General features: G+C 62.7%; 219 protein-coding genes, 1 tRNA gene and 4 pseudogenes (2 of these 224 cut by a window edge). 90 read left to right on the plus strand and 134 right to left on the minus strand.

Annotation, left to right across the window (positions count from 1 at the left end):
• The 3 genes from NKI95_RS05725 to NKI95_RS05735 all read left to right on the plus strand — a co-directional run.
• On the plus strand, positions 1-49 hold the 3' portion of the coding sequence (locus NKI95_RS05725; protein WP_352714807.1) for a hypothetical protein. Its footprint begins 221 nt before the window's first position; only the last 49 of its 270 coding nucleotides appear in the window; its start codon lies beyond the left edge, outside the window; it ends in the stop codon at positions 47-49.
• A gap of 9 nt (positions 50-58) precedes the next feature.
• The gene (locus NKI95_RS05730; protein WP_352714809.1) at positions 59-352 is read left to right on the plus strand and encodes a hypothetical protein; all 294 of its coding nucleotides are present in this window, start codon (positions 59-61) and stop codon (positions 350-352) included.
• 230 nt (positions 353-582) lie between these two features.
• On the plus strand, positions 583-792 hold the full coding sequence (locus NKI95_RS05735) for a hypothetical protein (protein ID WP_352714811.1): 210 nt from the start codon (positions 583-585) through the stop codon (positions 790-792).
• Here NKI95_RS05735 and NKI95_RS05740 read toward each other — a convergent pair.
• Positions 776-1,042 (minus strand): DUF1236 domain-containing protein, encoded by a 267-nt coding sequence (locus tag NKI95_RS05740; RefSeq protein ID WP_352715231.1) that lies wholly within the window; start codon positions 1,040-1,042, stop codon positions 776-778. The two genes, NKI95_RS05735 and NKI95_RS05740, sit on opposite strands and share 17 nt — an antisense overlap.
• 532 nt (positions 1,043-1,574) lie before the next feature.
• On the opposite strand from NKI95_RS05740, the gene NKI95_RS05745 reads away from it, so the two are divergent.
• Complete coding sequence (locus tag NKI95_RS05745; RefSeq protein WP_352714813.1) at positions 1,575-1,808, plus strand: hypothetical protein; 234 nt, start codon at positions 1,575-1,577, stop codon at positions 1,806-1,808.
• A gap of 153 nt (positions 1,809-1,961) precedes the next feature.
• The gene (locus tag NKI95_RS05750) at positions 1,962-2,156 is read left to right on the plus strand and encodes a hypothetical protein (RefSeq protein ID WP_352714814.1); all 195 of its coding nucleotides are present in this window, start codon (positions 1,962-1,964) and stop codon (positions 2,154-2,156) included.
• A 38-nt stretch (positions 2,157-2,194) separates the two neighbouring features.
• Here the strand turns inward: NKI95_RS05750 and NKI95_RS05755 are convergent, their stop codons facing one another.
• The 9 genes from NKI95_RS05755 to NKI95_RS05795 all read right to left on the minus strand — a co-directional run bounded on the left by NKI95_RS05755 (position 2,195) and on the right by NKI95_RS05795 (position 8,405).
• Positions 2,195-2,653, minus strand: coding sequence for a YbaK/EbsC family protein (locus tag NKI95_RS05755; protein WP_352715232.1), 459 nt, complete (start codon positions 2,651-2,653; stop codon positions 2,195-2,197).
• A gap of 119 nt (positions 2,654-2,772) precedes the next feature.
• Positions 2,773-3,051, minus strand: a complete 279-nt coding sequence (locus NKI95_RS05760; RefSeq protein ID WP_352714816.1) for a helix-turn-helix domain-containing protein — start codon at positions 3,049-3,051, stop codon at positions 2,773-2,775.
• A gap of 419 nt (positions 3,052-3,470) precedes the next feature.
• The gene (locus tag NKI95_RS05765) at positions 3,471-3,812 is read right to left on the minus strand and encodes a hypothetical protein (RefSeq protein WP_352714818.1); all 342 of its coding nucleotides are present in this window, start codon (positions 3,810-3,812) and stop codon (positions 3,471-3,473) included.
• A 74-nt stretch (positions 3,813-3,886) separates the two neighbouring features.
• A complete protein-coding gene (locus NKI95_RS05770; RefSeq protein WP_023674511.1) occupies positions 3,887-4,429 on the minus strand; it encodes a MerR family transcriptional regulator in 543 nt (180 codons plus the stop codon).
• Between the two features lie 243 nt (positions 4,430-4,672).
• Complete coding sequence (locus tag NKI95_RS05775) at positions 4,673-4,996, minus strand: integration host factor subunit alpha (protein WP_023717292.1); 324 nt, start codon at positions 4,994-4,996, stop codon at positions 4,673-4,675.
• Positions 4,997-5,100: 104 nt separating this feature from the next.
• Positions 5,101-6,072 carry a beta-ketoacyl-ACP synthase III gene (locus NKI95_RS05780; protein WP_352714820.1) on the minus strand — a complete coding sequence of 324 codons (972 nt, stop codon included), beginning with the start codon at positions 6,070-6,072 and terminating at the stop codon, positions 5,101-5,103.
• A 9-nt stretch (positions 6,073-6,081) separates the two neighbouring features.
• Positions 6,082-7,152 carry a phosphate acyltransferase PlsX gene (gene plsX, locus NKI95_RS05785; RefSeq protein ID WP_352449317.1) on the minus strand — a complete coding sequence of 357 codons (1,071 nt, stop codon included), beginning with the start codon at positions 7,150-7,152 and terminating at the stop codon, positions 6,082-6,084.
• A 123-nt stretch (positions 7,153-7,275) separates the two neighbouring features.
• Positions 7,276-7,824 (minus strand): YceD family protein, encoded by a 549-nt coding sequence (locus NKI95_RS05790; RefSeq protein ID WP_352714822.1) that lies wholly within the window; start codon positions 7,822-7,824, stop codon positions 7,276-7,278.
• A 41-nt stretch (positions 7,825-7,865) separates the two neighbouring features.
• Complete coding sequence (locus NKI95_RS05795) at positions 7,866-8,405, minus strand: ubiquinol-cytochrome C chaperone family protein (protein WP_352714824.1); 540 nt, start codon at positions 8,403-8,405, stop codon at positions 7,866-7,868.
• A gap of 114 nt (positions 8,406-8,519) precedes the next feature.
• Here NKI95_RS05795 and NKI95_RS05800 point away from each other — a divergent pair, with 114 nt between their 5' ends.
• Positions 8,520-9,053: an outer membrane protein assembly factor BamE gene (locus tag NKI95_RS05800; protein ID WP_352714826.1), complete on the plus strand. Its 534-nt coding sequence runs from the start codon at positions 8,520-8,522 to the stop codon at positions 9,051-9,053.
• Between the two features lie 119 nt (positions 9,054-9,172).
• Here the strand turns inward: NKI95_RS05800 and NKI95_RS05805 are convergent, their stop codons facing one another.
• A complete protein-coding gene (locus NKI95_RS05805) occupies positions 9,173-11,314 on the minus strand; it encodes a sodium-translocating pyrophosphatase (RefSeq protein ID WP_352714828.1) in 2,142 nt (713 codons plus the stop codon).
• 252 nt (positions 11,315-11,566) lie between these two features.
• Positions 11,567-12,067 carry a DUF2165 family protein gene (locus NKI95_RS05810; RefSeq protein WP_352714830.1) on the minus strand — a complete coding sequence of 167 codons (501 nt, stop codon included), beginning with the start codon at positions 12,065-12,067 and terminating at the stop codon, positions 11,567-11,569.
• 79 nt (positions 12,068-12,146) lie between these two features.
• On the opposite strand from NKI95_RS05810, the gene NKI95_RS05815 reads away from it, so the two are divergent.
• On the plus strand, positions 12,147-12,380 hold the full coding sequence (locus NKI95_RS05815) for a hypothetical protein (protein ID WP_352714832.1): 234 nt from the start codon (positions 12,147-12,149) through the stop codon (positions 12,378-12,380).
• 25 nt (positions 12,381-12,405) lie between these two features.
• On the opposite strand, the gene NKI95_RS05820 is transcribed toward NKI95_RS05815, so the two are convergent.
• From NKI95_RS05820 to NKI95_RS05895, 16 genes are all read right to left on the minus strand, one after another.
• Complete coding sequence (locus NKI95_RS05820) at positions 12,406-13,170, minus strand: ABC transporter permease (protein WP_352714834.1); 765 nt, start codon at positions 13,168-13,170, stop codon at positions 12,406-12,408.
• Positions 13,167-14,105, minus strand: coding sequence for an ABC transporter ATP-binding protein (locus NKI95_RS05825; protein ID WP_352714836.1), 939 nt, complete (start codon positions 14,103-14,105; stop codon positions 13,167-13,169). The genes NKI95_RS05820 and NKI95_RS05825 overlap by 4 nt, the downstream gene beginning before the upstream one ends.
• On the minus strand, positions 14,102-15,277 hold the full coding sequence (locus tag NKI95_RS05830) for an ABC transporter permease (protein WP_352714838.1): 1,176 nt from the start codon (positions 15,275-15,277) through the stop codon (positions 14,102-14,104). Before NKI95_RS05830 ends, NKI95_RS05825 begins: the two co-directional genes overlap by 4 nt.
• Before the next feature lie 43 nt (positions 15,278-15,320).
• The gene (gene osmF, locus NKI95_RS05835; protein WP_352714840.1) at positions 15,321-16,232 is read right to left on the minus strand and encodes a glycine betaine ABC transporter substrate-binding protein OsmF; all 912 of its coding nucleotides are present in this window, start codon (positions 16,230-16,232) and stop codon (positions 15,321-15,323) included.
• 159 nt (positions 16,233-16,391) lie between these two features.
• Positions 16,392-17,609 carry an MFS transporter gene (locus NKI95_RS05840; RefSeq protein WP_352714842.1) on the minus strand — a complete coding sequence of 406 codons (1,218 nt, stop codon included), beginning with the start codon at positions 17,607-17,609 and terminating at the stop codon, positions 16,392-16,394.
• Positions 17,606-18,106, minus strand: a complete 501-nt coding sequence (gene nusB / locus NKI95_RS05845; protein ID WP_352714844.1) for a transcription antitermination factor NusB — start codon at positions 18,104-18,106, stop codon at positions 17,606-17,608. Before nusB ends, NKI95_RS05840 begins: the two co-directional genes overlap by 4 nt.
• Positions 18,103-18,597, minus strand: coding sequence for a 6,7-dimethyl-8-ribityllumazine synthase (ribH, locus tag NKI95_RS05850; protein ID WP_352714846.1), 495 nt, complete (start codon positions 18,595-18,597; stop codon positions 18,103-18,105). Before ribH ends, nusB begins: the two co-directional genes overlap by 4 nt.
• Before the next feature lie 130 nt (positions 18,598-18,727).
• Positions 18,728-19,345 carry a riboflavin synthase gene (locus NKI95_RS05855; RefSeq protein ID WP_352714847.1) on the minus strand — a complete coding sequence of 206 codons (618 nt, stop codon included), beginning with the start codon at positions 19,343-19,345 and terminating at the stop codon, positions 18,728-18,730.
• A gap of 30 nt (positions 19,346-19,375) precedes the next feature.
• The gene (gene ribD, locus NKI95_RS05860; RefSeq protein WP_352714849.1) at positions 19,376-20,506 is read right to left on the minus strand and encodes a bifunctional diaminohydroxyphosphoribosylaminopyrimidine deaminase/5-amino-6-(5-phosphoribosylamino)uracil reductase RibD; all 1,131 of its coding nucleotides are present in this window, start codon (positions 20,504-20,506) and stop codon (positions 19,376-19,378) included.
• A gap of 2 nt (positions 20,507-20,508) precedes the next feature.
• On the minus strand, positions 20,509-21,018 hold the full coding sequence (nrdR, locus tag NKI95_RS05865; RefSeq protein ID WP_292658679.1) for a transcriptional regulator NrdR: 510 nt from the start codon (positions 21,016-21,018) through the stop codon (positions 20,509-20,511).
• A gap of 153 nt (positions 21,019-21,171) precedes the next feature.
• Complete coding sequence (locus NKI95_RS05870; protein ID WP_352714850.1) at positions 21,172-21,753, minus strand: hypothetical protein; 582 nt, start codon at positions 21,751-21,753, stop codon at positions 21,172-21,174.
• A 69-nt stretch (positions 21,754-21,822) separates the two neighbouring features.
• Positions 21,823-23,136: a serine hydroxymethyltransferase gene (gene glyA, locus NKI95_RS05875; RefSeq protein ID WP_292658681.1), complete on the minus strand. Its 1,314-nt coding sequence runs from the start codon at positions 23,134-23,136 to the stop codon at positions 21,823-21,825.
• A gap of 298 nt (positions 23,137-23,434) precedes the next feature.
• On the minus strand, positions 23,435-24,688 hold the full coding sequence (locus tag NKI95_RS05880; RefSeq protein ID WP_023717271.1) for a L,D-transpeptidase family protein: 1,254 nt from the start codon (positions 24,686-24,688) through the stop codon (positions 23,435-23,437).
• Between the two features lie 338 nt (positions 24,689-25,026).
• Positions 25,027-25,542 carry a transcriptional regulator LdtR gene (gene ldtR, locus NKI95_RS05885; protein WP_023674486.1) on the minus strand — a complete coding sequence of 172 codons (516 nt, stop codon included), beginning with the start codon at positions 25,540-25,542 and terminating at the stop codon, positions 25,027-25,029.
• A 202-nt stretch (positions 25,543-25,744) separates the two neighbouring features.
• Positions 25,745-26,167 carry a DUF6163 family protein gene (locus NKI95_RS05890; RefSeq protein WP_352714852.1) on the minus strand — a complete coding sequence of 141 codons (423 nt, stop codon included), beginning with the start codon at positions 26,165-26,167 and terminating at the stop codon, positions 25,745-25,747.
• The gene (locus NKI95_RS05895; protein WP_352714853.1) at positions 26,164-27,207 is read right to left on the minus strand and encodes an enoyl-CoA hydratase/isomerase family protein; all 1,044 of its coding nucleotides are present in this window, start codon (positions 27,205-27,207) and stop codon (positions 26,164-26,166) included. The genes NKI95_RS05890 and NKI95_RS05895 overlap by 4 nt, the downstream gene beginning before the upstream one ends.
• 149 nt (positions 27,208-27,356) lie before the next feature.
• Here NKI95_RS05895 and NKI95_RS05900 point away from each other — a divergent pair, with 149 nt between their 5' ends.
• From NKI95_RS05900 to NKI95_RS05915, 4 genes and pseudogenes are all read left to right on the plus strand, one after another.
• Positions 27,357-28,181 carry a DUF8605 domain-containing protein gene (locus tag NKI95_RS05900; protein ID WP_352714854.1) on the plus strand — a complete coding sequence of 275 codons (825 nt, stop codon included), beginning with the start codon at positions 27,357-27,359 and terminating at the stop codon, positions 28,179-28,181.
• 86 nt (positions 28,182-28,267) lie between these two features.
• On the plus strand, positions 28,268-29,299 hold the full coding sequence (gene hemB / locus NKI95_RS05905) for a porphobilinogen synthase (RefSeq protein WP_352714855.1): 1,032 nt from the start codon (positions 28,268-28,270) through the stop codon (positions 29,297-29,299).
• Between the two features lie 333 nt (positions 29,300-29,632).
• A pseudogene (locus NKI95_RS05910) lies at positions 29,633-30,252 on the plus strand (cobaltochelatase CobT-related protein).
• A gap of 149 nt (positions 30,253-30,401) precedes the next feature.
• Positions 30,402-31,049, plus strand: a complete 648-nt coding sequence (locus NKI95_RS05915; protein WP_292658699.1) for a dihydrofolate reductase family protein — start codon at positions 30,402-30,404, stop codon at positions 31,047-31,049.
• 284 nt (positions 31,050-31,333) lie between these two features.
• Here NKI95_RS05915 and ppk2 read toward each other — a convergent pair whose 3' ends face one another.
• Positions 31,334-32,254 carry a polyphosphate kinase 2 gene (gene ppk2, locus NKI95_RS05920; protein ID WP_352714857.1) on the minus strand — a complete coding sequence of 307 codons (921 nt, stop codon included), beginning with the start codon at positions 32,252-32,254 and terminating at the stop codon, positions 31,334-31,336.
• 279 nt (positions 32,255-32,533) lie between these two features.
• Between ppk2 and NKI95_RS05925 the strand changes: the two genes are divergently transcribed.
• Together NKI95_RS05925 and NKI95_RS05930 are read left to right on the plus strand one after the other, a co-directional pair.
• Complete coding sequence (locus NKI95_RS05925) at positions 32,534-33,577, plus strand: aldo/keto reductase (RefSeq protein ID WP_352714858.1); 1,044 nt, start codon at positions 32,534-32,536, stop codon at positions 33,575-33,577.
• 112 nt (positions 33,578-33,689) lie between these two features.
• Complete coding sequence (locus NKI95_RS05930) at positions 33,690-33,848, plus strand: hypothetical protein (protein ID WP_352714860.1); 159 nt, start codon at positions 33,690-33,692, stop codon at positions 33,846-33,848.
• Between the two features lie 52 nt (positions 33,849-33,900).
• Here NKI95_RS05930 and NKI95_RS05935 read toward each other — a convergent pair whose 3' ends face one another.
• Both NKI95_RS05935 and NKI95_RS05940 read right to left on the minus strand, forming a co-directional pair.
• Complete coding sequence (locus NKI95_RS05935) at positions 33,901-34,158, minus strand: DUF982 domain-containing protein (protein WP_352714862.1); 258 nt, start codon at positions 34,156-34,158, stop codon at positions 33,901-33,903.
• A 96-nt stretch (positions 34,159-34,254) separates the two neighbouring features.
• Complete coding sequence (locus NKI95_RS05940; RefSeq protein WP_352715233.1) at positions 34,255-34,917, minus strand: GntR family transcriptional regulator; 663 nt, start codon at positions 34,915-34,917, stop codon at positions 34,255-34,257.
• 198 nt (positions 34,918-35,115) lie between these two features.
• On the opposite strand from NKI95_RS05940, the gene NKI95_RS05945 reads away from it, so the two are divergent.
• Positions 35,116-36,375, plus strand: coding sequence for an MFS transporter (locus NKI95_RS05945; RefSeq protein ID WP_352714864.1), 1,260 nt, complete (start codon positions 35,116-35,118; stop codon positions 36,373-36,375).
• Between the two features lie 53 nt (positions 36,376-36,428).
• Positions 36,429-36,797 (plus strand): DUF423 domain-containing protein, encoded by a 369-nt coding sequence (locus NKI95_RS05950; protein WP_352714865.1) that lies wholly within the window; start codon positions 36,429-36,431, stop codon positions 36,795-36,797.
• A 26-nt stretch (positions 36,798-36,823) separates the two neighbouring features.
• Here NKI95_RS05950 and NKI95_RS05955 read toward each other — a convergent pair whose 3' ends face one another.
• The gene (locus NKI95_RS05955; RefSeq protein WP_352714866.1) at positions 36,824-36,967 is read right to left on the minus strand and encodes a hypothetical protein; all 144 of its coding nucleotides are present in this window, start codon (positions 36,965-36,967) and stop codon (positions 36,824-36,826) included.
• Between the two features lie 371 nt (positions 36,968-37,338).
• On the opposite strand from NKI95_RS05955, the gene NKI95_RS05960 reads away from it, so the two are divergent.
• A complete protein-coding gene (locus tag NKI95_RS05960; RefSeq protein WP_352714867.1) occupies positions 37,339-38,421 on the plus strand; it encodes a LacI family DNA-binding transcriptional regulator in 1,083 nt (360 codons plus the stop codon).
• Positions 38,422-38,445: 24 nt separating this feature from the next.
• On the opposite strand, the gene NKI95_RS05965 is transcribed toward NKI95_RS05960, so the two are convergent.
• Positions 38,446-39,621 (minus strand): OpgC family protein, encoded by a 1,176-nt coding sequence (locus tag NKI95_RS05965; protein ID WP_292656152.1) that lies wholly within the window; start codon positions 39,619-39,621, stop codon positions 38,446-38,448.
• On the opposite strand from NKI95_RS05965, the gene NKI95_RS05970 reads away from it, so the two are divergent.
• Positions 39,567-40,502: an alpha/beta hydrolase gene (locus tag NKI95_RS05970; RefSeq protein ID WP_352714869.1), complete on the plus strand. Its 936-nt coding sequence runs from the start codon at positions 39,567-39,569 to the stop codon at positions 40,500-40,502. The two genes, NKI95_RS05965 and NKI95_RS05970, sit on opposite strands and share 55 nt — an antisense overlap.
• Positions 40,503-40,511: 9 nt before the next feature.
• Here the strand turns inward: NKI95_RS05970 and sthA are convergent, their stop codons facing one another.
• The gene (sthA, locus tag NKI95_RS05975; RefSeq protein WP_352465511.1) at positions 40,512-41,900 is read right to left on the minus strand and encodes a Si-specific NAD(P)(+) transhydrogenase; all 1,389 of its coding nucleotides are present in this window, start codon (positions 41,898-41,900) and stop codon (positions 40,512-40,514) included.
• A gap of 221 nt (positions 41,901-42,121) precedes the next feature.
• Here sthA and NKI95_RS05980 point away from each other — a divergent pair, with 221 nt between their 5' ends.
• The 3 genes from NKI95_RS05980 to NKI95_RS05990 all read left to right on the plus strand — a co-directional run bounded on the left by NKI95_RS05980 (position 42,122) and on the right by NKI95_RS05990 (position 44,515).
• Entirely contained in the window at positions 42,122-42,592 is a 471-nt protein-coding gene (locus tag NKI95_RS05980) for an RDD family protein (protein WP_352714871.1), read from the plus strand.
• A 138-nt stretch (positions 42,593-42,730) separates the two neighbouring features.
• Positions 42,731-43,495: an arginyltransferase gene (locus tag NKI95_RS05985; protein ID WP_352714873.1), complete on the plus strand. Its 765-nt coding sequence runs from the start codon at positions 42,731-42,733 to the stop codon at positions 43,493-43,495.
• Between the two features lie 123 nt (positions 43,496-43,618).
• The gene (locus NKI95_RS05990; protein WP_352714875.1) at positions 43,619-44,515 is read left to right on the plus strand and encodes a DMT family transporter; all 897 of its coding nucleotides are present in this window, start codon (positions 43,619-43,621) and stop codon (positions 44,513-44,515) included.
• On the opposite strand, the gene NKI95_RS05995 is transcribed toward NKI95_RS05990, so the two are convergent.
• Complete coding sequence (locus NKI95_RS05995; protein ID WP_352714876.1) at positions 44,503-45,723, minus strand: AI-2E family transporter; 1,221 nt, start codon at positions 45,721-45,723, stop codon at positions 44,503-44,505. The genes NKI95_RS05990 and NKI95_RS05995 overlap by 13 nt on opposite strands.
• A gap of 250 nt (positions 45,724-45,973) precedes the next feature.
• Positions 45,974-48,226 (minus strand): DNA topoisomerase IV subunit A, encoded by a 2,253-nt coding sequence (gene parC / locus NKI95_RS06000; protein WP_352714878.1) that lies wholly within the window; start codon positions 48,224-48,226, stop codon positions 45,974-45,976.
• A gap of 368 nt (positions 48,227-48,594) precedes the next feature.
• Between parC and NKI95_RS06005 the strand changes: the two genes are divergently transcribed.
• Positions 48,595-49,788, plus strand: coding sequence for an aq_1923 C-terminal domain (locus tag NKI95_RS06005; RefSeq protein WP_352714880.1), 1,194 nt, complete (start codon positions 48,595-48,597; stop codon positions 49,786-49,788).
• Positions 49,789-49,869: 81 nt separating this feature from the next.
• On the opposite strand, the gene aspS is transcribed toward NKI95_RS06005, so the two are convergent.
• The 4 genes from aspS to NKI95_RS06025 form a co-directional block, all read right to left on the minus strand.
• Positions 49,870-51,660, minus strand: a complete 1,791-nt coding sequence (aspS, locus tag NKI95_RS06010; protein WP_352715234.1) for an aspartate--tRNA ligase — start codon at positions 51,658-51,660, stop codon at positions 49,870-49,872.
• 215 nt (positions 51,661-51,875) lie between these two features.
• The gene (locus tag NKI95_RS06015) at positions 51,876-52,700 is read right to left on the minus strand and encodes a carbohydrate ABC transporter permease (RefSeq protein ID WP_352715235.1); all 825 of its coding nucleotides are present in this window, start codon (positions 52,698-52,700) and stop codon (positions 51,876-51,878) included.
• Between the two features lie 19 nt (positions 52,701-52,719).
• On the minus strand, positions 52,720-53,592 hold the full coding sequence (locus NKI95_RS06020) for a carbohydrate ABC transporter permease (RefSeq protein WP_352715237.1): 873 nt from the start codon (positions 53,590-53,592) through the stop codon (positions 52,720-52,722).
• Between the two features lie 68 nt (positions 53,593-53,660).
• Positions 53,661-54,929 carry an ABC transporter substrate-binding protein gene (locus NKI95_RS06025; protein ID WP_352714882.1) on the minus strand — a complete coding sequence of 423 codons (1,269 nt, stop codon included), beginning with the start codon at positions 54,927-54,929 and terminating at the stop codon, positions 53,661-53,663.
• Positions 54,930-55,323: 394 nt separating this feature from the next.
• On the opposite strand from NKI95_RS06025, the gene NKI95_RS06030 reads away from it, so the two are divergent.
• Positions 55,324-56,571, plus strand: a complete 1,248-nt coding sequence (locus tag NKI95_RS06030; protein ID WP_352714884.1) for an MFS transporter — start codon at positions 55,324-55,326, stop codon at positions 56,569-56,571.
• Between the two features lie 73 nt (positions 56,572-56,644).
• Positions 56,645-57,796: a ribonuclease D gene (gene rnd / locus NKI95_RS06035; RefSeq protein WP_352506534.1), complete on the plus strand. Its 1,152-nt coding sequence runs from the start codon at positions 56,645-56,647 to the stop codon at positions 57,794-57,796.
• Between the two features lie 12 nt (positions 57,797-57,808).
• Here the strand turns inward: rnd and NKI95_RS06040 are convergent.
• The 3 genes and pseudogenes from NKI95_RS06040 to guaB all read right to left on the minus strand — a co-directional run bounded on the left by NKI95_RS06040 (position 57,809) and on the right by guaB (position 60,331).
• Positions 57,809-58,229 (minus strand): annotated as a pseudogene (locus tag NKI95_RS06040) (MAPEG family protein).
• A 28-nt stretch (positions 58,230-58,257) separates the two neighbouring features.
• A complete protein-coding gene (locus tag NKI95_RS06045) occupies positions 58,258-58,797 on the minus strand; it encodes a hypothetical protein (RefSeq protein WP_352714886.1) in 540 nt (179 codons plus the stop codon).
• Positions 58,798-58,828: 31 nt separating this feature from the next.
• Entirely contained in the window at positions 58,829-60,331 is a 1,503-nt protein-coding gene (guaB, locus tag NKI95_RS06050; RefSeq protein WP_352714887.1) for an IMP dehydrogenase, read from the minus strand.
• A gap of 294 nt (positions 60,332-60,625) precedes the next feature.
• Between guaB and NKI95_RS06055 the strand changes: the two genes are divergently transcribed.
• Complete coding sequence (locus NKI95_RS06055; protein WP_352714889.1) at positions 60,626-62,047, plus strand: MFS transporter; 1,422 nt, start codon at positions 60,626-60,628, stop codon at positions 62,045-62,047.
• A gap of 240 nt (positions 62,048-62,287) precedes the next feature.
• Here the strand turns inward: NKI95_RS06055 and NKI95_RS06060 are convergent, their stop codons facing one another.
• Both NKI95_RS06060 and NKI95_RS06065 read right to left on the minus strand, forming a co-directional pair.
• On the minus strand, positions 62,288-62,983 hold the full coding sequence (locus NKI95_RS06060) for an RlmE family RNA methyltransferase (RefSeq protein WP_352714891.1): 696 nt from the start codon (positions 62,981-62,983) through the stop codon (positions 62,288-62,290).
• A complete protein-coding gene (locus tag NKI95_RS06065; RefSeq protein ID WP_352714893.1) occupies positions 62,980-64,407 on the minus strand; it encodes a Ppx/GppA phosphatase family protein in 1,428 nt (475 codons plus the stop codon). The genes NKI95_RS06060 and NKI95_RS06065 overlap by 4 nt, the downstream gene beginning before the upstream one ends.
• A 290-nt stretch (positions 64,408-64,697) precedes the next feature.
• On the opposite strand from NKI95_RS06065, the gene NKI95_RS06070 reads away from it, so the two are divergent.
• Positions 64,698-65,630, plus strand: coding sequence for a putative bifunctional lysylphosphatidylglycerol flippase/synthetase (locus NKI95_RS06070; RefSeq protein ID WP_352714895.1), 933 nt, complete (start codon positions 64,698-64,700; stop codon positions 65,628-65,630).
• Between the two features lie 119 nt (positions 65,631-65,749).
• A tRNA-Gln gene (locus tag NKI95_RS06075) sits at positions 65,750-65,823 on the plus strand.
• Between the two features lie 70 nt (positions 65,824-65,893).
• Here NKI95_RS06075 and NKI95_RS06080 read toward each other — a convergent pair.
• The 5 genes from NKI95_RS06080 to NKI95_RS06100 form a co-directional block, all read right to left on the minus strand.
• Positions 65,894-66,748: a hypothetical protein gene (locus NKI95_RS06080; RefSeq protein ID WP_352714897.1), complete on the minus strand. Its 855-nt coding sequence runs from the start codon at positions 66,746-66,748 to the stop codon at positions 65,894-65,896.
• 200 nt (positions 66,749-66,948) lie between these two features.
• Entirely contained in the window at positions 66,949-69,144 is a 2,196-nt protein-coding gene (locus NKI95_RS06085) for a multicopper oxidase family protein (protein ID WP_352714899.1), read from the minus strand.
• A gap of 348 nt (positions 69,145-69,492) precedes the next feature.
• The gene (locus NKI95_RS06090; RefSeq protein WP_352714901.1) at positions 69,493-70,062 is read right to left on the minus strand and encodes a hypothetical protein; all 570 of its coding nucleotides are present in this window, start codon (positions 70,060-70,062) and stop codon (positions 69,493-69,495) included.
• 134 nt (positions 70,063-70,196) lie between these two features.
• Positions 70,197-70,859 carry an acyl-homoserine-lactone synthase gene (locus NKI95_RS06095; RefSeq protein ID WP_352714903.1) on the minus strand — a complete coding sequence of 221 codons (663 nt, stop codon included), beginning with the start codon at positions 70,857-70,859 and terminating at the stop codon, positions 70,197-70,199.
• A gap of 83 nt (positions 70,860-70,942) precedes the next feature.
• A complete protein-coding gene (locus NKI95_RS06100; protein WP_352714904.1) occupies positions 70,943-71,665 on the minus strand; it encodes a LuxR family transcriptional regulator in 723 nt (240 codons plus the stop codon).
• Positions 71,666-71,816: 151 nt separating this feature from the next.
• Between NKI95_RS06100 and NKI95_RS06105 the strand changes: the two genes are divergently transcribed.
• From NKI95_RS06105 to NKI95_RS06115, 3 genes are read left to right on the plus strand one after another with little or no spacing between them, the layout of a single operon-like run.
• A complete protein-coding gene (locus tag NKI95_RS06105) occupies positions 71,817-72,464 on the plus strand; it encodes a cysteine hydrolase family protein (RefSeq protein ID WP_352714906.1) in 648 nt (215 codons plus the stop codon).
• Entirely contained in the window at positions 72,461-73,774 is a 1,314-nt protein-coding gene (locus NKI95_RS06110) for a type I glutamate--ammonia ligase (protein WP_352714908.1), read from the plus strand. Before NKI95_RS06105 ends, NKI95_RS06110 begins: the two co-directional genes overlap by 4 nt.
• Entirely contained in the window at positions 73,774-74,556 is a 783-nt protein-coding gene (locus NKI95_RS06115) for an N-formylglutamate amidohydrolase (protein ID WP_352714910.1), read from the plus strand. The genes NKI95_RS06110 and NKI95_RS06115 overlap by 1 nt, the downstream gene beginning before the upstream one ends.
• 62 nt (positions 74,557-74,618) lie before the next feature.
• On the opposite strand, the gene NKI95_RS06120 is transcribed toward NKI95_RS06115, so the two are convergent.
• Entirely contained in the window at positions 74,619-75,488 is an 870-nt protein-coding gene (locus NKI95_RS06120; RefSeq protein WP_352714912.1) for a hypothetical protein, read from the minus strand.
• Between the two features lie 40 nt (positions 75,489-75,528).
• On the opposite strand from NKI95_RS06120, the gene NKI95_RS06125 reads away from it, so the two are divergent.
• From NKI95_RS06125 to NKI95_RS06150, 6 genes are all read left to right on the plus strand, one after another.
• The gene (locus NKI95_RS06125) at positions 75,529-76,161 is read left to right on the plus strand and encodes a DUF4129 domain-containing protein (protein ID WP_352714914.1); all 633 of its coding nucleotides are present in this window, start codon (positions 75,529-75,531) and stop codon (positions 76,159-76,161) included.
• Positions 76,158-77,357 carry a DUF4350 domain-containing protein gene (locus NKI95_RS06130; protein ID WP_352714916.1) on the plus strand — a complete coding sequence of 400 codons (1,200 nt, stop codon included), beginning with the start codon at positions 76,158-76,160 and terminating at the stop codon, positions 77,355-77,357. The genes NKI95_RS06125 and NKI95_RS06130 overlap by 4 nt, the downstream gene beginning before the upstream one ends.
• Complete coding sequence (locus NKI95_RS06135) at positions 77,344-78,300, plus strand: AAA family ATPase (RefSeq protein ID WP_352714918.1); 957 nt, start codon at positions 77,344-77,346, stop codon at positions 78,298-78,300. The genes NKI95_RS06130 and NKI95_RS06135 overlap by 14 nt, the downstream gene beginning before the upstream one ends.
• Positions 78,297-79,607, plus strand: a complete 1,311-nt coding sequence (locus NKI95_RS06140; RefSeq protein ID WP_352714920.1) for a DUF58 domain-containing protein — start codon at positions 78,297-78,299, stop codon at positions 79,605-79,607. The genes NKI95_RS06135 and NKI95_RS06140 overlap by 4 nt, the downstream gene beginning before the upstream one ends.
• Positions 79,604-80,635, plus strand: a complete 1,032-nt coding sequence (locus NKI95_RS06145) for a stage II sporulation protein M (protein ID WP_352714921.1) — start codon at positions 79,604-79,606, stop codon at positions 80,633-80,635. The genes NKI95_RS06140 and NKI95_RS06145 overlap by 4 nt, the downstream gene beginning before the upstream one ends.
• Before the next feature lie 64 nt (positions 80,636-80,699).
• Complete coding sequence (locus tag NKI95_RS06150) at positions 80,700-81,488, plus strand: RDD family protein (RefSeq protein WP_352714923.1); 789 nt, start codon at positions 80,700-80,702, stop codon at positions 81,486-81,488.
• Positions 81,489-82,239: 751 nt separating this feature from the next.
• Here NKI95_RS06150 and NKI95_RS06155 read toward each other — a convergent pair.
• Positions 82,240-82,926 (minus strand): D-lyxose/D-mannose family sugar isomerase, encoded by a 687-nt coding sequence (locus tag NKI95_RS06155; RefSeq protein WP_352714925.1) that lies wholly within the window; start codon positions 82,924-82,926, stop codon positions 82,240-82,242.
• Positions 82,927-83,067: 141 nt separating this feature from the next.
• On the opposite strand from NKI95_RS06155, the gene NKI95_RS06160 reads away from it, so the two are divergent.
• A complete protein-coding gene (locus NKI95_RS06160) occupies positions 83,068-84,126 on the plus strand; it encodes a D-TA family PLP-dependent enzyme (protein ID WP_352714927.1) in 1,059 nt (352 codons plus the stop codon).
• 13 nt (positions 84,127-84,139) lie between these two features.
• On the opposite strand, the gene NKI95_RS06165 is transcribed toward NKI95_RS06160, so the two are convergent.
• The 8 genes from NKI95_RS06165 to hutI form a co-directional block, all read right to left on the minus strand.
• Positions 84,140-84,895, minus strand: a complete 756-nt coding sequence (locus NKI95_RS06165) for a heme ABC transporter permease (RefSeq protein WP_352714929.1) — start codon at positions 84,893-84,895, stop codon at positions 84,140-84,142.
• Between the two features lie 261 nt (positions 84,896-85,156).
• Positions 85,157-86,926 carry a glucan ABC transporter ATP-binding protein/ permease gene (locus NKI95_RS06170; RefSeq protein ID WP_352714931.1) on the minus strand — a complete coding sequence of 590 codons (1,770 nt, stop codon included), beginning with the start codon at positions 86,924-86,926 and terminating at the stop codon, positions 85,157-85,159.
• Between the two features lie 364 nt (positions 86,927-87,290).
• Positions 87,291-95,861 carry a glycoside hydrolase family 94 protein gene (locus NKI95_RS06175; protein ID WP_352714933.1) on the minus strand — a complete coding sequence of 2,857 codons (8,571 nt, stop codon included), beginning with the start codon at positions 95,859-95,861 and terminating at the stop codon, positions 87,291-87,293.
• A gap of 267 nt (positions 95,862-96,128) precedes the next feature.
• Positions 96,129-96,716: a HutD/Ves family protein gene (locus tag NKI95_RS06180; protein ID WP_352714934.1), complete on the minus strand. Its 588-nt coding sequence runs from the start codon at positions 96,714-96,716 to the stop codon at positions 96,129-96,131.
• An 8-nt stretch (positions 96,717-96,724) separates the two neighbouring features.
• Positions 96,725-98,395, minus strand: a complete 1,671-nt coding sequence (gene hutU / locus NKI95_RS06185; protein WP_352714935.1) for a urocanate hydratase — start codon at positions 98,393-98,395, stop codon at positions 96,725-96,727.
• A 32-nt stretch (positions 98,396-98,427) separates the two neighbouring features.
• On the minus strand, positions 98,428-99,246 hold the full coding sequence (gene hutG / locus NKI95_RS06190; RefSeq protein WP_352714936.1) for an N-formylglutamate deformylase: 819 nt from the start codon (positions 99,244-99,246) through the stop codon (positions 98,428-98,430).
• A gap of 409 nt (positions 99,247-99,655) precedes the next feature.
• Positions 99,656-101,191 carry a histidine ammonia-lyase gene (hutH, locus tag NKI95_RS06195; RefSeq protein ID WP_352714937.1) on the minus strand — a complete coding sequence of 512 codons (1,536 nt, stop codon included), beginning with the start codon at positions 101,189-101,191 and terminating at the stop codon, positions 99,656-99,658.
• A complete protein-coding gene (gene hutI / locus NKI95_RS06200) occupies positions 101,188-102,423 on the minus strand; it encodes an imidazolonepropionase (protein ID WP_352714938.1) in 1,236 nt (411 codons plus the stop codon). Before hutI ends, hutH begins: the two co-directional genes overlap by 4 nt.
• A gap of 98 nt (positions 102,424-102,521) precedes the next feature.
• Here hutI and NKI95_RS06205 point away from each other — a divergent pair, with 98 nt between their 5' ends.
• Together NKI95_RS06205 and hutC are read left to right on the plus strand one after the other, a co-directional pair.
• The gene (locus NKI95_RS06205) at positions 102,522-103,874 is read left to right on the plus strand and encodes a formimidoylglutamate deiminase (RefSeq protein ID WP_352714939.1); all 1,353 of its coding nucleotides are present in this window, start codon (positions 102,522-102,524) and stop codon (positions 103,872-103,874) included.
• The gene (hutC, locus tag NKI95_RS06210) at positions 103,871-104,617 is read left to right on the plus strand and encodes a histidine utilization transcriptional repressor HutC (protein ID WP_352714941.1); all 747 of its coding nucleotides are present in this window, start codon (positions 103,871-103,873) and stop codon (positions 104,615-104,617) included. The genes NKI95_RS06205 and hutC overlap by 4 nt, the downstream gene beginning before the upstream one ends.
• Before the next feature lie 176 nt (positions 104,618-104,793).
• On the opposite strand, the gene NKI95_RS06215 is transcribed toward hutC, so the two are convergent.
• Positions 104,794-105,138: a RidA family protein gene (locus tag NKI95_RS06215; RefSeq protein WP_352714942.1), complete on the minus strand. Its 345-nt coding sequence runs from the start codon at positions 105,136-105,138 to the stop codon at positions 104,794-104,796.
• Between the two features lie 212 nt (positions 105,139-105,350).
• Between NKI95_RS06215 and aztA the strand changes: the two genes are divergently transcribed.
• The 4 genes from aztA to NKI95_RS06235 all read left to right on the plus strand — a co-directional run bounded on the left by aztA (position 105,351) and on the right by NKI95_RS06235 (position 108,522).
• Entirely contained in the window at positions 105,351-106,157 is an 807-nt protein-coding gene (gene aztA / locus NKI95_RS06220; protein WP_352714944.1) for a zinc ABC transporter ATP-binding protein AztA, read from the plus strand.
• The gene (gene aztB / locus NKI95_RS06225; protein WP_352715238.1) at positions 106,157-107,032 is read left to right on the plus strand and encodes a zinc ABC transporter permease AztB; all 876 of its coding nucleotides are present in this window, start codon (positions 106,157-106,159) and stop codon (positions 107,030-107,032) included. The genes aztA and aztB overlap by 1 nt, the downstream gene beginning before the upstream one ends.
• A gap of 22 nt (positions 107,033-107,054) precedes the next feature.
• Entirely contained in the window at positions 107,055-107,996 is a 942-nt protein-coding gene (gene aztC, locus NKI95_RS06230; protein ID WP_352714945.1) for a zinc ABC transporter substrate-binding protein AztC, read from the plus strand.
• Positions 107,997-108,183: 187 nt separating this feature from the next.
• Positions 108,184-108,522 (plus strand): protein tyrosine phosphatase family protein, encoded by a 339-nt coding sequence (locus NKI95_RS06235; protein WP_352714947.1) that lies wholly within the window; start codon positions 108,184-108,186, stop codon positions 108,520-108,522.
• Between the two features lie 217 nt (positions 108,523-108,739).
• Here the strand turns inward: NKI95_RS06235 and NKI95_RS06240 are convergent, their stop codons facing one another.
• Positions 108,740-109,207: an Lrp/AsnC family transcriptional regulator gene (locus NKI95_RS06240; protein WP_254817488.1), complete on the minus strand. Its 468-nt coding sequence runs from the start codon at positions 109,205-109,207 to the stop codon at positions 108,740-108,742.
• 141 nt (positions 109,208-109,348) lie between these two features.
• Between NKI95_RS06240 and hppD the strand changes: the two genes are divergently transcribed.
• The 3 genes from hppD to NKI95_RS06255 all read left to right on the plus strand — a co-directional run bounded on the left by hppD (position 109,349) and on the right by NKI95_RS06255 (position 111,132).
• Positions 109,349-110,464, plus strand: a complete 1,116-nt coding sequence (gene hppD / locus NKI95_RS06245; RefSeq protein WP_352714948.1) for a 4-hydroxyphenylpyruvate dioxygenase — start codon at positions 109,349-109,351, stop codon at positions 110,462-110,464.
• A 69-nt stretch (positions 110,465-110,533) separates the two neighbouring features.
• A complete protein-coding gene (locus NKI95_RS06250; RefSeq protein WP_352662998.1) occupies positions 110,534-110,761 on the plus strand; it encodes a type II toxin-antitoxin system Phd/YefM family antitoxin in 228 nt (75 codons plus the stop codon).
• Positions 110,758-111,132, plus strand: coding sequence for a type II toxin-antitoxin system VapC family toxin (locus NKI95_RS06255; protein ID WP_352714950.1), 375 nt, complete (start codon positions 110,758-110,760; stop codon positions 111,130-111,132). The genes NKI95_RS06250 and NKI95_RS06255 overlap by 4 nt, the downstream gene beginning before the upstream one ends.
• Here NKI95_RS06255 and NKI95_RS06260 read toward each other — a convergent pair.
• From NKI95_RS06260 to hmgA, 5 genes are read right to left on the minus strand one after another with little or no spacing between them, the layout of a single operon-like run.
• On the minus strand, positions 111,111-111,671 hold the full coding sequence (locus NKI95_RS06260) for a DinB family protein (RefSeq protein ID WP_352714952.1): 561 nt from the start codon (positions 111,669-111,671) through the stop codon (positions 111,111-111,113). The genes NKI95_RS06255 and NKI95_RS06260 overlap by 22 nt on opposite strands.
• 4 nt (positions 111,672-111,675) lie before the next feature.
• On the minus strand, positions 111,676-111,969 hold the full coding sequence (locus NKI95_RS06265; RefSeq protein WP_352714954.1) for a hypothetical protein: 294 nt from the start codon (positions 111,967-111,969) through the stop codon (positions 111,676-111,678).
• Positions 111,966-112,988 carry a fumarylacetoacetate hydrolase family protein gene (locus tag NKI95_RS06270; RefSeq protein WP_352714956.1) on the minus strand — a complete coding sequence of 341 codons (1,023 nt, stop codon included), beginning with the start codon at positions 112,986-112,988 and terminating at the stop codon, positions 111,966-111,968. Before NKI95_RS06270 ends, NKI95_RS06265 begins: the two co-directional genes overlap by 4 nt.
• Entirely contained in the window at positions 112,985-113,872 is an 888-nt protein-coding gene (locus tag NKI95_RS06275; protein WP_352714958.1) for an MBL fold metallo-hydrolase, read from the minus strand. The genes NKI95_RS06270 and NKI95_RS06275 overlap by 4 nt, the downstream gene beginning before the upstream one ends.
• A 10-nt stretch (positions 113,873-113,882) precedes the next feature.
• Entirely contained in the window at positions 113,883-115,196 is a 1,314-nt protein-coding gene (gene hmgA / locus NKI95_RS06280) for a homogentisate 1,2-dioxygenase (protein WP_352714960.1), read from the minus strand.
• A 149-nt stretch (positions 115,197-115,345) separates the two neighbouring features.
• Between hmgA and NKI95_RS06285 the strand changes: the two genes are divergently transcribed.
• The gene (locus NKI95_RS06285) at positions 115,346-115,801 is read left to right on the plus strand and encodes a MarR family winged helix-turn-helix transcriptional regulator (protein ID WP_352714962.1); all 456 of its coding nucleotides are present in this window, start codon (positions 115,346-115,348) and stop codon (positions 115,799-115,801) included.
• Between the two features lie 208 nt (positions 115,802-116,009).
• Here NKI95_RS06285 and tdh read toward each other — a convergent pair whose 3' ends face one another.
• A complete protein-coding gene (gene tdh / locus NKI95_RS06290; protein ID WP_352714963.1) occupies positions 116,010-117,044 on the minus strand; it encodes an L-threonine 3-dehydrogenase in 1,035 nt (344 codons plus the stop codon).
• 67 nt (positions 117,045-117,111) lie between these two features.
• Entirely contained in the window at positions 117,112-118,299 is a 1,188-nt protein-coding gene (locus NKI95_RS06295) for a glycine C-acetyltransferase (protein WP_352714965.1), read from the minus strand.
• Positions 118,300-118,563: 264 nt separating this feature from the next.
• On the opposite strand from NKI95_RS06295, the gene NKI95_RS06300 reads away from it, so the two are divergent.
• Positions 118,564-120,636: a putative bifunctional diguanylate cyclase/phosphodiesterase gene (locus NKI95_RS06300; protein WP_352714967.1), complete on the plus strand. Its 2,073-nt coding sequence runs from the start codon at positions 118,564-118,566 to the stop codon at positions 120,634-120,636.
• Positions 120,637-120,641: 5 nt separating this feature from the next.
• Here the strand turns inward: NKI95_RS06300 and NKI95_RS06305 are convergent.
• Positions 120,642-120,874, minus strand: a pseudogene (locus NKI95_RS06305) (type II toxin-antitoxin system Phd/YefM family antitoxin).
• Positions 120,875-120,902: 28 nt separating this feature from the next.
• Positions 120,903-121,331, minus strand: a complete 429-nt coding sequence (locus NKI95_RS06310) for a MarR family winged helix-turn-helix transcriptional regulator (protein WP_352714969.1) — start codon at positions 121,329-121,331, stop codon at positions 120,903-120,905.
• A gap of 156 nt (positions 121,332-121,487) precedes the next feature.
• Between NKI95_RS06310 and NKI95_RS06315 the strand changes: the two genes are divergently transcribed.
• The gene (locus tag NKI95_RS06315) at positions 121,488-121,856 is read left to right on the plus strand and encodes a hypothetical protein (protein WP_352714971.1); all 369 of its coding nucleotides are present in this window, start codon (positions 121,488-121,490) and stop codon (positions 121,854-121,856) included.
• A 139-nt stretch (positions 121,857-121,995) separates the two neighbouring features.
• Here NKI95_RS06315 and NKI95_RS06320 read toward each other — a convergent pair whose 3' ends face one another.
• The gene (locus NKI95_RS06320; protein WP_352714973.1) at positions 121,996-124,041 is read right to left on the minus strand and encodes an oxidoreductase; all 2,046 of its coding nucleotides are present in this window, start codon (positions 124,039-124,041) and stop codon (positions 121,996-121,998) included.
• A 114-nt stretch (positions 124,042-124,155) separates the two neighbouring features.
• Between NKI95_RS06320 and queF the strand changes: the two genes are divergently transcribed.
• Positions 124,156-124,617 (plus strand): preQ(1) synthase, encoded by a 462-nt coding sequence (gene queF / locus NKI95_RS06325; protein WP_023674394.1) that lies wholly within the window; start codon positions 124,156-124,158, stop codon positions 124,615-124,617.
• 29 nt (positions 124,618-124,646) lie between these two features.
• On the opposite strand, the gene NKI95_RS06330 is transcribed toward queF, so the two are convergent.
• From NKI95_RS06330 to NKI95_RS06350, 5 genes are all read right to left on the minus strand, one after another.
• Entirely contained in the window at positions 124,647-125,831 is a 1,185-nt protein-coding gene (locus NKI95_RS06330) for a mandelate racemase/muconate lactonizing enzyme family protein (RefSeq protein ID WP_352714975.1), read from the minus strand.
• Positions 125,832-125,842: 11 nt separating this feature from the next.
• Positions 125,843-126,385: a hypothetical protein gene (locus NKI95_RS06335; RefSeq protein WP_352714977.1), complete on the minus strand. Its 543-nt coding sequence runs from the start codon at positions 126,383-126,385 to the stop codon at positions 125,843-125,845.
• Positions 126,386-126,389: 4 nt separating this feature from the next.
• The gene (locus NKI95_RS06340) at positions 126,390-126,869 is read right to left on the minus strand and encodes a DUF3828 domain-containing protein (RefSeq protein WP_292656262.1); all 480 of its coding nucleotides are present in this window, start codon (positions 126,867-126,869) and stop codon (positions 126,390-126,392) included.
• A gap of 105 nt (positions 126,870-126,974) precedes the next feature.
• Positions 126,975-128,624, minus strand: coding sequence for an ABC transporter substrate-binding protein (locus NKI95_RS06345; RefSeq protein WP_352714979.1), 1,650 nt, complete (start codon positions 128,622-128,624; stop codon positions 126,975-126,977).
• Between the two features lie 41 nt (positions 128,625-128,665).
• Positions 128,666-130,216 carry a trimethylamine methyltransferase family protein gene (locus NKI95_RS06350; RefSeq protein WP_352465444.1) on the minus strand — a complete coding sequence of 517 codons (1,551 nt, stop codon included), beginning with the start codon at positions 130,214-130,216 and terminating at the stop codon, positions 128,666-128,668.
• Between the two features lie 92 nt (positions 130,217-130,308).
• On the opposite strand from NKI95_RS06350, the gene NKI95_RS06355 reads away from it, so the two are divergent.
• On the plus strand, positions 130,309-131,211 hold the full coding sequence (locus NKI95_RS06355; protein WP_352714981.1) for a LysR substrate-binding domain-containing protein: 903 nt from the start codon (positions 130,309-130,311) through the stop codon (positions 131,209-131,211).
• A gap of 17 nt (positions 131,212-131,228) precedes the next feature.
• Here NKI95_RS06355 and NKI95_RS06360 read toward each other — a convergent pair whose 3' ends face one another.
• Positions 131,229-132,218, minus strand: coding sequence for a zinc-dependent alcohol dehydrogenase family protein (locus NKI95_RS06360; protein WP_352714982.1), 990 nt, complete (start codon positions 132,216-132,218; stop codon positions 131,229-131,231).
• A 103-nt stretch (positions 132,219-132,321) separates the two neighbouring features.
• Here NKI95_RS06360 and NKI95_RS06365 point away from each other — a divergent pair, with 103 nt between their 5' ends.
• Together NKI95_RS06365 and mutL are read left to right on the plus strand one after the other, a co-directional pair.
• On the plus strand, positions 132,322-133,224 hold the full coding sequence (locus NKI95_RS06365) for a LysR family transcriptional regulator (RefSeq protein WP_352714984.1): 903 nt from the start codon (positions 132,322-132,324) through the stop codon (positions 133,222-133,224).
• A gap of 80 nt (positions 133,225-133,304) precedes the next feature.
• Positions 133,305-135,155 (plus strand): DNA mismatch repair endonuclease MutL, encoded by a 1,851-nt coding sequence (gene mutL / locus NKI95_RS06370; protein WP_352714986.1) that lies wholly within the window; start codon positions 133,305-133,307, stop codon positions 135,153-135,155.
• A 243-nt stretch (positions 135,156-135,398) separates the two neighbouring features.
• Here mutL and NKI95_RS06375 read toward each other — a convergent pair whose 3' ends face one another.
• Positions 135,399-136,292, minus strand: a complete 894-nt coding sequence (locus NKI95_RS06375) for a DMT family transporter (RefSeq protein WP_352714988.1) — start codon at positions 136,290-136,292, stop codon at positions 135,399-135,401.
• 90 nt (positions 136,293-136,382) lie between these two features.
• Between NKI95_RS06375 and NKI95_RS06380 the strand changes: the two genes are divergently transcribed.
• Positions 136,383-137,309, plus strand: a complete 927-nt coding sequence (locus NKI95_RS06380; protein ID WP_352714990.1) for a LysR family transcriptional regulator — start codon at positions 136,383-136,385, stop codon at positions 137,307-137,309.
• A 224-nt stretch (positions 137,310-137,533) separates the two neighbouring features.
• Entirely contained in the window at positions 137,534-137,767 is a 234-nt protein-coding gene (locus NKI95_RS06385; RefSeq protein WP_031211156.1) for a DUF2093 domain-containing protein, read from the plus strand.
• A gap of 245 nt (positions 137,768-138,012) precedes the next feature.
• On the opposite strand, the gene lpxK is transcribed toward NKI95_RS06385, so the two are convergent.
• The 8 genes from lpxK to NKI95_RS06425 all read right to left on the minus strand — a co-directional run bounded on the left by lpxK (position 138,013) and on the right by NKI95_RS06425 (position 146,499).
• Positions 138,013-139,041: a tetraacyldisaccharide 4'-kinase gene (lpxK, locus tag NKI95_RS06390; RefSeq protein ID WP_352714992.1), complete on the minus strand. Its 1,029-nt coding sequence runs from the start codon at positions 139,039-139,041 to the stop codon at positions 138,013-138,015.
• Position 139,042: 1 nt separating this feature from the next.
• Complete coding sequence (waaA, locus tag NKI95_RS06395) at positions 139,043-140,359, minus strand: lipid IV(A) 3-deoxy-D-manno-octulosonic acid transferase (RefSeq protein WP_352714994.1); 1,317 nt, start codon at positions 140,357-140,359, stop codon at positions 139,043-139,045.
• On the minus strand, positions 140,356-141,135 hold the full coding sequence (locus NKI95_RS06400; protein ID WP_352714996.1) for a lysophospholipid acyltransferase family protein: 780 nt from the start codon (positions 141,133-141,135) through the stop codon (positions 140,356-140,358). Before NKI95_RS06400 ends, waaA begins: the two co-directional genes overlap by 4 nt.
• Before the next feature lie 5 nt (positions 141,136-141,140).
• Entirely contained in the window at positions 141,141-141,386 is a 246-nt protein-coding gene (locus NKI95_RS06405) for a DUF4170 domain-containing protein (protein WP_023717165.1), read from the minus strand.
• A 74-nt stretch (positions 141,387-141,460) separates the two neighbouring features.
• Positions 141,461-142,267, minus strand: a complete 807-nt coding sequence (locus NKI95_RS06410; protein ID WP_352714998.1) for a 3'(2'),5'-bisphosphate nucleotidase CysQ — start codon at positions 142,265-142,267, stop codon at positions 141,461-141,463.
• Positions 142,254-143,597: a TldD/PmbA family protein gene (locus NKI95_RS06415; protein WP_352715000.1), complete on the minus strand. Its 1,344-nt coding sequence runs from the start codon at positions 143,595-143,597 to the stop codon at positions 142,254-142,256. Before NKI95_RS06415 ends, NKI95_RS06410 begins: the two co-directional genes overlap by 14 nt.
• A 252-nt stretch (positions 143,598-143,849) precedes the next feature.
• Positions 143,850-145,100, minus strand: a complete 1,251-nt coding sequence (locus NKI95_RS06420; RefSeq protein ID WP_352715002.1) for an NAD(P)/FAD-dependent oxidoreductase — start codon at positions 145,098-145,100, stop codon at positions 143,850-143,852.
• 10 nt (positions 145,101-145,110) lie between these two features.
• Entirely contained in the window at positions 145,111-146,499 is a 1,389-nt protein-coding gene (locus tag NKI95_RS06425) for an aminotransferase-like domain-containing protein (RefSeq protein WP_352715005.1), read from the minus strand.
• A gap of 310 nt (positions 146,500-146,809) precedes the next feature.
• Here NKI95_RS06425 and NKI95_RS06430 point away from each other — a divergent pair, with 310 nt between their 5' ends.
• Genes NKI95_RS06430 through NKI95_RS06445 form a run of 4 tightly spaced genes read left to right on the plus strand, consistent with a single transcriptional unit; the run spans position 146,810 to position 151,150 of the window.
• Complete coding sequence (locus NKI95_RS06430) at positions 146,810-147,979, plus strand: ABC transporter ATP-binding protein (RefSeq protein ID WP_352715006.1); 1,170 nt, start codon at positions 146,810-146,812, stop codon at positions 147,977-147,979.
• A gap of 5 nt (positions 147,980-147,984) precedes the next feature.
• Positions 147,985-149,034: an ABC transporter substrate-binding protein gene (locus NKI95_RS06435; protein WP_352715008.1), complete on the plus strand. Its 1,050-nt coding sequence runs from the start codon at positions 147,985-147,987 to the stop codon at positions 149,032-149,034.
• A gap of 5 nt (positions 149,035-149,039) precedes the next feature.
• Positions 149,040-150,320, plus strand: a complete 1,281-nt coding sequence (locus tag NKI95_RS06440; protein ID WP_352715011.1) for an ABC transporter permease — start codon at positions 149,040-149,042, stop codon at positions 150,318-150,320.
• A 2-nt stretch (positions 150,321-150,322) separates the two neighbouring features.
• The gene (locus tag NKI95_RS06445) at positions 150,323-151,150 is read left to right on the plus strand and encodes an ABC transporter permease (RefSeq protein ID WP_352715013.1); all 828 of its coding nucleotides are present in this window, start codon (positions 150,323-150,325) and stop codon (positions 151,148-151,150) included.
• Positions 151,151-151,173: 23 nt separating this feature from the next.
• Here NKI95_RS06445 and NKI95_RS06450 read toward each other — a convergent pair whose 3' ends face one another.
• The 5 genes from NKI95_RS06450 to NKI95_RS06470 form a co-directional block, all read right to left on the minus strand.
• Complete coding sequence (locus tag NKI95_RS06450; protein ID WP_352715015.1) at positions 151,174-152,379, minus strand: NAD-dependent formate dehydrogenase; 1,206 nt, start codon at positions 152,377-152,379, stop codon at positions 151,174-151,176.
• Positions 152,380-152,615: 236 nt separating this feature from the next.
• On the minus strand, positions 152,616-153,065 hold the full coding sequence (locus tag NKI95_RS06455; protein ID WP_352715018.1) for a VOC family protein: 450 nt from the start codon (positions 153,063-153,065) through the stop codon (positions 152,616-152,618).
• Positions 153,066-153,155: 90 nt separating this feature from the next.
• Positions 153,156-154,058, minus strand: coding sequence for an aminotransferase class IV (locus NKI95_RS06460; RefSeq protein WP_352715020.1), 903 nt, complete (start codon positions 154,056-154,058; stop codon positions 153,156-153,158).
• Between the two features lie 71 nt (positions 154,059-154,129).
• Entirely contained in the window at positions 154,130-154,300 is a 171-nt protein-coding gene (locus NKI95_RS06465; RefSeq protein WP_352715022.1) for an ABC transporter permease family protein, read from the minus strand.
• A gap of 83 nt (positions 154,301-154,383) precedes the next feature.
• The gene (locus NKI95_RS06470) at positions 154,384-155,058 is read right to left on the minus strand and encodes a DUF8692 domain-containing protein (protein ID WP_352715024.1); all 675 of its coding nucleotides are present in this window, start codon (positions 155,056-155,058) and stop codon (positions 154,384-154,386) included.
• Positions 155,059-155,208: 150 nt separating this feature from the next.
• Here NKI95_RS06470 and NKI95_RS06475 point away from each other — a divergent pair, with 150 nt between their 5' ends.
• The gene (locus NKI95_RS06475; protein ID WP_352715027.1) at positions 155,209-155,337 is read left to right on the plus strand and encodes a hypothetical protein; all 129 of its coding nucleotides are present in this window, start codon (positions 155,209-155,211) and stop codon (positions 155,335-155,337) included.
• Positions 155,338-155,385: 48 nt separating this feature from the next.
• On the opposite strand, the gene epmA is transcribed toward NKI95_RS06475, so the two are convergent.
• Complete coding sequence (gene epmA / locus NKI95_RS06480) at positions 155,386-156,432, minus strand: EF-P lysine aminoacylase EpmA (protein ID WP_352715029.1); 1,047 nt, start codon at positions 156,430-156,432, stop codon at positions 155,386-155,388.
• A gap of 114 nt (positions 156,433-156,546) precedes the next feature.
• Between epmA and efp the strand changes: the two genes are divergently transcribed.
• Complete coding sequence (efp, locus tag NKI95_RS06485; protein WP_292661679.1) at positions 156,547-157,113, plus strand: elongation factor P; 567 nt, start codon at positions 156,547-156,549, stop codon at positions 157,111-157,113.
• A gap of 131 nt (positions 157,114-157,244) precedes the next feature.
• Here the strand turns inward: efp and NKI95_RS06490 are convergent, their stop codons facing one another.
• Positions 157,245-158,252 (minus strand): AraC family transcriptional regulator, encoded by a 1,008-nt coding sequence (locus tag NKI95_RS06490; RefSeq protein ID WP_352715032.1) that lies wholly within the window; start codon positions 158,250-158,252, stop codon positions 157,245-157,247.
• Between the two features lie 226 nt (positions 158,253-158,478).
• Here NKI95_RS06490 and NKI95_RS06495 point away from each other — a divergent pair, with 226 nt between their 5' ends.
• The 4 genes from NKI95_RS06495 to NKI95_RS06510 all read left to right on the plus strand — a co-directional run bounded on the left by NKI95_RS06495 (position 158,479) and on the right by NKI95_RS06510 (position 162,481).
• Positions 158,479-159,861, plus strand: a complete 1,383-nt coding sequence (locus NKI95_RS06495; protein WP_352715034.1) for an FAD-binding oxidoreductase — start codon at positions 158,479-158,481, stop codon at positions 159,859-159,861.
• A gap of 479 nt (positions 159,862-160,340) precedes the next feature.
• A complete protein-coding gene (locus NKI95_RS06500) occupies positions 160,341-161,381 on the plus strand; it encodes a glycosyltransferase family 2 protein (protein ID WP_352715036.1) in 1,041 nt (346 codons plus the stop codon).
• Positions 161,356-162,048 (plus strand): class I SAM-dependent methyltransferase, encoded by a 693-nt coding sequence (locus NKI95_RS06505; RefSeq protein ID WP_352715039.1) that lies wholly within the window; start codon positions 161,356-161,358, stop codon positions 162,046-162,048. The genes NKI95_RS06500 and NKI95_RS06505 overlap by 26 nt, the downstream gene beginning before the upstream one ends.
• Positions 162,026-162,481, plus strand: a complete 456-nt coding sequence (locus tag NKI95_RS06510; RefSeq protein WP_352715040.1) for a GtrA family protein — start codon at positions 162,026-162,028, stop codon at positions 162,479-162,481. Before NKI95_RS06505 ends, NKI95_RS06510 begins: the two co-directional genes overlap by 23 nt.
• On the opposite strand, the gene NKI95_RS06515 is transcribed toward NKI95_RS06510, so the two are convergent.
• Positions 162,478-163,110: a hypothetical protein gene (locus tag NKI95_RS06515; protein ID WP_352715042.1), complete on the minus strand. Its 633-nt coding sequence runs from the start codon at positions 163,108-163,110 to the stop codon at positions 162,478-162,480. The genes NKI95_RS06510 and NKI95_RS06515 overlap by 4 nt on opposite strands.
• Complete coding sequence (locus NKI95_RS06520) at positions 163,097-164,260, minus strand: putative hexosyltransferase (RefSeq protein ID WP_352715044.1); 1,164 nt, start codon at positions 164,258-164,260, stop codon at positions 163,097-163,099. The genes NKI95_RS06515 and NKI95_RS06520 overlap by 14 nt, the downstream gene beginning before the upstream one ends.
• A gap of 207 nt (positions 164,261-164,467) precedes the next feature.
• Here NKI95_RS06520 and NKI95_RS06525 point away from each other — a divergent pair, with 207 nt between their 5' ends.
• Positions 164,468-164,683: a hypothetical protein gene (locus tag NKI95_RS06525; RefSeq protein WP_352715046.1), complete on the plus strand. Its 216-nt coding sequence runs from the start codon at positions 164,468-164,470 to the stop codon at positions 164,681-164,683.
• A gap of 2 nt (positions 164,684-164,685) precedes the next feature.
• Positions 164,686-165,432 (plus strand): gamma-glutamylcyclotransferase, encoded by a 747-nt coding sequence (locus tag NKI95_RS06530; RefSeq protein ID WP_352715049.1) that lies wholly within the window; start codon positions 164,686-164,688, stop codon positions 165,430-165,432.
• Here NKI95_RS06530 and NKI95_RS06535 read toward each other — a convergent pair.
• The 7 genes and pseudogenes from NKI95_RS06535 to NKI95_RS06565 form a co-directional block, all read right to left on the minus strand.
• The gene (locus NKI95_RS06535; RefSeq protein ID WP_352715050.1) at positions 165,419-167,401 is read right to left on the minus strand and encodes a glycoside hydrolase family 127 protein; all 1,983 of its coding nucleotides are present in this window, start codon (positions 167,399-167,401) and stop codon (positions 165,419-165,421) included. The two genes, NKI95_RS06530 and NKI95_RS06535, sit on opposite strands and share 14 nt — an antisense overlap.
• Before the next feature lie 27 nt (positions 167,402-167,428).
• Complete coding sequence (locus NKI95_RS06540; RefSeq protein WP_352715052.1) at positions 167,429-168,286, minus strand: carbohydrate ABC transporter permease; 858 nt, start codon at positions 168,284-168,286, stop codon at positions 167,429-167,431.
• A complete protein-coding gene (locus NKI95_RS06545; RefSeq protein ID WP_352715054.1) occupies positions 168,286-169,212 on the minus strand; it encodes a carbohydrate ABC transporter permease in 927 nt (308 codons plus the stop codon). The genes NKI95_RS06540 and NKI95_RS06545 overlap by 1 nt, the downstream gene beginning before the upstream one ends.
• 174 nt (positions 169,213-169,386) lie before the next feature.
• The gene (locus tag NKI95_RS06550) at positions 169,387-170,640 is read right to left on the minus strand and encodes an ABC transporter substrate-binding protein (protein ID WP_352715056.1); all 1,254 of its coding nucleotides are present in this window, start codon (positions 170,638-170,640) and stop codon (positions 169,387-169,389) included.
• Positions 170,641-170,710: 70 nt separating this feature from the next.
• On the minus strand, positions 170,711-171,760 hold the full coding sequence (locus NKI95_RS06555; protein WP_352715057.1) for a LacI family DNA-binding transcriptional regulator: 1,050 nt from the start codon (positions 171,758-171,760) through the stop codon (positions 170,711-170,713).
• A gap of 249 nt (positions 171,761-172,009) precedes the next feature.
• Positions 172,010-173,548 (minus strand): DUF6600 domain-containing protein, encoded by a 1,539-nt coding sequence (locus NKI95_RS06560; RefSeq protein ID WP_352715059.1) that lies wholly within the window; start codon positions 173,546-173,548, stop codon positions 172,010-172,012.
• 32 nt (positions 173,549-173,580) lie between these two features.
• Positions 173,581-173,797, minus strand: a pseudogene (locus NKI95_RS06565) (LacI family DNA-binding transcriptional regulator); the annotation flags it as partial.
• A gap of 56 nt (positions 173,798-173,853) precedes the next feature.
• On the opposite strand from NKI95_RS06565, the gene NKI95_RS06570 reads away from it, so the two are divergent.
• The 3 genes from NKI95_RS06570 to NKI95_RS06580 all read left to right on the plus strand — a co-directional run bounded on the left by NKI95_RS06570 (position 173,854) and on the right by NKI95_RS06580 (position 176,996).
• Positions 173,854-174,270 (plus strand): hypothetical protein, encoded by a 417-nt coding sequence (locus NKI95_RS06570; RefSeq protein ID WP_352715061.1) that lies wholly within the window; start codon positions 173,854-173,856, stop codon positions 174,268-174,270.
• Positions 174,271-174,496: 226 nt separating this feature from the next.
• On the plus strand, positions 174,497-176,227 hold the full coding sequence (locus NKI95_RS06575) for an adenylate/guanylate cyclase domain-containing protein (RefSeq protein WP_352715063.1): 1,731 nt from the start codon (positions 174,497-174,499) through the stop codon (positions 176,225-176,227).
• Between the two features lie 232 nt (positions 176,228-176,459).
• Positions 176,460-176,996: a dihydrofolate reductase family protein gene (locus tag NKI95_RS06580; RefSeq protein WP_352715065.1), complete on the plus strand. Its 537-nt coding sequence runs from the start codon at positions 176,460-176,462 to the stop codon at positions 176,994-176,996.
• 155 nt (positions 176,997-177,151) lie between these two features.
• Here NKI95_RS06580 and NKI95_RS06585 read toward each other — a convergent pair whose 3' ends face one another.
• Positions 177,152-178,072, minus strand: a complete 921-nt coding sequence (locus tag NKI95_RS06585) for a LysR family transcriptional regulator (protein ID WP_352715067.1) — start codon at positions 178,070-178,072, stop codon at positions 177,152-177,154.
• 134 nt (positions 178,073-178,206) lie between these two features.
• Here NKI95_RS06585 and NKI95_RS06590 point away from each other — a divergent pair, with 134 nt between their 5' ends.
• The gene (locus NKI95_RS06590) at positions 178,207-179,103 is read left to right on the plus strand and encodes an MBL fold metallo-hydrolase (RefSeq protein ID WP_352715069.1); all 897 of its coding nucleotides are present in this window, start codon (positions 178,207-178,209) and stop codon (positions 179,101-179,103) included.
• A 90-nt stretch (positions 179,104-179,193) separates the two neighbouring features.
• Here the strand turns inward: NKI95_RS06590 and NKI95_RS06595 are convergent, their stop codons facing one another.
• From NKI95_RS06595 to NKI95_RS06615, 5 genes are all read right to left on the minus strand, one after another.
• Positions 179,194-180,063 (minus strand): patatin-like phospholipase family protein, encoded by an 870-nt coding sequence (locus NKI95_RS06595; protein WP_352715071.1) that lies wholly within the window; start codon positions 180,061-180,063, stop codon positions 179,194-179,196.
• Positions 180,060-181,418, minus strand: a complete 1,359-nt coding sequence (locus NKI95_RS06600; RefSeq protein ID WP_352715074.1) for a M16 family metallopeptidase — start codon at positions 181,416-181,418, stop codon at positions 180,060-180,062. Before NKI95_RS06600 ends, NKI95_RS06595 begins: the two co-directional genes overlap by 4 nt.
• Before the next feature lie 232 nt (positions 181,419-181,650).
• On the minus strand, positions 181,651-183,015 hold the full coding sequence (locus NKI95_RS06605) for a M16 family metallopeptidase (protein WP_352715076.1): 1,365 nt from the start codon (positions 183,013-183,015) through the stop codon (positions 181,651-181,653).
• A gap of 97 nt (positions 183,016-183,112) precedes the next feature.
• On the minus strand, positions 183,113-183,667 hold the full coding sequence (gene rsmD, locus NKI95_RS06610) for a 16S rRNA (guanine(966)-N(2))-methyltransferase RsmD (RefSeq protein WP_352715078.1): 555 nt from the start codon (positions 183,665-183,667) through the stop codon (positions 183,113-183,115).
• A complete protein-coding gene (locus NKI95_RS06615; RefSeq protein WP_352715080.1) occupies positions 183,648-185,576 on the minus strand; it encodes a pseudouridine synthase in 1,929 nt (642 codons plus the stop codon). The genes rsmD and NKI95_RS06615 overlap by 20 nt, the downstream gene beginning before the upstream one ends.
• A 76-nt stretch (positions 185,577-185,652) precedes the next feature.
• Here NKI95_RS06615 and NKI95_RS06620 point away from each other — a divergent pair, with 76 nt between their 5' ends.
• Positions 185,653-186,105, plus strand: coding sequence for a nucleoside deaminase (locus NKI95_RS06620; RefSeq protein WP_352715082.1), 453 nt, complete (start codon positions 185,653-185,655; stop codon positions 186,103-186,105).
• A 71-nt stretch (positions 186,106-186,176) separates the two neighbouring features.
• On the opposite strand, the gene NKI95_RS06625 is transcribed toward NKI95_RS06620, so the two are convergent.
• Both NKI95_RS06625 and ileS read right to left on the minus strand, forming a co-directional pair.
• Complete coding sequence (locus tag NKI95_RS06625; RefSeq protein ID WP_352715085.1) at positions 186,177-186,857, minus strand: hypothetical protein; 681 nt, start codon at positions 186,855-186,857, stop codon at positions 186,177-186,179.
• Between the two features lie 195 nt (positions 186,858-187,052).
• Positions 187,053-190,043, minus strand: coding sequence for an isoleucine--tRNA ligase (ileS, locus tag NKI95_RS06630; RefSeq protein WP_352715086.1), 2,991 nt, complete (start codon positions 190,041-190,043; stop codon positions 187,053-187,055).
• Between the two features lie 303 nt (positions 190,044-190,346).
• On the opposite strand from ileS, the gene NKI95_RS06635 reads away from it, so the two are divergent.
• Positions 190,347-190,721, plus strand: coding sequence for an Xre family toxin-antitoxin system antitoxin (locus NKI95_RS06635; RefSeq protein ID WP_254817430.1), 375 nt, complete (start codon positions 190,347-190,349; stop codon positions 190,719-190,721).
• A gap of 2 nt (positions 190,722-190,723) precedes the next feature.
• Entirely contained in the window at positions 190,724-191,158 is a 435-nt protein-coding gene (locus NKI95_RS06640; protein WP_352715089.1) for an RES family NAD+ phosphorylase, read from the plus strand.
• A 16-nt stretch (positions 191,159-191,174) separates the two neighbouring features.
• On the opposite strand, the gene NKI95_RS06645 is transcribed toward NKI95_RS06640, so the two are convergent.
• Both NKI95_RS06645 and NKI95_RS06650 read right to left on the minus strand, forming a co-directional pair.
• On the minus strand, positions 191,175-191,987 hold the full coding sequence (locus NKI95_RS06645; protein ID WP_352715091.1) for a MipA/OmpV family protein: 813 nt from the start codon (positions 191,985-191,987) through the stop codon (positions 191,175-191,177).
• Between the two features lie 262 nt (positions 191,988-192,249).
• Entirely contained in the window at positions 192,250-193,155 is a 906-nt protein-coding gene (locus NKI95_RS06650; protein ID WP_352715093.1) for an alpha/beta hydrolase, read from the minus strand.
• A gap of 342 nt (positions 193,156-193,497) precedes the next feature.
• On the opposite strand from NKI95_RS06650, the gene NKI95_RS06655 reads away from it, so the two are divergent.
• Positions 193,498-194,052: an HdeD family acid-resistance protein gene (locus NKI95_RS06655; RefSeq protein ID WP_352715095.1), complete on the plus strand. Its 555-nt coding sequence runs from the start codon at positions 193,498-193,500 to the stop codon at positions 194,050-194,052.
• Positions 194,053-194,129: 77 nt separating this feature from the next.
• Here NKI95_RS06655 and NKI95_RS06660 read toward each other — a convergent pair whose 3' ends face one another.
• Together NKI95_RS06660 and NKI95_RS06665 are read right to left on the minus strand one after the other, a co-directional pair.
• Entirely contained in the window at positions 194,130-195,113 is a 984-nt protein-coding gene (locus NKI95_RS06660; RefSeq protein ID WP_352715097.1) for a bifunctional riboflavin kinase/FAD synthetase, read from the minus strand.
• Between the two features lie 9 nt (positions 195,114-195,122).
• The gene (locus NKI95_RS06665; RefSeq protein ID WP_352715100.1) at positions 195,123-195,983 is read right to left on the minus strand and encodes a TIGR01459 family HAD-type hydrolase; all 861 of its coding nucleotides are present in this window, start codon (positions 195,981-195,983) and stop codon (positions 195,123-195,125) included.
• A gap of 341 nt (positions 195,984-196,324) precedes the next feature.
• Here NKI95_RS06665 and NKI95_RS06670 point away from each other — a divergent pair, with 341 nt between their 5' ends.
• Both NKI95_RS06670 and NKI95_RS06675 read left to right on the plus strand, forming a co-directional pair.
• The gene (locus tag NKI95_RS06670; protein WP_502909118.1) at positions 196,325-198,376 is read left to right on the plus strand and encodes a pilus assembly protein TadG-related protein; all 2,052 of its coding nucleotides are present in this window, start codon (positions 196,325-196,327) and stop codon (positions 198,374-198,376) included.
• Positions 198,377-198,400: 24 nt separating this feature from the next.
• Positions 198,401-199,033, plus strand: a complete 633-nt coding sequence (locus NKI95_RS06675) for a LysE family translocator (RefSeq protein WP_254817423.1) — start codon at positions 198,401-198,403, stop codon at positions 199,031-199,033.
• A gap of 6 nt (positions 199,034-199,039) precedes the next feature.
• On the opposite strand, the gene NKI95_RS06680 is transcribed toward NKI95_RS06675, so the two are convergent.
• The gene (locus NKI95_RS06680; protein WP_352715105.1) at positions 199,040-199,864 is read right to left on the minus strand and encodes a DUF2189 domain-containing protein; all 825 of its coding nucleotides are present in this window, start codon (positions 199,862-199,864) and stop codon (positions 199,040-199,042) included.
• A gap of 143 nt (positions 199,865-200,007) precedes the next feature.
• On the minus strand, positions 200,008-200,712 hold the full coding sequence (locus tag NKI95_RS06685) for a glutathione S-transferase family protein (protein WP_352715108.1): 705 nt from the start codon (positions 200,710-200,712) through the stop codon (positions 200,008-200,010).
• A gap of 106 nt (positions 200,713-200,818) precedes the next feature.
• On the opposite strand from NKI95_RS06685, the gene NKI95_RS06690 reads away from it, so the two are divergent.
• The 3 genes from NKI95_RS06690 to NKI95_RS06700 all read left to right on the plus strand — a co-directional run bounded on the left by NKI95_RS06690 (position 200,819) and on the right by NKI95_RS06700 (position 203,211).
• Positions 200,819-201,184 carry a winged helix-turn-helix transcriptional regulator gene (locus NKI95_RS06690; protein ID WP_352715110.1) on the plus strand — a complete coding sequence of 122 codons (366 nt, stop codon included), beginning with the start codon at positions 200,819-200,821 and terminating at the stop codon, positions 201,182-201,184.
• A gap of 517 nt (positions 201,185-201,701) precedes the next feature.
• Entirely contained in the window at positions 201,702-202,541 is an 840-nt protein-coding gene (locus tag NKI95_RS06695; protein WP_352715111.1) for a hypothetical protein, read from the plus strand.
• 151 nt (positions 202,542-202,692) lie between these two features.
• A complete protein-coding gene (locus tag NKI95_RS06700) occupies positions 202,693-203,211 on the plus strand; it encodes a CAP domain-containing protein (RefSeq protein ID WP_352715113.1) in 519 nt (172 codons plus the stop codon).
• Positions 203,212-203,255: 44 nt separating this feature from the next.
• Here NKI95_RS06700 and NKI95_RS06705 read toward each other — a convergent pair whose 3' ends face one another.
• From NKI95_RS06705 to NKI95_RS06725, 5 genes are all read right to left on the minus strand, one after another.
• Positions 203,256-205,943 (minus strand): EAL domain-containing protein, encoded by a 2,688-nt coding sequence (locus NKI95_RS06705; RefSeq protein WP_352715116.1) that lies wholly within the window; start codon positions 205,941-205,943, stop codon positions 203,256-203,258.
• A 173-nt stretch (positions 205,944-206,116) separates the two neighbouring features.
• On the minus strand, positions 206,117-207,652 hold the full coding sequence (locus tag NKI95_RS06710; protein ID WP_352715119.1) for a DHA2 family efflux MFS transporter permease subunit: 1,536 nt from the start codon (positions 207,650-207,652) through the stop codon (positions 206,117-206,119).
• A 302-nt stretch (positions 207,653-207,954) separates the two neighbouring features.
• Positions 207,955-209,133 (minus strand): HlyD family secretion protein, encoded by a 1,179-nt coding sequence (locus NKI95_RS06715; protein ID WP_352715121.1) that lies wholly within the window; start codon positions 209,131-209,133, stop codon positions 207,955-207,957.
• The gene (locus NKI95_RS06720) at positions 209,130-209,609 is read right to left on the minus strand and encodes a MarR family winged helix-turn-helix transcriptional regulator (RefSeq protein WP_352715241.1); all 480 of its coding nucleotides are present in this window, start codon (positions 209,607-209,609) and stop codon (positions 209,130-209,132) included. The genes NKI95_RS06715 and NKI95_RS06720 overlap by 4 nt, the downstream gene beginning before the upstream one ends.
• A gap of 156 nt (positions 209,610-209,765) precedes the next feature.
• Positions 209,766-210,674 carry a LysR substrate-binding domain-containing protein gene (locus NKI95_RS06725; RefSeq protein WP_352715123.1) on the minus strand — a complete coding sequence of 303 codons (909 nt, stop codon included), beginning with the start codon at positions 210,672-210,674 and terminating at the stop codon, positions 209,766-209,768.
• A gap of 150 nt (positions 210,675-210,824) precedes the next feature.
• Between NKI95_RS06725 and NKI95_RS06730 the strand changes: the two genes are divergently transcribed.
• On the plus strand, positions 210,825-212,213 hold the full coding sequence (locus NKI95_RS06730; protein ID WP_352715125.1) for an FAD-binding oxidoreductase: 1,389 nt from the start codon (positions 210,825-210,827) through the stop codon (positions 212,211-212,213).
• Positions 212,214-212,253: 40 nt separating this feature from the next.
• Here NKI95_RS06730 and NKI95_RS06735 read toward each other — a convergent pair whose 3' ends face one another.
• A complete protein-coding gene (locus tag NKI95_RS06735; RefSeq protein WP_352715126.1) occupies positions 212,254-213,189 on the minus strand; it encodes a bifunctional helix-turn-helix transcriptional regulator/GNAT family N-acetyltransferase in 936 nt (311 codons plus the stop codon).
• Positions 213,190-213,406: 217 nt separating this feature from the next.
• Here NKI95_RS06735 and groES point away from each other — a divergent pair, with 217 nt between their 5' ends.
• Entirely contained in the window at positions 213,407-213,703 is a 297-nt protein-coding gene (gene groES / locus NKI95_RS06740; protein ID WP_006203049.1) for a co-chaperone GroES, read from the plus strand.
• A 62-nt stretch (positions 213,704-213,765) separates the two neighbouring features.
• Positions 213,766-215,421, plus strand: coding sequence for a chaperonin GroEL (gene groL, locus NKI95_RS06745; RefSeq protein WP_352481739.1), 1,656 nt, complete (start codon positions 213,766-213,768; stop codon positions 215,419-215,421).
• Positions 215,422-215,640: 219 nt separating this feature from the next.
• Here the strand turns inward: groL and NKI95_RS06750 are convergent, their stop codons facing one another.
• Positions 215,641-216,240 (minus strand): TetR/AcrR family transcriptional regulator, encoded by a 600-nt coding sequence (locus NKI95_RS06750; RefSeq protein ID WP_352715128.1) that lies wholly within the window; start codon positions 216,238-216,240, stop codon positions 215,641-215,643.
• A 98-nt stretch (positions 216,241-216,338) separates the two neighbouring features.
• On the opposite strand from NKI95_RS06750, the gene NKI95_RS06755 reads away from it, so the two are divergent.
• From NKI95_RS06755 to NKI95_RS06770, 4 genes are read left to right on the plus strand one after another with little or no spacing between them, the layout of a single operon-like run.
• Complete coding sequence (locus NKI95_RS06755) at positions 216,339-216,680, plus strand: alcohol dehydrogenase catalytic domain-containing protein (protein ID WP_352715130.1); 342 nt, start codon at positions 216,339-216,341, stop codon at positions 216,678-216,680.
• Complete coding sequence (locus tag NKI95_RS06760) at positions 216,674-217,348, plus strand: zinc-dependent alcohol dehydrogenase family protein (RefSeq protein ID WP_352715132.1); 675 nt, start codon at positions 216,674-216,676, stop codon at positions 217,346-217,348. Before NKI95_RS06755 ends, NKI95_RS06760 begins: the two co-directional genes overlap by 7 nt.
• 52 nt (positions 217,349-217,400) lie before the next feature.
• Positions 217,401-217,847 (plus strand): OsmC family protein, encoded by a 447-nt coding sequence (locus tag NKI95_RS06765; RefSeq protein WP_352715133.1) that lies wholly within the window; start codon positions 217,401-217,403, stop codon positions 217,845-217,847.
• A 16-nt stretch (positions 217,848-217,863) separates the two neighbouring features.
• The gene (locus NKI95_RS06770; protein ID WP_352715135.1) at positions 217,864-218,250 is read left to right on the plus strand and encodes a nuclear transport factor 2 family protein; all 387 of its coding nucleotides are present in this window, start codon (positions 217,864-217,866) and stop codon (positions 218,248-218,250) included.
• Between the two features lie 102 nt (positions 218,251-218,352).
• Here the strand turns inward: NKI95_RS06770 and NKI95_RS06775 are convergent, their stop codons facing one another.
• Positions 218,353-218,868: an OsmC family protein gene (locus NKI95_RS06775; protein WP_352715137.1), complete on the minus strand. Its 516-nt coding sequence runs from the start codon at positions 218,866-218,868 to the stop codon at positions 218,353-218,355.
• Between the two features lie 54 nt (positions 218,869-218,922).
• Positions 218,923-219,348, minus strand: coding sequence for a GFA family protein (locus NKI95_RS06780; protein WP_352715140.1), 426 nt, complete (start codon positions 219,346-219,348; stop codon positions 218,923-218,925).
• Between the two features lie 191 nt (positions 219,349-219,539).
• Here NKI95_RS06780 and NKI95_RS06785 point away from each other — a divergent pair, with 191 nt between their 5' ends.
• Positions 219,540-220,574: an AraC family transcriptional regulator gene (locus tag NKI95_RS06785; protein WP_352715143.1), complete on the plus strand. Its 1,035-nt coding sequence runs from the start codon at positions 219,540-219,542 to the stop codon at positions 220,572-220,574.
• Positions 220,575-220,636: 62 nt separating this feature from the next.
• On the opposite strand, the gene NKI95_RS06790 is transcribed toward NKI95_RS06785, so the two are convergent.
• The gene (locus tag NKI95_RS06790) at positions 220,637-221,248 is read right to left on the minus strand and encodes a LysE family translocator (RefSeq protein ID WP_352715146.1); all 612 of its coding nucleotides are present in this window, start codon (positions 221,246-221,248) and stop codon (positions 220,637-220,639) included.
• An 86-nt stretch (positions 221,249-221,334) separates the two neighbouring features.
• Positions 221,335-221,754 (minus strand): nuclear transport factor 2 family protein, encoded by a 420-nt coding sequence (locus NKI95_RS06795; RefSeq protein ID WP_352715149.1) that lies wholly within the window; start codon positions 221,752-221,754, stop codon positions 221,335-221,337.
• A 169-nt stretch (positions 221,755-221,923) separates the two neighbouring features.
• On the opposite strand from NKI95_RS06795, the gene NKI95_RS06800 reads away from it, so the two are divergent.
• Positions 221,924-222,844 carry an AraC family transcriptional regulator gene (locus tag NKI95_RS06800; RefSeq protein ID WP_352715150.1) on the plus strand — a complete coding sequence of 307 codons (921 nt, stop codon included), beginning with the start codon at positions 221,924-221,926 and terminating at the stop codon, positions 222,842-222,844.
• A gap of 37 nt (positions 222,845-222,881) precedes the next feature.
• Here NKI95_RS06800 and NKI95_RS06805 read toward each other — a convergent pair whose 3' ends face one another.
• The 5 genes from NKI95_RS06805 to NKI95_RS06825 all read right to left on the minus strand — a co-directional run bounded on the left by NKI95_RS06805 (position 222,882) and on the right by NKI95_RS06825 (position 224,626).
• Positions 222,882-223,220, minus strand: a complete 339-nt coding sequence (locus NKI95_RS06805; protein ID WP_352715152.1) for a YkgJ family cysteine cluster protein — start codon at positions 223,218-223,220, stop codon at positions 222,882-222,884.
• Between the two features lie 51 nt (positions 223,221-223,271).
• Positions 223,272-223,436 carry a hypothetical protein gene (locus NKI95_RS06810; RefSeq protein WP_352715154.1) on the minus strand — a complete coding sequence of 55 codons (165 nt, stop codon included), beginning with the start codon at positions 223,434-223,436 and terminating at the stop codon, positions 223,272-223,274.
• Position 223,437: 1 nt separating this feature from the next.
• The gene (locus NKI95_RS06815; protein ID WP_352715156.1) at positions 223,438-223,845 is read right to left on the minus strand and encodes a hypothetical protein; all 408 of its coding nucleotides are present in this window, start codon (positions 223,843-223,845) and stop codon (positions 223,438-223,440) included.
• Complete coding sequence (locus NKI95_RS06820) at positions 223,845-224,072, minus strand: hypothetical protein (RefSeq protein ID WP_352715158.1); 228 nt, start codon at positions 224,070-224,072, stop codon at positions 223,845-223,847. The genes NKI95_RS06815 and NKI95_RS06820 overlap by 1 nt, the downstream gene beginning before the upstream one ends.
• A 344-nt stretch (positions 224,073-224,416) precedes the next feature.
• Positions 224,417-224,626 carry a cold-shock protein gene (locus tag NKI95_RS06825; protein ID WP_010915421.1) on the minus strand — a complete coding sequence of 70 codons (210 nt, stop codon included), beginning with the start codon at positions 224,624-224,626 and terminating at the stop codon, positions 224,417-224,419.
• Positions 224,627-224,828: 202 nt separating this feature from the next.
• Here NKI95_RS06825 and NKI95_RS06830 point away from each other — a divergent pair, with 202 nt between their 5' ends.
• Together NKI95_RS06830 and imm45 are read left to right on the plus strand one after the other, a co-directional pair.
• A complete protein-coding gene (locus NKI95_RS06830; protein WP_352715160.1) occupies positions 224,829-225,104 on the plus strand; it encodes a hypothetical protein in 276 nt (91 codons plus the stop codon).
• A gap of 210 nt (positions 225,105-225,314) precedes the next feature.
• The gene (imm45, locus tag NKI95_RS06835) at positions 225,315-225,656 is read left to right on the plus strand and encodes an Imm45 family immunity protein (protein ID WP_352715163.1); all 342 of its coding nucleotides are present in this window, start codon (positions 225,315-225,317) and stop codon (positions 225,654-225,656) included.
• Between the two features lie 312 nt (positions 225,657-225,968).
• Here the strand turns inward: imm45 and NKI95_RS06840 are convergent, their stop codons facing one another.
• On the minus strand, positions 225,969-226,117 hold the end of the coding sequence (locus tag NKI95_RS06840) for an SDR family oxidoreductase (RefSeq protein ID WP_352715166.1). The gene runs 529 nt beyond the window's last position; 149 of the gene's 678 nt are visible here — the last part of the coding sequence; its start codon lies off the right edge, out of view; it ends in the stop codon at positions 225,969-225,971.

Genomic DNA, 226,117 nt, shown 5'->3' on the forward strand with positions numbered 1-226,117 from the left:
GAGCACGAATGCACCTCGGCGAAGCGAAACTGATTGCCAAAAAAGGTGATTGTCACCAATGGGCGAGGACGAGACCGACCGCGAGCGTATCAAGTATCTTCATGCGCGGCTGCTCGCAGATGAGACCGGTATAACGGAGGCGCAGGCCCGCGATCTCATCGAAATGATTGGAATTGACCACGCATCACTCGTGCGCGAGGCACGGATGCTGAAGTCTAGCCAGAAGCCCGCCGAGAAACCGCTTTGCCAACCGTCACCCGTCAGCCTGTGTTCCACCTTCAATAAAAAAGGTCCCGCCGCACATGCCAGAACGGCGGGACTCGATCAGGCGCCTTGCATCAGGCAGGGGTGACTCGGGGGTTGGGCATGCCCGGTGCGCGCGGATCGTAATGAACCCTAGGCGCATCAGCTGCAATGCGTCCACCAACCGTCGGTTGGAAAGGACTAGTTCAACGCCGGCGGCTGGCCTGGCCTGAAACTTTTCAGGGCGGCAGCGATGCCCATCATGACGGAGGGGTCAGGAAAGTCGAGCAAGCGCAACGTGCCCGGCCCTCGTTGCTTGCGGGAATGCCGGAAGCATCAATGGCAGCAAGCATGAAGAACCCAACCTGGATGCTGGCGGCATGCGAACGAAACGTGGCAGCTCACTCCGCCGGTTTCCGTGAAGACGCCTGCCGCCAAGATGGCGACGAGCGCATCGTCCGCTACCGCGATTGGCGGCTGAACGCAAACAAGCACGCCGCGTCTTTCGGCACGGCGGGCTTCAGGCAGAAAATCAGTCGTAGATCTTAACAATTTTGCGGGTACCTGGATCCACCAGGACGGTTCGTCCCTCGACGACTACATAGCGGTACTGAACGTCCGGCACTTCGTAAAGCTCGACTGTGTCGGGCAGAGCGGTGCCAATGTTGAGCTCAACACCGGGAAGGCTCAGGGATGCTATCGGCTTCTTCTTTACATACTCCCGGATCACCATGTCTTGCTCAGGCTGAATGATGACGTCCTGGGCGGCGGCAGTTCCAATACCTACGAAAAGAAAAATTCCTGTCGCAGCAGATAAGAGTTACTTTCCCATATAGCAGTCCTCCAGCAAGGCAACCTTCCGCTACAGCGCTTGATGCTCCCGTGCGGGGCTACTTACCTAAACGGGCCAAAGGACTTGTTGTTCCGCTGGCGGTGGGCGAACCCCTCTGCCACGGCCATGAGGCCGCCAACGAACAAGCGCACGCTCAAGGCTTAGTTTCTTCCTGAGGAGGAGCTTTTGGGTCAGGACAATCAGGATAGGGCAATTCTTCACACGGAGAGGGCCTGTCGCCAACGCTGCCATAACGTTCCACGAGTTTTGCGAAACCGTAGGCGAAGGCGAAAAGAAGCGCGAGGACAACCGCTATTCGGACGGCCATACCGTATTGTAGCAGGATCCTCCCATTGGAGCGCGGGCGGCGTTTTTAATACGTTCGAATGTTGAGTTCGAAAAAGGTTGGCTCTAGTTGAATTGCCGTCGTCCGCAGTTGTAAGGGCGAGCGGACGCTTCGAAGATGACACGCCCTTTCGCCCTTTTCGGGAGAGATGCAATGTCGCTTCAAGGAGCTACCTGTCCTGCCGAGCTGACCATGTTGACCAAAGCACTTGATGCCCGATTCCGTGAATTAGGCCTCGCTGACGGCGATAAAGGCAGAGAAGTGCTCGGCCGCAGGGTGATGGATTTGTTCGAAAGTGGTCAGCTCAGCGCCGAAGATTTGAGACTGGCTCTGAGCGGCGAGATTTTTAACGCCAAAAATCCTCCGGCCGGAGCCGGTGGGCTTTGATACGGCAAGCGACTATCCGCGCAACCATTTGAATTATTGGTCCAGCGTAGGCTTCCGTGCACGCAAGGGCGCGCGTGAACAAATGTGATTTTGCGGTCGGTGCCAGACGGGCTAATCTTCCCAACGAATATCCAATGAAAGAGGAGAATGATCATGAAGACATTCCTCGCAATAGCCGCCGCACTGACCATGTTCATATCAGCTGCCTCTGCGGATTGCCCCGCGCATTCAAAGGTCCAGGCATCGGTCGACACGCAGACGAGGACAGCGAGTGTCGAGAAGGCCGATATGTCGACTGCCACGGACGCTCAGACGATCAAGAAAGAAGAGCCACAGAAGACCGAATAGCGGTAACGCTCAGCGGATCCCGCGACCCGGATAAATGGCTACTGGCACACATCCACCCACTCGGCGTCGACGAGTTCGGCCAGGCTTTGCGGGCTGAGCCGCACGGCGGCATTCGTCGCGCCTGCCGCCGGGACGACCTCGTCAAAGGCGCGCAGCGAGATGTCGCAGTAGACCGGGAGCGGCGCCGGTAGGCCGAACGGGCACACCCCACCGACGGGATGATCGGTCGCTGCGAGCACCTGCTCGGCATCCAGCATTCGCGCCTTGCCACCAAACCGGTCCTTGAATTTGCGATTGTCCAGCCTGGAGATCCCGCTGGCCACGATCAGCATCGTCTGGTCGCCGGCGCGCAAGCAGATCGTCTTGGCAATCTGCGCCGGCGCTACGCCATGCGCTTCGGCGGCCAGAGGCACCGTCGCCGAGCTTGCCTCCGTGACGATGACGTCAATGTCGGGCGCGTGGGCGGCGAAGAAGGCGCGAACGGATTCGAGGCTCATCTCCAGCAATTTCCGTCTGGCGTCGCCGTGGCGGCCGGCAAGTCCACTACGTGGCCGAAAAAACGAAGCCCGCCAGGGCGACCCATGGCGAGCTCGTGGAATAAAAGCATGGTACGCCGCTACGACACGGATCGCCTTTTGGCAGGCAACACGGCTTCGTCAAACAGAGCGCTTTCCGGAAGTTGAAGCGCGGAGGCAATACGCCGACGTTTCGAAGGATCGGCATCCTTGCCGCTTTCAATGTCGGCGATCTCATAGGCTGCCAGCCCGCACGCCAGGGACAGCTCTTCGATGCTGTATCCACGGGCTTCCCGGGCGGTTCGGACGGCACTGCGTTCAGGCGTAACCGCGCTCGCCGCCAGTTCGGAGTAAGCTTCGCGTTTTGCTATTTGGGGCATTGGCAACTCCGTGGGATGAAAGAGTTAGATCAAATCATGTTTTTGCCTGAGACGATCGGGAGAATGCCCGCTCGCCGGTGATTTGCCAAGCATCAAAGATAGCGTCACGGCATCGTGAACCGACGCCGGAATGAATGGCGGATGCCGGCGAGCTGACATCTGGCCGGATCGTCAGCAGACACAGTTCGGAAACAAAATTCTACAGGCCGGAAAAACTGCCGAAAAACTCCAAGGCGATAGTCCCAACCGCAGCGCTCGAGTCACCGACCTGAATCAGTGACGCTCAAATTCCGCCTGCGCAAAAAGGAAACGATGTCATGAACAAGCCTCTTCTCTCCGCCCTTGGGCGGCGCTCTTGCCGGGCTTTCCGTGTCGGCGAAAAAGGGCGGCGGTCCGCTGACCACCGCCATTTGCTTATCTCAACGTGCCGATCTTGAACGCCCTCGCGGTGCTTGTTGCTGCCGGCCGCCGAGGAACAGACTGGCGACCAGCCCGACCAGAACCAGCCCCACAGCGGCCGCCGTCGCCGGGTGATCTCGGGCGGTCTTCTCGATCGCCCGGCCTTGCCTTCTGATTGTCGGCAAGGCGTCGCCGAGGCGCTCAGTGATATCCGAATAATAATCCGACGCGGTATCGCGCCCGTCTTCGTAAAAGGCGCCGCCCTGCTTCAACACGGCTTTCTTCAAGGTGGCCAGTTCCCTGGTCAAGGCCGCGACCTGCTTGTTCAGATCGGTGTCGGAGATGCTCGAAAGCGATGCCATGACGTGCTTCCTTCAGCTGTAGAAGGAAGCCTAACGCATGACCCTGAAGACCGTTCCGGTCAGCCCGGCGGGCTCTAGCGAACCTGATCGAGCAGGCGCTTGCATTCAAGGAGGTCGAACAGCGCCTCCTGCAGCAAAGCGCGATTGTCACGGGAAAGTTTTGACGTGTCCGGCGGAACCGGACCTTCCTCGTCGGTCTTGCCGATGCCGAAAAAACGACGGCTGGGTTTCACCCTCGGCTGGCCGACCAGCATTTCGTCGTCCGGGCCGCGCGGCTGCGCCGCTTGCGTCAGCGGTACCGTGTCAGCCTGTCGGCGCTGCGAGATCGCCTCGACCGCCGCCATGTCGCCACTGCCGACGGCGATCAGAAACTGGTTGCCGTTCTCGCGCAACAGCTTCTGCACCCCCTTGATCGTATAGCCCTGATCGTAGAGCATATGGCGAATACCCTTGATCAGTTCGACGTCCTGCGGACGGTAGTAGCGGCGGCCGCCGCCGCGCTTCATCGGCTTGATCTGGTTGAAACGCGTCTCCCAGAAGCGCAGCACGTGCTGCGGCAAATCCAGATCCTCCGCGACCTCGCTGATGGTGCGGAAAGCATCAGGGCTCTTGTCCATGGGCGAATCCTCACGCTAGAGCATGATCGCGAAGGCGGGAACCGGGTTCGGGCGACATCACGCTTAACAAAGAGAGCAGCTTTCCGTCCCGCCGGAGCGGATCACACCCAAATACCGATCCGGCCTACCGAATCGCATCTTATTTCAGCGGTTTATGAAACAATATTCAAGCCCAGCGCAAAAGCAGGGTTCGTTTTTCAACCGAAGCCTGGAGCATGATTCTCGGCAAAGTGGATCGGGCGTCTACTTGCTGCCCTTGGCTTTGCTGTTTTGATGGGAGCGCAGGATACGGTTCTTCAGCACGTTCGACGACTTGAAGGTCATCACCCGGCGCGGCAGGATCGGCACTTCCTCACCGGTCTTGGGATTGCGCCCGATGCGCTCGTTTTTGGAGCGGACGTGGAAGGTCGCGAAGGACGACAGCTTCACCGTCTCGCCGCGAACGATCGCCTCGCAGATCTCATTCAGCACCGCCTCGACAAGCTCGGCCGATTCAGTACGCGACAGCCCAACCTTGCGGTAAACGGCTTCGGCGAGGTCGGCGCGCGTAAGTGTCTTTCCCCCCATACGAACCGTCCCATCAGCTCAAAAACATAAATCGATACAAGCAACGGCAGAACCTAAGTAATTGATCCGTCAAGGTCAAGGACCCGAACCCGATAGTTCGGCACTTACCAGCGGAGCAGGACGGCGCCCCAGGTGAAGCCGCCGCCCATCGCCTCAAGCAGTACTAGGTCACCCTTTTTGATGCGACCGTCGGCGACGGCCGCGGACAGTGCCAGCGGCACGGAAGCAGCCGAGGTATTACCGTGCAAATCGACGGTCACCACCACCTTCCGCTCCTCTATCCCGAGCTTTTTGGCCGAAGCGTCAATAATTCGTTTATTGGCTTGATGCGGCACGAACCAGTCGAGATCGGCGGCGCTGACGCCGGCCTGTGCGAACGTCGCCTCGATGACGTCGGTGATCATGCCAACCGCATGCTTGAACACTTCGCGGCCTTCCATCCTGAGGTGCCCGACCGTTCCTGTGGTCGACGGCCCACCGTCGACGAAAAGCTTGTCCTTGTGGATGCCGTCGGAGCGCAGGCTGGCCGCCAGAACGCCTCGGTCGGCGATGCCGCCTGCCCCCGTGCCTGCTTCCAGCACCATCGCGCCGGCGCCGTCGCCGAACAAAACGCAGGTCGAGCGGTCGTTCCAGTCGAGAATGCGCGAAAACGTTTCCGAGCCGATCACCAGCACGCGTCTGGCCAAGCCGCTGCGGATATAGAGGTCGGCGGTCGTCACTGCATAGACGAAGCCGGAGCAGACCGCCTGCAGGTCGAAGGCAAAACCGTGGTGCATGCCGAGCCGGTTCTGGATCTCGACCGCGGTCGCGGGAAAGGTGTTGTTGGGCGTCGAGGTCGCCAGCACGATCAGGTCGATGTCGTCAGCCGTCAGGCCGGCGTTGTCGAGGGCTGCGCGCGCTGCCGCCTCGCCCAGCGAGGCCGTCGTCTCGTCGTCGGCCGCGATGTGGCGCTGGCGAATACCGGTGCGCTGGACGATCCACTCGTCCGACGTCTCGACCATGCCTTCGAAATCGGCATTCTTCATAATGCGGCGGGGCAGCGCGGCGCCCGTGCCGCGCACGACTGATCTGATCAATGCTCTTTCCTATTCCTTTGCGTCGATGACGACGTCGGATTTCCGGATTGTCTGGGCATTCGGATTGCGGGCATGGAACAGGTCGAGATCGGCTTCGATGCGGTCAAGCAGATTGTTACGCACCATGTCGTAGCCAAGCTCGATCGCCGCCGCGAAGCCATCCGAATCAGCCCCGCCATGGCTTTTCACCACGATGCCGTTCAACCCGAGGAAGACGCCGCCATTGGAGCGGCCGACATCCATCTTCTCGCGCAGACGATCGAAGGCGGTCTTGGCAAAGATATAGCCGATCCTGGCCATCAGCGTCCGGTTCATCGCCGCGCGCAGATAGCCGGCGATCTGCCTGACCGTGCCTTCCGCCGTCTTGAGCGCGATATTGCCGGCAAATCCTTCGGTAACGACGACGTCGACACTGCCCTTGCCGATGTCGTCACCCTCGACAAAGCCATGGTAGTTCATCGAGGCCATGTTGGCCTCGCGCAGCATACGGCCCGCCTCCTTGACCTCCTCCTGGCCCTTGATCTCCTCGACGCCGACATTGAGCAGGCCGACGCTCGGCCGTTCGATGCCGAAAACCGAGCGCGCCATGCCGGTGCCTAGAATGGCAAAATCAACCAGTTGATGCGCATCGGCGCCGATGGTAGCGCCGACGTCCAGTACCACGCTTTCGCCGCGCAATGTCGGCCAGAGCGCCGCGATTGCCGGGCGATCGATGGTCGCCATGGTGCGAAGGCAGAATCTGGACATCGCCATCAACGCGCCGGTATTGCCGGCCGAGATGCAGGCATCGGCAGTGCCTGCCTTGACCGCCTCGACGGCCTTCCACATCGATGATTTCCAGCGACCATGGCGCAGCGCCTGGCTCGGCTTGTCGTCCATCCGGACTGCGATCTCGCAGTGGATGAACTCGCTCACTTCCGCCAGCTTGGGGAATTTGGCGAGTTCGGGCCGTACCACTTCTTCACGCCCATAAATGACGAAGCGTATATCCGGCCGGCGGGTGGCGACAGTCATGAGCGCCGGGATGACCACGCTTGGCCCGTGATCGCCGCCCATGGCATCAATGGAAATCCTGATCACGCGGTGTTCATCTCACGGTTGCTTGGCCAGCGGGCTTGCCAAGGTACGGGGCTCGCGAAGGTTCGGCGAAAATAACGGTTTTGGGCTGCCACACAACCAACTTTTCTCAAATTGGGTCAGCTATCAGGATTTTCCCAATAGTGATCTGAGCTTTTGCTGGAATTCATTCTCCACAGGCTCGGCATCGCCGGCGGCCTCCAGCGACACACCCGGCTTGCGCGGATAGGGATCGATCGCCAAGCCAAAGAACTGTTCGGCAAGCGCCCCGACGTCGATCGCGTCGCCGGAAAAGGTTTCCGGGCTATCCGGCCCTTCGGCGTCGAGCAGGATCTCACCGCCGCCGTCGAAACCTTGCCGCCCGAGCTTGGATTGCTCCGGCAGGAACAGTGCTTCGATCGGCTCGTCGATATGCGCCTCGACCGGGTCGAGGGTGACGATGCAGGCCTGCGTTATATCGGCCTCGACATGGCCGCTGACTTTCACTCCGTTGCGCTTCCAGGGCTCGACCAGGAGTTCGGCGCGATAGTTTTCGACCGAAAGCAGCTCGTGCTCGGCGGCCAGCAGGGCGCGCTGCCCGGCGTCGGCATCGATCACCACCGGCAGCCCCTTTTGCGGCAGCCGGGCGACATTTGCCCGGAATGACACTGGGCTGTGGGTATCAGGATGTTTCATCTTCGCCTCCACTTCGCCACCTTCATTCGGCCTGCCGCCGCTCAAGCGTTGGCCACGGGAAATGCCACCGTGCCGGAAACGATCGATTCGGTCGGCTGTTGCGTAAGTTGCCTGGATGCATCGGCGGCATAGAGTGCCAGTTGCGACGCTTGCGGCCAGGCGCCGGCATCGGGCCTGACATTGCGGGCAAGGGCGGCGGCAAGTGCATCATGGTCATTTCGTTGCAGCGCATCGTCATAGGCGGCGGTGCGGCCATAGAACATCTTCGCCAGTTTCCGCATGCGCTTCGGCACGCCGACGTCGCCAATGCCCAATTCCCGCAACGAATGTTCGACATCCATGAAGAACTCGTCGATCAGCACCTGCGCAACCTCTGCCGCAGCACCACCCTCGCCGCGCAACCGGTGCTGGAACAGGAACATGTGCAACGACAGCATCTCGAAGCGGCCGAGCGGCGTGTCCGGCACGTTCCAGGCGGAATAAAACACCGTTTGCCGCGCCGCCGCCACGATTTGTGCGTAAAGCGCCTCGGTGATGGCGCGGTTGGCATGACGTTCGCGGCCAAAGAGGCGCTGGAACATTTGAGGGTGGTCTCCCGGGACCGTTTGTTGAAGTGGCCTTGTTGCATCGGCAAGCAAGCTGGTTTACCGGTTTTGCGGCCCAGCGCAAGTTGCGGCCAGCTTATGGAGTTGTAGTTGCGCGCGCTGAAATTCAAGTCGACTTTCCTGCCCAGGCCCGCCGGTGCGGTTTCGCTGCTGGTGATCGCCGCGGCGCTTTCCGCCTGCAATTCGTCCAAGATGATCGGCGATCTCAATCCGAGCGAGACGCTGACGCAGGGCTACGTCATTGACCAGCAGGCGATCGACCTGGTGCCGGTCGGCTCAAGTCGCGAACAGGTGCTGCTGGCGCTCGGCACTCCCTCGACGAAGGCGACCTTCGACAACGAGGCCTTTTATTACATTTCGCAGACGCGCAAGCGCTATGTCGCCTTCGACAAGCCGCGGCTGGTCGACCAGCATGTGCTGGCGGTCTATTTTGGCGATGACGGGCGCGTCACCCAGATCGCCAATTACGGCCTGAAGGACGGCAAGGTGTTCGACTTCATCTCGCGCACCACGCCGACCGGCGGCAAGGACCAGAACTTCCTCAGCCAGATCATCAGTGGCGCCAGCAAGCTGGCGCCTGGTGTTCCGGGCGCCAGCGGCAGCAGCACGCTCGGCGGCACCTGATCCACCCCGGCGGTATCGGCTTTCGTTCCTTTCGCTTCCCTGTAAGCGGCACATCTCAGGCAATGAAAAACCCGCGGGAGCGATCCCGCGGGTTTTGTCTTGAGTCGTAGCGGCTGAGCTTAGCCGTGCGCGAGCACGGCCAGCAACAGCAGCGCGACGATATTGGTGATCTTGATCGCCGGGTTGACCGCCGGCCCAGCAGTATCCTTGTAGGGATCACCCACCGTGTCGCCGGTCACCGAGGCCTTGTGCGCTTCGGAGCCCTTGAGGTGCTTGAGGCCGTCCTTGTCGACGAAACCGTCTTCGAACGACTTCTTGGCGTTGTCCCAGGCACCGCCGCCGGAGGTCATCGAGATGGCAACGAACAGGCCGTTGACGATGACGCCGAGCAGCGAGGCGCCGAGCGCGGCAAAGGCGGATGCCTTCGAACCGGAGATCAGGAGGACGCCGAAATAGACCACCAGCGGCGCCAGCACCGGCAGCAATGACGGAACGATCATCTCCCGGATCGCTGCCTTGGTCAGAAGGTCGACGGCGCGCGCATAGTTCGGCTTCGAGGTGCCGGCCATGATGCCCGGATCCTCGCGGAACTGCTTGCGCACCTCCTGGACGATAGCACCCGCGGCGCGGCCGACGGCGGTCATGGCGATGCCGCCGAACAGATACGGGATCAGGCCACCGAAGATCAGGCCGGCGACGACGTAAGGATTGGAGAGGTCGAAGGAGACGTCGCCCATGCCCTGGAAGTAGGGGTATTTGTCGCCATTGGCGGCAAAGAACTTCAGGTCGTTAGAGTAGGCCGCGAACAGCACCAGCGCGCCGAGGCCGGCCGAACCGATAGCGTAGCCCTTGGTTACCGCTTTGGTGGTGTTGCCGACCGCGTCGAGCGCGTCGGTGGACTGGCGCACTTCCTTTGGCAGGCCGGCCATTTCGGCAATGCCGCCGGCATTGTCGGTGACCGGGCCGAAGGCGTCGAGCGCGACGATCATGCCGGCGAGGCCAAGCATCGTCGTCACCGCGATCGCCGTGCCGTAGAGGCCGGCAAGCTGGTATGTCGAGATGATGCCGCCGACGATGACGATCGCCGGCAACGCCGTCGATTCCAGCGAGACCGCTAGGCCCTGGATGACGTTGGTGCCGTGACCGGTGACCGAGGCCTGGGCGATGGAGTTCACCGGACGCTTGTTGGTGCCGGTATAATATTCGGTGATCACCACGATGAGGCCGGTCACTACAAGGCCGACCAGGCCGCAGATGAACAGGTTCGTGCCGGTGATGGCCATGCCGGCGACGGTGCCGATCTCACCCCAGCCGATGCATGCCGAAGTGGCAACGGCAAGGCCGACAATCGACAGCAGGCCGGTGACGATCAGGCCCTTGTAGAGCGCGCCCATGATCGAGCCGCTGGAACCGAGCTTGACGAAGAAGGTGCCGACGATCGAGGTCAGGATGCAGGCGCCGCAGATGGCCAGCGGATAGAGCATGGCCGCGCCGAGAACGGCGGTGCCACCGAAGAAGATGGAGGCGAGGACCATGGTGGCGACCACGGTCACCGCATAGGTCTCGAACAGGTCGGCGGCCATGCCGGCGCAATCGCCGACATTGTCGCCGACATTGTCGGCAATGGTCGCCGGATTGCGTGGATCGTCTTCGGGAATGCCGGCTTCAACCTTGCCGACGAGATCCCCGCCGACGTCGGCGCCTTTTGTGAAGATGCCGCCGCCAAGACGGGCGAAGATCGAGATCAGCGAGGCGCCGAAGCCGAGCGAAACAAGCGAGTCGATGACGACGCGATCGTTTGGCTGCAGTCCCATGAACTGGGTCAGGATCAGGTAGTAGATCGAGACGCCGAGCAGGGCCAGGCCAGCAACCAGCATGCCAGTGATGGCGCCCGACTTGAAGGCGATCTCGAGGCCGGCAGCGAGGCTGTTGGAAGCTGCCTGCGCGGTGCGCACATTGGCGCGCACCGAGACGTGCATGCCGATGAAGCCAGCGGCACCCGATAGAACGGCGCCGATCAGGAAGCCGATGGCGGCGGTGATCGAAAGCAGCCACCAGGCGAGCAGCAGGACCACAACGCCGACCATGGCGATGGTGGTGTATTGGCGCGCCAGATAAGCCTGAGCGCCTTCGCGGATGGCCGCGGAAATTTCCTGCATGCGTGCATTGCCCTGATCGGCCGCGAGGACCGAACGTGTCGCCCAGATGGCGTAAAGGACTGAAAGCAGACCGCAGGCGATGACAGCAGAAATTATGGTCATTGCCGAATTTTCCTCGATTGGTGGCCCAAAAGAACCCCTCCCCGGACCGTTGAGACAGGGACGAATTTTCCGCAACCGGAATCCGTCCCTTCGCAGCGGCTTATGCGAAACAGGGCTCAGAACGTCAAGATATTGTTCGGTTCCTGTCCGGCTTTCGCCCAAAAGATCCCGGGTTTCGTCCAAAAGGCCGGACGGCAGTGCGCCTGTCGACACTGCCATCCGGTTAGATCGATTGAAATCGGCGAACGGCCGTCAGGCTTTGCGCGGGTCGCCGTCCGGCTGGATGACGAAGACCAGCACCACCAGCATGGTCATGTAGAATTTGAACGCCGCCTCCTGACCATTCCATGTTGAAGACTGCCACATGGCGAACCACTCGCCGCCAACGACCATGAAGCCGAAATACCAAACGAGGAAACCCATGGTGGCGGCAATGATGGCGAACTTCTTGGCGTCGTTGAAAGCCTGTCCGCTGGCGTTGCGCGCCTGCCAGAGTTGCCAGGCGGCGATCAGGTAGAGCAGACAGGTCAGCGCCTCGCCAATAATGATCAGCCAGTAGCCTGCCGTCCACAAGGCCGGGCTGGTGATCGAGCGGTACATCAGCGCATTGCCGGGAAAGGTCGTGTCCATGCTCAGCACATGCTGGACAAAGGCGAAGTTTGAGCCGTAATCGGTGATGTTGCCGAAGGCGACGAGGAAGGCGAAAGCCGCCAGACACAAACACATGACGATCTTGGAGAAACGCGCGGTCATGGCAAGAACTCCTGCTGAAAGATCGGGGCATCGCACTCATCAATCGCCGAGTCCCGAAGATCGCGCAACGGGTGGGCCAGTGATCATCGTGCTCACAGCCATTGCGAGACATTATGCCGGCAAGCAAGACATTGCCGAGACTATCGAAGCCCTCGATCTCGACGGTGATTGCGCTGTGGGCGACTTGGTCTCTGTGGTTAGAGCCGGCACACAGCATGATTTCGCCATCATCCGCCGCCGCTGGGTCGCCAGCGAAACGGGCACCACGCTCGAACTGACGCTCGACCATCCAGCGCGTTCAACGGGCCGCTGAAAGAAACGAACTTCGCCCCGAGAGGTTACTCGGCCTCGCGTCCCATGCGCCGAGCCGTGTAGCGCTCGATCGCCGACAGCCCATCATAGATCAGCACTGCAAGGGCGGCGACGATCAGGCCGCCCTGCAGGATGAAGGCGAGGTTGTTCGATAGCAGGCCGGCGATGATCACCTCGCCCAATGTCCTCGCCGCCACCGTCGAGCCGATGGTCGCGGTGGCGAGGCTGATCACCACCGACAGCCGGATACCGCCGAGAATGATCGGCGCGCTGAGCGGCAGCTCGACCTTGACCAGCCTTTGCCAGCCAGTCATGCCGGCGCCACGCGCCGCCTCGACGACGTTGGCCGGCAGCGTCGTCAGGCCGGTCAGCGCGTTCTCGAAGATCGGCAGCAGCCCATAGAGAAACAGCGCAATCAGCGTCGGCTTTTCGCCGAAGCCGACCGCCGGCACGGCAAGCGCCAGCACCGCCACCGGTGGAAAGGTCTGGCCTATATTGACCAGGCTGCGCGACAGCGGCAGGAATTCGGCGCCGGCTGGCCTGGTGACCAGGATGGCGAGCGCGACCGCAACGATTGTCGCGGCAACCGTTGCGATCAGCACGGTCCGCAGATGCAGCAGCGTTAGCGTCAACAGGCTGCCCTGATTGTAGATTACCGGCGCATTGTTCTCTGTCAGCGGCTTCAGCAGCGGTTCGAACCAGCCGGGATTGGTGACGAAGGCGATAAGCACCACCACCACGGCAAGCCTGAGCAGTGATGGAAGCCAAGCCTTTAAGCCAGCCTCTTTCATGCCGGCCTCGCCGCGCGCTTGACCAGCCCGTCCACCGTGACGCGGCCAAGCGGCTTGCCGTCGGTATCCTTCACCGGCAGCGCCGGGCGGCCCGACCACAGGAGTTCGGCGAGCGCGTCGCGCTGGCTGGCATCACCGGGGATCGCCTCGCCTTCGGCGGTGCCTTTTTCCACCGCGTCGCGGACCCGGCCAAGCGACAACAGCCGGAACGGTTTTTCGCTGGCACCTACCAGGGTTTCGACAAACGCACTGGCCGGTTTTGCCAGTATCTCGGCCGGCCCGGCATATTGCACCACTTTGCCGCCATCCATCACTGCGATCTTGTCGCCCATGTGAACAGCCTCCTCCATGTCATGGGTGACAAGGATGATGGTGGTGCCGAAGCGCTTCTGGATCGCCAGCAGATCCTCCTGCGCCTTGTTGCGAATGATCGGATCGAGCGCGCCGAACGGCTCGTCCATCAACAGCACGTTGGGTTCCGCGGCAAGCGCGCGGGCGACGCCGACGCGCTGCTGCTGGCCGCCGGAAAGCTCATGCGGATAGCGTGGCCCGTAGGCTTGCGGGTCGAGCTGGTAGAGCGTCATCAGCTCGTCGACGCGGGCCTTGATGCGGTTGGCATCCCAGCCGAGCAATACCGGCACAGTGGCGATGTTCTGCGCCACCGTGCGATGCGGAAACAGGCCATGGCCCTGGATGGCATAGCCGATGCTGCGACGCAGCTCGTAATCCGGCACCGAGCGGTTGTCTACGCCGTCGAGCTTGATCACGCCCGATGTCGGCTCGACCAGCCGGTTGATCATGCGAAGCAGCGTCGTCTTGCCGGAGCCGGAGGTGCCGACGATGACGGCGATGCTGCGCGGCTCGATTACTATCGACACGTCGTCGACAACTGTCGTCTCGCCGTAGCGCTTGGTGATGCCTTCGATCTCGATCATGCCGTTTCAACCCTGCGCTTGCTGGCGGTCATTTCGATCACTGCATCGAGGATGATGGCGGCGGCGAAGGCCAGCGCCACCGTGGGCACGGCGCCAAGCAGCACCAGGTCCATCGCCGTCTGGCCGACGCCCTGGAACACGAACACACCAAAGCCGCCGCCGCCGATCAACGCGGCAATCGTGGCGAGGCCGATATTCTGCACCAGCACGATGCGGATGCCGGTGAGGATCACCGGGAAGGCCAGCGGAAACTCGACGCCGAACAGCCGCTGGCGGTCGGTCATGCCCATGCCGCGCGCTGCGTCGTTGGCGGCACGTGGCACACCGGCAAGGCCGACCACGGTGTTGGCCACCACCGGCAGCAGCGAATAAAGGAACAGGGCGACGAAAGCCGGCGCTGTGCCGATGCCGCGAATGCCGAGCGCGGCAGCTCCCGGCACATGCGAAGCAACCCAGCCGAGCGGTGCGATCAAGAGGCCGAACAGCGCGATCGAAGGAATAGTCTGGATGATGTTCAGTACGTTGAGCACACCGGCCCGCAATTTCTCGACGCGGTGGCAAAGGATGCCTAGCGGCAAGCCGATAATTACTGCTGCCGCCAGTGAACCCAGCGCCAACGTCACGTGCTTGGAGCCTTCCGCCCAAAAACTATCTGCGCGATTGAAATATTCCTTGAGGATCGACAGGCTGTTCCAGCTCCCCGAGACCAGCAGCAGGCCGATCGCCGCTGCGGCGACAACAAGCACGCCGACCCGTGCCTGCGGCGACAGGTTCAGCCTTGTAAGCACGTCGGCGAGCAGAAGCGTGAAGGCGAAGATAAGCAGCCAGAAGCCCGAAGCCGGCGAGACACGGGCGAAGGTGTTGCCGGCAGGCGTCAGGAAGCTGCCGGCAACGCCGATCAGCAGCGCCAGCGCCGCAAGTGCAACCACACTGGCGACGAGGCGCAGAGCAAGCGGCGTTTTCAGCAATGCAATGAGCGCCGCTGCGACAACAATCGCCATCAATACCGGACCGACCGCCGCAGGCAAAGATTCGAGGATCGAGCGCGCCTCGCCGGGTACGATGCGATTGGCGCGGAACGTGGCGAATGGTGCCGCAAAAGCCGCATAGGCTGATATCGCCGCGATGATCACGCCGAGCTTGTCGAACCGGATGCGCACGCCCTCCCCCATCGGCCGATCCGGCGCACCTCGAAAGCGGCGCGCCGGAATCGCCTTACTTCAGGAAGCCGTTCTTTTTCAAAAAGTCCTCAGCGACGCCCTTGACCGGCTCGCCGCCAACCTGCACGCGGCCATTCAACTCCTGCAGCGTGACGAGATCGAGCTTGGCGAAGACCGGCTTCAGCAGCGTCTCGATTTCGGGATGCTCCTTCAGCACCGCCTCGCGGATGATCGGCGCCGGCTGATAGACCGGCTGCACACCCTTGTCGTCTTCAAGCACGACGAGGCCGGAAGGCGCGATGCCGCCGTCGGTGCCATAGACCATGGCGGCGTTGGCGCCGTTAGTCTGGTTGGCCGCAGCGGCAATGGTCGCCGCCGTGTCGCCGCCCGACAGCGTGATCAACTGGTCCGGCTTCAGTGTGAAGCCATAGGTCGTCTGGAAAGCGGGCAGCGCGGCCGCCGAATTGACGAACTCGGCGGAGGCCGCCAGCACCACCTTGCCGCTGCCCGAAACGTATTTGCCGAAGTCGGACAGCGTCACAAGCTTGTTGGTCTCGGCGACCTCCTTGCGCAGGGCGATCGCCCAGGTGTTGTTGGCCGGTGACGGGGACAGCCAGACGATCTTGTTGGCGTCGTAGTCGAGCTTCTTGGCAGTCTCGTACGCCTTGGCGGCATCTTTCCAGACCGGATCGTCGGCCTTCTCGAAGAAGAAGGCGGCGTTGCCGGTGTATTCCGGATAGATGTCGATCTCGCCGGCTGTAATCGCCTTGCGTACCACGGGCGTGCCGCCGAGCTGGATGCGGTCGGTGGTCTGGATATTATTGGCGTTCAGCACCAGCTGGATGATGTTGCCGAGCACACCGCCCTCGGTGTCGATCTTCGACGACACCACCACCTGGGCGCTTGCCGAGGCTGCCGTGATGCCGAGCCCCAGTACAGCACCGGCCAGAACCTTGATTGAAAACATCTCACAAATCCCTTGCTGTGAACCGGAATACGGCTGCCGCATATGAGCATGGCTTCGATGCCCCGTCGGGGTACACGGTTTCATAAGAAGAGGGATGGGCGCAATAATTTTGTTCGAATGCGAGTGACTCCGCTGCCGCGCCGTCCCGACAGCGTGACGTCAGTTGGCCGCGCGCAAGCCCGTCATCTTCAACACGCCCAGTGCCACGAAGCACAGCACGACGACCGGGAAAATCATCCAGTTCAGCATCTCCCAGCCCCAGGCATTGTAGACCGCCCCCGACATCAGTGAGGCGAAGGCGACGGAGCCGAACAGGACGAAATCGTGGAACCCCTGGACCTTGCCTTTTTCGGACGGCTGGTAGCTGTCGGCCACCATGGCGGTGGCGCCGATGAAGCTGAAGTTCCAGCCGAGGCCGAGCAGGATCAGCGTCGTCCAGAACTGCCACAGTGCCAACCCCGACAGCGCGACTATACCGCAGCCAATGAGCAGCACCAGGCCGATGGCCACGATCCGCTCCGCGCCAAAACGATGGATCAGCGACCCCGTAAAGAAGCTCGGCGCGAACATCGCCATGACGTGCCAGGAAATGCCGAGCGTGGCGTCGTCGGTCGACAGGCCGCAGCCGACCATGGCCAGCGGCGCTCCGGTCATGACGAAGCTCATCAGCGCGTAGCTGCCGACGGCGCAAAACAGCGCCGCGACGAAGCGCGGCCTGGTGACGATTTCTGAGAGCGGCCGGGCGTCGCTGTCGGCGATTTCCACCTTGTCGGTTGCCTTGGCCGGGATGCGCAACAAAGAGAGAATGGCGCCGCCGACCGCCGCCAGCACCAGGATGGACGCAAACGAGCCGGCAAACTTCACCGGCGAGAACAGATCGCCGGTGAAGATGACGATCTGCGGCCCAAGGATGGCGGTGACGATGCCGCCGGCCAGCACGAAGGAGATGGCGCGCGCCTTGAATTCAGGCGGCGCATTGTCGGCGGCGGCAAAGCGGAACTGCTGGACGAAGGCGCCGCCGATCCCGATCACGGCCAAGCCGAAAGCGAACAGCCAGAAGCTGGCATGAAACAGCGCCAGCGTGGCGACCAGGCCGCCAAGTGCTGTCACCGCCGTGCCGGTCATGAAACCGTCGCGCTGGCCGAGCCGGCGGATGATCGCCGCGGCCGGCAGGGAACCGAGCGCCACGCCGACATTGAAACCGGTGATCGGCGCGGTTGCCAGCGACTTGTCGGCGTCGAGCAGGTACTGCCCGGCCAATCCGCCCATGGAAATGGCGATGGGTGCGGCCGAGCCGATGATCGCCTGCGAGGCTGCGAGGATGAAGGCGGTACGACGCGCTTCCTTGCCGGCCTCAACGGCGACGACAGCAGTCATGAGGCGTCCTTGCCGCGGCCCTCGCCACGCACCCGGCGCGACACGCGATCGAGCACCGCATTGACCAGTTTCGGCTCGTCTTCTTCGTAAAATGCCTTGGCGATGTCGACATATTCGGAGACGATGACCGCCACCGGCACGTCCTCGCGCTGCATCAGCTCGTAGACGCCGGCGCGCAATATGGCGCGCAATGTCGAATCGAGCCTCGACAGCGGCCAGTCCTCGGTCAGCGCCTGTCGGATGATCGGATCGATGGTCTTCTGGTGCTCGACGACGCCGGCAAGAATGGCGCGAAACCATTGCGCATCGGCTTCGCGATAGAGCGCGCCGTCGACTTCCTTGCCGAGCCTGAACGCCTCGTATTCAGCGGTGATCTCAAATACGCCGCTGCCGGCGACGTCCATCTGGTAGAGCGCCTGCACGGCGGCCAGACGGGCAGCACCACGCTTGTTGGCGTGACGAACCGCAGGCTGTCCGGGCGCAGCGGGTTCGCTCACGATGGCTCTCCCAACTGCTGCTTGAGCGCAATCATTGTGAGCGCCGCACGCGCCGCAAAGCCGCCCTTGTCGCCTTCCGAACGCCTGGCCCGTGTCCAGGCCTGTTCGTCGTTTTCGGTGGTCAGGATGCCGTTGCCGATGCAGACCGAATCCTGCACGGACAGGTCCATCAGGGCACGGCTGGAATCATTGGCGACGATATCGAAATGATAAGTGTCGCCGCGGATCACCGTGCCGAGGGCGACGAAACCGTCATAGTTCGTCCCGCCTTCGGAGGCACCGTCGAGCGCGAAGGAAATCACCGCCGGGATTTCGAGCGAGCCAGGAACGGTGACGACATCGTATGTCGCGCCCGCTTCGTCGAGCGCGCTGGTCGCGCCTTCGAGCAACGCGTCCGCAAGGTCGTCGTGAAAGCGCGCCTCGATGACAAGAAGGTGGGCCTTCTTCTTCGGACGGATGAACGCTTTGCCGTGTTGGGATGTGCCTGCCATAGATGTCTCCGGGGATCGCCGGTGACTTAGGCCGAAGCCGGTTTGATCGCAAGCGGAAGATTGCCGAACGAACTTTCAAGGCCAACCCGGTGGCGGTCGCATCAGGGAATGGGCTTTATGGACGACCGCCTCAAAGTCCCTCCTTCGCCGCCTCCACCAATCGCGCCGCGTAGCGGGCCATGGTGTCGATCTCGAGATTGACCCAGTCGCCGACCTGGCGTTCGCCCCAGGTGGTGACGGTCAGCGAATGGTGGATCAACAGCACGTCGAAGCGGGTGCCTTCGACCTTGTTGACGGTGAGCGAAGTGCCGTCGAGTGCGACGGAACCCTTGGGGGCGATGAATTTGGCAAGCTCGCGCGGTGCTTCCAGGGTAAAGCGCACGGCGTCACCCTCTTCCTTGCGGGCCACGATCTCGGCCATGCCGTCGACATGGCCTGACACGATATGGCCGCCAAGCTCGTCGCCGATCTTCAGCGCCCGCTCCAGGTTGATGCGCGTGCCGGATTTCCAGCCCATCGCGGTCGTCAGCCTGAGCGCCTCTTCCCAGGCCTCGACCTCGAACCAACTTGCGTTGGCGCCATCTTCCGGCAATCCCGTCACCGTCAGGCAGACACCGCCGCAGGAAATCGAGGCGCCGATGGCAATGGTCTGCGGATCGTAGGCGGTGTCGATACGCAAACCTACGCCTTCCCTGAGCGGCTTCACGGCAGCGACGGTGCCGACATCGGTGACGATTCCAGTGAACATTAGTTTGGCCCCGTGAACATCAGTTCGGTCCTAGATGTCTCTTATCCATTCCGCATATGTGTCTTCGCCGAAACGCATGTTGCGCAATTTGCGAAATCCCGGTGGGATATTGTTGGCATCGATCGGCGATGCAATGCCGCCCTCGCCGATCGCGTCCGGCCCCCGAAACAGCACGATGCGATCAACCAGTTGTTCGTCGAGGAACGCCTTGGCCACCCTGGCGCCGCCCTCGACCAGGACGCTGGCCATGCCGAGCGCCGCCAGATCCTCGAGCAGTTCCGGCAACGCAATATCGCCTTCATACGTCTCAGTGCCGATGAAGCGCACGCCGGCGCGTTCGAGTGCGGCGCGCCGGTGCGGATCGGCCTCGGCGCAGGCAGCGATATAGAGCGGCACGCGGTCGACGCCGGCGACCAGTTTCGAAGTCTCGGGTAGCCTGATCTGACGGTCGAGCACGATGCGCGCCGGCGAACGGCTCTCCAGTCCCGGAAGCCTAACCGTCAGCGCCGGATCGTCCTCCAGTGCCGTGCCGATGCCGATCAATATGCCATCGGCTTCGGCGCGCATCAGATAAACTTCGCGCCGGGCGATATCGCCGGTGATGGAGATCTGTCCCTCGCCTTTCACGCCGATCTTGTTGTCGCTCGAAAGCGCAAGCTTCAGAATCACTTCCGGGCGTTTTTTCAGAGATCGAATCAAATAGCCGGCCATCTGCTCCGCGGCCTCGGCCGCCAGCACTTTTTCCACCACCTCGACGCCGGCGGCATGCAAGATTGCATAGCCCTTGCCGGAAACACGCGGGTCCGGATCGCTGGCAGCGCCGACCACACGCGTCACGCCGGCACTGACCAGCGCATTGGCGCAAGGCGGCGTGCGGCCGTGATGGGCGCAAGGCTCCAGCGTTACATAGGCGGTGGCGCCGCGCGCCAGTTCGCCGGCCTCCGCCAAAGCCTCGGTCTCGGCATGCGGCCGGCCGCCGACGGCCGTGACGCCGCTGCCGACGATCATCGGCCCATCGCCGTCGTCGCGTACGATCAGCGTGCCGACGGAAGGATTGGTCGAGGTCCGGCCGGCATTCCTGCGCGACAGCCTAAGGGCTGCCGCCATATAGCGGCGATCGAGGACCTCTTGCTCCGCCGTGCTGCGCTCGGACCTTGCCATGCTCAGCCGGCGTCCTCTTCGCTCTTCAGCTCTTCGCCCCTAGGCTCGTCAGTTTTGAGCTCGTCGCCCTTGAGCTCACCCAACACGTCGTGGAAATCCTTGGCCTCGCGGAAATTACGGTAGACGGAGGCAAAGCGCACATAGGCGACATCATCGAGTGACTTCAGTGCCTCCATGACCAGCCGGCCCACTTCGCCGGATGCGACTTCGGTCTCGCCCGAGCTCTCAAGCTGGCGCACGATGCCGGTCACCGCGCGGTCGATGCGCTCGGGATCGACATTGCGCTTGCGTACCGCGATTTCGACCGAGCGCAGCAGCTTGTCGCGGTCGAATGGCACCTTGCGTCCAGACTTCTTCACCACGACGAGGTCGCGCAGCTGTACCCGCTCGAAAGTGGTGAAGCGGCCGCCGCAATCCGGGCAGACGCGCCGCCTGCGGATCGCCGCGCCGTCTTCGGCGGGCCGCGAATCCTTCACCTGCGTATCTTCAGACTGGCAGTAGGGACAGCGCATGGAGAGCCTTCGGTTCGCGATTCTCGTGGAGCGAAAGGCTTAGAGGTTTTTGCCACGATGGCAAAGTATGGCCGATGACCGATCGCGCCTCTGAGATAGCGAGGCACGAGGAAAATTGCGAGAGCGGCAATCAGTTGGACGGCAATACGCCAATCAGGGAGCGACGTCGCCGGTCGGGAAGCCGCAGGACGTGCCGAGATAGCGATAGGCCTTGGTGAAGCCGTCCATCGATATGGTCGCGACCGGCTTGTCGGCCAAGCTGACATCGAGGGCGCTGGTACGGCGCATGGCACGCAGTATGGCAAGCGTGGTCTCGGGCTTGTTGTTCATCATCCACTGTCCGTCGGCGATAAGATGAAAACCAGCCTTGATCTTGTCGTTGACGTCGCGGAACACGGCCGGGATGTTGTCACCCTTGGGCAAGTCACTGTTTTTCACGGCGATGATGAGGCTCGGATAGCCCTCGGGCGGCAGCACGTCGCCATTCGAGATGGCCAGCGTAAGGGTGCCGCTGGTCCCGTTAGCGTCGAAAAAGACCGTCGAGGCGGCACAGGTCTTGCGCACATCCTCACCGGTGTTGACCTCGTCCACCGTGGTGGACCACCTGCCGAAGGTCTCTGTCTTGGGTGCTGCTGGCGTCGGCTCGGTCTGCGCCAAGGCGGCGTCGGACTGCTGCGAGATGGCTAAGGTGAGCAAGGCGCCAACGCTGGCGAAACGGAAAATTCGCATCATCATCAAGCCTCTCCGAGATGCCGCCGTGCCCAGTTGATCGGCGCCGTCACAGTTGGGGAACGACGCCCTGCGTCAGCCAAGATAGGGGTAAAGCGGAAAACGATCCGTCAATGCCGCCACCTTGGTCTTCACGGCTGCCTCGACGGCCGCATTGCCCTCGTCGGAATTGGCGACTTTCAGTCCATCCAGCACTTCGGCGATCAGCTTGCCGATCTCGCGGAACTCGGCCTGGCCGAAGCCGCGCGTGGTGCCGGCCGGCGTGCCGAGCCGAACGCCGGAGGTGACGAAAGGCTTTTCCGGGTCGAAGGGGATGCCGTTTTTGTTGCAGGTGATGTTGGCGCGGCCAAGGGCAGCCTCGGCGCGCTTGCCGGTGGCGTTCTTGGGGCGCAGGTCGACCAGCATCAGATGGTTGTCGGTGCCGCCGGAGACGATGTCGAGACCGGTCTCCTGCAGACTGGAGGCCAGCGCCTTGGCATTGGCGACGACGCTCTCGGCATAGATCTTGAAGCTCGGCTTCAGCGCCTCGCCCAGAGCCACCGCCTTGGCGGCGATGACATGCATCAGCGGTCCACCCTGCAGGCCGGGGAAGACGGCCGAATTCATCTTTTTGGCAATATCCTCGTCGTTGCAAAGGATCATGCCGCCGCGCGGGCCGCGCAGCGATTTGTGCGTCGTGGTGGTGACCACGTGGGCATGCGGCAGCGGCGAAGGATGCATGCCGCCGGCGACCAGGCCGGCGATGTGGGCCATATCGACCATCAGATAGGCACCGATCGAATCGGCGATCTCGCGAAAACGCTTCCAGTCCCAGACGCGTGAATAGGCGGTGCCGCCAGCCAGGATCAGCTTTGGCCTGGTCTCATGGGCGGTCTTCTCGATCGCGTCCATGTCGAGCAGATGATCTTCCCTGCGCACGCCATAGGAGACAACCTTGAACCATTTGCCGCTCATATTGACCGGCGAGCCATGCGTCAGGTGCCCGCCGGAATTGAGGTCGAGGCCCATGAAGGTGTCGCCGGGCTGCAGCAGCGCCAGGAACACCGCCTGGTTCATCTGGCTGCCGGAATTCGGCTGGACGTTGGCGAAGTTGCAGCCGAACAGCTTTTTCGCGCGTTCGATGGCCAGTTCCTCGGCGACATCGACGAATTGGCAGCCGCCATAGTAGCGCTTGCCCGGATAGCCCTCGGCATATTTGTTGGTCATGATCGACCCTTGCGCCTCGAGCACGGCGCGCGAGACGATGTTTTCCGAGGCAATCAGCTCGATCTCGTGGCGCTGGCGGCCGAGTTCGTTGCGGATCGCGCCGAAAATCTCGGGGTCGGCATCGGCAAGCGTGGTTTCGAAGAAGGATTCGAATTTGTTCGACACTGCCGCTGCTGTTGCCATGGGCTGAAATCCTCAAGGTTCGGGGTCTGTCGCGCCATTAACACAGTTGCTTTCGGCCCGCCACGTTTGCAGCGCGAAATTTGCTGGCCGGATTGCGGCAGCCCCCCTGAAAGCACATTATTTCTTCGCCTGCCGGCCGGCAGCAGGGCTTCGCGTGATCTCCTGAACAGCCCCGCATGGTTTGCATATGATCCGTGGCGAAAACCGATTTTCGGAATCATGCGCAAAGCTCAGGGAACGACGGCGACAATAAAAAGGCCGCCCTTCCGGCGGCCTTTTTGCAAATGAACTCAGCTGCTTAGAGCGCGGATGTGATCTGCAGCTCGTTGGCCCCGTCGAGGCCGTAAATGTCGTCGCGGAACTGCACCACGCCCGGCCCCGTCGACCAGGCCGAGATGTAGAGGAAATAGACCGCCACCGGATTGGTGACCTGCACCGGGACGTTTTCGCCGCTCTTGATGGCCGCCTCGAAATGCTGGCGATTCCAGCCCGGCGTGTCGCGCAGGATCCAGGTGACGAGATCGCGCACATTCTGGACGCGCACGCAGCCCGAGGAATCGAAGCGCATCATCTTGCCAAACAGGCTCTGCTGCGGCGTGTCGTGCATGTAGACGCCGTCCGGGCTGGGGAAATTGATCTTGACCGAGGCCATCGCGTTGCCAGCACCCGGATCCTGGCGGAAGCGGTACTTCTCGGCGTCGTCGGTCGACCAGTCGACGGTCAGCGGATCAACCTCGCTGCCATCCGGCGCGAACAGACGGATGTGGCTGTCCTTGAGATAGTTGGGGTCCTTCCGCATCAGCGGAATGATGTCCTTGCGCACGATTGAGACCGGCGCGTTCCAGTAGGGATTGACGATGATCTCGTTGATCTTGGAATTGACGATCGGCGTCTGGCGGTCGATCTTGCCGACGATCGCGGTATGGCGCAGCACGACGCGATCGTTCTCGACCGCCTCGATCTGGGCGCCTGGAATGTCAACCAGCACGTAACGGTTGCCAAGCGTGCCGGCGCGCTCGCGCAGCCGCTGCAGATTGGTCTGCAACTGGCCGAGACGAATTGGCGCCGAAACATTCATCGCCGCATAAGAATATTGGCCCAGCGTCCCGTCGGCGGGCAGGCCATGGCGCGCCTGAAAGCGCTTGACCGCGGAGTCGACATAGGAATCGAAGGCTGTCGAAATGCCGGCGCTCTGCGCCAGATCGCCCGCAATCATCAGGCGTTTGCGCAGCGGGACCACGTCGGGATCATCGACGCCGAGCTGCAATTTCTTGGTGTCGGGAACCGGCTCCCAGCCGCCCTGGGCGACGATGTTCTGGTATTGCGCGACCGCCTGTTCGGTAAACGAAACGGTCTGCAGGCTGAAGATCGGCAGCGTCGAGGCCACCTTGCCGCCCTGGCTGGGGCGCGCGTCGAACTGGTCGTCCCAATTGCCGCGGGCCGAGGATTTCAGGATATCCCCGATCACATCCTGCGCACTGGCTCGGCCGGCGACCATAGCGGCTGCGAGCGCGGAGGCCCCTGAAAGGAAGAAACGGCGGCTGGTTCTCATGGACGTTCCAGACATTCTTGCTACAATTCCACTCACCGGGCGGTCTCGCCCGCACTCTAGGGTTGGCTTCTTAACAATTAGCCAACCATGGTCCGCATCACTTCGGTGTAAAAACACATGGGAAGTGACTTGGGCACAGGACAAATGCACGGCTTTGGCCCCAGCATCACCCGCATCTTCGGTTCCATTGGAATATGGCGGCAACGTGGCTGTTGCTCGAATTTGGATCGGCAGGCCTGACGAAACGGAAAGACCGGTGCTTTTCGGCACCGGCCTTTGGTCTGCTCCGCGGCAGCGCTTCCGTGGTCCAGCTTCAGATCTTGCTGCGGCGGATGCGACTACATCCGATAGGCAATCGTATCGTTCCAGAACCGATCCAACCGCTGCAGGGCGCGGTTCATCTGCTTGAACTCTTCGGTGTTGATACCGCCGACCTGCTCGATCGAGCCGACATGGCGCTCGTAAAGGCCGGCGACGACTTCCGCCACCTCATTGCCCTTCGGTGTCAGCGAAACCCGCACGGAACGGCGGTCGATGCGCGAGCGCTGGTGGTTGATGAAGCCGAGATCGACCAGCTTCTTCAGATTGTAGGAGACATTCGAGCCGAGATAATAGCCGCGCGAGCGCAGTTCGCCGGCGGTCAGCTCCGAATTGCCAATGTTGAACAGGAGCAGCGCCTGGATGGCGTTGATGTCGGAGCGGCCGTTGCGGTCGAATTCGTCCTTGATCACATCAAGCAGACGGCGATGCAGCCGCTCGACCAGCTGCAGCGATTCCATGTACAGCGAACGGATCGCCTCGCGGCGGTCATCGGATACGTTGGCGGTCTTCGCCGCCGGACGCGAATTGATCATTGTCTTTGCCTCTCGTTTGTCGCCCGGTGATTTTTTGTTCTTCACCTTGATCGCGACACTATCGAATACTCATAAAATTCGACTTAAACGCCAAGGCTAACAAGAGCTTACCGGTAAAGGGTTTCGAAAGAGGCTTAACGGACGGTCACCCGAGCAAGGATAATTAACCTAAAGATTTAGCCAACGATCCTGGCCGGAATTGCTATCGCCGGGCTTGCCGTTTCTGGATCCAGATCACCACGCGGAACACGATGTAGAGCAGCGCCACCGCAAGGTGCGAGGCGACGATCAGCAGCCGGTGGCCGAACAGCTCGGGGAAGCCGGCATACATGACGCTCTCGGTCACCGCGCAGATGAACCAGATCACCGGCCCCCAGGACGCCAGCATCCAGAGGCCGGCGGCAGCGAATGGAAAAAACACCGCCAGCACCACCGCCGCCACCTGCCAGTGCACCGGCATCAGGTCGAAGCGCCACAACGGGCCGGGGTAAAAGCCGATCAGCCGGATCCAGTACAAGATGCCGAACAGCAGGCAGTAGCCGGCGATGACGCGCTGGAACCAGGCGAAGATGACCTCGACCGTCGAGGGCTGCAGCACCACGCGTCTCGAGGCGACCTCGCTCACAGCTTCAGTTCCCGTTCGCCGAGCGGTGCGAAATAGGCGTCGACGTCGGCGGCGCTGACGTCATCGATGCCTGCCGGCCGCCATTGCGGCGTCGAGCCCTTGTCGATGATGGCGGCGCGGATACCTTCATAGAAGTCGTGCCCGGCAAGCATGCGGTTGAGGATACGGAACTCCATTTTCATGCACTCGTCCATCGACAACGTCTGCCCGGCGCTGATCTGGCGCCAGGCGACATGCAGGCTGGTCGGTGAACGGGTGCGGATGGTGGCCAGCGTCTTTGCCGCGAACTCGTCGGCAGTGGCTGCCCGCTCCAGACTGGCGACGATATCGGCCAGCGACGGCTGCGCGAAATGCCGGGCGATGGCCTCCAGTGTCGGCCTGTCGGTCTCGCGCCTGGCCGGGATGAAGCAACCGCGCAGCACTGATTCCGGGTCGCCGCTTTCCGCCAGACGGTCGAGAAAGCCGGCCTGGTCCTCCGCCTTGATCGTATGGGTGGCGAGGCCCGACCACAAAGCATTGCCATAGCGGATGCGGTTGCCGGTCAGCGCCAGATACATGCCGAAGCTGCCGCCGAGATCCGGCAACAGATGGCTGGCGCCGACATCCGGGAAAAAGCCGATGCCGACTTCGGGCATGGCAAACTGGGCGTTCTCGGTCAGCACCCGCTGCGAGCCATGGAAGGAGATGCCGACGCCGCCGCCCATGACGATGCCGTCGATCAGCGCGACATAGGGTTTCTTGAAACGGGCGATGCGGGCGTTCAGCCGGTATTCGTCGGCGAAGAACTCGACCGGCGGCTTTCCTGCCCGGCCGGCCTCGTAGATGTGGAGGATGTCGCCGCCTGCGGAAAACGCCCTGCCTTCGGCCTTGACGACGACAACATCGACGCCGTCGTCGCGTTCCCAACTGCGCAGCGCCTTATCCAGCGCCTTGACCATGCGGTGGGTTACGGCATTGAGCGCCTGCGGCCGCGTCAGCGTGACGATGCCGGCCCTGCCCAATCTTTCGAAGCGAATCTCGTCGCCTCCGCCAAAATCCATCGCCAGAGACTCCCTCCCCCGCGCCCCGCCGGGAGTGAAGTGCTAAAGCGTGGCGCATGGCCGCGTCAATGGCGGGCGGCCAATCCCGCTGCTTGGCCGTTGGCAGCAGCCGGTGCTAAAGCTGGTTCTTTGAACCGGAGGTTGAACCCTTGTCTTGGTTGCCGCGCCTTGCTGTTGCGGTGGTCGGCCTGATCGGCGCGATCACTTCTCCCGTGTCGGCCGCAACCGTCGACGAGCTCTACCGATCGCAGACCATCGTCACCGGCCAGGGCGAAGAGAACCGCCAGATCGGCTTCAAGGCCTGCCTCGATGCGGTGCTGGTTCGCGTCTCCGGCGATCAGCGGCTGCCGAAAAGACCTGATATGGCGGCGTTGCGCGACAAGGCCGGGAGCTTCGTTGCCGAATTCCGCTATCATGATCGTCTCGAAGGCATTCCGGTCCATGACGAACAGGGCACCCACGACCGACCGCACGATCTCACCTGCCTTTATAAGCCCGAAGTCATAGATCCCGTGCTTGCCGGGCTTGGCAGCAAACCATGGCTTGGCGAGCGGCCACGCTTGGCAATTTTCCTCAGCGCGGAGCAAGGCGCGAGACATTTCGCGCTGACCGCGGACGATCAGCGCGGAGCGGCGATGCGCGAATCCTTTGCCAATGCCACCGGTCCACTGGTCATGCGGATTGTATTTCCGGCAGCGTCGCTGCTCTCCGCCTCAAAGCTGGACGACCGAAGCCTCAGCCATGCCGACATGGCGACATTGGACCAGCTTGCCCGAAAAGCCGGTGCCGATCAGGCGCTCGCCGGCAGCATCGTCTGGAGCGACAAGGAACTGGGCTGGATCGCCGATTGGCGGCTTGCCATGAAGGGCAAGAGCTACAAATGGCAAGTGCGCGGCGTCAGCTTCGACGAGGCATTCCGCGTCGCCATGCGGGGCGCGGCGCAGGTGTTGTCCGGCAACGGCGCGCCAGAGTAAGGTTTTGAACCAGCACTGGCACAATCGTGTCGCATTGGTCAGCGGGGAAGGCTCGTGGTAAAAGCCGCCGATCCGGAGTTTTTGCGATGAACAAATTCACCCCTGCAAAGCCTGCCGGCGCGCGCAGCGTCGACGAGATCACCGGCAGCCGGCGGCTGCGGCGCATGCGCAAGGCCGATTGGTCGCGCCGCCTTGTCCAGGAGAACCGGCTCTCGGTCGACGATCTGATCTGGCCGATCTTCGTCGTCGACGGCAGACAAGTGCGCGAACCGATCGCCGCCATGCCCGGCGTGTTCCGCCTGTCGCTCGACCTCGTTGTCAAGGAGGCTGAGCGCGCGGCTAAGCTTGGCATTCCGGCGATCGCCACTTTCCCCAATGTGGAGCTCGGCCTGCGCGATCAGACCGGTTCGCACATCCTCGATCCGGAAAACATCATCAACCGTGCCACCCGCGCCATCAAGCACGCAGTCCCGGAGATCGGCATCATCACCGACGCCGCGCTTGACCCGTTCACCTCGCATGGCCATGACGGCATCTTGCGCGAGGGCATTATCGTCAATGATGAAACGGTAGAGCAGGTGACGGCGGCGGCCGTCATTCAGGCGGCGGCGGGGGCCGACATCATTGCCCCGTCGGACATGATGGACGGTCGGATCGGTGCCATCCGCGATGCGCTCGACGCCAATGGGTTTCAGGATGTAGCGATCATGTCCTATGCGACCAAGTTCGCATCCGCTTTTTACGGCCCCTATCGTGAGGCGGTCGGCACCGCCGGCCTGCTCAAGGGCGACAAGAAGACCTATTACATCGACCACGCCAATTCCGACGAAGCGGTGCGCGAGGCCGAGCAGGATCTCGCCGAGGGCGCCGACATGCTGATGGTCAAGCCCGGCCTGCCCTATCTCGACATCATCCGGCGGCTGAAAGACGAGTTGCAGATGCCGACCTTCGCCTATCAGGTCTCGGGCGAATATTCGATGATCAAGGCCGCCGCCGCCAATGGCTGGATCGACGGCGAAAAGGCGATGCTGGAATCGCTGCTCGCCTTCAAGCGCGCCGGCTGCGACGGCATCCTGACCTATTTCGCGCCGGAAGTGGCTGAAATGCTGAAGGGGTAGCAGACGTTGTTGTGGGGGCTGGGCAAGCATTTCAAAACGGTGTTTGGCCCTAAACCACGCGGCGACACGGATACGCTTGGGTATCACGCGTACGTCACGCTTTATGACTGGACTGTGCCGAGTTCCAAGCTGTCCAGCGCTATTGGTCGAATTTCGGACAAGCAAAAATCCGCGCTCGACGCCGCATGGATCGAGCTGGAAAGCGGTCTCGCCGGGTGGAAGACGAACAACCATATCCTGGCGGCGGATATAGCGGCAGAGGTCCGAAACAGCCTCTCGGAATCAGACCTCGATGACATGGTCGTTTCTATCCTCTTCGATCAATCCGGCTCGATGCGCGGCCAGAAAATTCTGTACGCGGCTGCATCCGCCGACATTGTTCAGGAATTCCTGCGCACGCTCGGCCCCAAGGTCGAACTCCTGGGCTTCACAACGCGCAATTGGCGCGGCGGAGAATCAAGACGCATCTGGAATGAAGATGGCCGGCCCGCCAATCCGGGAAGACTGAACGACCTGCTTCATATCATCTACAGGGAGGCTGGCGACAAGCGCCAGAGCAGTATAGGCCATGCCCTCAAGCCGATGCTGCGACCCGACCTGCCCAAAGAGAATGTCGATGGCGAAGCCATCGAGTGGGCGGCCGGGCGGCTGCTGGAACGTCCTGAATCCCGTAAAATACTGCTTGTCGTGTCTGACGGCGCGCCGGTCGACGATGCCACACTTTTAGCAAACGGCCCGCGCTATCTCGACGATCATCTCATCATGTGGTTCGGCAGCTCGAGACAACCGGCAGAGTTGATTTGCTGGCGGTTGGGTTAGGCTTTGATGCAAGCCGCTACTATCGTGTCTCAGCCAATTGCGAGGCTCCCGATCAACTTGCCAGAACCATGCTGACGTTGTTGAAACGTGAGCTTGTCGCCGGGCCGAGAGCGAGTAGCGGCGACCGTGGCTGACGAGAGGCTGGTTTCGTCCCGGCGGCTGTCGTCCCACGATGCTATCCATCGTCAACTCACAGAGGCGGCCGTAAATACCGCTTGCAATTTGCAATCAGATAAGCTACCCAATAACCGATTGCAAAATGCAACTAGTTATGGAGGCTCTCATGTCCAAACTTCGCGTCAAGGCTTTCACCCTGTCGATCGACGGCTTCGGCGCCGGTCCCGACCAAGACCTGAAGAATCCGCTGGGTATTGGCGGGGAGGCCCTGCACGAATGGATGTTCGGCACCCGCACCTTCCGCAAGATGGTCCTCGGCAAGGATGGCGGGACCACGGACACGGACGAGGCGTTCGCGGCGCGCAGCTTCGAAAATGTCGGCGCATGGATCCTGGGCCGCAACATGTTCGGGCCGATCCGCGGCGAATGGCCGGATGACAGCTGGAAAGGCTGGTGGGGTGACAACCCACCCTACCACGTGCCGGTCTTCGTGCTGACGCACCATGCGCGTGAGCCCATCGTCATGGAAGGTGGCACGACTTTCCATTTCGTCACCGACGGCATCCATTCGGCGCTGGAGAAGGCGAAAGCAGTGGCTGACGGCAAGGATGTACGGCTCGGCGGCGGCGTCGCCACGATCCGGCAATATCTCCAGGAAAAGCTCATCGACGAAATGCATCTGGCGATCTCACCGGTCCTGCTAGGCGCCGGCGAGAGCCTTTTTGCCGGCATCGACATGCCCAAGCTCGGCTATCGCTGCAGCGAGCAGGTCGCGACGCCGAAGGCCACGCACGTCATCATCGAGCGCGATTAGGAAGTAGCGTGGGCGTTTTTGTCTGCGCTATTGGCGAAACCTTTGGTGCAGGCCCCTTTCTCCCCGTCACTATACGGGGAGAAATGCCCGGCAGGGCAATGAGGGGCGGCGCAAGCGATCAAAGATTACGCTGCCGGACAATACCCCCGAGGGCAATATGACGTCAGAATAAGTTTAGTCCACGAAGTGATTTGAGCGGGTTCAATTGTCGAGGTTGGCGCCGCCCCTCATCCGCCTGCCGGCACCTTCTCCCCGTATGGTGACGGGGAGAAGGGAGCCCTGCCTCAGTACTTCTCCGGCACATACAGTTCGCGCGGCAGTACCTGGCGCTCGTATTCGGGATTGAAGACGCGCTCCGGCAGTGTGATCTCCTCGTGCGGCACCTCCTCATAGGGCATTTGCTTGAGGAGATGGTCAATGCAGTTCAGCCGTGCCCGCTTCTTGTCGTTGCCCTCGACGATGAACCACGGGGCTTCCGGGATATTGGTGCGGGCGAAGGTCTCTTCCTTGGCCTTGGTGTACTGCTCCCAGCGCACGCGCGACTGGAGGTCCATCGGTGATAGTTTCCATTGCTTCATCGGGTCATGGATGCGCATCAAAAAGCGCATCTGCTGCTCCTCGTCGGTGATCGAAAACCAGTATTTGACAAGCGTAATGCCTGAGCGGACCAGCATGCGTTCGAAATCCGGAACGTCGCGGAAGAACTCCTCGACCTGATCCGGCTGGGCAAAGCCCATTACCCGCTCGACGCCCGAGCGGTTGTACCAGGAGCGGTCGAACAGCACGATCTCGCCGCCGGCCGGCAGATGCGGAACGTAGCGCTGGAAATACCATTGCGACTTCTCGCGCTCGGTCGGCGCCGGAAGTGCTGCGACGCGGCAGATGCGCGGATTAAGCCTCTGGGTGATGCGCTTGATAACACCACCCTTGCCCGCCGAGTCGCGGCCCTCGAAGACCACGACGAGCTTCTTCTTGTGATAGGCGACCCAGGATTGTAGCTTGATCAATTCGGATTGCAGCGTGATGAGATCGCGAAAATACTGCAGGCGGTCGATCGATGGCGGATGCGCATTCTTGTAGATCTTGGCGATCTCCATCGACAGCGCCGGCTCCGAGATTTCCAGCTCATAGTCTTCATCGAGCGTGTCGGCGAGTTCCGCTTCCAGCCAGTCCCTGGCCGAGGAATTCTGTTTTATCTCGGTCATTTGCGCTGCTCCGCTTACAGGCCTTGCCGGCCGCTGTCAGGCGCTCTGCCGCCCGGCCCGGCGGCCGGAAATCGAAGCGCTGGACCGATGTTAGTATAGGCCGGCAATGACGGTTTTATTGCAGCCACTACTGCGCTGGCTGTGCGTTCAATCCGGAAGATGTGATCGAGCTTGCCATGCGGAACGGGCGACAAGCGGAACGAATTATCCTACAAATACCCGGTTCATTGAGGGCTGTCGTTTGCAACGCCCTTTCCCGATAAATCGTGAGGATACGACATGGAATACCGCACTCTCGGCCGTTCCGGGCTGAAGGTTTCGACGCTGACCATGGGCACCATGACGTTCGGCGGCGGCGGCGCGTTTTCGGCGGTCGGCAAGACCGACCTCGACGAGGCGCGCCGGATGATCGACCTTTGCATCGATGCCGGCGTCAATGTCATCGACACCGCCAACGTCTATTCGAACGGGGTGTCGGAAGAGATCATCGGCGAGGCGCTCGGAGGCAAGCGCAAGGGCGACGTGCTGATCGCGTCCAAGGCGCGCATGCGGATCGGCAAGGGCCCCAACGATGAAGGCTTGTCGCGCTACCATCTGATCCGCGAATGCGAGAGGAGCCTGAAGCGCCTCAGGACCGATGTCATCGACATCTATTTCCTGCACGAGTGGGATGGCCTGACACCGCTTGAGGAAACCATCGCCGCGCTCGACACGCTGGTCGCGCAGGGCAAGGTCCGTTATGTCGGCTGCTCCAATTATTCCGGCTGGCAAGTTATGAAGGGGCTGGGGATCAGCGACCGTCATCACCAGCCGCGCTTCGTCACCCAGCAGATCCATTACACGCTGGAAGCGCGCGAGGCCGAGTATGAATTGTTGCCGATCTCGGTCGACCAGGGGCTCGGCGTGCTGGTCTGGAGCCCGCTTGCCGGCGGGTTGCTGTCCGGCAAATACCACCGTGACCAGCCGACCGCCCGCCAGCTCAGCGGCTGGTCGGAACCGCCGATCCGCGACGAGGACCGGCTGTGGCGGATCGTCGACGCGCTGATCGATATCGGCAATAACCACGGCGTGTCGGCGGCGCAGGTGGCGCTTGCCTGGCTGCTCGGCCGGCCCGCTGTCAGTTCGCTGGTGATCGGCGGACGAACCGAAGCGCATTTCAAAGACAATATCGCCGCTGCAAGCCTTGTGCTTGCCGATGAGGAGCGCACACGGCTCGACGTGGTCAGCAGGCCGCCCGTGCTCTATCCCTACTGGCACCAGCAATTCACGGCAAAGGACCGGTTCGGGCCGGCCGATCTCGTCCTCGACCGGGACGGCGCCTGAAAAGTCGGGCTCTCCGGACAGCGCCGAGATATGGAGCCGATCGTGCCTTGCGGTGTTGTGTTTGCGGTCCAATGCTCCTAGGCAAAGGCCAAGCACAATGAAAGGAAACGATATGGCACGAGCACCGAACTACGGTCAGGAACGCAAGGAACGCGACCGGCAGAAGGCTGCCAAGAAGGCGGAAAAGCAGGCTGCCAAGGTCGCGGCCAAGGAGCGCTCGAAGCCCGAGGGCGAAAGCGAGCCCCAGACCAACACCGAAACGGCCGAGTGATGATATCAGGCCTGTCAGGTGGCCCGGGTCTCGGTCAAGTCCCCGCTATGCCTCAGGCCGGCGCCTTGTCGCTGACGAAGACGTTCACTTCACGGGCGGCGGCAATGAAGGCCCGTCTTGCGTTCATGGCCGGCTTGTCGCCGGCCAGCACATCATGACAGGCCTGCAGCGCTTCGCGGTGCTTGGGGCTGCGCTTGCCGGGCCAATTGTTGAGGAGGTAGTCGGAAGCCTCGCGGGCTGTACGCAAGAGCTGGTTGCTTCCCGCCGCGCCCTTGACGGTCACGGGTGTGTCAAATCGGTTGTTTTCCATCGCCGCTCTTACGCCATCGGCATTTGCGAAGCGAGACCGAAAGTAGCTTTCTTCGCTCATCTGCCTTTTTCGTGATCAATGGCCGCCGATCCGCACTCAAGCGACGACGGCAAATCCCCTGGCGCGCAGGCCGCGCCGGTCGTTGCGCAGCGACGTCACCAGCCGGTCGCGGCTGCCGACGATATGGGCTGAAACCAGGCGGGCGGCCCCATCGGCGTCGCCGGCCCGCACCGCCGACAGAATGGCATGGTGTTCGGCCCAGGCGCGGCTGAGCGCTGCCTCGTCGCGAACCTCGAGCCAGCGGGCGCGCGACAGGCGCGTCATCGCGTCGCGAACCGCTCTGAACAGGAACTCGTTGCCTGACAGGCGTGCCAACTCGATATGAAAATCCATGCCGACGCGATGCCATTCCTCGCGCGGGGTTTGGTCGTCGCAGGAATCGAGCATCGCCTCGATGATTTCGACGGCGCTCCTGTCCTGCAAGGCACAAGTCAGCCTGAGCGCCGCGACCTCGACCGCCTCGCGATAGACGGCGATCTGCTCGAGTTCGGCGAGATTGATAGGCGAGACCGTCCAGCCGCGGCCGTCGCGGCAAATCAGGCCTTCGGTCTCGAGCCGCAGCAAGGCCGCCCTGACCGGCGTGCGCGAGGCACCGAAGCGGCTTTCGATCCAGCGCTCTGTCAGCCGCTCGCCGGGACCGATCTCGAGCCCGAGGATCATTTCGCGAAGCTGCTTTTCGACGTTCTGCATCTGCGACATTGGCGTTCCGTTCAGGTCATTTGTTCCGGCAATCGGGTCACTGGCCAGCGTTGGCCGATCACGCCGGCCTTTGTCGATCATGTTGGAGAGGCCCGCATTGACAGCGACGAGGCTTGCGTTCATGACAGATACCAGCTTGGTATCCCAAAATGGTATCCGCAGCAAATTTTCATGCAAGCTGGCCGGACAGGACAGGACATGCCGCAAGACGCCACCCTCGCCACGCAAGGCACGCATAACGTCCACTGGCGTCGCAATCTCGCCGTGTGTTTGGCCGGCTCGTTCAGCACGCTCGCAGCGATGACGCTGCTGTTGCCCTTCCTGCCGCTCTACGTCGAGCAGTTGGGCGCCGAGGGCCATGCGGCGATCGTGCAGTGGTCGGGCATCGCCTACGGCGCCACCTTCCTTGCTGCCGCGCTGGTGGCACCCCTATGGGGCCGGCTAGGCGACCGCTACGGCCGCAAACTGATGCTGGTGCGCGCCAGTTTCGGCATGGCGCTGTGCATGTCGCTGACCGGCATGGTGCAGACTGTCTGGCAATTGGTGTTCTTGCGCCTGCTGATCGGCTTTGCCGGCGGCTATTCTTCGGGCTCGACCATCCTGGTTGCCATGCAGACGCCGAAGGATCGCTCGGGCTGGGCGCTGGGCGTGCTGTCGGCCGGAATCACGGCCGGTGCCCTGGTCGGTCCGCTGCTCGGCGGCGCGCTGCCGCCGCTGATTGGCATCCGGGCCACATTCCTGCTCGCCGGCGGCGTCATTTTCCTGGCCTTTCTGGCAACCACCTTGCTGATCAAGGAGGCCCCTCGCCCGGTTGCCGCCAAGGCCGCGTCAGAAGAAAAGGCGAAAGGCGGCTGGTCGCAGATTCCCGACAAGCGCCCCGTCGTCGCCATGCTGGCGACAGGCATGCTGTTGAGTTTCGCCACCATGTCGATCGAGCCGATCATCACCGTCTATGTCCAACAGCTCATCGAAGATCAGAGCCAGGTCACGCTTGTCTCCGGCATCGTCATGTCGGCGGCAGCGCTCGGCGCCATCCTGTCGGCGTCGCGGCTCGGCAAGCTCGCCGACCGTATCGGCCACTGGAACGTCATCGTTGCCTCACTCGCAGTCTCGGCGCTGCTCTTGATTCCGCTGGCCTTCGCCACGCAAGGCTGGCAGCTCGTCGGCCTGCGTTTCCTGATGGGCCTGGCGCTTGGCGGTCTTTTGCCCTGCATCACCAGCGTCATCCGCCACAATGTGCCCGACGGCGTCGGCGGCAATGTGCTGGGCTTGTCGATCTCGGCGCAATATGTCGGGCAGGTCGCCGGGCCGTTGCTCGGCGGCTTCGCCGGTGGCCATTTCGGTATGCGCTCGGTGTTTCTCGGCACATCCGTTCTGATGGCGGGCGGAGCGGCCTATAACTGGCTGGTCCAGTCGCGCCGCGAACGCGACATGCTGGCGGAAGCCGGCAAATCCTGACACGGTTCGCGGCACTATCTCAGGCGGTCGCCAGGAATCATGGAGGCGTGGAAATGAGCACGGATGAACACGCGGCAGGCGGCCGCATTCTGGTTCTTGCCGGCGGCCTATGCGGCGCAACCGGCGTGGCGCTTTCGGCGGCGGCGGCGCATCTCGGCGGCGCTTTCGTCGGTACGGCCGCGTCCTTCCTGCTCATGCATGCGCCGGTCTTCCTTGTCGTCGGGCTGCTCGGTGGAAATAGCATCCTGCGAACCGGAAGCCTCATCCTTCTCGTCGGGCTTCTGCTGTTCTCGGGAGATCTTCTGGCCCGCGACTTCCTTGGCTCGCGGCTGTTCCCGATGTCGGCGCCGATCGGCGGCACGTTGCTCATCGGCGGCTGGCTGGTGATGGCCGCCTCGGCGCTGGTGCGCCCGCGCCCTTGACGCGGCAGCCAGGTTCGCCAGTTCTGTCAGTCGCGCGGACGCTCGGGCCGGACTTGGCCCTCGCGCTTGGTCGTCTTGACCACACGCCGTCGCTCCGGCCGTTCGGTGGCCGGCGAGATGCCCCAATAATTGCGATAGATGTCTTCGAACAGATGCTTGATCGGGTGCATGGCTTAATCTCCTCTAGCTTTTTGAATCGATCCAATCAGCGGGCACAAAAAATAGGCCGCCGATCAGCTCCACTTGCGTCCTACGAGGAAACGCAGGTCGCGAATCCACGGACCGGTCCTGTCGCGCCCCTTACCGGCCTCCGCGTTCGAGCGGATGCTCCAGTCGTTCCGGTAAATGTCCTCGAACAGATAATTGACGGGTGCATGGCACTCTCCTCTTGTATCGATCCAATCAGCGGACGAAAAACGCTCTTGGATCGATTCAAAGAATATGCGTCGCACCATAAATGTCAAGCAAAAATTTGAATCGATCCAACGAAGGTGTTAGTTAATTGGCGATACTGTTGGACAGGAGTCCTGGAGACAAACAAATGGCATCACTCACCGAAGGCGGCAGGAGACCCATCCGGCTGGCGGACATCGCCAAAGCCGCGGGCGTATCGCACGGCACTGCCTCCAATGTCTTCAGCCGTCCCGAAATCGTGCGCGAGGAAGTCCGCGAGCGGGTCAAGGCGGCGGCCGACGCGCTGGGCTACGCCGGCCCGGATCCCAAGGGCCGCCTGCTGCGCGCCGGCAAGGTCAATGCAATCGGCGTCGCCACAACCGAGCCGCTGTCCTATTTCTTCGACGACCCCTTTGCCCGCGTGATGATGGCCGGCATCTCGGAAGCCTGCGACGCCACCGGCGCGGGAATAGCCCTCGTGTCGGCTGGCAACGAGGAAAAACTTGCCTGGAATATCCAGAGCGCCCTCGTGGACGGCTTCATCCTGTTCTGCATCGAGGGCGGTCCGCGCCTCGTTGAGCTGACGCGCGAACGAAAGCTCCCCTTCGTCGCGCTCGAGCTCGGCTCGCAGGACGACACGGTCTCCGCGATCAGTATCGACAATGTTGCCGGCGGCCGACTCGCGGCGCGCCATCTGGCGGAACTTGGACATCGCCGCTTCGCCGTGTTGTCGCTGGCCTTCGCCGACGACAGCACCGGTCTTGTCTCGCCCGAGCAGGTCCGGACGGCAACCTATACCGGAACCCGTGACCGCCTCCTCGGCTATTTCGAAGAGCTTTCCCGGTTTGGTGTCGACACCGCCGAGGTGCCGGTCTACGAGACCGAAAACGACAAGGCGAGCACAAGGGCTGGTCTCGAAACCATCTTCGCCTCGGCGGAACCGCCGACCGCCATCCTGGCGATGTCGGACCGGATCGCAATGGTGGCATTAGAATGGCTCAACGCACGGGGCATCGCGGTTCCCCGCGATGTTTCCGTCGTCGGCTTCGACGGCGTGCCTGAAGCCGCAACTTGCGAGCCTCCGCTCACCACCATCGCCCAGCCGATCGCCGAGATCGGCCGCCGGGCAGCGCGAAGAATCCTCGACTTCGACGGCACGGTGCGGCGAGAAACGCTCGATGTCGAACTTGTCGTCAGGGCATCGTCCGGACCGCCGCCGAGCATAGCTTGAGGCCGGCAGATCGACCGTCCAGGTCTATCGGTTCGCTTGTGCGGCCATCGGCCCGATTTCAAAAGACGAGCGGGCCGCCTCGTTGCGGACCGGCTTGCCCTTGCCGGACCAGCCGATGGCGGACAGCCACTCCAGATAGAAGGCGAGTGCGAACTGCATGGCGATGCCGGCGGCGAGCAGCAGACTGTCATAGGCAATGCCGCCCGGGTTGATCAGCTTCATCACCTGCGCCGCCATGGCAATCACCGTGCCGGCGATGAAAACCGGCAGCGAGCGTTTGCCCAATATGGCGAGCGGATTGTCGCGGCCGGTGCGGAACAGGTTCGAGACGAAAGGCAAGGCGACGACCAGATAGCTCATCGCCAGGATGTGCAGCAGCCGCGGCAACGACAGGAACGTCTTGTCGAAACCGGTCAGCACCACCGGCAGGTCGAGCCATGACACATGCCCCCACAGCGGGCTGTGCACCCAGACGAGCGCCGTCAGCACGTAGGCGGCCGCCACGCCGACCAGCCAGCGATTGACCGGGATGGTGCCGCCGCGCCGCACATGCAACACGCTGGCCATGCCGATATTGAACAGCAATTGCCATGACAGCGGATTGAGGAACCAAAACCCGGGCTCCGGGTAGTTCGGCGGCGCGATCTGGTAGATTCCGGCAACCAGCCAAAGGGCTGCGGACACGGCAAGCGCGGCCAGTGGCCTGTAGCTGATGAACAGCAGGAAGGCCGGCGCCATCAACAGCAGCGCCGCATAGACCGGCAGTATGTTGTTGTAACCGAGCTGATGGCCGAGCGTGACGATACCGACCAGGACTTGTGGTGGGTTCCTGACGAGCGGCTCGATGTTGATCAGCGTCAGAAGGTCCGGCCGTTTCGCAAACACCGCCGCCGCGCAGAAGATAGCCATGACCACCATCGTCGTGACGATGTGGGTGACATAGAGCACACCGGCGCGGCGCCACATTTTCAGCGTTGCAATCAGCCGGTTTCCCGGCTGGAATTTAGTGCCGTAGGCGAGAGCGACGGACATGCCGGAGATCAGCACGAAGGCCTCGGCCGCATCCGAAAACCCGAAATTCTTGTAGGTCAGGGTTTCGAAAACAGTGCCCGGCACGTGGTCGACGAATATGGTCAGGAGAGCGAGTGCCCGGAACACATCAATACGCGTATCGCGTTCCGGCGAAACTGGCATGGTCATCGATAAAAGGCCTTAAAGCTGGTTGTTCATGCGCGGCAATGCGACCACCCGGGCGCACACTGCTTCGATCCCTCCCGCGGGGATTATATCGGCGAAGAAACGGACTGAAATGCGCCCGGTTCAATCAACTTTGGCGGAGCTTGAAAATATTTCGTTTTGAAGCCGGCAAATTAACGAAAGTAACGCAAAATCAAAAGGATGCGACTATGGCCGAGGAGAGCCTCGAAGACGGTATTTTGCAGGAAAATTCAGGCTTTTTCTACCGGCTCCTTCGACCCGCCAATTTACCCGGTGACTGGCTGTTCCTGTTGCATGGATCGGGTGTAGACGAGACGACCTTGCTGCCGCTTGGTCGGCAAATCGCGCCGCACGCGGCGCTGGTTGCGGTCCGTGGCCGCATTCCTCAGGAGCACGGGTTCCGTTGGTTCACGCGAATCACCCCGACGCGTTTCGAACAGGCCAGCATCCGTGCTGAGGCGGACGCATTCGCGGGCTTCGTCGACGGCATCGCGAAGCGCCGCCGCTTCGATCTCAGCCGCGCGACCTTTCTCGGTTATTCGAACGGCGCCAACCTGGTCTCAAGCGTCATGCTGCTGCGTCCGGGCCTGATCGAGCGCGCCGCATTGCTGCGTCCGATGCCGGTGCTCGACTCGGTGCCGCCGGCCGACCTGTCGAAGGCGCGAGCGTTGATCATCGCCGGCGCTGCCGACCTGACCTACGCGCCATTCGCGCCGGCGCTGGCCGCTCTACTGAGCTCGCATGGCGCCAAGGTCGAGACCCACACCATTGCCTCCGGCCATGAAATCGGCGATCCGGACGCCGAGATCGTCAGGCAATGGCTGACGGATCCTGCAGTCGCCGTTGCATCGTCAAATCGATGAGCCTCGAAGCTACCCTCGCCCCATGCGGTTCCAGGCGTCCAGCCCGGCGATCTTGTAGGCTTCGGCCAGCGTCGGATAGTTGAAGGTGTTGTTGACGAAGAAGTCGACAGTGCCGCCGAGATTAATCACCGCCTGGCCGATGTGGATGAGCTCGGTCGCGCCCTCGCCGACAATATGGGCGCCGAGCAGACGGCGTGTTTCGATCGAGAACAGAAGCTTCAGGAACCCGGTGTTGACGCCCATTATGTGGCCGCGCGACGTCTCGCGGAACCGCGCCACGCCGACCTCGTAGGCAGCACCACTCTCGCGCACCTGCTCCTCCGACTGGCCGACGGTGGAGATTTCCGGCACGGCGTAGATGCCGTAGGGAAAGGTTTCGGGCGGCGGCGGCAAGGGCACGCCGAACGCATGGCAGGCGGCCACCCTGCCCTGCTCCATCGAGGTCGAGGCCAGGCTCGGAAAGCCGATGACGTCGCCGGCGGCATAGATATTGGGCGCGCTGGTCTGGAAGGTGTGCGGATCGACCTTGATGCGGCCCCTGGGATCGGCCTCGATGCCGACCGCTTCCAACCCCAGGCTGCCGACATTGCCGGTACGCCCTGCAGCGTAGAGCACGATCTCGGAACGGATGGTGCGGCCGTCGGCCAGCGTCACCTCGGCGCAATCGGGTTTCGAGGCGATCTCCTTGACGGCACTGCCTAATCTGATCGTCATGCCGCGATCGCGCATCTGATGGATGAAGTCGTCGACGATCTCGCGGTCGACGAAATCCAACATTGTGTTGCGCGGCTCGACCAGCGTCACTGGAACGTCGAGCGCCGAAAAGATCGTCGCATATTCGACGCCGATAACGCCCGCGCCGATCACCGTCAGCGTGCGCGGCAGGCGGTCGAGTTCCAGCATCTCGTCGCTGTCGAAGATCCGTGTCTTGTCGAACGGCACGTCGCGCGGCCGGTGCGGCCGGGTGCCGACCGCGATCAGCGCATGGGCGAAGCCAACCTCGCTGTAGTCGCCGGTGTCGGTGGTCAGGCTGACCTTGTTGGGGCCGAGGAATTTTACCGCGGCGCGCGCACTCTTGACCGTGTTGCGCATGAACTGGTGCTGCAGCACCTCGACCTCGTGGTCGAGCGTCTTGTGCAGGCGCTCGACCAGATCGCCGACCGAAATGTCCTGCTTGACGCGGTAGCCGCGTCCATAAAAGCCGCGCTCACGCCAGCCGGAGAGGTTGAGCACCGTCTCGCGCAACGTCTTCGACGGTATGGTGCCGGTATGCACCGAAACGCCGCCGAGACGCCGGCCTCTGTCGACCACCAGCACCGACTTGCCGAGCTTGGCCGACTGCACCGCGGCGCGGCGCCCGGATGGGCCGCTGCCGATGACCAGCATGTCGTAGTCCATGTCGCCCCGTCCCCTCGGCTCGGCGCCTTTTGTTGCGCCGCAGCAAGCTAACGCTATCCGCGCCATGAATTCAACAAGTCAGACGGCTCAGACGACATCAGGCAGTCCGTCACCATCTACACGGCGGCGAAAGGCTCGATCTTGATTCCGCCGCGAACCTTCACCATTTCACCAAGGAGCGGCCCCGTGCATTAACCCGGGTTCGATTACGAGGAAATGACATGAACGCTCGCGTTCTCGACGGCGAAATCATCACCAGCAGGCTCGAAGATGTCCGCGCTTATGAGGGCGTGCGCACGCGGCGCATTCTCGCCTTCGTCATCGATTATTTCATCGTCGCGCTGCTCACCATTCCATTCGCGATCCTGGTGTTCTTGTTCGGGCTGTTGACGCTCGGCCTCGGCTGGATGCTGTTTTCCATTCTCGTGCCGGCCGTCGCCATCCTCTACATCTGGAACACGCTCGGCAGTAAAGACCAGGCCACCACCGGCATGAAGGTAATGGGCATCCGGCTCGACCGGCTCGACGGCAGCCGCATCGACGGGCTGACCGCCGTCGTGCATTCGGTGCTGTTTTGGGCCGGCAATGTCATCCTCTCACCGCTGGTCCTGCTGGTGAGCCTGTTTTCCGACCGCAAGCGCACGCTGCACGACCTGTTGCTCGGCACCGTCGTCAGCCGCAGCGGCCGCTGAGCAGACTTTTGAAGCGCGGCCGCAGCCTTTGCGCACAAAAGTGAAGACCTCCAGTCAACCAGGCTTTCACAATCCTGTTGAATTTTTCGGCGTCCGCGCCAAAGGTAGAACGATTCGCAGGAGTGTTTCCAAGGCTCGATGACGCAGCACCCGACCCAGTCGCCACAGTTCTTTCTGACCGCGCCCTCGCCGTGTCCCTATCTCGAGGGCCAGTTCGAGCGCAAGGTGTTCACACACCTGGTCGGCGACAAGGCCCCGGAGATGAACGATCTGTTGACACAGGGCGGTTTCAGGCGGTCGCAGAACATCGCCTACAGGCCGGCTTGCGAGACCTGCCGCGCCTGTGTGTCGGTGCGCATCCTCGCGCAGGAATTCACCGCCAGCCGCAACATGAAACGGGTCATACAGCATAATTCGGATCTGGTCGGCGCCATGCACGACGCCGAACCCTCCACCGAACAGTATTCGCTGTTCCGCAGCTATCTCGACGCCCGCCATCGCCGTGGCGGCATGTCCGATATGACCGTGCTCGACTACGCCATGATGGTCGAGGATACCCATGTCGACACCAAGGTCATCGAATACCGTCGCCGCGGACCCGACAGCTTCATCACCGGCAAGGGCCAGGGCGAACTGATCGCCGTGGCCCTCACCGACAAGATGGCCGATGGCCTGTCGATGGTCTATTCCTACTTCAACCCGGATTTCGAGGACCGCTCGCTCGGCACCTTCATGATCCTCGACCACATCGCCCGCGCCAGGGCGATGGGCCTGCCCCATGTCTACCTGGGTTACTGGGTCAACGGCTCGCGCAAGATGAATTATAAGATGCGCTTCCAGCCGCAGGAGCATCTCGGCCCGAAAGGCTGGGAACGCCACAATCACGAAGCGGTTTCGCGCTGATCTCCGCTTTCGGTATTCACTCTTAAATTGTTTCGAGGAGGATGCCGCTGGGCTTCCGGCCGATCGGCTGGAAGACCGGGCGAGTCAATTTTGCGCCTCCAAGCCTATCGCGAGAATTGCCGCATGCCTTCCCACAACGACCACCAGAGAGGCCTTCTGATCACCGCCATCGGCGGGCTGACGCTGACCGTCGACATTCCGCTGATCCGGCTCGCCGATGGCGAGGCGTGGACGATCCTGCTGTTGCGCACCGGCACAACCTTCGTCACCACGCTCATCATCTGGGCCGTCTGGCGTTCGCTGAGCGCAAAGGCACCGCAGCTTGTGCCGGGCTGGTCGGGGCTCATCGTTGCCGCCCTCTACGGGCTCGGCTCGATCGCCTTCATCACCGGCGTCTACAACACCTCGACAGCCAACCTCGTTTTCATCCTGGCGTTCACAACCATGTTCGCGGCCCTTTTGTCATGGCTGTTCCTGAAGGAGAGGCCACGACCGCTGACGCTTGTCGCGCTGGCATTGATGATCGTCGGCGTCACGATCATTGTCGGCGATTCCGTTGGAACCGGACATCTCTTCGGCGACTTGATGGCGCTATGCTCGGCTTTCATGATCGCCGCGGCCATCACCATCTCGCGCGCCAGCGGCAAGGATATGGGTTTCACGGCGCTGATCGGAGTGGTCCTGCCGCTGGCCGTTGCCGCCCTGATGGTTTCCAAGGTAGGTTTTCACGTCAACGCACCCTGGTGGATCATCTTCAACGGTGCCGTCATCATGCCGATCTCGTTCTTTTGCCTCGCCAACGGCCCGAAATACATCTCCGGGCCGGAAGTGGCGATGTTCTACCTGCTCGAAACCGTGCTGGCGCCGGTCTGGGTGTGGATGATCTTCGCCGAGACCCCGTCGCACAACAGCCTGATCGGCGGCGCGATCCTCATCGTCACCTTGATCGGCCATTCGCTCTGGCAGTTGCACGAGGGGCGCAAGCGCCGCGCCATGTTCGCCGTCAGTCACCCGGCCTGATTCTTTTTCGCGGCGGCGCGTTCGGCGACAATTTCGATCTGCGGCGGTGCGTCATCCTGCTCCGCCGGTTCGGCGGCAGCGAGTTCATCGGTCAGTTCCACCTCGCGCAGCCATTCGCGCCAGATTGCGACCAGCAGCGCCATCAGCACCGGCCCGATGAACAGGCCGAGAAAGCCCATCGTCTTGACGCCGCCGATCAGGCCGAAAAAGGTTGGCAGGAAGGGCAGCTTTATCGGCCCGCCGACCAGCTTCGGGCGCAATGTCTTGTCGACGATGAAGAGTTCGACCGCGCCCCAGATGAACAGCGCCAGCCCGGCCATCGGCGAGCCGCTGGCCGCGAGATAGATCGAGACAAGCGTGAAGGACAGCGGCGCGCCGCCGGGGATCAGCGCCATGATGCCGGTCAGCGCGCCGAGCGTCACCGGCGACGGTACGCCGGCCAGCCAGTAAGCGATACCCAACACCAGCCCTTCGCCGATGGCGATAACGGTCATGCCGGTCACCGTCGAGGAAATAGTCGCCGGCACCACGCGTGAGATCCGTTCCCATCTGGCCGGCAGGATGCGTTCGCCGAGGCGATCGATCTGTCCGGCGAAATGCTCGCCGTCGCGATAGGCGAAGAACAGCGCGATCATCATGAACAGCAGCGTCAGCAAAAGGCCGAAGGCGCTGCCGCCGGCGGCAAGCACGCCGCGATAGATGCTGCCGATATTGGCGCCACTGATCAGCTGGATCAGTTCGCCGATACCGCCGGGGTGGCCAACGTTGACCGTCCATTGTTCATTGAGCCATTCGCCCACCACGGGCATGGTGGCGATCCAGTGCGGCGTCGGCGCACCATAGCGGTTGGTCTCGATGGCCCAGCTGACCCATTCGCGCACCTCATTGATGGCGTAGGTGCCGGCAAGCGCGATCGGCACCACCAGGAAGGTCAGGATGAACAAGATCGCAAGCGTCGCGGCGATCGTGCGGTTGCCGCCGACGCCAGCGAGCAACCGCCGATAGAGCGGCCAACTGGCGAAAGCGATAACCAGGGCGGCAAGGACCGGGAACAGGAAGCCGTGGAAGAAATAAACGCCGGCGGCGACGATCAGCACCAGGAGCCAGCGCGCCGCCGACAGCGGCGGAATGACAGCGGCCCTGAGCGGCGTCGACAGGCCAAACAGGCGCTGCTGCCGCTCCGGCTTCTGTATCCTGACTTCCTTCAAGCGCCCAACTCTCCCTGGCCCATCGCATCGCTTATGCACTGATATAGTGCAGCAATCGTGACGACATTCCAAATGTTTGGGTGGAGCTGCTAATCTCCCCCCTTGAGGGGGAGATGGCCGGCAGGCCAGAGGGGGTCGCCGCGCGTGAGGCGCCAGCCTCCTCTGTTCGCGATTGGAGGTCGCGTCAGGACGTGCCGACCCCCTCTGTCGCCTTCGGCGACATCTCCCCCTCGAGGGGGGAGATTAGCAGCTACCCAAATTTCCCAGTCCTCGGGAATCCCTTCGGCACCATGCGTCCGGCCGAGGCTCGGGCACCGATCCATTCGATCAGCTCTTCACGCGACTTGACGAAGGTGCGGTCGGCCGAATCCTGCCAGGAGAGACCTGCCGCGAGCGTGAAGGTCTTGACGTCGAGGACACCGCCATCCTTGTACTTCTGCAGGCGCACGCCCTTGCCGCGCCCCATCTCCGGGATCTCGGCTAGCGGGAACACCAGCATCTTGCGGTTCTCGCCGACAATGGCGAGATGGTCGCCCGCGACGCTCACGCAGCGCTGGGCCTCGTCGGGCGCCTTGACGTTCATCACCTGCTTGCCCTTGCGGGTGTTGGCGACGACTTCTTCTTCCGGCACGATGAAACCGTTGCCGTCATGCGACACCAGCAGCAGCTTGCGCTTGGGATCATGGACGAAGGCGGTGACGATGTCCTGGTCGTTGTCCATGTCGACGATGATGCGGATCGGCTCGCCATGGCCACGCCCACCCGGAAGCCGGTCGGCGCCGATCGTGTAGAACTTGCCGCCGGTGGTGAAGACCAGCACCTTGTCGGTCGTCTGGGCGTGGAAGGCGAGCTTGAGGCTGTCGCCTTCCTTGAAGGTCAGGGCCGAATGGTCGGTCAGATGACCTTTCATGGCCCTCAGCCAGCCCTTTTCCGACACGACGACGGTGACCGGCTCGCGCTCGATCATGGCATGGGCGATATCGGTCAGGTCATGTTCGGGTGCATCTGCGAACTCGGTCCGGCGCTTGCCGATCTCGGTCTCGGGCCCGTATTTCTGGCGAACATTGGCGACTTCCCACTTGATCGTCGCCCACTGCTTGGCGTCGGACGCAAGCAGTGCCTCGATCTGCTTCTTCTCGCCGGTCAGGCCATTGAATTCCTCGCGGATTTCGAATTCCTCGAGCTTGCGCAGCGCTCTCAGCCGCATGTTGAGGATGGCTTCGGCCTGGGTGTCGGTGAGTGACCAGCGCGCCATCATCACTTGCTTGGGCTCGTCCTCCTCGCGGATGATCCTGATCACCTCGTCGATGTTGAGGTAGGCGATCAAATAGCCGGCGAGGATCTCCAGCCGCCTTTCGATCTCGCCGAGACGGTGCTTGGAGCGGCGGATCAGGACGTCGCGGCGGTGCTCCAGCCATTCCTTGAGCACGCCTTTCAGCGACAGCACGTTCGGCACCTTGCCGCGCGACAACACGTTCATGTTGAGCGGAAAGCGGCTTTCGAGCTCGGTCAGCTTGAACAGCGATTCCATCATGATGCCGGGATCGACCGAGCGGCTCTTCGGCACCAGCACAACGCGGATGTCCTCGGCGCTCTCGTCGCGGATATCCTCGAGCAGCGGCAGCTTGCGCGCCATCAAGAGCTCGGCGATCTTTTCGATCAGCCTGGCCTTCTGGACGCCGTAGGGGATTTCGGTGACGACTATGTTCCAGGTGCCCCTGCCCTGATCCTCCTGGTTCCATTTCGCCCTGACGCGAAAGCCGCCGCGGCCGGTTTCATAAGCTTCGAGGATCGAGGCGCGGCTGTCGACGATGATGCCGCCGGTCGGGAAATCCGGACCTTGTACGAAATCCATCAGCTTCGTCACCGGCGCATCCGGATGCTCGATCAGGTGGAGCGCGGCGTCGCAAAGCTCGGCCGCATTGTGCGGCGGGATCGAGGTCGCCATGCCGACGGCGATACCGGAAGAGCCGTTGGCGAGCAGGTTCGGGAAGGCGCCGGGCAGCACGGCGGGCTCCTCGTCTTCCTCGTTATAGGTCGGTCGGAAATCGACGGCGTCCTCGGTGATGCCTTCCAGCAGCAGCGTCGACACTTCGGTCATGCGCGCTTCGGTGTAGCGCATGGCGGCGGCGTTATCGCCGTCGATATTGCCGAAATTGCCCTGCCCGTCGACGAGCGGGTAGCGCATCGAAAAATCCTGCGCCAACCGCACCAACGCGTCGTAGATCGACTGGTCGCCATGCGGATGGAATTTGCCCATCACCTCGCCGACGATGCGGGCGCATTTGGCAAAGCCCTGGTCGGGGTTGAGTCGCAACAGGCGCATGGCATGCATAATGCGACGATGCACCGGCTTCAGCCCGTCGCGCACGTCCGGCAGTGCCCGGTGCATGATGGTCGACAGCGCGTAGGCGAGGTAGCGCTCTTCCAGCGCCTTCTTCAGATCGACCGGCTCGATATTGTCGCCGCCGCCACTCTCGGGCGGCAAAAGCCTTTTTCCCATGGGCTGGCACTAGCCGAGCGGGTGATTCGCGGCAAGAGGCACCGGTATGCGTCCTCCTAAAGCGCGTCGCGTTCGACCGGCCTCATGCGACGCTTTAGGTTTGTTTTGATGCATGTCGTAATCGCAAAACCGCTGCACACTTTTGCGCGACATCCATTATGAAACAGGAATTGGAAGCGTCACGACGCCGGCCAACATCAACCCGTTACATCCTGCTTCTATCGCAAGCCTGATGGATCGGGTTTGCCTTTGGCCGCGATTTTCGATCATTGTGCCGAGGCACGCCTTTTTCCGGTCCAGTTCGTCACCGAATGGTGACGACGCGACGATTCGAAAAGAATTTCAGGACACTCTCAGGGGAGCTCTCGATGACGATCAGACACTCGACACTTATTAAAAGACTGGCTTTTTCGACCTTTTTGCTGACGCTGCCGCTGAACGCGGCCCTAGCGCAGGATACCGCGGTCGCCGACCGGCTGAAGGCTGCCCTCGCCGCCCAAGGCGTCGACCTCTCCTGGACCGGAGTAACCGGCGACACCTCCAGCATGGTTCTGCAAGGCGTAGCGGTCAAGCCGGCGGCCGAAAAGGAGGCGCTCAAGATCGGCGACGTCAAGCTCGAAGGCGTGACCGAAGCCAATGGCGGCTATCAAATCGCGACCGTATCGACGTCGCCGTTCGAACACAGCGAAGATGGCGTCACGCTCAATCTCAGCCCCTTCGTCATCCACGACATGACGGTTCCGGCCGAAGGCGCAACCGGTCCGCTGGGCTCGCTGATGATGTACAAATCGGCCGAGCTCGACAACATGACAGTCAAAGTGGCTGACAAGACCGCTTTCTCGATGGACGGGCTTGCCATCGCAATCACGCCGCCGGCCGACGGCAAGGCCTTGGCGTTTTCCGGCACCACGGAAAAATTCGCTGCCGACCTGACACTGGTCGAAGATCCGAAGTCCAAGGAAGTCATCAACGCGCTCGGCTACCAGAACATATCAGGCAATCTTGAGATGGAAGGCACCTGGCAGCCTACCGACGGCAGGATGGACTTGTCGAAATACGAAATATCCGTCGACAATGCCGGCACGCTCGGCATGACCTTCGATCTCGGCGGCTACACGCTGGACGTCATCAAATCACTGCAGGAGATGCAGAAGAAGATGGCAGCGCAGCCCGAAGGCGCGGACAATTCCGCTCAAGGCATGGCCATGCTCGGGCTACTGCAGCAGCTTTCGTTCAACAGCGCCTCGATCCGCTTCGACGACGATTCGCTGACCAAAAAGGTGCTCGATTATGCCGGCAAGCAGCAAGGCATGTCCGGCAAGGACATCGCCAACCAGGCCAAGGCGATCGTGCCATTCGGCATGGCGCAGCTCAACAATCCGGAACTGACGGCGCAGGTTTCGGCCGCGGTCAACAAGTTCCTCGACGATCCGCAAAGCATCGAGGTCTCGGCCGAGCCGTCGGCAGCGGTGCCGTTCGCGCTGATCATGGCGGGCGCCATGTCCAACCCGCTCGACCTGCCGAAAACGCTCGGCGTGACGGTTACGGCGAACGAAGATTGATAGAGACAGGCTTCAAGCAAAAAGCCCGGCAGCGCTGCCGGGCTTTTTTATGAATCAATAGCACCCGGTTCGGAGCGTTTCCTAAACCTCTTTCTTCGTCGCCACCACGCGCAGCGACAATTCGCGAAGCTGCTGCGGGCTGGCTTCCGACGGCGCGTTCATCAACAGGTCGTAGGCCTGCTGGTTCATCGGAAACATGGTCACTTCGCGCAGGTTCCTTGCGCCGACCAGAAGCATGACGACACGGTCGATGCCGGCCGCCATGCCGCCATGCGGCGGGGCGCCATACTGGAAGGCGCGGTAAAGGCCGCCGAAGCGTTCCTCGACTGTTGCGCGGTCCAGCCCGACGGTTTCGAACGCCTTGACCATGGTTTCGGGCAGATGGTTGCGGATGCCGCCTGAGGCGATCTCGAAACCGTTGCAGACCATGTCGTACTGGAACGCCTTGATGCCGAGCAGATCCTCGCCGTTAAGCGCATCGATGCCACCTTGCGGCATCGAGAACGGATTGTGCGCGAAGTCGATCTTCTTCTCCTCCTCGTTCCATTCGAAGAACGGGAAGTCGACGATCCAGCACAATTCGAAGCGGTCGCGGTCGACAAGATTGAGCTCCTCGCCGGCGCGGCTGCGCGCCGCTCCCGCGAAGGAGACGAATTTCTTCGGGTCGCCGGCGACGAAGAAGGCGGCATCGCCATCGGCAAGGCCGAGTTGTTGGCGGATCGCCTCGGTGCGCTCCTCGCCGATGTTCTTGGCCAGCGGCCCGGCGCCTTCAAGCTTCTCGCCCTCCTTGCGCCAGAAGATGTAGCCCAGCCCTGGCTGGCCCTCGCCTTGCGCCCATGAGTTCATGCGGTCGCAGAAGGCGCGAGACCCGCCGGTTTTCGCTGGAATTGCCCAGACCTCGGCCTTCGGATCGTTGGCAAGGATGTTGGCGAATACCTTGAAGCCGGAATCGCGAAAATTATCCGAGACGGCCTGCATCTCGATCGGGTTGCGCAGATCCGGCTTGTCGGTGCCGTATTTGCGCATGGCGACATCATAGGCGATGCGCGGAAACTTCTGCGTCACCGGCTTGCCGGCGGCAAAGGTCTCGAACACCCCCCGCATCACCGGCTCCATGGTGGTGAACACGTCCTCCTGCTCGACGAAGCTCATCTCCACGTCGAGCTGATAGAATTCACCCGGCAGACGGTCGGCGCGCGGATCCTCGTCGCGGAAGCACGGCGCAATCTGGAAGTAGCGGTCGAAGCCGGACACCATGATCAGCTGCTTGTACTGCTGCGGTGCCTGCGGCAGCGCGTAGAACGTGCCGGGGTGAATGCGCGACGGCACCAGAAAGTCGCGCGCCCCTTCCGGCGACGAGGCGGTCAAGATCGGCGTCGAGAATTCGGTGAAGCCGACCTCGCCCATCAGCTTGCGCATCTCGGCGATGATTTTCGTCCGCGCGACGATATTCTTGTGCAGCGTGTCGCGGCGCAGATCGAGGAAGCGGTATTTGAGGCGGATGTCCTCCGGATAGTCCGGCTCGCCGAAGACCGGCAGTGGCAATTCCTTGGCCGCCGACAGCACCTCGATCTCGCGCGCAAAAATCTCGATCTCGCCGGTCGGCAAATTAGGGTTAACAGTGTCGGCGAGGCGCGCCTTGACCTCGCCGTCGACGCGGACGACCCATTCGCCGCGCAAGGTCTCGGCAATCTTGAAGGCCGGCGAATCCGGATCGGCGACGATCTGCGTCAGGCCGTAGTGGTCGCGCAAATCGATGAACAGCAAGCCGCCATGGTCGCGCACGCGATGCACCCAGCCCGACAGGCGAACGGAGGAACCGACGTCGGCCTTCCTCAACTGGGCACAGGTATGGCTGCGGTAACGATGCATTGTCATTCTTAAAGTCCGGATGTTGGGTTGCGGCCGAGGCATGATGGCCCAGCCTGAAAATTTGCGCGAAAAGCACATGAGAGGGTGCATTTGTCAAGGCAAGCGGCGCACGGGTCGATTTCGCGTTTCTTCCCGCCCCTGCCCCACCAGCATCAATTTATCCCAGAGGCCTCAATCCTAATTCGCTGCTCTGTGCGGCAGTTCAACTATCCACCTTATCCCTTGACCCCGCCCGCCGTGAGGCCGGAGACGATCTTGCGCTGGAAGATGAGGACGAGGATGACGAGCGGCACGGTGACGATCACCGATGCGGCCATGATGTTGCCCCACGGGATCTCGAACTGCGAGTTGCCGGAGAGCAGCGCGATCGCGACCGGCACGGTTCGCTGCTCGTTGCTGGAGGTAAACGTCAGAGCGAACAGGAACTCGTTCCACGCACCGATGAACGCGAGAAGCCCGGTGGTCGCCAGCGCCGGCCACATCAGCGGCAGGAAGACGCGGCTGATGATGATCCAGGGCGTGGCGCCATCGAGGATCGCCGCTTCCTCCAGCTCGATCGGCAGGTCGCGAACGAAGGCGGTGAGCACCCAGACGGTGAACGGCAAGGTGAAGATCATGTAGGACAAGATCAGCGCGAACGGCGAATTGTAGAGGCCGAAGGTGCGGATCAGCTCGAAAAGACCGGCAAGCACCGCCAATTGCGGGAACATCGAGACGGACAGGATAATGAGGAGCAGAGCCGAGCGGCCTCTGAAGCGGATGCGCGCCAGCGCATAGGCGGCGGTGACGCCGAGGAACAGCGAAATGACGACAACGGCGCTCGAGATGAACAGCGAGTTCACGAGGTTGCGCAGGAAGGTCCCCTCGGTGAAAACGGTCCGGTAATTGCTGAAGGTAATCGTCGTCGGCCAATAGTCGATCTGGAAGAGCGCCGTCCCCGATTTCAGGCTGGTGATGATGGCGTAGTAGAACGGGAACACCGCGACGACGACGATGACGGCGACGAGGAGGTAGAAAGCCGTGCGCTTGACGATCCACATGGTCAGTAGTCCCACATGATCAATAGTCCTTGTCCAGTCTTATCCGGCCGAGCCAGAGAACGAGCATGGTCAGCAGAGCTAGGATGAGGAAGAGCAGCGTCGAGGCGGCGGAACCGTAGGCGAACTTGTCGAACTCAAACAGGCTCTCGCGGGCAAACACCGACATCGACTTGGTGTGTATGTTGTTTGGCGTGAGCACGTAGATCAGATCGAAGATGCGCAAGGCATCGAGACCGCGAAAGATCATGGCCACCATCAACGCCGGTCGGATGAGCGGCAAGGTGATCTTCCAGAAAATTCTCCACGCGCCGACGCCGTCGAGCTTGGCGACCTCGTAGATTTCCTGTGGAAGCATCTGGAGACCGGCGAGAATGAGAAGCGCCATGAAAGGGGTCGCTTTCCAGATGTCGACAACGAGGACGGCGACCATCGCCGTGTCGGCGCTGGCCGCCCAGGCGATTTTTGTGCTGATCAGGCCAAGCTTGAGCAGGACGTCGTTGATGATGCCGAACTGGTCGTTGAGCATCCACTGCCACATTTTCGCCGAGACGATCGTCGGGATCGCCCAAGGGATGAGGATCGCGGCGCGCACGATGCCACGGCCGCGAAACTTGGTGTTGAGCACCAACGCGACGATCATGCCGAGCACCGTCTCGCAGGTCACCGAAATCACCGCGAAGCGCACCGTGTTCCAGACAGCGCGCCACCAGACCGGATCGGCGAGCAGCCCGTCATAGATGACGCGGCCGCTCGGCATTTGCAGGACGGAGAAATAGTTGGCGAAGCCAACCCAGCGGCGGGCTTCGAGGTCGGCGAGCGAGGCATCCGTGAACCCGAAATAGATCGTGCGCATCAACGGCCAGCCGGCAACGGCGGCAAGCACGATGAGCATCGGGGCAAGCAGCAGCCATGCCGAGCGCGCACGCTGACGCGCCAGCAGCGAGCCTGAGCGCGGCGAGGTCACCAGGCGGTGCCTTTGAGTCTGGTCAAGGAGAACTCCAGATCGGCAAGGTTGTCCGCAGCCGTGCCCTCGCCGGAAATGGTGTTGTGGACGGCGGTCCAGAACTCGCTCGATGCCTCATTGTACCTGCTCTTGGCCTGGGCCGAGGGACGCGGCACCGCGTTGAGGACGACTTCCTTCCAGCGCGGAATCACCGGCTGGGCGCTGGCGATGTCGGCATCGTCATAGAGTGCCTCGATGGTCGGCAGATATGCCCCCTTCAAGGCGCGGTACTTCTGCATCTGAGGCGAGGCGATCCATTTGACCAGCTCGATCGCTGCATCCGGGTTCTTCGAATATTTGGAAACCGCGAGATTCCAGCCGCCAAGCGTTGCTGCCGGGCGGGCGCCCTCACCCGACCCCGGCGGCAGCGTCGTCACCTCGAACTTGGCTTTGATGGGTGAGCTTTCGCTGTTGCCAAGCGCGTAGGCGTAGGGCCAGTTGCGCATGAAGACGGCGTTGCCGGTCTGCCAGACACCGCGCGACTCTTCTTCCTGGTAGGCCAGAACGCCGGGCGGTGAGATGGTTCCCACCCAGCTCCTCGCCATTTCCAGCGCCGCGGCTGCTTGCGGATTGTTGATGGAGATCGTGCCGTCCGGCTCGATAACCTGGCCGCCGCCGTTCGACTTCACCCATTCGAGTGCATCGCAGGTCAGCCCCTCGTAGGCGTTGCCCTGGAAAACGAAGCCCCACATGTCCTTGTTGCCGGCCTCGCGCTCCTTGTCCATGACACGCTTGGCGGTGTCGGCAAGCTCGGCCCAGCTGGCCGGCACCCTGGCGCCGTATTTGTCGAGGAGATCCCTGCGGTAGTAGAGCGCCGGAGCGTCGGTGAAGATCGGCAACGCGACGAGCTTGCCGTCCACGGTCTGCGATTTGATGATCGATGGGAAATGGGCGCCAACGACATCCTTGGTCGCTTCGGTCAGGTCGATGAACTGCCTCGCAAGCTGGGGGGCCCAGATGATGTCTGTTTGATAGACGTCGACGTCGCTGCTTCCGGCAGCGAGCCAGAGCCGGTATTGGCCAAACTGGTCCGTCGCCGAGGGCGGCAGCGGAACGACGCTAACCTTGTTGCCGGTCTTCTTCTCGTACTGATCGAGGATCTCGCGAAGGATTCTCTGGCCGTTGCCGGTGTCGCCGGACACCATCGCGAGGTCGACAGCCCGCGCCGGCCCGGCCGCCAGAACTGCGGCCACGGCAAATGCAGCAAATGCGGGATGAAATTTCATGATGGCGGACCTCCCTTTGGAGCTTCAGGCCGGGCAGCAGAAACGGACGTCGATGCCCGACACCGTCTCCGCACACCGGCAGCTCACAAGACGCGTATTCGCCCACCAGCACTGAACTACAAAGATACGCCTTGGTTCCCAACACGGAGCGTCGGGCGCCACGCGGCAGCGCAAGCTCCCACGTCGGTAGTGGACCTAAAGCGCGTCGCGTTCGATCGGCCTCATGCGACGCGCTTTAGGTTCTTGTTTTTATGCATGTCGTTATCGCAAAACCGCTGCACACTTTTGCGCGACATGCATTAAGGCCCCCCGGCTGGCCCCAACGCCACCGGGAATTGCCGCTGGCATTGGCGAAGGCGATGGTTCAAGAAGGATCAACGACAGGCATTCCTTCATGTCCTCCATCCGCCCGCTGATCCCGCTCCTGATCGCCGCCGGCATCCTGCTCGGCGGCAACGGCCTGCAGAGCACCTTGATTGCGCTGCGTGGTGCGCAGGAGGGTTTTCCCGCTTCCTCGATCGGCCTGATGGGCACGTTCTATTTCGCCGGCTTCCTGCTCGGCTGCCTTGCCGTGACCCGCATCATGAAGTCCGTTGGCCATGTGCGCGCCTTTTCGGCACTCGCGGCGATCGCCTCGGCGGGAACGCTGCTTCTGGTGCTGGTCATCGATCCGGTGATGTGGTGCGCCGTGCGCTTTGCCGGCGGGTTCTGCTTTGCCGGCCTGTTCACCATCATGGAAGCCTGGCTGAATTCCGGCGTCACCAACACCGACCGGGCGCGGGTGCTTGCCATCTACCGCATGGTCGACATCGGCTCGGTGACGGGCGCCCAGTTCCTGATCCCGATCTTCGGCGCCGGCGGCTTTGCCATCTTCGCCATCATGTCGATGATGATCACCGTTTCGCTGGTGCCGGTTTCGCTCGGCGACCGCTCCAATCCGACGCCGCCGGAAGACGTCAAGCTCGATTTGGCGCGCGTCTGGCGGATTTCACCGCTCGGCTGCTTCGGCTGCATCGCCGTCGGCGTCACAAACAGCGCCTTCCGCACCCTGTCGCCGGTCTATGCCGAGCAGATCGGCATGTCGGTCGCCGACGTCGTCACCTTTGTCAGCGTCGGCATTTTTGGCGGCGCCATCATCCAATACCCGCTTGGCTATCTCTCCGACCGCTGGGACCGGCGCTCGGTCCTGCTGATGACGACGTGCTGTGCGATGGTGGCGGCACTGGCGCTGGCGTTCGTGGCAGGCGGCAGTCCGTTCCTCAACTTCCTGCTCGTCTTCATCTTCGGCTGCTTCGCCATGCCGCTCTATTCGCTGTCGGCCGCGCATTCCAACGACCGCGCCGACAAGGGCGAGTTCGTGCTGATCAATGCAGCCTTGATGCTGTTTTATTCCTTTGGCGCCATCGGCGGGCCGTTCGCCGCCTCGACGGTGATGCAATTTTTCGGGCCGAGCGCGCTGTTCGTGTTCAGCGCCACCGTCTATGCGATCTTCGTGGCCGTCATCCTTTACCGGATGCAGGCGCGCTCCGCCGTGCCGGCCAGCCATCGCAGCCGTTTTACGGCGCTGTTGCGCACGTCTACGGTTTTTGCCCGGTTGGCGAAGCGGAATGCTGATCCCGATGAACCCGTAAAGCCCCGATAGAGGTGCTTGCGCTTGACGAAAGCGCGCGCGGCTGAAATTGAAAGAGACCCTATCCCTTGCCAAAAGCGATTTGATGCACGTCATCACCACCCAGAAAGAACTCGAGACCGTTATTGCCGCTTTCGAAAAGGCGGAGTTCGTCACCGTCGATACCGAATTCATTCGCGAAACGACCTTCTGGCCGATCCTGTGCCTGATCCAGATGGCAGCGCCCGGGGTGACGGCGCTGATTGATCCGCTGTCGCCCGACATCGACCTGAAACCGTTCTTCAGGCTGATGGCCAATGAGGCGATCGTCAAAGTCTTCCATGCGGCGCGGCAGGACATCGAAATCATTGTGCATCTCGGCGATCTGGTGCCGCATCCGGTGTTCGACACCCAGGTCGCGGCGATGGTCTGCGGCTTCGGCGACAGCGTCTCCTACGACCAGCTGGTGCAGCGCATCACCGGCGCGAGGCTCGACAAGTCCTCGCGCTTCACCGACTGGCGCCACCGTCCGCTGTCCGAAAAGCAGCTCGACTACGCGCTCGCCGACGTCACCCACCTGATCGAGGTCTACAAGCATCTCAGCGCCGAGCTGGTGCGGGAAAACCGCGCCCACTGGCTGAACGAGGAGATGGACGTGCTGACCTCGCGCGAGACCTACGATCCGCATCCCGAGGATGCCTGGAAGCGGCTCAAGATGCGGCTGCGCAAGCCGCAGGAACTGGCGATCGTCCAGGCGGTGGCCGCCTGGCGCGAACGCGAAGCGCGCGAGCGCGACGTGCCGCGCGGCCGGGTGCTCAAGGACGATGCGATCTACGAAGTAGCGCAGCAGGCGCCGCGCGACGCTGCGGCGCTGAGCAAGCTGCGCACCACGCCGAAGGGCTGGGAGCGCTCGTCGACGGCTACGGCACTGCTTGGAGCAGTAAACGCTGCGCTCGCCCTGCCCAGGGAAGAGATGCCGAAGCTGCCGAAGAGCTTCCAGCCGCCAGAGGGGTCGAGCGCCGCGGCGGAGTTGCTGAAGGTGCTGCTGCGGATCGTTGCCGAAAAGGAAGGCGTCGCATCCAAGGTACTCGCCTCCAGTGACGACATCGACCGCATCGCTGCCGAGGGCGAGGAAGCCGACGTGCCTGCATTGCAAGGTTGGCGGCGTGCCGTTTTCGGCGAGGCCGCGCTCAAGCTGGTGCGCGGCGAACTCGCCATCAGGTTCGACAAGCGTAAGATTGCAGTGTTCGATTTGTAGCCTTGAGCTTGCTCAGACCAAGCCGAGCAGATGCAGCGCCAGCCATATCCAGCCAAGTGCGAGAACTACCGCGCCCAGGTAGAATGCCCTGCTGCGCAGGAGTAGCCGATTGCTGGTCAAGTGGACCGATGCGTGAAGATAGCGGGAGACGACAAAGATCCACATCAGTGCCAAGGTCAGATAATTGACGCCATTGGTCACGTGCAGGGTCAAGCATAAGACGTAGAAGAGCACCGGCAGTTCGAACTGGTTACTCAGATTGTTGGCGACGCTGATGCTGGAACCAGGCTCCGTCGAGCGCGTCTTGAACTGGCCGGTCTTGGCTTCGCCCGATCTGACCGCACCATAACGGCGCCGGCCCATTACGAAATAGACGGATATAGACCAGCAGCACCTGCGCCAGCATCGGCCAGAAGATCGCGGTCTGGTTCAAGACGCCCCCTGTCGTTGTCACCCAGCCTTCAAGGCCGTTTCTGAGCCATCAGAGTGAAAGCCGCAATGACGGTCACCGGTATCGCCAGTAGGGCGAATTTGGTGACGATCAGCGCCGAGGCGAAGGATAGCGAATCCGGATTGGCTGACAGGAAATCGGACAATAGACGAGCCACGGCGATGTTCTGGGCATAGTCGGCAAGCGTGTAGGGCAGCACCAGCACGGCTGCGAATATCGCCTGGGTTTGCGCAGGCAGTGCACGGAAGTTTTTCAGCCGCCTGCCCGTGGCCAGGATCAGGCTGACCATCGTCAGCGATAGCAGCGCCGGAAAAAGCAGGTCGAAGGTCAGGTAATGCCAGACGAGAATAATCTCGCTGCCGCGCCGGCCGAGGGCCGTTAGCCAGGCCATGCCCTCATCCGGAGTGAAACCGGCATAGCGCATGTCGAGCGACGGCAGACCGCCGCTCAATTGGCGAAAATAGAGGAACTCCATCGCCGTCATGATGATGAAAACCGCCACGGTGGCGACACACAGTGCGGCCGCGTGGCGCGACAGCCGCAGGATCATTGCCGCCAGATTGCGCCAAGACGCATGACGGTCAGGCTCCGCCAGGATAATTCGGGCTTTCGCGGGTAATCGTGACGTCATGGGCGTGGCTTTCACGAAGTCCGGCATTGGATATCCGCACAAAAGTGGCGCGCTCGCGGAAATCGGCAAGGTCGCGGCCACCGACATAACCCATAGCGGCTTTCAGGCCGCCTGCAAGCTGGTGCAGCACGCCAGACACAGGTCCTTTGTACGGCACCTGCCCTTCGATGCCTTCCGGGACCAGTTTCAGCGTGTCGCGCACCTCGGCCTGGAAGTAGCGATCGGCGGAGCCGCGCGCCATCGCGCCGACCGAGCCCATGCCGCGATAGGCTTTGAAGGAGCGGCCCTGATGCAGATAGACCTCGCCCGGGCTCTCGTCGGTGCCGGCCAGCAGCGAACCGATCATCGCCGCGCTGGCCCCGGCGGCCAGCGCCTTGGCGAGATCGCCCGAATATTTGATGCCGCCATCGGCAATGACCGAGACGCCCGATTTCTGCGCCGTCTCGACCGCCGACATGATCGCCGAGAGCTGCGGCACGCCGACGCCGGCGACGATGCGGGTGGTGCAGATGGAACCCGGCCCGATGCCGACCTTGACTGCGTCGGCGCCGGCATCGATCAGCGCCAGCGTGCCTTCTGACGTGGCGACGTTGCCGGCCAGGATGCGAACCGAGTTGGAGAGTTTTTTGGCCCGCGTCACCGCATCCAGGACGCGCTGCGAATGACCGTGCGCGGTGTCGATCACCAGAAGGTCGACGCCGGCGTCGATGAGGCGCTCGGCCCGTTCGAAACCGTCATCGCCGACGCTGGTGGCGGCGGCGGCCCGCAAGCGTCCCTGCGCATCCTTGGTGGCGTGCGGGTTGAGCTGCGACTTCTCGATGTCCTTGACCGTGATCAGCCCAACGCAATTGCCGTCCCGGTCGACCACAACAAGCTTCTCGATGCGGTGCTGATGGAGCAGTCGCTTGGCCTCGTCCTGATCGACGTTCTCCTTGACCGTGATCAGGTTCTCGCGGGTCATCAGCTCATAGACCTTTTGCGCCGGGTCGGAGGCGAAGCGGACGTCGCGGTTGGTCAGGATGCCGACCAGCCGGCCCACCGTGTGGCCGCCGCTGCCGCCGTTCTCGACCACCGGAATGCCCGAGATGCTGTAGGTGCGCATCAGACCCAGCGCATCTGCAAGCGTCGCCTCGGGACCGATGGTGACGGGGTTGACCACCATGCCGGATTCGAATTTCTTCACTTGCCGCACCTGCTCGGCCTGTTCGGCCGGCGAGAAATTGCGGTGGATGACGCCGATGCCGCCGGCCTGGGCCATGGCGATGGCAAGCCTTGCCTCGGTGACCGTGTCCATGGCGGCCGACAGGATCGGCACGTTGAGGTCGATGTCGCCGGCGATGCGGGTGCGGATGTCGGTCTCGCCGGGCATGACCTCGGAATGACCCGGCTGCAGCAGCACGTCGTCAAAAGTCAGCGCCAATGCGCCGGTGGACGTCTCGATGATTTTTGCCATGGCCAGCCCTCGGAATGCAGGAAAGGCGCTCGCCCTGATGGACAGCGCCGACTCGTCTTCTTCCCTTTCAGGATTGGCGCTGGCTCGTAACACGTCCCGTCGCCGTTGAAAAGCCGATGGTTGTGTAGTGGCAAAGCTGCATTTGCCCCAGGTGCTGCAAGACTTGCGGTCGCACAAACGTGACAGCAATTTAATGCGACATCCGGGCCAAGGCATGATAACCGCCCTACGTGTCGGTTTGGCCCTCAAGGCCGGCAAGCAAGCGGCGACGCACATTTCAAGGCCGGATCCATCGTGAACCGCACCATTCCGCTTATTCTGGCGGTCGCTCTATTCATGGAGAACATGGATTCGACCGTCATTGCGACATCGTTGCCGGCGATCGCCATCGACATCCACACCAGCCCGATCGCGCTCAAGCTGGCGCTGACCGCCTATCTGGTATCGCTGGCGATCTTCATTCCGATCAGCGGCTGGATGGCCGACCGCTTTGGCGCCAAGAATGTCTTCCGTGCCGCGATCGCCGTGTTCATCGCCGGTTCGGTCGCGTGCGCCATGTCCAATTCGCTGCCGGCTTTCGTGGTGTCACGCTTCCTGCAAGGCATTGGCGGCGCCATGATGACGCCGGTCGGACGCCTGGTGCTGGTACGCGCGACGCCGAAAAGCGAACTCGTCGCCGCCATGTCATGGCTGACCGTCCCGGCTCTGGTCGGCCCGCTGGTCGGCCCGCCGGTCGGCGGCTTCATCACGACCTATTTTTCCTGGCACTGGATTTTTCTGATCAACGTGCCGATCGGGCTGATCGGCATCTGGCTGGCCACGCGTTTCCTGCCAAAGACCGACCCTGCCGAGACACCGCCACTCGATTTCATCGGTTTTGTGCTGAGCGGGCTGGCGGCATCGGGCATTGTGTTCGGCCTGTCGGTGGTCAGCCTGCCGGCTCTGCCGCCCGCTGCCGGCTTTTTCACCGTAGCCGTCGGGCTGGCGTCGGCGGTGCTTTATCTGCTGCACGCGCGCCGCGCCAAGAATCCGCTGCTGGCGCTCGAGCTGTTTCGCAATCGGGTGTTCCGCTCGTCGGTGCTCGGCGGCGGATTGTTCCGCATTGGCATTGGTGCCGTACCTTTCCTGTTGCCGCTGATGTTCCAGATCGGTTTCGGGCTGACGCCGTTCCAGTCCGGCATGATCACCTTTGTCTCGGCGATCGGCGCCATAGGCATGAAATTCGTCACCGCGCTGATCTTCAGGGTCGCCGGCTTCCGCCGTGTGCTGATTTCAGGCTCGCTCATCGCTGCCGCGTCCATCGCCATCAACGGCCTGTTCACACCCGATACGCCCTATGGGCTGATCCTCGCCATGCTGCTCGCCGGGGGCTTCATCCGCTCGATGTTCTTCACCGGCATCAATGCGCTTGCCTACGCCGAGATTTCGGCCGCCGACACCAGCAAGGCGACGCCGATCACGGCGGTGTTCCAGCAGTTGGCGATCGCGCTCGGCGTGGCGCTGGCCGGCGGCATCCTGGACGTGTCGACCAAGATCCATGGCGGCCCACTGACGCTGAGCGACTTCCACACCGCCTTCTTCATCGTGGCGGCGGTGTCGGCGGCGGCCTCGCTGTCGTTCATGCGGCTGGCGCCGGACGCCGGCAATGCCGTGTCGGGACATGGCCGACTGACGCCGCCGAAGACCCTGGAGCCGGTGAGCCCGCCGGGGAGTTGAGGGGGCGGAGCGGTACAGAACGGAGCAATGCAGAACCGTAGCGATCCTTCCCACCCCCCTCTGTCCTACCGGACATCTCCCCCGCAAGGGGGGAGATCGGTTGTGCTACCGCTTTCGCCAATGTTCAACGTTGCAGGATTAGACGGCGCGCCGAAGCTGCCAATCTCCCCCCTCGTGGGGGAGATGTCCGGCAGGACAGAGGGGGGTGCTGTCCCTCCAGCGTCAACAAGCTGAGGCAGCTTAACCCTTAAAATCCTTCGCCAACAAATAGAGCTCCACCGACTCATCGCGCGAGGCCGGCGGCTTGACGTGATGGACCGAGCGGAAATTCCGCTTCAGCCTGGCCAGCAATTCGTTCTCGGCGCCGCCCTGAAACGTCTTGGCGAGGAAATGTCCGCCCGGCTTCAATACCGACAGCGCGAAATCGGCCGCCACCTCGCACAAATGCATGGTGCGGATGTGGTCGGTCCGCTTGTGGCCGGTGGTGGGTGCGGCCATGTCGGAGAGCACGATGTCCGGCGGCCCGCCCAGCGTCTCGGCCAGCTTCTGCGGCGCCTGGGGATCGAGGAAATCCATCAGCAGCACCGGCGCGCCCGGCACCGCGTCCATCTCGAGGTAATCGATGCCGACGACGTTCGGGTGTTCCGCCGTAGATTTCGTACGTGCGGCGGCGACCTGGCACCAGCCGCCGGGTGCCGCACCAAGGTCAATCACCTTCATGCCGGGCTTGAGCAAATGGTGCTTGTCGTCGATCTCGATCAGCTTATAGGCGGCGCGCGAGCGATAGCCATCGGCCTTCGAGCGCTGGACATAGGGATCGTTGATGTGGCGCTGCAGCCAGCGGCGCGACGATTCCTTCAGCCCGCTTTTCTTCTTGATCTTCGTCTTCAGCACGCGAATGCCGGCCGAACTCGGTCTTTCCGGTTTCTTCGTCATTGCCGGCCACGCCCACTGTTGCGCCAGACGCCGTCATCGGCCATCAATTCGCTCAATATTCCCTCGCGCAGGCCACGGTCGGCGACACGCAGCCGCTCCGACGGCCAGACGGCGCGGATCGCCTCCAATATGGCGCAGCCGGCCAGAACCAGGTCGGCGCGGTCGGCGCCGATGCAAGGGTTGGCGACGCGCTGTTGGAAATCCCAGCCGACCAGTTTTTCGACCATGCGATCAACGCTGTCGCGATTCATCCACAGCCCGTCGACGCGGCGGCGGTCGTAGCGTTCGAGATCGAGGTGGACGCCGGCCAGCGTCGTCACCGTGCCCGACGTGCCGAGCAAATGGAATTTCGGGCTGGACAGGAGGTGGCTCAGCCGGTCGCGCCCGTCGAAGGCGCGCAGCCGCATTGCGACATCCTCGACCATGGCGCCAAAGATCTCGCGCGTCACCGCGCGGCCGCCGAAACGCTCCGCCAGCGAGACGACGCCGACCGGCAGCGAGGTCCACGACACGATATGGTTGGCAAGCCTTGGCGAGCGCTGACCGGTGAGGTCGATCAGCGCGATTTCGGACGAGCCGCCGCCGATGTCGAACAGCACGACGCCTTGCGTGTCGCGCTCGACCAGCGAGCCGCAGCCCGACACTGCCAGCCGCGCCTCGGTCTGGCGGTCGATGATTTCGAGCTTCAGGCCGGCCTCGCGCTCGACGCGCTCGAGGAACTCGACGCCGTTGGCGGCGGTGCGGCAGGCCTCGGTGGCGATCAGCCTGGCCTTCCTGACCTTGCGGTTACGCAATTTGTCACCGCAGATCTTCAGCGCCTCGACAGCGCGGTCCATTGCAGCCTCGCCGAGCCGGCCATTGGCGGTAAGGCCCTCGCCCAGCCTGACGATGCGCGAGAAGGCATCGATGACGCGGAACTGGCCATGACGCGTCGGCACCGCGACCAGCAGGCGACAATTGTTGGTGCCGAGATCTAGCGCGGCAAAGACCGGCAATTCCTGCAGCGGCGGCGGCGTGCGGGCACCTTGCCCCGGCCTTGGCGAGGCTGGAGGCAATTGCGCGATTGAAGCCGATTGCGCGATCGAGGACTGGGGCGCGATCGAAGCCGCTGGCTGGGGCTGGCGAGCGGCCGGGGCATCGCCGGCGGCTGGCACCGAAGTGCCTGATATCACCGGACGAGCCTCGTCGCGTGCGAAAACCTTGCGCCCGCGCCGCCGCTTGCGCCGCTTCTTGGGTTTGCCGTTCTGATGAGGGCCGTTCTGACCCTTGTGATCGTGGGACGTGTCGCCAGCCTGTCCATTGCCGGACCGGGGCTGCGCCTGACGGCCGTAGCGTCCGGCGGATGGGCTTGCCTGGCCGGGCGGCGGCGAACCCCTGGACACGCCCACTTCCGGCGCGCCAGCGCCGGCGTCGTGGTCTTCCACTGTCGTTCCTTCCGGCGCCGCGCGAACCGAGACCGGACGCAGCAGGCGCTTTTACATGTTCAAGTTGCGGCCAGACTATCAGCGCCGGGCCGGATCACCAAGAGTGCTCGCGGCGAATTTTGCCGGCGGCGTTGTCTCGCCCCTGCCCTCGGCGGATGATGGCGCGCCTTCCCGGTTGAATAGCCGGCTTCAATGAGGCATTTCTGAAATGAACCATTCGGGAGCGCCGGCGATTTTCCTGCTGCGAACCGGAAAAACGGGTACGGGCTGCAACGCATGATCGTCACGCCATGAACTGGAGGCGTTATTTCTGGCCCGTCATCGGCATCGCCGCGGTGGTGTTCTCGCTGTGGCTGCTGCTGCACGAATTGCGCGGCATTTCGCTCGACGACGTCTGGGACGGCATCGTCGCCATCCCGGCGCGCGGCTGGATGCTGGCGGCGCTGAGCTCGGTCATCGCCTATGCCTCGCTCGCCGGCTACGACCACATAGCGCTGCTGCACATCGGCAGACGAGTCTCGTGGCTGTTCGTCACCTTCTGCTCGTTCACCACCTACGCGCTGTCGCACAATATCGGCGGATCGGTATTTTCCGGTGCGGTGATCCGCTACCGCGCCTACGGCACCAAGGGCCTGACCGGCCAGGATGTCGGCATTCTGGTGGCGATCTGCTGGATCACCTTCGTGCTGTCGACGCTGTTCGTCTCAAGCATCGTCCTGCTGCTCGAGCCTGAGGTGATCGACCGGTTTTCCGGCACGCCGCACCACAAGCTGTCGCAAGCGGCAGGGCTCGCCATGCTGCTCTTGGTGGCGGCCTATGTCTTCGGCAGCTGGCTGCATCTGAGGCCGCTGAGGATCGGCAGCTTCCAGTTGCACTACCCGGCGCTGCCGATCGTAGCACGGCAATTGCTGGTCGGCCCGATCGAGCTGCTGGCGGCGGCGGCGATCATCTTCTTCGCCCTGCCCGCCACCGGCAATCCCGGCTATTTCGTCGTGCTCGGCGTGTTCCTGGTGTCGTTCTCGATCGCGCAGATCTCGCATGCGCCGGGCGGGCTCGGCGTCTTCGAGGTGGTGTTCCTCGCCGGCTTGTCACATATGGACCAGGTCGGCGTGCTGGCGGCGCTCCTGGTATTCCGGCTGTTCTACCTGATCATCCCGCTGCTGATCGCGCTCGGCGTGGTGCTGTATTTCGAGCGCTCGCAATTCAGCCGTAGCGCGAATTGACGCGCCGGAAGCCGACGATTGAGCCCAGACACAGGGTTGACTATTTTCCGGCGGCGGCTACAAGGCACGCGCGGCGACATCGTCGCCCTGCCCGCGTGGTTTTCAACAGCCGCGCCTGCTGGGGAATAGGTTAACGGTAGACCCACGGACTCTGACTCCGTTAGTCCTGGTTCGAATCCAGGTTCCCCAGCCAATGACCTCAATCGCTTCCGTGCGCGTCATTGGCATGCGACTCGGCTCCGCCGCTATCAACGATTAAGCAGTTACAAAGCCTGCTTCGAAAACGCGTCAGAAAGAGTAAACATCTTCGGCTTTTTGGGCATGGTCGAGAAGTCGATGAATTGATCGCGATAAGTTTTAACGTAATCCTTTGGAGGCATAATTTCTTTCAGGTGCTCCGACGGAGAGAATCTTATATTTTTGTGGTTCGGAAATTTATATTTCATATAGCTGATTAGCTGCTCACTCAATAAGTCGCAGAAAAATATCGCATCATCGACGTACTGGGCGATGTTGTCTGATTCTGAAAGTATCATCTGATGAAAGTAATAGACGGCGTGGGCGTTTAAACCATCCATATTTTTCAAAGAGTGCTTATCGATCAGCGAATTTCTGGACGCTATTCGGTTATTTAGATCCTCCAGCGTGAATTCCGCCTTATGTATTATTGAAAGCATCATCGGTATATCACTTATAAATTCGCTAAACTTGTCATAGTCTGGGAATTTCATCACCCCTAATCTGGGGAATCCTAAGAAGGTTCTAAGCGGCTCTGCAATATCAACAATTTCTTGCGGTGGTCTAAATTCATTAATTGCCATCCTCAGCTTATCGCAATCTGATTTCAAATCACCTATCATCTGATATTTCATATTAAGCAGGTTTTCTAGGTTCGAAGCGCAGGCATACACGACCTTCTTCAGATTTGAAATACCCAGGTGAATGACAGTTTCGCGGTCTTTTCTTGATTCATACTGAAGTTGCTTTCTATTCAGATATATTGATACTGCAAAACCTGCCATCACTCCAATGAGTGTGGAGACCGTGTCTGAGGCAAATTGCACCCATTCACTGCTCAATGTAGTTACGATTGCACTGGATGTCCCCGGCAAATCCACGTCTGCCCCCCCGTTCGCGTGACAGCCTACTGCACACAGAGTGCGGAACCGAGAGAGCGCGAATTGGTGGTCCGCGTCCTTCTGGTGCTGCGTCCAACTCACCATTTCGCGGCTATGGACCCACTGTTTGACGGCTATAAATGAAGCGATACACCCAGCAGGTGCACCGTTATCCGGTCTTCCCCGCATGACACTGCCGACTATCGCTGGTACTTGCCCAATCGCATCTGGTCAAGCGTGAGCCAAATACCCGTGGTAATCGTATTCCCCAGCCGTCGGTCGATGTGCCTTTTCGACCAGAACCGACGATGTCGAACCACCTCCAATGGAGCCATCAGACCTGCATCTTCATGCTCAAGGATGTGGCAGTGGTAAACGTATTTGCCGATCTGCTCTTCCGAATCGAAATTCATGACAATGAAGACAATTCCATTTGAAGGGACCGGGACGGTATCGTGCCAAGTGCTTACGCCGGTACTGTCTTCTTCGCGAATTGACGCCAACTGGGCATTTGACGGATAACGAACGGTGCGGGGGTCGATACCGTTGGCCTCCAGGTCAGAGGCAGCAGCCAGGCGGAACTTCATCTGGTGGATGTGAAAATTGTGCAGCTCAGATGTTGGGTTCTCGAGCTCCCACAGTTGGCCATGACCGTTAGAAAGCTGAACGCATGTGTGCTTAGGACGGTCTTTGGTGCCGTCCCAATCGACTTCACCTTTTGCATCCAAATAAGCGTCGAAGCCCACAGGACCGATACCTGCGTCAGGGTCAGGTTCGAAACTGTCGATCGGATAGACGCCGGTGGGCTGTGGCGGATGAACAAGGTTCGTCCAAACGCGCCACGTGTCAGGCATTGTGCCACTGGCGAACGTCACACGTCGATGTTCGCGTGTATTCCTATCGATGTCACGAACGCAGCCTACCGGGAGGTCGGGCAGTGGTGTAGCTTCCAAGATTTCAGACAGGTGGAGATTCTCAAACTCGGCATAAGGCAGATTGAGATCGGTCGCGACGCGCTCTGCCACGGCTGTGGGAGATCGTTCCAATATAACTCTAGCCAATTGAATCTCAGGCCAATTGTCTCCATTGAACTTTGGATCCGCTCCGGTGCTGACAGGCCCGGTTCTGAGCAAATATCTCCGGACCTTGGCAGATTGAGTGTCGTTCCGGATGTAAATCTCCGCTCTGGCTGCAGGCATGAGAGTGAGCGTTGACAATTTGGCGGCTTTGTTTGGTACCGCCGGTTCACTCCGCAAGAGCGGTTTGCCCGGAACAACACCATCCACGCTGAGCAGATCGAACGGCAGCAGGCTTCCATCTGCCTCCGATACAATCCGAAGATCATAGGTGACATCGGCGCTCAGATTGGCGATACGCCACAGCCCATTTCGGCCTGCCCCGATATCGACCGTAGGAAAACGCTGCCCGTTGACGGTGAACAGCCAAATATCATTTGCATCGCTCGGGCTTTGACAAAAACCCTCTCGCTCTTGCGACGCGGGAAGAGGCTGATCGCCCATCGACGGCGCACATTGGTTATGACCCGCGATGTGGACCCACTGTGCCGGAGCTTCACCGGAAGCTTGATCAGGAGGGATAGAGGTCTTTAGTTTAATATCACGCAGCATCATATAAGAAATGTCTGTAATCGCTCTAAGATCACCTGTCAGTTTCTTCTCCCGCGCCGGATCGACGTCCCGCACAGATATGTTGGCATCCCCCGAACCAATTGAGAGGACGCCAGACATCCCGCCGGCGACCTGTCCAGCTGAAAGGCCATGAATGTGAGAGTGGTACCAATAGAGACCATTCGGGTGTGGAATAATGCCTGCGACGCCATCGAGAATACTTGAGGGCAAGGCAGTGGGTACCGTGATGCTGTAGTCCAACCACTCCCCTCGCTTCAAAGAGACGAAGACATTGTCGCCATTCCCGTGAGTTGGGTCGGCAGCGTTATCCGGTGAGACAATCAAGCCATGTGTATGTAGGTTGGTGGCCTGCTCCATATGCAAGTCATGCGCCATGTTACCATGTTCGACCGAGGAAGGCTGCTCAAGGGCGTCCACGAGACGGACCTTTAAGGTATCGCCAGCGTCAAGTTCCAGCACAGGCGGCAAGTAAGCGCCGTTGTAATTCTCTGTCTCCACGCGATATCCTCCGACCCGAACGGGGGCCGTTGTGGCGGTTAAGGAGACAGTCAAATCAGAGTGGCCTTCCCTGGTTTCTGACGGTGCAACTCGACAGAATGGTGAAGGTTGCGGCGACCCGCCAAAGATGATCGCTGAACAAATTTCCGGTTGAATCAACAACGGATGCTGCGCATCGGCGGCATCGGCGACATTCTCCCCCAACGACAATAGGCTTGCCAAGCCAAAGCGCCCAAAGATGACCATCATTCGCGGCACCTTGGAAAAAGCCGTAGGCACGGAATCAGCTCCTATTCATCAGACGAGTTCGGATATAAGGACGTAATTTCAGTAGATCGGTATCGCTGCAAGAAAACCGCCGCATGCAAGCGCTTGCCGGCCGAGCTACCGTCGAATGCTCTTCGGTGCCCACCAAGGGAATGGCCAGGGAACCGGCAAGCCTTCCCAACTCATCAAGGCTTTGGTCGCCTCACTGAATTACGGTGACAGTGCACTTTGGCCATGAATAATGCGTGGTAGCGGGCTTTTTGCTTCCGCCAAACGCTCGTGCTGGAAGCGCGAGGCTTTCTATTTTCCTAGTGGAGCATCCCTCCGCGTTCAGCGAATTACTTTGCAGATTCGCAGGCCGATAGCCGCGTGCTGGTGCGCGCCCCCAGTATGGGTATGCTGAGAGGGAAGAGCCGTCCCTGTCACGTTGAGACTTGTACCTTCATGAGGAACCGTCGTATCACGATCTAGGGTTCCTTTCCGCTGACCACCTCCAAGCTGGGAAGTGCGCCCCTTCACTTCATGTGAGTGCTGGCCGCCCGCATGGTCGTGCGATCCATCGCCCTCTATTGTTGTCGGCGCGCCTACTACCGCCATATCTACAAGAATGAATCTCCCGCTGAACTGGTCCGTTACATCCTGAAATATCCGTCCAGCACATTTGCGTTCGGAGAGAATATACGTCCCTACCGGCAGGGAAGTGGCCAAAGCCTCTTCTTCCAATACACTGACCCGATGGTTCAAATCAGATACAAAGTCAGTAAGCCCTTGGGACGTAAAGGGTTCCGCGCTTTTGGCGTCGGCCGTTTGCCCGAAAGCATTCCCCATCGTCAATGAAAGAGAAACCATTGAACATGCAAGTATCGTCGTTATCTGTGTATTCTCATTAACGGTATACATCGGCTGTCCTCCCTTTGACGTTTGTGTGTACAAATAGTAAACTAGACTTCAAGACAATTTCTTCGAAATTGTGAAACTCGAATAGTCTGAATCTTTCTCCAACGCATCTATTATTATGATCCGGCTATTCCTCCCTAGGCGCGGTCAAGTACCGCTATATCACTGGTTTTCTGGAAGAACGGCATCTGCCTCCCCCTTCGCACCAGCAACGAATGCCCTATCCCAAGAATCTTCCGAACACTCGCCAATGCCGCCTCATTCACCTCGATATATGCGACGATGTACCACTCGCCGTTTTCTTCCCTGGCCATTCCCATCGGCTCGGCACGCCATTTCAGCGCGCCGTGGTGGGGCATGAAGTAGGTTTCCTGGACGCCGCCGACGGCGCTGAGGCCCTCGTCGAGAGCGTATTCCATTACCGCGCAGCACAGCTGCGTCAGCGTTCCCCTCAGCCCGGCAGTTCGTTTGTCGGGAACGACGAATGTGCGGGTCCATTCGGCCCAATCGGGACGTCTTGGGACGCCCGATTTTTCGCACATGTGAGAAAAAACCTCCGAGACCATGTGCGGCTCGCTCGTTGGGATCAATCGAGCCGAAGTCACTACGCGATCGTCTTCAATGCCCAGCAGGTATGTCGCCGCGTCTGTATCGAATTGATCCAGTTCGCGACCATCCGGGCTCGGAGGGCGCCAGCGTTTTTGATGCACGAAGAAATCGTGCCGGCGGCGCAGAAATTCGTCGAATTCGTTTTCGTAGAGATGCTTGTTATGCGCGTTGACTACGTGGGCCGTTATCATGGCGCGATCCCCCGATCGTTCTCGCAGGGATATTTGCAGCCTCGCTAATGTACGTCACCTGTCCGATGGGACAGTTGACGCGTTTAGGGGTGGATCAGGCGCCGGCGCACTGCCTCGACGACCGCCTGCGTGGTCGTTGCGACGCCAAAAGCCTCACGGGCTCTTGTCGAATGCCATTTGACCGTTCGCTCGGTCAGACCAAGGATTTGGGATGTTTCCGACGAGGTCTTGCCGGCTGCGGCCCAGAGCAGCACCTCTTTTTCCCGGTCGGTCAGCACGCCTTCATCGTCATCATTGTCGTCCGCCAAGGCCTGGATCGACATGCCGGCATAGACCGCCATGGTCACCAGTTGCACTTGATGGCGCGGCGAGAGGGTGCAGGACTTCGCGGAAGAGGCAAACGACAGCACGGATTGCCAATGGTGAATGCTGAGCATCGGCACAGCGAAGCCGCTACAGATGCCGAACTCCGTCGCCTCGCCGGCGACCCGTCGTGAACCTTCCGTATCCGACCACTTTGCCGGGACTTCGGACCAAAGGAACGGCTTCAGGGTTTTTGCCGAGTAGATGCAAACACCATCAACCGCGGCATGCTCGGCCTCGACATAGCGTTCGAACCAGCCGGCCGGCCAGCCATTCAGTTCGACCATCGGCGCAAGTTTCTGGCCACTGAGCGGCACACCGCTCAGAATAAGGTGCTCGAAGCCGAGATTCCTCACGGTTTCGAGAAGGTCACTTAGCAGCGGCCCGGTAGCTGTATGTTTCCTGCAGCGTTCGACAAAGTCGAACACGTCTGAATCGATCATGACAGAGACCCCCGTCTCCACGCCCGAAACAAAGTTTAGCTCAAATTAGCGACTTCGAATACTCCCAATAAGTGTGTCCGCCACGCAGGACGCGTGGACCAAAATCAGCTAAATCAGCCGGATTGTGATCAGCAACACAGGACCAGAAAGCATGACGCCAGCATTGCCGAAACGAAACGAGCCGTTCCGGGCCGGCGAAACCGCGCTGCTGCTGGTCGACATGCAACGGGTCTGGCTGGAGCCCGGCGCCGATCCGGCGCATCCGGAGCGCGGTCCCGATCACTATTTCTACCAGCAGACGGCGTCGCAAACGATCCCCAACCAGGAGCGCCTGCTGGCGGCGGCGCGGGCCAACGGCGTCGAGGTGATCCATACCATCATCCAAAGCCTGACCGAGGATGGCCGCGATCGCTCGCTCGACCACAAGCTGACGCCGATCCACATCGCGCCGAGCCGGCCGGAGGGCCTGCCGGTGCCGTCGCTGGCGCCGGTCGGCGACGAGATCATGCTGCCGAAGACGTCATCGGGCGTCTTCAACTCGACCAACATCGATTATGTCCTGAAAAACCTCGGCGTTCGCTACCTGATCGTCGCCGGCATCATGACCGACCAGTGCGTCGACATGGCGGTGCGCGATGCCGCCGATCGCGGCTACCTCGTCACGTGCGTATCGGATGCCTGCGCCGCCGCCTCGCAGGAGCGCCATGACGGCGCGCTTAAGGCGTTTGGCGGCTATTGCTGGGTCGCCGATACCGCCACCGTTACGGCCCGTTTCGAAGCCTTGGGAAAAGCTGCATGACAGTCGAACCGCTGGTTGCCGTCGTCACCACCGACCTTTCGGCGATCACGCGCGGCCGCTCCGTCGTCGAAAGCAGGCTGCAGACGATCGCCGCGACCGGCGTCGGCTGGTTGCAGGCCAATCTGTCGCTGACGCCGTTCAATTCGATCGTCGACCCCAATCCGTGGGGCTCGTCCGGCGACGTGCGTCTCGTTCCCGATCTCAACGCGCAGTTTCGCACGGCGCTGACCGGATCGCCGACGCCTTTCGACATGGTCGCCGGCAACATCGTCGAACTCGACGGCAGCCCGTGGGTCGGCTGTACGCGGACCATGCTGAGCGATGCGCTGGCGGAGTTGAAGGCGGCGGCCGGGCTTTCCGTCATCGCCGCCTTCGAGCATGAATTCCACATCGAGGGCGACTTTGGCCCGGCTCATTCGATGTCGTTGGCAGCACTGCGCCGCGCCGACCCGTTTGCCGCCAATCTGATGGCGGCGCTGGCGGAAGCCGGCGTCGCGCCCGAAGTGGTGATCGCCGAATTCGGCACCGACCAATTCGAGGTGACATGCGAGCCAGCCGATGCGCTTGCCGCGGCCGATCGCGCCGTCGCCATCCGCGAGATCACGCGCGAAGTCGCGCGATGTGCCGGCTGGCGGGCGAGCTTCGCGCCCAAGATCGCGCCGGATGCCGTCGGCAACGGCGTCCACATCCATTTCAGTTTCGTCGACGAGGCCGGCAAGCCGGCGACCTACGACCCGGCCCAGCCCGGCGGCCTTTCCAGCCGGGCCGCGTCGTTCTGCGCCGGCGTGCTGCGCCACCTGCCCGCGATCACCGCCATGACGGCGGCGAGTGTGTCGTCCTACTACCGGCTGAAGCCGCATAGCTGGAGCTCGTCCTACACCTGGCTTGCCGACCGCGACCGCGAGGCTAGCCTGCGCATCTGCCCGACGGCGACGATCGGCGGGCGCGATCCGGCGCTGCAGTACAATATCGAATACCGGGCAGCCGACGCCACCGGCAATCCCTATTTGTCGCTGGCGGCCATCGTGCGCGCCGGGCTGGAAGGGCTGAAGGCCAAGTTGCCGGCGCCGCCGCTGGTCTCGGGCGACCCGACGCAGATGAGCGCTGCCGAGCGCAAGAAGCTCGGCCTCGTAAGGCTGCCGGAAACGCTTGCGGCGGCACTCGACGCGCTCGTCGCCGACAAGACCGTCACGGGATGGTTCGCGCCAGTCTTCGTCGAGACCTTTGTCGGCCTCAAGCGGCACGAGACCGGGCGCCTCGCTGGTCTCGATCCAGTGGCTGTCTGCGACCTCTACCGGACGCTCTATTGATGGCTGAGCCGCTTGCCAGCGCCATCCAGCCTCACGGTTGGCCACCAGCGGTCGAAGCGATCAACGAAACGGGGCGTTCCGATATCGTTCTGATATGCGAGCACGCGTCCAATCACATCCCGGCCGAGTATGCGCGGCTCGGTCTCGACAGCAGCCATTTGCAGCGCCATATCGCCTGGGACATCGGCGCCGCCGAAGTGACCCGCGCTCTGTCGAAGCTGCTCGATGCTCCGGCTTTCCTCAGCTCCTATTCGCGGCTTTTGATCGATCTCAACCGGCCGCTTGGTTCCAGCGGCAGCATTCCGGTGGTGTCGGAGGACACCGGCATTCCTGGCAATGTCGGCCTCGATCCGGAGGAGCGAAGCCGGCGTGCCGAAATCATGTTCACGCCGTTTCATGACCGCGTGGCCGCCCATCTCGACGACCGGGCGAAGCAGGGCAGACCGACGCGGATCGCGACGATCCACTCCTTCACGCCGGTCTTCCTCGGCATTGCCAGGCCCTGGCACGCCGGTGTGCTTTACGACCGGGCAGTCGATTTCGGCCAGGCAGTGCTTGCCGGCCTGCGTGCCGACAGTGCGGTCAACGCCGCGGCAAACGAGCCCTATGTGATCAGCCGTGACGGCGACTATGCCATACCCGTCCATGGCGACGATCGCGGCATTCGGGCCGTCCTCATCGAGATCAGGCAGGACCTGCTGGCGGGCCGCTCCGGCATCGAGGAATGGGCGAACCGGCTGGCCGCCGTCTTGCCGGCGCAACAGACTAAGAAGCTCTTGTGAGCGGCCTCAGCCTGCGCGAGCGCGCGTTAGAACTGTCGCCGGCGGAGCCTAGCGAAGTCTCTTCACGAGAAGATCTCCGCCAAGTCTTCGACGCTGGTGCCTTCCTTGACCTGGCGCAGCTCGACATAGCTGACTGCCGGGGCAATCGACGTCACAATGGATACGATCGCTGTCACCAGGGCGCCAAGAAATATGCCTGTGGTTAGGCCAAAGACCATGATCGCAGGGCTGAGCACGGCCTGGATCAGCACCACAGCTATGAACAGGACAATCCAGAATCCGAACAGAGCCCAGCGGCTTCCTTTGGTAAGTTCCCGGCTGCGTTTCATGCTGCCGAAGACCCCCAGTCTTTCCTGAACCAAAACAGGCACCGCGACAGACCAACGAAGCCACAATATGATGCCAGGAACGAGCAGAAGCATCGCGCCGGCGGCCGCGCCGAGGCTCACCAGCAGCGCGATGCCTATCACCGGCAGTAGGAGGGAGATTGCCGTCTTGAGGCAATCGCCAATCGATGGTCGCTTGCCGTTCAGATCCTCGATCGCGGCACGCACCAGCGCCGCCTGCAGGATTGCCGACAGTGTCATGGAAACCAGCACGGCAACGATCGTGGCAATGATTCGTTGGGCTGAGAACTCCGGAACGCCAGCCTCGACGTTGGTCGCCCATTTCCAAATCCAAAGCTGGTAAAGGAGCGTAGGCAAGCCTGAGAACAGCATTGCCAATCCGAGGCAAAGCACTGGATTGCGGCTGATGACAGCGAAGCTGTCGTTGAAAACCCTGCCGATGCGAAATTTGTTCGGCCGTTCCAGTGTCACTGATGTCACGATACGTCCCCCTGCCTCGCCGCCGCATGTGGCTGGCGGCCCCGCTGGTAAATCTGCCAAGATTGAAGGTCGCCGTCCAGCCCACTTGCAATTCTTCCGCTGCATTGTCAGTGTCGGCTGGGAACCACAGGTTGCAGGGGAGCGGGTGGCGTTGGCACAGCCAGGCACAGCGGAAGCCGAATGGCTGACCAATCTGCACAAGCAGCTGATCGCCGATGAGTCGATCCAGTTCGACCTGCCGGCCTATGTGCCGCCAAAGCCGCCCGAGTGGCTGAAACCTCTGCAGGATTTTTTGTCGTGGCTCGGTCCATACATGATCTATCTGTTCTGGGGGGCGGTGATATCGGGCGTCGCAATCATCCTGCTTTTGGTCTTCCTCGAGGTGAAAGGCATCGCCTGGCGGCTGCCGTGGCAGCGCGCTCGGCCCGAAGTCGAAGACGAAGAAACCTGGCGTCCCGACGCCGGCGCCGCGCAGATCCTGCTGTCGCAAGCGGATGCGCTGGCCGCACGCGGCGACTATGACGAGGCGGTTCACCTTTTGCTTCGGCGCAGCGTCGCCGATATTGCCGGCCGACTGCCGGACTTCCTGCGCCCGTCGCTCACCGCGCGCGACATCGCCAATGCCCCTTCCCTGCCGGGAAGGGCACGCCATGCGTTTACCGAGATCGCCCGCATTGTCGAGGCGGCGCTGTTCGCGCGCCGGCCGGTCGGCGCGGAAGGCTGGCGGCAAGCACGCGGCGCCTATGAACGTTTCGCCTTCCGGGATGCCTGGACGTGAGCGCACCCGCGGTCGAGGCGCAGGAGCCGTTCAATCGAAAGACACTGTTTTGGGGAATTTTCGCCAGCCTGCTTGCGGCAGCCGGTTTCTTTCTGCTGTCCACCTATGCTCCCGACTTCCGGCAGCCCGGCAATGGCGGCGCCACGCCGCTGTCGAAAAGCGGCGTCGGCTACGCCGGCCTGGCTGAATGGCTGCGGCTCACCGGCGAGACGCCGGCCATGGCGCGGACCGAGGACGATCTCGGCACCGACATGCTGCTGATCGTCACCATCTCGCCCGATAGCGATCCGGGAGCGCTCGACCACATCCTCAACCTTCGCCGGGACCAGAACACGCTCTTCGTGCTGCCCAAATGGCAGATCCTGCCGCTGCAGGAGCATGAAGGCTGGAACATGAAATTCGGGCGATTGCCCGATTCGGTGGTGAACGAATGGCTTGGCCGCATTGCCGATGCAAAGGTCGGTGCCGGCCAGAGCACGGCAAAGCAACTCGACATCGAAGGCAACATGGTTGCCGCACCCGAAGAATTGCAGTGGGTGGCCGACAAGTACCCTCTCATCGCAGCCGGCAATGACAAGGCTGTGCTTACCGAACTAGACGACAAGCCGTTCTATATCCTGACTGACCCTGACCTGATCAACAACGCCGCCCTCAAGGATCCCGAAAAGGCAGCAGCCGCGCTCGCGCTGATCGCCTTGCTCCAGCCGGACGACGGGCCGGTGATGTTCGATCTGACGCTGCACGGCGCGGGGCGAAAGTATGATCTGGCCAAGCTTCTGGTCGAGCCGCCGTTCCTGGCGCTGACACTGACGATCCTGGTCGCCGCGGCGCTGGCGTTCCTGCATGGCCTTGGCCGGTTCGGCCCGCCGCGCGCCGACCAGCGCGCGATCGCCTTCGGCAAGCGTGCGCTGGTCGATACGACGGCGATGCTCATGCGGCGTGCCGGCCGGCTGGACGAGCTGGGAGGCCGCTATGCGGCCTTGATGCGGGTGCGCGCCGGCGCGCTGCTCGGCGCACCGCAAGGGCTGCAAGGCAAAGCGCTCGACCACTGGCTCGACTCTCGCGATAAGGAGCAAGCCGGCGGCTTCACGACGCGTTCGCAAGCCGCCGGCGAGGCCAAGAACCTGACGCAGATGCAACAGGCAGCTGAGCGGCTGCACGACTGGACGGCAAGGAGGCTCGGTGAACGTCGATGATGTGAAGGCCCTGGCGACACGGATCAGGGAAGAAGTGGCCAAGGCGATTACCGGGCAGCACGATACGGTCGACCTGATGCTGACCGCCTTGTTCGCGGGCGGGCATATCCTGCTCGAAGGTCCTCCCGGTACGGCCAAGACAATGACCGCACGCTGCTTCGCCCAGGCGCTTGGGATCGCCTACGGGCGCATCCAGTTCACGCCGGACCTGATGCCCGGCGATATCGTCGGGTCGAACATCTACAACTTCCAGACCGGGCAGTTCACGCTGACGCGCGGTCCGATCTTCTGCGATCTTCTGCTTGCCGACGAAATCAACCGCACGCCGCCCAAGACGCAAGCCGCGTTGCTCGAGGCGATGCAGGAGCATGCGGTCACCTTCGACGGCACCACGCATTCGCTCGGCCGCAATTTCATGGTCGTCGCGACCCAGAATCCGATCGAGCACCAAGGTGTCTATCCGCTGCCGGAGGCGCAGCTCGACCGCTTCCTGTTCAAGCACCGCGTCAGCTATCCCGGCCCCGAGGAAGAACGAGCCATCATCGTCCATCACGGCGGCGGCTCCGCCTCGCACGATATCGCGCAATATGGCATCAAGGCACAGACTAACCGCGAGACGCTGCAGGAGGCCCTTGAAGTCGTCGGCTCCGTCACCCTCGTCGACGATGTCGTCGGCTACATAGCGGCGCTGGTTCGGGCTACGCGCGAAAATGCCGATCTGGAAGTCGGGGCCAGCCCGCGCGCGGGCGCCATGCTGGCGCGGGCGGCGCGTGCCCGGGCGGCGCTGGACGGACGGGCCTATGTGATCCCCGACGACGTCAAGGCGCTGGCAGTGCCGGCGCTGCGCCATCGCGTCATCCTTTCGCCTGCGGCCCAGATCGATGGCCGCCTGGTCGAGCAGATCGTCTCCGACCTGGTCGACCAGACGGAAGCACCACGTTGATCTATCCCAGCGGCCGAGCGGTATGGGCAGCAGCGGCCGGCGCGGTGCCGGCCTTCCTGGTCGCGCTGGCACTGCCGTCGTTCTGGTATCTGGGATTGCTGTGGAGTTGCCTGCTGCTTGCCTTCCTGGCGGTGGATGCCGCGGCAGGACGCGGACGGGCATCGCTGAATGCCAGCATCGATGCGCCGCAGCAGGTCGGTGTCGGCGGGGAATTCGGCGTGCAAATCGCCGCCCGTCATTCGGGGCGGTCGCGCGCCGCGGAGGTTCGCGTCGGCCACGATGCGCGTCTGGCGCCGGTGGACGGCAGCGGCGGGGCCTTGCAGCCGACGGCCGGAGGCGGGTCGCTCGACCTTCGCTTCCAGGCGCTGCGGCGCGGCGTCGCCAGCTTCGACCGTCTATGGGTGCGCTGGCGCGGGCCGTTCGGGCTGGTCTGGAACCAGGTCGTGCTGCCAGTGGAAAGCAAGGTCGCGGTGCTGCCCGACGTCAGCAGCGCCCGCGGCGAGGCGATCACGCTGCTGCAACATGCGGCGCTTGCCGAAGGCCATGCGCAGCGCCGCGCCGGTCAAGGCCGCGAGTTCGACGCGCTCAAGGATTACCAGCCGGGCATGGGCCGGCGGATGATCGACTGGAAGCGCAGCGCCCGCCACGGCAAGCTCTTGGCGCGCGAGTTCCGCATCGAGGAGAACAACAACATCGTGCTGGCCATCGATAGCGGACGCCTGATGTGCGAGCCGGTCGACGGAGTGCCGAAGGTAGACCGGGCGGTAACGGCCGCCTTGCTGTCGGCATTCATCGCGCTGAAGGGCGGCGACATGGTCAGCCTGTTCGGCTTCGATGCAAGGCCGCGCGTTTCAAGCGGCGCGGTACGCGGCCCCGCCAGCTTTGCGATGATCCAGAAACGGGCCGCCGAGATCGACTATTCCAGCGAGGAGACCAATTTCACGCTGGCATTGACGACGCTGGCGGCGCGGCTCGACCGCCGCTCGCTGGTCATCATCTTCACCGATTTCGTCGATCCGATCAGTGCCGAATTGATGCTGCGCACCGTGGGCCGGCTCACCGAGCGGCATCTCGTGCTGTTCATGATGATGAAGGACACCGAACTGGAGGGCCTGGCCGACATGCCGCCACGCTCCGGCGAGGACGTTGCCCGCGCGGTCGTTGCCGGAGGGCTCTTGCGCGAAAGGCAGGTCGTCATCGGCCGGCTGCGGCTGCTCGGGGCGCATGTGATCGAAGCCGACCACAACCGGCTGGGTCCCGCGCTGGTCGAGCGCTATCTGCAGTTCAAGCAGGAGGATTTGCTGTGACGGCGCCAGTCGCCGGCAATGCTGTACGCGGCGATGCGGTACGCCAGTCGCTGGCCAGCTTCCGCCGCGAGCGCGAGGCCGACTGGAAAGCATTCGAGGCGCTGCTGGCGCGTATCGAGAAGCGTGCGCCGCGGACGCTTTCCGAAGAAGAGCTGCTGTCGCTGCCGCTGCTCTATCGATCGGCGCTGTCTTCCCTTTCGGTGGCGCGCGCGACCTCGCTCGACAACGCGCTGGTCGGCTATCTCGAAGCGCTGTCGCTGCGCGGTTATTTCTATCTCTACGGCGCGCGGCGCGGGCTGCGGCAGCGCCTCGCCGATTTCTTCCTGCACGACTGGCCCGAGGCCATTCGCGACCTGTGGCGCGAGACATTGGCGTCGGTCGCGCTGATGGTGATCGGCATTGGTGCAGGCGCCTGGCTGGTGGCATCCGACAAGAGCTGGTTCGACGCGATCATCCCGCCCGGCCTGGCAGGAGGCCGCGGCCCCGACACCTCGGCCGAACTGCTGCGCGGCATGCTTTATGATGGCGACAATGGCTTTCTCTCAGGCTTTGCCGCCTATCTGTTCACGCACAACGTCCAGGTCGCGATCCTGGCCTTCGCCCTCGGCTTTGCCTTCGCCGTGCCGACGGTACTGCTGATGCTGTTCAACGGCTGCATGATCGGGGCGTTGTTCCAAGTCTATTGGTCCAAAGGGCTAGGCATGGAGCTCGGCGGGTGGCTGGCCATCCACGGTACCACCGAATTGTTCGCAATCTCTTTGGCCGGCGCAGCCGGCATGCGCATCGGCACGAGTATCGCCTTTCCCGGCGAATTGACACGCATGGCGGCAGCGGCTCGCGCCGGACGCATCGCCGCAAATGCCATGGTCGGGGTCTCGGTCATGCTGCTGTTTGCCGGGCTGCTCGAGGGCATTGGCAGGCAGACCATCACCAGCGACGTCACGCGCTACGCCATTGGCGGTGGCATGCTGGTGCTGTGGATCGGTTATTTCTATATGTTCCGGGCGGTGCGGCATGGCGATCGTTAAACGCGCCGCCTTCACCGCAATACGGCCGCTGATCACGCCCGAAGGCGTCGATCTCCGGATAAAGTTGGCCGACGCCGGCACGCGGGCTGCCGCCTTCCTTCTCGACGTCGTGTTCATCGCCGTAGCTGCAATCGTGATCACGATCGTCGCGCTGTTCGGGGTGGGAGGCCTGGGCAGCGAGGGATTTCAGCCGCTCTTTGTCGTCTGGATCATCCTGATCTTCTTTCTGCGCAACGCCTACTTCATCGTCTTCGAAGCGGGCCGGCGCGCGTCTACGCCCGGCAAGCGGATCGTCGGCATCCGGGTCGCGTCGCGCAGTGGAGACGGCCTGTCGATCGACCAGGTGATAGCCCGCAACCTGATGCGCGAGATCGAGGTGTTCCTGCCGCTGTCGATCATCGTTGGACGCAGCGGGACAGACCTCGCCGACACGCTGACGACGGTGTTCGGACTGGTGTGGACGCTGCTGTTTGCCTTGTTCCCGCTGTTCAATCGAGACCGCATGCGGATCGGCGACCTGTTGGCGGGGACCTGGGTGGTCGAGGCGCCGAAGCGCGCCTTGCTTGAAGACCTGTCGGCACGACAGGATCCGGCGGCCGGCGCGTTCCGGTTCAGCCACGCCCAGCTCGATGCCTACGGGATTGCCGAACTCCACAAGCTGGAGGAGGTGCTGCGCCGCGACGACTATTTCGCCCTGCGGACGGTGGCCGAAACGATCGGACGCAAGATCGGCGCGGCGCCCCAAGCCCATGACGCACGTGCGTTCCTGACGGCGTATTACGGGGAGTTGCGGGCGCATCTCGAACGCAAGCTGCTGCTGGGCAACCGCCGGGTCGACAAGCATCAGCGTTAGACCAGGAGTGGAAATGCACGAAAAGCGTGCGCAGCAGCCCATTGCCACCGAAGATTGACGCTTGACCGGTGCCATCTTCTCCCGCAAATTCAGTCTCGCGGGGTTGAAATGCCTATCCGTCCGTGGGTGCTCGTGTTCCCTATCCTCTGGCAGTCGCAAGCGGATGTTGCCAAGAAAACTCCTCGAGAGTTCCAGGTTCTACGGAAATCAAGCTGCAAGGAGACTTCCTTGGCCACTTTCGTCACTCAATCCACTTTCCAACGAGCTGGCAGCCAAATGGTGTGGTTTTGGAAGCTCGGAACAGGCGATGCCTACTGGGGGTACTCGGTACGTGCGGCAGTCGTGCTTCGCACGGCCACTTTGCGCTGGGAAAGCCTGTATACCTACATCGACGAGACAGGCCAGACCGAGGTAATACAGACGAACGTATCAGACGATATGCAAATAAGATTCGCGGCGATAAGTTCTCCCTGAGGAGCCAAGACATGCCAATAGCGCTTTACGCGGTATACGATTCCCGAGGCGTCATCATTGCTGCCTCACGAGTCGATTCCGACGATGACAAGTCGGCCCCGGCGCCAATCCCACAGCCCGGCGAGGGCAATTACTACGCGCTAATCCCGCTTGACGAAGCCCACGTCAAAATGCCGCTGGATCAGCTGTGCACAACGACTCGGGTCGACTTGCGACAGAAGCGGCTGATTGCCGAGGACCTTCACTCTCAAGCGTAAGTGTTCCTCGCCACCCTGCCCTACCCCACCCACTTCTCGTAATCGGACACCAACAGGTGCAGCGGTGCTGTGTCCTCGTCGATGTCCGCGAAGCGGCCGATCGGCTCGCGGAAGACGTTGTCGGTGAGATCGTCGTTGACGGTCGAAACCTCGCCGATCAGCACGTCCTTGCCCTCGGCCCAGAAGGCGTGCCAGACACCCGGCAGCAAAGTGACGCTCTGGCCTGGGTCGAGCTTCAGGAGCCCACCCGCAGGTAGTCTGTGGATGGTTCCGTCGACAGGCACCGATACTTCGGCCTTCGGATCGATGCCGCCATCGCGATCATGCATGAACAGCTCCAGCACCAGTTTGCCGCCGCCACGGTTGATGATGTCCTCGGCCTTGATGTTGTGGCGGTGCATCGGCGACAGCTGATCCTTGCGCGAGATCATGATCTTCTCGGCATAGAGCATGCCCATGCCCTTCTTCATGTCCTCGTAGCGGCCGTTGCGAACGGTGAACAGGAACAGGCCGAGGTCGTCAAACTTGCCCTGGCCGTAGTCGGTGATGTCCCAGCCAAGCCGAGAAGAGAAGATCGCCGCCGAATCCTGCCGGCGCGCCTTCATCTCTTCCGGGGTCCAGTAGGCGAAGGGCGGCATGATGTAGCCGAACGAGCGGATGAAAGCGTCGGCGTCGCGGATGATGTCGTTGATGGCGGAGCGTTTCATGATCGTGGTTCCTTCTTCAGGCGGCGCCTACAGCGCATAACCGAACACCGATCCGGTGTCGACGTAAACCGCATTCTGGCCTCATGACATCGGCGACGATCAGGGCCATAAGTCCCGACAAATTCCCAAAGGTGACATTCCATGCGCAGCATAGACGACCTCGATACGCCAGCGATCCTGATCGATGCCGACCGCGCCGAAGCCAATATCGCGCGGGCGCAGGCCCATGCCGACAGCCATGGGCTGAAGCTCCGGCCGCACATCAAGACCCACAAGCTGCCCTATTGGGCGAAGAAGCAGGTCGCGGCGGGCGCCATCGGCATCACCTGCCAGAAGATCGGCGAGGCCGAGGTCATGGCCGATGCCGGACTGACCGACATCTTTCTGCCCTACAATATCCTCGGGCGGGCCAAGCTGGGGCGCCTCAAGGCGCTGCACGGCCGCGTAACCCTGTCGGTGACGACCGACAGCATGGACACCCTGATGGGACTTGCCGCCACCTTTACCGATCCCGGCCACCGCCTGCCGGTGCTGGTCGAATGCGACACCGGCATGGGCCGCTGCGGTGTGCAGTCGGCCGGCGAAGCAGTCGCGCTGGCGAGCGAGATCGACAAGGTCCGGGGGCTCGTCTTCGGCGGCTTGATGACCTACCCGGGGGCGGGCCGCGCCGTTGAGACCGAGGCGTGGCTCGCCGATGCGCAGCAAGCGCTTGCCGCATCCGGCCTTGCCTGCGATCGTATCTCCAGCGGCGGCACGCCCGACATGTGGCGTTCCGGCGAGCATTCCGTCGTTACCGAATACCGCCCCGGCACCTACATCTATCTCGACCGCTACCAGGTCGCCAAAGGCGTCGGCAGCCTCGACGATTGCGCGCTGACGGTGCTGTCGACGGTGGTCAGCCGTCCAACGCCGACGCGCGCCATACTCGACGCCGGCAGCAAGGCCCTGTCTAGCGACACGCTGGGGCTCGCCGATTTCGGCGAGCTGCTGGGCATTTCAGGCGCAAGAGTGACCAGCCTCAGCGAAGAGCACGGCAATGTCACGCTGTCAGGCGACGCCGAGCTTCGCATCGGCGAGCGCGTGCGGGTCGTGCCCGACCATTGCTGCGTCGTCACCAACCTGTTCGACGAGGTGCATCTGATCGAAGGCGAGACGGTGATCGAGACGCTGCCGCTCAAGGCGCGAGGACGTATGGCTTGATCCTGTCGGTTGGCTAACGCTCGGCTTGCCTCGCGGCAACCCGGCGCATCGAAATGACGCGGCGGCGCCGGATCTCGGTGCGCATTGCCGTCAGATGCAGCGCGAAGAACAGCACTGTGAAGCCGAGTGCCATCACCAGCAAGGGCCACAACAGGCTTGGATCGATGGTCGGCCCGCCGAGCCGGAACACCGACGCCGGCTGGTGCAGGGTGTTCCACCAGTCGACCGAAAATTTGATGATCGGGATGTTGATGAACCCGACCAGGGTGATGATGGCGGCGGCCCAGGCGGCGCGCCCGGCATCGTCGAGCGCGCGGGTCAGGGCGATGATGCCGAGATACATCAGGAACAGGATGAAGACCGAGGTCAGCCGAGCGTCCCACACCCACCAGGTGCCCCACATCGGCTTACCCCAGATCGAACCGGTGATCAGCGCAAGGGCGGTGAAGACGGCGCCGATGGGTGCCGCCGATTTCAGCGCCACGTCGGCCAGCGGATGGCGCCAGACCAGCGTGCCAAGCGCGGAGACCGCCATAAGCGTGTAGCACATCATGGCAAGCCAGGCGAATGGCACGTGGATATACATGATGCGCACGGTGATGCCCTGCTGGAAGTCCTCAGGCGCCGCGAAGCTCATATAGAGACCGACAGCGAGGATTATGGCGGCCACGCTCGCCAGCCACGGCACGACCTTGTCGGCCAGCGCGACGAACCGCGTCGGGTTGGCAAGATCCATCCAGCCGGAGAGGCGTGAAGTCGTGTCGCTCATGCGGCTTTACATAGACCCCCGGCGGAGTGGCGGCAACCACAGCGGCGGTGCGTCTTCCCTTCTCCCCTTGTGGGACAAGGTGGATCGGCGCGTAGCGCCGAGCCGGATGAGGGGTGTTGGACGGAGTGAGGCGCCAATGATCCTATTTGCCGTGCGCCGAAGTCTGGATTTTGGATGAAGATTTGCGCCAAGCTGAAGCATCCCTCATCCGACCTCGCTTCGCGAGGCCACCTTCTCCCACAAGGGGAGAAGGGAGAGCACTCAGGCGGCTTCGTTCACCGGACGGCTGAGGCGGCGGACCTCCTCGTCGTTGAGCAGACCGCCGGCGCGCAGCAGGCTGGCGAAGCGGCCGTTGCGCAGCGACAGTTCGGTGAACCCGCCCATCTCGACCACCCGGCCCTTGTCCATGAACACGACCAGATCGGCGTCGCGAACGGTGGTCAGTCGGTGGGCGATGATGAAGGTGGTGCGGCCGCGCCGCAACTCATCGATGGCGTCCTTGACGCGATCTTCCGTCTCGACGTCGAGCGCGCTGGTCGCCTCGTCGAGAACCAGGATGGGCGCGTCCTTCAGCACCGCGCGGGCGATCGCGATGCGCTGGCGCTCGCCACCGGACAGCTGTCCGCCGCGTTCGCCGACGACCGTGTCATAGCCCTCGCATTTCGACAGGATGAAATCCTGGGCGGCGGCGGCATTGGCCGCAGCATGGACCTCGTCATAGGTCGCCTCCGCACGGCCGACGCGGATGTTGTCCTCGATCGAGCGGTTGAGCAGGCCGGCATCCTGGAACACGGTGGCGATCGAATGGCGCAGCGACTTGCGGGTCACCGTGCGGGTGTCGATGCCGTCGATCAGGATACGGCCGCTGGACGGGGTAAAGACGCGCTGCAGAAGGTTGATGAGCGTCGTCTTGCCGGCGCCCGTCGGGCCGACGATGGCGACGGTCTGGCCGGCCTGGACCTCGAACGACGCGTCGTCGACGCCCTGCCCGGAATTGCCGAACTCGAAGCAGACATTCTCGAAACGCACATGACCGGTGACGTTGACGAGCTCGCGCAGCCCGTCGGGCTCGGCGGCATCGGAAGCAGAGTCCTCGAGATAGTAGAATTCCTCGAGCTTGGCGCGTGCCTCGGAAATCTGGTTGGCGAAAGCCGACATCTGATCGAGCCGGGCAATCAGCAGCGTGGCAAAGCCGGTAAAGGCGATGACGTCGCCGATGCGCAACTGGCCGTGCGTCACCAGATAGGCGCCAATCAACAGCACCACCATCATCGAAATCGTCGACGACAGGCGGTGCAGCGCGTTGGCCATCGCCCACCAGTCGAGTACGGGATTCTGTGCGTCGAGCAGGTTCTTGACGTAGCGCTTCAGCGCCTCGGTCTCATGGCCGATGCGGTTGTAGCTCTGCAGGACGGCGACGTTGCTGACCGAGTCGGTCACATGCGCAAATACCTTGTGGTAGTGCCGCTCTACGGCCGCCTGGCCTTCCTTGGTGCGCCGCATCACCAGCCGTCCGATGCCGACATAGAGCGCGCCAAGCGCCAGCAGCACCATCGACATGCGGATATCCATGCTGAGCGCCGTGGGCACCAGCAGAACCAGCGCGACCGCGGTCGACAGATGCTGCCGCATAAATTCCAGCCAGAGGCTGAACAAGGTCTCGATGGCACGCAGGAGCGTGTGCAGGGAATTGGAGGTGCCGCGCTGATGATGCCAGGCAAGCGGCATGGTGATCACGCGCTCGAACGACTGGCAAAGAACCTCGCTGCGCCGCTGGTGGGCAAAGCGATCGGCGCCGCGCGCCACCAGAACGAAGGCGATAATGTTGAACGCGCCGAGGCCGGCCCACATTGCGAGCGTCGAGAATACCGAGCCGCGGTCCGAAATGGCATCGATCACCCGGCCGAACATGATCGGCTCGAGGATGGCGATAATGGCAAGCGCGACATTCGCCCCGCAGATAAACGCAACGCGTTTCCTGTCGGCAGCGAGATAACCGAGCGCTCGCCAGTAGATTTGCAGAAGTGACACTTCAGCTACTCCGCCAATTATTTATGGTGCAGTGCGTCATTTTTTGACTCGTATCGGTTGACGCGTCGCAAAACAATGCTCGTCTACCTCTTCCGTTCCCATTCCGCGAACAAAAGATGACGACGCTTCGAAATTTGCCGTGATCGTCTAACAGTTTGAGATAAAAGGTGAAATGTCAGCGTTGCGGCAAAATCATGGCAGCTGGAAAGCACTGCCACAATTTTAATCAGCAAGACCCCGGGCACGACGTCTAAAGTCGTGTGCAGGCATTCAGCAAGGTCAAACGCAAATATAACCGGTAGAGGCACTTGGAGCGCCCGTGCGTGCCCTGGGGAACCCTGAGCGACGCTCCAAGTCCTTGAATCTAGGTCGGTATTCTAACGACCACCTCGGCATTGTCTCCGGCTTTTGGCTCGAAGGACGAAGATTTGGTCTTCGTGCCATTCACTTCAAGTGAGATGGCCCGGGCCTTTTTGTCGCGGACGACGCGTACCTTGATCTCGGCGCCCAGCATCTTCAGGGTTGCCGAATAGCCGTCCCAATGGCTGGGAAGTCTCGGCGTGAATTGGATGCGCTGTCCGCGGCGCTCTATGCCGAGAATGCTCTCGACCGCAGCGCGATAAAGCCAGCCCGCCGACCCGGTATACCAGGTCCAGCCGCCTCGGCCGCCTTTGTCTTGCCCGGAATAAATGTCGGCCGCGACGACGTAAGGTTCCACCCGGTAGCGTTCTGCCGCGGCTTCATCGAGCGCATGGTTGACCGGATTTAGCATCGAAAGGCAACGGTATGCATCGTCGGTGCGACCCATCTCGGCGAGCGCAATGACGAACCATGTCGCGGCGTGCGTGTATTGGCCGCCGTTTTCACGGACGCCCGGCGGATAGCTCTTGATGTAGCCCGGATCCTTTTCCGTCTTCGAGAAGGGCGGGGTGAACAGTTTGACGATGTTGAGCTCGTCATCGACGAGCGCTTTCATCGCCTGCCCCATTGCCGTCGTCGACCGCGCCGGGTCGCCCTCGCCCGAAAGCACGCTCCAGGACTGGGCGATCGAGTCGATCTTGCACTCGTCCGACTTGCGCGAGCCGAGCGGCGTGCCGTCGTCGAAGCTGCCGCGCCGATACCACTCGCCATCCCAGGCAGTGCTTTCCAGCGCCCGCTTCAGCACCTCGGCGTGCTTTGTCCAGGCTTGCACGCGCTTGGCATCGCGCTCCGCCTTGGCGACAGCGGCAAAGTCGCCCAGCGTCTTCAGCAGGAACCAGCCCAGCCATACGCTCTCGCCCTTGCCGTGCTCGCCGACGCGGTTCATGCCGTCGTTCCAGTCGCCGCCGAGGATCAGCGGCAGCCCGGCCGGGCTGCTGCGCTTGACGGCAAGATCGAGCGCCCGCGCGCAATGGTCATAGAGCGAGGCTGTCTTCTTCGAGATTTCCGGGATGAAGAAAGCATCGTGCTCGCCTTCGCCCAGCGGCTGCCCTTCGATGAAGGGCAGTTGCTCCTTCAGGATCGCGGTGTCGCCGGTCACCAACAGGTAGCGGGCCGTGGCGTGGGCCAGCCAGACCACGTCGTCCGAGATCATGGTGCGGACGCCGGCCTCGGTGCGCGGCAGCCACCAATGCTGCACGTCGCCTTCGGGAAATTGCCGCCGCGCCGCATTGAGGATCTGATCACGCGCCAGCTTGGGGTCATGCGCCAGCAAGGCCAAGGTATCCTGCAACTGATCGCGGAAGCCGAAGGCACCGCTCGCCTGATAGAACGCAGAGCGGGCACGGATGCGGCAGGCCAGGCTCTGATAGGGCAGCCAGTGATTGACCATGGCGTCGAGGGCCTTGTCCGGCGTCTCGACCTGGATGGTGTCGAGAAAGCCGCGCCATGTGCGCTGGTTGTCGGCCAGCCGCTGATCGAAATCCCTGGAGCGATGGGTCTGCACCAGCGCGCTGGCCTCCTCGGGCGAGGCCGCGTCGCCGAGCAGCCAGAGCAGCGTGACGTCGCCACCGGCAGCGATGTCGATGTCGCGTGCGATGGCCGCGCAGGGATCGTCGCCGGCCTCGACACGGCCGGACAGGCCGGCGCCGCTCAGCACGGCATGCGGAAACTCGCTCGTGCCTTGCCTGCCGATGAACTCGCCGCGGTCGGCGGTGACCGAATGCACCGCACCGTCGGCGGCCAGAAAGGCGATCCGCTCGCCGAAATCGAGCCCATAGGGATTTTGCGCCAGCAAAGCGCCGGTCGCGGCATCCCTCGACGGAACGATGCTTGCAGCGGTGCGCGAGCGATGGCCGCCAAGAACCCATTCCGCATAGGCATAGACGCGTAGCCGCATCGGCACCGAACCCGAATTCTGGATGCGCAGCCGCGATATCTTCACCGGATCGACGGGATCGACGACATGGGTCAGGTCCATCGACAGCGACCCGCGCTTTGAGCGGAACGTCGAAAAACCCTGCCCGTGCCAGGTTTCGTAGGTCATTGTCGGGTCACGCACCACTGCAGCCATTGGCGAGAACGCCCTGCCACTGGCATGATCGTAGATATAGATGCCCTCGCCCGGGCGGTTGGTGACCGGATCGTTCGACCATGGCGTCAATTGATAGTCGCGGCTGTTGCGGCTCCAGGTGAAGGCAGCGCCTTCAGCCGAAATGTGGAACCCGAACGATGGGTTGGAGATCACGTTGATCCACGGCTGCGGCGTCGTGCGCCGGCCGGCAAGACGCACGACGTAGTGGCGTCCGTCGCCGTCGAAGCCGCCGAAACCGTTCCATTGGTCGAGCCCGCTGCCGTCGACGCGGCCCTCGATCAGTGCCTGGGCGGCAGATGCTTGCGACGTCGGCACCGGCAAGGACGGCTCGCGAAGGGCTGCAAGGTCTGCCGGCTGGAGGGCGGCGTCTCGCGCCTGCAATGCCGCGGCCTCGGCGCGCTCGATCTGGTCGAAGATGGTGCCGTTGCGTGTATGCAGCACCACCCGAGCGACGGCGAGCAAGGTCCTGTAGGTCGTTTCCTCCATCAGGTCACGGCGCACCGCGAAGATGTGCTGGCGAGGTCCGAGCTCCTTGCCGCGCAACCGGCTGTTTTCGCACAGCGTCTCCACCGCGCGCTGCAGGTCCTGCACGTAGGATGACGCCTGCTCGTTGACGACGACAAAATCGATCATCATGCCGCGGGCACGCATGTATTCCTGGAAGCGAAGCGCCTGGGCGACGATCTCCAGATCGGCGACATCGGCGATCCTGACCAGGAAAATCGGAAAATCACCGGATATGCTGGTCGGCCACAGGCTGGACTGCCTGCCGAGCCCGGAGACGATGGATTCGCCCGGAAGGCGCAGGAACGGATCGGGATAGATCAGATAGCGCGCCAGCTTCTGCACATTGGCGGCGTCGGACAGGCTGAGGCCAAGGTGTCGGGTCTGCACCTGCGAGCGCGTCCAGGCGAGCATCGCCTGGCGGGCGAAGCTTTCCGGATGGTCGAGCCGCGCCATGGCGGCATCCAATTCGGCGCGATGGGTACCGACGACGGTCCAGAAGGTCAGCGAAATCTTCTTGTTGGCCGGCACGCGCACCTGCCGGCGAAGCGATGCGATCGGATCCAGGGTGAAGCCGGAATGGCCGCCAAGCTTGGCGCCGGGATCAAAGGCAGCCGCTTCGGTGATGGTGCGGCCGCGGCCGATGAAGGCGCGCCTGTCGGTTTCCGCCTCGGCGTCTCGCGCCGATCCAGACGGGTCGGTGACGAAATGCACCATGGTGACGTCGGGTTCGTCCTTTTCGCGCTTGCGCCTGGTGGCGAAGATCGCCCCGTTGTTCGGCGCGATCTCGGTTTCCACGAACATCTTCGAAAAAGCCGGATGGGCATTATCCGAGGGCTCGGAGCCCAGCACCAGTTCGGCAAACGAGGTTACTTCGATATGCCGGTCGGCGGGGCCATCATTGTGGAGCGTCACCCGTCGGCCCTCACCATTGCCTTCCGAGATGACGATGCACTCGACTTCCGAACGCAGCGATCCAATCGATTTGACGAAGCTCGCCTTGTCGTCGGAAAACAGCGTCTGCGCACGCTCGCCGGCGGCGCGCTTCGGCTCGGCGGTGGCCGACCACCAATCGCCGTTGCTGGCGTCGCGCAGGAAAATATAGGAACCAAGGCGGTCCTCGGTCGGATCCGGCTGCCAGCGCGTGACGGCAAGTTCGCCCAAGCGGCTGTAGCCGGACCCGGTGGCGGTGACCATGACCGAGTAGCGGCCATTGGACATGACACTGGTCGAGCGCAGCGCCCTGAGCGGATCGAGCACGATGCGCGTATCCGGGCTTTCCAGCTCGGTCTCGTCCTTCGAGCGCTCGTCGGCCTCGGTCCTGACGGTCGCGGTCGGGATGTCGCGCGGCGCCCTTTCCTGCAGCAGCAATTCGGCCGACTCGATCACCGGATCGCTGTGGAAGCGGTCGCGCAGGCGCCCTTCGAAGATCGCATCGGCAACTGCGGCAATCGACATGCCGGAGTGGTGGGCCATGTAGTTGAGCACGACGGCGTGGTCGGTGCCCTCGGGGACGCGTTGCGGCGTGAAATCCACCGCGTCGTAAAAACCGTGCCGGCCCAGTGCGCCCAGCCGCCTCAGCCTGGCCAGGTTCTGGACGGATTCATGCGGCGTGAACTGCGCTGCCAGGACGGTCGCGTAAGGCGCGATCACCGTGTTTTGGCCAAGGCCGCGCTTCAGGCCGAGCCCGGGCACGCCGAAATTGGTGTACTGATAGGTCAGCTCGCGGTCGCGGGCGTTGTAGGCCGCTTCCGAAATCCCCCAGGGAACGTTCTTCGAACGGCCATACTGGATCTGGCGCTTGATGATGAGCTTGCTGGTCTGGTTGAGAATGCTGCCTTGCGGCTCCTTCATCACCAGCGGCGGCATCAGATATTCGAACATCGAGCCGGACCAGGACATCAGTGCGCCCTGGAAGCCGATCTCGACGATCGGCCGGCCGAGCCGGAACCAGTGCTCGGTCGGCAAATCGCCCTTGGCGATGGCGAACAGGCTGGTCAGCCGCGCCTCGGAGGCCAAAAGGTCGTAGCAGCTTTCGTCGAGCTGATGCTCCTCGACCCGGTAACCGATCGACAGGAGCTTGCGTTCGGGCCGCATCAGGAACGAGAAATCCATCTCGAAGGCGAAACGGCGCGTGCGCTCGCGCAAGGTCAGAAGCTTGGCCCGCAATGCCGCGACGGCGTTTTCGTCGCTGTGCGCGTCGTGCACATGCGCCTCGCAGGTGGCCTCGAGCCTGGCCGCCCAATCGGCGATGGTGTCGCTCTGGGTCGACGCGGCCTCGGTGTGGATGGCCGTCGCGAGCTTGCGTATCTCGCCGGCCAGGACGGCCAGGTTGATAGTGCGGATCGACGCCATCTCCGGCTGCGCCTTGATCAATTCGACCGCCCTACGCATGCCGTCGAGACGGTCGGCGAGCCGCTGGCGCAAGGGCCGCAATTGACGCCGGTCGTCGGGCAGTTCCTCAAGGCTTTCGTCGAGGATAGTGACGGTGTCGAGGATGCCTTCGAAGTCGCCCTGCACATGCACCGACGGCGCTTCGGCCCATTCGGCGCAGGCAGCGGCCACGGCCACCAGATGGCCGGCGAGATTGCCGCTGTCGACGGCAGAAATGTAAAGCGGATAGAGCGGCTTCAGGGTCGTCGTGTCATACCAGTTGAAGAGATGGCCGCGGTCACGCGGCATGCTCTCGATGGTCGACATGGTCGCGTCGATTCGGTTGACGGCGTCGGAGAGGCTGATCCAGCCGAAATCGCGCGCCGAAATCACCGACAGCAGGTAGACGCCGATATTGGTCGGCGAGGTGCGGGGCGCCACAACGGGGGCCGGGCTTTCCTGGAAATTATCCGGCGGCAGATGGTGATGCTCGGCCGTCACGAAGGTCTCGAAATAGTGCCATGTACGCCGCGCCACGGTGCGCAGCGCGTGCATGTCGGCGGCCGATATGCGCAGGCGGTCCTCGGTCTCGGCCGAACGGCTGATCCAGCAGGCGATGGCGGGCGAGCCGATCCAGAACAAGGCAAAGAAGAAGGCGACGAAGGCGCCGGTGGAATCGGCCAGCACCGGCACAGCGAGGCCGACGACGCCGATGATCACCGCGCCGTACATGATACTGTAATAGGAGCCGAGATCGTTGTCGCCGCCCTTGTGCGCCTGCGAGGCGGTGCGCCATTCGAGCAGGTTCTGGCGGCTGACGAACAGGCGGTAGAGCGTGCGGATGATTGCGTCGCCCATCATCCAGGCTAGGTGCGCCATCAGTACGATCTTCAGCGCCACCAGGGCGGTACCGAAGGCAACGTCGCGCGCCAGTGCCGAGAAATGGCCGCGCGGCGTCTGGTCGCCGCTCTTCGGCAGGATGGCGTTGACGATGTCGAAGGTGGGCGCCATGAACAGCGTAAGGATCAGCAGCGCCTGCCATTGCGCGGCCTGCGTGAAGGGCAGCAGCGTCCAGCCGGCGATCGCGGCCATCACCCAGAAGATCGGCGTCACCGAGCGGCGCAGATTGTCCACCATCTTCCAGCGCGACAGCGCCGGCACGTTTGAGCGCGGACCGAGGATGAAGCCCAGAAGCTGCCAGTCGCCGCGTGCCCAGCGATGGTGGCGCGACGCATCGACCGAATAGCGGGTGGGATAGTCCTCGACCAGTTCGACGTCGGTGACCAAGGCCGATCGCGCCAGCGCGCCTTCGAGCAGATCATGGCTGAGGATGGTGTTTTCCTCGATGCGGCCCTTCAGTGCCGCCTCGAAGGCGTCGACATGGTAGAGACCCTTGCCGGTGAAGGAACCGTCGCCGAAGATGTCCTGGTAGAGGTCCGACACGGCAAAGACGTACGGATCGAGCCCGCGATTGGCGGAAAAGACACGCTGAAAGAACGACGCCTCGTCGCCGCTGGTCAGCGACGCAGTGATGCGCGGCTGCAGGATGGAATAACCTGCGATGACCTCGCGCCGGGCCATGTCGAAATGCGGACGGTTGAGCGGGTGGCAAAGCTTGCCGGCCAGCGCGGCGACAGCATCGCGAGTGGTGCGGGTGTCGGCGTCCAGCGTCATGACGTGGACGACGCTCTCCGGCAATGGCACTTCCAGCGGGAGGAAGGTGGTGTCGCTGTCGCCGCGGAGCAGGAGGTTCAATTCGTGCAGCTTGCCGCGCTTGCGCTCCCAGCCCATCCAGACGCCTTGCGACGCGTTGTAGAGCCGGCGCCGATGCAGCAGATAAAAGCGCGGCGCGCCTTCCGAGCGATAGCGGGCATTCAGCCTGGCGATTTCGGCACGTGCGAATTCGAGGATTTCGACATCCGCCGTATCGATCTCGGTCTTCGAGTCCGGCCAGTCGGAAAGCAGCGCGAAATAGACCTCACCCGCCGTGTTGGCGAGGTGATGCACCTCGATGTTGCGGATGTTCTCCTCGACATCGTCGCGCGAGCCGATCAGCGACGGCACCACGACCAGTGTGCGTGCCTCGGCCGGCACACCGTGCCTGAAATCATAGCCGATGAGACGTGTCGGCTTCAAAAACAGCGAGACGACGGTGTTGAAGAATGCGAGCGCGCCTTCGCTGGCCGGCACTGCGAACAGGGCCAGCATCAGGACGATCGACGGCACCGACAGGCCGAGATTGACAAGCGCATTGCCGGAAACGACCAGAAGCAGGACCGTCAGCGCAAACACCGGCACGACGATTCCCAGCCATCCGGTCTTGCGGAATGTCCGGCTGATCGTCTTGCCGATGGTCGGCCGATAGCCGATCGACCGCTCTAGCTCCATCCGGCGCGGGCCGACGAGAAAGAAGCCGACGTCGGTGTGAGCGATCGGGCCGGTTTCGGAGCCCGGTGCATCGGCAGCATGGCCGGCGAGTTCGATCGCCCTTTCGGCAACACGAAATTCGGAAAGGTCAGAACGGCGTGCCAGCTCCTCGATCGCAGTCCGGTATTGGTCGCGCGAAAAGAAATCGAGCGCGGCGAAATCGGTGCGTTCGCGCAGCAAGGTGTCGATGCGGCTGACGCCCTCGAACCACACCGTCCAGTCGATGTCGTTGATGAGGCGCAGGCCGCGGATGATGTTGCCGGTGGTCACGTTGCCGCTGGACAGCGTGTGGTGCTCGCTGAGGATGATCTCCTCGGCGTCGGAGCCGGTCCTTTCCAGCTCGCCCTCCAGCCATTCCAGCGCCCTGCCGGCATTTTGCGAGCCGTCACGCAGCCGGTAGAGCAACTGGGTGGCGAAGGTAGTGTCCTGCGCATGGGCGCTGTAATGGGAAAGTATCGCCTGCCGGTCGGCGCTGTCGTCCGTCGCCAGCACACGGTCGGCGACCTCGTTGGCGATCTGGCGCAGTTCCCGCGTGCGATTGACGCGGACCGCGATGCGGCGAAGGTTCTCGATGAGGACGAAGCGCAGCAGCGACGGCAGCGCCCATAATTCGCCGATCTTCAGCGGCTCGACGGACTGGAAGCCTTCGACGATCGCCTTGAACATGGCCGACGAGACGGAGCTGTCGGAATGCGCGACATAGGTCCATGCGACCGCCAGCGCGCGCGGCACGCTGGATCCGTCGGACAGTTTCAGCGTCGGCAACTGGCGATAGAAGCGGCGCGGCAGGTCGCGCTTGACCTGGAAAATGGTCTCCTCGACCAGGTAGTTGTTGTCGAGCAGCCACTGCGCCGCGGGCGTGATCGTTTCGCCCCTCGCCTGGGCAGCGTTGGTGGAACGGTAGACATCGAGAATCTTCCTGGCGCTGTCGCGGATGCGCGCCTGAAAATCGAAAGGCGTCAGACCGAACAAATCCTTGGCGTCGCCATTGGCAAGGGCTGCGCCCAACGCTCGCAGCCGATCTTCCGGCAGGAAATGGGAGCGTATCGGCTCGTCGGTGACAGCCGGGAAGCTGGCGCTCGTCTTTTCGATCTGTGCGAGATTGGTCTGGATATTCATCTAAGGTTCCGTGTTGGGGACGCAGTGCGGCGTCACCGCCACGGCAATGTCCCTAAAACCGGTCCAAATGCAATTGGTTGCATCGCAACACTTGGCCGAATGTTTGTTTCCGCACCACGACAAGGTGTCGTCTTTCGACAACGTCCAGGCGAGCGCTCCGAGCATCGTTTCGGCCTCTGATCGGCGGAAGATTCAGGCTTTTTCGTGATGCAGCGACCAGCTTACGCGATATTTGGCCGGCATCGCGATCATGTTTGGAAACAGGCGTTAATCGTTGCCGGCAATGAGGTCGATGCGGATCACGAACAGCATCGCCGGCCGGACGGGATGCAGGCGCAGTTCCGGCGTTTGCGGCCCGAGCGACAGCGCATCGAGCGGCCTAAGTTCCACGGGCGCCGCGCCGGCCACCCTGAGCTCGCCGTCGACGCACAGGATGAGTGTTTCATCGGCTCCAGCCCGGATTTTCGTCGGAGCCGAAATCAGCAGGCGCTCGACCGTGTGGGTCGCCCGGGCGCGGTGGGTCATGACATTGAGGTCGGTGATCGGACCGGCGATCAGCGTGGCTTGCGTCGGCACGTCGGCTGGAAAGGCAAGCGGTGCGGAAGCGTTGGTGATTTCGACCGGCAGCCGGCCGGCGATGTCGAGGACCATGCCCGCGCCTTCCAGCAAGGCCAAAGTCCGGTCGACGCCGGCAAACCCGGAAAACGGGCCGCCGCCCCCGACCAGCGCCATCGAGACGCGCCAGTCGAAATCGTCGAGCCCGGCACCTGGCGGCGAGACGGCAATCTCCGTCGTCACCCCGCCGCCGTTCTTCCACGGCATCGACCGGTATTCGGCTGCCCGAAGGATGCGCAAGGCGCGGCTCAGCCCAAAATGCCGGGTAGGTTGAGCTGGTTCTCCCTGGCGCACTCGATCGCGATGTCGTAGCCGGCATCGGCATGGCGCATGACGCCCGTCGCCGGGTCGTTCCACAAAACCCGCTCCAGGCGCTTGGCCGCCTCGGGCGTGCCGTCGGCGACGATGACCATGCCGGCATGCTGCGAAAAGCCCATGCCGACGCCGCCGCCATGGTGCAGCGACACCCAGGTGGCGCCGGACGCGGTGTTGAGCAGGGCGTTGAGCAGCGGCCAGTCGGAGACGGCATCGGAGCCGTCCTTCATCGCCTCCGTCTCGCGGTTCGGCGAGGCGACCGAGCCGGAGTCGAGATGGTCACGGCCGATGACGACCGGTGCCTTCAGTTCGCCCCTGGCGACCATCTCGTTGAAGGCGAGGCCGAGCCGGTGGCGGTCGCCAAGGCCGACCCAGCAGATGCGTGCCGGCAGGCCTTGGAAGGCGATGCGCTCGCGCGCCATGTCGAGCCAATTGTGCAGATGGGAGTTACCAGGGGTCAGCTCGCGCACCTTGGCGTCGGTCTTGTAGATATCCTCGGGATCGCCGGAAAGTGCTGCCCAGCGGAACGGGCCGATGCCGCGGCAAAACAGCGGACGGATATAGGCCGGCACGAAACCCGGAAAGGCAAAGGCATTCTCGAACCCCTCCTCCTTTGCCACCTGGCGGATGTTGTTGCCGTAATCGAGCGTCGGCACGCCGGCGTTCCAGAACGCCACCATCGCCTCGACATGCTCGCGCATCGACGCGCGGGCAGCCTTTTCCACCGCCTTCGGGTCGCTGGTGCGCTTCTCGCGCCACTCGGCCAGCGACCAGCCCTTGGGCAGATAGCCGTTGAGCGGGTCATGCGCCGAGGTCTGGTCGGTGACGATGTCGGGGCGCACGCCGCGCCGCACCAGTTCCGGCACGATGTCGGCGGTGTTGCCGACCAGGCCGACCGATTTCGCCTCACCGGCTTTGGTCCAGCGCTCGATCTTCTCGAGAGCCTCGTCGAGCGTGTCGGCGCGCTCGTCGACATAGCGGGTGCGCAGCCGGAAATCGATGCGGTCGGGATCGCATTCGACGGCCAGGCAGCAGGCGCCGGCCATGACCGCGGCGAGCGGCTGGGCGCCGCCCATGCCGCCGAGACCGCCGGTCAGTATCCATTTGCCCCTGAGATTGCCGCCATAGTGCTGGCGGCCGGCCTCGACGAAGGTCTCGTAAGTGCCCTGCACGATGCCTTGCGTGCCGATGTAGATCCATGAGCCGGCCGTCATCTGGCCGTACATCATCAGGCCTTTCCTATCGAGCTCGTTGAATTTCTCCCATGTCGCCCAGTGCGGCACGAGGTTCGAATTGGCGATCAGCACGCGCGGGGCGTCCGGATGGGTGCGGAACACGCCGACCGGCTTGCCGGATTGCACCAACAGCGTCTCGTCGTCGCCAAGCGTCTTCAGCGAGGCAACGATGCGATCGAAATCGTTCCAGGTGCGCGCCGCACGGCCGATACCACCATAGACGACCAGTTCGTTGGGGTTTTCGGCGACGTCCGGGTCGAGATTGTTCATCAGCATGCGCAACGGCGCTTCCGTCAGCCAGGTGCGGGCGCTGAGCTCGCTGCCGCGCGGGCTCCGCACTTCACGGATGTTGTGGCGAGGATCGGTCATGATTGTCCCTTTCGAGTGAGGTGCACCGCGCGTCAGCGTTCGGCCCAGGCGATCGCGGTTTCCAGGATATTTCTCAGCGTGACGCGGATCGGCGCCGCGAATTCGGCGTCGTAAGGCACCGGCCAATTGCCGGGCATGCCTTTGCCTTCGGGCTCGCGCAGATAGCCGCGGTTGGAGAGCTCCATCTGCAGCGCGTGGACGCCGGCTTGCGGCTGGCCGAAATGTCGCGTGATCCAGCCGCCCTTGAAGCGGCCGTTGACGACGAAGCTCTCGCCGGTTTCGGCGAGGATCTGGCCAACCACCGCTTGCAGCTTGGGATCGGCGCTCTTGCCGTCATTGGTGCCGAGATTGAAGACCGGCAATTTGCCTTCGAACAGCCGCGGCAGCACCGAGCGGATCGAATGGCAGTCATAGACGACGATCTTCCCATGCAAAGCGCGCAGCCTGTCGATCTCGGCCTGCAGAGCGGCATGATAGGGTACGAAGAATTTTTCGCGGCGTTCGTCGATCTCCGACGGTCCCGGCTCTTCGCCCTCACGGTAGAGCGGATCGCCGTCAAAGGTCTCGGTCGGGCAGAGACCGGTCGTCGTCTGGCCGGGATAGAGCGAAACGCCCGACGGATCGCGGTTGACGTCAATGACGGTGCGCGAAATCGCCGTATGCACCACCGTCGCGCCAAGGCTCTCGGCAAAGTCATAGAGCTTGTCGATCCACCAGTCACAGTCGCGGCGGCCGAGCCAGGGCGACACCAGCCGGTTGTCGAGGCCAGCGAGAGCAATGCCGGTATGCGGGATCGAAACCAGCAAGGGTGCTGTGCCTTGGGTGACGGTGAGCCAGGAGGGTGAGGTCATCGGAAGTCTCCGCGCGACAGAACGCGACCTTGCAATTGTCCGTGAACACCGACCTCGCTTTTTGCCGGCCGTGTCGTATTTTGTTCTTGCTTTGTGCCGGCAGCTATGCTACTAATTTGGGTATGGTGCTGATTTGGCCCGACGACCCGCCCTCGAGGCGGGTTTTTTGTTTCTGACTTTGAAAGTTTCGGTGTTGCCGGGCTGAGGTTGGCGGGACAGCGCGCCCCTCTGTCCTGCCGGACATCTCCCCCTCTAGTGGGGAGATTGGCGGTCACGACTGCTTTCGCCAATCTCCAAGAACGCAGGGCCGAAGCTGCCAATCTCCCCCCTGGAGGGGGAGATGTCCGGCAGGACAGAGGGGGGCGCGACGGAACACGACCCATGCCGGCGTAACGCAGCGACGACGGCCTCACGACGTCACCCCCGGCAGCGCCACCGCACCCGCCGCTTCCACTGCCGCGCCGCTGCGTACCATGGCGATGGCCTTCTCCATGTCGGGGTGGAAGTGCCGGTCGTTGTCGAGATGCGGCACCTCTGTCCTGACCAGCCGGCGCACCGCCTCCAGTGCCGCGCTCGAGGCCAGCGGTGCATGGAAATCGCAACCTTGTGCGGCGGCCAGCAATTCGATGCCGATGACGGCCGTCGCATTCTCGACCATGCCGATAAGCCGGCGCGCTCCATGCGCCGCCATCGAGACATGGTCTTCCTGGTTGGCCGAGGTCGGGATCGAATCGACGCTGGCCGGATAGGCTTTTTGCTTGTTTTCAGAAACCAGTGCTGCCGCCGTGACCTGAGGGATCATGAAACCGGAATTCAAACCCGGCTTGGGCGTGAGAAAGGCCGGCATGCCCGACAGCGCCGGGTCGACCAGCATGGCGATGCGCCGTTCCGACAGCGAGCCGATCTCGCAGACGGCGAGCGCGATCATGTCGGCGGCGAAGGCCACCGGCTCGGCGTGGAAATTGCCGCCCGAAAGTGCTGAGTCATCCTCGGCAAAGATCAGCGGATTATCGGTGACGCCGTTGGCCTCGGTGCCGAGCGTGTCGGCGGCCTTGCGGAGCACATCGAGTGCTGCGCCCATCACCTGCGGCTGGCAGCGCAGGCAATACGGATCCTGCACGCGCTCGTCGCCGACGCGGTGCGATTCACGGATGGCACTCCCGGCCATCAAATTGCGCAACGCCTCGGCCGTCTCGATCTGGCCGCGATGTTTCCTGAGCAGATGGATGCGTGGATCGAAGGGCGCGTCGGAGCCCTTGGCGGCATCGGTCGACAGCGCGCCGGCGACCAGTGCCGACTGGTAGAGCACTTCCGCCTCGAACAAAGCGGCAAGCGCATAGGCGGTCGAAAACTGGGTGCCGTTGAGCAGCGCCAGGCCTTCCTTGGCGCCCAATGTCACCGGCTCCAACCCATGCGAAACAAAGGCGACCTTGGCGGGAAAGCGGCCATGCGGGGTAAAACATTCGCCGACGCCGATCATCACCGCGGTCATGTGCGACAGCGGCGCGAGGTCGCCGGAAGCTCCAACCGAGCCCTGCGCCGGCACCACGGGAATGACGTCGTTAGCCAGCATCGCTTCCAACAGCTCGATCGTCTGCGGCCGCACGCCGGAGGCGCCCTGGGCCAGGCTGGCCAGCTTCAGCGCCATCATCAGCCGGCAAATTGCCACCGGCATCGGCTCGCCGACGCCGGCGGCATGGGACAGCACGATGTTTCGCTGCAGCGTCTCGAGGTCGGCGGCGGGGATGCGAACACTGGCCAGCTTGCCGAAGCCGGTGTTGATGCCATAGACCGGCTCGCCCTTGGCAACGATCCTGGCGACGGCCTCGGCGCTGGCCTTGACCTTCGGGCGGCAGGCATCGTCGAGCCTCAGTGCGGCGCCGCGATAGATGGCGCGCCAATCGGCCAGCGCCGCATTGCCTGGCCTCAGCTTGAGTTCGGTCATTGTCCCCTCCAGATGCGGGCATGCAGCGGGTTGAAGCCCATGCGGTAGACGAGCTCGGCCGGGCGCTCGACGTTCCAGATCGCCAGATCGGCGGATTTTCCGACCTCCAGCGTGCCGGTCTGCCCAAGCAGCCCGAGCGCGCGGGCAGCCTCGCGCGTAACGCCGGCAAGGCATTCATCGACGGTCAGGCCGAACAACGTGGCCGCCATGTTCATGGTCAGAAGCAGCGAGGTCAGCGGCGAGGTGCCCGGATTGTTGTCGGTAGCAACGGCCATCCTGACGCCATGCTGGCGAAACAGGGTGATCGGCGGCTTCTTGGTCTCGCGTATGAAGTAGTAGGCGCCGGGCAGGATGGTCGCCACGGTTCCTGCCTTCGCCATCGCCGCCGCACCCGCCTCGTCGGTGTATTCGAGGTGGTCGGCCGATAACGCACCAAAGCGCGCCGCAAGTTCCGCGCCGTGCAGATTGGACAGCTGGTCTGCATGGAGCTTGACCGGCAGCCCCGCCGCCTTCGCCGCATCGAACACGCGTGCGATCTGCTCGGGCCAAAAGGCGATGCCTTCGCAAAAGCCGTCGACGGCATCGGCCAGGCCATCGGCAGCGACGGCCGGCAAGATCTGCTTTGCAACAAGATCGATGAAGGCGTCCTTGTCGCCTTTTGCTTCGGGCGGCAGCGCATGAGCGCCGAGGAAAGTGGTCCTGACCGTCACCGGCCGCTCACCGCCCAACCGTCGCGCGGCGCGCAGCGACTTCTTCTCGTTTTCGAGGTCGAGGCCGTAGCCGGATTTGATCTCGACGGTGGTGACGCCTTCGGCGATCAGCGCATCGAGGCGCGGCAGCGACTGGGCGACCAGCTCGTCCTCGCTGGCGGCGCGCAATGCCGTGACCGAGGAAACGATGCCGCCGCCGGCCCTGGCGACCTCCTCATAGGTGGCGCCGGCCAGCCGCATTTCGAATTCATTGGCACGGTTGCCGGCATGGACCAGATGGGTGTGGCAGTCGATCAGGCCAGGCGTGATCCAGCGGCCTTCGCAGTCGGTCGCCCCGGCGCCCTCGCGGAGTGCTGCCGGCATGTCGGCTTCCAGCCCGGCATAGACGATCCGGCCGTTGCGCGCGGCGACCGCACCGTGCTCGACGATGCCTAACCCGGGGTTGCTTTCGGCCATGGTTGCGAGGCGCGCATTGCGCCAGAGGCGAAGCTCCCCTGCCCGGCTTTTGCTCTGTGCAGTCATCATCTTTTCCGTTTCAATCGGTGGCAATTATGTATATACATATCAAAAGGCACTGCAAGCGCTATCATCGCATGGCAGGCCGGGATTTGGAGAAAAACGTGACGGCAATCTTTGCGGAACAGGCGCTTCTGCCCGACGGCTGGCACAGCAATGTGCGGATCGTCATCTCCGACGGCAGGATCGCCACGGTCGAGGCGAATACCTCGCCTCTGCCTGGCGACGAGCGCCATGCCATCCTCTTGCCCGCAATGCCGAACCTGCACAGCCACGCCTTCCAGCGCGGCATGGCCGGCCTTGCCGAATTGCGCGGGCCTTCCGCCGACAGTTTCTGGAGCTGGCGCGAGGTGATGTACCGCTTCGCGCTGGCGATGACGCCGGACCAGGTCGAAGTGGTCGCGGCCCAGCTCTATGTCGAGATGCTGGAGGCCGGGTTCTCGCGCGTCGGCGAGTTTCACTATTTACACCACGACCGCGACGGCCGGCCCTATGCCAATATCGCCGAGATGGCGGAGCGCATCATTGCTGCAGCGTCCGATACAGGCATCGGGCTGACTTTGCTGCCGGTGTTCTACGCGCATTCCTCTTTCGGCGGCGCTGCGCCAAATGAAGGTCAGCGGCGGTTCATCAACGATGTGAATCAGTTCTCGCAGCTTGTTGAGAAAAGCCGCGAATCCCTTCGCAGCTTGAATCAAGGCGTCGTGGGCGTCGCCCCGCACAGCCTGCGCGCCGTGACACCGGAGGAACTCGCCGCGCTCACAATGTTTGCACCGGACGGGCCGATCCACATCCACATCGCCGAGCAGATGAAGGAGGTGGAGGACTGCCTGGCCTGGTCCGGGGCGCGGCCGGTCGAATGGCTGCTTGCCAACGCCAACGTCGACCAGCGCTGGTGCCTGATCCACGCTACCCACATGACCGAAGCCGAGACGATCCAGATGGCGAAAAGCGGCGCCGTTGCCGGCCTCTGCCCGATCACCGAGGCCAATCTCGGCGACGGCACCTTTGCCGCGCCCCTGTTCATGCAGCATGGCGGCCGCTTCGGCATCGGCTCGGATTCAAACGTACTGATCGGCCTGCCCGATGAGTTGCGGCAACTCGAATATTCGCAGCGCCTCGCTCACCGCGCCCGCAACGTGTTGGCGGTGGCCGGCGGCTCGACCGGCCGTGCTTTGTTCGATGCAGCGCTCGATGGTGGCAGTGCCGCGCTGGGCGCCGGCGGTTCGCGGATCGCCGCTGGTGCCTCGGCCGATTTCGTCTCGCTCGACGGCAAGCATCCATCGCTGGCCGGCAAGGCGGGCGATGCAATCCTTGACGCCTGGATTTTTGCCAACGGCACCAAGATCGATTGCGTCTGGGTGCATGGCAGGAAACTGGTGAGCGAAGGCAGGCATGCCAGGCGCGATGCTATCGCCGAGCGCTTCCGCAAGGTGATGACGGCGCTTTCGGCATGAGCATGATCGGGAGAATAGGCGCGGACGGCGGCGAGGTTCTTTCGCTGCACCAGCGCATCCTGTCTGACATCAGCGAGCGGATCCTGTCCGGCGCCTGGGCGCCCGGCCACCGCATCCCGTTCGAGCATGAACTGACGGCCGAATACAGATGTTCGCGCATGACGGTGAACAAGGCGCTGTCGCAACTGGCCAAGGCCGGGCTGATCGAGCGCCGGCGTCGCTCCGGCAGTTTTGTCCGGCGGCCGCAATCGCAGGCGGCCGTTCTCGAAATCCACGACATCCGGATCGAGGTCGAGGCACTTGGCTTGCCCTACCGCTATGAGCGCATGGCGCGAAGCAGAAGGCGCAGCAGCGCCGACGACCGCGCCCTGCTGGAACTCGACGTCGCCGGGCCGGTGCTGGCGCTGGAGTGCCGGCATTTCGCCGGCAAGCGGCCATTCGCCCACGAGCAGCGGCTGATTAACCTGGCTGCCGTGCCAGAGGCCGCCGAAGAGGCGTTTTTCGACACCGCGCCCGGTCCGTGGCTGATCGGCCGTGTGCCATGGAGTGCGGCCGAGCATCGCATTCGCGCGGTTGCAGCCGACAAGCATATCGCGGCGGCACTCGACATCGCGACCGGCGCGCCGTGCCTGGTGATCGAGCGGCGGACATGGAGCGCCGAACACCCCGTCACCCATGTCCGGTTCACCTACGCGGCGGAGAACCACACGCTGGTGGCGCGGTTCACGCCGTCGCAGGGGTGAGGTCCTAACCCTCCCCCTTGAGGGGAGGGTCGCGGAGCAAATTGCCGCATGGCGGCATTTTGTGACGCGGGGTGGGGGCGGAGCAACCTCGCCGACCCCACCCCGTCTCGCAGTCTCCGCTTCGCTTTGACTACTCGCCGACCCTCCCCTCGAGGGGGAGGGTTAGAGCTGCATTCTCAAATCGCCGCGGTAACAATAATCTCGACCAGATATTCCGGCCCGGCAAGCTTGGCTTCGCCCGTGGCGCGGGCCGGTGTGTTGCCCTGCGGTATCCACTTGTCCCACTCCGCGTTCATCTCGGCGAAGGTGCTCATGTCGGCCAGCCAGATGATCGCCTGCAGGATCTTGGTCTTGTCGGTGCCGGCCTTGGCCAGCAATTCGTCGATCGCCGCCAGAATGTCCCTGGTCTGGGCACCGACGTTTCCGCCCGGCTTGCCGACCTGACCGGCCAGATAGACGGTGTTGCCGTGGATGACGATCTGGCTCATGCGCGGGCCCACATCGATGCGACGAATGCTCATTGGATATTCCTTCTCCTCTTGTCAGCTGCGCCTGTTTAGGGGCCGGGTTCGCCGGGGGCAAGGTCGCTCGAGCGGAACTTCTTGAGCCAAGCCAAAGCACACAACATGACGGCCCGGCCGCAATTCCGCCCGATTGGCTTGTTGACTAATGTAATAACATCACATATCGAATCCGCCCCTGCAGCACCGATCGTCGCCCCATGGATCGTCACATGAGCCAAACCTGCCTGACCTTCCGAGACCTGACGCTGGGCTACAACAGCCATCCTGCGATCCACCACCTCAATGGTACGATCCGCAAGGGATCGCTGACGGCGGTCGTCGGCGCCAACGGCTCCGGCAAGTCGACGCTGATGAAGGGCATCGTCGGCGTCCTGAAGCCGATGGCCGGCGCGGTGATCCGGGCGCCGGGCGTGCGCGCCGCCTATCTGCCGCAGCAATCGGAGCTCGACCGCTCCTTTCCGGCCCGGGTCGTCGACCTGGTTTCGCTGGGCCTGTGGCCGCGGCGCGGCATGCTCGGCCGCTATACAAGGGAAGACCGCGACTCGGTCAGCAAGGCGCTGATGGCGGTCGGCCTCGGCGGTTTCGAGAAGCGCCCGATCGACACACTCTCGGGCGGCCAGCTGCAGCGCACCCTGTTTGCCCGCGTGCTGTTGCAGGATGCCGAGCTCATCCTGCTCGACGAGCCGTTCAATGCCGTCGACAGCAAGACCGTCGGCGACCTGATCGCGCTGATCAAGCGCTGGCATGGGGAGGAGCGCACCATCATGGTCGTCGTCCACGATCTCGATCTGGTGCGGCAGAATTTCCCCGAAACACTGCTGCTGGCGCGCCAGCCGATCGCCTGGGGCGAGACCAAAGAGACGCTGCGGCCGGAGAATCTGTTGCGTGCGCGCCGCTTCCACGAAGCCTGGGAAGACAACGCGCCATGGTGTGAGCCCGGCGAGCATGATCACGAGCACAGTGGCCACGAGCACTTGCACGACCATCATCACGGCTCCGGGCCGAGGGCGGCATGATGGACGTGCTTTACGGTCTTTTCGTCGCTCCTTTCGCCGACTACGCCTTCATGCAGCGGGCGCTCGCCGGTTCGATGATGCTGTCGCTCGGCGCCTGCCCGGTCGGCGTGTTCCTGATGCTGCGGCGCATGAGCCTGTCCGGCGACGCCATGGCGCATGCCATCCTGCCCGGTGCTGCCGCCGGCTTCCTGTTCTATGGCCTGGAGATCCTGCCGATGACCGTCGGCGGGCTGATCGCCGGCATCATCGTGGCGCTCGGCGCCGGTGCCGTCTCGCGCTTCACCGTCCAGCGCGAGGACGCCTCGATGGCGGCCTTCTATCTGATTTCGCTGGCGATCGGCGTGCTTATGGTGTCGATCCGCGGCTCCAGCGTCGATCTCATGCATGTGCTTTTCGGCACCGTACTGGCGCTCAACAACGAGGCGCTGACGCTGATCGGCGGCATCGTCGTGGTGACTCTGGTCAGCCTCGCCATCTTCTGGCGAGCGCTGGTCGCCGAATGCCTCGACCCCTTGTTCCTGCGCTCGGTCAGCCGGATGGGCAGCCCGGTGCATTTCATCTTCCTCGGCCTCGTCGTGCTCAACCTCGTCGGCGGCTTCCAGGCGCTCGGCACCCTGCTGTCGGTCGGGCTGATGATGCTGCCGGCGGCGGCGGCGCGTTTCTGGACCTCGCGCGTCGAGCCGATGTGCGTGCTGGCCACAGTAATCGGCTTTGCCTCCTGCATTGCCGGGCTGCTGTTGTCCTACCATGCGTCATTGCCCTCCGGCCCGGCCATCATCCTGTCCGCCGGCGTCGTCTATTTCGCCTCGATCCTGTTCGGCACGCGCGGCATCTTGCGCGCCCGCATCGTTCATCACCGCCACAGAACTGCCTGATCCCAACAAGGAGAACCTGTCCATGCTGAAATCGATCCGCGCCGCTTTGGCCGTGAGCGTTATAACATTAACCGTCTTTGGCGCATCTTCGGCCTTTGCTGAGCCGTTAAAAGTCGTCGCCAGCTTCACCATCATCGCCGATTTCGCCAAAAATGTCGGCGGCGACCGGATCGATCTGACCACCATCGTCGGGCCGGACGGCGACGCCCACGTCTACGAGCCGAGCCCCGCCGATGCGGTGGCGATGGCCAAGGCCGACATCGTGCTGGTCAACGGCCTGCATTTCGAAGGCTTTCTGCAGCGCCTGGTCGACGCCAGCGCCACCAAGGCTTCGATTGCCGTGCTGACCAAGGGGGTCACGCCGATCAATTTCAAACCCGAATTCGCCGAGGCCGATGCCGCCGAAGGCGCGGAAACCGATGGCGGCAAGACGGTCACCGATCCGCATGCCTTCCAGTCGATCGCCAATGCCAAGATCTATGTGAAGAACATCGCCGACGCCTTTTGCACGGCCGACGCTACGGGTTGCGACAGCTACAAGGCCAATGCAGCCGCCTATACGCAAAAGCTCGATGCGCTCGAGGGCGAAGTGCAGGCGGCGATCCAGTCGATCCCGCAAGAGAAGCGCGTCGTCATTACCTCGCACGACGCCTTCGGCTATTTCGAGAAGGCCTACGGCTTGACGTTCCTGGCCCCGGAAGGCGTGTCGACCGAGTCGGAGCCCTCCGCTGCCGACGTGGCCAAGCTGGTCAGCCAGGTGAAGCAGGACAAGGCGGCGGCGATCTTCGTCGAGAACATCACCAACCCGCGGCTGATCGAGCAGATCGCCAGCGAGACCGGCATCAAGGTGGGCGGCACACTCTATTCCGATGCGCTGTCGCAGCTCGACGGCCCGGCCGCGACCTATATCGACCTGATGCACAACAACATCGCCCAGATCAAAGGCGCGATCCTCGGCAGCTGAGCCGACCGATCCGGTTCATCCAGCCGGGCTGGCGCATGATGCGTCCTGGCGACAGACGGCGTTAGCCCGGCTGGATTTCTGGCATCGAAATCTCTATCTGCGTGGATGGATTTCTTTTCCGCGCGGATTGCCGACCGGGTCAGGGAGTGGCAAGACTGCCGCTAACCAGATTGCGAGGACCCCAGCCATGGAATACCGTCAGATCAGCGAGGACTATTCGGTCTCGGGCCAGATCCAGCCCGAGGATGTCGCGACCATCAAGGCCGCCGGCTTCAAGAGCGTGATCTGCAACCGGCCGGACGACGAGCAGCCCGGCCAGCCATCAGCCGACACCGTCAAGGCGGCGGTCGAGGGCGCCGGGCTCGCCTTCCGCTACATCCCTGTCATCAGCGGCCAGATCACGGCCGAGAATGTCGAGGACCATGCCGAGGCGCTCGATGAACTTGAAGGCCCGGTCTTCGCTTACTGCCGGTCCGGCGCCCGCTGCACCAATCTCTATGGGCTTATCCAGCAGTCGAAGGGGTGAGAGGCTAGCCGCCGCAATCCTTCGCACCCCTCTGTCCTGCCGGACATCTCCCCCGCAAGTGGGGAGATTGGATGTTGCGTTGGCTTTCGCCAATTTTCAATGTTGCGGAGTGGGGCAGCGAGGTCAGAGCTGCCGATCTCCCCCCTTGCGGGGGAGATGGCCGGCAGGCCAGAGGGGGGTGCTGTCCCTCCGACACATCGCGCTCAATTCACCCAGACTAAATCGGCAGCGCGCCAGTTTCTTTCAGCGTTTCCAGCACGATCGCCGTCTTCACGTGCTGCACCGATTCGTGCGGTAGCAGCACGCTGTTGACGAATTCCGACAGCGACTTCAGGTCCGGCGTCACCACTTTCAATATATAATCCATCTCGCCGGTCAGCGCGTGCGCTTCCTGCACTTGCGGCAGCCGCGCCACTAATTCGCCGAAACGCCGCGCATTGTCGCGGTTGTGGGTGGCGAGCGTCACCGAGATGACGTTGACCAGGGAAAAGCCGAGCTTGTCGCGGTCGAGCACCGCCCGGTAGCCCTTGATATAACCGTCCTCCTCCAGCCGCTGGCGACGGCGCGAGCATTGCGACGCTGACAGGTTCACCCGTTCCGACAAATCGTTGTTGGTCAGCCGTGCATCGCCCTGCAGCAGAGCCATTATCTTGCGGTCAAACTGGTCGATGCGCGCCTCATCCATGAATTTCGGCTCCGCAGTGCACAACTCGCGCATGATCAGACCATTTCAAGCGTTTGAATGCAAGCAATTTGCACTCGCTCCGCGCTATGATTGCGCCCAGATACGGCCGACGCGGCCAATGCCAGATTTCGGAGCAATGCCATGGGTCCCTTCCCGCACGACGCACCGCCCGCCAAGATCAGCAAAACCAATCCCGCCGGCACCGACGGCTTCGAATTCGTCGAATTCGCGCATGCCGAGCCGCAGAAGCTCGCCGAGCTGTTCACCCGCATGGGTTATGTGCCGGTGGCCAAGCACCGGAGCAAGGACATCACCGTCTGGCGGCAGGGCGACATCAACTATGTCGTCAATGCCGAGCCCGGCACGCATGCGATGAAATTCGTCGACAAGCACGGCCCTTGCGCCGCCTCGATGGCCTGGCGGGTCGTCGACGCCAGACATGCGTTCGATCATGCCGTTGCCAAGGGCGCAACGCCCTATGAAGGCGCCGGCAAGACGCTCGATGTGCCGGCGATCGTCGGCATCGGCGGATCGCTGCTCTATTTCATCGAAACTTACGGCGAGAAGGGCTCGGCCTATGACGCCGAGTTCGACTGGCTCAGCGAGCGCGATCCCAGGCCGGAAGGCGTCGGCTTCTACTATCTCGACCACCTGACCCACAATGTCTATCGCGGCCAGATGGACAAATGGTGGGATTTCTACCGCGACCTGTTCGGCTTCAAGCAAATCCATTTCTTCGACATCGACGGCAAGATCACCGGCCTGGTCAGCCGCGCCATCACCTCGCCCTGCGGCAAGATCCGCATCCCGCTGAACGAGTCCAAGGACGAGACCAGCCAGATCGCCGAATATCTGAAGAAGTATAATGGCGAGGGCATCCAGCACATCGCAGTCGGCACCGACGACATTTACGGCGCCACCGACAGGCTGGCCGCCAACGGCCTGAAGTTCATGCCGGGCCCGCCCGAGACCTACTATGACATGTCCTTTGCCCGCGTGAACGGCCATGAAGAGCCGATCGAGCGCATGAAAAAGCACGGCATCCTGATCGACGGCGAAGGCGTGGTCGACGGCGGCACGACCAAGATCCTGCTGCAGATTTTTTCGAAAACCGTGATCGGGCCGATCTTCTTCGAATTCATCCAGAGAAAAGGCGACGAAGGTTTTGGCGAGGGTAATTTCCGCGCTTTGTTCGAATCGATTGAGCAGGACCAGATCAAGCGCGGCGTGCTGAAGGTGGACGGCAAGGCAGCGTAACCAGCTCGGCCGAGGTGTCTTGTGGTTTGATTAGTTATGACCTAAATTCTGGTCATAAGAGGTCCGACCATGAATGTTCCGATGGCAAAAGCGAAGGCCCAACTCTCCGAGTTGGTGAAACGTGCCCAGGCCGGCGAAGAGATCCATCTGACGCGGCATGGAGAGGTGGTGGCGACCTTAAGCGCGCCCACCCGGGCCGGCGGGAGCAAAGGCCTTTTTGGGGCCCTGAAAGGCCAAATTCGGATATCGGATGATTTTGATGAACTCGGTCCCGAATGGGACGAGTACATTAAATGAGCCGCCAATATCTGGTGGATACTTATATTCTGCTTTGGGTACTCAACGCGGATTCACGCCTTTCGGATCACCATCGCGACATCTTTCTTGCGGGCGAGGATGTGGTCGTCAGCGCCGTCTCGGTAGCAGAGATCGCCATTAAGAAATCGCTCGGCAAAGTCACGCTCACAGGCAACATCGTGGAAATCTTGCGATCGAACGGCATTCCGATCCTCGGTGTGAATGAACTACACGCAGCGAGGCTTGAGCATCTGCCGTTCCATCATCGCGATCCCTTCGACCGTCTGCTCATCGCACAGGCTCAAATTGAAGGTCTGACGGTGGTCACTGCGGATCGGCATTTCTCAGCCTACGACGTCGCGTTGGTCTGATCATCCAGTCCCAGCCGCTCGACTTCGGCTTTCCTCAACTTCACATCGTAATCGAGGAAGAACTCGTCGAGTTGCGGCGGTTTCACCGAGGTGCCGGACAGCATCGCGTGCACCTGGCCGCGATGATGGATGTCGTGGATGAAGAGATGGGCGAGCAAATCGCCGATCCGCTCCGGTATCATGCCGTCCTCGCGCCGGTCGGTGACGACGCTGCGCTCGAGATCCTCCTCCGACAGGCAATCACAAAAGGCAATCAGCCGCCGGTCGGCCTCCGTGCGCTTGCCAAAGAGCGCGTCCGCTTCGTCGAAGAGCAAGAACTCGTCGTAGGCCGCGGCGCCGACGCCGCCCTCTTCGAGAAAATCGAGATAGAGATAATCGACCGCCAGGATGTGATTGAGCGTTGCCTTGATCGATGGGAAGAAGCTTATCCTTTCAGCCTCGAATTCGCCGGGCTCAAGCTGCAGCACGGCACGATAGAGCCGGTCGTTGGACCACAGATTGTTAGCTGCCATGCGGCGGAAATGGTTCAGCAGGTCCATGACTTCACGGCGCGACCCGGAACAGCGACACACCCGCCGATAGAAGCGCAAACCCAGCCAAAACAATCAGCAGCAGCCCGATCATGCGCCGCCGCATGGCCTGCGTTTCCTGGTCTCCAGCGACGTTCGTGTTGGTGACGGTGTGAAACATCATCGCCTTGCGCGGAAAGCCGCTGCGGTTGGTCAGGCCGGGCGAGCGCGCCTCGATGCGATAGCTCAGCCGGATCGCCAGGATGAAGATCGCCAGCATGACGAGGGCCCAGACGCCGCACAGCAGATAGAATGTCTCGCCCGTCATTCTCTTGCCCCCTCGTATTTCTCGACCTTCTGCTCGATGGCGCCGAAGATCGAATGCCCGCCCCTGTCCTTCATCTCGATGCGCACGGTATCGCCAAAGCGCAGGAACGGCGTTTTCGGTTCGCCGGCCTCGATGGTCTCGATCATACGCAACTCGGCGATGCAGGAATAGCCGGCGCCGCCCACCGAGACAGGCTTGCCCGGTCCGCCGTCGAGCTTGTTGGAGACGGTGCCAGAACCGATAATGGTGCCGGCAGCCAGCGGCCGCGTTTTTGCGGCATGAACAATCAACGCCGGAAAGTCGAAGGTCATGTCGATGCCAGCGTTCGCCCGGCCGAACGGTTTGCCGTTGAGATCGACCAGCAGCGGCAGGCTGACCTTGCCGCCATCCCAAGCGTCGCCCAATTCGTCCGGCGTCACCACTACCGGCGAAAAGGCCGATGACGGTTTCGACTGGAAGAAGCCGAACCCCTTGGCGAGCTCGGGTCCGGTCAGGCCGCGCAGCGTCACGTCGTTGACCAGCATGACCAGCCGGATCGCTGCCCGCGCCTCATCGAGGCCAGCACCCATCGGCACGTCGTCGACGATGACGGCGACCTCGCCTTCCATGTCGATGCCAAGGGTCTCGTCGGTCATGCGGATTGGGTCGCGCGGTGCGAGGAAAGCGTCCGAGCCGCCCTGGTAGATCAGCGGATCGGTCCAGAAGCTTGCCGGCATCTCGGCGCCGCGCGCTTTCCGCACCAGCTCGACATGGTTCACATAGGCCGAGCCGTCGGCCCATTGATAGGCGCGGGGCAGCGGCGAAAGAGCGTCATGCTCGTGAAAGCGGGCCGACGGCACCGCGTTGTTCTCCAGCGATTCAGCCATCGCAGCGAGATGCGGCGCGATGCGACGCCAGTCATCGAGCGCCGCCTGCAGCGTCGGCACCAGAAACGAAGCATCGGTAAATCGCGTCAGGTCGCGCGAGACGACGACGAGCTTTCCATCGCGCGTCCCGTCCTTCAGGGTGGCAAGCTTCATGCGGTCTCCTCTCCTGGCACAGCTTTGGCGCTGCTTAATTCCACAACAAGGCCGTCGCGGGCGATCGTCAAGTCGCCGGCCCATGTTTTCCTGACGGCGGCAATCCAGTCGGCCTCGCCGATCTCGGGATCGTCGGCCGGGATGAGGTGGTTGAGGACCAGTCTTTTGACGCCTGCATCGCTGGCGATGCGTCCGGCCTCCTCGGCAAAGCTGTGGCTGGCAAGCAGGTGTTCCCTTAGCCTTGCGCCGTTGCCGGTCTTGGCGACCAGCCGCTCGATACCCACTTCCAGCATGGCCTCGTGGACCAGTATGTCGGCGCCTTGGGCGAAATCCGCCAATGGCGGAAAGAACGCCGTATCCGACGAAAAGACGACGCCTTGCCCCGCATTATCGAAGCGCAGCGCAAAGCAGTCCGTCACCGGCGGGTGGTCGACGCGCAAGGCCGATATTTTGAGACCGCGCTCTTCGGCCACCTGGCCTTCACCAAATTCGACGATCGAAACCAGGTCGCGGAGATCCGGCCTGCCTTCATCGGCGATGCGGATCTCGATGTCGAATTCCATTGCCTGGCAAAAGCGCTGCCAATAATGGCCGATGCCGGGCGGGCCGAACAAAGTGACGGGCGCCGCCAGGCCGGCGGTCCAGGCGGTGTGGATGAGGGGTCCGAGTTCCAGAACATGGTCGGAGTGCAAATGCGTGATGAAGATCAGGTCGAGCGCCTTCAGGCTGATGCCGGCATCGGTCATCCCGCGCGTGACGCCGAGCCCGCAATCGACGACGAGGGTGCGGCCGCCAATCTCCAGCAGCGACGAACTCGGCCACGGTCCGCCCGGCCGGAGCGCGGGACCACCCTTCGAGCCGAGAAGCACCAGACGATCCGTCATGCGACGGCGCTCAAGACCAGTCGCCTTCGGGCGTGCCGTTGAAGCGCTTCTTCAGGCCGGCCCAGCAGTCGATGTAATTGTCCTGCCGGGTTTCGAGTTCGGCGCCATAGCGGGTCACCATCTGCGGAAAGCGTGTCTCGAACATGAAGGCCATGGTGTTGTCGAGCTTGACCGGTTTCAGCTCCGCGCGCGAGGCTTTTTCGAAGCCAGACGCATCGGGTCCGTGGGCCAGCATCATGTTGTGCAGGCTGATGCCGCCGGGCACGAAGCCCTCTTCCTTGGCATCGTACTGACCATGAATCAGGCCCATGAACTCGCTCATGATGTTGCGGTGATACCAGGGCGGCCGGAAAGTGTTTTCCGCCACAAGCCAGCGCGGCGGGAAGATGACGAAATCGATGTTGGCGGTGCCTTCCTCGCCGCTCGGCGCGGTCAGCACGGTGAAGATCGACGGATCGGGGTGGTCGAACAGGATCGCACCGACCGGCGAAAAGGTCGCAAGATCATATTTGTAGGGCGAGTAGTTGCCGTGCCACGCCACCACATCCAGCGGCGAATGATCGATCTCGGTGACATGGAACTGGCCACACCATTTCGCGATCAGCCGGCACGGTGTCTCCTTGTCCTCGAACCTGGCACAGGGCGTCTTGAAATCGCGCGGATTGGCCAGGCAATTGGCGCCGATCGGGCCACGATCTGGCAGCGTCAGCTTGGCGCCGTAATTCTCGCAGACATAGCCGCGCACTTCGGCATCCACCAGTTCGACCTTGAACACCAGACCACGCGGCAGCACCGCAATCTCGCCCGGCCTGAGTTCGATAACACCCATCTCAGTGACGAAGCGCAAGGCTCCAACCTGGGGCACGACCAGCAACTCGCCGTCGGCGTTGAAGAAGTGATCGTCGGCCATCGAACGGTTGGCGACATAGACATGTGCCGCCATGCCGCTCTGGCCGAGCACGTCGCCCGCGGTGGTGATCGAGCGCATGCCGGCAATGAAATCGGTCGGCTCCTTCGGCATCGGCACTGGGCTCCAGCGGTATTGGCCGAGCGCGAGCTGGTGGTCGCCGACATTGGGCGCGCTCTTCCACAGCGGATAATTCGCCGCTTTGAAGCGACCGGTATGCCTGACGCTCGGCCTTATCCGATAAAGCCAGGAGCGCTCATTGGTGCCGCGCGGCGCGGTGAAAGGCGAGCCCGAAAGCTGCTCGGCGTAGAGGCCGTAGGCCGGCCGCTGCGGCGAGTTTCGGCCTTGCGGTAGCGAGCCCGGCAAAGTCTCGGTTTCGAAGTCATTGCCGAAACCCGGCATGTAGGAATAGGCCATGGCATCCTCCCGAATTCACGGTCCCGGAGCATCGTCTACGCGAAAAGATGCTCCGAGTTGACCAGATTGGTTTCATTTGTAACCATTGAAAATGTAACCATCAATGGTGATTTCGGCGCGAGCCGCCAGCCTGCTCAGTCAAGGCCAAAATGGAACCGGAAATCCTCGAACTCGAATCCTTCCTGCCTTACCGGCTCTACCGGCTTGCCGATGCCGTCAGCCGCGAATTCTCAAGGGTTTACAAGGACCGCCACGGCCTGACCCGGCCCGAATGGCGCACGCTGGCCGGACTTGGACAGCACGGCACGATGACGGCGACGGCGCTCGGCGACCAGTCCGCCATGCACAAGACCAAGGTTTCGCGCGCGGTCGCCGAGCTCGAACGGCGGCGATGGCTGACGCGAACGCTGGATGAAAAAGACCGCCGCGTCGAGCATCTGACGCTGACCGGAGCTGGCCGCGCCGCCTATCGCGAGATGGTGCCGCTGGCAAAGGCTTTTGAGCGGGAGCTTCTGGCCAAGTTCAGCGATGGCGAGCGTGCCGCGATAGCGGAAGGGCTGGCGGCGCTAGAGAGGTCGACAAAAGAGCTAAAAGCTGTTCCGTAGCGATCCTTCCCACCCCCCTCTGTCCTGCCGGACATCTCCCCCGCAAGGGGGGAGATCAGACATGGTGTCGACTTTCGCTAATTGCCAGCGTTGCAGACTGGGTGGTGCGGCCAGAACTGCCAATCTCCCTCCTTGCGGGGGAGATGGCCGGCAGGCCAGAGGGGGGTGCTGTCCCTCCGGCGTATCTGCAATGGCACCGGCCGATCGGCTACCAGTCCATCACCACCTTGCCGGAGTTACCACTCTTCATCGCCTCGAACCCCGAAATATAGTCGTCAATGCCGATGCGGTGGGTGATCAGGCCACTGACATCGAGCGGCCCCTGCACCAGCGCGATCATCTTGTACCAGGTCTCGAACATCTCGCGGCCGTAGATGCCCTTCAGATGCAGCATCTTGAAGATCACCTTGTTCCAGTCGATCTCGAAGCCGGTCGGCGCGATGCCGAGAATGGCGATCTTGCCGCCATTGTTCATGGTATCGATCATGTCGCGGAAGGCGGGTGCGGCGCCAGACATTTCGAGGCCGACGTCAAAACCTTCGGTCATGCCGAGCACCGGTATCACGTCGCGAAGCTTTTCCTTCGATGCGTCGACCACATGCTGGACGCCGAGTTTTTTCGCCAGCGCCAGCCGAACCGGGTTGATGTCGGTGATGACCACTTTTCGCGCGCCGACGCACTGCGCCACCAGCGCACCCATGATGCCGATCGGCCCGGCGCCGGTGACCAGCACGTCCTCGCCAACGAGATCAAAGGACAATGCGGTGTGAACCGCATTGCCTAAAGGATCGAAGATCGCGGCGATCTCGTCGGGCACGTCGTCGGGGATCGGCACCACATTGTGCTGCGGGATCGCCAGGTATTCGCCAAAGGCGCCCGGCCGGTTGACGCCGACGCCGAGCGTGTTGCGGCACAGATGCCCCCTGCCCGCCCGGCAGTTGCGGCAATGGCCGCAGACGATATGGCCCTCGCCGGAAACGCGCTGGCCGAGCTTGTACTCGGTCACCGCCGTGCCGAAATCGGCGACGGTTCCGACAAATTCGTGGCCGGTCACCATCGGCACCGGTACCGTCTTTTGTGCCCACTGGTCCCAATTGTAGATGTGGACGTCGGTGCCGCAGATCGCGGTCTTCCTGATTTTGATCAGAACGTCGTTCGGACCGATTTCCGGCACCGGCACTTGTTCCATCCAGATGCCCGGCTCGGCCTTGGCCTTGACCAGCGCCTTCATCATGTTCGACATTCTTTTGTCCCCAGAACCTTGGTCGCTTGAATCTCTTGATCCGGAATCGCTTTTCGGTCCCGGCCGTTCAGGAAATCACGCCGAGTTCGCGACCGACTGCGGCGAACGCCTCAACCGCACGATCGATATCTGCGCTGGAATGGGCGGCCGACATCTGCGTGCGGATGCGCGCCTGGCCCTTCGGCACCACCGGGAACGAGAAGCCGATGACATAGATACCGCGCTTCAGCATCCGCGCCGCCATTTCCTGCGCCAGCGTCGCGTCGCCAAGCATCACCGGGATGATCGGGTGGTCGGCGCCGGCCAGCGTGAAACCGAGCCTGCCCATCTCGGAGCGAAACCGAGCCGCATTGGCATATAGACGCTGGCGCAACGCATCGCCATTTTTAATCAGTTCGAACACCCGGATCGACGCGCCGGCGATCGCCGGCATCAGCGTGTTGGAAAACAGATAGGGCCGCGAGCGCTGGCGCAGCCAGTCGACCACCTGCTTCCTGCCCGACGTGTAGCCGCCGGACGCGCCGCCCAATGCCTTGCCGAGCGTGCCGGTGATGATGTCCACCCTGCCCTCGACGCCACAATGTTCGACCGAGCCACGGCCATTCCTGCCGACGAAACCAACTGCATGGCTGTCATCGACCATGACCATCGCATCATATTTGTCGGCGAGGTCGCAGACGCCCTTCAGATTGGCGATGATGCCATCCATCGAGAACACGCCGTCGGTAGCGATCAGCCGGAACCGGCAGTCGCGCGCCTCTTTCAACCGCGCTTCGAGATCGGCCATGTCGTTGTTGGCGTAGCGGAAGCGCTTTGCCTTCGATAGCCGCACCCCGTCGATGATCGAGGCGTGGTTCAGCGCATCGGAGATGACCGCATCCTCTTCGCCGAGCAGCGTCTCGAACAGGCCGCCATTGGCGTCGAAGCAGGAGCCGTAGAGGATGGTGTCCTCCATGCCGAGGAAGTCAGAAATGGTCGCCTCGAGCTGCTTGTGTTCCTCCTGCGTGCCGCAGATGAAACGCACCGACGCCATGCCGTAGCCGTAGCGGTCGAGCGCCTGCTTGGCCGCCGAGCGCAGTTCGGCGCTGTCGGCGAGGCCGAGATAATTGTTGGCGCAGAAATTCAGCACCTTTTCACCGCCGACCTCGATCTCGGCCGATTGCGTCGAGCTTATCACCCGCTCGGATTTATAGAGGCCTGCCGATTTCAGCCCTTCAAGCTCGCTGTCGATGTGGGAGAGGAATGCTGCGGTCATGATCGGGCCCTGTTGAGATCGGTGAGGACTGTCGCGCCGCGCGGAAGAAAAATCCATCGCAAAAGCGACCGCTCCGGTGGCGGCAATGGCACGGCAGAGGCAACGATATTCAAATGCGGAGGCGCCGCGAAAGATTGCAATAACCACTTTGCGGGTTTCCCGCCACGGTCGCCGCCGCCGGCCTGCTGCCGTCCCAAACCTGTTAACACTTTGAAGCCAAAGGTTATCGCACAAGAATTCGTTGGCGAGAGGCCGCCTCAGAAAATGTCGCAGCAGCCGGTGCACACCGTTTCAGGCAGGCTCATACTCCTCATCAAATCCGGCTACTGGCTGGCTCTGCTGATCATAGCCGCCATGGTCGTGGCCTCCTTCATCCTGCTGCAACAGATGATGTCTACCCAACGGCACAATCAGGCGCTGCTCGATATCGTCAGCACACAAAAAGCCCTGTCGCAGCGCATCGTCTTTCTTGCCGGCGCCACAGGCAGCGCCTCGCGCGATCAACAACACGCCCTGGTTACTGCGCTCAAGCAAGCGACGGTGGAGTTCGAGAAGAATTACGATCTGCTGCTCGAGCGGACCGCCGCCGATCCGGTGTCGCCAGCAAGGTTCGATCCGAAATCGATCGAGAGCGTGCTTTTCGCCAAGCCGTACCATCTCGACTACTTCTCGGTCGGGCTTATCGCCAACGGCGAGCGCCTGATCTCTTCATTCGAATCACGGCTCAACACGACCGGCAGCGGCGGCTACAAGGGCGGCGAGGAGCGCGTCAACCTGAACGCTTCCGTTGCCAACGCGACATTGTCGGGCTACGCAGCACTCGGCCAGCGCATCAGCGCCTACGCGGACCAGCGCTCCGAAAGGCTCCTCGATCTTCATCGCACATTGTTTTACTCGACCATCGGCGTCATCCTGCTGGTGGCACTTTTCATTTTCCGGCCGATGTCGAATGCCATCCTGCGCCGGACGCGCGAGCTGGTCGATGCCCGCAATTCCGTGGCCTTTATTGCCGTGCATGACGGGCTAACCGGCCTGCACAACCGCACCTTCCTGACCGATCATTTCGATACGTTCATCAGTGGTGCGCGGCGAAGGCGTGAACGGGTTGCCGTGGTGCAGTTCGACCTCGACCGGTTCAAGCAGATCAATGACACGCTCGGCCACGCCGCCGGCGATTATGTGCTGGTGGTGGCCGCGCAGCGGATGCGCGATTCCTGCCGGACGTCGGATCTCAACGTGCGTCTCGGAGGCGATGAATTCGTCGTCGTCCTCAACGACGCCGGCAGCACCGAAGACATCGATATCGTCGCCAGGCGCATGCTGGCCAAACTCAATGAGCCGGTCATTTTCCGGGGAACGACGATCCATCCGGGCGTAAGTGCCGGGATTGCGGTCTATCCGATCGATGCCGACAATGCGCAGGACCTGCTCGTCCATGCCGATCTGGCGCTGTATTCAGCCAAGAAGCATGGCGGCGGCAGTTTGTCGTTCTTTTCCGATGAGCTGAGGCGCGAACTCGACAATCGAAAGCAGCTCGAGCTCGACATCAGGGTCGCCATCTCTGAGAAGGCGTTCGAAGTCTATTTCCAGCCGCAGGTGTCGCTGTCGGACGGCGCCATCAGTGGTATCGAGGCTTTGGTTCGCTGGAGGCATGCCGAACGCGGCATGATCGCGCCGGGCGAGTTCATTCCAATCGCAGAAAAATGCGGCTTGATGTCCGAGATTGGCCGCATCGTCATTGCCAAAGCGATCGACGAAGCAGCCGAATGGAACCGCGCAGGCATCACCTTCGGACGGATCGCCGTCAACGTGTCCGGTTCGGAGCTGCGCGAGGCAGATTTTGAAGTCTTCCTGTTCGATACGCTGGAGAGGGCCTGCCTGCCAGCGCACAAACTATCGCTGGAGATCGTCGAATCCGTCATTCTCGACGACGAGAAGACCGGTATCGCGGCAAAGCTGCGGCACATCCGAGCCGCCGGCATCCATCTTGAGCTTGATGATTTCGGCACCGGGTACGCATCGCTCAGCCATGTCAATCCAAACGAGATCGACCGGCTGAAGATCGACCGCCGTTTCGTCCAGAACATCAACGAGAACGGCGGCAACACCAAGATCGTGCGTGCCCTCACCGAACTGGCTCGCGGTCTCGGCATCTCGATCGTTGCCGAGGGCGCTGAAACCGAAGCCGAGCTCGACTCGCTGATGGCGATCGGCTGTGACCAGGTGCAAGGCTATTCCATCGCTTTCCCGATGCCCCCGGACAGGGTGCGCGAATGGTTGGTGGCACGGGCGCCCAAGAAGGCCAGGCTGACGGTGCTGCAGGGCAGCCGGGCGTAGATCCGTCATGGTCCGGCCTTGCGAACCGACCTGATAAGCCGAGGCGGAAGGTCATCCTCATCACCGGGAAATGCTGCCAGCAATTGTCCAAAGCTGGGCACACGCGGAGTCTTTCGTAGTCCTGAAACGACGAAATGACCGCCTGCTTGCGCCCACGCCGGGTGATGACGGCCGGTTCTCCCGCGACGACCTCATCAAGCACCGCCGAGAGTGTAGCCCTGGCATCCTTCAGCGAAATTCGCGCAGGCCTTTGCTAGCCTTAATTTCTAACCCTCGACATTGGCCCGCAACGCGGCCAGCACCTCTGCAAACTCCGCCAGCCTGTCGTCGGACAGTCCTTTCCGCAGCCGCTTGTCGAAGGCTAACGCGGCGGTGCGCAATTTCAGGAACAATGCCTCTCCGGCTTGGGTCAGCTCCACCTGGTGAACCCGGCGGTTCTCGGGATCGCGGCGCCGCATCAGCAGGCCTTGGGTCTCCATGGCGTTGAGATGGTGGGTCAGCGTTGCGCCCCGAATGCCGATCATGCCGGCTAGCTCGCGTTGGTTGGCCAGCTCCCGCGACTTGACCGACAGCAAAGTGACCCAGACCGGCAGCGTGCCGCCGGCTTCGACCAAGGCAGCGTCGAAAGCCTGCGCGACCAGCTTGGCGGTGCGGGCGAGATTCATCCCGATCGGCGGGCGGTCAAAGGGCGTCATGGTCCAACACTAGAACAAGGGCAAAGCCTATGGAACCGGCTCGAGCTTATGCATTGACATCTAATCATTTGATATCTATCAATATGGTTAGCGGCGGGCAAGAGAGGAAATGCGGTCATGCAATATGTCTACATCATCGTCCTCGGCCTTCACGTCATGGCGGGCATGTTCTGGGCCGGCACCACCATCGCGGTTGCCCGCGAACCGGAGATCAGGGCGGAACGTTTCTTCCGGCCGCAAATGGGCGCGGCCGGCGTGGTTTTCCTTACGGGTTTGCTGCTTTGGTATTTCTTCCACAACGGCTCTTTCGGCTCCATGGAGAAAGTCCTGGCGCTGGGCATCTTGACTGCGTTGATCGCCGCCGCGGTTCAGGGCGCACTGGTGGGTTCCGCCAGCAGACAGCTGGCCGGCGCTGATGCGGCGAAGCAGACCCAGTTGCGCGCGAAGATGACAAAAGGTGAACGCATCGCCGGCGGGCTGCTGGTCATCACCGTGTTTTGCATGGCTACCGCCAGGATGTTTTGAGCGTCCTGCCGCAATCGCAAGATCGTACGGTGCCCGGCGATGGCCGGCGGCGTGCGCGGCGCGCAGACCGGACCGAAGTACCGTGGTGGCTCTCCGTACGGAGGTTCGGCTGCGCGCCACCAATCAATCCAAATATTCCTCAGATCCGCAAGCCGAACCTGATGCCGTCATAGATTGCGGCATGGATGTTGCGCGAGGCGATTGCGTCGCCGATGCGGAAGAGCACGAAGCCACCCTGCGGATTGCGCACCGGAAAGATGTCGCCGCCACTGACCAGCTTTTCGTAATCGATCGCGCCGGCGTTCTTCGACAGCGGCTTCAGCGCCAGATAGAGATCGTCGAGCGGCAGCGTGCCATGCTCGACCACCACCTGGTCGACCCGCCGCTCTCCGCGCCAGCCATCGGCGAAGTCGGAGGCGAGCTCGGCGATCAGCTGGTTGCCCTCGCGTCGCACCGAACGCAGCCGTGTGTTGATGGTCACCGTGACACCCTTTTCCTGGAAGGCGCGCATGTAGGGCACATGGTTCATGCCGCCCATTTCCGGGGCGAAGAAGCGCTCTGGTGAAACCAGCTCCAGCCTGGCGCCGCTATTGGCGATCAGTTCGGCAGCACCCATGCCCTGATGGCCGCCATTGTCGTCATAGAGCAGTACATTCTCGGCCGGCTTGACGCTGCCGGCCATGATGTCCCAGCTCGAGGTGACGAGATTGTCGCCCGCCGTCAGAGGCGGGTTCTGCGGCAGCCCGCCGGTGGCGATCACCACCACGTCGGGCGACAGCGCCAGCACGTCGTCCTTCTCCGCCCAGGTATCGTAGCGGATCTCGACGCCGAGCCGGTCGAGTTCGGCCAGACGCCAGTCGATGATGCCGATCAATTCCTTGCGGCGCGGGTTCTGCGTTGCCAGCCGCACCTGGCCGCCGGCCCGGCTCGATGCTTCCAGCACCGTCACCTGGTGCCCGCGTTCGGCGGCGACGCGCGCTGCCTCCAGCCCGCCGGCGCCGGCGCCGACGACGACCACCTTCCGCTTCGGTCCCTCGGTTTTCGGAATAATATGCGGGATATCAGCCTCGCGGCCCGTCGCCGCATTGTGGATGCACAGCGCCTCGCCGCCCTCATAGATGCGGTCGAGGCAGTAGGTTGCGCCGACGCAAGGACGGATCTCGTGCTCGCGGCCCTCCATCACTTTTTTGACGATGTGCGGGTCGGCGATATGGGCACGCGTCATCCCGACCATGTCGAGCTTGCCGGTGGCGATGGCGTGACGCGCGGTGGCGACGTCGGAAATCCGCGCCGCGTGGAAGGTCGGGAATTTGGTCGCCGCCCTGATCTCGCCGGCAAAGTCGAGATGCGGCGACGAGCGCATGCCGGTCACCGGGATGACTTTTGTCAGCGCGGCGTCGGTCTCGATCGAGCCCCGGATGATATTGAGGAAATCGACCTTGCCGGAGCCGGCCAGCCGCCTGGCGATTTCGACGCCTTCCTGTTTCGACAGGCCTTTCTCGAAATCCTCGTCGGCGACCATGCGGATGCCGACGACGAACTTTTCGCCGACCGCGGCACGCACCGCATCGAGCACCATGCCGGTGAAGCGCAGCCGGTTGTCGAGCGAGCCGCCGAAATCGTCGTCGCGCTGGTTGGTGGCCGGCGACCAGAAGCCGTCCATCAGGTGGCCGTAGGCCTCGAATTCGATGCCGTCGAGACCGGCTGCCTGGCAGCGCTGGGCGGCCGCCGCATAGTCGGCGACGATGCGCTCGATATCCCAGTCCTCGATAGTCTTGGGAAAGGCGCGATGCGCCGGTTCGCGCACCGGCGAAGCCGACAGCACCGGCAGCCAGTCGGCCTTGTTCCAACCGGTGCGGCGGCCGAGATGGGTGATCTGTATCATCACCTTGCAATCGTGCTCGTGGCAGGCATCGGTAAGCTCGGCGAGCCATGGCACGATACGGTCGTCATAGACATGCAGATTGCCAAAAGCGGCCGGGCTGTCGCGCGAGACGATCGCCGAACCGGCGGTCATGGTCAGCGCCATGCCGCCCTTGGCCTTTTCGGCATGGTAGAGCCGGTACCGCTCCTTTGGCATGCCGTCCTCGGAATAGGCCGGCTCATGGCTGGTCGACATCACCCGGTTCTTCAGCGTCAGATGCTTGAGCTGATAGGGCTGGAGGAGCGGGTCATTGCTAGTCATCGTCTTCCTGCTGTTTCAAATTGTGCTAATGAGCGGCAAATTTTTGTTTTTACGCATGTCGCTGTCCCAAAATCGCTGCGCAGTTTTGGGCGACATGCAGCAAGGAACCTGCTCATGACCGATACGAAAAACCTCACCCAGCTCGGCACCAACGTCGAGGCGCCACAGAGCCCTGAAGCGGCAGTCCTGGAAACCGTGCCGTTTTCGCGCGGCGACGGCCCGCCGGCCATCGTTCGCTTCACCTGCCCGGAATTCACTTCGCTCTGCCCGGTCACCGGCCAGCCGGACTTCGCCCATATCGTCATCGACTACGCACCCGATGCGCTGCTGGTGGAATCGAAGTCGCTCAAGCTGTTCATGACCTCGTTTCGCAACCATGGCGCCTTCCACGAAGAATGCACCGTCATGATCGGCCGCCGCATCATCGCCGCGACCAAGCCATTGTGGTTGCGCATCGGCGGCTACTGGTATCCGCGCGGCGGCATTCCGATCGACGTGTTCTGGCAAACCGGTGCGCCGCCGGAAGGTGTGTGGCTGCCCGACACCGGCGTCGCCCCCTATCGCGGGCGCGGGTGAGCCTGAGTTTCTGAGGAAAATACGTTGCATCAGTTGAGCGGGAGCCGCCGGTAGCGGCCGGGATTGTTCGGGTCGCTGAAATGGCCCATCGGCCCGTGTTCGGCGAAGTGGCCCGCCCAGCGCTTCATCGCAGCCGGATCGAGCTCGACGCCCAGCCCGTCACCCTCCGGCACGCGCACCGTATTGCCCGTCTGGCGGAAAGGACCGTCCTTGATGACATCGCCGATCTGCCAGCGAAACAGCGACTGCGACGCTTCGGTGATCCACGGTGTCGCCGCCACGACGTGCAGATAAGCCGATGTCATGATACCGAGATCGTTCGAATAGCACCAGAACCCCTTGCCCATCGCCTCACAGGCGGCGATGAATTTCAGAGTTTTCGACAATCCGCCGAGTGCTGCGAAATTGCAGACGAAGTAATCCGGCGCACCGAGCGCGACTGCCCGTCTGAGATCCGGGATGTGCGTGGAGAACGGAATGCGCGAATGCTGGCGCAGCGCTGCCATCTCCTCGAAGGTCGCGACCGGATCCTCGTAATTGCGGATGTTGAACGGCTCGATCTCGCGCAGTACCCAGCGCGCTGTGGTCAGCGACCACTGCATGTTGGAATCGAGTTTGATCTGCGCCTTGTCGCCAAGCGCCTCGCGCAGCATGCGCACTGTCCTGATCTCGAGCTCGGGATCGCCCATGATCAGCTTGCCCTCGAAGATCGTCGAGCCGTGCTGTTCTCGCATGCCGAGACAGTAGTCGACGATCGCTTCGGCGGTCATCTCGCCGCCGGCTCCGCTTTGAGCGGGGCGAAAGGCGAAATATTCCGAAAACGGAATGTCCTTGCGCACCGCGCCGCCGAGCAGCTTATAGAGCGGCATGCCGAAGACCTTGCCTCTTATATCCCACAGCGCCAGTTCGACGGCGCCGAACGCCACCGTGGCTGCGTTCTCGCCGGTGTTGGCGGTGATCTGCCAGGGCGGCACACAGCGCGCCTCGCAGTCGGCGATGTCGAGCGGATCGGCGCCAATCAGCGCCGGCGCGATCTCGGCCTTGATCACCTCGCCGAAATGCCACCATGGCGCCTCGCCCAGTCCGACCACGCCTTCGTCCGTCTCGACCTCGATGATCGATTTCGAGGCGCCGCCGTAGAGACCAGCCGTCCACCAGAACGGAGCATCGAGCGGGACGTTGACGTGGGTGACGCGGATGTTGCTGATCTTCATCGGTTCCGTTCTCACTCACACTGGTATTGGCTTAGCGCCCATTCGCCGGTCACCGAGAGCAGGTCCGATATTTTCCAGTCGCCGTCGACCTTTTTGAACTTCCATTCCAGCCGGTGCGGATTGCCGGAGACGACGAAAGCGACGACCACCTTGGCCGCATCGCCCTTGACCGCTTCGATGGTCTTCAGGCTCTTGTCGATCTCCGCCTCGTCGTATTCGGCATTGTCGAGCGCCATGTTGGGATCGAGGCACTCGCCCTGCCCCGACTTCCGCAGCGCGTCGCTCTTGTCCAGCACCGACTTTGCCGGGTCGGTGAAATGGCCCCGCTGAGCCGGATCGACCTCGAGCCCGGCATGCTCGTAGAACGGCTTCACCACCGCAGTCGGCGAGCCAGGCTGCACGGGTGCGGCCGGCGCGTTTTCTGCCGGCGGCAAAACTGCCGGCGGAGGTGCCGCACTGTCGGCCGGCGCGCCCAACAAGCCCTGGGCGGCGGCGCTGCTCAATCCGGCCAGCAGCCACGCAGTCGCCAGAACCCAGGGACGGCAGCAGAGCACGGCATCACTCCGGCGGCTGCCCGGCCAGGCATTCGAGCGCACTCAGCGTCCAGCCGCTGGTCTTCGAGGTAATGTCGGCGATCTTCCACTGGCCGTCGACCTTTTTCAACGACCAGACCATTTCGCGTTTGGAATCATCGCCTTCCGGGAAAAGGTTGAACGTCGCCGTCACCTCGGCGCTGTCGCCATTGAGCGTTTCAGCCAGGGTCAGCGTCTTGGCCACGGTCTTCTCGTCATAGTCCTGCGCATCGAGACCAGGGGCGAAGTCGATGCAGGGAACTTCATCCGGATGGTTCTTTGCCGCATTGTCGTTCAGTTCGAACAGTTTCGTCACTGGCGCGGTGAAGCGGTCGCGATATTGCGCATCGGCCTCGAATTTGACCGACGGGACATAGAAGAACTTCACGGCGTTGGCAGCAGGGCCGGCAAACGCGGCCGCCGGCAAGGCCATCGAAAGCGCGGCAACAAAAAGTGGCAGTTTCATGCGTGTCCCCGATTGTTCACTGACGGAAGCTATCAGTACCACGCATCTTGCCTGTCGGCTTTCTTGCGGTCCATGAAATCCTGCAACGCGTCCTCTGCTGGCAACTCAGGCGTTCAGCCAGACGTTCTGGAGATCCATCTCGAAGGTTTGGTGGACACCGTAGTTCTTCACCTTCTCGTTCATGTGGCTGAACAGCTTCTGCCAAAACGGCTGAATGATGACGCCCGAATCCTGCAGGATCTGCTCGATATCCTTCATGACCTCGCGGCGCTTCTCGACGTCGATAAGCGAGAGAGCCTGCTTGAGCTTGGCATCGAAATCAGGGTTCGAGTAGCCGGTTTCGTTCCAGGCCTCGCCGGTGCGATAGCCGAGCGCCAGCACCTGGACGCCAAGCGGGCGCATGTACCAGATGGTCATCGAATAGGGGTATTTCGTCCAGTCGTTCCAGAAGGTCGAACCCGGCAGCACGGTGCGCTTCACCTTGATCCCGGCATCGCGCAACTGGCCGGCAATAGCGTCGCCGGTGTTCTTTTGCCAATCGTCCTCGACGGTGATCAGTTCATGCTCGAAGTCGGCCTGCCCGGCCTCCGCCATCAGCTTCCTGGCCCCCGCGGCGTCGCGTGTCTTCTTGGGCAGCGCGTAGTATTCCGGATGAATCGGGCTGACGTGGTGGTTTTCACCAACAGTGCCTCGCCCGGCGTAGCCAAGTTCGAGCACCGCTTTGTTGTCGACGGCCATCTGGAGGGCGTTGCGAACCCGCTTGTCGTCATAGGGCTTGTTCGTGATGTTGGTCCGGGCGACGAGCGTGGTCGCTGTCGCGACCTCCGATTTTACCAGCCCCATCTTGTCGAGAATGTCTATGAAGTCGGCCGGCGTCTCGAAGTTGAGATCGATTTCGCCGGAGTCGAATGCATTTATCGAGGCGTTGAAATCGGTTCCGTAGTCGATGAATTCGACGCCGTCGAGAAGCGCTTCACCGCCCCACCACTTGCCAGTCTCACGACGCTTGACGATCGCTTTCTGGCCGACCGAATAGGACACCAGTTCGAACGGCCCGGTGCCAATCGGCTTCTCGATCGGATTGGCGCCATCGGCGTCGAAGTTGCGATGGACCACGAGCGCCGGATAGTCGGTGAAGTTCGGGATCAGCGAGATGTCCGGTTCGTTCAGCTTCAGCTTCACCGTGTTGTCGTCGACCTTGGTGATCGCCCCTTCCCTGGCCTTGCCGGTCTTTGCATCGATCAGCGCACCGACGCGCGCGGCCATGGAATTGCCGGCGGCAGCCTTTTCGCACCAGCGCGTCAGATTATAGGCCACATCATCGGCGCTGAAAGCATCGCCGTTGTTCCAGGCGATGCCCTTGCGAACATGCAGCACGTATTCCGTGGCGTCGTCGTTGACCTCCCAGCTTTCGAGCAGAACCGGCTCGAAAGTGAACTGGCGGGTGTAGCGGACAAGCGGCTCCAGCCAGCAGCGTGAAATGTTCGCAAGTTCCACCCAGTCGTAGGTGCGCGGATCCTTTTGTGCCTTCACCGACATCGAAACGTGGAGCGTGCCGCCTTTCTTCGGCTCTTCAGCCAAAGCCCGCTGCGGCACGGCAAGGCCGATCATGCCGTAGGCAAAGGCCGTCGATGCGCCGAACGCGCTTGCCAGAGCCAGAAACTCGCGCCGATCCACACGACCTGCACGAGCCTCGCTGGCCATCGCTTCGATGGCGCTCGGTACGCGATCACCGTTGCTTCTGAAGAGTGACATTTTTTCCTCCGTTATGGTTCCCATCGGGTCTTCGCCCGTTATCAACTAACGCTGTCCGGCAGTTTCTCCTCGCGCCGCGCAATCAAATCTTTGAGACCATCGGCGATGCCCTCATCGAGCTTCGGCTCCTCGTAGTCGGCGAGCATGTTGCGCGCTTTCTCGCGGCCGCGGGTGTCGTGGTCCTTTGCTCCTTCCGCCTTCCACTGTTCGAACGAATTGAAATCCATGATGCTCGGTATGAAGAAGGCGGACTCGAAATGTTCGAGCGTGTGCTGGGTGCCAAGGAAATGGCCCTGCGGTCCGACCTCGCGGATAGCCGCCATAGCCTCCTTGAAATCGTCGAATGGCAGCCCGCCAGCATATTTGTACCAGCCGACAAGCTGCTCGCAGTCGGTGGCAAATTTCGAATAGCCGCAGGTCAGGCCGGCCTCGAGCCAACCGGCGGAGTGCCAGATGTAGTTGGCGCCGGCAAGGATGGCCGCATGCATCAGCATGTTCGCCTCGTAGCCCGCCTGGGCGTCGTTCAGCTTCGAGCCGACATGGAAACCGGACGTGCGCCACGGCAGCCGATACTTCCGCGCCAGAGCGCCCATGAGATACATCATCTGGGCCGCCTCCGGCGTGCCGCCCATGGGAGCGCCGGTCTTCATGTCGACCGTCACCATGAACTGTCCGTAGATCTGCGGCGAACCCGGACGCAAGAGCTGTGTGAACGCGACGCCCGCCAGCGCTTCGGCATTGACCTGCGCGACCGCACCGACGGCAGAGGCCGAAGTCGAGGCGCCGCAAAGGGCGAACGGCGCGAGGATCAGCGGCTGGTTGTGGCGCGCATAGACTTTCATCGCGTCCAGCATGGTGGCGTCCCAGACCAGCGGCGAATTGCAGTTGGTGATGGCCACCAGGACCGGGTTGTCGCGGACATAGTCCTCGCCGAACACGATACCTGCCATCGCCATCGTGTCTTCGGCTCGATCCTTGGAGGTCACGATGCCCATGAACGGCTTGTCGGAGTGCTTCAGCGCCGAATGGATGATGTGGAGGTGACGCTTCGGCACCGCGATTTCCATCGGCTCGCAGATGATCGAGCTCGACGAATGCAGCGCCGGCGCCATGTAGGCGAGCTTGTGGAAATTGTTGAGGTCGGCGAGTGTGCCGTAGCGCCTGTTGTTGTCGAGGTCGCGCACGTAAGGCGCCCCGTACATCGGCACGAAGATTGAGTTGTTGCCACCCACACGTACGGAACGCTGGGGATTCCTCGCATTGAGCGTGAACTCCGACGGGACCTTCGATACGAGGTCCATCAGCAGGGCGCGGTCTATGCGGACCCTTGTCTCCGAGACATCGGCGCCCGCCGCCTTCCACATTGCAATAGCCTCGTCGTCGCGGAACTCGCATCCCACCTCTTCTAGGATGCTGAGCGATTCCTGGTGAATGAGCTCCACCGCCTCGTCCGGGACCATCTGATACACCGGAATCTTGCGAACCAGGGTCGGAAATGACGCTACGGGAGCTCCCCGCAGCGCCTTGCGCCCCAGGCGGCCACCCGCGCGACGATTGGTGTGTTCGCTCACTTCAACGGCCGGTGCGTTCATGGAGGCTCCATATTCCTGTTGGTGACCAATCTAGCCAGACAAAATGCAGCTGTGACGCTGGAAAATCCTGATCTCTTGTATAAGCTCAGCTTATGCGAAACTTACGCCACCTGCTGCCGTCGGCCGGCAGCCTGATCGTCTTCGAGGCCGCCGGGCGGCTGTCGAGCTTTACCGCCGCCGGGCGCGAGCTCGGCATGACGCAGGCTGCCGTTTCCTATGCGATCCGTGGGCTCGAAGAGCAGCTCGGCGCGAAACTCTTCCAGCGCCGCCACCGGCAAGTCAGCCTTACCGAGGCCGGCGACCGCTTCCATGCCGACGTCTCGCTCGGCCTGTCGCACATTCGCAAGTCGGCGGAAGACCTGCGCCAGATCGCCGTCGGCGCTCATGTGACGCTCGCCGCCTCGACCGCTTTCGCCTCATTCTGGATGATGCCGCGCCTGCAGCAGTTTCGCGACGAACTGCCGGGCATCGACCTGCGCATCCAGACCGCCGACCGCGATCTCGACATCATCGCCGAGGATATCCCGCTCGGTGTCCGCGGCGGCGAGCCAAAAGAATGGCCGGATTATCATTCGCTGCCGCTGGCCGACGAAGTGATATTCCCCGTTGCCGGTGTTAGTTATGTGGCCCGGTTCGGGCTGCCGGAGCGTGTCGCGGACCTTCAATCGCACCGCCTCATCCATCTCGAAGAGCCGTTTCGCGAGGCCGCCAGCTGGGACGAATGGTTCGCCTCGGCCGGTGTCGATATCGCCGATGCCGGACGGGGTCTACGCATCAACGACTATGCGCTGGTGATCCAGGCAGTCATGGAAGGGCAAGGTATCGCGCTCGGCTGGGGTCACCTCGCCGAGCGGCTGCTGGCATCGGGGCTGCTGGTGCGCGTCACCGGCCACACGATGACGACCGGCAAGGGCTTTCATGTCATCTGGTCAAGGAACCGCGAGCTCAGCGACAATGCCCGCAAGGTTCGGGACTGGCTGGCGGCGCAAGCGTGAGGCCGATAAATGCCCGGTCAAACCGTTACGACGATCTTGCCGAATTGTTCGTTCGATTCGAGATAACGGTGCGCCTCGACGATCTGGTCGAACGGAAAGGTTCTGGCGATTGCCGGCTTCAGCGAACCCGAGCTCAGTCCGTCAAGGATGAACGCCTTGGCGGCCTGCAGCCGGACCGGATCGCGCACGATCTCATGGACGAGATAACCGCGCAGCGTCAGTGTCTTTGCCAGCACTGCAGGTAGCGGAAAAGGTGTCGGATCGAGGCTCAAGCCGCCATATTCGATGAGAATGCCACCCGGAGCCATCGCTGCCGTCAGAGGCTCGAAAATCGGGCCGCCGACGGCGTCGAACACCACGCGCACGCCGTCCGGGCCGGCGATTTGCTTCAGCCTGGCTTCCAGATCCTCCTCTGCCGAGGCGATGACGTGGATCGCGCCGAACTCAAGCAGAGCCCGCTTCTTGGCAGATGTCCGTGTGACCGCGATCGGGGTCGCGCCAATCATGTTGGCGATCTGGATCGCCGCAAGTCCGACGCTGCTCGACGCCGCGGTGATAACGACAAAGTCCTCCCTGCCAAGTTTGGCAATGTCGACCAGCGCACCGCAGGCCGTGAGATATTGCATCCACGCTGCGGCGGCCTCTTCCCAGCTCAGCGATGGCGGGTGCTTGACGACGAGCTCGGCGGGATATGTGGCAATCTCACCATAGGCAGGCCAGCGGGCCATCGACAATGGCGGCACCACGCTGACGGCATCGCCCGGCGCAAACCCGTCCACGCCTTCACCGACCATCTCGACGATACCCGCCGCCTCGAGCCCAAGACCGGAAGGCAACGGCGCGGTCTGGATATATCTGCCTGAACGCAGCAGCGCCTCGGCCCGGTTGAGGCCCAACGCCTTGACACGGATCTGAACCTCGCCCCGCCCAGGCGCGGACATGTCGACATTCTCGATGCGCAGAACCTCGGGACCACCCAGCTCATAAAAACGAACGACACGTGCCATCGGTCACGACTCCAAAATATTTGAACTGAATGTGCTATGCCAGCGGCGATCAGGCGGATAAATGGCCGTTTGAGTAGATCAGCAGAAACTGTGGGTTTTGAATATGGATCGCCTTACTAGCATGGCCGTGTTCGTCAAAGCCGTCGACCTGGGCTCGTTCGCAGCCGCGGCGGCCGCTCTCGATCTGTCCGGGCCGATGGTCGGCAAGCATGTCCGGTTTCTCGAGGAGCGCCTGGGCGTGCGCCTCATCAACCGGACCACGCGCCGCCAAAGCCTGACGGATTTCGGGCGCGCCTATTATGAACGCTGCCGGCTGGTGCTTGCTGAAGCGGAGGCCGCGGATGCGTTGGCGGCCGACCAGCTTGCCGAGCCGCGCGGAAAGCTGCGCGTCCTCATGCCGATGCATTTCGGCCGGCGCTGCGTTGCCCCGATCCTGTTCGGGCTTGCGCAGCAATATCCCGCGCTGGAACTTGACCTATCGTTCAGCGATGCCATCGCCGACCTCGCCGAGGATGGCTGCGACTTCGCTGTCCGCACGGGCGATCTGGAGGACCAGACCGGGGTGATAGCGCGTCGCATCGCGCGCCAGCACATGGTCGTCTGCGCGTCGCCGCCCTATCTCGACAGGCACGGCCAGCCGCAGCAGATAGATGACCTCGGCAGCCATGACGCGATCATCTACCGCCGTTCCGGGCGTGCCGTTCAGCCGTGGCTGTTTCCGCACAACGGCCAGCCCGCGATGCAGGTTAAGCCCGTCGGCAGATTATGGCTCGACGATCTCGATGCCATCGCCGATGCCGCGGCCGCCGGCATGGGGCTCGCCTGGTTGCCATACTGGCTGGTTCGCGAGCGCATTCAGGCGGGTGTCCTTGTCCCGCTGTTGCCGGAACAGCCGAAGTTTCTCTATGATGTCCATGCGCTGTGGTTGCAGACGCCTCATCTGCCGATGAAAGTCCGCCTTGCCGTCGATGCTTTGGCGGCAGCGCTGCCCAAGCTCATGAGTTGAGTGCACGGCCGTGGTCAGCTGCGTGGATTTCCTCAATTCCGCCCTCCCGCATCGACCACGAATCCGCCTATAGTGCTGCCATGCCCATCCGCCAGCTTTCCGAAACGATGATCAACCAGATCGCCGCCGGCGAAGTCATCGAGCGCCCGGCAAGCGTGGTCAAGGAACTGGTCGAGAATGCACTCGACGCCGGCGCAAGCCGTGTCGAGATCGTCACCGCCGGTGGCGGGCTGAACCTGATCCGCGTCAGCGACGACGGCTTGGGCATTCCGGAAAAGGAATTGGCGCTGGCGATTGCGCGCCATTGCACCTCCAAGCTCGCCGACAACATTCACGACATTCGCTCGCTTGGCTTCCGCGGCGAAGCCTTGCCTTCGATCGGCTCGGTGGCGCGGCTGTCGATCCGCTCGCGCACCGCGTCCAGTGACAACGCCGCCGAGATCGGTATCGACGGCGGCCGCGTCTCCGCCGTCAGGCCGGCGGCGGCCAATCGCGGCACCACGGTCGAGGTGCGCGACCTGTTCTTCGCCACGCCGGCGCGGCTCAAATTCATGAAGGGCGAGCGCGCCGAAAGCTCGGCCATTGGCGACGTGGTCAAGCGCATCGCCATTGCCTTCCCCGCCGTGCGCTTCACCCTTGCCGGCCCGGACCGCTCGACGCTGGAACTGCCGGCGACCGACGACAGCCCGGAAGGCCGGCTGCGTCGGGTGGCACAGGTGATGGGCGCCGACTTTCCCGACAATGCGATCGCCATCGACGCGATGCGGGACGGCGTGCATCTCGCTGGCCATGTCTCGGTCCCCTCCTTCAGCCGCGCCAACGCGCTGCAGCAATACGCCTATGTCAACGGCCGCCCGGTGCGTGACAAACTGATCGCCGGCGCCATTCGCGGCGCCTTCGCCGACGTGCTGCCGCGCGACCGCCATGCCGTCACCGTGCTGTTCCTGACGCTCGATCCGGCGATCGTCGACGTCAACGTCCATCCGGCCAAGGCAGACGTGCGCTTCCGCGACCCGGGGCTGGTGCGCGGGCTGATCGTCGGCGCCATCCGCGAAGCGCTGGCCCATGCCGGCATCCGCGCCGCCACCACCGGGGCCGCCGGCATGATGGCGGCGTTCCGGCCAGGCGCGGCATCCTATGCGCATGGCGGCCCGGCCAACGGCCATCGTAGCTACGAGGCCGCTTACCGGGCCTCCGGCTTTGCCGGGTTCGATCCTGCCCGCTCGCCACAGCGGCCGCTCGATATGGGCGGCGGCTTCGGCGAGGACGACCAGGCGGCCTTCGACGCCGGGCCGCTGCACAGCGCCGACGTGCGCGCCGGGCAAAACAAAGCGGCGGAGACGCTGCTCGGCACGGCATTGGGCGCGGCGCGCGCGCAAGTGCATGAGAACTATATCGTTGCCCAGACCAGGGATTCGCTTGTCATCGTCGACCAGCATGCGGCGCATGAGCGGCTGGTCTACGAGGCCTTGAAGAATGCCCTCCACTCACGCGCGGTGCCGTCGCAGATGTTGCTGCTGCCCGAGATCGTCGATCTGCCGGAGGAAGACGCCGAACGGCTCGCCATGCACTCCGAGACGCTGGCTCGCTTCGGCCTCGGCATCGAGCGCTTCGGCCCCGGTGCCGTTGCGGTGCGCGAGACGCCGTCGATGCTCGGCGAGACCAACGTCCAGCAGCTGGTGCGCGACCTCGCCGACGAGATCGCCGACAACGACACGGTCGACACGCTGAAGGAGCGGCTGGACAAAATAGCCGCGACTATGGCCTGCCACGGCTCGGTGCGTTCCGGCCGCCTGCTCAAACCGGAAGAGATGAACGCGCTGCTGCGCCAGATGGAGGCGACGCCGGGCTCCGGCACCTGCAACCACGGCCGCCCGACCTATATCGAGCTCAAGCTCGCCGACATCGAGCGGCTGTTCGGGCGACGGTAGGGCCTGCGGCTTACGACGTCCGCTGGCGCAGCCCCTCTCCGGCCGCTCCGCGGCCACCTCTCCCCCACTTTAGTGGGGGCGAGGAAACGCTAATCGCCAAAGGCCGCAACCTTGAAAACCTTGGGTTCCTCGCCCCACAAGGTGGGGAGAGGTGGTTTGCGAAGCAAACCGGAGAGGGGAAATCAAAAAGAGCCGTTCGATACGGCTCTTTTTAATTCAAGCCAGCCTTTCGTACCCTCTGATTCACCTCTTCAAATTCACCACGATGACACCGCCGAGCGCCAGTGCGCCGCCGATTATGCCGAGCAGCGTCGGCACCTCGCCCAGCCAGAAGAAGCCGATCAGCGTCGCCACCGGCGACACCAGATAAAGGAAGTTCGAGGCACGCGCCGCCGGCAGCCGGGAAAGTGCTGTTGCCCACGCGGCATAGGCGATCAGGCTGGGCACGATGCCGAGAAAGATGACCGCGCCGAGCCCGGCCGTATCGGCGACCGCCGCCTGCGCCAGGCCGCTTGGCAGGAACGGTGACAGGCAGAGCGCGCCAAGCACCATGTTCGAGGCCGAGATGGTCAGCGGGTGGTGGCGACCAAACAGCGGCTTCTGGACGATGGTGTTGACGGCCGAGCACAGCGCCGAGCCGAGGACAAGCAGCGCACCATTGTTGAAATGCAGCCCTTGCCCCTCGCCCATGGCGATGATGCCGATTCCGGCGAAGGACAGGAACGTGCCGGCCCAGGCCAGGCCCGAGAAGCGTTCGCCGAGCAGCGCCATCGCCATGATGGCAGTGAAGATCGGGCTGACATTGATGATGAAGCCGGCCGCACCGGCCGAAACGGTCAGCTCGCCGAAATTGAGCATCACCGTGTAAAGCGCGACGAAGACGGCACCACCGAAGACAAAGCGCCAGAGTTCATCGAGCCTGGGCAGTGCCGGCCGCTTGACCGCGAGGAAGATCGCCGCCGGAACCGCGGCGATGGCAAAGCGCAGCGCGCCGAGTTCCAGCGGCCCGAAGGCGGCAAGGCCGGCGCGGATCGCCGGAAAGGCGGAGGCCCAGCCGACCACCGTCAGCGCCACCGCGATGGCCGCCGTGGCATCCATGCGCTGTGTCGTATTCAACGTGCCGGTGTAAGCGGTCATCTCGGTGTCCTCGCGATCCAATGCCATGAAGTAGAGAAACGCTATTGTGGGGCGGTTGACAAACGAACAAATCGAGGATCACCTGTGACTATGGATCACAGCTCAGACTCGATGCTGCCGCTTGAAACGCTGCGCGCCTTCGATGCCGCGGCACGCACAGGCAGCTTTTCGGCGGCGGCCGAGAAGCTCAACATCACCCATGGCGCCGTCAGCCGGCAGATCGCCAAGCTCGAGAACTGGCTCGGGCTGAAAGTCTTCGATCGCGGCGCGCGTGGCGTCTCGCTGACCGTCGAGGGCAATCGCCTGCATCTGCGCACTACGGAAGCCTTCGCCCTGATCGCCAGCAATTCGGATCGCTGGGTTGAGCCGCGCGGCACGGCGGTGGTGCGGCTGACCTCGATCCCTTCGGTCAGCGGGCTGTGGCTGATGCCGCGCATGGCGGCGCTGGAGAACCACCCGTCCAAGCTGCGCATCGTGCTCGACGTCGACATCCGCCAGGGCGATCTTGCCGACGAGGGCATCGACCTGTCGATCCGCTGCGGGCGCGGCCGCATTCCGGGCCGGATCTCGGTGCAGCTTTTCGAAGAATATGTGTTCCCGGTCGCCTCGCCGGAATTGGCCAGGGAGATCGGCCGCGGAGATCCTGCCCGCCTGCTCGACTATCCGGTGATCAACGATTCCGACGCTTCGGCGTGGCGCGCCTGGTTTGCCGCGCAGGAGGTGGACTATCGGCCGCGGCCGCACGACCGCCGTTTCGAGGATTACAACCTCGTACTCGACGCCGCCGCGCACGGGCTCGGCATTGCGCTGGCACGTCCGCCGTTGACGGTGGACCAATTGAAGTCGGGCCGCATCGTCGCCGTAGACGAACGCAGTGCGCTCAGCCCGATATCCTACTGGCTCGACCGGCCGCTGGGGCGCCCGCGCGCCGCCGCCGCCGAACTCGCCCGGCGCATCGCCGTCCAGGCCGGACTGGCAGCGGAGAAGATCGAGCAGTTTATCATCGCCGAAGAATGAGATGCCGCGTCGCGTTCGACCGGCCTCATGCGACGCGCTTCAGGTTTTTGTGTTTATGCATGTCGCGCAAGACCGCCGCACACTTTTGCGCGACATGCATTGGCATCCGCTTTGCCGGCTTGTTCGAGCAAGTGTCACCAGAAACAGAACCAGGTAAGGCCAACCAAGCTTGACCTCGCCGCAATTTGTGGCGATGACATCGTCATGAATTTCGGCACCACCCCATGATGAACCGTTTCGAAGGCCCCGGCGGCAAGGAAGCCCGCATCCGCTATCTCGATGGCGATTTCCAGGTGACCAGCCCCGGCGCCTTCGTTCGCTGTGCGGTGACCGGCGAGAGCATCCCGCTCGACGAGCTCAAATACTGGAGCGTCGCCAGGCAGGAACCCTATGTGAATGCCGCCGCCTCGCTGCGCCGCGAGATCGAAGCGCATCCGGAACTGCGCCGCCGACGCTAGTCCGACGCAAATGGAAGCCGTCCCGTTGCGATCCTGCGCCCTCTGCCGCGGCGTCAGGCCGGCAACACGGAAACCTCAGAGGTTATCTTGAAATAAAAACCCGCCTCAAGGGCGGGTCACCGGCGAATCATCACCATATCCAAACTAGTAGCATAGCTGCCGGCACAAAGCAAGAACAAAATACGCTCAACCGGCGGAAAGCTGCAAATTCCAGTCCCCGCATCGCCTCAGTGCTCAGCTGCTGGTCAGCCCCTCAGCCGGCGCTGCCGCCAGGCATCCAGCGTCTCGTCGATGATGCGTTGCGGCACGTGGCCGAGCTCGAAGACGGTATCGATCTCCAGCACGTCGAGCCGGTGGAGGAATTCCGGCGGTGCTGCGCCGTGACGCAGGCGGGCAGCGTCCTTGGCGGTGGTAATGAGGCCAAGCTCGGCTTTACGTGCCGTCGCCGTCAATTCGGCAAGCTCGTCCGCACTGTAGAAATGATGGTCAGGAAATGGTCGGGTCAGCGCAAGCTCGCCCCCGGCCTCGCCTACCGTGTCGAAAAACTTGTCGGGGTGGCCGATGCCGGCGAACGCCAGGAACCGCCTGCCGGCCAACGTCATCTTGCTGCTCGGGGCGGTGTGCGCCTCGAAGATCGGCCTGCCGGCGCGCGCTGCCTGGCGCACGACCGTATCGGCCGCGATGCCGTCGCCCATCTTCAGCAAGGCGCTGGTGAAGACCAATTGGTCGACGATGTTTGCCCGCAGCGGCCCGCCGGGGATGACGCGGCCATTGCCGATGCCATGGCGCGCATCGACGACGACCAGCGCATAGTCGATGTGGATGCGCGCGCTCTGAAAACCGTCATCCATGATCAGGAAATCGCAGCCGAGCTTCTCCAGCAGAAGCCTGGCGCCGGCGGCCCGGTTCGGTGTCACCGCGACCGGCGCGTGTTCGGCCAGAAGCAGTGGCTCGTCGCCGACATGCTTGGCGGCGTCGTGGTGCGGATCGACGATATGCGGCTGCGCGAAGGAGCCGCCATGCCCGCGCGACAGGAAACCCGGATTGAGCTGCATGCGCCGGGCCTGCTCGGCCAATGCGATCGCCACCGGCGTCTTGCCGGTGCCGCCGACGGTGAAGTTGCCGACGCAGAGCACCGGCGCCTCGACTTTTTCGCGCGGCGCGTGCCGCATGCGGCGACCGGCGACGAGCGCATAGATGGCGGAGAGCGGCGACAGCGCCATGACCCGCCAGTCCGGCTCTTCCCACCAGAAGGGCGGCGCTTCCGAGGTCACGTCAGCGCCCGTTCGCGCCCTTCAGGCGCGACTTGACGACCAGCGGCTGGATATAGGGCTCGAGCGACCTGAGCGTATGTGCCAGCGCACCGCGCATCTCGTCGACGGTCGCCGCACCCGCCGCCATCATTTCGTGACGAGCCGCCTCGTTGGTCAAAAGGAAATTGACGGCGCCGGCCAGCATATCGCGGTCGCGCACCAGCTTGGCGCCGCCACTGTCGAGCAGGCGCTGATAAGCCTCGCGAAAATTCTGGACGTTGCGGCCGGCAAGCACCGCTGTCTCCAGCATGGCCGGTTCCAGCGGGTTCTGGCCGCCCTCGGAAGTCAGCGAACGGCCGACAAAGGCGATTTCCGTCAGCCTCAGATAAAGCCCCATTTCGCCGATCGTGTCGCCGAGCAGAATATCGGTATCGGCGGTGATCCTGTCGCCCTTGCTGCGCTGCGCCAGTTTCAGGCCCATGCCGGAAATCTGGGCGGCCAGCTGCCCGGCGCGATCGGGATGACGCGGCACGATGATGGTCAAAAGCCCGTGGTGGCGCTTGTGCAGCATGGCGTGAACTTCGGCGGCGACCGCTTCTTCGCCGTCATGGGTCGAGATCGCCGCCCAGGTCGGGCGGCCGCCGATCTGGCGTTTCAGCGCCGCCAGTGCCCGTTCGTCGACCGGCGGCGGCGCGGTGTCGACCTTGAGATTGCCGGACACGGTGACCGGCCGGGCGCCGAGCGAAAGGAAGCGCTCGCCATCGAGGTCCGACTGGGCGACGACATGGGCAAGATTTTCGAACAATGCTTCGGCAATGTTGGCGCGCTTCTTCCAGGACTTGAAGGAGCGGTCGGACAGCCTGCCGTTGACCAGAACCTGCGGCACGCGGCGGGCGCCGAGTTCCAGGATGGTCATCGGCCAGATCTCCGATTCGGCGATGATCGCCAGGTCCGGCTGCCAATGGTCGAGGAAGCGGCTGACCGCCGGCTTGAGGTCGAGCGGCACATATTGGTGGATGATGCGGTCGCCCAGCCGTTCTTCGGCGACCTGCGCCGAGGTGACGGTGCCCGTCGTCAGCACGACGTTGACGCCGTAATCGAGAATGCTCTCGACCAGCGGCACGACGGCGATGGTCTCGCCGACGCTGGCTGCATGGATCCAGATCACCGGCCCTTCGGGGCGCTCGCGTCCGGCGACGCCGTAGCGTTCACGCCGGCGAATGCGGTCCTCCTTGCCTCTGGATGTGCGCCAGGCGACATAAGGTCCGACCAGCGGGTAAGCGGCGGCCCCGGCGAAACGGTATGCCGTCAGGAAGGCGCGGGCCCAGCGCATACTCATTTCGAACCGTCCACAAGGCGATAGGCCTCGGCGGTCGCGGCATTGAGCGAGGCCGTGACCTCCTGGCGCTTGCGTTCCATTTCCGCGGCGTCTGCGTTGGCCGGCACGAAGACAGGCGTGCCGACGACAATCGAGGAGCGGCCGAAGGGCAAGTTGATCGTCGTCTTGTCCCAGCTGCCCTCGATCACCTTGCGGCGGCTGGTGGCTATTGCGGCAGGCAGGATCGGCCGGCCGGACAGCCGCGCCAGGAGGACGACGCCGAGCCCCGCATCGCGCGGCGTGCCGTGGGGAATATCAGCAATCATGGCGACATTCTTGCCGGTGGCGAGCGACTTTTTGAGGGCGATGAGCGCCTTGGCGCCGCCCTTGTCGAGATGCCTTGCGCTTTCGCGCCCGCCAGAGCCACGCACCGCCTCGATGCCGAATTTCTCGACCATCAGCGCGTTGAGCTCGGCATCGGCGCTGCGCGACACCATGGCAACCAGCGGCCGTCCCTTGGGATAATAGGCCGGGGTCAGCAGATGCTGGCCGTGCCAGAGCGCGATAATTCCGGGCTCGAGCTGCGCATAGGCGCCGCCGGAAAACTTGGCCGATCCGTCGACCAGGCGGTTGGTCAGGCGGACAAGGCGGACGAAATACGCAAACAGGGCGGCAAGCGCATTCTTGACGAATCGCGACTGCGCCAGCGGTTCGCGGATCTTGCGCCAGAACGTCTTCGGCTTGCGACGTCTGACCGCCGACCGCGGGGCTGATCGCTTGACCGCTTCATGGTTCATCGATGTCAACCGGCAGCCTTGTTTTCGGGGTCGAGCAGGCGGTGCAGGTGAACGACGAAATAGCGCATATGGGCATTATCGACGCTGGCTTGCGCCTTGGCCTTCCAGACGGCGTGCGCCGATTGGTAGTCCGGATAGATGCCGACAACATCGAGCGCGTCGAGGTCGCGGAATTCGGTGCCGCCCAGCTTCTTGAGTTCGCCGCCGAACACCAGGTGCAAAAGCTGTTTCTTTCCGTCTTCAGCGGCCATGTCGATCCTTCACATATCGTGAGTTTGGGACAGGTCTAGACCAAAGCCGCCGACTTTGGAACTATTGATAGTGGTCAATTGTCCAGCCCGGCGATGACGCCGGCGAGCACGGTGAGGAGTTCGCCGCTGCCGGCGGCGAGCGGTCCGTGACGGATCACTTCGCCGGCATAGAGCGGCGCGCGGCCATGCCGATCGAGCAAGGCGCCGCCTGCCTCGCGCAGGATGAGATCGGCCGCGGCGATGTCCCAGTCATGCGCGTTGGCCTTGACGAAGGTGGCGTCGAGCTGGCCGCCGGCGATCATCGCCAGCCGGTAGGCGAGCGAAGGAATATAGGGCACGCGCTTCAGCCGTTTGTGCCATTTCGCCGGCATCAGGTCGATCATCGCCTTCGGTCCGGCGATTTCGGCCGTTTCCGACGGCGGACGCACGCTGATGCGCTTGCCATTCAGGAATGCGCCCTCGCCCGGCAGCGCCCAATAGATTTCGCCCTTCGCCGGGCAGTCGAGCACGCCGGCAAGCGTTCGGCCTTTCTCGACCACAGCGACGCTGACGCACCATGTGGGCAGACCCTCGAGGAAGCCGCGCGTGCCGTCGATCGGATCGACGACAAAGGTGCGGCGTGCGACGAGCCTGACCGGGTCGTCGACGGTTTCCTCCGACAGCCAGCCATAGTCCGGCCTGGCCGCCAGCAAGGTCTCGCGCAGATATTTGTCGGCGGCGTGATCGGCTTCGCTGACCGGCGAGGTGCCGCCCTTCATCCACACCTGCGGATTGTTGTTGAAGTATTGCATGGCGATGAGCCCCGCCTCGCGGGCAGCGTCGCGCAGCAGCTGCAGGTCTTCAGTAGCGCCGGCCGAGACGGCCGGGTCAAGCTCCGGCAAGGGTCATTCCTTCGATCAAAAGCGTGGGTGCGGCGGTGCCGAAATTGCGGTCGAGATCGCTCGCCGGAACCATGTTGAGGAACATCGTTTTCAAATTGGAGGCGATGGTCACCTCGGCAACGGGATAGGCCAGCTCGCCATTTTCGATCCAGAAGCCGGAAGCGCCGCGGCTATATTCGCCCGTCACCATGTCGACGCCCTGGCCGAACACTTCGGTGACGTAGAAGCCGGTCTTGAGCGACTTGATCAGCTCTTCCGGCGTGTTTTCCCCGGGCTCGATCGCGAGATTGGTCGACGATGGCGAGACCGACGAGCCGCTGCGCGAGCCGCGCCCATTGGTGACGAGGCCGAGTTCCCGAGCCGCCGAAGTCGACAGTAACCAGTGGTTGAGCACGCCCTTGTCGACCATGAACAGTTTTTCGCCCTCGACGCCTTCGCCGTCGAACGGGCGCGACGCCTGTCCACGGCGCCGGAGCGGCTCGTCGGTGACGGTGATTGCGGCCGAAGCCACCTTCTTGCCCATCATGTCGCGCAGAAAGCTGGTCTTGCGCGCCACCGCGGCGCCGTTGATGGCACCGGCAAGGTGGCCGGCAATGCCGCGCGCGACGCGCGGATCGAACACCACGTCGACCGGCCCGGTCGCAGCCTTGCGCGCGCCAATGCGGCGTACGGCGCGCTCACCGGCCTTGCGGCCGATGTCTTCCGGCGCGTCGAGATCGGAAAAATGCTGGCGCGAGGAGAATTCGTAATCGCGCTCCATGCCGGTGCCCTCGCCTGCGATCACGCTGGTCGAGCGCGAAAAACGCGAGGCGACGTAATGGCCGACGAAGCCGTGCGAAGTGGCGAGCACCAGCCCGCCGAGCCCGGCACTGGCGCCGCTGCCGGCCGAATTGGTGACGCCCTTGACCGCAAGCGCCGCCGCTTCGGCGGCAAGGGCTGCTTCCTTCAATTGGTCCGCCGATACCTCCGTGGCATCGAACAGATCAAGGTTGCGCGGCTTCTTGACCAGCAGGACCGGATCGGCGAGCCCCTGATAGGGATCCTCGGGCGACACCTTGGCCATGGCGACGGCGCGCTCGGCCAGCATATTGGGGTCGGATGCCGCCGTTGCCGAAACGCTCGCTACCCGCTTGCCGACGAAGACGCGCAGCGAGACGTCCTCGCTCTCGGACGCCTCTGTGCCTTCGACCTTGCCGAGCCGCACCGACACGCCGGTCGAACGGCCGCGCACCGCAACCGCGTCGGCGGCATCGGCGCCGGCCCGTTTGGCAGCCTCGACCAGGGCCGCGACGCGATCGGTCAGTTTCGCTGCGTCGAGCGTATCGGTCATGCGCATAATCCTGTTGCTTGCGGCTGACAGTAGGGCAGCCACTGCTGCACCATCTATTGTCCCGGTGCCGCTTCTGCAATGGGAGAAGCGGGCAATCAGGAGGCATCTAGCCCCAGGTCGGCGCGACCGATCTAGAGCTGGTGCGTCCTTCTGGACGAACAAAGGACGGCTTAGATCTTTGATTTTGCACCTACGCCGGCCTGATCGGAAACAGACTCCTGATCTCAACCCGAAGGCGAAATGTTCGATCGATCAGGTGCGGAAGCGATCAGCCGAAAACGCCGCGACACGCGCTGGATCGCCGCGACCAATGATCAGCTCGGCAACCAGGCGTGCAGTGATCGGAGCGAGCGTCAGGCCAAGGTGGCCGTGACCGAAGGCATGGATCACCCTGGAGCTGCCGCGCGACGGACCGATGACCGGGCGGGAATCGGGCAGCGACGGCCGGAACCCGAGCCACTCGGATGACGGCCGGCCGAGTTGTGGAAAGAACTGCCTGACACCGCGATCGAGCAGCGCCAGCCGGCGCGCGCTTGGCGGCGCTGCAAGCCCGCCGAGCTCGACGGTTCCGGCGACACGCAGCCGGCCGTTCATCGGCGTCATGTAGAAGCCGAGATCGACAGGGCAGACCGGACGATGGAGCAGAGGCGCTTCGGTCGGGAATTCGAGATGATAACCGCGTTCGGTCTCGAGCGGGATCCTGTCGCCGGCCTGCATGGCCAACGCCCGCGATTGCGCGCCCGCGGCGATCACCACCGTGTTCGCCTTGACGCGAAAACCGGAACCGCTGAGCCTGACACCGTCCGCCTCGACCCGCAGTCCGGTTATCTCAGCCTGCGCTACCGACACACCGCGGGCGGTCGCGGCATTGAGCAGCCGCCGCATGAGCGTCTTGGGATCGGTGACATTCATCGAGTCGGGGAAGTACAGACCGCTGGCCCCCGTCGCGGGCAAGCCAGGCTCCAGCGCGGCGACCTCTTCCGGTGCCAGAACCTCTTGATGGACGCCAAACCCGGCGCGCAGCGCCCTGCCCCCGGCAGCCTTGGCGAAATCGCTCTCGCGACGATACAGGTAGAGACAGCCGTTGCGGCGCAGCAGGTCGGCCAGGTCAGCCTCCTCCACCATTTCCTCCCAGGCGGGCAGGGCTTCGGCAAGAAGCCCGGCGAGCGCCAGCGCATTGGCTCGGGTGGCCGCCGGAAGCGACTGCCGCACGAATTGAACCAGCCATGGCGCAAGCTGCAACAGCGCCGGCCAGCGCAAGGAAAAAGGGCTGTCAGGATCGAGAAGCAGCTTTGGTAGCGCGCGCAGCACAGCCGGATTGCCCACCGGCATGCAGGCATATTCGGCAATCGTTCCAGCGTTGCCGAACGAGGCACCCGAGCCCGGCTCATTGGGGTCGATGAGCAGGACTTCGCGCCCCTCAACTGCGAGCCGGAGTGCAGTCGCCAGTCCGACAACGCCGGCACCGACAATGGCGATTTCGACCGTTTCGGACGCTGCCATCTTTAAATTCCTAGACGAAGCCAGGCAATTGAAGATGGCCGGCCGATAACAATTCGGCCATGGTGTTCAGGGCCGTGCGCAGATCGCCGAGCGAGCGCGCGGCGCCGACATTGATGCGCACGCCGTGCTGTACCGGCTCGCGCCCAACCGCGAAGGCATCACCCGGGAGCACGGCAACGCCACGTTCCAGGCAGGTGCGAGCGAAACCCGCGCCCCGCCAGGGTTCCGGAAGACGCAGCCAGGCATGGGTCGAGGTTGGATGGTTCTGGACATCGTAGCGGCCGAGGATTTCGGTGAGGATGGCCTGGCGCTGGCGCAGCTCCTGCTTCTGCGTTTCTATGATGCGCGCCGCCAGGCCCTCTTCTATCAGCCGCGCGCCGATTAGCGCCGTCAAGGGACTGATGCTCCAGCAGTTGATGCGCAAAGCTGCTGCGACCTGGCCGGCTATGGCGCGTGGCGCGATCACAAAACCGAGGCGCAGTCCTGGGGCAAGGCATTTCGACATGGCGCCGATATGGATCGTCAGTTCGGGCTCGAGGCTGGCAAGCGATGGCGGCGGATTGTCTGCCAGGGGGCGGTAGACGTCATCCTCGATGATGAGGACGTTGTGGCGGCGGGCGACAGCTACCAGCTCGAGCCGGCGCTCCTCGGATAGCGTGATGGTCGTCGGGTTGTGCAGGGTCGGCACCAGGAAGACCGCGCGTGGGCGGAGCTGCGCGCAGGCAGCGTCGAACGCGTCGGCCCGCATGCCGCCACGGTCCATCGCGACGCCTCTGAGGTCGAGCCCATGCACCCGGCACAGCGCGTTGACGCCCTGATAGGTCACTTCGTCGGCGAGCACGACCTCGCCCTGCCTGGTCACCGCGCCGAGTACGCAATCCAGCCCATGCTGGGCGCCCGCCGCCAGCACCACGCGGCCGGGATCGCCTTCCCCTGCCACCGGACGCATCCACTCGGCGATTGCCGTCCTCGCCCAAAGCGGCCCCTCCGGCGGATGATAGTCCTGAAGCGTGGCATAGTGCCGGTCCTTGGACAGGCGCGGCAGCAGCAGCCCGAGCGCGTCGAGATAGGCCGAGGTCGCAGGTCTGTTGACGGAAAGATCGATTACGCCGGTGTCGTCGCTCGGCGCCGACACGAAACCTGGCCTTTCGCCGCCGTTGCGTGCCGCGACCGTTGTGCCGCGTCCGGGCCGCGCTTCGAGCAGGCCGCGCTGCTGCAGCGTCGACAGTGCGCGCGTCACCGTGGTGACATTGATGCCCAGTGCGCGGGCGATCTCGCGCTGCGGCGGCAGCCGGTCTCCAACCGCAAGTGTGCCGGCCGTGATCCGTTCGGCAATAGCGTCGGCAAGGCGCCGGTAGACCGGGCCTTCATCCGAGGCGAGTTGCAGGTCCTGAAGCATGCGGATTGGCGGATTCGGTGTGTTGACGCTCTGGCTACCGGCGCATCTAGCATAAGACAATGCTCCGGACAATAGTACTTGTCCGGCACATATTTCCAAAATCCGGCTGAAAAATCTCACACAATCCCGACGAAAGCCGCTTGACGGCCAAACTTGTCTGCATCTATGGTCCTTTAGAGATCGATTGTGTGAGCATACAAGTTTGGTTTGCCGCCTTGTGCGGCAGCGTCACGCGAGACCGACACATGCACGGCAAGCAGCACCGCGTTTCAACAAGCAGCCTCTGCCGCAGCTCGACGGATTTCCGTCCGTGACCGCCGAAGCGACAGCCCTGTCACGCGACAGTGCCGAGCCTGCGCGGGCCGCCGATGCCGGCAGCCAGCGATTTGTCGAATTCGTCGATGTCGAGAAATCCTATGACGGGCGCACCTTCGCGGTAACGCGGCTGAACCTCGGCGTTGCGCGCGGCGAGTTCCTTACCCTTCTCGGACCCTCCGGTTCGGGCAAGACGACGACGCTCAACATGCTTGCAGGGTTCGAACGGCCGACCAGCGGCGTCATCACGCTTGAGGGCCGGTCGGTCGACAGGCTGCCGCCCTACGAACGCAACATCGGCATGGTGTTCCAGAACTACGCGCTGTTTCCCCACATGAGCGTCGAGGAAAACGTCGCCTTCCCGCTCTCCGTCCGCAAGATTACCAAGGCGGAAGTCGCAGCCCGCGTCGGCCGCGCGCTCGACATGGTGCGGCTGCGGCAGTTCGGCGACCGGCGGCCGGCACAACTCTCGGGCGGCCAGCAGCAGCGTGTCGCGCTTGCCCGCGCGCTGGTGTTCGAGCCGAGCCTGGTGCTGATGGACGAGCCTCTCGGTGCGCTCGACAAGAAGCTGCGCGAGCATATGCAGCTCGAGATCAAGCAGTTGCACACCATGCTCGGCGTCACCATCGTCTATGTGACGCACGACCAGAGCGAGGCGCTGACCATGTCGGACCGCGTTGCCGTCTTCAACAATGGCGGCATCGCCCAGCTCGGCTCGCCGGATGATCTCTACAACGCTCCGGAGAGCTCGTTCGTCGCGAGCTTCATCGGCGAGAACAACACCCTGCTCGGCAAGGTCGAGCGCGTCTCTGGCGAGGAGTGCCGCGTTGCGCTGGACGGCGGCGGTTCGGTAACGGCGCTGGCCATCGGTGTTGCGAAGGGCGCGGCCTGCCATGTCGCTATCCGCCCGGAGCGGCTGAAGCTTGCGCCCGCTTCGAACGGAGCAAATGCGTTGGCCGGCACGGTCGATGGCCGCATCTATCTCGGCGACCACCAGCGTCTTCTGGCCAGGCTGGAAAACGAACAGGTGCTGACCGTCAAGGTCGGCCCCGAAGCGACCATGGGCAACGGGGAACCGGTCACAGTTTCCTGCGCGCCCAACGACTGCCGCGCCTTTCCGGCAGATGCCGGAACGGGCGGTTCCATCTCGAAAACAGGGGAATAACAACAATGAAAATCACCAAAGCACGGCTGTTCGCCTTTGCGGCAGCCACAGCATTCATCACCTCAGGACATGTCGCCTTCGCCGACGAGCTTTCGATCATGGCCAGCGGCGGCGCTTGGCAGGATGCCCAGCGCAAGGCATGGTTCGAGCCGTTCAGCAAGGAGACCGGTGCCAAGATCGTCGAGCAGGAATATCTTGGCGATCTCGGCAAGGTCAAAGCCATGGTCGACACCGGCAACGTGCCGATCGACCTAGTGACGGTCGAGACCGCGACCGTGCTGCAGGGTTGCGACGCCGGCATTCTCGAGCGCCTCGACTATTCCAAGATCGCGCCGCGCGAAAAATTCCTCGAAGGCTCCGCGCTCGACTGCGGCGTCGGCCTCGACGCCTATGGCGACGTGCTCGCCTATGACCCCAACGTGCTGAAAGAGGCGCCGACCTCGGTGCTCGACATCTTCGACACGACCAAGTTTCCGGGCAAGCGCGCGATGCGCAAGTTCCCGGCGCAGAATTTGGAATGGGCGCTGATGGCCGATGGCGTCGCGCCGGCCGATGTCTACAAGGTGCTGGCCACGCCGGAAGGCGTCGACCGCGCCTTCAAGAAGCTCGACACCATCAAGAACGATATTGTCTGGTGGGATGCCGGCGCACAGCCGCCGCAGCTCCTCGCATCCAAGGAAGTGGTGATGACCACCGCCTGGAACGGCCGTATCCAGAATGCGATCGACAAGGACGGCGCGCCATTCAAGATCGTCTGGAACAACCAGATCCTCGAATACGACATGATCGCCATTCCGAAGGGCGCCAAGAACCCAGAGCTGGCCTACAAATATCTTGCCTATATCAGCCAGCCGGAAAACAACGCCAAGCTCGCCAGCTACATCACCTACGGGCCGGTGCGCACCGATGCAGCTGCCTTTGTCGCGCCGGACGCGCTGCCCAAATTGCCGAACGCGCCCGACCATATGAGCGCTTATCTGGTCGCGGACACCGAATTCTGGGGCGACTACGGCGAGGATCTGGTCAAGCGCTTCAACGCCTGGCTCGCGCAGTAGGAAAAATGACGGCGCTTGAGCCCACGAAGCTGGACCGGCCGCGCATCGCGCGCGACCGGTCGGCCGCCGATGCCAAGGCGGCGAAATCCGTCACGGCAAAGCTTCGGCGCGCTGAGTTCGGCGATCGATTACGGTCGCTGGCGCTGGCGGCGCCTTTGCTTGTGCTACTGGCGCTGAGCTTCGGCATCCCGATCGTCCTGCTTCTGTCGCGCGCCGTCTACGATCCGACGATTGCCGACGCCCTGCCGCAGACCAGCCAGGCGCTGCGCGGCTGGAACGGCGCGGGATTGCCAGGCGATGCCGCCTTCCTGGCCCTTGCCGCCGACCTCCGGAGCAACCAGGCCAAGGGCACCGCCTACGAACTTGCCAAGAGCCTCAACGCCCGCCTGCCCGGTGCGCGCAGCCAGGTGCTCAAGACGGTACGCCAACTGGAGGCTGCCGACAGGCCGCCGCTGGAGGTGATGAAAGCCGTGCCGTTCTGGTCGGCGCCCGGCACATGGCCGGTCATCGAGAGCGGCACCCACAGCGTGACGTCGTTCTACTTGCTGAGCGCGCTTGATCTGCGCTCGAACGCCGACGGAGGCATTGAAAGAGTGCCGCCGCAACAGGCGATATTCCTGCAGGTGTTCATGCGCACATTCTTCGTCGCCGCGGCGGTGACGCTGGCCACGCTGATACTGGGCTTCCCCCTCGCCTACCTCATCGCCTCCGTGCCCAAGGGCCTCGCCGCCATCCTCATCGTCGCGGTGCTACTGCCATTCTGGACGTCAATCCTGGTGCGAACAGCGGCGTGGACAGTGCTCCTGCAGAAATTCGGCCTGGTCAATGATCTGCTGTTGTGGCTCGGGATTGCCGACGACCGGCTCGACCTGATGTACAGCCGCATAGGCCTGATCATCGCCATGACCCACATCCAACTGCCGTTCACGTTGCTGCCGATCTATAGCGTCATGCGCACGATCCCGGCCTCGCAGATGAAGGCCGCCTATTCGCTCGGCGCAAAACCCTTCACCGCGTTCCGCCGCGTCTATCTTCCACAGGTTTTTCCGGGCGTCATGGCCGGTTGCCTGCTCACCTTCATTCTCTGCCTCGGCTACTACATCACGCCGGCGCTCATCGGCGGGGCAAGCGACCAGTTGATCAGTAATTTCATCGCCAACTACGTCAATGTCGAGCTGAACTGGGAGATGGCGGCAGCGCTGAGCTTCATCCTGCTCGTCTTCACCCTGGCGCTGTTCGGCATCTTCGCCCGCATCCTCGGCCTCGACCGTCTCAAGCTGGTGTAGCCATGCTGCTGTCTCCCTATCCGACGACAGGCGAAAGAATCCGCATCACCCTGCTCTGGCTGTGGTGCGGCATGGTGATCCTGTTCCTCCTCGTGCCGATCCTCGTTCCCGTCCCCTTGTCGTTCAACAGCGGCGCCTTCTTCATCTTTCCGCTGGAGGGGATTTCGACGCGCTGGTACGCGGTCGTGCTCGGCACCCAACGCTGGCAATCGGCGATCGGCAACAGCCTGATCGTTGCGTTCGGGACGACGCTGATCGCGACAATACTCGGCACGTTGACAGCGATTGCGCTTTCCGACGAAAAGTTTCCCGGCCGCCGCATCGTCATGCCGCTGCTGCTATCGCCGCTGATCGTGCCGGTGGTGATCACCGCCGTCGGCTCGTACCTGTTCTACGCACGTGTCGGCCTGGCCAGCACCTATGCCGGCATCATCCTGGCGCACACCGCGCTCGCCAGCCCCTTCGTCGTTGTCACGGTGGGAGCGAGCCTCACCGGCTTCGACCGCAATCTGATGCGCGCTGCCGCCATCTCCGGAGCAAAGCCCATCACATCATTCTTCAGGGTGATGCTGCCGCTGATCCTGCCCGGCGTGCTGTCAGGGGCTGCTTTCGCCTTCGTCACCTCGTTCGACGAGGTCGTCGTGGTGCAGTTCCTGGCCAGTGCCAACCAACGCACCATGCCGCTCGAAATGTTCATCGGCCTGCGCGAAAAGCTCTCCCCGGCAATCACCGCCGCCGCCACGCTGATGATGGGGCTGTCAATCATCCTGCTCGTCGTCGCTAATCTTCTGGCCCGCCGTGGCAAGCAGCGACCGGGCACGAATTTGTAGCGCCTGGATCACGCCTTGTTCGATCACGTCTTGGCCTTGAAGCGCGCCGCCTCTTCCGAACCGCTTGTGGCGTCGCCGGCACTATAGGAATGCGCGCCGGCGCCGGCGAGCTTGCCGCCATCAACGATCAGATACTCTTCCCGGATCGGCCGGCCTTCGAACCAGCATTCCAGGATTTCGCGGGTGCCCGCGGCATAGCGCGCCTGGGCGGAGAGCGACGATCCCGAAATATGCGGCGTCATGCCATGGTGCGGCATCGATCGCCACGGATGGTCCCTGGGCGCCGGCTGCGGGAACCAGACATCACCGGCATAGCCTGCGAGCTGGCCGCTCTCCAGCGCCCGCGCAATGGCGTCACGATTGCAGATCTTGCCGCGCGCCGTGTTCACCAGATAGGCGCCGCGTTTCATCCTGGCGATCATCGCCTCGTCGAACAGGTTCTCCGTCTCCGGATGCAGGGGCGCATTGATCGTCACCACGTCGCAGACGCCGACCATGGAGGCTGGGTCCTGGTGGAATGTGGCGCCGAGCTCCTTCTCGACCGCCTCGGACAGACGGTGGCGGTCGGTGTAGTGCAATCCGACGTCGAACGGCTTCAGCCGGCGCAGCACCGCGCTGCCGATTCGGCCGGCGCCGACGGTTCCGATCTGCATCCCCTCGATATCGTAGGAGCGCGCGACACAGTCGGCGATGTTCCAGCCGCCTTTCACGACCCACTGGTAGGAGGGGATGTAGTTTCGCACCAGTCCCAGGATCATCATCACCACATGCTCGGAGACGCTGATCGAGTTGCAGTAGGTCACCTCGGCGACGGTGATGGCGCGGTCCATCGCGGCCTGCAGATCGACATGGTCGGATCCGATGCCGGCGGTGATCGCAAGCTTCAGCCTGCTTGCCCTGGCTATGCGTTCCTTGGTCAGATAGGCCGGCCAGAACGGCTGCGAGATGACGATTTCGGCGTCGACGAGTTCGCGTTCGAAAACGCTGTCGGGACCGTCCTTGTCCGAGGTCACGACCAGGCTGTGCCCGGCGCTTTCGAGAAACGGCCTCAAGCCGAGTTCGCCCGACACGCTGCCGAGCAGGACCCCCGGTTCGAAATCGATGGCCTTTGGCGTTGGAAGTGTCTGGCCGCCGGGGTAGCGATCGAGCTTCGGCAGGCCGTCCCGCGCATAGTGTGTCGGGTAACCGTCGACCGGATCGTCATAGAGGACGCAAACGACCTTTGCCATTTTGTCTCTCCCTTCGTCTGACAACGACGAGGAAGACGCTCGATTGCCCGCCAAGACGACGGCGGGCGGTCACTCTAAATTGTCCAGGCCAGTAACTTGGCGCTTCCTCGTTCGGAAAGTTGCGCGCTATTGCGGGTTAAATGGAGGAGCCGGACCTGGTTTCAAGGCCGGGCAACGGTGCCGACGCGGGATTTGCGACGGGCGGGCCGGCAGGCCCGACTGCCACGCAGGGCCGGTCAAGCCCCGGCAACTGTCGCTCTTCCGTCCGGATATTCTGCTGGTCCCTTGATCTCGATCTTGTTGCCAAAAGGATCGTGGATATAGAAGGAATGGCCCATTCCTCGGGCGCCGCCATGAAAGGCCTCCTGGTGAATTTCAATCTCGTGGCTCTTCAGATGCGCCCGCATCGCCTGGTGATCGAACGGCCCTGTGGCGATGCAGATGTGGTCGACATTGCGTCCGCCGGCGATTGGCGGAGCGGCCTTGCGGCCTCCGGGATGGGTGATGTCCCACAGGACGATCAGCGACGATCCGCACCAGATCTGCTCCATCCCCAGTTCCGGGTAGGAGTACCCGGGCTGGCAACCCAGGACGCTGTGATAGAAGCCGAGCGCGACCTTCATGTCATCGACGAGGAAGACAACATGATCGATGCCAACAAGGGAAAAAGGAACCGCTGTCGGCATCGCCGGCATCTCCACAATTCGGAATGATCCATCGCTCTGTTGTGGACCAACAGTGTCGAACTGGTCAAATATCCGCCTCGGGGTGATACCTCAGAGGACGTCGACAGGCGTTGCATGCCAGCCCTGGTCCCGTTTGGCCCAGTAGATTTCGCCCAGCCGCGTCGTCAACGCCCCCGGTCTTCCATCGCCGATCGGTTTGCCGTTGACGCTGGTGATCGGCATGATGCCGCCTGCCGTGCTGCAGGCGAACACTTCATCGGCGCCGGCCAGATCGCTCTCGGAGATCGATTTCACCTCGACCGCCTGCCCGATCTCCCGGCAGATTTCGATGACGCAACGGCGCGTTATCCCCTCGAGCACATTGTATCCCGGGGTCGAGAGAACACTGCCCGTCAGCGCAAAGACGTTGAACCCCGGACCTTCGCTTATGGTGCCGAGATGGTTCTTCATCAGCGAGGTTTCGCATCCCGCATCGTAAGCGTCGAAGAGGCTGAGCACGAAGTCGATCCAGTTGTAGTTCTTGATTTGCGAGGGAACGGAGTCCGGCGGCAGTCGCCAGCGGCTGGAAATCCAGACGGAGAGCCCGCGCTTGCGCTGCTCTTCGTTGGCCACGACCACGAACGGCACGCAGAACGCCATGAACCTGTTCTTGCACAGGCGCGGATCCCGCGATCCTGGCGGGCCAAGCCCGCGCGTCATGATCATCTGCACCGTCGCGTTGGCCAGCCCCGTCATCTCGACGCAGGACTTCAGCACCGTCTCGATTGCCTTGCGCTCGACGGGCATGGCGTAGCGCAGCCGGGCACAGGAGTGTTCGAAGCGGTCGAGATGATCCTGCAACCTGAAGAATGCGCCATTGCGCACCGAAACCGTATCCTGGCACGCGTCACCGCCGGTGAACCCCCAGTCCATCAACGGGATCGAGGCTTGCGCGATCGGAACGTAGCCGCCATCGACAAAGGCAATGCCGTCGGGGTGCAAAGTCCTGTTCATTTCCATCTCTTTCTGGGCAGCCGTGCAGTTCCAGGATCAAGGTCGCCGTCACTGCGATTTGGGCGGCGATCTCAGCCGGCGGGAGCGCGTTTCATGCGGTCTTCAATCTTCAGGATCAGCATCGAAGCCGGGTAGCTCACGATGAAGTAAATGACGAAGGCGGCCGTATAGACCTCCAGATATTTGTAGGTCGTCGAGGCGATCTGGTCGGCGGTGAACATCAGTTCGTTGACCGAAATCATCGACTAGAAATGTCGTACGGCGGTCGCGACGGCCGCACCGCTGGCAGCGTCGGCGCTAGTCGAAGATACGGCGTGTGCGACAGTCAGCCTGTCGAGTTGGGATCGGGTGGATCCACCCACGGGCGGCCCAATCGTGTCACCATCGCCGCGTACCCAACGGCACCTGCCGCCCAAAGGAAAATGCCAAGCTCTTTGACGGCGTCTTCGGCGATGTCGACCGCCGAACCCGGGGTAGGAAACAGCTCTCCCAGCTGGTCGATCGCTGCTGACATCGCGAGTAGGGAGCCCGCGGCCACAAACACGATCGTGCCGTCGAATGTCTTCCGTCGCAGCCGAAAGAACCAGAACAACCCTGCGACGGCGTAGGCAATCATCGCAACAATCTCTGGTATCGCAAAAACGGGCAGCACGTCCTCATGGATCAACAACAGGTCATCGAGGCCCATGACCAGGGTAAGGCCGCCGAGAAACGTGCAATCCCATCGGCGCGTGAGCAGACCAGCAAACAGGGTCACCGCACCGGTGCCGATCCATAGCGAAGCACCTAGGGACGAAATCCACCCCGTATAGAAGCCGACATCGGCGGCTGCAGATGGATCTCGATAGAAGATCGTAGCGTCCAGACTAAGACTTTGCGCTGCGAACAGCGCGGCCAAGAGCATCACAACGTTAATCGCTGCGGCCGCAAGCATGACCAAGCGCCAGGACATCCTCCATTCGCCGCCATGCTTTGTGTCCAGCGCGTTCTTGTCTGGCATTGTGCCGAAGCCCATTCTGAGTACGACGGCCGGTAGCTCCGCTGCGCCGAGCACTCCGCCAGCACTATGCCGGCCCGCCATGATGGCGGCAACACACGGAACGGTTGCAGCGCTCCGCCCATGAGGTCGTCGTGATGGAGTTCCTGGCCAATGCAACGGCCCGCGCGAAAAGCTCTCCCAGCAATCACCGCCGCCGGCACACTGATGATGGGTCTGCTGATCATCCTGCTCGTCGTCGCTAGTCTTCTGCCCGACGCAGCCAGCGGCGGCCTGGCCTGACCATGTAATTGGTTCCAAATCTGACGCGTCGGTCAGCAAAACCTATCGTCAGGAACCGACCACCGGTGTCCAGATGACCTCGTCGATCCGGAGCGCGCCGGTGGCGAGCATCACCAGCCGGTCGAAGCCGAGTGCCGCGCCGCTCGCTTTCGGCATGATGGCGAGCGCGGCGAGGAAATCCTCGTCGATCGGGTAGCGTTCGCCATAGACACGCTGCTTTTCGTCCATTTCGGCGGCAAAGCGCCGGCGCTGCTCGGCCGGGTCCGTCAACTCGCCAAAGGCGTTGGCCAGCTCGACGCCGCAGCAATAAAGCTCGAAGCGCTCGGCGGTGCGCGGATCGTCGGCGCTCGGCCGGGCCAATGCCGCCTCCGAGATCGGATATCCGAAAAGAATGGTGGCGCGCCCCTGCCCCAGCGCCGGTTCGATTTTTTCGACCATCACCCGGCTGAACAGGTCGGCCCAATTGTCGTCGGGCGCGGTCCGCAATCCGGCCTGGACCAGGGCGGCATGCAAGCCCGCGCGGTCGGTGCTGCCGTCGGCTGCAACCGTCGCCAGCAGATCGATGCCGGCATGGCGCATGAAGGCTTCGGCGACGCTCAACCGTTCCGGCTCGGCAAACGGGTCGGCCTCGCGGCCGCGGAAGCTAAAACGCTTCGCTCCGGCCCGTTCGGCCGCCAGCGCGACGAGCTCGGCGCAATCGCGCATCAGGCTCTCATAGGTCTCGCCGACGCGGTACCATTCGAGCATGGTGAACTCCGGATGGTGCAAGGGGCCGCGCTCGCGGTTGCGCCAGACAGCCCCGAGGCTGAAGGTGCGCTCCTCGCCGGCGGCAAGCAGCTTCTTGCAGGCGAATTCCGGTGACGTGTGGAGGTAGAGCGGCTGGCGGGCGCCGTCGGGCCCGATCGCCTCGGTGGCAAAGGCCGACAGGTGCGCTTCATTGCCGGGCGAGACCTGCAGGGCCGATGTCTCCACCTCGACGAAGTCGCGGCGGGCGAACCAATCGCGCATGCCGGCGGCAATGGCATTGCGCAGGATCAGCCGCGGCCGGCGGTCGGCATGGACATGCGGCGTCCACCAGGGCGAGGCGGCGGTCATCGGCTTCAGGGGAATTGCACAGAGGGCTGGCGATTGCGGCCAAGATGCGCTAGGCCGCACGCAACGGCCTCTCCAGCCGATTTGCGCCAACAAATTTTATCAGGATGGAAACCCGTGAAGGTCATCGCCAGCTCCTTACGCAAAGGCAACGTCGTCGAAAAGGACGGCAAGCTCTATGTGATCCTCTTTGCCGAAAACATTCATCCTGGCAAGGGTACGCCGGTCACCCAGCTCGACATGCGGCGTATCTCCGACGGGGTAAAGGTTTCCGAGCGTTACCGCACCACCGAGCAGGTCGAGCGCGCCTATGTCGAGGAGCGCGAGCACACGTTCCTTTACCGCGACGGCGAAGGCTTTCACTTCATGAACCCGGAGACCTACGATCAGGTCGCGGTGCCGGAAAGTGTGGTCGGCGACATGGCGCCTTATCTGGTGGAAGGCATGCCGGTACAGATCTCGCAATACAACAACATCGCCATCTCGCTGGTGCTGCCGCAGCGCGCCACGTTCGAAGTGGTCGAGACCGAGCCGGTGACCAAGGGCCAGACGGCGTCGTCATCCTACAAGCCGGCAACGCTGTCCAACGGCGTGCGCACCCTGGTGCCGCCACACATCAGCGCCGGCACCCGCGTGGTGGTGATGACGGCCGATGCCGCCTATGTCGAGCGCGCGAAGGATTGAGGCGCGAAGCCTGAAACGCCTCGCCGAAAGCGTCGAGGCGGCCGGTCATCGTCTACCGCTTTGTGCCAGGGGCTTTCGAGCATTGGGACGCTGCACGCAGACCGAAGCGTCAACGCCCTGCTAATTCTTTCCTATTGCACGACGCCAGCGGGCAATCTCTGAGCCTCGAGCAACGCCGACCGTCCCTTTCGCCAGGTGCCAGGTGGAATGCCGACGAACTTTTTGAAGGCGCGATTGAAGGCGGCTTCCGACTCGTAGCCGATCTCGGCACCCGCTTGCGCGATGCTCATTTCGGGCCGTTCGAGCAAACGTCCCGCCAGTTGCAGACGCCAGCGAGCAAGATAGTGCATGGGCGAGACCTCGACATAGTGGGTAAAGCGGCTCGCAAATGCTGTGCGCGAGAGCCCTACTTCGCGGGCGAGCCGGTCCAATGTCCATTCCTCTCTGGGGCGAGCGTGGATGAGCCGGAGCGCCTCGCCGACATGTGGATCCCGTAGGCCTGACAGCCAGCCGCGCGAATCGTGGGGGAGGGTCTCGAGATGGCGGCGGATGATCTCGACAAACATCAGCTCGCTCAGCTTGGCGAGGATCGTTTCACAGCCCGCCCGCCCACTGCCACCTTCGGCCAGCGCCAGCCGAAAAAGGTCGATAACCCAGCTGCTTCCATCGGCGGGCTTGCGGGCACACAGGATGGCCGGTAACGCGGCGAGGAGAGGATTGAAGGGACGTGCATCGCAGCCAAGATACCCGCAAATGAACCGGGTCCGCTCGTCTCCGCCGCCACCATGGATCACCGCGAACGGCAGGCTCTCGTCTATCGGCCGATAATACATCGCCATATTGGGTTCGCCCCGTGCCCCGGGCAAGGAGCTCAACACATTCGGCACACCACCGGGGAAGACAACGACATCACCGGCGTTCACGAGCACCGGGGGCACCGAATCGTCTCCCAGCGCGGCCCAGCACGAGCCCGACATCACGGCATGAAAAGAAATGATGTGCTCTGCCTCCGGCATGATGGCGGCGGCAATGTCGGCCGTGCCCGGCGACTCGCCGACCCAGGGAGAGCTAGCGTCGACGTCGAAATAGATCGCACCGGTGAGGCGAACGGCTCGGAGCACATCGGAAAGGACATCCATGCACTACACCTCCGGAAACGATCGGCTACTCCCTTTGACAACGAGGTTTTCGGCCAGGCATCTCGAACTATCCGGCAATACAGCCGCCCGAGCAACTACCCATCCGGTCTAATCCTACTCTGAACGATCGGGCAACAGAAATGGACGATGTGACATTTGCGGGAGCAGCGGACGGGACTAGCGTTTCGTCGGCCGGCCGACAGGTCCAATAACAGGGAGGAATGTCATGAACGATGAAGACATCACCAAATTCGCAGCAAGCCTGCGGGGCGAAGTCATCCGCGCCGGCGACGCCAGCTATGACGAGGCCCGCAAGCTCTACAACGGCATGATCGACAAGCGGCCGCTGATCATCGCCCGCTGTGTCGACGTCGCCGACGTGATCACAGCGGTGAATTTCGGCCGCGACAACAATTTGCTGGTTGCGATACGTGGCGGCGGCCATAACGGACCAGGATTGGGGAGCTGCGACGACGGTCTGGTGATCGACCTGTCGGCGATGAACGGCGTGCGCGTCGACCCGGATGCCCGTACTGCGCGGGTAGGCCCGGGCTGCACTCAGGGCGACCTCGACCACGCCACGCATGCCTTTGGCCTGGCCGTACCGGCGGGCATCATCTCGACCACCGGGGTCGCCGGACTGACGCTGAGCGGCGGCCATGGCTATCTGACGCGCAAATATGGCCTGACCATCGACAATCTGGTCGAGGCCGATGTCGTGCTTGCCGACGGAAGCTTCGTCACCGCCAGCAAGGAGCGAAACCCCAACCTGTTCTGGGCGCTTCGCGGCGGCGGCGGCAATTTCGGCATCGTCACCAGCTTCGTGTTCCAGCTCCACCAGGTCAGCATGGTCTTTGCGGGGCCGATCGCTTGGGATCAGCGCCACGCCCGCACCATCATGCAGCATTATCGCGAGTTCCTGCCGAACGCGCCCGAAGAACTCGGGATCTTTCTCGGGCTCAAGACCATCCTCTCGAGCGCACCGTTCCCGGAAGAGTTTTGGGGAAAGCGGATGTGTCTGCTGATGTGCTGCTATAATGGCCCGGAGGAAAAGGGCAGAGAGGCGCTGGCCCCGCTACTCGATGCGCTGCCCGCGCCCTGGTTCAACTGGATGGGAACGATGCCCTATCCCGCGGTGCAGAGCATGTTCGATGGGCTCTACCCGAAGGGGATGCAGTGGTATTGGCGGGGCGATTTTGTCAAGACCCTGTCCGACGAGGCGATCGACGCTCATCTCAAGCAGGCGGCGAAAACACCGAGCGAGCTATCGCTCATGCACCTCTATCCGATCGACGGCGCGGTCCATCGCGTCGGCAAAGACGAGACACCCTGGAATTACCGTGATGCGACCTGGTCGATGGTCATCGCCGGGATCGATCCGGACCCACAGAAAGCGGGGCCGGTGACGCGCTGGACCAAGGCCTACTGGGAAGCCGTGCATCCGTTCGATCTGGGTGGCGCCTACCTGAACTTCATGATGGATGACGAGGGCGAGGGAAGAATCAAGGCGGCTTATGGCGACAACTACGAGCGCCTGGCTACGCTGAAGAAGAAATACGACCCGAACAACCTCTTCCGGGTGAACCAAAACATCCGGCCTGCTGCCTGACGGCGGTCCTCGTCAGGCCGGCAAAGCGTTGTGTCGTACCGGCTGCGGCCAGCTTAGGCCCAGCCCGGTACGATAGGTTGCCGGTCAGGACGCTCGCCGGCCTTGCAAGCGCGATACTCGGCCGGGCTCGGCGACCATGTTCCATGAGCCATGTCTGAAATGCAGCAAAAGCGGTCGGCCCGCACGCTCAGGTCACCCGTAGCGCTGCTTCAACGGGCAAGTCCGGGAGCAGGCAATGCGGTCAAAGGGTTATGCCTCAGCGGCTGCTTCCCTTCAGGCCGATCGCGCCGGCAGCCTACCGATAATTCCACGCTTCGATGCGGACGTCCGACGTCACCACGACACCCTTCAGTCCTCCTCGAGGACCGGTATTACCTTCAGAACTAGCTAAATTAGCAGTTTCTTAACTGCCTTTGGAACTTTGTAGCTTGCGTTCCATTTTCAACCGCATGCGAGAGTCTGTGGTCCAAGGGGCTGGAATGACGGTGAACAGGTCACCGCCGCGCTACTCGCTGGTCTTGCCCATATACAATGAAGAACAGGTGCTGCCTCGGCTTATCGAGCGGATCAGTTCGCTTATCGGCCGGCTGGACGGCGAAACGGAGGCCATATTCGTCGATGACGGAAGCGTCGATGGAAGCGTCGAATACCTTCAAAAAGTGGTCGCCGCCGAGCCGCGCTTTCGGCTGATCGAATTTTCCCGCAACTTCGGCCACCAGGTGGCGATTACCGCCGGTATGGACGCCGCTGCGGGCGATGCCGTCATCGTCATGGATGCCGACCTGCAAGACCCGCCGGAAGTCGTTCTCGATCTGGTGGCTAAGTGGAAGGAAGGCTTTGAGATCGTCTATGCTCGCCGCGTCAAGCGCGAGGGCGAATCCTGGTTCAAGGTCTTTACGGCAAGTCTATTCTATCGACTGCTGGAGCAAATGACCTCGGTCGATATTCCGCGCGACGTCGGTGACTTCCGCCTGGTCGGCCGCAAGGCGCTGGAAACCTTCAAGCGTATGCCTGAACATGACCGCTTCGTCAGGGGCATGTTCGGCTGGATGGGCTTCAAGCAGACGGCTGTGCCATTTGAGCGCCACGCGCGGACCCTGGGCCAGACCAAATACCCATTCTGGAAAATGATGCACCTCGCAGTTCACGGCATCGTCAGCTTCTCCGAGAAGCCGTTGCGCTTGGCGCTCTGGGGCGGATTGGCCATTTCCGCGCTTGCGGGGGCCTTTGGCGCTTACGCCATCTTTGCCTGGTTTTTTGAAACCGGTATCATTGCCGGGTGGACATCCACGGTGGTGATCGTGTCGCTCCTGTGCGGGATCAATCTTTTCATGACCGGCGTGGTCGGACTCTACGTCGGCAGCATCCATGCCGAGGTGAAACGCCGCCCGCTTTATGTGATCGATCGGCTCACCGGCTTCGACGAGGCGATGCGTGCCGGCTCCGGTGAGCGCCGGCGATCGTTTCACACACCCAGGAGTGGAGTCCCCGCCAATGGCCGAACTCTTCGACAGCTATAAATCCAACTATGGCGAGGCAGTCGAAGGGTCCATCCGGTTTTCCGGACTAAGCCACGACTTCTTCCTTGTCGCCAAGACGGATCTGCTGCGGCGTCTGGTGGTCGAGCGAAAGCTTCGGCAGGGTGGGTCGGCTGTAAGAGCGCTGGATGTCGGCTGCGGCGTCGGTTCGCTCCACCCCTACCTCGACGGCGCTTTCGACAGCCTCGATGGTTGCGACGTCTCGCAAGAATCGATTTTGCACGCCAGCCAACACAATCCGCGTGTGGCCTACAGGACCTGCAGCACGCAGGGGCTGCCTTACGAGGACGGCACGTTCGATCTGGCTTTCGCCAGTTGCGTCGTCCATCACGTTCCGTCCTCCTCCTGGCTCGATTTCTTCCTGGAAATGCGGCGCGTCGTACGGCCGGGCGGCGTCGCCTGCATAATCGAGCACAATCCCTATAATCCACTGACGCGTCTTGCGGTGTTTCGGTGTCCATTCGACCACGACGCGGTCCTTCTCAACGCCGCCAACGCAGCGTCCCTGTTTCACAAGACCGGCTTTAGGGACATCCGCTCCGAGCATTTCCTGCTGCTGCCATCGGCAAAGCCCTTGGCCAGAAGGGTCGAGCGGGTATTCGCGCCTTTGCCGCTTGGAGCGCAGTATGCGTGCAGTGCGCATGTCTGAGGGCCGTTCGACCAGCGACGCCGGGCTGAGGCTGCTGGCGCGCTTCGGGTCGGTCGGCATTGCCGCAACGATCCTTTATGCAGTGCTGGCCACCGCTTTGGTAAGATGGCAACGGTTCGGTCTCTCGCCGGTCGGTGCCTCGCTCGCGGCTTACACTACAGCCGCCGTGTTTTCTTATCTCGCCCATAAGTTCGTGACCTTCGCATCGAACGGATCGCATCGATCGGAAGCTCCGCGGTTTTTCTTGCTGACGGCGACAGGCTTCGCCGTTGCCTACGCGGCGCCGTTGCTTTTGACGGCGAAACTCGGTCTGCCGCCGATCATTGCCATTCTGGTTACATGCTTGCTTGTTCCGGCGGTCAATTTTCTCGTGCTCGATCGCTGGGTTTTTGCGCAGCGAAGACCCGGCAAGCAACGCGATCGCCTGCCCTAACCCGGCTCAATAGGATCGAGCCGGAACGACAACAATTTGATGGCGCGCTTGTAGATGTTGCTGGCGGCCGGACTTGGCGGAATGCCGTCGAGATAGTCGAAGGCGACATCGAGTATTCTGGTCTCGGCGAGGGCCGCCGTTGGAACGACGAACGAGACCGTTCGCGGCTCTTTGCCGGACAGCGTCACCGCATGCACCCGAACGCCATTCACCGAAATCATAACCCGCTGCGTGACCTGCGGCGGGCGAATGACGGCGGCCATTTGCAGCGTGGCCGTCACGCTGTCGCGGAGCGGCGGTATCTTCAGGCGAAGCCGCGAGGTCTCGCCCAAGGAATGGGTGCCGTCGGCAACAGGCCCCGACCAGCCGCAGACCCTCATGCCGGCTGCCTTTTTGGCGCCGTCGGACCGGAACGACACCGTCTCGCCTAGGGTATAGCTGCCGACCGCATCGCGATTGAGGCAGGTCGTCGTCCGGTCAATGTAATAGGCGCGATAATCGGCGTTGACATTCGGATTAAGAGCAAGCGCAAGAATGACGATTTCTGTTCCCGCCAGAACCGCCGCCAGCGCGTAGCCGCCGAACGAGGCGGAGCGCCGATATGGCTCCGGAAAGCTAGACCAGGGCAAGATAGCCTCCGATCCATGCCACGGTCATGAAATAACAGGCGCTTAGGAAGAGGCCCAGAGCCGCGAGATAAGTCAGCTTCGACACGGACAGCAGCATGGCTAGCAACATTGTCAGAGGCGCAAGCCCGACGACGTATCTGACCATCGACGCCAAGTTCGTGATCAGCGGCAGGATGATGCAGCAGGCGCAGAACAACGCGGCGCCATACTGCCTGCGAACCGCCAGAACCGCCGATAGCGCCAGTCCTATGAGTGCGGCGAGCGCGCTCCATTGCGGCGCCGTAGGCAGCCGTCCAGTTGTCGGAAGGGCCGAGAGCCCATCCCATACAAAAGCGAGCGGATTGCCCGCCACCCGTCCAAACGCGCGCTGGACATGCAGGAAGGCAAAGCCGTCGCCGACGGTCAGATGGAGGAACAGGACGTAGGCGAATAGACCGGCAGGCGAGATGAAGATCGCGACGAGCAGATCCGGTCGGCCAAGCAGCCAACGCGGGAACGACAGCGTCGGCCCGCCCTTTGCGCGATAATCCCTGAACATCTGAATGACGGTCGCGAATACAACAAGCACTCCGACGAGCCTGGTTGCCGACAGGAGAGCCGATGACAGTCCAGCAGCCAGATAGCTGGAGCGTTTGAGCGCCAGAAAAACGCACGAAGTCAGGAGCACGAAAAGAGGTTCGGTCAGGAAAGTCGTGAAGTGATAGGAGAACGGGCCGCTGAGCAGGAAGGCGCAATACAGCACATAAGCGCGCATGTTCTTCTCGAGCAGTGGCCACGCCACCAGGCAGGCGGCATAGCTGCACGCAATCGATGTGATCGATGCGACCAGGATGGTCGGGAACGGGAAAACAGACCGGATGGCCGCCACCAGCATCGGATAGAGCGGGAAGAAGCCCCAGCGTCCGACATTGCTCTGGCCTGGAATGGGAAAGCGCTCATAGCCGTGTTCGGAAATGCCGACATACCACGCGCAATCCCAGCGGCAGAGCGCCTGGGCATAGGCCGCGAAGCCGGGTTCTGCCGAAACCGAAGCAAATGCGGCATAGCGAATGGCCAGCCCACTGACGACGAACGCCAACGGCACCGTGACGACGGCTACCGCAACAAAGCGGCGACCGGCGTTCGGACGCGCGACAGCTTCGAGCGCCAAAATCTGCCTCCACCCGTTCAAATGGCAGGCGCCACTCAAAGCTAGATGACGCGCGCCCCGGCGAATTCAAGGCGTGCACGCGGCTCAAATTGGCGATACCGCTATCCGGCGCTTCTGTGCCGGACCAGCATCTCGCCGGGTCGCGGTTGTGCCAGGCGAAATACGGCACGGCCGTGACATTCGTTTCCTCGCCCGCCGGCGGTCCAGATGGTTCGGCTGCTTGTGCGCCTCGATCTCAGCCGTTCGCGGCAGAGCGATGCGGTGCCGTGGCTGGAATTCGACGCGCAAAAGTCCGCCACGTATTTTGTGGGATTCAGTCACGCTGTTGTACACGCCAGTTCCGATTCTGATACCGCGTCGGCGTACTCGGCCCTTGAGAATCCTCCAGCCTTCGGCAACATGGCGGCAAAGCTGAGAGCATGAGGATGAGCAAGGTTATTTCCGCTGCGTCGCCGCCTCAGTCGGCGCCACGCAAGAAACCGATGGCGCTGACCGAGGCACTGGTCGCCCGCACCTTGCGGGCGGTCGAGGACGCCGGGCCGACGCCGGGCATGGTCTACATGACCGATGCCGATTACGCGCGCATTCGCGACGAGGTGCTGGCCGGCGCGCCGGCCGGGCCGGTGAAGCTGTTCGCCTATGGTTCGCTGCTGTGGAAGCCGGCCGGCGAGGTCAGTGGTGGCGAACGGGCCGTGGCGACGGGCTGGCACCGTTCGTTCTGTTTTACTGTGCAACGCTTCAGGGGCACCGTCGAGCAGCCCGGCCTGATGATGGCGCTCGACCGCGGCGGCCAATGTCAGGGCATGGTGTTCGAGATCGCCGAGCCCGTGGCGGCCAATCTCGAGGCGCTGCTGCGCCGCGAGATGACCATCCTGCCGGCCGTCAACGTGCCGCGCTGGCTGCAGGTCAGGACGGGCAACGGCATGGGCCAAGCGCTTGGTTTCGTTGTCGATCCCGCCAATCCGCGCTATGCCGGCAAGCTCGAAAAACGAGCGATAGCGGCGACCCTGGCCACGGCCGTCGGCCATTGGGGTTCGGGCGCCGAATATCTGTTCGAGACCATTCGCCATCTCGACGCCTGCGGCATCCGCGACCGCAACCTCTGGCAGCTGCAGGAGCTTGTGGCCGAGGAGATCGGTCGGGCGCCGCCGTCGGGCTTCATTCGTCCCTGAGCCAGACCAGCATCTCGCCGGGATCACGGTTGTCCCAGGCAAAGTACGGCACGGCGGTGACTTTTGCCTCCTCGATCGCCGGCGGTTCGGTGCGGTAGAGCCCCTCTTCCCAGTTTTCGAAAGCCTCCTTTGTGGCAATCGCCGAAAGCGTGACGACACCGCCCAGAAGGTTCGGCTGCTTGTGTGTCTCGATGTCGGCCGTCCGCGGCAGGGAGATGCGGTGCAGCTGGCTGGAATTGTCGGTCTCCTCGACGCAATAGATCAGCGGGCCGCGCGCCAGCGCAACGCGGCCGATATCCTGCCGCACCTGCGGATTGGCGTAGAGGCGATCGACTGCCATTTCGAAATCGAGCTCGACGCGGTCGCCCTTGCGCCATTCGCGGCGGATCGCGGCGTAGCCGTCGCTGGTGACAGTAGCCAGATCGATATCGGTGCCGTTCACTTTGAGCGTTGCCTTGCGGCACCAGGCCGGCAGGCGCAGATGCAAGGTGAACTCGGTCGGAGCTTCCGGTTCGACGGAGATCGAGACCGCGCCGTCCCATGGATAATTGCTGGTCTGGGTGAGCTCTATTTGCGTCCCGGCGATATCGAAACGAGCCGTGCCGTTTCCATAGAGATGGACTGCCAGTGCTGTGTCCGACAGGCCATAGTAATAGCTGCCGATCGAGGCCACCATGCGCCCGACATTGGGCGGGCAGCACGGGCAGCGGTGCCATTTCCAGCGGTGGTGGGCGCCGCGGCTTTCGAGCGGATTTTCGTAGAAGAACAGCGAGCCGTCGAGCGACAGGCCGGAGATCGAGCCATTGTAGAGCGCCCGCTCCATGATGTCGGCGTAGCGCGCGTTGGGACCCATGCCGAGCATGCGGCTTGCCCAGAACACCAGGCCGACCGAAGCGCAGGTCTCGGCGTAGGCGGTGTCGTTGGGCAGGTCGTAATCGGCGGTGAAACCCTCATTGTGTGAGGACGGCCCGAGGCCGCCGGTGACGTAGAGGTTCTTGGTCATGAGATCGTCCCACAACCGGTCGAGCGCCACCCGCAGCGTGTCGTCGCCATATTCGGTGGCGATATCGGCCATGCCCGAATAGAGGTACATCGCCCTCACCGCATGGCCGACGACCTTGTCCTGTTCACGCACCGGCTTGTGCGACTGGTTGTACTCGTAAGTCTTGAAATGATAGGCCTTGGGGTCGGCGCCGCGGGCGCGCGCCTCCTCGTCGAAATAATGCGGCTGCTGTCCCCGCTGGTCGATGAAGTATTTGGCAAGCTCCATGTATTTGCGCTCGCCCGTCACCCGCGCCAGCTTGACCAGCGCCAGCTCGATCTCCTCGTGGCCGCAATAGCCCTTCTTCTTGCCGGGCTCGGGACCGAACGTCTCGGCGATATGGTCGACGTAGCGACACATGATGTCGAGCAGCTTGCGTTTGCCGGTGGCCTGATAATAGGCGACCGCGCCTTCGATCAGATGGCCGGCGCAATAGAGCTCGTGGCAATCGCGCAGATTGGTCCAGCGCAGGCCCGGCTGGATGCGCTGGTACCAGCTCGACAGATAGCCGTCGGGCTGCTGCAGCTTGCCGTACATGTCGATGACGGCGTCGATCTTCTTCTCGAGCTCCTCGTTGCGGCGGCGGTAGAGCGAATAGGCGGCGGTCTCGATGGTCTTGCCCCAATCCGAGTCCCAGAACATCTGCGTGGTCACCGTCGATCCGGTGAATTCGTTGCCGGCGGTGGCGGCCTCGTCCGGCGAGGGTGAGTGGAACGGAATGACGACGCCGGGCGATGGCCGGTCCGGATCGATCTGCTCGAGCATGCGCGCCTCGACGCAGCGGTCGTAGAGGATGCCGGCGGTCTTTGAGGCGACGGCATCGACGCGGTCGCCCCAAAAGCCGCGCACGTCGACCTGCGGTACCGGCAGCGGGCGGAAGGCGAGTTTCGGCTTGGCGCCCTGACTGGCGGATTGCGATGCGGTCATCAATTTACTCCGGTTCGGTTCGATTGGTCACTTCACGGCCCCTGCCATCAGGCCGCGGATATAGAAGCGCTGCAGCAGCAGGAAGAGCACCAGGCACGGCACCATCATCACGGTGACGCCGGCCTGCACGGCGCCCCAGTCGATGGCGCCGAAGCGGCCGGACTGCAGTGCGGTCATCATGATCGGCAGCGTGAATTTGGACTGGTCGGTCATCAGCACGAGGGCCGCCAGAAACTCGTTCCAGGCGCCCAGGAAGGCGAACAGCGCGATGGTGACGATGCCCGGCCAGACCAGCGGCAGCATCACTCTGAGCAGCATGGTGACATTGTTGGCGCCATCCATGCGCGCGGCTTCCTCGATCTCGCGCGGCACCGCGTCGAAGGCGTTGCGCATCATGAAGATCGAGAACGGCAGCTGCAGCGTGACGTAGACGCAGACCAGCCCGGTCAGTGTGTTGTGCAGGCCGATTTTGGTCAGAACCAGGAAGATCGGCGTCAGGATCGACTGGAACGGGATCATGATCGTCGACAGGATGACGACGAAGAGCAGGTTCTTCAGCGGAAAGCGGAAGCGCGAGAAACCGTAGCCGGCAAGCACGCTGACGATCACCGACAGCACCACCGTCATCACAGAGACATAGATGCTGTTTTGCGCCGGCAGCCAGAGGCCGTCGCCGAAGGTGTTGAGCGTGGCGTAGTTCTCGAGCGAGATGCCGCTGGTCGGCCAGGGCGGCAGCGGCGGCTGGCGCGCCTCCTGCGCCGGTTTGAAGGCCGAAAGCACCGTCCAGGCGATCGGTGCCAGGAACAGAATGGATGCGATGATGCCGGTCGAGTGCTCGGCAATCTGCAGGCCGATGCGGCGTTTGCGGCTCCTTGCCTGCGCCATCAGTCGACCCCCTCGGGCTGGCGCAGCAGCCGCAGTTGGATGAGGCTGAGCGCGACCAGGATGACCAGCAGCACCATTGAAAGTGCGGCACCATAACCGAGCTTGAACGACACGAAGGACTGGTTGAAGATCCAGTAGACGGCGGTCAGCGTCTGGTTGCGCGGCCCACCGCGCAGAATGATGTAGAACTGATCGAAGGCGAGGATCGAGCCGGCCACCGACAGGATCAGCGCCAGCGCCAGCGTGCGGCGCATCAGGGGTAAGGTGATGGCACGAAACCGCGCGAATGGCCCTGCCCCGTCGATCATCGCCGCTTCCTGCAGATCCGGCGGGATCGATTGCAGGCCGGTCATCAGGATGATCATGGTGAAGCCCGCCACCTTCCACACCACCATGGCGATGATCGACCAGAAGGCCGGCTGGAAAGTCGCCAGCAGGTTGAATTTCTTCTCGGTCAGGCCAAGCTCGAAGGCGGCTGGGCTGAACAGGCCGGAATCGACGTTGAGCAGCCATGACCACAAAAGGCTGGCCGAGGCGAAACCGATGACCGCCGGCATGAAGAAGGACGTGCGGTAAAGGCCGGTCAGCTGCCGCGGCCTTTCGATGAACAGCGCCAGCGGAAAGGCGACGGCGAAAATCGCGATCGTCACCACCACCGTGTAATAACCGGTGAACTTCAGCGCGTTCCAGAAGCGGGTATCGCGCAGGATCGCCCAGTAATTGTCGAGCCCGACAAAGCTACGCGCGCCCATCAGCGGCCAGTTGTGCAGCGACATCCAGGCGGTCATGCAAAGCGGCACGATGAAGAAGACGACGACAAGGGCAACGGCCGGCGCGACATAGAGCAGGCCGATCCACTGCCGGCGCCCGGCGCCGACGAGTTTTCTGGGGCGTGCCGGGGCGGAGATTGCTGTGACGGTGGTCATGCGGGTCTTCCATTAGTGGGACGTCCCCCTCCCCCTTGAGGGGAGGGTCCGGCCGAAGGCCGGGGGTGGGGTCGCCTGCGAAGTGCTCCAACAGAAAAGAAAGCGTCGAGCACTGCCGCAACGACCCCACCCGGACCTGCGGTCCGACCTCCCCTCAAGGGGGAGGTGGGCGCTTTACTTCTGCGGCGCCGAATCGATGATCGACTGCATGGTCTCCTGCGCATTGGCGATGGCGCCGTCGACGTCTTCGCCGAAGAAGACCTCGTTCATCATCTGGTTCCACGGACCGTTGGCCGAGTTGATCAGGTCGTTGAACACCACCGAATAGGGCGTGCGGCCCTTGGCCATGGCTTCGGCGGCGACCTTGTAGCGCGGGTCGAGGTCTTTCAGCGCCTCATTGGCGATGTCGCCGCGCACCGGCAGGCTGCCGTATTTCGCCAGGATCGTCTGGCCCTCGAGCGAATAGGCGAAATCGAGGAACTCCTTCACCACCGCGACCTTGGTGGTGCCTTTGGTGACGACGAAATTATCGCCGCCGGCAAACGACGACCAGGCGCCGTCCTTGCCGGGCAGGAAGGTGATGCCGTAGTCGATATCGGGATATTGCGTGTTGAGCGCGCCGATGGCGAAGGCGCCGGACGGCGAGATGCCGATATTGCCGGTGGCGAAGGCGGCAAAGAAGTTGGAGCCCGTGTCGGTCTGCGCGCCTGATGGCACCAGGTCCTTCTTGACCATCGAACGGTAGAGGTCGATGGCGCCGCGCATCTGCGGCGTATCCAGCGTCGCCTTGGAGCCGTCCTCGGTCAGGATATCGCCGCCCGAGGCCCAGATCAGCGGCGTGAAGGTGAAGATGTTGCAGCCGCCGCAATTGCCGGAGAAATAGAAGCCCTTGATGTCGCCGCCGAGCGCGTTGACCTTTTCGGCGTCGGCTTCGATCTCGGCCCAGTTGGTCGGGCCCTTTTCCGGGTCGAGGCCGGCCTGCTTGAACAGCTTCTTGTTCCAGATCAGCACCGAACTATCGGCCGAGAACGGCAGCCCGTAGATGCGGCCCTTATAGGTGCCGGTCTTGACATGCGCCGGCGACAGGCTGGCGAAATAAGGCAGCGATTTCGCCCAGTCGGTGATGTCTTCCAGCTGGCCGGCCGCGGCGAAGGACGGCGTGTAGATCAGGTCGAGCGACAGCGCATCGGGCGCCGTGCCGCCGGCGGCGGCGGCACCGTATTTCGGAATGATTTCGGCATTGGGGATGATGTCGAGCTTGATCTGGTTCTGATGCCCCTTGTTGAAGGCATCGACGATGCGCGGCATGAAGTTCGAGCCGTCAGCGCGAACCCAGATGTTGGCGGTGTCGGCGGCAGCCGAGCCGGCCGTCGCCAGCGTGCCGAAAATGCTCGCGGCGATGGCGAGCCCGGTAATGGTGGTTCTCATGCTTCTCCTCCACATGGTTTTAGTTTAGCCGCGCCCCCAAGCGGGTGACTATCGACACGGCCCGTTTCGTTCAGCCGTCCGGCGGACGGCCGCATGACTGACGCACCACCAGCCGGCACGGCAGTTTTCTGATGCCCGGCAAAGCGGGTTCGCCGCCGACGAGCGAAAGCAAGGCAAGGCCGGCCTCGCGGCCAAGTGCTGCGAGATTCATGTCGACCGAGGTCAGCGGCGGCCGGGTTGCCTCGGCGACGATCTGCCAATTGTCGAAGCCGATGACGCCGACCTCGTCCGGGACGCCGATACCGCGCTCGCGCAAGGCGTCGATGACGCCGCGTGCGATCTGGTCGTTGCCGCAAAACACCGCATCGGGCTTTTCGCGCGTGCCGTCGTCGCCGTCGAACAGTTTTCTGACCGCCTCGTGGCCCCAGGCCTCCGACCACGGGCCGAGCAGCGGCTCCATGACGGGCAGGCCGTTCTCGGCCAGCACCTCGCGATAGGCCTCGGCGCGGGCATGCACCACGGCAAAGCTCGGGGGACCGCTGACATGGGCGATGCGTCGCCGCCCGAGCCGGCAAAAGTGCTCGACCGCCAGCCGCGCCCCGCCGGCATCGTCGGACACAAAAGCGATGGCGCTGGGATCGGGCTCGGTGAAGGCGTAGATCGCCGGAATGCCGAGATTGGCGAGGTCGACCGGCAGATGGCGGTCGATGCGCTTGCCGGTGGCGATGATGCCGTCGACGCGCTTGTCGAGCATGGCATCGACATGCAGCTGGGCAAGGCGCGGGTCGTCCTCGACATTGCACAAAAACACCGAGACGCCGGCATCGACCAGCGCATCGGAAACGCCGGCCATCAGCGGCAGCGAAAAGCGGCCATAGGTGTCGTTGGTCAACAGCCCGACGGTAAAGGAGCGCCGCCTGAGCAGGCTCTGCGCCAGGCTGTTCGGGCGAAAGCCAAGCCGCTGCGCCGTCTCGCGAATCCGGGTCCGCGTCTCGGCCGTCATCCGCCCCTGCCCGTTCAGCGCTTTCGAGGCCGTGGCGACGCTGACGCCGGCAATGGCCGCCACCTCACGCAGAGTGACGGGCTGCTTGACGGGCGTTGGCTGCGCATCGGACGCCATGATTTGGATATCGATCCTCCCATTGAGAAAAGCTTTTCTCTTATGGCCCCTGCGGGTGCTGAATGGTGGGGTCAGCGGCTGCGGGGCGATTTGGGAAAAGGTTTTCTCAGCGGGAGATTAGGACGAAGGATGTGGGGATGGCAAGGGGGAATGGCCTGGTTGTTCGGGCAGGCAACTGCGAATGTCTGCCCTAGGTCCACGACGGGCACCGCGATCGAATAATCGCGGTGCCGCAGTCTACCCGCTGAGCTAGCAGTTCTCAGTCTGTGGATCGCACGCCTTGTTTTTCTGTTTCTGTGGCTTGGGCTTGACCGCCTGCTCGGGCTCGGCCTGCTGCTGCTCGGCGGCTGGCTGCTCCTTGGCCTTCCGCTTCTCAGGCTTGGCAGCTTGCTCCGGCTCAGCCTGCTGCTGCTCGGCGGCGGGCTGCTTCTTGGTCTTCGGCTTCTCAGGCTTGGCCGCCTGCTCCGGCTCGGCCTGCTGCTGCTCGGCGGCGGGCTGCTTCTTGGTCTTCGGCTTCTCAGGCTTGGCCGCCTGTTCCGGCTCGGCCTGCTGCTGTTCCGCGGCGGGCTGCTTCTTGGTCTTCGGCTTCTCAGGCTTGGCCGCCTGCTCGGGCTCGGCCTGCTGCTGCTCGGCGGCGGGCTGCTTCTTGGTCTTCGGCTTCTCAGGCTTGGCCGTCTGCTCGGGCTCGGTCTGCTGCTGCTCGGCGGCGGGCTGCTCCTTGGTCGTCGGCTTCTCAGGCTTGGCGGTCTTTTCCGGCTCGGCCTGTTCGGTCGTTGCTGCGCCTTCGGTCGGCTTCGATTTGCGGCCAGCCTGAACCTGCTTCACCTCCTCGATGTCTTTGAGCTTAGCTGGTTTGGCATCGGCATCGGCTTTCACCTTACCTTCAAAGACCGTGACCGTATCGTTTTCCAATTTGCCGGCCTGCTCGGGCGCGTCGGTCTTGCTGACCTTGACGGCAGTCACCTCCTTGTTCGTCTCCTTCTCGATCACATCAACATCAATGACCTTGTTGATCACCACATTGTTCTGGATCGTGACGTCGCCGGCCGGCTCGGCTGCCTCGACAATGCGCACAAACTCCGGCTCATCACGGATAACGACGGTAGAAATGTCCGCAGCAAGGAATTCGCGGGTGGGGACCACAACCCAGTAATAATCCGGCGTCGTGTCGAAGGTCACCTCGATTGAAATCAAATCCGGATCGCGGCGCGGCGGCAGCGGAGCCCAAATCATGTGCTCCCTGTCACGACGCCAACTCACCCATGCCGGCGCCCAACGGGTGCCCGGAACCCAGTACCAGCCGATATCGTCGGCATAGCCCCACCGGCCGTAATGGTACGTCGCCCAGCCGAATGGCTCGTCGGATATCCACAGCCAGCCATACTGCTCGGTATAGGCCCAGTGTCCAACGGTATACGGACGCCAACCGTCAGGTACATCAACCGGCACGAAAACGGTCGCTCCGTGATACGAGACCCAATCACCATGGGAAGACAGGTCTTCGTAGAATGTGCTGATCGAAACGGTGGTGGCAGCCCTTGCCTCGGACACGAGCGACGATGGCCCAATCGGGTTGGGAATCTCGACGACCGTCAGCAGACAGGCGGTTACGCCGCCGAGCATCAGCCGTACCGCATGGTGGGTAAGGACGCGTTTCATCGTAATTTTCCTCCGAAACAGATCGCCCTTCATCCTACAAACCCGCCGGCTGCCGGATTGTTCCACTTTGCTGACGTTACCCGCATCCGCCTGCGCAACGGTTTGGCATCGCACGATGACGTCAGACATCAGAGTTGCTTCAGGGGCGGTGACCGTCACGAGGGGCGCCGAAAGCGCGGCGATAGGTCGTTGGTCAGCAGGCCCGACGAAAGGAGCCGCCGCGCCGTCTCGCGAATACGGGTCCGCGTCTCGGCCGTCATCCGCCCCTGCCCGTTCAGGGCTTTCGAGGCCGTGGCGGACGCTGACGCCGGCAATGGCCGCCACTTCACGCAGGGTGACGGGCTGCTTGGCGGGCGTTGGCTGCGCGTCGGACGCCACGATTTGGATATCGCTCCTCCCAGGCGGGAAAAGCTCTTCTCTTGTGGGCCTGCGCGGTGCTGATTGGTGAGGTCAGCCGGTGCGGGGAGATTTGGGAAAAGGTTTTCTCAAAGGGAGAAATTGTCAGCGTGTTGGACCTGGAAGGTCCTGAGAGTGTGTCGACCCTGGCGGCCTTGCGCGCCGCCTTCCAGAATTCGCGACAGTCGATTGCGTCAGAGATTCACGAATGCAGGAATGCCAACGAATTTGAGGGCCTGCAAGAGGACTACGAGCTTTTCGGATCGAGCCTGGGTGTGGATATCAGCGACGAGCTTGGGCAGATACAGAAAGCCTATTCGGAGCTCAACGACTACGAAGAGCATCGGGCCGACCAGATGATGGACGAGTACAAGGGCCGATATCGCGAATCCCGCGTTTCCGAAGACAGCGTGCGGGACATGTTCGCCTCGCTACGCGGTGACCGGGAGGACTGAATGGCACGGGGCGGCGTCCGCTCGCACGGCCCGAACACCGTTCGCGCCGGCATGACGCCGCGCGGATCGGGGCGTCTCCCGTGATCGATGCGATCGAGTTCGCAGCCACCAGGCGGAAGGCGCCCTTTCCTGCTGCTGCGGTAGGAAGACTTCTTGATTCCAGCCACAAGCCCAAAGTGCTGGATTTGGCAGCCCAGGAAGCGTAGGCTTGGTTCTTGGTTCAGCGATGGAACAGAGACTAGCCGCAATTCTGGCTGCCGATATGGCGGGCTACAGTCGGCTAATGGAGGCCGACGAATCCGGCACGCTCGCACGTCTTCGGACCCATCGCATAGAACTGGTCGATCCCGCCATCGCCAAGAACAAGGGCCGGATCATCAAGACCACCGGAGACGGCATGCTCGTTGAGTTCCAGAGCGTGACCGATGCCGTGAAATGCGCCGTGGAAATCCAACAGCGCATGAAACGCCGCAATTCGGATGTGCCGCAAGAACGGCGTATCGAATTCAGGATCGGCATAAATCTCGGCGACATCATTTTCGACGATGATGATATTTTCGGCGACGGCGTCAATATTGCCTCGCGCATCGAGCAACTCGCCGACGTCGGCGGTATCTGCGTGACCGCAGCGGTGGCGACCCAAATTGCCGACCGTCTCGAAATTGCCATGGAGGACCTGGGCGAGAAGACGTTGAAGAACATCAGCCGCCCGGTTCGCCTCTATCGCGTTGGGTTTGACAGTCCTGCCCTGCCAGAAGTCGAGGCAAAGCGATCCATCTCGAAACCTTCGATAGTGGTGCTGCCATTCAGCAACATGAGCGGCGACCCCGAGCAGGAATTTTTCGCGGACGGACTGACCGAGGACATCATCACCGAACTCTCCCGCCACCATGAGCTGTTCGTCATCTCGCGCAATTCCGCCTTCGTCTACAAGAACCGCGCCGTGAATGTGCGCGAGGTGGCCGAAAAACTCGCCGTCCAATACCTGGTGGAGGGAAGCGTCCGCAAGATCGGCGACAGGGTGCGCGTGACGGTTCAGCTCATCGACACGGCGAATGACGCTCATATCTGGGCAGACAAATATGACCGGAAGCTGGACGACATATTCGCTATACAGGATGAGGTGACCGCGGCGATCGCAGCCACGCTGCCCGGTCGTGTCGAGGCGGCTCAGCGGGACCAGCTCGCGCGGGCGAAACCTGCAAACATGGCCGCGTATGAATGTGTGCTTGCTGCCAAGGTGCTGCATCACCGAAGCACGATTGCCGATAATGAACGCGCGCAAACCTTGATAGAAAGGGCCGTCACGCTCGACCCCGATTATGCCCATGCCCATGCCTGGCGGGCCTGCATTCTTGGCCAGGCCTGGGTCCATAACTGGTGCAAAGACAGGGATGCCGTCTGGAACAACATCATGGCAGCGCTGGACAGGGCGCTGGCGCTGGACAACAACGATGCCGATGTCCACCGCATCCTCGCCGCAGTGAACGTGAACAACAATGAGCTGACCACAGCGCGCTACCACCAAGAGCGGGCGCTGGCCCTCAATCCCAATTACGACCTCGTGGTGGTGCAGCAAGGCGAGCTATTGACATGGCTGGGGAGGCCGGAAGAGGGAATCGAATGGATCCGCAAGGCAATGCAGTTGAACCCGCACCACCCGGAGAGGTTCTGGAGCCATCTGGGAAAGGCGCATTTCGCCGCGCGCCAGTATGGCGAGGCGATCGAAGCTTTCATGCATCTGTCGACCATGGACTCGGCTCAGCACGCTTTCGCCGCTGCCTGCTACGGCTGGCTCGGCGACGAAATCGCGGCTGCGGCGCATCTGGGCAAGATCAGAACGCTCGATCCCCAATTCGACCTCGATCCATTTATCGCCACCCTGCACTTTGCCCAGGAGTCTGACGTGCAGCACGTCCGCGAAGGACTGCTGAAAGCCGGTATTGCCAACTTGTAGGCAGCCCGTAATTACGAACCAGATCCAATCGGGGACAGGCAAAAAAGACCGGCCCCACACCCGATGCGGACCTTGTGGCATGACCGAACGACGGGCGGCTTAGGTGCAGAGGCGGCCATCGCTCTTTGGAAGCGAACAGGGAAAGCCCTGCCCCTGAAAAAGCGCCGCGCTAGTTGACGGCGCATGTCGCATAAGGCTCGCGCCATCCGTCCCCCGACAGAAGGAACCCGCCATGAGAAAACTCATCATCACCGAATTCATCAGCGTCGATGGCATTGCCGAGGTCGAGAAGCTGCCGAGCGTGGCCTGGAACGATGAAATGCAAAAGTTCAAGGACGACGAGCTTGCCGATAGCGGCGCCATGCTTTTGGGGCGCACGACCTATGAGATCTTTGCCGGCTCGTGGCCCAAGGAAACCGGAGATTTTGCCGACCGGTTCAACGCGCTGCCGAAATATGTCGCCTCGACCAGTTTGACGGCGCTTGACTGGCAACCGGCCGAGTTGCTGACTGGCGCCTTGCCGGACGCGGTCAGAGGGCTGAAGCAAGGCAGCGGCGGCAACATCTATGTGCATGGCAGCCTCAGCGTCGCGCAGGAATTGCTGCGCCATGGCCTTGTCGACCGCATCAGGCTGCTCAGCTACCCCGGTGCCGTCGGCCAGGGCAAGCTGCTGTTCCCGCCCGGCGCACAATTGCCGCTCGAGCTGATCTCGGCCACGCAATTCAGCAACGGCGTGGTGGCGCTGGAATATGCGGCTGGGACGGCGTGATGAGCCAATCTCCCCCCTTGAGGGGGAGATGCCCGGCAGGGCAGAGGGGGTCGTCTCGCGTAATGCGCCAACCCCCACCGACGCAAGAGGGAGGCCGCGCCCGGTCGAACCGACCCCCTCTGGCCTGCCGGCCATCTCCCCCTCAAGGGGGGAGATTAGCAGCTTCGGCCATCAGCGCCCCTGCCCGCCTGCCCCACCTTCTGCTCAGCCGCGACCAGCATCTCGACGAACCTCGTCACCTTGGGCGGGCGGAAGCGGGCGGCGGGGTAGACTGTGTAGATGCCGCCCGCGGGCAGCCGCCACTCGGGCAGGATCTGCACCAGCCGTCCGGCGGCCAGCTCGTCCCGCACCAAAAAGTCCGGCAGCACCGACAGGCCGGCGCCGGCGCGGACCGCCGCCAGCACTGCCGGCGTCGCGTCGATCGAAATCGTTGCCTGCATGCGCACGGCCTGCTGCTCGTTGTCGCCGCGCGAAAATTGCCATAGCAGCGGTTCGCGCAGCGCCATGTTGGCGACGAAGGGCAGCCCGGCAAGGTCCTGCGGTTCGCCGGCGGTGAACCGCTTTTCAAAGCCGGCGCCGCACACCATGAATTGTTGGAAGGTGCCGATGCGCCGCGCCTGCAGGCTGGAATCGGCCAGCCAGCCGATGCGGATCGCCACGTCGATGTGGCCGGAAACCAGGTCGATCGTCTCGTCGCCCAGCGTCAGCTCCACCCGGCAGGCGGGATAGCGCGCGCTGAAGGCGGCGACCACCGGCACCACCGCCGACGTGCCGTAGTCGTTGGAGGCGGCGATGCGCAGCGTGCCGGTCGGCTCGGCGGCGGCCTGGGCGAGCTCGTCGAAGGCATCCTCGGCCTGCTGCAGGACTTGCAGGCAGCGGGCATGGAATGTCCGGCCGGCTTCGGTCGGATGGACGCGCCGCGTCGTGCGGATCAGCAGCGTCGTTCCGACATCGCGCTCCAGCCGCGCCACCTGCTGGCTGACGACCGCCTTGGTGATGCCGAGCCGCTCGGCGGCCCGCGTGAACGAGCCGGCATCGACCACCGCCGCGAAATAGGCCAGCCGGTTCAGGTTCATGCTTCGCTCATGGCAGTCTCATTGTCAGGCAATGGCATACATTACGTCTATTTTGTTGGCCTTCAATACGCATACCGCTTTTGCCATCTTGCGTGCATCGAGGCTGCCGAATTCCGCATTCCCAGGAGACATCCATGTTCACACGGAGAGCCATCATGAAAACCACCCTCGCCGCCGGCGCCGCCGCGGTCTTTGCTCCCGCCGGGCTCGGCCATGCGGCCGGCGGGCTTTCCTGGAAGCATTTTCCGGCCGGGCAAAACGGCTTCTTCCGCGCCCCGGTGCTGGTCTCCGGCGCCACCGAAGCCGTGCTGATCGATGGCGGTTTCACCTACCCCGACGGCCGGGCCGTGGCCGAGGCGATCAAGGCGACCGGCAAGACGCTCACCACCATCTATGTCAGCCAGTCCGACCCGGACTACTATTTCGGCCTCAAGCCGATCAAGCAGGCGTTCCCGCAGGCACAGGTGATCGCCGCGGCCGAGACGGTGGCCGCCATCAACGGCAATGTCGAAAAGAAGCTCGCCGTCTGGGGGCCGCAGCTCAAGGAGAATGGCCCGCAGGCGCTGGCCGATATCGTCATCCCGGAAGCATTCGACGGCAAGGCGCTCAGCGTCGATGGCGAGACCATTGAGATCGTCGCCGCGGAAGGCCTCGCCAACCGGCGCTATCTCTTCGTGCCGGCACTGAACGCGGTGTTCGGCGGGGTGATGATCTTTGCCAGCGTGCATGTCTGGACCGCCGACACGCCGACCAAGGAACAGCGCGCCGCCTGGCTCGCCAATCTCGAAAAGATCGCGGCGCGCAAGCCGGCCATCGTCGTGCCCGGCCACATGACGCCTGAGGCCGCTACGGACCTTTCAGGCGTCGAGCACACCAAGACGTATCTCATCGCCTTCGAGGAAGAACTGGCCAAGGCCAAGGACGCTGCCGCGCTGAAGAGCGCCATGGAAGCCCGCTTCCCCCGTCTCGGCATGGGCGTTGCGCTCGACATCGGCTCCAAGGTTGCCACCGGCGAGATGAAGTGGGGCTGAGATTGGCGCCAATCGCGAGCTGATCCGCGCCCACTTACGAAGGAGACGCTCATGGTCCAGCGGACGCTGACGCCGGACGCCTGACGGCTGTCATCCGCCGAGACGGTTGGTGCGCTTGCTGGTTTCGGCCTTGGCGCGGGCCTCGATCGCCTTTTCGATCTCGCGCTTCAGTTCGTCCTTGATCGCCACCGTCTCGGCCATCAGCGCCTCGACCTTCATGAAATCGAGCACGCGGTATTTCGACACCGCCGGCCTGATCAATATGTCGGGCCGGCCCTGGTTCAGCTTGCTGGCGATGATCGACTGCATCATCAGCTGCGTGGCGCCGAACATCAGGTCGACGGAGGTCGGGAATTTGCGGCCCGCCTCGGTCGGCGCGCCGACCACGTCGACGGCGATGATGATGTCGGCGTCGAGTTCGATCAGGTCGAACGGCACGGGATTGTAGATGCCGCCGTCGATCAGCAGCCTGCCGTCGCGCATCACCGGGCGGAACACCGCCGGGATCGCCGCCGAGGCGGCCAGCGCCGAATGCAGCTCGCCTTCGTCGAGCACGGCGAGCTTGTGGCCATAAAAGTCCGTTGCCGTCACCTTCAGCGGTATTTTGAGTTCGGCGAAGGTCTCGGGAATGGCGTCGGGCAGGAATGCCTTGAGGATGCGCTCGACATTGAACTGGCTGACCCGCAGGCCGCCCTGCACCACCTCGGCAAAAGTGCCGGGCCGCGCCCGCCACATGCGCGTCGCCACTTCGGCGCGGCGGCCGAGGATCAAGCGCGTATAATCGTGGATGTCCTTGCCGGTCATGCCCGAGGCCATGCCGGCGCCCATGATGGCGCCGATCGACGAGCCGGCGATTGCCGCCGGCCTTATGCCCAGTTCGTCCAGCACCTCGATGACATGGATATGCGCCAGCCCACGCGCGCCGCCGCCGCCAAAGGCGATGCCGAAGCTAGGGCTCATCCCTTGTTGGCCGCGCCGAGCTTCGGCCCGACCACCATGACGGCCGGCTCGGCTGAGAGCAGCTTTTTCGCCACCGCTTTCACCTGGTCCAGCGTCACCGCGTTTATCAGCGCGGCTCGGCGCTGCATGTAGTCGATGCCGAGCTTGCCGAGCTGGATCTCGACCAGCGTTGAGGCGATCGCGCCGGAGGAATTCAGATTGTTGATGGCATAGGCACCGATCATGTATTTCTTGGTCGCCGCCAGCTCGGCTTCGGTCGGCCCCTCCTCGGCCATGCGCTTGACCACGTCGCGCACCACGGCCAGCGTCTCGGCCGCCCTATCGGCGCGGGTCGAGGTGGTGATGGATAGCGCCTCGGAGTGCTCGTGGTCGACGAGGTCGGAGCTGACGCTGTAGGCCAGGCCGCGCTTCTCGCGCACCTCGTCGAACAGCCGCGAGGTGAAGGTGCCGCCGCCGAGGATCTCGTTCATCAGCACGGCGGCGAAGAAGTCCGGCGCATTCCGCTTCACGCCGGGATAGGCGAGTTGCAGCGAGGCCTGCGGCTGGTCATAGACGACCTCGAGCTGCTGGCCGAGCTTCAGGTCGATGTCGGGAACGGGCGCAAGCGCCTGCTTTTCCGGCAGGCTGCCGAACACCAGATCGAGCTTCTGCTTCAGCGTCTCGGCGTCGATGGCGCCGACCACCGCGACATGCAGGCCGTTGCGGGCGAAATTCGCCTTGTGGAAGGCGCTGAGATCGGCCGGCGTGATCGTCGCGATGCTTTGCCTGGTGCCCTGGTCGGGCCGCGCATAGGGATGCCGGCCGTAGATCGCGTCCAGCCATTTGCGTTGGGCGAGCGTGTCGGGATCGCGCTCGTTGGCGATGATGCCGGACAGGATCTGCGAGCGGATGCGGTCGATCGGCACCTGGTCGAAGCGCGGCTGGTTGACCGCCACGCGCAACAGGTCGAAGGCGCCGTCGCGCTGCTCGGCCAGCATGCGCATCGAGCCGTAGATGCCGTCGCGCTGCGCATCGAAGCTCATCTCGGCGCCGACATCGTCAAGCTTGATCTGGAAGGCCTCGCTGTCGAGGTTGCCGGCGCCTTCGTCGAACAGGCCGCTCATCAGATTGGCAAGCCCTTCCTTGCCGGGCGGATCCTGCGTCGCGCCGCCATCGAAAACGAAACGGATGGCGACGATCGACACCGAATAATCCTCCACCAGCCAGGCGGTGATGCCCTTGGACGAGGTCACCTCCTGGATGTTCATGGCGGCACGAGCCGAAAGCGCCGGCAGGATGAGAAAGAGAAGGGAGAGGACGAGGGTTACTAAAAGAGAGCCGGTGCGCCAACTGCCGACGTCGGCGCCGCCCCCCATCGCCCTGCCCGTCCTCCGCAGCAGCTGCGCCGCAGCTGCGGAGGGTGGACCGGGCACTTCTCCCCGTATAGTGACCGGGAGAAGGGGCTGGCCGCTGTCCCGGAGCTCGTTCTGCAAACGTTGGCGATTGGCGAAATCGCCAGTGACAGATCCCCTCTCCCAGTCACTATACGGGGAGAGGATGCCGGCAGGCAGGTGAGGGGCAGCGCCAACTCTCAAGCTCATCATCGAGTCAATTCCCAGCCTGGGTTTGCGGCAGAAGATAGCCGGTCGTTGCGTGGTCGAGATTGAGATAGCGGGCAGCGACCGCCTTGACCTGGTCGGCGGTGACCTTGCGGATGCGGTCCGGCCATTGCTGGACGTCCTGGACGTTGCCGCCGGTGGCAAGCGTCGAGCCGTAGATGTTGGCCATGTCCTCCTGCTTGTCGCGGGCAAAGATCATCGAGCGTACGAAACGGTCCTTGGATTTATCCAGCTCGTCGCTGGTGACGCCGTCTTTCGCGATGCGGGCGATCTCGGCGTCGACCGCGGCTTCGATGTCGGCAAGCTTGGCATCGCCGCGCGGCGCGCCATAGACGGTGAAATTGGTGTCGTCGAGCATGGTGCCCTGGAAGAAGGCGCCAGCCTCGGCGGCGATGCCTTGCCTGACGACAAGCTCCTGGTAGAGCCGGCTGCGGTTGCCGCCGCCGAGGATTTCGGACAGCACGTCGAGCGCTTCGGCTTCGCCCGGTTTTGCCGTGTGATAGGACGGAACCACCCATTGCGTGGTGAAGCTCGGCACGCTGACGCGCCCGTCGGTCAGCGTCACCGTGCGCCTGGTGTTCTGCTCGGGCTCGACGGGGCGGATGCGCGGCGGCAGATCCGGGCCGCGCGCGATCTTGCCATAGGTCTTTTCGGCCAGCGCTTTGACCGTTTCCGGCTCGACATCGCCGGCCACCACCAGCACGGCGTTATTGGGTGTATAATATTTGTTGTAGAAAGCCCTCGCGTCGGTGCGGTTCAGCTTCTCCATCTCCTGCATCCAGCCGATGACCGGAATGCGGTAGGGCTGGTTCTGCCACAGCGTGGCGTCGATCTCCTCGTCGAGCACCGCCTGCGGATTTGAGTCGATGCGCGAGCGGCGCTCCTCGAGGATGACTTCGCGCTCGGTCTTGATGACATCGTCGTTGAGGATGAGATTGCGCATGCGGTCGGCCTCGAAGCCCATCATCTCACCGAGCGCCTGCGGCACCACCGTCTCGTGAAAGGCGGTGTAGTCGTAGGAGGTGAAGGCGTTGTCTGAGCCGCCGATGGAAGCGACGGCGCGGTCGAGCTCGCCGGCCGCATGGTCGCTGGTCGCCTTGAACATCAGATGCTCGAAGAAATGGGCAATGCCGGACTTGCCCGGCGGCTCGTCGGCGCTGCCGATCTTGTACCAGACCATATGGGTGACAATCGGGGCGCGGTGATCGGGGATGACGACGACTTCCATGCCGTTGTCGAGCAGGAAATCGGTCACGACGCCGTCGTCAGGATTGTTATCCGCCAGAGCTGGCGCGGCCATCGCCAGGGCCAGCCCCAAGAGCGTCCCGCGCAGCCATTCAGCCTGAAATGTCATAGATGGCTCCGGTTTGTGGTGGGACGATAGGCGGGGTTGCTGGTCGAGGCAAAGCGAATTGTTCGTCATTTTGAAGGCGCCATCGTGGAAGCCGAACTCAGGCGGCCTCGATGAACCGGATGACCGTCTCGCCATAGTTGCGCTCGTCGACAACCGAAAAGCCCGGCCCTGCCTCGAACGGCGCCGCCGCCGCTTCCTCGATGACGCAGAGCGCGCCAGGGGCTAGCCAGCCGCCGGCCTTGGCCGAGCGCAAAGCGCGTTCGCCAAGGCCTTTGCCATAGGGCGGATCGGCAAAGACCAGGCCAAATGCGGCGATGGTGCCCGCCTCGCCCAAGCCCGTCGCGTCGCGGCGGAATATCTTGGTGCGGCCGGTGAGGCCGAAGGCCTCGACATTGGTGCGGATCAGGCCGCGCCCTTCGGCCGATTCCTCGATGAAGACAGCGTAGGAGGCGCCGCGCGACAGCGCTTCGAGGCCGAGCGCGCCGGTGCCGGCGAACAGGTCGAGCACGCGCGCGCCGTTCAGTTTTTCGGAAAAGCGATGCGCCAGCACGTTGAAGACCGCCTCACGCGTGCGGTCAGTGGTCGGGCGGATGGCAAAGGTGCGGGGCGTCGCCAGCGGACGCCCGCGAAACTCACCGCCGACGATCCGCATTGCTTCCCTTCGGGCCGCCACGCGGCCGGTCGCCACCACTATCCGGACGCTCGCCGCGTGGCTTTCCGAACGGCTTTGCGCCGCCGCCTTGCGGCTTGCCGCCGGGCTTGCCGTAAGACGGCTTGAACGAGGCCTTGCGCGCCTTGTTTTCTGCCGCCTTGGCGGCATCTGCCTCAGCCCTGCCCTTGCCGATCGGCCGTGCGCCCGGCGCCATCCAGACATTGGCCTTGCGCTGGCCCGGCGGCTCGATCGGCCGCTGCTCGCGTTCGGATTTCTTCCCACCGAAGCCGCCACGAGGCTTGTCGCCACGGGGTTTGTCCCCGAAGTCGCCGCGTTCAGGTCTGGGGCCACGCTCGCCAAAGCTCTTTTTCGGCCCAAAGCTCCTGTCGGGGCTTGTCGACAGCTTGCCGAGCGCTTCGTCGCGGCTGCCTTCGCGGCGCTTGCGGTTCTTGATCAGGCCGCCCTCGCCGATCGGCCGGCGTTCGCCGTCGCGGGTGAATTTCGGCCGCTCGGGCTCCTCCTCCCGCTCACGCCTGACCGGTTTGTTGGAAAACGGCTTGGCGATATCGGCATCGAAATTGGCGCCTGATTCCTCGACCAGGCGCTCACCGAGCTGGTCGCGCAGCACGCGGCCCTTGATCTCCAGCACATGGCCTTCCGGCAAATCGTCGAGCTGGAACGGCCCGTAGGAAATACGGATCAGCCGCGTCACGTCGAGACCGAGCGAGCCCAGGATGTTCCTGACCTCGCGGTTCTTGCCTTCGCGCAGGCCGAGTGTCAGCCAGGCGTTCGAGCCCTGCTCGCGGTCGAGCGTCGCTTCGATGGCGCCATAAAAGACGCCGTCGACGGCAAGGCCTTCGCGCAGGCCGGCAAGCGCGCTTTCTTCGACCTTGCCGTGGACGCGCACGCGATAGCGCCTGAGCCAGCCGGTGGCCGGCAGTTCGAGCACCCGCGACAGGCCGCCATCGTTGGTGAGCAGCAGCAGGCCTTCGGTGTTGATGTCGAGCCGGCCGATGGTCATCAGCCGCGGCAGCCCAGGCGGCAGCACGTCGAAGACGGTTTTGCGGCCTTCGGGATCGCGGTTTGTCGTGACCACGCCGGCCGGCTTGTGGAACAGGAACAGCCTGGTGCGCTCGATCGGCGGGATCTCCATGCCGTCGAGATGGATGATGTCGCCGGGCATCACGTTGAAGGCCGGCGAGGACAACACCTTGCCATTGACCTTGACGCGGCCGGCCGCAATCAGTTCCTCGGCGTCGCGGCGCGAGGCCAGGCCGGCACGCGCCAGCCGCTTGGCAATGCGTTCGCCGGCTTCTTCCGTTGCCTCGACGCGACGCGGGCGCGGCTTGAAGCCGCCTTCCGATGCCGCCTGTGCCCTTTGTGCCCCATGGGGTCGATCGCCGCCAAAATCACGTTTGGGACGATCGCCGAAGTCACGCTTGGGATGGTCGAAGCGCCTCTCGCCGCCCTCGACTTCGGCAGCTGCCGGCCGGTCGCCGCGCGGTGCGTAAGGCTTGCGCGGACCTTCGCGATTTTCATAAGGCTTGCCCTCCGGACGCGCCCCTTTGCTGAACGGCCTGTCGCCGCCTTTGAAGTCGCGCTTCGGCCGCTCGCCTTCGGCAGCTTCTGGCCGGTCGCCGCGCGGCGCATAAGGCTTGCGTGGACCCTCGCGCTTTTCATAAGGCTTGCCTTCCGGACGCGGCACTTTGCTGAACGGCCTGTCGCCGCCTTTGAAGTCGCGCTTCGGCCGTTCGCCTTCGGCCGCCGCCGGCCGGTCGCCGCGCGGAGCATAAGGTTTTTTGGCGCCGAAGGACGGCTTGCCGCCCTTGCCGTGAGCGCTATCGCGACCGCGCGGCCCCGCCGGTTTCGGGCCGGCCTTGCGCGGGAATTTCTTGTTTTTGTCGTCCATGTGGCCTTTGCTCGTTTGCGCGGGTAGTAACAGGATCGCGCTCTAGTGGCGAGGAGATAATCGGAATGGAAACCGCGTGAAGCGGCAGGATTTCATGGCGCTGGCGCTGAAAGAAGCCGAAGCCGCCGCCCTGCGTGGCGAAGTGCCGGTTGGCGCGGTCGTCGTCGGCGGCGATACGGTCGTTGCGAGTGCCGGCAACCGCACCCGCGAGTTCGCCGATCCCACCGCCCATGCCGAGATGCTGGCGATCCGCGAGGCCTGCCGCAAGCTTTCCAGCGAGCGGCTCAGCGGCCACGATCTCTATGTGACGCTGGAGCCGTGCGCCATGTGCGCCGGCGCCATCTCCTTCGCCAGGCTGCGCCGGCTCTATTTCGGCGCTGCCGACGAGAAGGGCGGCGCAGTGGTCAACGGCGTTCGCTTCTTCACGTCACCGACCTGCCACCATGTGCCCGACATCTATCCGGGCATGGGCGAGAACGCTGCAGCAGCGCTGCTGAAAGACTTTTTTCGCGAGCGACGCGGACCCTGATTTTCTGGTCCGCCAGACGGTCCAAATCCAAGTCAACCAATCCAGGCCAGAAAGTCTCTGGCGCCGTCAGGCTACCAAGGCAGCCAGTCGAACATGCCGCCACTCTTGCTCTTGGCGGCCGCCTCCTTCTTGAGGCGTCGTTCCTTCTTGTACTCGTCCTCGCCGAGGTCGCCCTGCGGCGCAGTGTCGGCAGCAGCGCGGTATTGCACCGGCGGCTCGCTCAGATATCTGCGGGTGGTCGGGTCGCCCTGTTTGCCTTCAGCCCGGCGGCGCATGATTTCCGCGGCGCGGCCCTTGTCCGAATCGGCCGGAGTCCAGGCTGGCGGGTGGCTCGAGCCCGACTGCTTCAGCGCGGCCTTGACCGACGCCGGATCCGTCTGCACGTCATCGATGACCTGCGCCTGGTAGGCCGGGTCGTCCTGATGCAGCGTGGCATCGGCGCGCAGGCGGGCACGGCGCTGCTCCGGCGATTCGGGCCATTCGGCGCTTGCCGTCTCGATGCTTTCCTGCGGCGGCGGCAAGACTTCCTTCTGCCCCGGCCCTGGCTTCACCAGCGTGGGGCGCGGCTTGTAGTCGATACTATCCTTGCGCTTGGGTGCGAAGGAAAACGCCCCGGTGAGGTCACCGGCAAGCTGCGCGCCCGCGGTCTTGTCGGTCCCGTAAGTGGGCGAGCCCATGCAGCCGGACAAAGCGAGGCCCGATACGACAAGCGGCGCTAGCAGCGCAACGCGCGCGTAAGTTCTCTCGGTCATGCCAAAAAGTCCCACTGTAGACAGCCTCTCGATTGCCGCCGGCCAAAGAAAGGTCCGGTCCCCATCGCCTATGCTCTTCCGACGGAATTCCGGCGACAATTTGTCGTCCGGAGTTTCGCGTGTTTACCTCAACCACTCGTTAAGGGCAACGCGCGGGGGCCGATCGGCCGCCCGCCGTGGCATTTGTGCACCGCCTTAGAGGCGGCTCAAAGCTTTCAGCTCATGCAGGACAGCGGCGTCACGGGCCGAAACATCGGGGAATTCCGGATCTGAGCCGACATCGGCGGTGTAGCGCCAGGAGCGCGCGCATTTCACCAGGCCGCGGTCCTCCGCCTTCTCGACGACCACGGCGACGCCCTTGACGTCGTCGAGGGTAAAGCTGCCCGCCGGCGCCTTGCCGTGCACGATTACCAGATCGCTGGTGATCGCCATCTCGGCCATGTCGACATCGGCGATCGCCGCTTCGAGCACGGCATCGTCGAGGGTGACGACCGGCACCGCTTCCAGCGAAGAGCCGATGACCTTCTGCGCACGGGCGATTTCCAACGCGCCGGTGACGACACGGCGGACCTGCCGCACCTTGCGCCACTTCTCCGACAGCGCCTCGTTCTTCCAGTCCGCCGGGATCTCCGGGAACTGGTCGAGATGCAGGGAGACCGCATCCGGATGACGGTCGAGCCAAGCCTCTTCCATGGTGAAGGGCAGCATCGGCGCCAGCCATTTCACCAGGCAGTCGAAGAGATGGCGCACCACCTGGACGGAAGCCTTGCGCTTCACGCTGGAAGGCGCTTCGCAGTAAAGCGCGTCCTTGCGGATGTCGAAATAGAGCGCCGACAGCTCGACCACCATGAAGTCGAGCAGCGCGCGGGTGATGCGCTTGAATTCGAAGGCGTCGTAGCCTGAGCGTACGACTTCATCGAGTTCAGCGAGCCGGTGCAGCATCAGCCGCTCCAGCTCCGGCATCTTGTCCAGCGGCACCTCCTCGCCGTCGTCATGGGCGAGCGTGCCCAGCATCCAGCGAACCGTGTTGCGCAGCTTGCGGTAGGCGTCGATGTTGGTCTGCAGCACGTTCTTGCCGAGCCGCTGGTCTTCCCAATAATCGGTCGTCACCACCCACAGCCGCAAGATGTCGGCGCCGGACTGCTTGATGACGTCCTGCGGCACGACGGTGTTACCGAGCGACTTCGACATTTTCCGCCCCTCCTCATCCATGGTGAAGCCATGGGTGACGACGGTGTCGTAGGGCGCCCTGCCCCTGGTGCCGCAGCTTTCGAGCAGCGAGGAGTGGAACCAGCCGCGATGCTGGTCGGAGCCTTCGAGATAGACGTCGGCCGGCCATTTCAGGTCCGGCCGGTCTTCAAGCGTGAAGGCATGCGTCGAGCCCGAATCGAACCAGACGTCGAGGATGTCCATCACCTGCTGCCATTTCGAGGCATCGTGATTGCCGAGGAACCGCTCCTTGGCGCCGGCGGCGAACCAGGCGTCGGCGCCCTCCTTCTCAAAGGCGTCCATGATGCGCTGGTTGACCGCCTCGTCGCGCAGCACATTGCCGTCGGCATCGGCAAAGACGGCGATCGGCACGCCCCAGGCGCGCTGGCGCGACAGCACCCAGTCGGGGCGCTCCTCGATCATGGCGCGGATGCGGTTCTGGCCGGCGGCGGGCACGAAGCGGGTATCGTCAATGGCCTTCAGCGCGCGGCTGCGCAGCGTCGTGCCGTCGCCAAGCTCCTTGTCCATATAGACGAACCATTGGGGCGTGTTGCGGAAGATGATTGGCTTCTTTGAGCGCCAGGAATGCGGATAGGAATGCTTCAGCCGGCCGCGCGCGAACAGCGCGTTGCGCTTGATCAGCTCGTCGATGACAGCCTGGTTGGCATTGCCTTTTTTGCCATTGTCGTCGATGACGCGCGCCGCTCCACCCTCGCGGTCCGGGCCGAAGCCCGGCGCGTCCTTGGTGAAGAAGCCGGCATCGTCGACCGTGAAGGGGATCGCAGTGTCGATACCGCGCTGGCGAAGATCAGAGGCTGCATCCATCCAGGCGTCGAAGTCTTCGCGGCCGTGTCCCGGCGCGGTGTGGACGAAACCGGTGCCGGCATCGTCGGTGACATGATCGCCGGCGAGCATCGGCACGGGAAAATCGTAGCCGCCGCCCAGACTTTTGAGGGGATGCGAAAGCGTAAGATTTTCAAGCTCTTCGGCGCCAACGTTGCGAAGCCGATTCAAGGTAACCTTGGCCTTCGCGGCAGCGTCGTCTGCAAGTTTCTCGGCAAAGATCAGCTTTTCGCCGGGCTGGGGACCAAAGGCGTTCTCGGCCGCGGTAACCTCGTAGAGACCATAGTTGATGCGCGGCGAGTAATTGACGGCGCGGTTGCCGGGGATTGTCCACGGCGTCGTCGTCCAGATGACAACGTTGGCATCAAGCAGATCGAGCGACGTCTGCGTCAGCTTCGGATCCAAAGCTGGCTGCCCATCCTCGATGTTGATAACCTGGCGAGCGAGGTTGACGACCGGAAACTTCGCCCAGATCGTGTCCGACTCATAGTCCTGGTATTCGACCTCCGCCTCGGCCAGCGCGGTGCGCTCGACGACGCTCCACATCACCGGCTTGGAGCCGCGATAGAGCTGGCCGGACATGGCGAATTTCAGCAGCTCGCCGGCGATGCGCGCCTCGGCATGGAAAGCCATTGTCGTATAGGGATTGTCGAAGTCGCCGACGACACCGAGCCGCTGGAATTCGGAACCCTGCACCTTGATCCAGTGCGCCGCAAACTCGCGGCACTCCTGCCGGAATTCGTTGACCGGCACCTCGTCCTTGTTCTTGCCCTTGGCGCGGTACTGCTCCTCGATCTTCCATTCGATCGGCAGGCCGTGGCAATCCCAACCGGGTACATAGTTCGAATCATAGCCGCGCATCTGGAACGAGCGGGTGATGACGTCCTTGAGGATCTTGTTCAGCGCATGGCCGATATGGATGTTGCCGTTCGCATAGGGCGGGCCGTCGTGCAGCACGTATTTTTCGCGGCCGGCTGCGTCTTCGCGCAACTTGCGATAAAGGTCCATGTCCTGCCAGCGCTTGACCAGCAGCGGTTCCTTTTCCGGCAAACCGGCGCGCATCGGGAAATCCGTCTGCGGCAGGTAGAGTGTTTTGGAATAGTCGATCGTCTCGGCGGTCTCAGTATCAGTCATTCGTCTGCCATATGCGTTTGCCCGGCGGCAAAAGAGCCCGGGGGTTGAACTATCATGATCTGGAAAAAGCGCGAGAGGCCGCGCGCAAGATTCCCGGCGGCTCCGGCGGCGGTCAGGCCGCCCGGAACACCGGGCCTGTAATTCGTATCGCAGTCGCGAGAAGGCGCGAAAAGCTCGTCATGGCTGGGCTTTTAACCGAGACAGGCGATGTTGAAAAGCCCGAACTCTGATACTTCCCTTGTGCTATGTGCCAATTGCGCATATATTTGAAGGCAAATGGCCTGCAGTGCCAAGGAGACGTTCATGTCGGTCGCAGCAAGGGCAATTCGCGCAACACACGACTTTTCCGTCCCTACGGACAAGATCGATCATCTGCGCAGTCTGGGTTTCAGTAGCGAAGAACTCTATCGTATCGTTGCCCCCCGCCGCACGCTGGCGCGTCGCAAGGAACATGCCGAGCCGCTTTCGCCAGCTGAATCCGACCGCGCCCTGCGCCTAGAACGCATCGCCGAGCAGGCGGATCGGGTATTCGGCAGCCATGAGAAAGCCCAGCGTTGGCTGAGAAGCGAGATCATAGCATTGGATGGTGCAAGGCCGATCGATCTCCTCGAGACAGAGACCGGCGCCCACGTCGTTTCCGAAGAGCTTATCCGCATCGACTTTGGCATGCTTGCCTGACGATGCGCATCTGGCGCATCTCCAATTTCGCGGATCTCTCGGGTCGTGGCGGAACGCTCGTTGATGGAAGATGGAACAGGCGCGGGATGCCCATCGTCTATTGCACCGACCACCCTTCCACGGCACTGCTGGAGATACTGGTGCATGCGACGCGCGAAACCGTTCCGGAAACCTACCAGCTTATCGAAATCGACGTTCCGGACGGAATAGAAATGACCGAACCGGTTATCCATGACGGCTGGGACAAGGACATGGAATCGACACGGCGACAGGGCACGGACTTTCTCTCGGCCAATCGTTACGCGGTCATGAAAATTCCTTCGATCATAATGCGCAAAGCAAACAACTATCTGCTCAACCCGACCCATGACGATGCGTCACGCATTACGATTGCGGGCCTATACCGTTATCCGTTCGACAGCCGTTTGATCAAATGAGCCGACGCCTACCCGCTCACATCGAGAAATCGAAGCGATAGGTCGTCGACACGCCGATCATGAACTGATCCCTGGAGCCGCGCTCCTTGACCAGGCTGGAATCGGCGGCCGGGCCCATCAGGCGGGAATATTCGCCGAACAGACTGGCCGTCATCGGCTCGGTCACCTTCCAGGTCACCGCGCCGCCCAGGCCCGCCGATTTCACCCCGCCGCCTGGATGATATTCGCTGAGCCCCGAGGCCAGGGACTCCTTGGCATCAACGCCGTAATAGGCGTCGAAATAGTCCAATGAGGCGAACGAAACGCGCGGCCCGCCCGAAATCCTGACATCGGGCGTCACATCGTAAAAGGCGTCGGCGGCGATGTCGGCGACAAAGCCGTTGTGGGCGCGAATGCCGTGCCGCAATTCGGCGCGGGCACGCAGCCAATCCAAAGGATAGAATTCGAAGAAGCCGCCGGCCTCGCCGCCCCAGCGCACCGGGTCGAGACCCTTCAATTCGTCGGCGTCACCACCGTCGCGGGAAAACAGGAACTTGCCTGTCAGGCCGGCGCGGACGCCGCCATCGTCGATCAATGCCAATGAGATATTGTCGTTGCGCGAGGTGAAGCGCGCCGCGGGACCAGCCTTGCCGAGCGAGATGATCGGCGAGGCGCTGAGCAGGTACTTCTTGCCGCCCTCGAAATTCGGGGCAACCATGCCGGTGGCGCCGACCGTCAGGTACCAGTCTCCGGACAGCCAGCCGAAGGTGCCCTCGCCGGCCTTGGCAACGCCGCAGGTGCCGAGCATGAATGCGGCCAAGACCGTCGGGATCATCGGGACAGACCGCATCGTTACTCCATACGTCGAACGCGTTGGCCGATACAACCAGCCTTGACTGAAGCCATGGCGCCAGTTCGGTAAAATTTGACTTAATATCCGTAACCTTGGCGGCGTTGGCCGAACTGTTCCGCATTGCAGCCAATTGTGTGCCGCACCAAGATGCCAGACTTCCGGAATGCGCCAGCAGCGACTGTCATCTCCAGCCTGGAATGTCTCGGCTGCTGTTGGAGTTTCGCAATAGCCGTATGAACCCTAGCTGCTCACCCAGGGGTTACAAACATTCGCGGACAAACATGCCGGCGCTGTGAAGAGCGCGGCGACCGGCACTCAACCCCGCGTTCCAAACCGGCCAAGCGTGAATCATATGCGGCCAAATTTCGAGACGTACTTTGACGTCAGCCGCGCCAGCGGCTTCCGCGAGCCGAGTTGCGTCCGACAACAGCGTCTCGGCCGAACCGACTTGTATCAGCATGGGGGGAAATCCGCTCAGATCGGCGAACAACGGCGAGATCAGCGGATCGCGCCGACCAACGCCATTGGGAACATAGGCGGTTGCCAGCTCCTCCAAATACGCCCGGTGGATGATAGGGTCGATTGCTTCCTTGGTTGATAGTGTCGCGCCGGACATCGAAAGGTCCGTCCAGGGCGAAACCAGCCAAAGACACCGCGGCAGCCGCTCGCCTGCCGCGCGCAATATACTGACCAGGCACAAGGTAAGGTTGCCGCCTGCACTGTCTCCGCCAACCGCGATCCGGTCCGGCGCGATGCCTTGCCGCCTTAGAAAGCGCCATGCCGCGAGTGCGTCTTCATGTTGCGCGGGAAAAGGATGTTCCGGTGCGCGTCGATAGTCGATCGCGAGGGTGCGCATTCCCATTGCCCGACCTGCCTCGGTCACCATTCGACGATGACTTTTAAGAGAGCCGGAGCAGTAGCCACCACCGTGGAAAAACAGCAGAACCTTATCCCTGTCACTCTCGGGCGCCAGGGACCACTCTCCCTCGAGGCCATCGAAAACCACATCCTCGCATCGGATGTCCTCCGCGATCGGCCACACCGAACCGACTTCGTCGAGCCGTGCCCGGCGTTCGTCCCAGCGGACCGTTCGTGGTTTTGACGTCAACAGCCTGCGGACGGCGTTGATCTCCATCAGATCGAGGTGTTCGTCCACATCGCTCATTTTGCTTCCCTAGCCTCATAAAGCGTAGAAAACGGCATACAGCCACACGTCATCGATAAAGGGCCAATGCCAGCGCTGGGAATTTTTCGTTACGCTTGCGCCATGGCGAATACACGGGACGACGGGTCGCCCGTAAATCCGCTTGTCATCTTTTAGCACTGGCCCACCCCCGCACATGATCGAATATTCCATCTGGTATTTGGCCGCTTCGGGTCAAAAGCGGAGGTCTGGCAAGCGGATCGTTCGGGAGTGTGGCGCTCACAGCCTGCTCGCTGGACGGGCAAGGCGATCGGCGCTACTTTCCGGAACAAAGAAGCTAGGCAACCTTGAGGGAGAAGGGCAATGACCGTGCACAGCGATGCCATGAAAGACGCCATTGGCCAGACGCGGGCGAAGTGGGGATGGTTCGTCGCGCTCGGGGTGCTGCTGCTTGTCTTCGGCGGCATCGCCTTCGGCAATCTGTTCATCGCAACCGTCGCCTCCGTCTTTGTCGTGGGCTGGCTGATGCTGATGGCCGGCGTTGTCGAAATCATCCATGCCTTCGGCGTGAAGACATGGGGCGGCTTCTTCTATTGGCTGCTCAGCGGTCTCCTCTACGCCGTCGCCGGCTTCTTCGCCTTCGACAATCCGGTCCTCGCCTCGACGGTGCTGACCTTCCTCCTGGCGGTCGCACTGCTTGCCTCAGGCGTGCTCAGGGCCTGGGTCGGCTATAGCCATCGGCCGCAGCCGGGCTGGGGCTGGGTGGTCGCAGCCGGCATCATTAGCGCACTGGCGGGACTGGTCATCGCCATGGGCTGGCCGGTCAACAGCGTGTGGGTGCTGGGCCTGTTCCTGGCCGTCGACCTGATCTTCCAGGGCTGGACCTTCATCGCCCTTGGCCTGGCGCTGAAGAGATAAATTCTGGTTTGAGCATGATTTATCGGAAAACCGGTTCCCACTTTTTGCTTCGCTGACCTTCAGTTCGGGACGATGCTCTAAAAAGCTATGGCCGCGTCGAGCCCGGAAAGCGGCCTGACGCCGGCGAGCAGTGCCTTCGCCTCAGCCTCGTCGCGCTTCATCTGGGCGACCAGTGCGTCAAGCCCGTCGAACTTCACCTCCGAACGCAGGTAGCCGAAAAAGGACACGGCACAAATCTCGCCGTAGAGGTCGCCGGAAAAGTCGAATACGAAGGTCTCCAGCAGCGGCGCGCCATTGTCATCGACGGTCGGCCGGCGGCCGAAGCTGGCGACGCCATCATGAAGGGAATCATCGGCGCGGCGGAAGCGGACGGCATAAATCCCTTCCTTAAGGGCCGCTTCCGGCGAAAGCCTCATGTTTGCGGTCGGAAAGCCGAGCGTCCGGCCGAGCTGCTGGCCACCGATCACCTCCGCCTCGACAGTGAAACGGTAGCCGAGCAGGCCGGCGGCCTCGGCCACATTGCCCTCGCACAGCAGCGTGCGTATGCGGCTCGATGACACCACCTCGGCGTTTTCGTCGCGAAACGCATCGACCAGCGTGACGCCGAAGCCGTGGCGCTCGCCGGCAGCCATCAGATAGGCCGGGCCGCCCTGGCGGTCCTTGCCGAAATGGAAATCGAAGCCGGTGACGGCGTGGCTTATGCCGAGGTTGCGCTCGAGCACGCCGGTGACGAAAGCCTCCGCCGACAAGGAGGCGAACTCGCGTGTGAACGGCTGCTCGACCAGCGCCGCAAAGCCCAGATGCGACAACAGCCGCGCCTTCATCGGCGGCGGCGTCAGCACGAACAGCGGCATGTCCGGCCTGAAAACTTTTCGCGGATGCGGTACGAAGGTCAGCACCAGGGCGGGTACGCCGCGACGCTCCGCTTCGGCGCGCGCGCGTTCGAGCACCGCCTGGTGGCCGCGGTGGACGCCGTCGAAATTGCCAATCGCCACCACGCCGCCGCGCAGATGGGCCGGCAGCGGTGCGGTTGCGGAAATGCGTTCGAACATGGCCGTCATGGCTTGAACCTATTGCAGCCTGGGAATCACTGCGACCGGCCTGTAGCCGTATTTTTCCAGGAAGGCCGCGAGCCTGGCCGGATCCGGCTGCAGCGTCTCACCGTAATCGCGGGCATGGATGCCGCCCGATACGTAGAGCACGTCGAAGCCATTGTCGGCCGCGCCCTTGATGTCGGTCATCATGCCGTCGCCGATGGCCAGAACTTGCGAACGCTCGACCGGGCGGCCGAGAATAAGGGCGACCTCCTTCATGGCGACGTCATAGACCGGCGCGTAGGGTTTGCCGGCGATCAGGGTGCGCCCGCCAAGCCGTGCGTATTCGCGGGCCAAAGCGCCTGCGCACCAGATCAAGCGTTCGCCGCGCTCGACGACGATGTCGGGATTGGCGCAGATGAAGGGCAGGTTCCTGGCACGCAGCCTCTGCAGAAGATCGGCATAATCTTCCGGCTTCTCCACCTCGTCGTCGAACAGGCCGGTGCAGACCACGCCGGATGCTTCGAACTCCTCGACGAGTTCGACGTCGAGGCCCTCATAGAGCGTGAAATCCCGATCGGCGCCAATATGGAAGATCTTTCGCGGCCCTTCGGCGATCAGGTCGCGGGTAACGTCGCCGGACGTCACGACACGGTCGTAGGCGGCGGGAGGGACGCCGATGGCGTTCATCTGCGCCACCACGTCGGCGCTGCGGCGCGGCGAATTGGTGATCAGCACGACAGGTATTTTCGCCGCGCGAGCAGTGATCAGCGCGGCAGCCGCTGCGGGGAAATGCCATTCGCCATTGTGCACCACGCCCCAGACGTCGCACAGGATGGCTGAATAGGCTTCCGACAGGTCTGCGAGCGAACCGATGATGTCGGGCGAATCCGCCATGCCGTTGTCCCTGTATCATGATGGTTGCAAGCGCCGCGACCGACGGTCCGCCGCGACCGGTTGGGATTAACCGAAGCGCTTCGCCATGTCACCAGATTTCGTTGTGTCCGCACGATTGTCGCACGGGGACGCCGGCGAGCACGCGATGGCGAAAGCTTTTCTTTTCCAGCGCCTTATCCCTTTTTAAGAGGCTTTGCCGCGGGAAGCTCGGAGCAACATTGCCGATTGCGTATGTGTGGTTAACGGGGATTGAAAAACCGTACCGACCTTGAACGCATTTTTGGCAATCGGAAATTTAAACATGCGTGGCATCGTCCGGGCAAAAATGGGACGGGGCGGGAATGCTGAAGGCAATAATCGGAAAATTCCGACACGACAGACGTGGCAACTACTCCTTAATGACTGCAATTACCATTGTGCCGCTGATGGCCGGTCTGGCGCTCAGTGTCGATTACGGGGAGTTGCTGCGCCAAAAGCACGAAACGCTGAACGCACTTGATGCGGCCGGCCTCGCCGCCGCCCAGCAGATCGTCGCCGGCGCCAGCGACGACGACGTCAAGGCCTACGCCAAGACATTTTTCGAAACCAATCTCGCACGTATCGACCCGGCGAACACAGCGCTGACCGTCACGCTGCCCAACAACAATGCCGGCGGCGGCACCTTGAAGCTCTGCGCCGGTCTCACCTTCCACCCCTATTTTCTACCGGCCGCCAGCCTGCTGATCGGCGGCACGGCAAGCGACACGACCTTCACCGAATGTTCGGAACTCCGTCTCAAGAACACCCTCGAAGTCGCGCTTGTGCTGGATAATTCAGGCTCGATGAGCGATCTCGGCTCCGGCACCGGCGAGAAGCGAATAGACCTGCTGAAGTCGGCCGCCAAGCAGCTTGTCGATACGCTGGCGCTTCAGGCGCAGCAGATGAAGCAAATCACCAAACCGGTGCAGTTTTCTCTCGTGCCGTTTGCGGCCTCGGTCAATGTCGGCCCTACCCACGACCAGGACGGCTGGATGGATCAGGACGGCATCTCCCCGATCCAGCACGAGGATTTCGACTGGACGACGATGAGTGCCGCCAACAATCCGGACAAATATGCCGAGAAGCTCAATGGCATCTGGTACAAGCGCGGCGCCGGCTGGGGCGAGACCAAGGACCAGCCGCTGACCCGTTTCAGCCTCTACGCCGACATGACGGTCGAATCGGGCCGCGAAGAGGTACCCAATTCGAAGCAATATGTCTGCGACACATACAAGAAGAACGGCACCTGCCAGTACGGCCATTGGAGCGCACCGGAATATATTTATACCACAAGCCGCTATGCGAGCTGGCAAGGTTGCGTCGAGGCACGGCCATATCCCTACAATGTCGACGACACCACGCCCGACACAGCCGCGCCGGCCACGCTTTTCGTGCCGATGTTCGCCCCGGATGAGGCTGGCACTCTGTGGCTCGATTTCAACCGTGACGGCATCAACGACGTCATCAGCACGTCCTACAATTACGGCAACAACTGGTGGGCCGATTGGCCCTATGTCGCCGGTCCTACCGCTTCCCAGCGCCAGTCTGACATGCGCAAATATTTCCTGGTAAAACCATACGGTTCGCAATCCGCAGCCGCGGGCGATGGCCCGAATTCCTCCTGCACCACGAACCCGATCACACCGTTGAAGGACGTCAGCCAGGACGCACAGAAGCAGGAGATCAAGGACGCCATCGACGCCATGGCGCCGAACGGCAACACCAACGTACCGGAGGGACTTGCCTGGGGCTGGCGAACGGTATCGAGCAACCCACCGTTCACCGATGGCCGGCCGAACAGCGAGAGGGGCAACGACAAGGTGGTCGTGGTGCTGACCGACGGAGCTAATACCTATAGCGCCGTCAGCGACGGCAGCTACGCCAACAACAGGTCGACCTACGCTGCCTACGGCTACACTGGCCTGACCTATCCGGGATCTGGAAGCGTGACCCGCCTGTTCATGAATACCAGCATCGATATCGGCAAGACCACCTATACCGGTGCCAACTACACGGCAGCACTCGACGAGCAGATGAAAACGCTCTGCGCCAATGCGAAGAATTCGAACATTCTGGTGATGACGGTGGCGCTCGACCTGTCGCCCACAGATGCCAGCGACAAGAAGGCGATCGATGCACTGAAGGCGTGTTCCTCGGATTCGCGCTTTCGCAAGGATCCGGCCGACCCAAGCAAGCCGGCCAAGCTGTTCTGGAATGCAACCGGCGCGACGCTGTCCGACAATTTCAAGGAAATTGTCGAACCTGCGCATCGTCGGCTGAAGGCGATAGGATTGGTGACTAAGGCAGGGGGCGCAGCGCGCTGGCGCAAAGGCTCCTGCCCTCATGCCCTTGCGGGTGATGGAAGCATGTGGTGAGTGTCCCCACCCGGAGATGCGCTCTTGCCTGAACCCGCCAACCACCTTGCCTTCGCGCTGGTCTGCCTCGGCATGGTGCTGACGCCCGGCCCGAACATGATCTATCTGATCTCGCGCTCGCTGTCGCAAGGGCCGAAGGCCGGGCTGATCTCGCTTGGCGGCGTGGCGCTCGGTTTTTTGTTCTACGTGCTGTCGGCGGCGTTCGGCATCACCGCGCTGCTGCTCGCCGTGCCCTTTGCCTATGACGTGCTGCGCCTTGCCGGCGCGCTCTATTTACTGTGGCTCGCCTGGCAGGCGGTGAAGCCCGGCGGGCGCTCGCCCTTCCAGATCCGCGAACTGCCGAAAGACAGGCCGCGCAAGCTGTTTGCCATGGGGCTGATGACCAACCTGCTCAACCCAAAGGTGGCAGTGCTCTATCTGTCGCTGCTGCCGCAATTCATCAGCCCCGGCAAGGGCCACGTGCTGTCGCAGCTCCTGGTGCTCGGTGCCACGCAGGTCGCGATCAGCCTGACCGTCAACGCCATCATCGCGGTGACGGCCGGCTCGATCGCCGTTTTCCTCGCCGGGCGGCCCTTATGGATGGTGATCCAGCGCTGGATGATGGGCACGGTGCTGACCGCGCTGGCCGTCAAGATGGCAACCGACGCGCAACGCTGATCGGTCTTACATCGGCCGCCTGACCTGCTGTGCCCGCTCCGGTTCGACCACCCTGCGGTAGAGATGCCAGGTCGCGTGGCCAAGGATGGGCATGACGACGGCAAGCCCGGCAAATAGCGGGATCGAGCCGATGACCAGGAGCACGGCGACTATCAGGCCCCATAGCGCCATCTGCAGCGGGTTTGTCATAACTGCCCTTGCCGACGTCTCGACTGCCGAGACCGCTCCGACATCGCGGTCGAGCAGCAGCGGAAAGGCGACGACAGTCGTCGCCAGCACAATCGCGGCGAAGGCGAACCCGGCCAGGTTGCCGAGCAGGATCAGTGTCCAGCCCTTGCTGGTCGTCAGCACCTCGCGAATAAAGCCGACGATAGAGGCCGGAGGCTGATTGCCGTACAGGCTGGTGTAGATCGATTGCGCGGTGAACAGCCAGAGCAGGAACAGTACCACCAGCATGATACCGATGACCGCAATCGCGGGCAGCGCCGGGGAGTGGCGCACGTCGAGCGCATGCCACCAGGATGTATCCATGCCGAACTCGCGCCGGCGGCTGATTTCGTAAAGGCCGATAGCGGCGAACGGACCGACCAAAGCGAAGCCGGACATCAGCGGATAGATGAGCTGGATGGCGTTCGAGCCCGACGTCCACTGCGTCAGGATCAGGCCGACCACCGGATAGATCAGGCACAGGAACACGTAATGCGACGGCTTGGCCCAGAAATCCTCTACGCCGAGACGGAGCGCATCGAGCAGATCCTCGGTGCTGATGCGGCGCACCGTGGGCTGTACATGCATTCCACCTGCGTCCGCCATGACATGAAAGCCGGCCATAACCTTTCTCCCGTGTGTCGGGGCGGTCACCGCCAGGATGGCCGCCCGCAGCTGCCACTTCAAGAACGGCGATATGATAGCCGATCTCGGCACGCTTGTCGCCACCGCCCGGCGCCGGGGCGCCGGGCGGCTGAACGAACAGATTAGGCCGCGAAGCGATCGATCACCTCGGCCAGCGGCACGTGACCGAGGCAAGCGCCGGACCCGGCGGGCTTTTCGCCAGCCTCGACAGCCAGCGCGTATCGCACGGCCGGATCGGCTTCGATGCGGCGGCGCAGCGCCGCCAGCTTGGGATAAGCGGTGCCGTCGACCGCCTGGTGGAACTCCGCCCAGCGCGCCACGCCGATCAACGTGGTATCGGCAAGCGTCAGCCGGCCGCCGACCAGAAAGTCCGTGTCGAGGATCATCGCCTCAAGCTGATCATGGCGGTTGGTAACGACCTTGCGGCCAAAGTCACGCAAGGTTGCCAGCAGCACCGGATCGGCCGACTCCATTTCATATGCAGCCCAGAGCGGGGTGAAAGCGGCGGTGAAACCGGTGTTCACGAAAGCCGTCAACTGATGCATCCGATCGGCTTCCGGCGAGCGAGGCTCAAAGCTGATACGGCGTTGCGTGTCGCGGGCTTCGAGCCAGGCAGCGATCGCCATGGTCTCGGTGAGCACCCTGCCTTGGTCCGTAATCAACACCGGTGTTTCCTGGCGGCCGTTGATGCTGGCATAGGCATCGTTCTTCATTTCAGTGAGCATATCAACGCGACACAGGCGATAGGGCTGTCCGACGCGTTCAAATGCAGCGACAAGCCCCATCGAACTTCCCAGCGGGAAGCCGTAAAGGAGGATTGGTTCCATTTCTTTGTCTCTTCCATGTTAGGGGTCACGCTGCGCAGCGAAACTTGACCCTAAACGCTGGTCGCCCCATGTAAATTACGCACTATTCTGTAACCAGGTCCCCGCCATGAAAGACGTCGTCTCACGCTGCCCGATCGAAGAGACCATGCGTGTGCTCAGCGGCCGCTGGCCCACCTTGCTGCTCTATTATCTCAAGGACGGCACCAAGCGCTTCAGCGACCTGAGGCGTGACAACCCGACCGTGTCGCACCGCATCCTGGCGCTCGAACTGCGCAAGCTGGAGGAAGCCGGCATCGTTCGGCGAACGGCGCATGCCGGCTATCCGCTACGCGTGGATTACGACCTTACGGCGCCAGGTCTCAAGCTTGTGCCGCTCATCGGCGCCCTTGGCGACTGGTGGGAACATACCGAGGACGAACGGGCCGGCCGGGCTACATCGACGCCGGAAACGAGTCTGGACACAGCCGCCTAGCCGGTGGTGAAAATCGGACGCTTGCCACCCGAGGCTGGACAGCCGCTTTGGGTCGGATCCGGGCCGAATACCGAAATGCACCGGCAGCGCCAGAAGCTTCATTGCCGAGCAGATACTCTAACGTCGCATTTTGGGCCGCAAGCGGACTGGCCGCTTTTAGGTCCTTGGACCATCGAGCCGGCCTCAGTTCGGATCTGCCGACGTTGCTTTCGACCGGTCCCGTGACCACGGCGGCTTCCACCGGATCGCCAGAAAAGCGAGGCAAGCGAGGGAAGGCAGCCTCAAGTTCGAGCCAGAGATTAAGAAGAACGGAGCCATCGCCGCATAGGCGTCTGCCTCCGTGGGTATGGACGGATTCACTCATGCGCAATATGAATGACGATGAGGCTGCCGTGGCGCTCACATTTTCGCCGCGTCGCTAAGGCGGGTGGCGCTCGTTCAATGCCGCTGCGCGGGGCGGGTTGGCTTTCTGGTCTAACGCCGCCCGCAGAAGTGTCGATATCAGGGGATCTGGTCAATGACCGACAACAAGCCAGACGTTACCAAGGATTGGCAAGCGACGCAGGGCCAGAAGTCCTCCGCCACGCGTCTTCGCCTTTTCGCCGCACTCTCGTGGATCGTCGCCATTGGCGGCGAGATCTACGGAATTATGCTGCTTCGCCAGAACAAGTTCGACCAGGGACACCTGCCGCTGATCATCGGCCTTCTGGTCGGCATCGCGATTTTCGCAATCGCCGGCAACTTGCTGTGGAAGGCGGCCAACAGGCACGATCCGGCCCGTGCATCCGACGCGGCCAGGTTCTTCTTCCAAAACCAGCTCGGCGCAATCATCACGCTGATTGCCTTCCTCCCGCTGGTTTTCCTGATCCTCACCGACAAAAACATGGATCCGCGGACCAAGAAGATTGCCGGCGGCGTCGGCGCTGCGCTGGCCGTGCTCGCGACGGTCACGGGGATCAGTTTCAAACCCCCGTCGGTCGAACAGTACACCCAGGATATGAACGCATGCGCAGCCCAGATCAAGTCGGGGCAGCCCACCACCGCCTGTTCGCCCGATGTCGCCGCTCAGGCGCAGGCGATCGCGACGGACACCGCCGCGGTGGCGGCGGCGACGAAGAACGCGAGCCACCCCGCCGGTCAGGATGTCGTCTACTGGATCGCGCCCGAAAACGGAGCCGCGAAGTCCGCCGAGCCGCATGTTTTCCACCTCTGCGCAGGCGTGAGTCCACTGAAGGACAAGACCGTGAATAGTGGCTCCGTGACGGAGGCCTATGCACAGAACGCCATTCGCATCACGAAGCAGATCGATATGGAACAGAAGCAGTGCGGGTTCACCGCCACAACCAGCCCCAACTGAACCCGCCTGCGCAAAGCCCCCGCACTAGCGCCTTGGATCAGTGGGGCGTCGTCAGCGGAGCTCGGCCCTTTTGTTGCGCTGCGGGTCGGCTGGCGCGAGATTCTAGTCCCCTGCCCGGCAAAAGCCATGATCACCGCTATGTCAGGCGGGCATGACCGTCGCGAGAATCGAAAATGATGAAGGCAAACCTGGCCTAAACAGGCGCATGCTGCTCAGAGCTGCCGGCCTTGCCGCACTGGCCGGGCTCACCGCCTGCGCAACCGCCGTGCTGCCCACCGGCGAAGGCGCCGGGGTCTCTGCTTCCGCCGCCGGCACGCTGACCGGCATCCGCGCTTCGGCGGGTCTCGGGTCGCTTCTCCCAGATCCTCAGCTCGAACAGGCAGCCCTGGAGCAGGCCGGCTATATGGCGCGCGGCGGCCGAATGAACCACACCACCGGCTGGGGCAAGGACTTTGCCTCGCGCGTCAAAGACAACGGCATTGCCGGCGCTGCCGCCGAAAACATCGCCGAAGGCCGCTTCGACCAGCAGAAGCTGTTCGATATCTGGGTGCATTCGCCGGGCCACCGCCGCAACATGCTCGACCCGCGCTTCACCCGCTTCGGCCTCGCTTATGTACGCGACGGCCGCGACAGCACGCTTCGCTACTGGTGCCTTGTGCTCGGCAGATAACTTCCGCCATTTGGTCGGCGGAAGCCTGCCGGACGACCGACCCGTCAGTCTTTGCGGCGGCCGCCGAGCAATTCCTCGATGTCCTGCGCACAAACCGGTTCACTGAAATGGTAGCCTTGCATTTCGTCGCAATTGTTCCTGCGCAGGAAGGCCACCTGATCATCTGTCTCAACGCCCTCGGCAATGACCCTCAGGTTGAGATTTTGCCCTAATGAAATCACCGCGCTGGCCACAGCCTGGTCGTTCTCGTCGGCGGCGAGATCCTTGATGAAGGACTTGTCGATCTTCAGCCGCGCCACGGGAAAGGTCTTGAGCGCGCTGAGGCTGGAATAGCCTGTGCCGAAATCATCGATCGAGATCTGGACACCCAGGCTTTGCAGGGCGTTCATGGTCGCGACGGCGAGCTCGATATCCTGCATGATAAGGCTCTCGGTCACCTCCAGCTCGAGATACCTGGCCTCCAGGCCGCTGTCCTTCAGCGCGCTGACGATGCGATCGATCAGGTTGCGTTCCCTGAATTGCCGCGGCGACACGTTCACGCAAACGGTCAAGGGCGGCAGCCCGGCGTCTTGCCAGGCTTTGTTCTGCCGGCACGCCTCATGCAGAACCCAGTCGCCGATCGGTACGATCAGACCTGTCTCCTCGGCGGTCGGGATGAACGTCGTCGGCATTACCGTGCCAAGCGTTGGATGGTTCCAGCGTATCAGCGCCTCGGCCGCAAAAACCCGACCTGACCGAAGGTCCACCTGCGGCTGGTAGAGCAGCGTGAATTGCGAACGCGCCAAGGCGTTTCGCAACTCTTCCTGAAGCACGAATTTTTCATGCGCCCTGGTGTTGAACTCGGGAGCGTAAAACTGGAAATTGTCGCGACCGAACTCCTTGGCTCGATACATGGCCGCGTCGGCATTTGCCAGCAGCGTATCGGGATCCGTCCCATCCTTGGGATAGTTGGCAATGCCGATGCTGGCCGTCGCCCGCACAAGATGCGCTCCGAGCTGAACCGGCTCGGCGAGTGCCGTCCGGAGCTTTTGCAAGGTCTCGGAGACGAGATCGACGTTCGCCGGCTGATCGAAAAGCACGACGACGAATTCGTCGCCGCCGAGCCGCACGACGGTATCAGTCGCCCTGACGCAGTCGACCATGCGACTTGCGACGATCTTCAGAAGCTCGTCTCCGGCATTGTGGCCGAGCGTGTCGTTGACGAATTTGAAATTGTCCAGATCGATGAACACCACCGTCACCCAGCGATCGTATCGCTGGGCGTACAAGACCGCCTGTGAAAGCCGGTCCTCCAACAAGGCGCGATTGGGAAGCCCGGTCAGCACGTCATGGTTGGCCATGAAGTGGATCCGGTCTTCGGCCTGTTTGCGTTCGATGGCGATCCCGGCGATGCGCGTCGTGAAATCGATCAAGCGGGTCTCGGCCTCGGTCGGTTCGCGCACCGTCATCGAATACATCGCAAAGACGCCAAGCACGACGCCCTGATGCGACAGGATCGGTGTCGACCAGCACGAACGCAAACCGTGCGGCCGCGCGAGTTCGCGATAATCCTGCCAAAGCGGATCCTGCATGATGTCAGCGACGATCACCGGTTCGCGCCGATAGACAGCGGTTCCGCAAGACCCTGCCGTGGGACCGACCGCGGCGCCGTCGACGGCGTCGGTGTAGTCTCTCGCCAGGCTCGGCGCGGCGGCGTGGCGCAAATGGGTGCCATCCTTGTCGAGCAGCAAGACCGAACCGAATATCCCCGCCAGTTGGGATTCGACCAGATGCATGAGCTGCTCGAGCACGTCTTCGAGGGGAGCGCTCTTTGCGATCATCTCGAGGATATGCCCCTGCCCGTCGCGAAGGATTTCGGCCCGCTTGCGCGCAGTGATGTCGCGGGCAATGCCGACGAGGCCGAAAATGTTGTTTTGAACGTTGCGCAACGGCAGCTTCGTCGACAGGAACCATTTGCCGGTGCCTGACGCATCGACGACGAACTCCTCCTCGTCGATCATCGGTTGTCCGTCGCGCATCAGTTGCTGCTCGATGAGGCGAAATTTCTGCGCAAGATCCGGCGCGTGAAGGTCGAAGTCGCTCAGACCGATCATGTCGCTCGTGCTGTCTCGACCGCTGTCGGACGCAATGGCTCGGTTGGCGACGACGAAGCGGCTTTCGGTGTCCTTCACCCACATGTAGTCAGGCACCAGGTCGATCAGCGTCTGCAACGAGATACGCTCGTCGACGACCAAGCGGTTGGCGCTGAGCTCGCTGATGTCCTCGTGCGTGGCCACCCAGCCGCCGTCAGGCATCGGTTGATGGCAGACCTGAATTGTCCGGCCGTCGGCGAGCTCGGCTGTCCAGTTCCCCGAAGCAGTGCCCGAATTGACTGCCCGGGCCAACGCCAGGTAGGCGTCCGCATTCATTGCCGAGGTGCCGACAGCGACGCGCCGCTCCACGATTTCGCGGAGCGCCGCACCCGGCTGCAATTGCTCGGGCGAAAGGCGATAGATTTCCGCATAGCGGCGGTTGCACAGGATCAGCCGTTCATCGGCGTCAAAGAAACAGATGCCTTGCGAGATGTTCTCTATCGCGGTCTGGAACCGCAGTGCCTGGTCCTGAAGTGCCGCAATCGTGGCGCGAAGCTCGCGCTCGAGGGCCTCATATGAGGCAGTCGCCAGTTGTGCCAGCGTCGTCAAATTTGCGGATTCGGGCGCTTCGGCAGTTTGCCTGGATGACTTCGTGGCCAAACACAATTCCTCTCGCTGATGCTTGAGGCAAGCCAAGGAGGCTCACCTTTAACCCAAAAGCGACTGCATATTGGTCCGGATATACTAATGGCAGGTGAACCGGCTCAATGCCAACGCGACCGGCACATGCAACGGCGCCTCGAGCCGGTCGCGGTTGCGGCAAGCCCTGAGGCCTAGTCCATGTGCGCGGCAGGCGCCCCGCTGGCGGGCGGCGCAGCTTTTGGCTTGCGCAGCAGGAAAACAAACGGGACAGCAAGCAGTGTCATCATCATCAGCAGCTTGAAGTCATTGACGTAGGAGATCATCATCGCCTGGATGTTTACCATGCGATCCATCAGCGAAAGCGCCGTCGGATCGCCGCCCGCTGCTGCCGGCGACGCCGCCCAGAGGTTGGGATTGAACGGGTTGACATAGGCCGAGAGCTCAGCGTGGTTAATCTGCGTGTTGCGTACCAGCAGAACCGTCACCACCGACACGCCGATCGACGAGCCAAGATTGCGCACAAGGCTGAACAACGCCGTGGCATCGGTGCGGAAGCGTGCGTCGAGCGTGGCGAAGGCCACGGTGGACAGCGGCACGAACACCGTTCCCATTCCAAGGCCCTGGATGACGCCGGAGCTGAGGATAAGCCAGTTGTCCATCTGCGGCGAGAAGCTGGACATCGTGTAGAGCGACTGCGCGGTCAGCAGAAAGCCGATGACGACGAGGATCCTGGCATCGATCCTGTGCATGATCCGCCCGACGAACAGCATCGCAATCATCGTGCCGACACCGCGCGGCCCCAGGACGACGCCGATGGTGAGGGTCGGATAGCCGAAGATGGTCGACAGCATTGGCGGCAGCAGCGACATGCTCGCCAAGATGAGCACGCCCATGACAAAGATGAACGCCAACCCGGTGACGAAATTGCGATCGAGGAAGATCTTCGGGTCGATAAAGGGGTGCTCCGCCGTCAACGTATGTATGGTGAACACCCAGAAGCCGGTGATGGAAAGACCAAGCTCGATCCATATTTCGATCGAGGAAAACCAGTCGACCTCGCCGCCGCGATCGAGCATCAGCTGCAGCGCGCCGACACCGAGCGAGAGCATGGTGAAGCCGAAGAAATCGAAGCTGCGCACCCGCCGGGCGACGCTGGGAAGATATGCGGCCATGCCGAGGAAGGCGATGATGCCGACCGGCAGGTTGATGAAGAACACCCAGCGCCAGTTGAAATTCTCGGTCAGCCAGCCACCCAGCGTCGGGCCAAGGATCGGTCCCAGCATGATGCCGGCGCCCCAGATGGCCATTGCCTGGCCGTGACGTTCCCTGGGGTTGATGTCGAGCAGGAAGGTCTGCGACAGAGGCACGATGGCCGCGCCGAACACGCCTTGCATCAGCCGGAAGAGAACGATGGTCTCCAGGCTCCAGGCGATGCCGCACAGCATGGAGAAGACCGTGAAGCCGACCACGGCCGTTAGGAACAGCTCCTTGCGGCCGAAGCGATCGGCCAGCCAGCCGGTCACCGGCGTCATGATCGCGGCGGCAACGATGTAGGAGGTCAGCACCCAGTTGATGTTGTCGGGGGAGGCGCCGAGATCGCCGGTCATGGTCGGCAGCGCAACGTTGGCGATCGTCGTGTCGAGCGCCTGCATGATCGTCGCCAGCATGAGCGCAACTGTGATCAGGCCGCGGTGCGGTACTTCGCGAAAGGGTTCTGGGCTGCTCATGACGTAAAACTTCCAGCAGGTAACAAAAACGTGTACATTAGGTTTCCGGACGGCGAGGCCCTCGCTGTAGAGATACCCTCATCGCGGTGGGACGCGAGCATCGATGTGGGGGTTACATCGACTGAGCGTCTCGACAAAGCGGGCGCCTGCCGCCCGGAAACCTGAGGACCGAAGATCCTGCGCGGAGTTGTCTGCTCAGGCGCAGCCCGACCACGCATTCAACTTTTCCTGCGCCTCCCTCGGACCAATCCTGTCACCTGCATCCATCTCGCTGTTTGCTATGCGGCCGCTGTTAGGCCTCCTTACTTGGCCTCGCCTGCCGTGGCGCGGCGGAAAATGCTCGGCAGCCCGCGGGAAACGCCGGTGTCCACCGTGACGGTCGCGCTCATGCCGGTGCGCAGCGCCATCTTGGCGTCGGCATCAGCCAATTCCAGGCGGACCGGAATGCGCTGCGTGACCTTGACCCAGTTGCCGGTGGCGTTCTGCGCGGGCAGCAGCGAGAACTCGGCCCCGGTGCCGGCGCCGATCGCCTTGACGGTGGCTTCGAACGTCTTGCCCGGATAGGTGTCGACCACGATTTCGGCCTTCTGGCCCGGCTTCATGTTTGTGAGCTGGGTTTCCTTGAAATTGGCGTCGACCCAGGTGTCGCCGGTCTCGACCAGCGAAAACAGCGGCGTGCCCGAACCGACATACTGGCCGACCTTGAACGAAGCGGCCTGGCTGACGATGCCGTCGGCAGGCGCCTTGACCGTGGTCTGGACCAGATCGTAGGCCGCCTTGTCGCGTGCGGCGAGCGCCGCCATTACCGTTGGATGCTTGTCGGTCTCGATGTCGGGATTGCCGCCAAGTGCCGCCTTGGCGCTGACGATCCCTTGCTGGGCCACGGCCAGTTGCTGCTTGGCCTTGTCGAGGTCGTTCTTGGCCTCGTCCAGCGACGACTTGGCGTTGATGCCCTTGTGGGCAAGGTCGGCGGCGCGGTCATATTGCGACTGCGCGTACTGGACCTGGCTTTCGTCGGACTTCTCCTGCGCCAGCGCCTGGCTATAGGCCGCACGCAGCTGCTCGACATTGAGCCGCGCGCCCGCCACCGCCGCGTCGGCTTGGGCCAACGCGATCCGGTAGGGCTCGGGATCGATGGCGAACAACACGTCGCCCTGCTTGACAGACTGGTTGTCGAAAATGTCGACCTGAACGATGCGGCCCGCCGCATCGGCGGCTATCGACACCTTGGCCTGCTGCAGATTGGCGTTTTCGGTCTCCTGATAGCGGCCGCCGGTCACCCAGACATAGCTGCCGCCGGCGATCAACGCAGCGGGCAGCACAAACATCAAAAGGAAGCGGCCGGCACGACGCTTCTTCTTCGGCGCCACCGGCGCCGGAGCTACCTGCGCAGCGACCGTTACCGGAGCTGCCGCCGGCTTCGCGGGAGCGTCCATCTCCAGCTTGGCCGCATTCTCATCTACTTTAGCTACCGCGTTCATGCTGCTGCGCCTTCCGTATTCTTCACTTTTTCCGAGGGCGGCGTGTCACCATCTGCAAGATTCTGCACCATTGCCTCCAGCGCCTTGACCAGGACGCGGCGATCTTCCGGCGAAACGCCAACGAGCGATTCCTCATAAACCTCGCCGGCAAGGCTCTTGACGTGGGCATAGGCCGCGTTCGCCTTGGCGGTCGGGAAAATCATGCGCACCCGCCTGTCGGTTGCGTCCGGACGGCGCTCGATCCAGCCGCCCTCCTCCATGCGATCGACAAGACGCGAGACGCTGATCGGCTCGATTTCGAGAAGCTCGGCAAGCCGCGCCTGCGCGACACCCGCCTCCTTGGCGACGCGGACCAGAAGCCGCCATTGCGCCGAAGAAAGGCCAAAACCGCTGGCGCGCGCCTCGAAGCGCTTGCGCATCAGGCGCTGCACGTCGTGGATCAAAAAGCCCAATCTGTCGATGCCATCGGAAACCATGAGCGACATATATAATAAGCGTGCTCACAATTCAAGGAGCCGGATTTGTGCCAGAAGCCGGTAAGTGTGCGTGGCAGTCAGTGCAGGGCGATCGTGGTTAGCAATTTATCACCCGGGCGCTTGTGACGAGTATGCAGAAGATCGGCGTTCAGATGCTCAGACTGTCGATCTCATCCAGGCGGAAAAGGCTTCGATATGCGCTTGTCGGGGGTGATTGGCTACGCTGGCAAGGTAAAAGCCATAGCCTGGCAGAGAGAGATCATGTGCCTTGACCAGCCTGCCAGCTTCGAGTTCGCCACTGACGACCACATCGCTGCAGATAGCGATGCCTTGGCCTGCCGCGACCGCGTCGATCGCGTGCAGCTCTTCGCGGAAACTTAAGTCCCATGCCTGGTTGGCATTGGGGATGCTGGGATCGATCGAGCGTGCGATCGCCAGCCATCGCTGCCAAGTCGGCGCTTCCGGGTCGCGGTTCGTCCAATTGAAATGGATGAGCGGGTATTGCAGCAGATCGGCGGCGCGCTCGATCTGTCGGTCGCCTCCTGCGAACAGCTCCGGGCTGCATACCGGAAAGAATGCGTCCCGAAAAATTTCCTGCGCGGGAACATCCCGCGGCATCCTGCGCGCATAGCGGATCGCGACGTCGGCGTCACCGGCTCGCAGGTCCAGAACGGCGTCTGTCCCGATGATCTCCAGTGGAATGTTCGGATGCTGTTCGCGCCACTTCGACAGGCGCGGAACCAGCCATCGGCTGGCAAATGCATTTGGGCTCGTCACGCGCAACGGGCGTTGGCCAACACCGGCCGAGGCTGATGCTATTGCCGCAGCGAAAGCGTCGAAGCCGCTGCAAATTACCGGGAATAGCCGTTCGCCCACGCCTGTGAGCACGAGCGGTCGTGGGCGCCGCCGGAACAGCAGTTGCCCACAGACCTCCTCCAGCAATCGAATCTGGTGGCTGATGGCCGTTGGCGTCACTCCGAGTTCCGTCGCGGCCTTCCTGAAGCTCATCAGCCTGGCAGCGGCTTCGAAGGCGCGAAGCGACCCGAGCGGCGGAAGTTTTCTCATCCAGGCAGTTTAGATGAATTTAGCTCATCCAGCGACTGAGATATTCGATTTTGCAGCGAATGGCGCGGCATGAGATCATTATGATCCGACACATGTCGGTGAACGAAAGCGGCCTGTCCAACCGTGCCGGATCACGAAGGGTGTCCCTCGATGAGCATGTTCAAGCTTATAGACGGTTCCGAACCGACGTTGCAGGCGCCAGATATCGCCCGGCTCAGGCAGGCGATTCGCGGCGATCTGATCCTTCCGGGCGACCCTGGCTATGACCAGGCGCGCAGAGTTTGGAATGGCATGGTCGATAAGAGGCCGGCGGCTGTCTTCTATTGCGCCGAATCCAGCGATGTCGTCACGGCCGTCAACTTCGCCCGATCGCAAGGCTTCCTCGTCGCCGTCCGCGGCGGTGGCCATAACGTCGCCGGCAGTTCGGTATGCGACGGCGGCGTGGTGATCGATGTGTCACGCATGAAGCGGATCGAAGTCGACCCGATCCGCCGTGTTGCGCGCGCAGAAGCCGGCTTGAACCTGGGCGAGTTCGACGCAGCCACACAGGTCCATGGTCTTGCGACGACCATGGGTGTCAACGCGGATACCGGCATAGCCGGACTGACACTCGGCGGCGGGTTCGGCAAGCTTGGCCGCAAACATGGACTGAGCTGCGACAACCTTGTCGCTGTCGAAATCGTGACGGCCGACGGCCGGTTGCTCACGGCAAACGCGGCCGAAAATGCAGATTTGTTCTGGGGCATTCGGGGCGGCGGCGGCAATTTCGGAATAGTCACGACTTTCGAATACAAGCTCCATCCCGTGGGTCCGCTCCTCATCGCGGGATCGATGCTATACCGCTACGAAGAGGCACGCGAAGCGATGCGGTTCTACCGTGCGTTCTCGAGCGGCGCCCCGGATGAGCTGAGCCTGGATGCAGCACTTGTCACGGCGCCCTCGGGCGAGCGCTTCTTCAGCATATCGGCGTGCTACATCGGCCCACTCGACGAGGGCCAGCAAATCATTCAACCTCTGAGAGAGTATGGCACGCCGGTTGAGCGCCGGATTGCTCCTGTCCCCTATCTTCAAATCCAATCGGCCGGGGACAGCCTCTTTCCGCGCGGGCGGCGCTACTACTGGAAGGCGCAGTTCATGCGCGAAATCACAGATCAGGCGATCGATACCATGCTTGCGGCTTACATGACTGCACCCAGCGAATCGCTTCTGGTCCTGCAGCAGGTTGGCGGCGCCATCTCGCGAGTACCGATGGACGGAACGCCCTACGCCAACCGGGATGCACTTTACGATTGCTTCCCGATATCGATCTGGGACAATCCGTCTGACGACGAAACGCACGTCCGATGGGCGCGTGACCTGTGGGATGCAATGAGACCGTTCTCGACCGGCGGCGTCTATGCCAATAATCTCGGCGACGAGGGCACTGATCGGGTTCTGGCAGCTTACGGCGAGAATTATCCGAAGTTGGCCGCACTAAAAAACAAGTATGATCCTACCAATTTCTTTCGCTTGAACCAAAACATTAAGCCTACGACCTGAGCGACCGCCGCAGGCCGATGCCCGAAATTCTGCAGCGCTGCTACAACTCCAGATCCCAGTTCTGGCCGACCAGATCCTTGCCGAAGGAATGGTGGCGCTCCTCGTTGGTCAATCTAAAGCCCGCAGCCTCATAGATGTGGCGGGCGGCGGCGAGCACGTCGTTGGTCCACAGCGTCAGTGTCCTGTAACCCGTGGCGCGGCAAAAGCCGACACATTCCTCGACCAGCCGCTTGCCGATGCCGAGGCCGCGCGCCGACGGCTCGACATAGAGCAGACGCAACTTCGCCACCTCGTCCGACTGGCGCACGACGAAGACCGAGCCGACGACCTCCCCTTCCCGCTCGGCGATCCAGCTGCGTTCCCATTTCGGATCGAAGGATTTGACGAAGGCACCGAGGATTTCGGCGACCAGCGCTTCATAGGTTTCGTCCCAGCCATATTCCTGCGCGTAGAGCAGGCCCTGGCGATGGATGATCCAGCCGATGTCGCCGACCTGCAGAGGCCGCAGCATATAGGGAATTTTGGGCTCGGCGCTTCCGCCCAGCAGGCGCTGCACCGTCTGCATGGCCCTGACCAGCCTGTCCTGTTCGGGAACTGGAAGCCGGTCGAGCAATGCCGCGACCTGGTCGTGCGAGCCCTGGTTCAGCGGCGCGAAGGCCTGCCGCCCGGCCTTGGTCAGCGCGATCGACGAGCTCCGCGCATCCGCCTCGATCGTGGCGCGCTCGACCAGATCACGCTCCTCGAACTTCTTCAGCAGCCGGCTGAGATAACCGGCATCGAGGCCGAGGTCGCGCGCAAGGTCGGTGGCGGTCAGGCCATCGCGATGCGCCAGCTCATAGAGCACCCGCGCCTCGGTCAGCGAGAAGGTGCTTTTCAGCAGCCCTTCGTCGAGCAGCCCGATCTGGCGGGTGTAGAAGCGGTTGAAGGCTCGCACGGCGTCGATCCGCTCCTTGCCTGGGTGATGATGAATGGTCATGGCATCCTCATGTCGGCAAGATCAGCCATTTAGTTGACTTAGTCAAGTATCCGTTTGAAGCAATTGTCCTGATGATGCCCAGCGGGCGCCTTGACTCGCGCGAGCTGCCAGCCTATTTCAGCGCCACGTTAGCACTCCCCCAAGATGAGTGCTAACCACATGTCCGGCGCCGCCGGACGGAGGAACTGTTCTCACCATTCTCATCGAGGAATAAAAAATGGCAAAGTCGAAGTTCCGCCCGCTTCATGACCGCGTGGTCGTTCGTCGGGTCGAATCCGAATCCAAGACCGCGGGCGGGATCATCATCCCCGATACGGCTAAGGAAAAGCCGCAGGAAGGCGAGATCATCGCCGTCGGTTCCGGCGCCCGCGACGAAGCCGGCAAGCTCGTCCCGCTGGACGTCAAGGCCGGCGACCGCATCCTGTTCGGCAAGTGGTCGGGCACCGAAGTCAAGCTCAATGGCGAAGACCTTCTGATCATGAAGGAATCCGACATTATGGGCATCATCGGCTGAATATCGGCCTCACCCTCACTTAAATCTTCGGGCTCAATTCAAGCCCCTGCCAGGAGCTAAAAATGGCTGCCAAAGACGTAAAGTTCTCCCGCGACGCTCGTGAGCGCATGCTGCGCGGCGTCAACATCCTCGCCGACGCGGTGAAGGTCACGCTCGGCCCCAAAGGCCGCAACGTCGTCATCGACAAGTCGTTCGGCGCACCGCGCATCACCAAGGACGGCGTCACTGTCGCCAAGGAAATCGAGCTTGAAGACAAGTTCGAAAACATGGGCGCGCAGATGGTGCGCGAAGTTGCTTCGAAGACCAACGACATCGCCGGCGACGGCACCACGACCGCGACCGTTCTGGCACAGTCGATCGTCCAGGAAGGCCACAAGGCGGTTGCCGCCGGCATGAACCCGATGGACCTCAAGCGCGGCATCGACCTCGCCGTCGCCGACGTCGTCGCGACGCTGATCAAGAACGCCAAGAAGATCAAGACCTCGGAAGAGGTTGCCCAGGTCGGCACCATCGCCGGCAATGGCGATGTTTCGGTCGGCTCGATGATCGCGGAAGCGATGCAGAAGGTCGGCAATGAGGGCGTCATCACCGTCGAGGAAGCCAAGACCGCCGAGACCGAGCTTGAAGTCGTCGAAGGCATGCAGTTCGACCGCGGCTATCTCTCGCCCTACTTCGTCACCAACGCCGAGAAGATGGTTGCGGATCTGGAAGACGCCTACATCCTTCTCCACGAGAAGAAGCTCTCCAACCTGCAAGCCATGCTGCCGATCCTCGAGGCTGTCGTGCAGACCTCGAAGCCGCTGGTCATCATCTCGGAAGACGTCGAAGGCGAGGCCCTGGCCACGCTGGTCGTCAATAAGCTGCGTGGCGGCCTGAAGATCGCTGCCGTCAAGGCGCCGGGCTTCGGTGATCGCCGCAAGGCCATGCTGGAAGACATCGCCATTCTCACCGGTGGCCAGGTCATCTCCGAAGACCTCGGCATCAAGCTCGAGAATGTCGGCCTGAACATGCTCGGCCGCGCCAAGAAGGTGTCGATCTCCAAGGAGAACACCACGATCGTCGACGGCGCCGGCAAGAAGGCCGAGATCCAGGGCCGCGTCGCCCAGATCAAGCAGCAGATCGAGGAGACCACCTCGGACTACGACAAGGAGAAGCTGCAGGAACGTCTCGCCAAGCTGGCGGGCGGCGTTGCCGTCATCCGCGTCGGCGGTGCGACCGAAGTGGAAGTCAAGGAAAAGAAGGACCGCGTCGATGACGCCCTCAACGCGACCCGCGCGGCCGTCGAAGAAGGCATCGTTCCCGGCGGCGGCGTCGCACTGCTGCGCGCTTCGCTGAGCATCAAGGCAACCGGCGCCAACTCCGACCAGACCGCGGGCATCAGCATCGTGCGTCGCGCGCTGCAGGCTCCGGCCCGTCAGATCGCGGCCAACGCCGGTGCGGAAGCATCGATCGTTGCCGGCAAGATCCTTGAGAACAAGGGCGCGACCTTCGGCTACAACGCCCAGACCGGCGAATATGGCGACATGATCGCCATGGGTATCGTCGATCCGGTCAAGGTTGTGCGCACGGCTCTGCAGGACGCGGCCTCGGTCGCCGGCCTGCTGGTCACCACTGAAGCCATGATCGCCGAGGCTCCGAAGAAGGAGTCGGCTGGCGGCGGCATGCCTGGCGGCATGGGCGGCGGCGGCATGGGCGGCATGGGCGGCATGGACTTCTAATCCAATCCATCAGCCTTCAGATACGGAAAGGGCGGCCGAGAGGTCGCCCTTTTTCTTGATGTGGCGGGATTGAGAGGCGGTCCGATTCCAAAGCAAGCGGAAGCATACCCTCACCGTCGCATCTCTTCGGCGTCGGCGCAGAACGTGAATCGCCGAGCTGGAGTGTCGGCACTTCGGCAGGGCTCCGCGCTGCCCTCGATGCCGTGGAAGCGCGAAACGTCAATGCGCCGTGACGGCGATCTCTTTCGCCGGCAATGCCCCCTCAATCAGCGCCGCGACTTCATCGGCTACCGCCAGCACCGGGGCGCGGTCGCGGGTGGCGCGTGCGATCACCATCAGCCCTTCCAGCGATGATTCGACCAGCAGCGCCAGCGCATGCGCGCGGCGCTCGGGCACCCCTGCCCTGACGAAGGCGGCCCTGAGCAGGCCTATCCATTGCTCGAAAGCCGAGCGGCACAACTCGGCCAACTCCGGCATGTCGTTCGGCGAGTCCAACACCACGGGCGCGATCGGGCAACCGAGCGTGAACTGGTTGTCCTCCAACATGCGGGCGACCGACTGGTAAATGTGGTGGACGGCCACAGCCGGATCCTTTTCGGCGGCGAGTGCGGCGTCCAGTCTCTGCGTCACCTCGTCGACGCTGTCGCGCGTCACCTCGATGACCAATTGGTCCTTGCCGCCCGGAAAGTGGAAGTAGAGGGAACCTCTAGGCGCACCGGAGGCGCTCAATATGTCGTTGAGCGACGTGCCGTGGTAACCGCGCTGCCTCAGCAGCCGCGCCGTCGTCTCGAGTATGCGGGTGCGGGTGTCGTTCGCCATGTCAACCTCTGTCAGGAGTGAGCATTATAGGCCTTGCCTCGAATATGACAACCGGTCTACATAATATGTAGATCAGTCTACATATCAGCGAGAGGCCTATGCGCAGTTATCGTCTTGAAGGAACGAGCGGGACCAAGTGCCTGGTGATGCGCGACGAGGCGCAGCCGACGCCGAAGCCGCACGAGATCGTCGTGCGTGTCCGCGCCACCTCGCTCAACCGCCGCGATACGATGATCCTCAACGGCACCTACCCGCTGGCGCCGCGCCAAGGCGTTTTCCCGCTGAGCGACGGTGCCGGCGAAGTCGTTGCGGTCGGCGATGCTGTCACCCGCTTTGCCGTCGGCGACCGCATCACCGGCAGTTATTTTGCGTGCTGGATCGACGGCCGCATCAATGCCGGACTATCGACCAGCTTGGCTGCACGCTGGACGGGATGCTGACCGAATACGCGGTGCTCGACGAGCAATGGGCGGTGCGGCTTCCCGATCATCTCGACTGGCATCAAGCGGCGACACTGACCTGCGCCGGCCTGACCGCCTGGAATGCCGTGACGGCGGCCGAGATGCCGAAGCCCGGCCAATGGGTTCTGGTCATCGGTTCAGGTGGCGTCGCGCTGTTTGCGCTGCAATTCGCCAAGCTGCTCGGCTGCCGTGTCGTGGCCGTCACCTCGCGCAGCGAGAAGCTGGACCGGCTGCGGGCGCTGGGGGCCGACCTCGTCGTCTCGACCGCCGACATGCCGGAATGGGGTGCTGCGGTGAGCGAGAAGACCGGCGGCATCGACCTGGTCGTCGAGACCGGCGGCCCGCCGACCTTCGCGCAATCGATGATCGCCTGCGCCCTTTACGGGCGCATCGTGCTTCTCACCATACAGGATCCGAAAGGCGGGACGGTGCAGATCCCCGGCGCGGTCTACCAGCGCAGCCTCGCCACCATCAACCGCCTGTTCGTCGGCAATCGCACCAACCTCGAAGCGATGCTGCGCGCCATCTCCGTGCATCGGCTTAAGCCCGTCATCGACAAGGTGTTCGCCTTCGACGAGGTCAAAAACGCCTACCGCTATTTCCAGCAAGGCGACGTCTTCGGGAAAGTGGTCGTCAACGGCGCCTGACTGGTTCGCCCCAGAATCTGATCGAGCCCCTCAAACTAAAAGGAAAGACTCAATGACCATTCGTGAAGCAGAGGCTCAATGGCAGGGATCGTTGAAAGAAGGCTCGGGCCGGCTGAGGCTCGGCAGCGGCGTGTTCGAAGGCGCCTACTCCTTCCCGTCGCGTTTCGAGAACGGTCCCGGCACCAACCCGGAGGAATTGATTGCGGCGGCGCATGCCGGCTGCTTCTCGATGGCGCTGAGCGCCATCCTCCGCCGCGAAGGTTACACTCCCGCCCGTATCCACACGATCGCGAAAGCGCATCTCGGCGCCACCGCGGCCGGACCGACGCTGACCCGCATCGAGCTGGAGGCGGAGGCGAGCGTCGCCGGCCTGGCGGCGGGGGATTTCGAGCGGCTGGCGCAGACGGCCAAGGAGAGCTGCCTCGTGTCGCGGGCGCTGGCCGGCATCGCCGTGATCACGCTCAAGGCCCGCCTCGTCGAAACCGCTACTGATCACTGAAGGGAAGGAATATCCAATGACACAGGAACTCGTCATCGACATCGCCGCGGCCAAACGCTCCGCCGAGACGGCCGAGATCATGCGGCGCTACAACAACGTCTTCCAGCGCCACGACCCGTCAGCGCTCGACGATCTGGTGGCGGAAGATTGCGTGATCGAGAACACCACGCCGGCCCCGGACGGCGCCCGCCGCATCGGCAAGGGCGCCTGCGTCGAACTGTGGTCGGCGATTGCGACCGGACCCGGCACGCGCTTCGACATCGAAGAAACCTTCGTCGCCGGCGACCGGGCGACGATCCGCTGGCGCTACTGGATGGCCGACGGCAATTCGCTGCGCGGCGTCAACCTGATGAGCGTTGCGGACGGGCGGATCGTCGAGGCCATGGGCTACGTGAAGGGATAGCGCTTGGCGCGACAAGCTGCATTCAGCCAAGCTGCATTCAGTGAGGCCGCGCTCAGGCCCAGCCCGGAATCCCCAAAGTTTAGGATTCCGGGCAGGTCGTGGTTACCGCACGATTTTGTGAAGCTTCACGAAGGTCTTGGGACTGCGCTGGATCGTCTGGAAGATCACGCAGTAGCGATCGGTGAGCTCGAGCAGGTCAGTCAGCCGGTCTTGCGCAACGTCGGTCTCGATGTCGAACCGCAGGCGGATCTCCTTGAAGCCGACCGGCACACCTTCGGTGACGCCGAGCGTGCCGCGAAGATCGACGTCGCCCTCGGCGGAGATTTCGGCCGACTTGATCGGAATTTCGAGGACGGCGGCCGCCGCCCTCATCGAGACGCCGGCGCATGCGATAAGGGCTTCCAGCAGCATATCGCCGGAACAAAGCTCCTGTCCGCTGCCCCCGGCCTTCGGATGGATGCCCGCCAGCGCGAGCCCACGTCCTGTCTCGACCTTGCAGGTGACCTTGGAGTCGTCGGCACTGCCCTTGGCCTTCAGCGTAAGAAATGCCGCGCGCGCATCCTTGCGATATAGATCCTTGATCGGCTCCTGCGTGGCGCGAAATGTCGTGATGTCCATGCATGTTCTCCAGTCGTGAGATGTGGCTGTTCGAAATCATGTGTCATTGCCGGGTTACTCCGGCACGCTCACGCCCGAGCCCCCGAGTTCAGCGGGGAAGTCCTTCAGCTTCGGCAATCCGTCCTTCATCGGCAGGACCGTCTCGGCGTAGTTGACGTGAACCCCCGGCGTGAACTTCACCGTCGGTATCGTGGCCGCATAGACGTCGACCAGTCCGAGCGGCGGATGATCGGTCATCACATGGCCGCCGCACTTCGTGCAGAACTGACGGTCGCTCATGTTTGACTTCCCGAAGCCGGACAGGAACTCCTCGCCCTTGGTGACCTTGACGTTTTCCGGCTTCCACAGCGTGAAGGCGTTCACGGGAGACGCCGACCACGAACGACAGGAACTGCAATGGCAGTAGCCCATCGCCTCGGCCGCTCCGTGCACTTCGATTTCCACGGCGCCGCAAAAACACCCGCCCTTATGTACCGTCATGACTTAGATCCTCATTTTTCTTGAGTTCGACTGCGCTCAGCACCTGATTTGAGACAGAGCTCAGCACCGACGAGTTTAAAGCTTCCGGCAATGAACGGAATGACGGGGCGTCCGCCTCACTTGACAGCGCGTCCGGAACTCGAAAGGGATGTCGCGCCGGGTTGCCGCGCAACTTACGGGACATGGATGGAATGGCCGGGGACGCTCTGTCTGACCTCTTGAAAAAGGTGCGTCTCACCGGCGCGACGTTTTTCGACATCAGGGCCCAGGATCCATGGGCCGTCTGCTCGCCTGCCCCGTCATCGATACTGCCGAAGATCCTTCCCGGCGCGGACCACCTGATTTCCTATCATGTGGTGACGGCCGGCCGTTGCTTTGCTCGCATCGTGGGCAAGGAGGCGATCGCGGTGGAGGCCGGCGAAGTCGTGGTCTTCACCCACAGCGACCCGCACATCATGTCGAGCAGTCCCGAGCTCGCGGCCGATCCTCCGACCGCCGATGTCCTGGAGATCGCGTCCGCCAGCAAAATGCCGTTCCACATCAACTATGTCAGCGACGGGTCGATCTCGGCTAGGCTCGTTTGCGGTTATCTTGCCTGCGACGCACAGCCGTTCAATCCGCTGCTGGATGCATTGCCCCCGGTGATCAAGGCCGGGGACGTGAAAGGCGATGCCGGCTGGCTTGGTCAGTTCATCAGATTGGCAGTCTCGGAAGTGGCGGAAAAGCGGGCTGGCAGCGAGACCGTGCTCACCAAGCTCAGCGAGGTCATGTTCGTCGACGTCCTGCGCCGCTATGTGGAGTCGCTTCCACCGCAACACACCGGCTGGCTGGCCGGCCTGCGCGACCCGCACCTGCGCAAGGCGCTGGCGCTGATCCACGATCGGCCCGAGCACAATTGGACCGTGGAGGTGCTGGCGAAGGAGGCTGCGCTGTCGCGCACCGTGCTCGCCGAGCGTTTCACCAGGCTCGTCGGGATGCCGCCGGTGCACTATCTCGCCAAATGGCGGATGCAGATTGCCTCGGAACTGCTCAGCACCGGCAACAGCAACGTCGCAAACATAGCGGCGGAAATCGGCTACGAGTCCGAGGCGGCGTTCAGCCGTGCCTTCAAGAAGATGATCGGCGTCCCCCCGTCGGCCTGGCGGCTGGGTGTTCGCGCTGCGCCCGGTTTCGGAGGCGACGAGGCTTCCGAAACCGAAGGCGGACCCGCCGATCCGCAGCGGTAAGAGCAATTCCAGGAAAGGTGCGAAACGGTTTTCCGTCCGGAATTGCGTCAAAACAAAGAGATTTACCGGTCTGCCAGCGCCAGTTTGGCGCCGAGCATGACAAAGGCTCCGGCGAAGGTGCGGCGCATCCAGGTCAGCACCTTTGGCCGCGACACGACATGGCTGCGGATCGACGCTGCGAAAATGCCGTAGCCGACAAAGACCACGAAGGTGAGCAGCATGAAGACGCTGCTGAGCTCCAGCATCTTCGACAGCGCATGCGATTCGGTGGTGCTGACGAATTGCGGCAGGAAGGCAAAGAAGAAGATCGACAGCTTCGGATTGAGGATGTTGATGAGGATGCCCGAAGTGATCACTTTGCCGGCCGAGCGCGGCGCGACATTTTCGTCGACACTCAGGCCGCCCTTCTCCCTCAGAGTGTTCCAGGCCATGTAGAGCAGGTAGGCGACGCCGAGATATTTCAGCGTCTCGAAGGCGACGGCGCTGGTATGCAGCAGAGCCGCGAGGCCGGTGATGGCGGCCGCCATATGCGGAATGATGCCGAGCGTGCAGCCGAAAGCAGCAATGACGCTGGCGCGCGCACCACGCGAAAGCCCGGCGCTCAGCGTATAGAGAACGCCAGTGCCGGGCGAAGCCACGACAATCAGCGACGTCAACAAGAATTCGATGCTCACGGACGGTCTCCCGGCTTTGCCCCTGCCGCCGGCAGCGTAATCAGCGAAACGTGCGGGCACAAGCCAGCCTGAGAGCCTATCCGCATTCAGATCATGCTGTTGGCGTGCAGCTTGCTATCGGCAATAGGCTGCCGAACTTCCCAGTGTTCGACGAGCTTGCTGTCCTTCAGCCTGAAAATGTCGACAATGGCCAAGCCTTCCTCCTCCGGTTCGCGTTTTGCGTGCATGTGCACGATGACGAAATCCCCTTCGGCAAAAATCCGCTTCACCTCTCCCTTCACGAGGGGAAATGACTGTTTGAGCTGCTGCAGATAGGCTTTGAAGCCGTCCGCACCATCCGCAATGTTCGGATTGTGTTGGATGTAGCGTTCGCCAAAATGCATCGAAGCAGCTTCGATGTTGCCCTGGTTTACTGCTTTGTCGATGAAGTCCAGGACGATCGTCTTGTTGGTCTCGAGCGAACTATGAATCTTGGCTGAAAGTGGATTTGATGGTTCGTCACGCATGTTTTGCTCCGTCAGGTACCTGCTTCTGCCCGGTGTGGACAGGAGCGTCCGCACGCGACATTGCCAACATAATCTGTCGCGATTGTGAGATGGTCGATACGCAATTCCGCTAGATTCTTATCCAATCGTCTAATAGCGTCGTCCTATTCATCGTTGGAGGATGGTTCTCATGGACGCCTTGTCCGAAGTTCTTGCTTCGCTGAGATTTGGCAGCGCCATGATCGGCAGCGCGACCCTGCATCGGCCATGGGGTATTTCGGTCGATCCGACAAGGAATGCCGCGATCCACGTCATACAGAACGGCGAATGCTGGCTGCGGCTAGCCGGTGAAAAGGAGCCGGTCCGCTTAGGCGAGGGTGACGTCATCCTTGTCGCGAGCGGAGTGGGACATGCTCTTTGTAATCCGTTGGATGCGCCGACGGCATCGATATCCGCCGTCCTTTCCGCGAATCGGAGCGGAGCGGAACCGAAAAGCGAAAGCGGCGCGACAACTCTTCTTTGTGCGAGATATTCACTCGACGGCGTCGGGCCATACCCGATGGTTTCGCTGCTTCCTCCGCTGATCCATTTGACCCGAAATCAGATAGGCACCAGTGAGCCGCTGCGGCTCGTCCTGGAACTTCTGCAGGTCGAAGCGAAAGGCGATCTCGGCGGCCACGACATTGTCGCCCCACGCCTTCTCGACAGCACGTTGATCTTCTTGTTGCGTGCCTGGATCGAACATCAGCCACTCGGAACAGGGGGATGGTTTGGCGCCTTGCGCGATAAAGGCATTGCGCAGGCTTTGCGCCTGATTCACGAGCGGCCGGGCAATCCCTGGACTATCGCTTCCCTTGCCAGCGGCGCAGCACAGTCCCGAGCCACCTTCGCGCGTCGCTTCGCTCAACTGGTAGGACAGCCGCCGCTGTCCTATGTGACCCGGTGGCGGATGAACCTTGCCGCCAAGGCTCTGCGGGAAACGAACCAGAACATTGGCGAGATCGGGCGCGCCGTCGGATATGAATCGGTGCCGTCGTTCTCGCAGGCATTCAAACGGCTGACCGGACGATCGCCCGGCCTCTACCGCAGCGACTTTCGCTCATCTGACTGAGGAAATTCAAACTGGGACGCCAGCCCGGGGGCCGCGATCACAGCGTCGGCAGCCCATGTGCCTTGCGGGCTATCAGGCAGTCGTCATCGCCCGGCATGCAGGCGCGGCAGACGTCGGGACGGATGTCGTAGATGCCGCAGGCGGTCGACTTGCCGACCTCGCCGCACAGTGCCGAACAGCGCGCGCCGTCGCAGCGCATGCCGGCTTCGTCGGCAGCCACGTATTTTTGCGGGATAAGCTCGAGCTGCGCGTCATCCTCGGTGGAGAAGCGCGGCCATCTGGACGAGTAGGCGCAGCAGGCGCCACAGGTCTGGCAATCGAAGGCAACCGGGTCGGCGCCCTCTTGCGGCGACGAAAAATCCCCTGCGACCGCCAAGGCAAGCAGCCTTGGCGCAGATTTCCGGCCGGCATTTTGCTGCAAGGGGCGCTATTTCTTCTTCGGCTTGCGCGGCGGTGCTTCGGCCGGCGACCTGAACAGATCGGTGCCCGCTTCGGCGGCTTCACCGGTTTTTGGCGCGGCGGCCGGCTTGGCCGGCTTCACGGCGGCAACAGGCGCTGCCGGCTGGCCCTTGGCGGAAAACTTGATTGCCATATCAATCCTCGTCAGAGAAACGCGATGATGGCGCATTCGGATTGCGAAGGCGGCCGATGAGCGCCGAAACGGCCGTGATGTTCATTTCTTCGGGCGACCAGTTCCTGGCTTCCTCGATGTGCCGGGGCGCCAGCTCGCGATGCGTGCTGCCGCTGTAGGCGGCATCCTGAAAGGTCACGCGCTCTTGGGTCTTGGCGTTTTCCCGGACGTATTCGATCAGATAATTGGGGCATTCGGCACGACCGCGCACGCCGAGCCGCACCTGGGCATCGCCGTGGACACGCCTGCAGCGCTCGAGCTTTTCGAGCACGCGCCGGACATATTCGACCGGCTTGTCTAGTTCGCCCACGACATCGGCGATGGTCGAATCTGCGGCGATAGCCTTTTGAGGCACGCGTTTGGTGGCCATCAGCGTTTGCCTGCGCGTTTCGGCGAGGCCGCGAGCGCAACCGCTGCTGCCATGTCGTCGGCTTCCTTTTCCAGGCGCAGTTCGCGCAGCCGCGCGGTCTTGGCTTCGCGGGCCTGGCTGACGGCATCCCGTTCGGAATTGATGCGGTCGAGCGACATCGACTGGGTCCGCGTCTTGCTGAAGATGGATTCGGCCTGGTCGCGGGGTTTTTTTGAAGTTTCGGTCAAGGTCTTTCTCCCGGTTCGGAGCGCGCCGCCGAAAAGGTGGCGAGACTGGTCTTTCGGCCAGGATCCCGCACAAAGCAATACGGCAGCCGGTTTCAAATTGCTGAAACGTCCTTAGCACGTCCGGGCCGTCGAGCAGCGCTCTTTCGCCGGTCGAAGCGCAAAAATGAAAAAGGCCAGGCACCGCCTGACCTTCCATGAGAGCGCCTGCGCATCCCGTGAGACGCGCAAAGCAACGTTCTTCTCATGCGCATGAGCGGGACTTAACCTCCCCGCCACCATGCGCTGGAATTTGCCATTCACCGGTGCCAGTACATCCGTGGTCACCGGTGAGGCTGAATTCCGTCTTAGGCCGCCTTCAACTGATCGGCGGACATCTTGCCCGACTTGTTGTCGCGGACCATCTCGTAGCCAAGCTTCTGGCCCTCGACGATGTCGCGCATTCCGGCGCGCTCGACAGCTGAGATGTGGACAAAAACGTCGGCAGAACCGTCGTCAGGCTGAATAAAACCAAAACCCTTGGTGGCGTTGAACCATTTAACTGTGCCTGTGCTCATAACGAACCCTTTCCATGGCAAATATTCATTCGCCGTCATGCGGATGCATAACAACGTTTGTCTCGATTTTGATGGGGAAGTTCGTCAAAGGCGCGCCTCGGCGCGCGGATAACAAAAGTCGGTCAAACAAACATCGACAAAATTCTTGTAGACTTCTTTGCGCGCTGTGTCAATTTTTTTGATTTGTCGGTGGTGTCTCAGTTTGAAATTTGACGCCTCTCTTGCCGTGTTGCGACGCTCTGTCCTATACGTTCGCCGTATGAGTGAGCAACCAGACGAAACGAACGACCTTGTGAATTCGCTCCTGCGACAGGCGGCGGAAGCGCGGGTAATTGCGGTAACTGCTATGATCCGCGCTCTGACAATGGGTGACCCGGAAATATGGGAACCAACGCCTGAGAAGATCGCCGAATACAAAGCGGAGCTAGCTGAGGCAGAAGCCGAGTTGGCGGACTTGAACAATGCCGACCGGACCTAAAGGCCAGAAGCGCCCGGCCGACGTAATCGGCAATGCAGTCCGCATCAACTTCATTCACATTTATAAGACGCCTAAGACTTCGCCAGCCATGGGGGCAGTCCGAGGCGCTTCGGTCAATGGCCGATCTTTGCGAGAAGATGGACGCCGTTGCGCCGAAGCCGGGTCGCGCGGGCCCATACAAGAAGAACACCGGCGAAGTCTAGAGGCAGGATGCTGACTTGGACCACTCTTAATTCACTGGGGGAAAACGATCTCCTCTATCGTGGCGCGGTGTTCCGCTTCCGCGCTCGAACTCCAGTAGAGGAAATCCGAGAGTACATGCTGTTTAATACGTTTGAGGCATCGGGTCTGGGTCTTGTACGGTGCAGCGGCTATGACGCAGGCCACGTGCTCGTTTACCTGCCAAAAGAAGCGAAGGCAGAAGGCGCGGTGGCAATATCGCCCAAATGGCTCGCCTCGCATTGGCGCGAATGGATCGGTCATTCTATTCCAAGCCAAGTTTGGGTATCCAAAGAGGCGCAAGAGTCGCCGGAGCGGCTGCCAGACGAGTGATGCCCTTTGACATGTCGGGCAGCCTTCCGCCCAATCCTGAAAATTCAGAGTGAGACACTACCGATTTGTCACACTCGCCGGGGGCGCCGCGACTGCCTGTGCAAGCACATTGGAGAGCGAAAGCCGGGCGAGCCGAAGCCACTTAGCCGGGAACCATTTCGGCGCCAGGGCATTTTTTCTGTGTCGAAAGCCGTTCTCGAAAGAGCGATCTTGAGAAAAGGTGGACGACAAACAGGACGCCCCCCGCGCAGATAAAAGGCACGAGGGGCGTTCCTGTGCGATGCGACCATTCGCGCCGCTGCCCCCTGCTCCTCACAGCATGCCGCGGCTGAGCCCGCCATCCACCGGCAACGCCACGCCGGTGACATAGGCCGCGGCGTCGCTGGCCAGGAGTGCGGCAACTGCGCCGAATTCGGCGGGAGTGCCGTAGCGCTTTGCCGGGATTTCGGCCTGACTCTCGG

The organism is Mesorhizobium sp. M0306 (genome assembly GCF_040321655.1).
GTDB lineage: Bacteria > Pseudomonadota > Alphaproteobacteria > Rhizobiales > Rhizobiaceae > Mesorhizobium.

Excerpts from the sequence above, each read along its gene's own strand:
- NKI95_RS05770 (WP_023674511.1), bottom strand. The coding sequence starts at position 4,429 with ATGGACAAGAGCCCTGATGCTTTCCGCACCATCAGCGAGGTCGCGGAG.
- NKI95_RS05755 (WP_352715232.1), bottom strand. The coding sequence starts at position 2,653 with ATGAGCCTCGAATCCGTTCGCGCCTTCTTCGCCGCCCACGCGCCCGAC.
- NKI95_RS06365 (WP_352714984.1), top strand. The coding sequence starts at position 132,322 with ATGGATCGCCTTACTAGCATGGCCGTGTTCGTCAAAGCCGTCGACCTG.
- NKI95_RS06295 (WP_352714965.1), bottom strand. The coding sequence starts at position 118,299 with ATGACCGCAGCATTCCTCTCCCACATCGACAGCGAGCTTGAAGGGCTG.
- NKI95_RS06540 (WP_352715052.1), bottom strand. The coding sequence starts at position 168,286 with ATGGCGCAGGCAAGGAGCCGCAAACGCCGCATCGGCCTGCAGATTGCC.
- NKI95_RS06095 (WP_352714903.1), bottom strand. The coding sequence starts at position 70,859 with ATGATAACGGCCCACGTAGTCAACGCGCATAACAAGCATCTCTACGAA.
- NKI95_RS06045 (WP_352714886.1), bottom strand. The coding sequence starts at position 58,797 with ATGATCCTGCGGCTGTCGCGCCACGCGGCCGCACTGTGTGTCGCCACC.
- NKI95_RS06590 (WP_352715069.1), top strand. The coding sequence starts at position 178,207 with ATGTTCACACGGAGAGCCATCATGAAAACCACCCTCGCCGCCGGCGCC.
- NKI95_RS06495 (WP_352715034.1), top strand. The coding sequence starts at position 158,479 with ATGAACGATGAAGACATCACCAAATTCGCAGCAAGCCTGCGGGGCGAA.
- NKI95_RS06500 (WP_352715036.1), top strand. The coding sequence starts at position 160,341 with ATGACGGTGAACAGGTCACCGCCGCGCTACTCGCTGGTCTTGCCCATA.
- NKI95_RS05855 (WP_352714847.1), bottom strand. The coding sequence starts at position 19,345 with ATGTTCACTGGAATCGTCACCGATGTCGGCACCGTCGCTGCCGTGAAG.
- NKI95_RS05820 (WP_352714834.1), bottom strand. The coding sequence starts at position 13,170 with ATGAAAGAGGCTGGCTTAAAGGCTTGGCTTCCATCACTGCTCAGGCTT.
- hutH (WP_352714937.1), bottom strand. The coding sequence starts at position 101,191 with ATGACCGAACTCAAGCTGAGGCCAGGCAATGCGGCGCTGGCCGATTGG.
- NKI95_RS05790 (WP_352714822.1), bottom strand. The coding sequence starts at position 7,824 with ATGAAACATCCTGATACCCACAGCCCAGTGTCATTCCGGGCAAATGTC.
- NKI95_RS06655 (WP_352715095.1), top strand. The coding sequence starts at position 193,498 with ATGACCGTGCACAGCGATGCCATGAAAGACGCCATTGGCCAGACGCGG.
- NKI95_RS06815 (WP_352715156.1), bottom strand. The coding sequence starts at position 223,845 with ATGGCCACCAAACGCGTGCCTCAAAAGGCTATCGCCGCAGATTCGACC.
- ileS (WP_352715086.1), bottom strand. The coding sequence starts at position 190,043 with ATGACTGATACTGAGACCGCCGAGACGATCGACTATTCCAAAACACTC.
- waaA (WP_352714994.1), bottom strand. The coding sequence starts at position 140,359 with ATGAGTATGCGCTGGGCCCGCGCCTTCCTGACGGCATACCGTTTCGCC.
- NKI95_RS06725 (WP_352715123.1), bottom strand. The coding sequence starts at position 210,674 with ATGAGAAAACTTCCGCCGCTCGGGTCGCTTCGCGCCTTCGAAGCCGCT.
- NKI95_RS06650 (WP_352715093.1), bottom strand. The coding sequence starts at position 193,155 with ATGAGCGATGTGGACGAACACCTCGATCTGATGGAGATCAACGCCGTC.
- NKI95_RS05960 (WP_352714867.1), top strand. The coding sequence starts at position 37,339 with ATGGCATCACTCACCGAAGGCGGCAGGAGACCCATCCGGCTGGCGGAC.
- rsmD (WP_352715078.1), bottom strand. The coding sequence starts at position 183,667 with ATGCGGATCGTCGGCGGTGAGTTTCGCGGGCGTCCGCTGGCGACGCCC.
- NKI95_RS06165 (WP_352714929.1), bottom strand. The coding sequence starts at position 84,895 with ATGAGCGACACGACTTCACGCCTCTCCGGCTGGATGGATCTTGCCAAC.
- NKI95_RS06615 (WP_352715080.1), bottom strand. The coding sequence starts at position 185,576 with ATGGACGACAAAAACAAGAAATTCCCGCGCAAGGCCGGCCCGAAACCG.
- NKI95_RS05745 (WP_352714813.1), top strand. The coding sequence starts at position 1,575 with ATGTCGCTTCAAGGAGCTACCTGTCCTGCCGAGCTGACCATGTTGACC.
- groES (WP_006203049.1), top strand. The coding sequence starts at position 213,407 with ATGGCAAAGTCGAAGTTCCGCCCGCTTCATGACCGCGTGGTCGTTCGT.
- NKI95_RS06005 (WP_352714880.1), top strand. The coding sequence starts at position 48,595 with ATGACGATCAGACACTCGACACTTATTAAAAGACTGGCTTTTTCGACC.
- NKI95_RS06110 (WP_352714908.1), top strand. The coding sequence starts at position 72,461 with ATGACAGTCGAACCGCTGGTTGCCGTCGTCACCACCGACCTTTCGGCG.
- NKI95_RS06405 (WP_023717165.1), bottom strand. The coding sequence starts at position 141,386 with ATGGCCGCTGAAGACGGAAAGAAACAGCTTTTGCACCTGGTGTTCGGC.
- NKI95_RS06455 (WP_352715018.1), bottom strand. The coding sequence starts at position 153,065 with ATGCCGACAGCGGTTCCTTTTTCCCTTGTTGGCATCGATCATGTTGTC.
- NKI95_RS06645 (WP_352715091.1), bottom strand. The coding sequence starts at position 191,987 with ATGCGGTCTGTCCCGATGATCCCGACGGTCTTGGCCGCATTCATGCTC.
- NKI95_RS06550 (WP_352715056.1), bottom strand. The coding sequence starts at position 170,640 with ATGAGAACCACCATTACCGGGCTCGCCATCGCCGCGAGCATTTTCGGC.
- hppD (WP_352714948.1), top strand. The coding sequence starts at position 109,349 with ATGGGTCCCTTCCCGCACGACGCACCGCCCGCCAAGATCAGCAAAACC.
- mutL (WP_352714986.1), top strand. The coding sequence starts at position 133,305 with ATGCCCATCCGCCAGCTTTCCGAAACGATGATCAACCAGATCGCCGCC.
- NKI95_RS06375 (WP_352714988.1), bottom strand. The coding sequence starts at position 136,292 with ATGACCGCTTACACCGGCACGTTGAATACGACACAGCGCATGGATGCC.
- NKI95_RS06810 (WP_352715154.1), bottom strand. The coding sequence starts at position 223,436 with ATGGCAATCAAGTTTTCCGCCAAGGGCCAGCCGGCAGCGCCTGTTGCC.
- aztC (WP_352714945.1), top strand. The coding sequence starts at position 107,055 with ATGCTGAAATCGATCCGCGCCGCTTTGGCCGTGAGCGTTATAACATTA.
- NKI95_RS06275 (WP_352714958.1), bottom strand. The coding sequence starts at position 113,872 with ATGACGGATCGTCTGGTGCTTCTCGGCTCGAAGGGTGGTCCCGCGCTC.
- NKI95_RS06310 (WP_352714969.1), bottom strand. The coding sequence starts at position 121,331 with ATGACGCCCTTTGACCGCCCGCCGATCGGGATGAATCTCGCCCGCACC.
- ppk2 (WP_352714857.1), bottom strand. The coding sequence starts at position 32,254 with ATGACCGAGATAAAACAGAATTCCTCGGCCAGGGACTGGCTGGAAGCG.
- NKI95_RS05930 (WP_352714860.1), top strand. The coding sequence starts at position 33,690 with ATGGCACGAGCACCGAACTACGGTCAGGAACGCAAGGAACGCGACCGG.
- NKI95_RS05840 (WP_352714842.1), bottom strand. The coding sequence starts at position 17,609 with ATGACTGCTGTCGTCGCCGTTGAGGCCGGCAAGGAAGCGCGTCGTACC.
- aztB (WP_352715238.1), top strand. The coding sequence starts at position 106,157 with ATGGACGTGCTTTACGGTCTTTTCGTCGCTCCTTTCGCCGACTACGCC.
- NKI95_RS06240 (WP_254817488.1), bottom strand. The coding sequence starts at position 109,207 with ATGGATGAGGCGCGCATCGACCAGTTTGACCGCAAGATAATGGCTCTG.
- ribH (WP_352714846.1), bottom strand. The coding sequence starts at position 18,597 with ATGGCAGGCACATCCCAACACGGCAAAGCGTTCATCCGTCCGAAGAAG.
- NKI95_RS06465 (WP_352715022.1), bottom strand. The coding sequence starts at position 154,300 with ATGATTTCGGTCAACGAACTGATGTTCACCGCCGACCAGATCGCCTCG.
- NKI95_RS05940 (WP_352715233.1), bottom strand. The coding sequence starts at position 34,917 with ATGTCGCAGATGCAGAACGTCGAAAAGCAGCTTCGCGAAATGATCCTC.
- NKI95_RS06385 (WP_031211156.1), top strand. The coding sequence starts at position 137,534 with ATGATGAACCGTTTCGAAGGCCCCGGCGGCAAGGAAGCCCGCATCCGC.
- NKI95_RS06015 (WP_352715235.1), bottom strand. The coding sequence starts at position 52,700 with ATGTGGATCGTCAAGCGCACGGCTTTCTACCTCCTCGTCGCCGTCATC.
- NKI95_RS06605 (WP_352715076.1), bottom strand. The coding sequence starts at position 183,015 with ATGACATTTCAGGCTGAATGGCTGCGCGGGACGCTCTTGGGGCTGGCC.
- NKI95_RS06270 (WP_352714956.1), bottom strand. The coding sequence starts at position 112,988 with ATGAAGCTTGCCACCCTGAAGGACGGGACGCGCGATGGAAAGCTCGTC.
- NKI95_RS06765 (WP_352715133.1), top strand. The coding sequence starts at position 217,401 with ATGACCATTCGTGAAGCAGAGGCTCAATGGCAGGGATCGTTGAAAGAA.
- hemB (WP_352714855.1), top strand. The coding sequence starts at position 28,268 with ATGAACAAATTCACCCCTGCAAAGCCTGCCGGCGCGCGCAGCGTCGAC.
- NKI95_RS06770 (WP_352715135.1), top strand. The coding sequence starts at position 217,864 with ATGACACAGGAACTCGTCATCGACATCGCCGCGGCCAAACGCTCCGCC.
- NKI95_RS06795 (WP_352715149.1), bottom strand. The coding sequence starts at position 221,754 with ATGCGTGACGAACCATCAAATCCACTTTCAGCCAAGATTCATAGTTCG.
- NKI95_RS06680 (WP_352715105.1), bottom strand. The coding sequence starts at position 199,864 with ATGGCCGGCTTTCATGTCATGGCGGACGCAGGTGGAATGCATGTACAG.
- NKI95_RS06265 (WP_352714954.1), bottom strand. The coding sequence starts at position 111,969 with ATGACGGGCGAGACATTCTATCTGCTGTGCGGCGTCTGGGCCCTCGTC.
- NKI95_RS05775 (WP_023717292.1), bottom strand. The coding sequence starts at position 4,996 with ATGGGGGGAAAGACACTTACGCGCGCCGACCTCGCCGAAGCCGTTTAC.
- NKI95_RS06800 (WP_352715150.1), top strand. The coding sequence starts at position 221,924 with ATGGACGCCTTGTCCGAAGTTCTTGCTTCGCTGAGATTTGGCAGCGCC.
- guaB (WP_352714887.1), bottom strand. The coding sequence starts at position 60,331 with ATGGCAAAAATCATCGAGACGTCCACCGGCGCATTGGCGCTGACTTTT.
- NKI95_RS06470 (WP_352715024.1), bottom strand. The coding sequence starts at position 155,058 with ATGCCAGACAAGAACGCGCTGGACACAAAGCATGGCGGCGAATGGAGG.
- NKI95_RS06415 (WP_352715000.1), bottom strand. The coding sequence starts at position 143,597 with ATGACCGATACGCTCGACGCAGCGAAACTGACCGATCGCGTCGCGGCC.
- NKI95_RS06580 (WP_352715065.1), top strand. The coding sequence starts at position 176,460 with ATGAGAAAACTCATCATCACCGAATTCATCAGCGTCGATGGCATTGCC.
- ldtR (WP_023674486.1), bottom strand. The coding sequence starts at position 25,542 with ATGATCAATTCGCGTCCGGCGGCGAAGACCGCCAACGTATCCGATGAC.
- NKI95_RS06330 (WP_352714975.1), bottom strand. The coding sequence starts at position 125,831 with ATGAAGATCAGCAACATCCGCGTCACCCACGTCAACGTCCCGCTCGAT.
- NKI95_RS05810 (WP_352714830.1), bottom strand. The coding sequence starts at position 12,067 with ATGACCGCGCGTTTCTCCAAGATCGTCATGTGTTTGTGTCTGGCGGCT.
- NKI95_RS06490 (WP_352715032.1), bottom strand. The coding sequence starts at position 158,252 with ATGGATGTCCTTTCCGATGTGCTCCGAGCCGTTCGCCTCACCGGTGCG.
- hutU (WP_352714935.1), bottom strand. The coding sequence starts at position 98,395 with ATGACCGATCCTCGCCACAACATCCGTGAAGTGCGGAGCCCGCGCGGC.
- NKI95_RS06460 (WP_352715020.1), bottom strand. The coding sequence starts at position 154,058 with ATGAACAGGACTTTGCACCCCGACGGCATTGCCTTTGTCGATGGCGGC.
- NKI95_RS06730 (WP_352715125.1), top strand. The coding sequence starts at position 210,825 with ATGAGCATGTTCAAGCTTATAGACGGTTCCGAACCGACGTTGCAGGCG.
- NKI95_RS06085 (WP_352714899.1), bottom strand. The coding sequence starts at position 69,144 with ATGATGGTCATCTTTGGGCGCTTTGGCTTGGCAAGCCTATTGTCGTTG.
- NKI95_RS05760 (WP_352714816.1), bottom strand. The coding sequence starts at position 3,051 with ATGCCCCAAATAGCAAAACGCGAAGCTTACTCCGAACTGGCGGCGAGC.
- NKI95_RS06340 (WP_292656262.1), bottom strand. The coding sequence starts at position 126,869 with ATGAAACTGCCACTTTTTGTTGCCGCGCTTTCGATGGCCTTGCCGGCG.
- sthA (WP_352465511.1), bottom strand. The coding sequence starts at position 41,900 with ATGGACTACGACATGCTGGTCATCGGCAGCGGCCCATCCGGGCGCCGC.
- NKI95_RS06665 (WP_352715100.1), bottom strand. The coding sequence starts at position 195,983 with ATGGCGGATTCGCCCGACATCATCGGTTCGCTCGCAGACCTGTCGGAA.
- NKI95_RS05945 (WP_352714864.1), top strand. The coding sequence starts at position 35,116 with ATGCCGCAAGACGCCACCCTCGCCACGCAAGGCACGCATAACGTCCAC.
- NKI95_RS05980 (WP_352714871.1), top strand. The coding sequence starts at position 42,122 with ATGAACGCTCGCGTTCTCGACGGCGAAATCATCACCAGCAGGCTCGAA.
- NKI95_RS06175 (WP_352714933.1), bottom strand. The coding sequence starts at position 95,861 with ATGAATATCCAGACCAATCTCGCACAGATCGAAAAGACGAGCGCCAGC.
- NKI95_RS06700 (WP_352715113.1), top strand. The coding sequence starts at position 202,693 with ATGACCGTCGCGAGAATCGAAAATGATGAAGGCAAACCTGGCCTAAAC.
- NKI95_RS06780 (WP_352715140.1), bottom strand. The coding sequence starts at position 219,348 with ATGACGGTACATAAGGGCGGGTGTTTTTGCGGCGCCGTGGAAATCGAA.
- NKI95_RS06710 (WP_352715119.1), bottom strand. The coding sequence starts at position 207,652 with ATGAGCAGCCCAGAACCCTTTCGCGAAGTACCGCACCGCGGCCTGATC.
- NKI95_RS06545 (WP_352715054.1), bottom strand. The coding sequence starts at position 169,212 with ATGACCACCGTCACAGCAATCTCCGCCCCGGCACGCCCCAGAAAACTC.
- NKI95_RS06090 (WP_352714901.1), bottom strand. The coding sequence starts at position 70,062 with ATGTATACCGTTAATGAGAATACACAGATAACGACGATACTTGCATGT.
- NKI95_RS06215 (WP_352714942.1), bottom strand. The coding sequence starts at position 105,138 with ATGAGCATTCGTCGCATCGATGTGGGCCCGCGCATGAGCCAGATCGTC.
- NKI95_RS05795 (WP_352714824.1), bottom strand. The coding sequence starts at position 8,405 with ATGTTCCAGCGCCTCTTTGGCCGCGAACGTCATGCCAACCGCGCCATC.
- NKI95_RS06560 (WP_352715059.1), bottom strand. The coding sequence starts at position 173,548 with ATGTCTGACGTCATCGTGCGATGCCAAACCGTTGCGCAGGCGGATGCG.
- NKI95_RS06640 (WP_352715089.1), top strand. The coding sequence starts at position 190,724 with ATGCGCATCTGGCGCATCTCCAATTTCGCGGATCTCTCGGGTCGTGGC.
- NKI95_RS05985 (WP_352714873.1), top strand. The coding sequence starts at position 42,731 with ATGACGCAGCACCCGACCCAGTCGCCACAGTTCTTTCTGACCGCGCCC.
- NKI95_RS06155 (WP_352714925.1), bottom strand. The coding sequence starts at position 82,926 with ATGAAACGCTCCGCCATCAACGACATCATCCGCGACGCCGACGCTTTC.
- NKI95_RS06355 (WP_352714981.1), top strand. The coding sequence starts at position 130,309 with ATGCGAAACTTACGCCACCTGCTGCCGTCGGCCGGCAGCCTGATCGTC.
- NKI95_RS05955 (WP_352714866.1), bottom strand. The coding sequence starts at position 36,967 with ATGCACCCGATCAAGCATCTGTTCGAAGACATCTATCGCAATTATTGG.
- NKI95_RS06105 (WP_352714906.1), top strand. The coding sequence starts at position 71,817 with ATGACGCCAGCATTGCCGAAACGAAACGAGCCGTTCCGGGCCGGCGAA.
- NKI95_RS06360 (WP_352714982.1), bottom strand. The coding sequence starts at position 132,218 with ATGGCACGTGTCGTTCGTTTTTATGAGCTGGGTGGTCCCGAGGTTCTG.
- NKI95_RS05830 (WP_352714838.1), bottom strand. The coding sequence starts at position 15,277 with ATGGGGGAGGGCGTGCGCATCCGGTTCGACAAGCTCGGCGTGATCATC.
- hutC (WP_352714941.1), top strand. The coding sequence starts at position 103,871 with ATGAGCATGATCGGGAGAATAGGCGCGGACGGCGGCGAGGTTCTTTCG.
- NKI95_RS06525 (WP_352715046.1), top strand. The coding sequence starts at position 164,468 with ATGGTTCGGCTGCTTGTGCGCCTCGATCTCAGCCGTTCGCGGCAGAGC.
- glyA (WP_292658681.1), bottom strand. The coding sequence starts at position 23,136 with ATGGCAACAGCAGCGGCAGTGTCGAACAAATTCGAATCCTTCTTCGAA.
- rnd (WP_352506534.1), top strand. The coding sequence starts at position 56,645 with ATGCACGTCATCACCACCCAGAAAGAACTCGAGACCGTTATTGCCGCT.
- NKI95_RS05925 (WP_352714858.1), top strand. The coding sequence starts at position 32,534 with ATGGAATACCGCACTCTCGGCCGTTCCGGGCTGAAGGTTTCGACGCTG.
- NKI95_RS05915 (WP_292658699.1), top strand. The coding sequence starts at position 30,402 with ATGTCCAAACTTCGCGTCAAGGCTTTCACCCTGTCGATCGACGGCTTC.
- NKI95_RS06555 (WP_352715057.1), bottom strand. The coding sequence starts at position 171,760 with ATGGCGTCCGATGCGCAGCCAACGCCCGTCAAGCAGCCCGTCACTCTG.
- groL (WP_352481739.1), top strand. The coding sequence starts at position 213,766 with ATGGCTGCCAAAGACGTAAAGTTCTCCCGCGACGCTCGTGAGCGCATG.
- NKI95_RS05750 (WP_352714814.1), top strand. The coding sequence starts at position 1,962 with ATGAAGACATTCCTCGCAATAGCCGCCGCACTGACCATGTTCATATCA.
- NKI95_RS06030 (WP_352714884.1), top strand. The coding sequence starts at position 55,324 with ATGTCCTCCATCCGCCCGCTGATCCCGCTCCTGATCGCCGCCGGCATC.
- epmA (WP_352715029.1), bottom strand. The coding sequence starts at position 156,432 with ATGACCGCCGCCTCGCCCTGGTGGACGCCGCATGTCCATGCCGACCGC.
- NKI95_RS06505 (WP_352715039.1), top strand. The coding sequence starts at position 161,356 with ATGGCCGAACTCTTCGACAGCTATAAATCCAACTATGGCGAGGCAGTC.
- NKI95_RS06775 (WP_352715137.1), bottom strand. The coding sequence starts at position 218,868 with ATGGACATCACGACATTTCGCGCCACGCAGGAGCCGATCAAGGATCTA.
- NKI95_RS06625 (WP_352715085.1), bottom strand. The coding sequence starts at position 186,857 with ATGACCGAGAGAACTTACGCGCGCGTTGCGCTGCTAGCGCCGCTTGTC.
- NKI95_RS06695 (WP_352715111.1), top strand. The coding sequence starts at position 201,702 with ATGACCGACAACAAGCCAGACGTTACCAAGGATTGGCAAGCGACGCAG.
- ribD (WP_352714849.1), bottom strand. The coding sequence starts at position 20,506 with ATGGCAAGGTCCGAGCGCAGCACGGCGGAGCAAGAGGTCCTCGATCGC.
- nrdR (WP_292658679.1), bottom strand. The coding sequence starts at position 21,018 with ATGCGCTGTCCCTACTGCCAGTCTGAAGATACGCAGGTGAAGGATTCG.
- NKI95_RS05765 (WP_352714818.1), bottom strand. The coding sequence starts at position 3,812 with ATGGCATCGCTTTCGAGCATCTCCGACACCGATCTGAACAAGCAGGTC.
- tdh (WP_352714963.1), bottom strand. The coding sequence starts at position 117,044 with ATGTCGAACATGATGAAGGCGCTGGTCAAGGCCAAGGCCGAGCCGGGC.
- NKI95_RS06735 (WP_352715126.1), bottom strand. The coding sequence starts at position 213,189 with ATGACCATTCATCATCACCCAGGCAAGGAGCGGATCGACGCCGTGCGA.
- NKI95_RS06475 (WP_352715027.1), top strand. The coding sequence starts at position 155,209 with ATGCAACGGCCCGCGCGAAAAGCTCTCCCAGCAATCACCGCCGCCGGC.
- NKI95_RS05880 (WP_023717271.1), bottom strand. The coding sequence starts at position 24,688 with ATGAGAACCAGCCGCCGTTTCTTCCTTTCAGGGGCCTCCGCGCTCGCA.
- NKI95_RS06690 (WP_352715110.1), top strand. The coding sequence starts at position 200,819 with ATGAAAGACGTCGTCTCACGCTGCCCGATCGAAGAGACCATGCGTGTG.
- NKI95_RS05990 (WP_352714875.1), top strand. The coding sequence starts at position 43,619 with ATGCCTTCCCACAACGACCACCAGAGAGGCCTTCTGATCACCGCCATC.
- NKI95_RS05805 (WP_352714828.1), bottom strand. The coding sequence starts at position 11,314 with ATGACCATAATTTCTGCTGTCATCGCCTGCGGTCTGCTTTCAGTCCTT.
- hutI (WP_352714938.1), bottom strand. The coding sequence starts at position 102,423 with ATGACTGCACAGAGCAAAAGCCGGGCAGGGGAGCTTCGCCTCTGGCGC.
- NKI95_RS06380 (WP_352714990.1), top strand. The coding sequence starts at position 136,383 with ATGGATCACAGCTCAGACTCGATGCTGCCGCTTGAAACGCTGCGCGCC.
- NKI95_RS06440 (WP_352715011.1), top strand. The coding sequence starts at position 149,040 with ATGACGGCGCTTGAGCCCACGAAGCTGGACCGGCCGCGCATCGCGCGC.
- NKI95_RS06670 (WP_502909118.1), top strand. The coding sequence starts at position 196,325 with ATGCTGAAGGCAATAATCGGAAAATTCCGACACGACAGACGTGGCAAC.
- NKI95_RS05730 (WP_352714809.1), top strand. The coding sequence starts at position 59 with ATGGGCGAGGACGAGACCGACCGCGAGCGTATCAAGTATCTTCATGCG.
- NKI95_RS06120 (WP_352714912.1), bottom strand. The coding sequence starts at position 75,488 with ATGCAGCGGAAGAATTGCAAGTGGGCTGGACGGCGACCTTCAATCTTG.
- queF (WP_023674394.1), top strand. The coding sequence starts at position 124,156 with ATGACCGATACGAAAAACCTCACCCAGCTCGGCACCAACGTCGAGGCG.
- NKI95_RS06160 (WP_352714927.1), top strand. The coding sequence starts at position 83,068 with ATGCGCAGCATAGACGACCTCGATACGCCAGCGATCCTGATCGATGCC.
- NKI95_RS06660 (WP_352715097.1), bottom strand. The coding sequence starts at position 195,113 with ATGACGGCCATGTTCGAACGCATTTCCGCAACCGCACCGCTGCCGGCC.
- NKI95_RS06115 (WP_352714910.1), top strand. The coding sequence starts at position 73,774 with ATGGCTGAGCCGCTTGCCAGCGCCATCCAGCCTCACGGTTGGCCACCA.
- NKI95_RS06720 (WP_352715241.1), bottom strand. The coding sequence starts at position 209,609 with ATGGTTTCCGATGGCATCGACAGATTGGGCTTTTTGATCCACGACGTG.
- osmF (WP_352714840.1), bottom strand. The coding sequence starts at position 16,232 with ATGTTTTCAATCAAGGTTCTGGCCGGTGCTGTACTGGGGCTCGGCATC.
- NKI95_RS06420 (WP_352715002.1), bottom strand. The coding sequence starts at position 145,100 with ATGGCAGCGTCCGAAACGGTCGAAATCGCCATTGTCGGTGCCGGCGTT.
- NKI95_RS06350 (WP_352465444.1), bottom strand. The coding sequence starts at position 130,216 with ATGAACGCACCGGCCGTTGAAGTGAGCGAACACACCAATCGTCGCGCG.
- NKI95_RS05735 (WP_352714811.1), top strand. The coding sequence starts at position 583 with ATGGCAGCAAGCATGAAGAACCCAACCTGGATGCTGGCGGCATGCGAA.
- NKI95_RS06685 (WP_352715108.1), bottom strand. The coding sequence starts at position 200,712 with ATGGAACCAATCCTCCTTTACGGCTTCCCGCTGGGAAGTTCGATGGGG.
- NKI95_RS06070 (WP_352714895.1), top strand. The coding sequence starts at position 64,698 with ATGAACTGGAGGCGTTATTTCTGGCCCGTCATCGGCATCGCCGCGGTG.
- NKI95_RS06760 (WP_352715132.1), top strand. The coding sequence starts at position 216,674 with ATGCTGACCGAATACGCGGTGCTCGACGAGCAATGGGCGGTGCGGCTT.
- aspS (WP_352715234.1), bottom strand. The coding sequence starts at position 51,660 with ATGCATCGTTACCGCAGCCATACCTGTGCCCAGTTGAGGAAGGCCGAC.
- NKI95_RS06445 (WP_352715013.1), top strand. The coding sequence starts at position 150,323 with ATGCTGCTGTCTCCCTATCCGACGACAGGCGAAAGAATCCGCATCACC.
- NKI95_RS06300 (WP_352714967.1), top strand. The coding sequence starts at position 118,564 with ATGTCGCAGCAGCCGGTGCACACCGTTTCAGGCAGGCTCATACTCCTC.
- NKI95_RS06255 (WP_352714950.1), top strand. The coding sequence starts at position 110,758 with ATGAGCCGCCAATATCTGGTGGATACTTATATTCTGCTTTGGGTACTC.
- NKI95_RS06535 (WP_352715050.1), bottom strand. The coding sequence starts at position 167,401 with ATGACCGCATCGCAATCCGCCAGTCAGGGCGCCAAGCCGAAACTCGCC.
- NKI95_RS06400 (WP_352714996.1), bottom strand. The coding sequence starts at position 141,135 with ATGAACCATGAAGCGGTCAAGCGATCAGCCCCGCGGTCGGCGGTCAGA.
- NKI95_RS06260 (WP_352714952.1), bottom strand. The coding sequence starts at position 111,671 with ATGGACCTGCTGAACCATTTCCGCCGCATGGCAGCTAACAATCTGTGG.
- NKI95_RS06750 (WP_352715128.1), bottom strand. The coding sequence starts at position 216,240 with ATGGCGAACGACACCCGCACCCGCATACTCGAGACGACGGCGCGGCTG.
- parC (WP_352714878.1), bottom strand. The coding sequence starts at position 48,226 with ATGGGAAAAAGGCTTTTGCCGCCCGAGAGTGGCGGCGGCGACAATATC.
- NKI95_RS06450 (WP_352715015.1), bottom strand. The coding sequence starts at position 152,379 with ATGGCAAAGGTCGTTTGCGTCCTCTATGACGATCCGGTCGACGGTTAC.
- NKI95_RS05935 (WP_352714862.1), bottom strand. The coding sequence starts at position 34,158 with ATGGAAAACAACCGATTTGACACACCCGTGACCGTCAAGGGCGCGGCG.
- NKI95_RS06755 (WP_352715130.1), top strand. The coding sequence starts at position 216,339 with ATGCGCAGTTATCGTCTTGAAGGAACGAGCGGGACCAAGTGCCTGGTG.
- NKI95_RS06025 (WP_352714882.1), bottom strand. The coding sequence starts at position 54,929 with ATGAAATTTCATCCCGCATTTGCTGCATTTGCCGTGGCCGCAGTTCTG.
- NKI95_RS05825 (WP_352714836.1), bottom strand. The coding sequence starts at position 14,105 with ATGATCGAGATCGAAGGCATCACCAAGCGCTACGGCGAGACGACAGTT.
- NKI95_RS06060 (WP_352714891.1), bottom strand. The coding sequence starts at position 62,983 with ATGACGAAGAAACCGGAAAGACCGAGTTCGGCCGGCATTCGCGTGCTG.
- NKI95_RS06345 (WP_352714979.1), bottom strand. The coding sequence starts at position 128,624 with ATGTCACTCTTCAGAAGCAACGGTGATCGCGTACCGAGCGCCATCGAA.
- NKI95_RS06100 (WP_352714904.1), bottom strand. The coding sequence starts at position 71,665 with ATGATCGATTCAGACGTGTTCGACTTTGTCGAACGCTGCAGGAAACAT.
- NKI95_RS06715 (WP_352715121.1), bottom strand. The coding sequence starts at position 209,133 with ATGAACGCGGTAGCTAAAGTAGATGAGAATGCGGCCAAGCTGGAGATG.
- NKI95_RS06635 (WP_254817430.1), top strand. The coding sequence starts at position 190,347 with ATGTCGGTCGCAGCAAGGGCAATTCGCGCAACACACGACTTTTCCGTC.
- NKI95_RS06825 (WP_010915421.1), bottom strand. The coding sequence starts at position 224,626 with ATGAGCACAGGCACAGTTAAATGGTTCAACGCCACCAAGGGTTTTGGT.
- NKI95_RS06320 (WP_352714973.1), bottom strand. The coding sequence starts at position 124,041 with ATGACTAGCAATGACCCGCTCCTCCAGCCCTATCAGCTCAAGCATCTG.
- imm45 (WP_352715163.1), top strand. The coding sequence starts at position 225,315 with ATGCTGACTTGGACCACTCTTAATTCACTGGGGGAAAACGATCTCCTC.
- NKI95_RS06020 (WP_352715237.1), bottom strand. The coding sequence starts at position 53,592 with ATGCTCATCGTGCTTGCCGCCGTTGCCGGCTGGCCGTTGATGCGCACG.
- NKI95_RS06315 (WP_352714971.1), top strand. The coding sequence starts at position 121,488 with ATGGCGGGCATGTTCTGGGCCGGCACCACCATCGCGGTTGCCCGCGAA.
- NKI95_RS05895 (WP_352714853.1), bottom strand. The coding sequence starts at position 27,207 with ATGGATTTTGGCGGAGGCGACGAGATTCGCTTCGAAAGATTGGGCAGG.
- NKI95_RS06235 (WP_352714947.1), top strand. The coding sequence starts at position 108,184 with ATGGAATACCGTCAGATCAGCGAGGACTATTCGGTCTCGGGCCAGATC.
- NKI95_RS06585 (WP_352715067.1), bottom strand. The coding sequence starts at position 178,072 with ATGAACCTGAACCGGCTGGCCTATTTCGCGGCGGTGGTCGATGCCGGC.
- hutG (WP_352714936.1), bottom strand. The coding sequence starts at position 99,246 with ATGACCTCACCCTCCTGGCTCACCGTCACCCAAGGCACAGCACCCTTG.
- NKI95_RS06785 (WP_352715143.1), top strand. The coding sequence starts at position 219,540 with ATGGCCGGGGACGCTCTGTCTGACCTCTTGAAAAAGGTGCGTCTCACC.
- hmgA (WP_352714960.1), bottom strand. The coding sequence starts at position 115,196 with ATGGCCTATTCCTACATGCCGGGTTTCGGCAATGACTTCGAAACCGAG.
- NKI95_RS06510 (WP_352715040.1), top strand. The coding sequence starts at position 162,026 with ATGCGTGCAGTGCGCATGTCTGAGGGCCGTTCGACCAGCGACGCCGGG.
- NKI95_RS06600 (WP_352715074.1), bottom strand. The coding sequence starts at position 181,418 with ATGGGGGGCGGCGCCGACGTCGGCAGTTGGCGCACCGGCTCTCTTTTA.
- NKI95_RS06595 (WP_352715071.1), bottom strand. The coding sequence starts at position 180,063 with ATGAGCCCTAGCTTCGGCATCGCCTTTGGCGGCGGCGGCGCGCGTGGG.
- NKI95_RS06250 (WP_352662998.1), top strand. The coding sequence starts at position 110,534 with ATGAATGTTCCGATGGCAAAAGCGAAGGCCCAACTCTCCGAGTTGGTG.
- NKI95_RS06530 (WP_352715049.1), top strand. The coding sequence starts at position 164,686 with ATGAGCAAGGTTATTTCCGCTGCGTCGCCGCCTCAGTCGGCGCCACGC.
- NKI95_RS06285 (WP_352714962.1), top strand. The coding sequence starts at position 115,346 with ATGGAACCGGAAATCCTCGAACTCGAATCCTTCCTGCCTTACCGGCTC.
- NKI95_RS05870 (WP_352714850.1), bottom strand. The coding sequence starts at position 21,753 with ATGATGATGCGAATTTTCCGTTTCGCCAGCGTTGGCGCCTTGCTCACC.
- NKI95_RS06425 (WP_352715005.1), bottom strand. The coding sequence starts at position 146,499 with ATGCTTCAGGACCTGCAACTCGCCTCGGATGAAGGCCCGGTCTACCGG.
- NKI95_RS05950 (WP_352714865.1), top strand. The coding sequence starts at position 36,429 with ATGAGCACGGATGAACACGCGGCAGGCGGCCGCATTCTGGTTCTTGCC.
- NKI95_RS06435 (WP_352715008.1), top strand. The coding sequence starts at position 147,985 with ATGAAAATCACCAAAGCACGGCTGTTCGCCTTTGCGGCAGCCACAGCA.
- NKI95_RS05965 (WP_292656152.1), bottom strand. The coding sequence starts at position 39,621 with ATGACCATGCCAGTTTCGCCGGAACGCGATACGCGTATTGATGTGTTC.
- NKI95_RS06575 (WP_352715063.1), top strand. The coding sequence starts at position 174,497 with ATGGAACAGAGACTAGCCGCAATTCTGGCTGCCGATATGGCGGGCTAC.
- aztA (WP_352714944.1), top strand. The coding sequence starts at position 105,351 with ATGAGCCAAACCTGCCTGACCTTCCGAGACCTGACGCTGGGCTACAAC.